Annotated in this window: 140 protein-coding genes and 2 pseudogenes; 90 read left to right on the forward strand and 52 right to left on the reverse strand. The window is 72.2% G+C overall.

What is annotated here, in order from left to right; all coding sequences use genetic code 11:
• Positions 1 to 597 (reverse strand): ricin-type beta-trefoil lectin domain protein (locus ACFY2B_RS28595; protein ID WP_390766066.1); only part of this gene is annotated, 597 nt, incomplete at its 3' end.
• A 658-nt stretch (positions 598 to 1255) separates the two neighbouring features.
• Between ACFY2B_RS28595 and ACFY2B_RS28600 the strand changes: the two genes are divergently transcribed.
• Positions 1256 to 2254: a LysR family transcriptional regulator gene (locus tag ACFY2B_RS28600; RefSeq protein ID WP_390765944.1), complete on the forward strand. Its 999-nt coding sequence runs from the start codon at positions 1256 to 1258 to the stop codon at positions 2252 to 2254.
• 75 nt (positions 2255 to 2329) lie between these two features.
• Here ACFY2B_RS28600 and ACFY2B_RS28605 read toward each other — a convergent pair whose 3' ends face one another.
• Positions 2330 to 3319, reverse strand: coding sequence for an aldo/keto reductase (locus ACFY2B_RS28605; protein ID WP_390765945.1), 990 nt, complete (start codon positions 3317 to 3319; stop codon positions 2330 to 2332).
• 372 nt (positions 3320 to 3691) lie between these two features.
• Here ACFY2B_RS28605 and ACFY2B_RS28610 point away from each other — a divergent pair, with 372 nt between their 5' ends.
• The 3 genes from ACFY2B_RS28610 to ACFY2B_RS28620 all read left to right on the forward strand — a co-directional run bounded on the left by ACFY2B_RS28610 (position 3692) and on the right by ACFY2B_RS28620 (position 6965).
• Positions 3692 to 3853, forward strand: a complete 162-nt coding sequence (locus tag ACFY2B_RS28610; RefSeq protein ID WP_390766076.1) for a hypothetical protein — start codon at positions 3692 to 3694, stop codon at positions 3851 to 3853.
• A 38-nt stretch (positions 3854 to 3891) separates the two neighbouring features.
• Positions 3892 to 6519 carry a LuxR C-terminal-related transcriptional regulator gene (locus tag ACFY2B_RS28615; protein ID WP_390766067.1) on the forward strand — a complete coding sequence of 876 codons (2628 nt, stop codon included), beginning with the start codon at positions 3892 to 3894 and terminating at the stop codon, positions 6517 to 6519.
• Positions 6520 to 6767: 248 nt separating this feature from the next.
• The gene (locus tag ACFY2B_RS28620) at positions 6768 to 6965 is read left to right on the forward strand and encodes a hypothetical protein (RefSeq protein WP_390765946.1); all 198 of its coding nucleotides are present in this window, start codon (positions 6768 to 6770) and stop codon (positions 6963 to 6965) included.
• Between the two features lie 62 nt (positions 6966 to 7027).
• On the opposite strand, the gene ACFY2B_RS28625 is transcribed toward ACFY2B_RS28620, so the two are convergent.
• From ACFY2B_RS28625 to ACFY2B_RS28670, 10 genes are all read right to left on the reverse strand, one after another.
• On the reverse strand, positions 7028 to 8062 hold the full coding sequence (locus ACFY2B_RS28625) for a polyphosphate kinase 2 family protein (RefSeq protein WP_390765947.1): 1035 nt from the start codon (positions 8060 to 8062) through the stop codon (positions 7028 to 7030).
• A gap of 186 nt (positions 8063 to 8248) precedes the next feature.
• Positions 8249 to 8875, reverse strand: a complete 627-nt coding sequence (locus tag ACFY2B_RS28630; protein WP_390765948.1) for an ATP/GTP-binding protein — start codon at positions 8873 to 8875, stop codon at positions 8249 to 8251.
• Between the two features lie 103 nt (positions 8876 to 8978).
• Positions 8979 to 9338 (reverse strand): DUF742 domain-containing protein, encoded by a 360-nt coding sequence (locus ACFY2B_RS28635; RefSeq protein ID WP_376538734.1) that lies wholly within the window; start codon positions 9336 to 9338, stop codon positions 8979 to 8981.
• Between the two features lies 1 nt (position 9339).
• Positions 9340 to 9771 (reverse strand): roadblock/LC7 domain-containing protein, encoded by a 432-nt coding sequence (locus ACFY2B_RS28640; RefSeq protein ID WP_390765949.1) that lies wholly within the window; start codon positions 9769 to 9771, stop codon positions 9340 to 9342.
• A gap of 1 nt (position 9772) precedes the next feature.
• Positions 9773 to 12139: a nitrate- and nitrite sensing domain-containing protein gene (locus tag ACFY2B_RS28645; protein WP_390765950.1), complete on the reverse strand. Its 2367-nt coding sequence runs from the start codon at positions 12137 to 12139 to the stop codon at positions 9773 to 9775.
• A gap of 185 nt (positions 12140 to 12324) precedes the next feature.
• On the reverse strand, positions 12325 to 13341 hold the full coding sequence (locus tag ACFY2B_RS28650) for a substrate-binding domain-containing protein (RefSeq protein ID WP_390765951.1): 1017 nt from the start codon (positions 13339 to 13341) through the stop codon (positions 12325 to 12327).
• 455 nt (positions 13342 to 13796) lie between these two features.
• Positions 13797 to 13937, reverse strand: a complete 141-nt coding sequence (locus ACFY2B_RS28655; protein ID WP_390765952.1) for a hypothetical protein — start codon at positions 13935 to 13937, stop codon at positions 13797 to 13799.
• A 147-nt stretch (positions 13938 to 14084) separates the two neighbouring features.
• The gene (gene mgrA / locus ACFY2B_RS28660; protein WP_390765953.1) at positions 14085 to 15128 is read right to left on the reverse strand and encodes an L-glyceraldehyde 3-phosphate reductase; all 1044 of its coding nucleotides are present in this window, start codon (positions 15126 to 15128) and stop codon (positions 14085 to 14087) included.
• Between the two features lie 189 nt (positions 15129 to 15317).
• A complete protein-coding gene (locus ACFY2B_RS28665) occupies positions 15318 to 15782 on the reverse strand; it encodes a hypothetical protein (RefSeq protein WP_390765954.1) in 465 nt (154 codons plus the stop codon).
• A 234-nt stretch (positions 15783 to 16016) separates the two neighbouring features.
• Positions 16017 to 17663, reverse strand: a complete 1647-nt coding sequence (locus ACFY2B_RS28670) for a multicopper oxidase family protein (RefSeq protein WP_390765955.1) — start codon at positions 17661 to 17663, stop codon at positions 16017 to 16019.
• 198 nt (positions 17664 to 17861) lie between these two features.
• On the opposite strand from ACFY2B_RS28670, the gene ACFY2B_RS28675 reads away from it, so the two are divergent.
• The 9 genes from ACFY2B_RS28675 to ACFY2B_RS28715 all read left to right on the forward strand — a co-directional run bounded on the left by ACFY2B_RS28675 (position 17862) and on the right by ACFY2B_RS28715 (position 29619).
• Positions 17862 to 18128: a hypothetical protein gene (locus tag ACFY2B_RS28675; protein ID WP_390765956.1), complete on the forward strand. Its 267-nt coding sequence runs from the start codon at positions 17862 to 17864 to the stop codon at positions 18126 to 18128.
• A 248-nt stretch (positions 18129 to 18376) separates the two neighbouring features.
• Positions 18377 to 19282, forward strand: coding sequence for a DUF1932 domain-containing protein (locus tag ACFY2B_RS28680; protein ID WP_390765957.1), 906 nt, complete (start codon positions 18377 to 18379; stop codon positions 19280 to 19282).
• Between the two features lie 200 nt (positions 19283 to 19482).
• Entirely contained in the window at positions 19483 to 20430 is a 948-nt protein-coding gene (locus ACFY2B_RS28685) for an ion transporter (RefSeq protein ID WP_390765958.1), read from the forward strand.
• Between the two features lie 180 nt (positions 20431 to 20610).
• A complete protein-coding gene (locus ACFY2B_RS28690; protein WP_390766068.1) occupies positions 20611 to 23985 on the forward strand; it encodes a pyruvate carboxylase in 3375 nt (1124 codons plus the stop codon).
• A 114-nt stretch (positions 23986 to 24099) separates the two neighbouring features.
• Positions 24100 to 24564, forward strand: coding sequence for a MarR family winged helix-turn-helix transcriptional regulator (locus tag ACFY2B_RS28695; protein ID WP_376538916.1), 465 nt, complete (start codon positions 24100 to 24102; stop codon positions 24562 to 24564).
• 173 nt (positions 24565 to 24737) lie between these two features.
• Positions 24738 to 26417 carry an MFS transporter gene (locus ACFY2B_RS28700; protein WP_390766069.1) on the forward strand — a complete coding sequence of 560 codons (1680 nt, stop codon included), beginning with the start codon at positions 24738 to 24740 and terminating at the stop codon, positions 26415 to 26417.
• Between the two features lie 146 nt (positions 26418 to 26563).
• Positions 26564 to 27010, forward strand: coding sequence for a MarR family winged helix-turn-helix transcriptional regulator (locus ACFY2B_RS28705; protein ID WP_390765959.1), 447 nt, complete (start codon positions 26564 to 26566; stop codon positions 27008 to 27010).
• A gap of 144 nt (positions 27011 to 27154) precedes the next feature.
• Positions 27155 to 28876, forward strand: coding sequence for an MFS transporter (locus ACFY2B_RS28710; RefSeq protein ID WP_390765960.1), 1722 nt, complete (start codon positions 27155 to 27157; stop codon positions 28874 to 28876).
• Between the two features lie 197 nt (positions 28877 to 29073).
• Positions 29074 to 29619, forward strand: coding sequence for a DUF2269 family protein (locus tag ACFY2B_RS28715; protein ID WP_390765961.1), 546 nt, complete (start codon positions 29074 to 29076; stop codon positions 29617 to 29619).
• Between the two features lie 57 nt (positions 29620 to 29676).
• On the opposite strand, the gene ACFY2B_RS28720 is transcribed toward ACFY2B_RS28715, so the two are convergent.
• A complete protein-coding gene (locus ACFY2B_RS28720) occupies positions 29677 to 30648 on the reverse strand; it encodes a right-handed parallel beta-helix repeat-containing protein (protein WP_390765962.1) in 972 nt (323 codons plus the stop codon).
• A gap of 245 nt (positions 30649 to 30893) precedes the next feature.
• Positions 30894 to 32045, reverse strand: a complete 1152-nt coding sequence (locus ACFY2B_RS28725; RefSeq protein ID WP_376532159.1) for a glutathione-independent formaldehyde dehydrogenase — start codon at positions 32043 to 32045, stop codon at positions 30894 to 30896.
• A 679-nt stretch (positions 32046 to 32724) separates the two neighbouring features.
• Between ACFY2B_RS28725 and ACFY2B_RS28730 the strand changes: the two genes are divergently transcribed.
• On the forward strand, positions 32725 to 33921 hold the full coding sequence (locus ACFY2B_RS28730) for an FAD-dependent oxidoreductase (protein WP_390765963.1): 1197 nt from the start codon (positions 32725 to 32727) through the stop codon (positions 33919 to 33921).
• A gap of 9 nt (positions 33922 to 33930) precedes the next feature.
• Here ACFY2B_RS28730 and ACFY2B_RS28735 read toward each other — a convergent pair whose 3' ends face one another.
• Complete coding sequence (locus tag ACFY2B_RS28735; protein ID WP_390765964.1) at positions 33931 to 35169, reverse strand: acyltransferase family protein; 1239 nt, start codon at positions 35167 to 35169, stop codon at positions 33931 to 33933.
• Between the two features lie 495 nt (positions 35170 to 35664).
• Between ACFY2B_RS28735 and ACFY2B_RS28740 the strand changes: the two genes are divergently transcribed.
• Entirely contained in the window at positions 35665 to 36303 is a 639-nt protein-coding gene (locus ACFY2B_RS28740; RefSeq protein ID WP_390765965.1) for an HD domain-containing protein, read from the forward strand.
• Positions 36291 to 37310, forward strand: a complete 1020-nt coding sequence (locus ACFY2B_RS28745; RefSeq protein WP_390765966.1) for a GlxA family transcriptional regulator — start codon at positions 36291 to 36293, stop codon at positions 37308 to 37310. Before ACFY2B_RS28740 ends, ACFY2B_RS28745 begins: the two co-directional genes overlap by 13 nt.
• Positions 37311 to 37498: 188 nt before the next feature.
• On the opposite strand, the gene ACFY2B_RS28750 is transcribed toward ACFY2B_RS28745, so the two are convergent.
• From ACFY2B_RS28750 to ACFY2B_RS28770, 5 genes are all read right to left on the reverse strand, one after another.
• Positions 37499 to 38503 (reverse strand): ABC transporter permease, encoded by a 1005-nt coding sequence (locus tag ACFY2B_RS28750; RefSeq protein WP_390766070.1) that lies wholly within the window; start codon positions 38501 to 38503, stop codon positions 37499 to 37501.
• A 23-nt stretch (positions 38504 to 38526) separates the two neighbouring features.
• Complete coding sequence (locus ACFY2B_RS28755; RefSeq protein ID WP_390765967.1) at positions 38527 to 39489, reverse strand: ABC transporter permease; 963 nt, start codon at positions 39487 to 39489, stop codon at positions 38527 to 38529.
• A complete protein-coding gene (locus ACFY2B_RS28760) occupies positions 39482 to 40999 on the reverse strand; it encodes a sugar ABC transporter ATP-binding protein (protein WP_390765968.1) in 1518 nt (505 codons plus the stop codon). The genes ACFY2B_RS28755 and ACFY2B_RS28760 overlap by 8 nt, the downstream gene beginning before the upstream one ends.
• 1 nt (position 41000) lies before the next feature.
• A complete protein-coding gene (locus ACFY2B_RS28765) occupies positions 41001 to 42098 on the reverse strand; it encodes an ABC transporter substrate-binding protein (RefSeq protein ID WP_390765969.1) in 1098 nt (365 codons plus the stop codon).
• Between the two features lie 165 nt (positions 42099 to 42263).
• Complete coding sequence (locus ACFY2B_RS28770) at positions 42264 to 43277, reverse strand: LacI family DNA-binding transcriptional regulator (protein ID WP_390765970.1); 1014 nt, start codon at positions 43275 to 43277, stop codon at positions 42264 to 42266.
• A gap of 157 nt (positions 43278 to 43434) precedes the next feature.
• On the opposite strand from ACFY2B_RS28770, the gene ACFY2B_RS28775 reads away from it, so the two are divergent.
• Together ACFY2B_RS28775 and ACFY2B_RS28780 are read left to right on the forward strand one after the other, a co-directional pair.
• On the forward strand, positions 43435 to 46038 hold the full coding sequence (locus ACFY2B_RS28775; protein ID WP_390765971.1) for a PA14 domain-containing protein: 2604 nt from the start codon (positions 43435 to 43437) through the stop codon (positions 46036 to 46038).
• Positions 46039 to 46319: 281 nt separating this feature from the next.
• Positions 46320 to 46958 (forward strand): class I SAM-dependent methyltransferase, encoded by a 639-nt coding sequence (locus ACFY2B_RS28780; RefSeq protein WP_390765972.1) that lies wholly within the window; start codon positions 46320 to 46322, stop codon positions 46956 to 46958.
• A 48-nt stretch (positions 46959 to 47006) separates the two neighbouring features.
• On the opposite strand, the gene ACFY2B_RS28785 is transcribed toward ACFY2B_RS28780, so the two are convergent.
• A complete protein-coding gene (locus ACFY2B_RS28785) occupies positions 47007 to 47222 on the reverse strand; it encodes a hypothetical protein (protein ID WP_390765973.1) in 216 nt (71 codons plus the stop codon).
• A gap of 126 nt (positions 47223 to 47348) precedes the next feature.
• Positions 47349 to 47720: a winged helix-turn-helix transcriptional regulator gene (locus ACFY2B_RS28790; RefSeq protein ID WP_390765974.1), complete on the reverse strand. Its 372-nt coding sequence runs from the start codon at positions 47718 to 47720 to the stop codon at positions 47349 to 47351.
• A 122-nt stretch (positions 47721 to 47842) separates the two neighbouring features.
• Here ACFY2B_RS28790 and ACFY2B_RS28795 point away from each other — a divergent pair, with 122 nt between their 5' ends.
• Positions 47843 to 48493: an FMN-dependent NADH-azoreductase gene (locus ACFY2B_RS28795; RefSeq protein WP_390765975.1), complete on the forward strand. Its 651-nt coding sequence runs from the start codon at positions 47843 to 47845 to the stop codon at positions 48491 to 48493.
• A gap of 105 nt (positions 48494 to 48598) precedes the next feature.
• On the opposite strand, the gene ACFY2B_RS28800 is transcribed toward ACFY2B_RS28795, so the two are convergent.
• The 3 genes from ACFY2B_RS28800 to abc-f all read right to left on the reverse strand — a co-directional run bounded on the left by ACFY2B_RS28800 (position 48599) and on the right by abc-f (position 52747).
• Positions 48599 to 49228, reverse strand: a complete 630-nt coding sequence (locus tag ACFY2B_RS28800) for a hypothetical protein (RefSeq protein ID WP_390765976.1) — start codon at positions 49226 to 49228, stop codon at positions 48599 to 48601.
• Between the two features lie 177 nt (positions 49229 to 49405).
• The gene (locus ACFY2B_RS28805; protein WP_390765977.1) at positions 49406 to 51031 is read right to left on the reverse strand and encodes an ABC-F family ATP-binding cassette domain-containing protein; all 1626 of its coding nucleotides are present in this window, start codon (positions 51029 to 51031) and stop codon (positions 49406 to 49408) included.
• A gap of 81 nt (positions 51032 to 51112) precedes the next feature.
• A complete protein-coding gene (gene abc-f / locus ACFY2B_RS28810; protein WP_390765978.1) occupies positions 51113 to 52747 on the reverse strand; it encodes a ribosomal protection-like ABC-F family protein in 1635 nt (544 codons plus the stop codon).
• 460 nt (positions 52748 to 53207) lie between these two features.
• Here abc-f and msrA point away from each other — a divergent pair, with 460 nt between their 5' ends.
• From msrA to sbnA, 10 genes and pseudogenes are all read left to right on the forward strand, one after another.
• Positions 53208 to 53717 carry a peptide-methionine (S)-S-oxide reductase MsrA gene (msrA, locus tag ACFY2B_RS28815; protein WP_376532195.1) on the forward strand — a complete coding sequence of 170 codons (510 nt, stop codon included), beginning with the start codon at positions 53208 to 53210 and terminating at the stop codon, positions 53715 to 53717.
• Between the two features lie 331 nt (positions 53718 to 54048).
• Positions 54049 to 54693, forward strand: a complete 645-nt coding sequence (locus ACFY2B_RS28820; RefSeq protein ID WP_390765979.1) for a hypothetical protein — start codon at positions 54049 to 54051, stop codon at positions 54691 to 54693.
• A gap of 570 nt (positions 54694 to 55263) precedes the next feature.
• Positions 55264 to 55887: pseudogene (locus tag ACFY2B_RS28825) on the forward strand (alkaline phosphatase D family protein); the annotation flags it as partial.
• 201 nt (positions 55888 to 56088) lie between these two features.
• Complete coding sequence (locus tag ACFY2B_RS28830) at positions 56089 to 56262, forward strand: hypothetical protein (RefSeq protein ID WP_390765980.1); 174 nt, start codon at positions 56089 to 56091, stop codon at positions 56260 to 56262.
• The gene (locus ACFY2B_RS28835; RefSeq protein ID WP_390765981.1) at positions 56259 to 56864 is read left to right on the forward strand and encodes a D-Ala-D-Ala carboxypeptidase family metallohydrolase; all 606 of its coding nucleotides are present in this window, start codon (positions 56259 to 56261) and stop codon (positions 56862 to 56864) included. The genes ACFY2B_RS28830 and ACFY2B_RS28835 overlap by 4 nt, the downstream gene beginning before the upstream one ends.
• Positions 56865 to 57169: 305 nt before the next feature.
• Positions 57170 to 59779: a Pls/PosA family non-ribosomal peptide synthetase gene (locus ACFY2B_RS28840; protein WP_390765982.1), complete on the forward strand. Its 2610-nt coding sequence runs from the start codon at positions 57170 to 57172 to the stop codon at positions 59777 to 59779.
• 13 nt (positions 59780 to 59792) lie between these two features.
• Positions 59793 to 63056, forward strand: coding sequence for an amino acid adenylation domain-containing protein (locus ACFY2B_RS28845; RefSeq protein ID WP_390765983.1), 3264 nt, complete (start codon positions 59793 to 59795; stop codon positions 63054 to 63056).
• A gap of 41 nt (positions 63057 to 63097) precedes the next feature.
• A complete protein-coding gene (locus ACFY2B_RS28850; protein WP_390765984.1) occupies positions 63098 to 64102 on the forward strand; it encodes a TauD/TfdA family dioxygenase in 1005 nt (334 codons plus the stop codon).
• Entirely contained in the window at positions 64099 to 65169 is a 1071-nt protein-coding gene (gene sbnB / locus ACFY2B_RS28855; protein WP_390765985.1) for a 2,3-diaminopropionate biosynthesis protein SbnB, read from the forward strand. The genes ACFY2B_RS28850 and sbnB overlap by 4 nt, the downstream gene beginning before the upstream one ends.
• Positions 65170 to 65206: 37 nt before the next feature.
• Positions 65207 to 66232: a 2,3-diaminopropionate biosynthesis protein SbnA gene (sbnA, locus tag ACFY2B_RS28860; protein WP_390765986.1), complete on the forward strand. Its 1026-nt coding sequence runs from the start codon at positions 65207 to 65209 to the stop codon at positions 66230 to 66232.
• Positions 66233 to 66382: 150 nt separating this feature from the next.
• Here the strand turns inward: sbnA and ACFY2B_RS28865 are convergent, their stop codons facing one another.
• Positions 66383 to 68806: a lamin tail domain-containing protein gene (locus ACFY2B_RS28865; protein WP_390765987.1), complete on the reverse strand. Its 2424-nt coding sequence runs from the start codon at positions 68804 to 68806 to the stop codon at positions 66383 to 66385.
• A gap of 980 nt (positions 68807 to 69786) precedes the next feature.
• On the opposite strand from ACFY2B_RS28865, the gene ACFY2B_RS28870 reads away from it, so the two are divergent.
• Positions 69787 to 70644, forward strand: coding sequence for a DMT family transporter (locus ACFY2B_RS28870; protein ID WP_390765988.1), 858 nt, complete (start codon positions 69787 to 69789; stop codon positions 70642 to 70644).
• Between the two features lie 46 nt (positions 70645 to 70690).
• Here ACFY2B_RS28870 and ACFY2B_RS28875 read toward each other — a convergent pair whose 3' ends face one another.
• A complete protein-coding gene (locus ACFY2B_RS28875; RefSeq protein WP_390765989.1) occupies positions 70691 to 71515 on the reverse strand; it encodes an IclR family transcriptional regulator in 825 nt (274 codons plus the stop codon).
• A gap of 158 nt (positions 71516 to 71673) precedes the next feature.
• Between ACFY2B_RS28875 and ACFY2B_RS28880 the strand changes: the two genes are divergently transcribed.
• The 13 genes from ACFY2B_RS28880 to ACFY2B_RS28940 all read left to right on the forward strand — a co-directional run bounded on the left by ACFY2B_RS28880 (position 71674) and on the right by ACFY2B_RS28940 (position 83507).
• Positions 71674 to 71757: a putative leader peptide gene (locus ACFY2B_RS28880; protein WP_390766071.1), complete on the forward strand. Its 84-nt coding sequence runs from the start codon at positions 71674 to 71676 to the stop codon at positions 71755 to 71757.
• A 259-nt stretch (positions 71758 to 72016) separates the two neighbouring features.
• Positions 72017 to 73057, forward strand: coding sequence for an ABC transporter substrate-binding protein (locus tag ACFY2B_RS28885; RefSeq protein WP_390765990.1), 1041 nt, complete (start codon positions 72017 to 72019; stop codon positions 73055 to 73057).
• 8 nt (positions 73058 to 73065) lie between these two features.
• Positions 73066 to 74067, forward strand: coding sequence for an NrtA/SsuA/CpmA family ABC transporter substrate-binding protein (locus tag ACFY2B_RS28890; RefSeq protein WP_390765991.1), 1002 nt, complete (start codon positions 73066 to 73068; stop codon positions 74065 to 74067).
• Entirely contained in the window at positions 74064 to 74918 is an 855-nt protein-coding gene (locus ACFY2B_RS28895) for an ABC transporter permease (protein ID WP_390765992.1), read from the forward strand. Before ACFY2B_RS28890 ends, ACFY2B_RS28895 begins: the two co-directional genes overlap by 4 nt.
• On the forward strand, positions 74915 to 75646 hold the full coding sequence (locus ACFY2B_RS28900) for an ABC transporter ATP-binding protein (RefSeq protein WP_390765993.1): 732 nt from the start codon (positions 74915 to 74917) through the stop codon (positions 75644 to 75646). Before ACFY2B_RS28895 ends, ACFY2B_RS28900 begins: the two co-directional genes overlap by 4 nt.
• A complete protein-coding gene (locus ACFY2B_RS28905) occupies positions 75647 to 76510 on the forward strand; it encodes an ABC transporter substrate-binding protein (protein ID WP_390765994.1) in 864 nt (287 codons plus the stop codon).
• Positions 76511 to 76526: 16 nt separating this feature from the next.
• Positions 76527 to 77600: an LLM class flavin-dependent oxidoreductase gene (locus ACFY2B_RS28910; protein WP_390765995.1), complete on the forward strand. Its 1074-nt coding sequence runs from the start codon at positions 76527 to 76529 to the stop codon at positions 77598 to 77600.
• Positions 77601 to 77818: 218 nt separating this feature from the next.
• Entirely contained in the window at positions 77819 to 78547 is a 729-nt protein-coding gene (locus ACFY2B_RS28915) for a DUF1684 domain-containing protein (RefSeq protein WP_390765996.1), read from the forward strand.
• A gap of 41 nt (positions 78548 to 78588) precedes the next feature.
• Positions 78589 to 80109, forward strand: coding sequence for an ABC transporter substrate-binding protein (locus ACFY2B_RS28920; protein ID WP_390765997.1), 1521 nt, complete (start codon positions 78589 to 78591; stop codon positions 80107 to 80109).
• On the forward strand, positions 80109 to 81074 hold the full coding sequence (locus ACFY2B_RS28925) for an ABC transporter permease (RefSeq protein ID WP_390765998.1): 966 nt from the start codon (positions 80109 to 80111) through the stop codon (positions 81072 to 81074). Before ACFY2B_RS28920 ends, ACFY2B_RS28925 begins: the two co-directional genes overlap by 1 nt.
• Complete coding sequence (locus tag ACFY2B_RS28930) at positions 81071 to 81949, forward strand: ABC transporter permease (RefSeq protein WP_390765999.1); 879 nt, start codon at positions 81071 to 81073, stop codon at positions 81947 to 81949. Before ACFY2B_RS28925 ends, ACFY2B_RS28930 begins: the two co-directional genes overlap by 4 nt.
• A complete protein-coding gene (locus ACFY2B_RS28935; RefSeq protein WP_390766000.1) occupies positions 81946 to 82746 on the forward strand; it encodes an ATP-binding cassette domain-containing protein in 801 nt (266 codons plus the stop codon). The genes ACFY2B_RS28930 and ACFY2B_RS28935 overlap by 4 nt, the downstream gene beginning before the upstream one ends.
• Positions 82743 to 83507: an ABC transporter ATP-binding protein gene (locus ACFY2B_RS28940; protein ID WP_390766001.1), complete on the forward strand. Its 765-nt coding sequence runs from the start codon at positions 82743 to 82745 to the stop codon at positions 83505 to 83507. Before ACFY2B_RS28935 ends, ACFY2B_RS28940 begins: the two co-directional genes overlap by 4 nt.
• A 9-nt stretch (positions 83508 to 83516) precedes the next feature.
• Here the strand turns inward: ACFY2B_RS28940 and ACFY2B_RS28945 are convergent, their stop codons facing one another.
• The 4 genes from ACFY2B_RS28945 to ACFY2B_RS28960 all read right to left on the reverse strand — a co-directional run bounded on the left by ACFY2B_RS28945 (position 83517) and on the right by ACFY2B_RS28960 (position 88382).
• Positions 83517 to 84728 (reverse strand): helix-turn-helix domain-containing protein, encoded by a 1212-nt coding sequence (locus tag ACFY2B_RS28945; protein WP_390766002.1) that lies wholly within the window; start codon positions 84726 to 84728, stop codon positions 83517 to 83519.
• Positions 84729 to 84949: 221 nt separating this feature from the next.
• Positions 84950 to 85897: a hypothetical protein gene (locus ACFY2B_RS28950; protein ID WP_390766003.1), complete on the reverse strand. Its 948-nt coding sequence runs from the start codon at positions 85895 to 85897 to the stop codon at positions 84950 to 84952.
• A 38-nt stretch (positions 85898 to 85935) separates the two neighbouring features.
• Positions 85936 to 87504, reverse strand: coding sequence for a DUF6801 domain-containing protein (locus ACFY2B_RS28955; RefSeq protein WP_390766004.1), 1569 nt, complete (start codon positions 87502 to 87504; stop codon positions 85936 to 85938).
• A 248-nt stretch (positions 87505 to 87752) separates the two neighbouring features.
• On the reverse strand, positions 87753 to 88382 hold the full coding sequence (locus ACFY2B_RS28960) for a hypothetical protein (RefSeq protein ID WP_390766005.1): 630 nt from the start codon (positions 88380 to 88382) through the stop codon (positions 87753 to 87755).
• 702 nt (positions 88383 to 89084) lie between these two features.
• Between ACFY2B_RS28960 and ACFY2B_RS28965 the strand changes: the two genes are divergently transcribed.
• The 15 genes from ACFY2B_RS28965 (at position 89085) to ACFY2B_RS29035 (ending at position 104124) form a co-directional block, all read left to right on the forward strand.
• On the forward strand, positions 89085 to 90089 hold the full coding sequence (locus ACFY2B_RS28965; protein ID WP_390766006.1) for an ABC transporter ATP-binding protein: 1005 nt from the start codon (positions 89085 to 89087) through the stop codon (positions 90087 to 90089).
• The gene (locus ACFY2B_RS28970; RefSeq protein WP_390766007.1) at positions 90086 to 90850 is read left to right on the forward strand and encodes an MlaE family ABC transporter permease; all 765 of its coding nucleotides are present in this window, start codon (positions 90086 to 90088) and stop codon (positions 90848 to 90850) included. The genes ACFY2B_RS28965 and ACFY2B_RS28970 overlap by 4 nt, the downstream gene beginning before the upstream one ends.
• Positions 90851 to 90854: 4 nt before the next feature.
• Positions 90855 to 91661 (forward strand): MlaE family ABC transporter permease, encoded by an 807-nt coding sequence (locus ACFY2B_RS28975; RefSeq protein WP_376532260.1) that lies wholly within the window; start codon positions 90855 to 90857, stop codon positions 91659 to 91661.
• A gap of 1 nt (position 91662) precedes the next feature.
• A complete protein-coding gene (locus ACFY2B_RS28980; RefSeq protein WP_390766008.1) occupies positions 91663 to 92916 on the forward strand; it encodes an MCE family protein in 1254 nt (417 codons plus the stop codon).
• The gene (locus ACFY2B_RS28985) at positions 92913 to 93971 is read left to right on the forward strand and encodes an MCE family protein (RefSeq protein WP_390766009.1); all 1059 of its coding nucleotides are present in this window, start codon (positions 92913 to 92915) and stop codon (positions 93969 to 93971) included. The genes ACFY2B_RS28980 and ACFY2B_RS28985 overlap by 4 nt, the downstream gene beginning before the upstream one ends.
• A complete protein-coding gene (locus tag ACFY2B_RS28990; protein ID WP_390766010.1) occupies positions 93968 to 95068 on the forward strand; it encodes an MCE family protein in 1101 nt (366 codons plus the stop codon). The genes ACFY2B_RS28985 and ACFY2B_RS28990 overlap by 4 nt, the downstream gene beginning before the upstream one ends.
• Complete coding sequence (locus ACFY2B_RS28995; protein ID WP_390766072.1) at positions 95068 to 96087, forward strand: MCE family protein; 1020 nt, start codon at positions 95068 to 95070, stop codon at positions 96085 to 96087. The genes ACFY2B_RS28990 and ACFY2B_RS28995 overlap by 1 nt, the downstream gene beginning before the upstream one ends.
• Positions 96088 to 96326: 239 nt before the next feature.
• Positions 96327 to 97547, forward strand: coding sequence for an MCE family protein (locus tag ACFY2B_RS29000; RefSeq protein WP_390766073.1), 1221 nt, complete (start codon positions 96327 to 96329; stop codon positions 97545 to 97547).
• Positions 97544 to 98818 (forward strand): MCE family protein, encoded by a 1275-nt coding sequence (locus tag ACFY2B_RS29005; RefSeq protein WP_390766011.1) that lies wholly within the window; start codon positions 97544 to 97546, stop codon positions 98816 to 98818. The genes ACFY2B_RS29000 and ACFY2B_RS29005 overlap by 4 nt, the downstream gene beginning before the upstream one ends.
• On the forward strand, positions 98815 to 99333 hold the full coding sequence (locus tag ACFY2B_RS29010) for a hypothetical protein (protein WP_390766012.1): 519 nt from the start codon (positions 98815 to 98817) through the stop codon (positions 99331 to 99333). The genes ACFY2B_RS29005 and ACFY2B_RS29010 overlap by 4 nt, the downstream gene beginning before the upstream one ends.
• Positions 99330 to 100202, forward strand: a complete 873-nt coding sequence (locus ACFY2B_RS29015; protein WP_390766013.1) for a hypothetical protein — start codon at positions 99330 to 99332, stop codon at positions 100200 to 100202. Before ACFY2B_RS29010 ends, ACFY2B_RS29015 begins: the two co-directional genes overlap by 4 nt.
• A gap of 26 nt (positions 100203 to 100228) precedes the next feature.
• The gene (locus ACFY2B_RS29020) at positions 100229 to 100771 is read left to right on the forward strand and encodes a nuclear transport factor 2 family protein (RefSeq protein ID WP_390766014.1); all 543 of its coding nucleotides are present in this window, start codon (positions 100229 to 100231) and stop codon (positions 100769 to 100771) included.
• A 49-nt stretch (positions 100772 to 100820) separates the two neighbouring features.
• Positions 100821 to 101648 carry a hypothetical protein gene (locus tag ACFY2B_RS29025; RefSeq protein ID WP_390766015.1) on the forward strand — a complete coding sequence of 276 codons (828 nt, stop codon included), beginning with the start codon at positions 100821 to 100823 and terminating at the stop codon, positions 101646 to 101648.
• A 77-nt stretch (positions 101649 to 101725) separates the two neighbouring features.
• A complete protein-coding gene (locus ACFY2B_RS29030) occupies positions 101726 to 102973 on the forward strand; it encodes a lytic murein transglycosylase (RefSeq protein WP_390766016.1) in 1248 nt (415 codons plus the stop codon).
• Between the two features lie 329 nt (positions 102974 to 103302).
• Entirely contained in the window at positions 103303 to 104124 is an 822-nt protein-coding gene (locus tag ACFY2B_RS29035; RefSeq protein ID WP_390766017.1) for a lipase family protein, read from the forward strand.
• 27 nt (positions 104125 to 104151) lie between these two features.
• Here ACFY2B_RS29035 and ACFY2B_RS29040 read toward each other — a convergent pair whose 3' ends face one another.
• From ACFY2B_RS29040 to ACFY2B_RS29060, 5 genes are all read right to left on the reverse strand, one after another.
• Positions 104152 to 104502, reverse strand: coding sequence for a hypothetical protein (locus ACFY2B_RS29040; protein ID WP_390766018.1), 351 nt, complete (start codon positions 104500 to 104502; stop codon positions 104152 to 104154).
• Positions 104503 to 104603: 101 nt separating this feature from the next.
• The gene (gene hppD / locus ACFY2B_RS29045; RefSeq protein WP_390766019.1) at positions 104604 to 105809 is read right to left on the reverse strand and encodes a 4-hydroxyphenylpyruvate dioxygenase; all 1206 of its coding nucleotides are present in this window, start codon (positions 105807 to 105809) and stop codon (positions 104604 to 104606) included.
• A 175-nt stretch (positions 105810 to 105984) separates the two neighbouring features.
• Positions 105985 to 107631, reverse strand: coding sequence for an adenosine deaminase (locus ACFY2B_RS29050; protein WP_390766074.1), 1647 nt, complete (start codon positions 107629 to 107631; stop codon positions 105985 to 105987).
• Positions 107632 to 108002: 371 nt separating this feature from the next.
• Positions 108003 to 109181: a Cmx/CmrA family chloramphenicol efflux MFS transporter gene (locus tag ACFY2B_RS29055; RefSeq protein WP_390766020.1), complete on the reverse strand. Its 1179-nt coding sequence runs from the start codon at positions 109179 to 109181 to the stop codon at positions 108003 to 108005.
• A gap of 360 nt (positions 109182 to 109541) precedes the next feature.
• On the reverse strand, positions 109542 to 109973 hold the full coding sequence (locus tag ACFY2B_RS29060) for a MarR family winged helix-turn-helix transcriptional regulator (RefSeq protein WP_390766021.1): 432 nt from the start codon (positions 109971 to 109973) through the stop codon (positions 109542 to 109544).
• Between the two features lie 144 nt (positions 109974 to 110117).
• Between ACFY2B_RS29060 and ACFY2B_RS29065 the strand changes: the two genes are divergently transcribed.
• The 4 genes from ACFY2B_RS29065 (at position 110118) to ACFY2B_RS29080 (ending at position 113981) form a co-directional block, all read left to right on the forward strand.
• Positions 110118 to 111524: a DHA2 family efflux MFS transporter permease subunit gene (locus ACFY2B_RS29065; RefSeq protein WP_390766075.1), complete on the forward strand. Its 1407-nt coding sequence runs from the start codon at positions 110118 to 110120 to the stop codon at positions 111522 to 111524.
• A 94-nt stretch (positions 111525 to 111618) separates the two neighbouring features.
• A complete protein-coding gene (locus ACFY2B_RS29070) occupies positions 111619 to 112068 on the forward strand; it encodes a MarR family winged helix-turn-helix transcriptional regulator (RefSeq protein ID WP_390766022.1) in 450 nt (149 codons plus the stop codon).
• A complete protein-coding gene (locus ACFY2B_RS29075) occupies positions 112065 to 113540 on the forward strand; it encodes an MFS transporter (RefSeq protein ID WP_390766023.1) in 1476 nt (491 codons plus the stop codon). The genes ACFY2B_RS29070 and ACFY2B_RS29075 overlap by 4 nt, the downstream gene beginning before the upstream one ends.
• Positions 113541 to 113795: 255 nt before the next feature.
• Positions 113796 to 113981 (forward strand): hypothetical protein, encoded by a 186-nt coding sequence (locus tag ACFY2B_RS29080; RefSeq protein WP_376532297.1) that lies wholly within the window; start codon positions 113796 to 113798, stop codon positions 113979 to 113981.
• Positions 113982 to 114069: 88 nt separating this feature from the next.
• Here ACFY2B_RS29080 and ACFY2B_RS29085 read toward each other — a convergent pair whose 3' ends face one another.
• Positions 114070 to 115014 (reverse strand): aldo/keto reductase, encoded by a 945-nt coding sequence (locus ACFY2B_RS29085; protein WP_390766024.1) that lies wholly within the window; start codon positions 115012 to 115014, stop codon positions 114070 to 114072.
• 84 nt (positions 115015 to 115098) lie between these two features.
• On the opposite strand from ACFY2B_RS29085, the gene ACFY2B_RS29090 reads away from it, so the two are divergent.
• The 7 genes from ACFY2B_RS29090 to ACFY2B_RS29120 all read left to right on the forward strand — a co-directional run bounded on the left by ACFY2B_RS29090 (position 115099) and on the right by ACFY2B_RS29120 (position 122832).
• Positions 115099 to 115707: a TetR/AcrR family transcriptional regulator gene (locus ACFY2B_RS29090; protein WP_390766025.1), complete on the forward strand. Its 609-nt coding sequence runs from the start codon at positions 115099 to 115101 to the stop codon at positions 115705 to 115707.
• A 367-nt stretch (positions 115708 to 116074) separates the two neighbouring features.
• Positions 116075 to 117169 (forward strand): substrate-binding domain-containing protein, encoded by a 1095-nt coding sequence (locus tag ACFY2B_RS29095; RefSeq protein ID WP_390766026.1) that lies wholly within the window; start codon positions 116075 to 116077, stop codon positions 117167 to 117169.
• A 35-nt stretch (positions 117170 to 117204) separates the two neighbouring features.
• Positions 117205 to 118293, forward strand: a complete 1089-nt coding sequence (locus ACFY2B_RS29100; RefSeq protein WP_390766027.1) for a mandelate racemase/muconate lactonizing enzyme family protein — start codon at positions 117205 to 117207, stop codon at positions 118291 to 118293.
• A complete protein-coding gene (locus tag ACFY2B_RS29105) occupies positions 118290 to 119369 on the forward strand; it encodes an ABC transporter permease (RefSeq protein ID WP_390766028.1) in 1080 nt (359 codons plus the stop codon). Before ACFY2B_RS29100 ends, ACFY2B_RS29105 begins: the two co-directional genes overlap by 4 nt.
• Complete coding sequence (locus ACFY2B_RS29110; protein WP_390766029.1) at positions 119366 to 120442, forward strand: ABC transporter permease; 1077 nt, start codon at positions 119366 to 119368, stop codon at positions 120440 to 120442. The genes ACFY2B_RS29105 and ACFY2B_RS29110 overlap by 4 nt, the downstream gene beginning before the upstream one ends.
• On the forward strand, positions 120439 to 121986 hold the full coding sequence (locus tag ACFY2B_RS29115) for a sugar ABC transporter ATP-binding protein (RefSeq protein WP_390766030.1): 1548 nt from the start codon (positions 120439 to 120441) through the stop codon (positions 121984 to 121986). Before ACFY2B_RS29110 ends, ACFY2B_RS29115 begins: the two co-directional genes overlap by 4 nt.
• Before the next feature lie 126 nt (positions 121987 to 122112).
• Positions 122113 to 122832, forward strand: a complete 720-nt coding sequence (locus ACFY2B_RS29120; protein ID WP_390766031.1) for a GntR family transcriptional regulator — start codon at positions 122113 to 122115, stop codon at positions 122830 to 122832.
• Positions 122833 to 122870: 38 nt separating this feature from the next.
• Here the strand turns inward: ACFY2B_RS29120 and ACFY2B_RS29125 are convergent, their stop codons facing one another.
• The gene (locus ACFY2B_RS29125) at positions 122871 to 124385 is read right to left on the reverse strand and encodes an FAD-dependent monooxygenase (protein ID WP_390766032.1); all 1515 of its coding nucleotides are present in this window, start codon (positions 124383 to 124385) and stop codon (positions 122871 to 122873) included.
• Positions 124386 to 124464: 79 nt separating this feature from the next.
• Here ACFY2B_RS29125 and ACFY2B_RS29130 point away from each other — a divergent pair, with 79 nt between their 5' ends.
• The gene (locus ACFY2B_RS29130) at positions 124465 to 125115 is read left to right on the forward strand and encodes a TetR/AcrR family transcriptional regulator (protein WP_390766033.1); all 651 of its coding nucleotides are present in this window, start codon (positions 124465 to 124467) and stop codon (positions 125113 to 125115) included.
• A gap of 127 nt (positions 125116 to 125242) precedes the next feature.
• Here ACFY2B_RS29130 and ACFY2B_RS29135 read toward each other — a convergent pair whose 3' ends face one another.
• Complete coding sequence (locus ACFY2B_RS29135) at positions 125243 to 127429, reverse strand: hypothetical protein (RefSeq protein WP_390766034.1); 2187 nt, start codon at positions 127427 to 127429, stop codon at positions 125243 to 125245.
• A gap of 187 nt (positions 127430 to 127616) precedes the next feature.
• Between ACFY2B_RS29135 and ACFY2B_RS29140 the strand changes: the two genes are divergently transcribed.
• From ACFY2B_RS29140 to ACFY2B_RS29185, 10 genes are all read left to right on the forward strand, one after another.
• A complete protein-coding gene (locus tag ACFY2B_RS29140; protein WP_390766035.1) occupies positions 127617 to 128645 on the forward strand; it encodes a LacI family DNA-binding transcriptional regulator in 1029 nt (342 codons plus the stop codon).
• Between the two features lie 827 nt (positions 128646 to 129472).
• Positions 129473 to 130513 carry a LacI family DNA-binding transcriptional regulator gene (locus ACFY2B_RS29145; RefSeq protein ID WP_390766036.1) on the forward strand — a complete coding sequence of 347 codons (1041 nt, stop codon included), beginning with the start codon at positions 129473 to 129475 and terminating at the stop codon, positions 130511 to 130513.
• A gap of 253 nt (positions 130514 to 130766) precedes the next feature.
• Positions 130767 to 132545 carry a glycoside hydrolase family 36 protein gene (locus ACFY2B_RS29150; RefSeq protein ID WP_390766037.1) on the forward strand — a complete coding sequence of 593 codons (1779 nt, stop codon included), beginning with the start codon at positions 130767 to 130769 and terminating at the stop codon, positions 132543 to 132545.
• A gap of 19 nt (positions 132546 to 132564) precedes the next feature.
• Positions 132565 to 135459, forward strand: a complete 2895-nt coding sequence (locus tag ACFY2B_RS29155; RefSeq protein WP_390766038.1) for a hypothetical protein — start codon at positions 132565 to 132567, stop codon at positions 135457 to 135459.
• 140 nt (positions 135460 to 135599) lie between these two features.
• Positions 135600 to 136871, forward strand: a complete 1272-nt coding sequence (locus ACFY2B_RS29160; protein ID WP_390766039.1) for an enolase C-terminal domain-like protein — start codon at positions 135600 to 135602, stop codon at positions 136869 to 136871.
• 23 nt (positions 136872 to 136894) lie between these two features.
• Positions 136895 to 138250, forward strand: a complete 1356-nt coding sequence (locus ACFY2B_RS29165; RefSeq protein WP_390766040.1) for an ABC transporter substrate-binding protein — start codon at positions 136895 to 136897, stop codon at positions 138248 to 138250.
• 29 nt (positions 138251 to 138279) lie between these two features.
• A complete protein-coding gene (locus ACFY2B_RS29170) occupies positions 138280 to 139179 on the forward strand; it encodes a carbohydrate ABC transporter permease (RefSeq protein WP_390766041.1) in 900 nt (299 codons plus the stop codon).
• Positions 139176 to 140084 carry a carbohydrate ABC transporter permease gene (locus ACFY2B_RS29175; protein WP_390766042.1) on the forward strand — a complete coding sequence of 303 codons (909 nt, stop codon included), beginning with the start codon at positions 139176 to 139178 and terminating at the stop codon, positions 140082 to 140084. Before ACFY2B_RS29170 ends, ACFY2B_RS29175 begins: the two co-directional genes overlap by 4 nt.
• Positions 140081 to 144169, forward strand: a complete 4089-nt coding sequence (locus ACFY2B_RS29180; protein WP_390766043.1) for a hypothetical protein — start codon at positions 140081 to 140083, stop codon at positions 144167 to 144169. The genes ACFY2B_RS29175 and ACFY2B_RS29180 overlap by 4 nt, the downstream gene beginning before the upstream one ends.
• Positions 144166 to 144975 carry an NAD-dependent epimerase/dehydratase family protein gene (locus ACFY2B_RS29185; protein WP_390766044.1) on the forward strand — a complete coding sequence of 270 codons (810 nt, stop codon included), beginning with the start codon at positions 144166 to 144168 and terminating at the stop codon, positions 144973 to 144975. The genes ACFY2B_RS29180 and ACFY2B_RS29185 overlap by 4 nt, the downstream gene beginning before the upstream one ends.
• A 116-nt stretch (positions 144976 to 145091) precedes the next feature.
• Here ACFY2B_RS29185 and ACFY2B_RS29190 read toward each other — a convergent pair whose 3' ends face one another.
• Both ACFY2B_RS29190 and ACFY2B_RS29195 read right to left on the reverse strand, forming a co-directional pair.
• Positions 145092 to 145955: an SMP-30/gluconolactonase/LRE family protein gene (locus tag ACFY2B_RS29190; protein ID WP_390766045.1), complete on the reverse strand. Its 864-nt coding sequence runs from the start codon at positions 145953 to 145955 to the stop codon at positions 145092 to 145094.
• Positions 145956 to 146058: 103 nt separating this feature from the next.
• The gene (locus tag ACFY2B_RS29195; protein ID WP_390766046.1) at positions 146059 to 146847 is read right to left on the reverse strand and encodes an SDR family NAD(P)-dependent oxidoreductase; all 789 of its coding nucleotides are present in this window, start codon (positions 146845 to 146847) and stop codon (positions 146059 to 146061) included.
• A gap of 331 nt (positions 146848 to 147178) precedes the next feature.
• Between ACFY2B_RS29195 and ACFY2B_RS29200 the strand changes: the two genes are divergently transcribed.
• Positions 147179 to 149206 (forward strand): beta-galactosidase, encoded by a 2028-nt coding sequence (locus ACFY2B_RS29200; RefSeq protein WP_390766047.1) that lies wholly within the window; start codon positions 147179 to 147181, stop codon positions 149204 to 149206.
• A gap of 64 nt (positions 149207 to 149270) precedes the next feature.
• Here the strand turns inward: ACFY2B_RS29200 and ACFY2B_RS29205 are convergent, their stop codons facing one another.
• The 3 genes from ACFY2B_RS29205 to ACFY2B_RS29215 all read right to left on the reverse strand — a co-directional run bounded on the left by ACFY2B_RS29205 (position 149271) and on the right by ACFY2B_RS29215 (position 151338).
• The gene (locus tag ACFY2B_RS29205) at positions 149271 to 150299 is read right to left on the reverse strand and encodes a mannonate dehydratase (RefSeq protein WP_390766048.1); all 1029 of its coding nucleotides are present in this window, start codon (positions 150297 to 150299) and stop codon (positions 149271 to 149273) included.
• Complete coding sequence (locus ACFY2B_RS29210) at positions 150296 to 150448, reverse strand: hypothetical protein (protein ID WP_390766049.1); 153 nt, start codon at positions 150446 to 150448, stop codon at positions 150296 to 150298. Before ACFY2B_RS29210 ends, ACFY2B_RS29205 begins: the two co-directional genes overlap by 4 nt.
• A 149-nt stretch (positions 150449 to 150597) precedes the next feature.
• Positions 150598 to 151338: a GntR family transcriptional regulator gene (locus ACFY2B_RS29215; RefSeq protein ID WP_390766050.1), complete on the reverse strand. Its 741-nt coding sequence runs from the start codon at positions 151336 to 151338 to the stop codon at positions 150598 to 150600.
• Between the two features lie 91 nt (positions 151339 to 151429).
• Here ACFY2B_RS29215 and ACFY2B_RS29220 point away from each other — a divergent pair, with 91 nt between their 5' ends.
• From ACFY2B_RS29220 to ACFY2B_RS29235, 4 genes are all read left to right on the forward strand, one after another.
• Entirely contained in the window at positions 151430 to 152710 is a 1281-nt protein-coding gene (locus ACFY2B_RS29220) for an ABC transporter substrate-binding protein (RefSeq protein ID WP_390766051.1), read from the forward strand.
• A gap of 213 nt (positions 152711 to 152923) precedes the next feature.
• On the forward strand, positions 152924 to 153820 hold the full coding sequence (locus tag ACFY2B_RS29225) for a carbohydrate ABC transporter permease (RefSeq protein WP_390766052.1): 897 nt from the start codon (positions 152924 to 152926) through the stop codon (positions 153818 to 153820).
• Positions 153817 to 154737 (forward strand): carbohydrate ABC transporter permease, encoded by a 921-nt coding sequence (locus tag ACFY2B_RS29230; RefSeq protein ID WP_390766053.1) that lies wholly within the window; start codon positions 153817 to 153819, stop codon positions 154735 to 154737. The genes ACFY2B_RS29225 and ACFY2B_RS29230 overlap by 4 nt, the downstream gene beginning before the upstream one ends.
• 28 nt (positions 154738 to 154765) lie before the next feature.
• Entirely contained in the window at positions 154766 to 157558 is a 2793-nt protein-coding gene (locus tag ACFY2B_RS29235; RefSeq protein ID WP_390766054.1) for a fibronectin type III domain-containing protein, read from the forward strand.
• A 64-nt stretch (positions 157559 to 157622) separates the two neighbouring features.
• Here the strand turns inward: ACFY2B_RS29235 and ACFY2B_RS29240 are convergent, their stop codons facing one another.
• The 4 genes and pseudogenes from ACFY2B_RS29240 to ACFY2B_RS29255 all read right to left on the reverse strand — a co-directional run bounded on the left by ACFY2B_RS29240 (position 157623) and on the right by ACFY2B_RS29255 (position 160576).
• On the reverse strand, positions 157623 to 158144 hold the full coding sequence (locus tag ACFY2B_RS29240) for a hypothetical protein (RefSeq protein WP_390766077.1): 522 nt from the start codon (positions 158142 to 158144) through the stop codon (positions 157623 to 157625).
• 112 nt (positions 158145 to 158256) lie between these two features.
• Positions 158257 to 158766 (reverse strand): annotated as a pseudogene (locus tag ACFY2B_RS29245) (glycoside hydrolase family 92 protein); the annotation flags it as partial.
• Between the two features lie 495 nt (positions 158767 to 159261).
• Positions 159262 to 159402, reverse strand: coding sequence for a hypothetical protein (locus tag ACFY2B_RS29250; protein ID WP_390766055.1), 141 nt, complete (start codon positions 159400 to 159402; stop codon positions 159262 to 159264).
• A 388-nt stretch (positions 159403 to 159790) separates the two neighbouring features.
• A complete protein-coding gene (locus ACFY2B_RS29255) occupies positions 159791 to 160576 on the reverse strand; it encodes an HAD family hydrolase (protein ID WP_390766056.1) in 786 nt (261 codons plus the stop codon).
• A 527-nt stretch (positions 160577 to 161103) separates the two neighbouring features.
• On the opposite strand from ACFY2B_RS29255, the gene ACFY2B_RS29260 reads away from it, so the two are divergent.
• Entirely contained in the window at positions 161104 to 161778 is a 675-nt protein-coding gene (locus tag ACFY2B_RS29260; protein WP_390766057.1) for a ScbR family autoregulator-binding transcription factor, read from the forward strand.
• Between the two features lie 221 nt (positions 161779 to 161999).
• Positions 162000 to 163778 (forward strand): PP2C family protein-serine/threonine phosphatase, encoded by a 1779-nt coding sequence (locus ACFY2B_RS29265; protein ID WP_390766058.1) that lies wholly within the window; start codon positions 162000 to 162002, stop codon positions 163776 to 163778.
• Between the two features lie 169 nt (positions 163779 to 163947).
• On the opposite strand, the gene ACFY2B_RS29270 is transcribed toward ACFY2B_RS29265, so the two are convergent.
• Both ACFY2B_RS29270 and ACFY2B_RS29275 read right to left on the reverse strand, forming a co-directional pair.
• Positions 163948 to 164628 carry an ABC transporter ATP-binding protein gene (locus ACFY2B_RS29270; protein WP_390766059.1) on the reverse strand — a complete coding sequence of 227 codons (681 nt, stop codon included), beginning with the start codon at positions 164626 to 164628 and terminating at the stop codon, positions 163948 to 163950.
• Positions 164625 to 165743, reverse strand: a complete 1119-nt coding sequence (locus ACFY2B_RS29275) for an FtsX-like permease family protein (protein ID WP_390766060.1) — start codon at positions 165741 to 165743, stop codon at positions 164625 to 164627. Before ACFY2B_RS29275 ends, ACFY2B_RS29270 begins: the two co-directional genes overlap by 4 nt.
• A 110-nt stretch (positions 165744 to 165853) precedes the next feature.
• Here ACFY2B_RS29275 and ACFY2B_RS29280 point away from each other — a divergent pair, with 110 nt between their 5' ends.
• Both ACFY2B_RS29280 and ACFY2B_RS29285 read left to right on the forward strand, forming a co-directional pair.
• Positions 165854 to 166450, forward strand: coding sequence for a TetR/AcrR family transcriptional regulator (locus ACFY2B_RS29280; protein ID WP_390766061.1), 597 nt, complete (start codon positions 165854 to 165856; stop codon positions 166448 to 166450).
• A gap of 196 nt (positions 166451 to 166646) precedes the next feature.
• A complete protein-coding gene (locus ACFY2B_RS29285; protein ID WP_390766062.1) occupies positions 166647 to 168278 on the forward strand; it encodes a phosphodiester glycosidase family protein in 1632 nt (543 codons plus the stop codon).
• A 332-nt stretch (positions 168279 to 168610) separates the two neighbouring features.
• On the opposite strand, the gene ACFY2B_RS29290 is transcribed toward ACFY2B_RS29285, so the two are convergent.
• Positions 168611 to 169636, reverse strand: a complete 1026-nt coding sequence (locus ACFY2B_RS29290; protein WP_390766063.1) for a glycerophosphodiester phosphodiesterase — start codon at positions 169634 to 169636, stop codon at positions 168611 to 168613.
• Entirely contained in the window at positions 169621 to 170022 is a 402-nt protein-coding gene (locus tag ACFY2B_RS29295; RefSeq protein ID WP_390766064.1) for a hypothetical protein, read from the reverse strand. The genes ACFY2B_RS29290 and ACFY2B_RS29295 overlap by 16 nt, the downstream gene beginning before the upstream one ends.
• Before the next feature lie 180 nt (positions 170023 to 170202).
• Here ACFY2B_RS29295 and ACFY2B_RS29300 point away from each other — a divergent pair, with 180 nt between their 5' ends.
• Positions 170203 to 170763, forward strand: a complete 561-nt coding sequence (locus tag ACFY2B_RS29300; RefSeq protein ID WP_390766065.1) for a DoxX family protein — start codon at positions 170203 to 170205, stop codon at positions 170761 to 170763.
• Positions 170764 to 170916: the final 153 nt, after the last annotated feature.

The following is a 170916-nucleotide window of genomic DNA, read 5'->3' on the forward strand; positions in this document are numbered from 1 at the left end:
GGCGCTGAGCGCGGCGGTCAGTCCGCTGTAGGTGTAGAACGAGTTCCGGCTCGGGAACATCTGGTTGAACTGCGCCTCACTGACCACGAAACCGGACGGGTTGCCGCCCCCGCCGCCGCTCGCCGGCGCGTTCCACTTCTGGTTGGCGCCGCCCGAGCAGGTCCAGATCTGCAGCCGGGTCCCGTTGGCGCTGTTGTTGTCCCGCACGTCCAGGCACTTGTTCGCGGCAGGGTTGACGATGTCATGGGCAGCGGTGACCACCCACTGCTGGTTGGCGCTGCCCGAGCAGTCCCAGAGCTGCACCGACGCGCCGTCCGCGGTGCTGCGGTCGACGACGTCCAGACACTTGCCGAGTGCGCGCAGGCTTCCGTCGCCGGGGTTGGACCAGATCTGGGCGTTGGTGCCGTTGCAGTCGTAGAGCTGTACGGCGGTTCCGTTGGCGCTGGCGGCGCCGGCCACGTCGACGCACTTCCCGGCGAGCCCGGTGATCCGGCCGTCGGCCGCCCGGGCGTCGGTCGTGGCGAACAGGGTGGCGAGGAGGGCGACGAGGACGGCGCCGATCAGTGTGCGGCCGGGGGTGACGCGTCTGACGGGCATGCGTCTGGAGTGGAGGATGGTCATGGTGAACGCGGCTCCTTGACGGTGGGGGAAGCGGAATACGGACGCGACCGCCGGGCCGTCGGGCGGCGTCGGCGGGCGGATCTTGCGCGGTCATGGCGGAGCGGACGGTGACATGACAAGCAGAAGGCCGGTCGGGAAGGCCGGCCCGGAGGGTGCTGCGACAGCTGGTGGTTGCTAGGTCTAGACCATGGCAGGCAGGGGTGGAGCCGTCAACTACCCAGCATCCACCGGTACTTCGTCCCGGCCGGCCCGGGTCGGGGCCCGTTCCGCCGGTGTCGGGGGGTGTCCGATGCCGCCGGTCCCCGGGCGGTGCTCCGTCGTGCCACGGTGGGTTCCGGCCCCGGCCGGTCATGACTCCGCGATCGCCTCGCGGACCTCACGGCTGATGCGCGAGTCCTCGCGTTCCGGCGGTCGCGGACCTGCGCCTCCGGGCAGGTGGCGGTCATGAGTCGGCCGCGCGGCGCGGTCCGGACCTCCTCGTGCGGGCCCGGACGGAAGACGGACGCCGGAGGGGAAGGCGCATGCTGTGAATTGCACGGATATGCCCCTGTCCGTGCTCGGTATGATCCGAGTCAGTGGCCGGAGCGCGCGGCGGTGCGACGCGACGCGGCCGTCGACGATGGGACGTGAGCGGATGGAGTTGGAGTTGCGGCATCTGCGCGTGCTGTGCGCGCTCGCCGATGCCGGGAGCGTGGGCCGGGCGGCATCCGCCCTCGGCTACTCGCAGCCGGCTGTGAGCACGCAACTCCAGCGGATCGAACGCCACCTCGGCGAGCCGCTGTTCGAGCGCGGCAGCGCGGGAGTGCGCCCCACCGCGTACGGTGCGGAGGTCGTCGCCCAGGCGCGGGACGTCCTCGCCCGCGCCAACGCGATCGGACGCCGCGCCCCGGCCGACGCCGCCCGAGCGGGCCGGACGCTGCGCCTCGCGGCCACCAACTCGCCCATGCTGTCCGGGACGGTGGCCCGGCTCCGTACCCGACTGCCCGCGGTGTCCCCCGCGGTGAGCAGCGTGTACGCCTCCTCGCGCATCGTCGAACTCCTGGAGGAGGGCGCCGTGGACGCGGGCATCGCCGCCGACTACCCGGGGATGGAACTGCGGCACTCCGCGGCCGTCGGCCACCGCGGCATCGTCACGGAGCCGGACTTCGTCGCCCTGCCGGCCCGGCACCGGCTCAAGGACGCGGACCAGGTCTCGCTCGCCGACCTCGCCGAGGACGCCTGGTTCGTGACGCCCGACGACGGAGCCGGCTGGCCCGGCGTCTTCTACACCGCCTGTACCGCGGCCGGCTTCACGCCCCGCACCGCGCACGAATTCCTCGGCGACCAGGCACAACTGCTCAGCATGATCGCCGAGGGGCTCGGGGTGTCCGTCGTCCAGGCGACGGTCCGGCCGATCCCGCACGTCGTGATCAAACCGCTGGCCGGTACGCCGCTGTGGTGCCGGTACGTGCTGGCCTGGCGGCGCACCGCGGTCGACGAGCAACTGGCCGAGGCGCTGCACCAGTGCGCCACCGCCGCGTACCGTGAACTGGCCGCACAGGCACCGCACTTGCGGACCTGGGCGGCGCGCACCTGGAACGTCACCGGGCCCGCTGGGCCCGGCCGTGGCCCGAGAGGCGCCACAGCCGGGTGACGGGACCGTTCGACCGGGGCCCGGGCCGCCGTTCGACTCCCGGTCTCCGGGCGCGGGACCGCGGGTGCGCCCCGGTCAGAGGTTCACGGCCCGCATGCCCGCCTCGTCGTAGCGCTCACCCGAGACCTCGGGGAGTTCCGCGGCGATGCGGGCCAGGTCGTCCGCGGTCAGTTCCACGTCGACCGCCGCCGCGTTCTGCTCCAGATAGCTGCGGCGCTTCGTTCCCGGGATCGGCACCAGGTCGTCGCCCTGGGCCAGCACCCAGGCGATCGCCAACTGCGCCGGGGTCGCGTCCTTCTCCGCGGCGATCTCCTTCACCTTGGCCGCGAGGCGCAGGTTCGCCTCCAGGTTGTCGCCGGTGAAGCGGGGGCCGCTGCGTCGGAAGTCGCCCTCGTCCAGGTCCTCCGGGGAGGAGAACCGGCCCGCGAGGAAGCCGCGGCCGAGCGGGGAGTAGGGCACGAATCCGATGCCGAGTTCCCGGCACGTGGGCAGCACCTCGGCCTCCGGGTCGCGCGTCCACAGCGAGTACTCGCTCTGCACCGCCGTGATGGGGTGGACGGCGTGCGCGCGGCGGATGGTCGCCGCGCTCGCCTCGCTCAGCCCGATGTGCCGCACCTTGCCCTCGGCGACCAGCTCCGCCATGGCGCCGACGGTCTCCTCGATCGGCACCCCGGGGTCGACCCGGTGCTGGTAGTAGAGGTCGATGTAGTCGGTACCGAGCCGTTGCAGCGAGCCGTGGACCGAGCTGCGCACGTGCTCGGGCGAGCCGTCCTGACGGCCGACCGTGCTCATGTCGCCGGGGACGGCGTCGTCCATCCGGAAGTTGAACTTCGTCGCGATCACATACTGGTCGCGGCGGCCCTTGACCGCGCGGCCGACGAGCGACTCATTGGTGAGCGGCCCGTACATCTGTGCGGTGTCCAGGAAGTCGATGCCCAGGTCCAGTGTGTGCTGGATGGTCCGCAGGCCCTCGTCCTGGTCGGCGGAGCCGTAGAAGGCGGACATGCCCATGCACCCGAGGCCGAGGGCGGACACCCGGAGATCCCGCAGATTGCGCTGTTTCATCTGACTGCCGGCCTTTCCATGAGGGTTTGATCTTCGTTCTCCGGGACGTTACGAGCTGGAGTGCGCTCGATGTCAAGGTCTCGGGGCGACGGCGGCCGTACGGTCCGAGCGCCTTGCCGTGCGGGAGTGCGTGCGCAGGGAAGCGCCAAGGGTGTGCGGACCCCGGACGGCCGTGCCTGATGAACGGGCCGCGCCCATACGCGCCTCCATCCTGCCTTTCCTGCCCCTGTGCCGCACTCCGGCCAGGGCCTGGACCGGCGCCAGGTCTCGAACGTCCGTATGGGTGGATCACCGCGCACAAGCCCGCCGCGGCTGCCACACTGACCGGGAGGACCGTCGGCCACGACCTGACGGACGGTGGTGGTGAGCGCCATGACCAGTCAGTACCAGGACCGCTCCGCACCGGACCCGCCTGTCGACCCCCGCGGCGACCCGTTCCTCGGCACCCGCTTCACCGCCCCCGGTCTGCCCCCACCTTCCTGCGCCGCGAACGCCTGGCCCGCCACCTCGGCCAGGGCCTCGGCACGCCACTGACGCTGGTCGACGGACCGGCCGGAGCCGGCAAGACCCTGCTGGTCGCCGACTGGGCCGCACGCCTGGACCGGCCGGTCGCCTGGTTCACCGCGGAAGGGGCGGACCGGGCGCCCGGACTCTTCTGGGCCTGCCTGCTCCACGCCCTCAGGGCCGCCGGGCTGCGGCTGTCGCCCGGCATCGGCTCCCCGGCACACCCCGACGGCGTGGACCGGGCCCTGCTGGCGCGCCTCGCGGCCGACCTGAGCGACCGCACCGACCCCGCGATCGTCGTCGTCGACGAATTCGAGCGCGTGGGGCCCAGCGCGGACATCGCCGACCAACTGGAGTTCGTACTGCACCACGCGGCGGCGGGCCTGCGGCTGATCCTGGTCACCCGGAGCGAACCGCTGCTCCCGCTGCACCGTTACCGGGCAGCAGGCAGCATCACCGAGATCCGCGGCGCGGAAGTGGCGTTCACTCCCCGGGAAGCGGCCATCCTGCTGGCCTCGCACGGTCTGCGGCTCACCGGCGAGGGCGCGCACGCCCTGGTCCGCCGCACCCGGGGCTGGGCCGCCGGACTGCGTCTGTGCGCCCTGGCCGCACGGCAGAGCCCCGATCCCGAGCGGTTCCTCAAGGAGTTCGAGGCCGGACACAGCGTCGTCGCCGACTATCTGCTCACCGAGGTGCTGCGGCGGCAGCCGGCCGCCACCCAGGACCTGCTGCTGCGGGTGAGCGTCGTGGAGCGGTTCCGGCCGGGGCTGGCGGACGCGCTGACCGGCCGGCACGACGCCGAACGGATCCTGGCCGGGCTGCGGCGGGAGAACGCGTTCGTCGAACCCCTCGGACGGACGTGGTACCGACTGCACCCGCTGTTCGCCGAGATCCTGCGGGCCCACCTGCGCGTACGGCACCCCGGCCTGGAGACCGAACTGCACCGCAGGGCCGCACGCTGGCTGAGCCGCTCCGGGTCGCTCACGGAGACCCTCACGCACGGCTGCGCGGCCGGGGACTGGGAGTTCACCGCCCGCACGCTCGTCGAGGACCTCGCGATCGGCCGGCTGTTCACCGGCCGGCGCCCCGACGACCTGGGCGCGCTGTTCGCCCGTATGACCGCGGGCACCGACAGCCCGGCACGGGAACTCGTCCTCGCGGCCCGCGAACTGGCCGACCGGGACCTCGGCCACGGGCTGGCCCGGCTGCGGCACGCCGGGGAACTGCTCGCCGCCGCCGACGGCCACCCGGCCGCCGCCGACCTGGTGCCCGCCCGGCTCGGCCTCGCCCTCCTGGAAGCGTTCGCCGCCCGGCTCACGGGCTGTCCCGGCCGGGCCGAACGGGCTGCCCGGATCGCCCGTGACCTGCGGCGGTCCGTCCCCGCCGAGCGCCTGCACCGGCACCCCGAACTGCTCGCGCTGCTCCTGACCCACGTCGGCTCGGCCCGGCTGTGGGCCGGACACACCGACGCCGCGCGTGCCGCGCTCGCCGAGGCGCTCTGCTGCCCGGACGGCGTCACCACGGCACTGCCGCGCGAGGAGTCCCTGGGCCACCTCGCGCTGATCGACTGGCTGGCCGGCTGGAACACCCGGGCCGAGCAGCAGGCACTCGCCGCGCTACGGGAGGCCGCCCGGTACGGGCTGCCGCCGTCCGCCTGTTCCGCGGTCGGCGGGCTGGTCCTGGCCGCCGTGGCCGTCGAACGCGACGAACTGGACACGGCACAGGCCCTGCTCGACCGGATCACCGCCACCGGCGACGGCCTGGTCGACCCGGTCGCGGAAGCGGCCAGGACCCTCGTGGGGGCGCGGCTGTCGCTGGCCCGCGGCGAGCCGCGGGCCGCCCTGGCCGCCACGGAGAACGGCGTCACGGCCGTCGTCGCCTCCCCGTGGGCGCGGGACCACGCGGCCCTGGTCGTGTCCGCCGCCCGGCTGGCCGACGGCGATCCGGAGGCGGCGGCCGAGGCGCTGGAGCCCGTCGCGGCGCGGCGACCCGCCTGCGCCGTCGCGGCGGCCCGTGCCCGGCTCGCGGCGGGGGACCCCGCCGCCGCGCTGGAACTGCTCGACGCGCTGCCGGCCGGCGGCCCGGACGGTCCCGCGCTGACGGTGCGGGCCGTGCTGGTGCGCGCCGAGGCCGCCGACCGGGCCGGAGACGTCACCGCCGCCCGCCGCCTGGCCGCCCAGGCGCTGCGTGCCGCGCGCCGCGAGCGCCTGCGCCGGCCGTTCCGCGAGGCCGGCCCGTGGCTGTCGCCCCTGCTCGTCACGGGGCCCGCCGACGACTGGCTCACCGCCCGCGGTGATCCCGCGCACGGCGGCCCGGCAGCCAGCGGTTCTGCGCACAGCGGTCTCGGAGACAGCGGTGCTGGACATGGCGGTTCTGCAAACCACGGACCGGTGGACGGCGCACCCACGGCAGACGGACCCGTCGGCCACGGATCCGCACGCCATGGACCCGCCCGCCATGGACCTGCCCCTCACGGCCCCGACCTCCGGTCCGCGCCGGTCGTCGAGGAACTGAGCCCGCGCGAGCGCGACGTACTGGGCAGGCTCGCACAGCTGATGTCCACCGAGGAGATCGCGGCGGACCTGTACGTCTCCATCAACACGGTCAAGACCCATCTCAAGAGCGCCTACCGCAAGCTCTCGGTCAACCGGCGGGCGGACGCGGTGCGCCGGGCCCGCGAACGCGGCCTGCTCTGAGCCGTCGCGGCACCGCGGCCCACGGAGGCGCGCACCGTGCCCGCGCTGCGGGGGCGCGGGTTCACCTGCGCCGGGTGAGGCCGGGGCGGGCCGCGGGGCGGGACGATCACGGGAGAAACGGACCGCCGGCGGAGACGAACGAGCCACCGTGGACACGAGCGGACCACGGGCGGACAGACACGAGCACACCACCGGTGGGAAGGGGACAGTCCGGCTGCTGTACACGCCACCCGCGGGGAGGACGGCTCATGCGGTACGAGATCCGCGTCGAGGGACATCTGTCGAAGACGCTCGCCGAGGCATTTCCCGAACTCGACCACGTGGTCGTGTCCGACCAGACCCTGCTGTTCGGGCCGGTCGTGGACGAGGCGCACCTCTACGGGCTGCTGGCCCGGTGCCAGGCGCTGGGCCTGCGCGTCCTGGAGCTGCGCCGAGTGCCGGAATGAGAGGCCGCGTGGACGGGGCCCGCCCCGGCGGCGGGTGACGGGCCGGGGCCGAACCGCCTCGATCAGGGTTGCGCGGCCCCGGACCCTCCCGCCTTCTTCTCGGGTTTCCGGGACCTCCCCGCCTTCCGGTGGTTGCCGGCCTTCGCAGGACCGGCCGGCGCGCTGGAGGCGGCGTACGGGTCGGGCTCCGCCCCCGCGGGCGCCTCCCGCTCCAACTCCAGCCGCACCTGCGCGAGTTCACGCCGAGTGGCGGCGCTGACCCGCGGGTACCGGGGGTCGATGTCCCGCAGGGTGCGGACCAGCACCGCCGCCGCGCAGGCCCGCGCGAACCACTTGTGGTCGGCCGGGATCACATACCAGGGCGCCCACGGGGTGCTGGTCGCGGACAGCATCTGTGAGAACGCCTCCTGGTAGTCGTCCCAGCGCTCGCGCTCACGGACGTCCGCCGGGGAGAACTTCCAGTTGCGTTCGGGTACGTCGATGCGTTTGAGGAAACGGATGCGCTGCTCTTCCCTGGACAGGTTCAGGAACAGCTTCACGATCCGGAAGCCGTTGTCGCACAGGTACCGTTCCCAGTCGTTGATCTCCCGGTAGCGCCGCTCCCAGACGTCCGGGCCGCGTGCCTCGGCGGGCAGCCTCTGCCGGGCGAGGTTCTCCGGATGCACCCGTACCACCAGCACCTCCTCGTAGTGGGACCGGTTGAAGATGCCGATCTCACCGCGGGCCGGCAGCCGGCGGGCGTAGCGCCACAGATAGTCGTGGTCGAGTTCCTCGGCCGAGGGCACCTTGAAGCCGGCCACGTGGACGCCCTGCGGATTGACCCCGCTCATCACATGCCGGATCGTGCCGTCCTTGCCGCCCGCGTCCAGCGCCTGCAGACAGACCAGGACGCCGAAGGTGTCCTGCGCGGCCAGGCGCCGCTGGTAGTCGGCCAGCAGGTCGACACCGGCGCGCAGCAGCTCGACGCCGTCCTTCTTCTTCCGGATGCCCGCCTTGTAGCCGGGGTCGAAGTCGTCGGCCAGACACACCTTCGAGCCGGGTTCGACCCGCAGCGGCTCGATGAACTCCGTGCTCCGCCGGACCCTGTCATCCGCCATCGCCCGTACGTCCCTTCTCGCCGGGCACCGCCGTGGGTCCCCGTGTCCCCGCAGGATCTCCGAGCCGGCCGCCGGCGGCCTCACCCGCGCCGGGTGAGGCCGGGACCGCGGGCCGCCTCCGGTCCGTGGCGGGCGCGGCGCCCGGACGTCCAGCCGTCGGCGCGCACGGTCCGGCCGGGGCGCGGCTCAGCCGGGCCGGTCGGTGGCGGGGTCCTCGCCCTCGCCGCGGGTGGCGGCGGCGATCAGCCGGTCGATCAGCGCGATCAGCACGTCCCGGCTCGACTCGCGTTCCCGCGCGTCGCACAGCAGCACCGGGGTGTCCGCGGGCAGCGCGAGCGCGTCCCGGATGTCGTCGGGCGCGTACGGATGCCGGCCGTGGAAGCCGTTGACGCCGACCACGAAGGGGATGCGCCGGCGTTCGAAGAAGTCGAGGGCGGCGAAACTCGTCTGCGGCCGGCGCACGTCGACCAGGACCACGGCCCCCAGGGCACCGATCGCCAGGTCGTTCCACATGAACCAGAACCGCTGCTGCCCGGGGGTGCCGAACAGGTACAGCACCAGGTCGGACCCGATGCTGATCCGGCCGAAGTCCAGGGCGACCGTGGTGGCCCGCTTCCCCTCGATGCCGTCGAGGTCGTCGACGCCCAGCCCGGCGGCCGTCAGCGTCTCCTCGGTACGCAGCGGGGCGATCTCACTGACGGACCCGACCATGGTCGTCTTGCCGACGCCGAATCCCCCGGCAATGAGGATCTTGACGGTGTCCGGAGCGGCGACCGCCCCGGCGGGGGCTGTACGGCCGATCTTGCTGACCATGAGGCGGGATGCCTTTCGTCGAAGCGGGAGAGCCGGCTGGACGGGACGACGGCCGCAGGAGCCGATGAGCCGGCCCTTCGGCCCGGGGGCCGGCCCGACGGCCCTAGAGCCGGCCGAGACCTTCGCGCACCTTCCGCAGCAGTTCCAGGTCCGGTGCGCCGCTGGAGACGGGATGCGGCCGGTGGGTGGTGATCCGGCCCTCCTCCAGCAGGTCGCAGAGCAGGATGACGACCACGCTCACGGGAAGGTCGAGGTGGGCGGCGAGTTCCGCGACGGCGATCGGCCGGGCACACCGCTTGAGGATGCGGGCGTGCTCGGGCTGCAGCCGGTCCGCCCAGGCGGGCTGCGGATCGATCGCGGTCACCGTCGTGATGAGGGTGAAGTCGGCGCGGCTCGGCCGGGTCCGCCCGCCGGTCAGGGTGAACGGTCGTACCAGGCGGCCCGCCGCGTCGCCTCCGTTCACCTCACACGCCGCGGTCGGACGCGGCGACGACGCCAGCGCGCGGCGCCGCGCTCAGGTGCTCGCCGATCTTCTTCACCAGCATGTTCATCTGGTACGCCACCACACCGACGTCCGCGCCCTGACTGGTGAGGACCACGAGGTGGGCGCCCGGACCGGCGGAGGTCAGGATCAGATAGCTGTTGGCCATCTCGATGAGCGCCTGGCGCACCGGACCGCCGCGGAAGTCCATGCTGACGCCCTTGCTGAGGCTCATCAGGCCGGACGCGGTGGCCGCGAGGCGTTCGGCGTCGTCGCGCAGGAACCCGGTGGACTTGCTGACGACGAGTCCGTCCTCGGAGAGGACCACGGCGTGGTTCACCTCGGCGACCCGCTCGACGAGTCCGGTGAGCAACTGGTCGAGCTGGGTGTGCGTGGCGGGGATGGGGCTGGTCATGTCAGCGTCCTTCGTGAGCGGTCGGCGGGCGGAGTCGGCTGGGGAGGTCCCCGTTCTCAGGCGGGGGCGCGAGCGGCTCCGCGCCGTCCGCGCGGGCCTGGAGCGTGCCGCGCTGGAACCCGCCGAGGGAGGAGGCGGCGCGTTCCGCGGTGAAGTCGTCGAGCCGGCCGTTCCCCTCGGCAGGCGGCGCCTCCTCGCGCAGTTCCAGGACCAGACTCGTCTGCGGCACACGGCGCGGCAGCGGGGTGAGACCGCCCGGGGTGTCCTGCGGTCGGGGGGCCGCGGCGGGCCCGGCCGGCCTGGCGTGCCGGACCCGCGGCACGACGGCCGTCGCCGGCCCCGTCCCGTTCACCGCACTGGTGCCTGCGTCCCGCTGCGTGCCCGGGTCCGCGTCGTCCTCGGCCGCACCGGGGACCGCACGCCCGGGCCCGCCGGGGCTCTCGCGTACGACGATCTCGTGCGGTACCAGGACGATGGCCATGGTTCCGCCGTACGGCGACGGGCGCAGCGTGACGGCGATCCCGTGCCGGTCGGCGAGCCGGGCGACGACGAACATGCCGAGCCGCAGGTCGTCGGCGAGTCCCACCACGTCGAACTGGGGCGCCTGCGACAACTGGGCGTTCAGCGAGGCGTAGTCCTCCTCGGACATGCCGAGGCCGCGGTCCTCGACCTCGATGGCAAGTCCCCTGGCGACCATCGAGGCCCGCACCCCGACCGGGCTGGGCGCGGGGGAGTAGGCGGTCGCGTTGTCGATGAGTTCGGCGAGCAGGTGGACCACGTCCGCGACCACGGGCGGGGCGAGGCTCACCTCCTCTTCGGTGTGCACCTCCACCCGCCGGTACTCGGCGACCTCGCCGACGGCGCTGCGCAGGATGTCGACCAGGGAGACCGGCTCGGTCCAGCTGCGCCGGGGCTGCTCGCCGCTGATGATGACGAGATTCTCCTCGTAGCGACGCAACTGGCTGGCCGTGGAGTCCAGTTCGTACAGGGCTTGCAGGATGTCCGGGTCGTTGTGCTGCCGCTCCAACGCGTCCAGCTTGCTCAGCTGGAGGTTGACGAGATTCTGGCTCTGCCGGGCGATGCCGAGGATGACCTTCTGGAACCCGCGCCGGGTGTCGGCGAGTTCGACCGCGGTGTGCACGGCCGTGCGCTGTGCGGTGTTGAACGCCTGTGCGACCTGGCCGAGTTCGTCACGTCCGTAGTCCAGCGGCGGGGTGGCCTGCTCCACGTCGACCCGTTCGCCCCGCTCCAGCCGGGCGACCACCTCGGGCAGCCGCTCCTCGGCCAGGCCGAGCGTGGCCTCCCTGAGCCCGTGCAGCCGCCGGGACAGCGAGCGGGTGATCCGCCAGGACATGCCGGCGCACAGCAGCAGGGCGACGAACCCGCCGACGCTCAGCGAGCCGGCCGTGACCAGCAGGTCGTGCGCCCTCGCGGTGCTGCGGTCGAGCAGTCCGGTTGTCTGACTATGGATCAGATCGTCGTAGTCGTCGCTGACTTCGGTCAGCGCGGCGTTCCACTGTCCCTGTGCGTCGGGCAGCGCGATCCGCCCGTCCGTCCCGCCGGCCGTGGTCCGGGCGGAGAGGATCTTGTCCTCGATCCCCTCCAGCCTCTTCCAGGCGCCGCTCTGGAGGATCTGTTCGGCCTGCGCCTTGGCGTTGTCGCGCAGCGCGGGCATCACCTGGTCCTCGATCAGCCAGCGACGGGTGTTCACCAGCCGGGTGAACACGGCCCACCGGTCCTCGTCCAGGTGTCCGGACGACCAGGCCGTGGTGAGCAGCGCGTCCTCCTGGGAGACCTGCTCCGCCGCGTGCTCGATGGCGACGAGCGGCATGGCCTCCGAGGTGAGTTCGCCGTCGTCGACCTGGGACAGCCCGAGGAAGGCGTGGATCTGGTCGTCGATGATCGTGCTGTACTGGTCCAGCACCTGTTGGGCGGTGATGTCGGTGGGGTCGTCGACCTGGCTGCGGTAGTACTCCAGGCTGCCGACCGACCCGATGACCGAGTACATGCGGTCCTTGATCCGGGACGGTGCCTCGCGGATCTCCTTCGCCTGCCCGACCAGTTCGGTCACGGCCGCGTCCGTCTGCTTCCGCTGTGTGTCGAGCGCCGCCCGGGAGCCGTGCGGAGAGGCGAGCCAGGCGGCGGACAGCCGGCGTTCCCGTTGCAGCGCGAGGGTGGCCTCGGTGCCCATGGCCCCGGTCGACCGGCTCAACTGCGCCTGCGAGCGCAGCCGCAGCCCCTCCGAGAACATCTGGGTCGTGGTGGCGCCCCAGATGACGGCGAGGGTGACGCTGGGCACGAGGGCCAGCAGGATCAGGGAGAGACGTATGGAGCCTAGACGGCGCCGGGCGCCTGTCCGTGGAGACATCGTCGTCCTAGTGCGGTCTTCGTCGGGCGGGGGGGAGTCGGAAGGAGAGACGGGTGGGGGCGAGCGCGGCGGGTGGTGGGTGTCCCGTGCGGCACGAGGGGTGCGCGAGGATGTTATCCGCACAAGTGACCCCAGGTGCCGCACATGCTCGAATCGTTGGCGTGGACCCGGGGTGAACCGGCCGGTCAGCGCGTCCCGTTGGCGGCGAACTGGGCCACCTCGGCCACGTTCGTCTTGGTCACGAAGGCGGGCCCGGTGAGCACGGGCGACTCCCCGCCGCCGCTGATGTTGCCGTTGGTCCGGTACAGCCACAGCGCGTCCACGGCGAGATAGCCCTGGAGGTAGGGCTGCTGGTCCACCGCGAACTGCACGTCGCCGCTCTGCACGGCCTTGACCAGGCCGTCGTTGAGGTCGAAGGTCGCGACCCGGGCCCGGCTGCCGGCTTCCTTCACCGACTTCACCGCGGCGAGCGCGAACTGGGCGCCGTTGGTGACCACTTCGTCGATGCCGGGGTCCTGGCGCAGCCGGGCGGCGATGGATTCGGTGACCGTGTTCATGTCGGTGCCGTCGACGTAGGCGAGGGAGGTCTGGCCGCCGAACGTCTTCTTCACCCCGGCGCAGCGGGCCTCCAGGGCGATGTTGCCGCGCTCGTGGATCACGCACAGGGCGCGCTTGGCCTTCAGGTCGTCCAGCTTGTTGCCGACCGCCCGGCCCGCCACGCTCTCGTCCTGGCCGAAGTACTCCAGTGCGCCGGTGGACTTCCAGTCGTCGATGCCGGAGTTGAGGGCCACCACGGGGATGCCCGCCTTCTTCGCCTCGGTGATCGGGGCCTTCATCGCCTCGGGCTTGGCCAGCGTCACGGCGATGCCGTCGACCTTGTCGCGGATCGCGTCCCGCACCAGCTCCGCCTGCCCGGCGCCGTCGGGGTCGTTCGCGTACGTCAGCTCGACGTCGTCCTTGGCCGCGGCGTCCGCGGCTCCCTTGCGCACCCGGTCCCAGAAGGCGTCCCCCCGGTCGCCGTGGCTGACCATGGCTACCTTCAGCCGGGCGGTGCCGGCTGCGCGGGTGTCGGCGGCCGACCGCGTGGCGCCGGCGCCGGAGCAGCCGGCGACCAGCAGGCAGCCGGCCGCCGCCGCGGCGGCGGTCAGCGCCGCGGAGTGCGTCGGCCTGCCGGGCGCGGGACGTGGGGGAGACGTGTTCATGGGGGTGCGGCACCTCGCTGTGCGGCCGAGCCTGGGGGAAGGGAGCGCGGTCCCGGTGCTCGGGTGTGGCGCGCCCGGCCCGCTCTCCCCGCTGGAGCCAATCGTGTGTGACCGCGGGTAGTCAAGTGTGCCAATGGTGTGAGGTGTGGCCGGTGCCACATCGTGATGCGGTGGATGCGGTGCGGGACTGGAAAAGTCGGCCAAATACGGCACCGAGTGCCAGGACGTCACCGTGGTGCGACGGTCACGGTCCGCACACGCACGAGCGCTCGCCGCCGAGAGTGCGGACCCGGGTGCGCGGACCCGGTCTCACGGGTGCCCGGGGACGCTGGCGGCCGGAATGCCGCCGACAGCCGCCGGAAAGACGTCGCGGGCACGCCCGAGGGCCCCCGGGGCGACGGCGTCGGGGGGCGTCGCCGGTGATCCAGGAGGCGGGGTACCTGATGCGGGCGTACTCAGGGGGCGGCGGTCTCGGTGGTGGCCCCGCCGTCGCCGCCGGTGCTCGGCTGGCAGGTGGGACACAATTCGTGGAGTCCGTCGAAGGTGACGACGGTTCCCCAGCCCAGGCAGTGCTCGCAGTCGCGGGCAAGGCTCAAGTCCGGGTGGGGAGGCAGGAGGGGGCTTTGGTGGGCTCCGTGTGCCATGACGGGGTGCGGCTCCTCGAAGTCGCGGTCGCGGTTGCTCCATTTTGCCCTTTTTGTTCGAGCTTGTCAGTGGTGAGTGTCACTGAGTGCCAGAAAAAGTCAGCCGAGGCGTCCGAGCCGGGCTTCCTGCCACAGGTCGACACCGCCGTCGGTGGCGTACTTGTCGATCTCGGCCAGCTCCTCGGCGTCGAGGTCGGCGTTCTGCAGCGCGGCGACGTTCTGCTCCAGCTGGTCGACCCGCGAGGCGCCGATGACCAGCGAGGTGACGCGCCGGTCGCGCAGGGCCCAGACCAGGGCCAGCTGCGCCAGGGTCTGCCCGCGGCGGTCCGCGATGTCGTGCAGGGCGCGCAGCCTGCGCAGCATGTCGTCGGTGAGCCAGGCGCGGTCGAAGGACTTGTCCTGGGCGGCCCGTGAGTCTCCGGGGACGCCGTCGAGGTACCGCCCGGTGAGCAGCCCCTGTGCGAGCGCGGTGAAGCCGATGATGCCGAAGCCCTCCTCCTGGGCGAGGTCGAGCAGGCCGTCGGCCTCGATCCAGCGGTTGAGCATGTTGTAGGAGGGCTGGTGGATGAGCAGCGGGGTGCCCAGCTCGCGCAGGATGGCAGCGGCCTCGCGGGTGCGCTCGGCGTCGTAGGAGGAGATGCCGACGTACAGGGCCTTGCCCTGGCGCACCGCGGTGTCCAGCGCCCCCATCGTCTCCTCCAGCGGCGTGGTCGCGTCGAGCCGGTGGGAGTAGAAGATGTCCACGTAGTCGAGCCCCGTGCGGCGCAGTGACTGGTCCAACGAGGCGAGCAGGTACTTCCGCGAACCGCCGCCCTGTCCGTACGGGCCGGGCCACATGTCCCAGCCGGCCTTGGTGGAGACCACCAGCTCGTCCCGGTACGGCGCGAGGTCCCGCTTCAGCAGCCGCCCGAAGTTGATCTCCGCGGAGCCGTACGGGGGGCCGTAGTTGTTCGCCAGGTCGTGGTGGGTGATCCCGAGGTCGAACGCGCGCAGCGCGATCTCGCGCTGGGTCTCGAACGGGCGGTCGTCCCCGAAGTTGTGCCAGTAGCCCAGGGACAGGACGGGCAGGTCCAAGCCCGAGCGTCCGGTCCGCCGGTAGCGCATGGGGCCGGCGTAGCGCTCGGGGCTTGCGACGTGGTTCATCGGTCTTCTCCGGGTGAGGGGCACGGGGCGGCCCGTGCGGACGGGCTCCCGTCCACCCTGCTCCGCCAGGATCCCGAAGTCCAACCGTACGATCGCATCGGATTCAGCGCGGGCACTTCTCAATCCCGTGGCCCCCGCACGCCGCCGCGCCGCCCCGGTGCCGGGACCGGGACGGCGCGGCGGCCGAGGTCAGTTCCACAGGGACATCGTCGTCACGCGTTCCTGCCCCGTCGGCCGGGAGTCGGAGAAGGTGAGGACGATCCGGGTGTAGTGGTTCAGCTCCGGATTCTTCTGCCACTGTTTCGGATGGTCGAGCCGGACGGTGACCGGATACTCGCGGAACGTGCCCGCCGCGCAGTACGGCTTGCAGTCGTTCACGAGGTTGACGCCTTCGGCCGTCGCCGAGTTCTGGCCCCAGTGCGACCAGCGCAGTGCGGTGAGGCGGCTGTTGCCGTCACCGCAGGCGAGGATGAAGTCGCCGGGACGTACGTCGGAGTTGAAGGAGCAGTCCACGAGGACGGGTGTCGCACTCTGCCGGGCCGGGTGGCCGGTCGGCGCCGTCGCCGACGGGGCCGCCGCAGCCGTGGTGATGCCTCCCGCGAGCAGCACGCCCACCGAGAGCATGATCGCCGTACACCGCACTGGATTGCGCATAGTCGCTCCCGCCAGCCTTGCTGCGCACTCGCGGCCACGCGACACCGCGCTGCCTCGGGCGCAGCTGCCTCTGCATCGACGCTACGACCGTCCCGGGAGATCCACCACTCGCACGATGCGAGGGCCTGCGGCGCGCGGTGCGCGGGTGTCGCCGGCCGGCCGAGTCCGCGGGCGGAGTGCGCGCTCGCGCGCGGCCGGTGCGAGCCGTCCGGAACGGCCCGCACCGGCCTGGAGTTACTTACGGTAGCCCAGGATGGTCATCATGCCCGATTCGGAGTGGTACTGGTTGTGGCAGTGCAGCATCCACAACCCCGGGTTGTCGGCGTCGAAGTCGGCGACGAGCTTGCGGTGCGGAAGGACGATCGAGGTGTCCTTGCGGGCGCCCACGCCGTTGAGGCCGCCCACGGCGAACGTGTGGCCGTGCAGGTGCAACGGGTGCCACATGTCGGTCGCGTTGATGAGGATGAGGCGGACGCGCTCGCCCTGCCGGATCGCATGGCGCTGGGTGACGGTATAGGGCTTGTGGTCGAAGCCCCAGCTGTAGTCCTTCATGTTGCCGGTGAGCCGGATCCGCAGGATCCGGTCGGGCTTGCGCCGGGCCAGGGCGACGGACTCGTGGGGGTCCATCCGGCGGGCCGGCACGAGCTCGCGGTCGAGTTCGGACACGTGCACCTCGCCCCGGGGCGCGGACGCCTTGGCGCTGGTGCGCAGCAGCGCCATGGCCTTGCCGTTCTTGCCCTCGGCGATCGCCATGAACGGGAAGACGCCGTCCTTCGCCGTGATCAACACGTCGTAGCGTTCCGCCATGCCGAGGATCAGGGCGTCGGTCTTCGTGTGCTCGACGGGATAGCCGTCGGTGTGGGTGACGGTCATCCGGTGGCCCCCGAAGGCGACCCGGAAGGCGGTGTCCGAGCCGGCGTTGATGATGCGCACCCGGATGCGTTCGCCGGGGCGGGCCCGGAACACCGACGGATTGCCGGGGAGCCGGCCGTTGGCGAGGTAGTGGGGGTAGGCGACGTTGCCGCCCACGCTGTGCAGGATGCGGCTGCGCCTGCCGTTCAGGATGCGGGACGGTCCCTTCGACTTCGGGCCGGCCGCCACAGGCGGCGAGGAGGAGGCGCCGTGACTGGCACCGGAGCCCATGCCCATCCCGTTGTCCATGCCCATGCCGTCCATGGACATGACCTTGCCGTGCCGCAGTTGGCTGAGGACGTCGTCCGGGGTGGAGCCGCTGACGCCGTCGACCCAGTCGTCGAGGACGATGATCCATTCCTTGTCGTAGTGCAGCGGCTCCTTCGGGTCGTCCACGATGAACGGCGCGTACAGGCCGCGGTCCGGCTGCATGCCGGAGTGGGAGTGCAGCAGATAGGTGCCGGGGTGGCTGACGGTGAAGCGGTAGAGGAAGTCCCCGCCGGGCGCAACGGCGTCCTGGGTCAGGCTCGGCACGCCGTCCATGTCGCAGCGCATGCGCACACCGTGCGAATGGAGCGTGGTCTCGGCGGGCAGATGGTTGGCGAGTCTGAGGCTGAGGACGTCCCCCGCGGTGACGCGCACCAGCGGGCCGGGCAGTTCGTCACCGAAGGCCCAGGTGCGAAATCTTCGCCCGTCCAGGTCCACCGTCGTCTCGGAAGCGGTCAACTCGAACCGGCGCACGGGGCCGGAGCCGCGTTTGCGCTCGGCGGCGTGCACCTCGGGACCGGAGGGGTCCACATACCCCTTGGGTCCCGGGGGAACGAAGCCGTGGCCGTCGACCTTGGCGGGCGCGCCGGCTTCTGGTCGGGACTGCGGATGCGAGCCGTTTTCGGTGCAGGCCGACAGGAGTCCCGAGCCGACGGCCGCGACCGAGGCGGTGAGCAAGGTACGCCGCGAAGGTTTGTGCATGAATGAATAACACACGTTTTATGCTGATATGTCCGGTATCTTGACCGGCGCGTCTTGTGGCGTCGGGGTGGGATGGCCGTTGCCGGCCGCGCGCACGGCCCGCTGATGCCCAGCGGGGCATAGGTCGGTGCCCGGGTCACGTCCACCCGAACCTGAGCATCGGCATCGATGTCAGTCCCGGGTGCGACCCTGCACACCATGGATGAGCAGGAGTTCATGCGCGGGCGGGTCTACGGGTCGGACCACGACGACGCGAGCCCCCGGCCCGGCCGAACCTATGCGGAACTGGTCGGCGGTCCGCTGGACGGGTTGCTCCTGGACGTCACCGGCCGGCCCGGCCGGGCGCCGGGCGAGCAGGTGGCACTGCTGACCGAGATGGGCCGCTACGGCCCGGGCGGGCGGTCCATGTACACGCCCCGCCCACCGGACGGCCGCCGCTACGACTGGTACGGCGACGCCCCCTGACGGCGATCGTCCGCACGGCCGGGCCTGCGCCGGCCCGGCGGCCGAGCCCCGTACGACCGGCGAGGGCGGGCCTTTCGGCTGGGACCCGTACGGCCGGTGCCGTCCTGGTGGCTGTGCCCGGTGCGACTGGTGCCGCCCTGGCGGCTGGGCCCCGTACGAATGCTGCTGTTCCTTCGCCCGAGCCCCGTACGTCTCGATGAACGGCCGCGGACTCGATGGGCCGGCGGTCACGGGGTTAGGGTCCCCGCATGGCTCAGCGAGATTGGGGACGGGACGTGGGGATCGTGCACCCCGGCGCCATGGGGGCGCGGGTGGCGGCGCAGGCCGTCGCGGCGGGTGCGACGGTCCGCTGGGTGTCCGAGGGGCGGTCGGCGGCCACCCGCGAGCGCGCCGCCGAGGCCGGTCTGCGGGCGGTCGGCAGCCTGGCGGAACTCGCCGCGACGAGTCAGGTGCTGCTCAGCGTCTGCCCGCCCGCGGCGGCGGGCGAGGTGGCGCGTCGGGTGGCGGCCACCGGATTCAGCGGTGTCTACGCCGATGCCAACGCGGTCAGCCCCCAGTTGATGGCGGAGATCGTCGCCGCGTTCCGGGGCGGCACCGCCACGGTGGTGGACGGCGGGATCACCGGCCCGCCGCCCCGCCGGGCCGGGACCACCCGGCTGTACCTGTCCGGCGACACCGAGGCGGTCGCACGTGTCGCGGCCCTGTTCGCGGGGACCCTCCTCACCCCGGTCGCGCTGGCCGGGCCGGTCGGGCGGGCGTCGGCGCTCAAGCTGGCCTTCGCCGCCTACAACAAGATCTCGTACGCGCTCGCCGCCCATGCCTGCGCCCTCGCCGAGGGTCACGGCGTCCTGGACGAACTCCTGGACCTGGCCGCGCACCAGTTGCCCGGCACCCCGTTGGCGGAACCGGACGTCCTGGCCGGAGCGGGGCCGCGGGCATGGCGCTGGGAGCCGGAGATGCGGGAGATCGCCCGGGCCTGGCGGGAAGCCGGACTGCCGGGCTCCTTCGCCGAGGCCGCGGCGGAGACCTTCGACCGCTGGAGCGCGCACAAGGACGACCCGACGGTGACGGGTGCCCGCCTCATCGCCGACCTCGCCGGGAAAGCGGCCGAGGGGCCGCGGCCGCCCGCGGCCGACACGGACGACCAGGGGTGACGTCCGGCCGGGGCCCGGGCGGACCGCCGAGCCCCTGGTCGGCGTCCACCCGGCCCCGGGCCCGCACACCGGTCGGCGCTCGCTCTCTACAGTGCTGTAGAAATCTCTCCTGAAGGTGATCACTCGGATCACTCGACAGCCGTGCCGTCGGGCGCGGCCGGCCGCGCGAGCGGCCCGCGCGAAGGAGCGGAAGCAGCACCATGCCGGACCTGCCGGACCAGTACCACCACGGGGCCGGGCGAGCGCCGCTGTCCGCCCGGCACGAACTGGCACGACGCTGTCGAGCCGTCACGGACGCCCGCTGGTTCGCCCTCACCGTCTTCGCGGTGATCCTGGCGAACGCGGCCCTGCTGGGCGTGGAGACGTACCCCGGTCTCGTCACCGACTGGCGGCACTGGCTGAAGCTCGCCGAACACGTCTGCCTGGCCGTCTTCACCGTCGAGATCCTGCTGCGCCTGGCGGCCCACGCGGACCGCCCGCGGGAGTTCTGGAAGGACCCGTGGAACGTCTTCGACCTGGTGGTGGTGGTCTGCGCCTTCCTGCCCGCCGTCCGTGAGAACACCACCGTGCTGCGGCTGCTGCGGCTGGCCCGGGTGCTGCGCACCGCGCGGTTCCTGCCCCAACTGCGCATCGTGCTGGTCGCGGTGGGCCGCAGCCTGCCCGGCACGCTGAGCTTCCTGCTCGTCGGCGGCCTGCTGCTGTACGTGTACGCCATGGTCGGCTGGGTCTTCTTCGGCGGCTTCGACCCCGAGCACTACGGCTCCGTCGGCCGGGCGGTCCTCACCCTCTTCCTGCTGATGACACTGGACGGCATCGGGGATGCCGTCCGGGCCGGCCTTGAGGTGTCCCGCTGGAGCCTCGTCTACTACGCCTCCTACGTCCTGCTGGCCTCCTTCGTCCTGGTCAACGTGCTGATCGGAGTGGTCCTCACCTCTCTCGAAGAGGCCCGCGAACTGGAGCGGGACGAGCCGCCCGCGCCGCGTCCGGTCCCCGGCGGCCCGCAGGAGCACCGGCAGCTCGCACAACGCATCGCGACCGCCCGCCGTGCCCTCGACGACCTCGAACGCGACCTCGGACGCGACGTCGCCCAGGCCCATCCGGCGGAAGCGGGCGACCCGCCGCTCCCCGCCCCGTCCGGCCGGACCTGACACCCGGCCGGACGGGGTCCGGACGAGGCCGCTTGGGCGACCCCGAGGCGGTCCAGGGCTGTCAATGTGATGTTCGCCCCCTTCAGAGGGTGCTGGTACGCCCCTAACGTGGCCGCATGGCACGGCAGGGGAGCGGCCGACACGATGGTGTCCGTCGCAGACAGGCCGAAGGGGTCGATGATGTTCCGCAAGGTTCTGGTCGCCAACCGTGGTGAGATCGCGATTCGCGCATTCCGCGCCGGTTACGAACTGGGGGCGCGCACGGTCGCCGTGTTCCCGCACGAGGACCGCAATTCACTGCACCGGCTCAAGGCGGACGAGGCTTACGAGATCGGCGTACCCGGGCATCCCGTACGGGCGTACCTCTCGGTCGAGGAGATCGTGGCCGCGGCCCGCCGGGCGGGCGCCGACGCGGTGTACCCCGGCTACGGCTTCCTGTCCGAGAACCCGGAACTCGCCCGGGCCTGCGAAGAGGCAGGCATCACCTTCGTCGGGCCCGGTGCGGACACGCTCGAACTGACCGGGAACAAGGCGCGTGCCGTGGCCGCCGCCCGCGCGGCGGGCGTGCCCGTGCTGGGCTCCTCGGCCCCCTCCACCGACGTCGACGAGCTGCTCCGGGCCGCCGAGGACGTCGGTTTCCCGGTGTTCGTGAAGGCGGTGGCGGGCGGCGGCGGGCGCGGGATGCGCCGGGTCGCGGAACCTTCCCAGCTGCGCGAGGCCATCGAGGCGGCGTCCCGGGAGGCGGCGTCCGCGTTCGGCGACCCCACGGTCTTCCTGGAAAAGGCGGTCGTCGACCCGCGCCACATCGAGGTGCAGATCCTGGCCGACGGCGAGGGCGGCGTCATGCACCTCTTCGAACGCGACTGCTCGGTGCAGCGCCGCCACCAGAAGGTCATCGAACTCGCGCCCGCGCCCAATCTGGATCCCGGACTGCGGGAGCGGATCTGCGCCGACGCCGTGCGCTTCGCCCGGGAGATCGGCTACCACAACGCCGGCACCGTCGAGTTCCTGCTCGACCGGGCCGGCCACCACGTCTTCATCGAGATGAATCCGCGCATCCAGGTCGAGCACACGGTGACCGAGGAGGTCACCGACGTCGACCTGGTCCAGGCCCAGATGCGGATCGCCGCCGGGGAGACCCTCGCGGACCTGGGACTCTCGCAGGACACCGTGACTCTGCGCGGCGCCGCGCTCCAGTGCCGCATCACCACCGAGGACCCGGCCAACGGCTTCCGCCCGGACACCGGCCGGATCAGCGCGTACCGCTCGCCGGGCGGTTCGGGCATCCGCCTCGACGGCGGCACCACCCACGCCGGTACCGAGATCAGCGCGCACTTCGACTCGATGCTGGTCAAACTCACCTGCCGGGGCCGGGACCTGAAGGCCGCGATCGTCCGGGCCCGACGCGCCGTCGCCGAGTTCCGCATCCGCGGTGTGGCCACCAACATTCCCTTCCTCCAGGCCGTCCTGGACGACCCGGACTTCCAGGCCGGACGGGTGACGACGTCGTTCATTGAGGAACGCCCGCACCTGATGACCGCCCGCTCCTCGGCGGACCGCGGCACCAAGCTGCTCACCTACCTCGCCGACGTCACGGTGAACAAGCCGCACGGAGACAGGCCCGACCTGATCGACCCGGTCACCAAGCTGCCCCCGCTGCCCGCGGGCGAGCCGCCCGCCGGTTCCCGGCAACGGCTGGTCTCGCTCGGCCCCGAGGGTTTCGCCCGGTGGCTGCGCGAGTCCCCGGCGCTCGCCGTCACCGACACCACCTTCCGCGACGCCCACCAGTCGCTGCTCGCCACCCGGGTGCGCACGAAGGACCTCCTCGCGGTCGCCCCCGTCGTCGCCCGCACCCTGCCCGAGCTGCTGTCCCTGGAGTGCTGGGGCGGCGCCACCTACGACGTCGCGCTGCGCTTCCTCGCCGAGGATCCCTGGGAGCGGCTGGCCGCCCTGCGCGAGGCGGTGCCCAACATCTGCCTCCAGATGCTGCTGCGCGGCCGCAACACCGTCGGCTACACGCCGTACCCGACCGAGGTGACCGACGCCTTCGTGCAGGAGGCCGCCGCCACCGGCGTCGACATCTTCCGTATCTTCGACGCGCTCAACGACGTCGGCCAGATGCGGCCGGCCATCGACGCCGTGCGCGAGACCGGCACGGCGGTCGCCGAGGTCGCCCTCTGCTACACCGCCGATCTCTCCGACCCGTCCGAGCGGCTGTACACCCTCGACTACTACCTGCGGCTCGCCGAGCAGATCGTGGCCGCGGGCGCCCATGTCCTGGCCGTCAAGGACATGGCGGGCCTGCTGCGTGCCCCGGCCGCGGCCACTCTGGTCACGGCGCTGCGCCGCGAGTTCGGCCTGCCGGTCCATCTGCACACCCATGACACGGCGGGCGGCCAGCTCGGCACCTACCTGACGGCAGTCCGGGCGGGCGCGGACGCGGTGGACGGCGCGGTGGCGTCGATGGCGGGCACCACCTCGCAGCCGTCGCTGTCGGCGATCGTCGCCGCCACCGACCACTCCGAGCGGCCCTCCGGCCTGGACCTCCAGGCCGTCGGGGACCTGGAGCCGTACTGGGAGAGCGTCCGCCGCATCTACGCCCCCTTCGAGGCGGGCCTCGCCTCGCCCACCGGACGCGTCTACCACCACGAGATCCCCGGCGGTCAGCTGTCCAACCTGCGCACCCAGGCCGTGGCGCTCGGCCTCGGCGACCGGTTCGAGGACATCGAGGCCATGTACGCCGCCGCCGACCGGATCCTGGGCCGGCTGGTCAAGGTCACCCCCTCCTCCAAGGTCGTCGGCGACCTCGCCCTGCACCTGGTCGGCGCGGACGTGCGGCCCGAGGACTTCGAGGCCACCCCGGACAGGTACGACATCCCCGACTCCGTCATCGGCTTCCTGCGCGGGGAACTGGGCACCCCGCCCGGCGGCTGGCCGGAGCCGTTCCGCAGCAAGGCGCTCCGGGGCCGGGCCGAGGCGCAGCCCCCGCGGGAGCTGACTGACGAGGACCGTGAGGGCCTGGAGAAGTCCCGGCGCACGACGCTCAACCGGCTGCTGTTCGCCGGCCCGGCACGGGAGTTCGAGGCCCACCGTCAGACCTTCGGCGACACCGGCGTGCTGGACAGCAAGGACTTCTTCTACGGGCTGCGCCCCGGCGCGGAGTACGCCGTCGACCTGGAGCCCGGGGTCCGGCTGCTGATCGAGCTGCAGGCGATCGGCAACGCCGACGAGCGCGGTATGCGCACCGTGATGGCCAGTCTCAACGGCCAGCTGCGGCCGATCCAGGTGCGCGACCGGGCGGCGGCCTCGGACGTACCGGTCACGGAGAAGGCCGACCGCGCCGACCCCGGCCAGGTGGCGGCGCCATTCGCGGGCGTGGTGACGCTCGCGGTCGTCGAGGGCGAGCAAGTGGCGGCCGGGGCGACGGTGGCGACCATCGAGGCGATGAAGATGGAAGCCGCGATCACCGCGCCGAAGGCGGGCCGGGTGTCCCGGCTGGCCATCAACCGGATCCAGCAGGTCGAGGGCGGAGACCTCCTGGTCGAACTGGCCTGAGCCGCTCGCTCCGCCCGCCGCCGTCCGCGTACGGGCGGCGAGCGGCGGAGCCCATCGTTGGATTACTAACGGTTGGTTGAACAGTTCAGACTGATAAACCTACTATTACTAATCATGAACGAGGAGGACACCGGCCGCGGGCACCGCGGCGCCCCAGAGGACACCGCCGGACTCGCCGCCGCGCTGCGGCTGGCCGTGGCGCGGATCACCCGGCGGCTGCGCCAGGCGCACGCCGTGGGCGACGTCTCGCTCTCCGGGGTCTCCGTCCTGGCCCGCCTCAACGCCGCCGGCCCCGACTCACCCGGCACGCTCGCCGAACTGGAACGCGTCCGGCCGCAGGCGATGGCGGCCACGCTGGCCGCGCTGGAACAGCGCGGAATGGTCCACCGGGCCCCCGACGCGGCCGACGGGCGCCGCGCCATCGTGTCGATCACGGACGAGGGCCGCTCCGTGCTGGCGGAGCGGCGCTCCGAGTCCGTGGGGCGGCTGACCCGCGCCCTCGACGAGTTCACCCCGGACGAGCGGCGACTGCTCCACGAAACCCTTCCGCTCCTCGACCGGCTGGCGGAACGGCTGTGAGCGGGCACGCCGAACCCCGGCGCAGCCGTCCGGCCGCGGGCCCGGCACCCAGGGACGGCGGGCGGCGCGGCGGACCCCTGGCCCGGCTCGGCCGCACCCGGAACACCCCGCCGGGGCCCGGCTACAAATGGGTCGCCCTGTCCAACACCACCCTGGGCGTCCTGATCGCCACGATGGACGCCTCCATAGTGATCATCTCGTTGCCCGCGATCTTCCGCGGGATCGGCCTCGACCCGCTCGCCGCGGGCAACATCAGCTATCTGCTGTGGATGATCCTCGGCTACCTCCTGGTCTCCGCGGTGCTGGTCGTCGTCCTCGGCCGGCTCGGCGACATGTTCGGCCGGGTGCGGATCTACAACCTCGGCTTCCTGATCTTCGCCGGTGCCTCCGTCGCGCTGTCCCTCGATCCGTTCCGGGCCGGCGCGGGAGCCCTGTGGCTGATCCTGTGGCGGATCGTGCAGGCATTCGGCGGTTCGATGCTCACGGCCAACTCGGCCGCCATCCTCACCGACGCCTTCCCTGCCCGGCAGCGCGGCATGGCGCTGGGCATCAACCAGATCACCGCGCTCGCCGGCCAGTTCCTCGGCCTGCTGGCCGGCGGGCTGCTCGCGGTGGTCGACTGGCGGGCGGTGTTCTGGGTCAGCGTCCCGGTGAGCGTCACCGGCACCATCTGGTCCTATCTGAGCCTGCGGGAGACCGCGTCCGGCAAGCGCGGCCGGGTGGACTGGCTGGGCAACCTCACCTTCGCCGGCGGCGCGGGCATCCTGCTCGCGGGCATCACCTACGGCATCCAGCCCTACGGCGGCAGCGCGACCGGCTGGGGCAACCCCTGGGTGCTGGCGGGCCTGTTCGGCGGCGTCTTCCTGCTGCTGCTGTTCTGCGTGGTCGAGACGAGGGTCGCCGAGCCCATGTTCCGGCTCTCGCTGTTCAAGGTGCGGGCGTTCGCCGCGGGCAACGTGGCGGCCCTGCTCACCGCGATCGCCCGCGGCGGGCTGCAGTTCATGCTGATCATCTGGTTGCAGGGCATCTGGCTGCCGCTGCACGGCTACGACTTCGAGGACACCCCGCTGTGGGCGGGCATCTTCATGCTGCCGCTGACGATCGGCTTCCTGATCGCCGGTCCGATCTCCGGCTATCTGTCGGACCGGTTCGGCGCCCGGCTGTTCTCCACGGCGGGCCTGGTGCTGGTGGCGGGCTCGTTCGTCGGCCTGCTGGTGCTGCCGGTGAACTTCGACTACGGCACGTTCGCCGCGCTGTTGCTGCTCAGCGGTCTCGGCCAGGGCATGTTCTCCTCGCCCAACACGTCATCGATCATGGGCAGCGTGCCGCCCGAGTACCGGGGCGTGGCCTCGGGCATGCGCTCCACGTTCCAGAACTCGGGTACGGCCCTGTCCATCGGCGTCTTCTTCTCGCTGATGGTCTCCGGCCTGGCTGCGTCGCTGCCGAAGGCGCTCGGCGGCGGCCTCCAGGCGCACGGCGTACCCGCCGGGACCGCGGAGCAGATCGCCTCGCTGCCCCCGGTGAGCACCCTGTTCGCGACGTTCCTGGGCGACAACCCCATCGGGCACCTGCTCGGTTCGAGCGAGGTGCTCGACCATCTGACCGCCGCTCAGCGCTCGGTCCTGACCGGTCACACCTTCTTCCCCGAGCTGGTCTCCGGGCCCTTCCACCACGGACTGACCATCGTCTTCGGCGTCGCCGCGGCCATGGCCCTGGTCTCCGCGCTCGCCTCGGCGCTGCGCGGCCGGCACGAACCCGCCGGCGGACACCTCCCGGCGAAGGGGCCGGCCGGCCCGCGCGCGGCGGAGCCGGCCGCGGACGAACCCGCCGCGCAGGCCGACCCCCTCAAGTGACCCCCCGGCCGGCCCGGGTCGGCCGGGGCCGATGACTCAACGGCGCCCTCTGGTGGCGTCCGCTGCGGCGGACGCCACCAGAGGGCGCCCGGCATCTTGTTTCCCATTACATCCAAGTGCATAATGCGCTTATGTATAAGCAGGTTATGGATCCAGTCGACGAAGCGTCAGGAGAAGACCTGATCATCGCCGTCGAGCACCTGGTCCGCCACGTCCGCCGCAGCGCGACCGCCGGCGGACTGAGCACGACTGCCTCCGCCGTGCTGGGGCGCCTCGACCGTGAGGGCCCCCAGCGGCTGACCGAACTGGCCAGGGCCGAGGCGGCCTCCCAGCCGAACATGACCCAGTTGGTCACCCGGCTGGAGCGGGCGGGCCTGGTCAGCCGCGCCGCCGACCACAGCGACGGCCGAGGCGTGCTGGTGGCGATCACCCCGACCGGCCTGGAGGTCTGCCGGCAGCGGCGCGCGGAGCGTGCACGGGCGCTCCAGGAGCTGATCGCGCGCTTGACCGAGCCGGAGCAGCGTGCGGTCGGCATCGCGCTGCCGGCTCTCGCCCGGGTCATCGAACTCCAGGACCGCCAGGCCCGGTCCTGACCCTGGCTCCGCGCGCCTGCTCCGCGCCACCCGTACCCCCGCACCGGCTCGCCTGAACCAGCCTTCCTGAACCAGTTCTTTCGCACCTGTACTTCCGTACCTGTACTCCCGCATCCGTCACCGTCCCCCGGAAGAGAAGCGCCCATGAGTGCATCCGAAGGCAAGGCCGCCAGCCCCTTCAAACAGCCCAAGGCCGTCTGGGCCGTCGCGTTCGCCTGCGTGATCTCGTTCATGGGCATCGGACTGGTGGATCCGATCCTGCCCGCCCTCGCCACGAGCCTGCACGCCTCGCCGAGCCAGGTCTCCCTGCTGTTCAGCAGCTACCTCATCGTGACCGCGGTGGCGATGCTCGTCGTCGGCTGGTTCTCCAGCCGCTTCGGCGCCAAACGCACCCTCGTCGTGGGCCTGGCGATCATCGTCGTCTTCGCCGCGCTCGCCGGCACGTCCGGCTCCATCAACGGCATCGTCGGCTTCCGGGCCGGCTGGGGCCTGGGCAACGCCCTGTTCATCGCCACCTCGCTGGCCGTGATCGTCGCATCGGCCAGCGGAGGCTTCGGCGGCGCGATCATCCTGTACGAGACCGCGCTCGGCCTCGGCATCGCCGTCGGCCCCTTGCTGGGCGGGGAGTTGGGCGCGATCAGCTGGCGCGGCCCGTTCTTCGGCGTCGCGGCGCTGATGGCCGTCGCCCTGATCGCCACGCTGGCCTTCGTGCCCGCCCTGCCCAAGCCGGAACGCCGCAGCTCGCCGCTCGACCCGATCAGAGCGCTGCGCCACCGCGGCCTGCTGACCATGGGCATCATGGCGCTGCTGTACAACTGGGGCTTCTTCACCATGCTGGGGTACGCGCCGTACCCGATGGAGCTGAGCCCCCATCAACTCGGCCTGGTCTTCACCGGCTGGGGCCTGCTGGTGGCCGGCTTCAGCGTCTTCTTCGCCCCGCGCCTGCAAGCCCGCTACGGCACCGCCCCCGTCCTCTACGCGAACCTGGTCGGCCTCGGCATCGTGATGGCCGTCATCGCCGCCGGAGTCGACGACTCGACCGTCGTGATCGTCGCGGTCATCGTGAGCGGTGCCTTCATCGGCATCAACAACACGCTCACCACCCAGGCCGTCATGCTCGTCTCCCCGGTGGAGCGCCCGGTCGCCTCCTCCGCGTATGGCTTCGTCCGGTTCATCGGCGGTGGCCTCGCCCCCTACGTCGCGGGCAAGCTCGCCGACGCCACCGACCTCAGCGTCCCCTTCTACCTCGGCGCCGGCACCTTCCTGCTGGCCATTCCGGTGCTGGCCAGCGGTCACCGCCTGCTGCGGGCCGCCGAGACGGGCAGCGGTGAGGGCGAGCAGGTGAGCCCGGTCCTCACGCCTGTCGGAGACGCGCGGACCGGCGGTGACCGGCCGGTGATCGTCGCCGTCGGCGCCCACGACGGGGCGGCCGCCACCGTCGACACCGCGGCCCGGCTGGCCCGGGAGGCCGGCAGCCCGCTGGAGGTCGTCCACGTGCAGCAGACCGCCGTCGTCGAGGAACAGGCCGTCGACACCGAGACCGCCGACCAGGCGCGCGCCGCGGTCACCGCCCACCTCGACCGCCTCGCCGCGCTCGGCGTCCCCGCGACGGGCCAGATCCTCGGCAGTGTCGGCGACCACGCCGCGGCCGGCCGCGCCCTCGCCCGGCACGCCGCCGAAGTGGGGGCCCGCGCCATAGCGGTCGGCCGGTCGCCGCGCGGGCCGCTCGCCCAGTTCGCCGACGGCAGCCTGACCACAGCGCTCACCCAGGCCGCCGACTGCACGGTCGTCCTCGTCGCCCCCGACGCGGAACCGCGGCCCCTGACCTCGGCCGCACTGAGGGAACTGCGCACCGAGGCAGGCTGATCCACACCGCGCACACCCTGGCCGCCGCCGGCGGCCGCATCCGCACCGGGGTACGCCCCGCCGGCCGGGCCGTCGGGGCGGCCCTCGACCGGGGCCGACGCGCGCCGCGCCGGGCGGGGACGTACGCCCGGGAAGGTACGCGAGGTTACTCCCGTCGGCAGACGCCGCGGCGGCCCGCGCCCGGCACGGTGATGTCCATGAAACTGAGCCGCCGGGCCCGCCGGGCCCTCCTCGTCGTCCACGTCGTCGCCTCCGCGGGCTGGCTCGGCCTCACGCTCGGGCTGCTCGCGCTGGGGATCACCGCGGCGAGAACGGGACAGCACGCGACCGTGGCGGCCTCGGTCCGTTCGATGCGACTCTTCGCCGACTGGCTGCTGCTTCCTGTGGCGTTCGGCACGCTCCTGAGCGGTCTGACGCTGTCCCTGGGCACACCGTGGGGGCTGGCGCGGTACCGCTGGGTCTGGACGAAGTTCTGGCTGACCCTCGCCACGACCGCTGCGACGGCCTTTGTCCTGCGGCCCGGGGTGAACTCGGCGGTCACGGCCGTCGCCGGCGGCGGACCGCTGCCCGACGCCGGTGACGTCCTGTTCGGCCCTTGCGTGTCGCTGTCGGCCTATGTCTTCATGACGGTGATCTCGGTGCTCAAACCGTGGGGCCCGACCCGGCGCGGACGGCGGCTGCGGAGGGCCGCCCGCGCGGCCGGAGCGGCCCGGCGCACCGCCTCGCCGGGCGTCCGGGTCTGAGCCCAGGACGCACGGCGGCCGGGCCGGGGGCCGTGCGGCGGCCATGGGGTCAGGAGGTCAGGGGGTCACCGTGATGTTGGTCAGCCCCGCGCCGCCTGTCACCGTGTTGCTGCTGTGGACCGTGGTCGGGCAGCCGGACGACAGATTGGTGACGTCGATGGCCAGCCGGTTGGCGCCGCTCGCCCCGGTGAGGGTCGACCTGTTGTTCCGGAACACCGTGCCGCAGCCCCAACCGGACTGCTGGGTGTGGGTCTGGTAGCCGTCGTTCGTGGTGTTCTTGCCGGTGTTGTCCGTCACGAGGACGTCGTTGCCTTTCACGTCGACCCACGAGTCGTCGTAGTTGGCGCCGGTCAGGCCGTTGCCGTCGAAGGTGTTGCCGACGATCCGGGCCCCGGTCGTGCCCTCCTTGATGTCGATGTTCTCGCCGCCGACGCCGGGTCCGATGGTGTTGTCCAGGATCTGGATGCGGTCGCTCTTGTCGGAGAGGGTGTTCGCGGTGCCGACGTAGACGCCCTCGCCCATGCCGCGGCCGTCCCTCCCGGTGTCGTAGATGCGCGAGTTCCTGATCACGCCGTCCGTGCTCGACGTGCGGAAGTGGACTCCCTCCATGTCGAGGTCATGCACGGTCACACCGTCCACGACGACGCCCCGCGCGGAGTCGATCACGATGCCCTTCTGCCCGCCGGTCACGGTCACGCCGCTGACGGTCCAGTACGAGGCGCCGTTCAGATGCAGGCCGTAGCCGCCGCCCGCGGTCAGGACGGCCTTCGCCGAGCCGGTCAGGGTGATGCGGGAGCCGGAGGACGCCGCCGTGGCCGCCTTGAAGTTGCCGGTGTAGGTGCCGTCGGCGAGGTGGATGGTGTCGCCGGGCGCGACGGCGGTCAGGGCCGACTTGAGCTGGGCCGCCGTGGCGACCTCGATGGTCGACGCGCCGGCGGCGGATGCCGCGGTGGCCGCGGGGACCAGGGCGCCGGTGACAGCGGCGACGGTGAGCAGGGAGGTGAGCAGCGTGCGGGAGCGCGTGCGCATGTGGGGGTACCTTCCTCTGTCCCTGGTGATCGGTCCGGACGGCTGTCCTCGGTGAGGACGCACTACCGGGCGTTCTCATGCGTGAATTGCGAGCGCGCATGTGAACGCAAGGTCAGGGCAGAACGTAGGGAAGAGTCGTGCGCACGTCAAGAAGAGGGGCGGTGTGCACACCCGGCGGCACCCCGATGGCACCCGGCGGTGCCCGGCCCAGGCCGGGCCGGGCACCGCCGGGTGACTGCGCGTGCCTACGCCGCGAGCACGTGTCCGGGATGCAGGACGACCTTGGTGTAGCCCTCGATCCGCTGGTCGAACTTCTCGTACGCCTGCGGCGCCTGGTCCAGGGGCAGCTCGTGCGAGACCACGAAGCTGGGCCTGGCCCGCCCCGAGATGATCAGGTCGCGCAACTGCCTGTTGTACTGCTTGACGTTGCACTGGCCCGTGCCCATCTGCTGGCCCTTCTCGAACATCTTGCCGATGGAGACCAGCAGTTGGCCGTGCTTGGCGTGCTCGTCGGGCCCGCCCGGGTCGGACGGCACGTACAGGCCGGGTATGCCGAGCAGGCCGGTCGGCCGGACCGTCTCGACGAGCGTGTTGAGGACGACGGCGGGTTCCTCGTGGCTCGCGTCGTGCGACTGGGCCTGGTAGCCGACCGCGTCCACGCCCTTGTCGGTGCCCTCGCCGTGCGTCTGCTCCTTGATCTGCTCCGTCGGATCGCCCTTGGTGAAGTCGACGGGAATGGCCCCGATCTCCGCCGCCTTGGCGAGCCGCTCGGGCACGCGGTCCACACAGAACACCTTCGACGCGCCGCGCAGCAGCGCGGAGTAGGCGGCCATCAGGCCCACGGGACCGGCGCCGAAGACCGCGACGCTCTCACCGGGGGACACCTTGGCGAGTTCACAGCCGTGATATCCGGTCGGGAAGATGTCGGCGAGCAGCACGAAGTCCGTCTCGAACTCGTCGCCCGGCGGCAGCTTCAGACAGTTGAAGTCGGCGAACGGCACCCGCAGCAGCTCCGCCTGGCCGCCCTCGTACGGGCCCATCGCCACATAGCCGTACGCCCCGCCGGCGAAGCCTGGATTGACCGTCAGACAGAACCCGGTCTTCCCGGCGAGGCAGTTCTTGCAGAACCCGCACGCGACGTTGAACGGCATCACGACGCGGTCCCCGGCGGACAGGGAGGTCACGCCGCTGCCGGTCTCCTCGATGATGCCGAGGTTCTCGTGCCCGAAGACGATGCCGGCCTCGGCCGCCGTGCGGCCCTCGTACATGTGCAGGTCGGACCCGCAGATCGCGGTCGACGTCACCCGTACCAGCACGTCGTTGGGATGCTGGATGTGCGGGTCGTCGACATCTCTCACCGTCACGCTGAAGGGCTTCTCGTAAACGACGGCTTTCACCTGTACCACCTCCGCGTCGAACGCCGGGTGCCGGCGGCGGACCGCCGCAACCGCTCAGACGCGCAATGCGACCGGGCCCGTCGGCTCGTTTCGCAGCCCCAGGCGTTCTGGCTTCGCCACTCGTTACTTCCAGGGAACGCCCGTACGCCACCGCCTGCAACCCGCGTCCCGTGGGCCCCCACTCCGTCCCGCACGGCGTCCCGGTGCCGTCGCCCCGGCCACGAACACCGGCACCGCCAGGAAGGTCCGGTCGGCCTCGGCCCGCCGCCATGAGCATCCGCGCTCGCCCGGGGCCACACCCGCGGCCCGCGCGCCCCGCCCGGTCAGCTCCGCCACGGCCCGCCCGCCGCCGCAGCCCACGTCCACGACCGCTCCGCCTGGCCCGTCGCCGGAGCAAGTCGTAGGAGAGCGAGCGGAGTTCACCGGCGCCGGGCATGCGGTCGGCGGCGTCGAGCCGGGCGGGGAGACCGCGCGCGGCGCGTCTGCTCGCGGGAAGCCAGTGTCCGGCGCGCCCGCACAACGGACATCGACCCGTGGATCGCCCGGCCCCGCGACCTCCGGGGACTCATGAACCTCCCGGGACTCCGAGACCTCCAGGGGCTCCGGTACCTCCGGTACCCCCACCTCTGACCGGAGACCTCCTCGACGGCAGACCGCCCGCCCCGGTACACCTGGACCCATGCGAACCCACGGTGGCGCGGACATGGCCCGCGTCCTGATCATCGGTGGCGGCGTCGCCGGGACGGCGGCGGCGCTCGCCCTGCACAAAGCGGGTCACGACGTCACCGTGTACGAGGCGCACCCCGACACGGCCGAGGACATCGGGGCGTTCCTGACGCTCGCGAGCAACGGGATGCGCGCCCTGGCCCAGCTGGACGCGGCCCGGGCCGTCACCGCCGTCGGCTTCCCGCTGCGCACGATGCGGCTCCTCGACGACCGCGGCACCGAGACGGCGCACGTCCCGCTCGGCGAGGCCGACGACGCGCTCCTGCGCTACCGGTGCCTGCGCCGCGGTCAGCTGAACGCCGCCCTGCAACGCGAAGCCGTCCGGCGCGGCATCGACCTGCGGCACGGCGCCCGGCTCGTCTCCGTCGCCGCCCACCCGGGGGGAGTGACGGCGCACTTCCACGACGGCAGCTCCGTCGGCGGCGACCTGCTCGTCGGCGCGGACGGCCTCAACTCGGCGGTCCGCCGCGCCGTCGCCCCCGACGTGCTGCCCCGGTACGCGGGACAGCGCGTCTTCTACGGTTACAGCCCCTTCGCACCGGGCGAGGACACCGGCCACATCACCATGGTCCGGGGCACCACCGCGGCCTTCGGCTACGCCGTCGCACCCGCCGGCGACACCTACTGGTTCGCCCGCGTCACCGGCGAACCGCTGCCCGCCGGCGCGGCCCGCGGCCCCTGGCGTGACCGGCTCGTCGAACTGCTGCGCCGGGACGCCACCCCGGCCGCGGACATCGTCGCGGCCGGCGCCGACGCCCTCATGGCCACCGACGCCACCGACCTGCCGCTCGGCACCCGGTGGCGCGCCGGACGGACCCTGCTCATCGGTGACGCCGCGCACGCCGCCTCGCCCGCGACCGGCCAGGGGGCCTCCATGGCGTTGGAGGACGCCGTCGTGCTCGCCAAGTCGCTGCGGGACATGCCCGGCATCGAGACCGCGCTGTCGGTGTACGAGACGATCCGGCGACCGCGCGCGGAGCACAACGTTATGGTCAGCGGACGGATCTCGCGGGGCACCCACGCCCTCTCGCGCACCGCGGGCGGCCCTGGGCCACGCCCTCACGAGGACGTACTGGTGCGGCAACTGGACTGGGACACCGACATCCGCGCCGTCCTGGACGGCGCGGACGGCGCGGACGGCGCGGACTGAGGACCGGTGTCAGTCGGGCGTCCGGCCGGGACCGGGCGTGGGCCCGACCCGGGCCGCCTGCGACGCGGCCGGCTGGGGCGCGGCCGGCTGCGGCATCGGCGGCTGCGGTACGGGCGACTGCCGCGCGGTGCGCCGGCCGCCGAGCAGCAAACGCCGCGCCGGCCGCTCCACCATCTCGTACAGGACCCAGGACAGGCCGAGGGACAGCGCGAACGCCGCGGCGGTCACGGCCAGACCCGTCGCCACACCGAACCGCGGGGAGAGCCCGAGCACATTGGTGCCGGCCCGCAGCACCAGCAGATGCACCATGTAGAAGGCGAACGACAGTTCCCCCAGCCGCACCAGCCGGCGGTGCCGCCACAGTGAGGGCAGCCCCCGCAGGTCCGCGACCGCCGCCGCCGGGATGAGCAGGGCGAAGCCCACGATGGTGCAGGCGGTGGACGTGTAGCCGGGGTCGACCTGCGGCACGAGGAAGTAGCCGATGACCGCCAGGGCGAGGGACGCCTCCAGACCCGGGCCGCGCCAGCGGTCGAGGAGGACCAGCCGGGCGGCAGCGGCGCCGAGGACGAACTCCGGCAGCCGGGCGGCGGGGTTGGCGCTGATCGGCTCCGCCGTCCAGTGGTGCGTCTCGGCCCAGGCCAGCACCAGCACGGCCAGCACGGAGGCCCCGGCCAGCGCCGTCGCCCCGCGGGCGCCGAGGCGGCGCAGCACCAGCGCGAGCAGCGGGAAGGCCGCGTAGAAGAAGGCTTCGCAGGCGAGCGACCAGCTGACCGGGTTCAGCGTCTGCCACCAGGGGCGCCACCAGGAATGCACCAGCAGGGCGTTGGCCGCCGCCTGGGACGGCTCCGGCTTCGTCTGGTAGGCGAGGGTATACGCCATGAGCAGCGCGAGGGCCGCCGTGACCAGGTGCACCGGATAGATCCGGGCGATGCGCCGCCGCCAGAAGGCGACGGCGCGGTCCTTCGGCCGCGCGGACCACGTCAGCACGAACCCGGACAACACGAAGAAGAACGAGACGCCGCTGGCCCCCGGTCCGAACGCCCAGGTCACATAGCGGTCGCCGGTGCCCCCGAAATAGTGGAAGTTGCGTACGTGCAGTCCGAAGACCAGCAGCGCCGCCACCCAGCGCAGTCCGGTGAGGGACGGCAGCGAGGGCGCGGACGCGGTGGCCGGCGGTCTGGCGGCGGGGGAGGAGGCGGTGACGGGCGGCGTCCCGGAGGTGCGGGTCGTCCTGGTCGCCGTCGTCATCGGATCACCTTCCGGGGGGAGTGGGGGGAGGGCATGGAAGGGAGCGTTGCCAGTTCACCACTTTTCATGCGGCTTGTTCAGGAAACATCACACCCCTGCGCCCGTGGAGCGGTGGCGGCGCGTCTCGGCGGGCGGGCCAGGACCCCCGTATGGCGGACCCCGCTGACCGGGAACGGCCCGCCCGGGGGCGTGCCGGGACACCAGGTGGCCGTGCGGGGACACCACGCGGGAGTGCAGGACACGGCCGGGGCGTGCCGGGGCACGACTCGGTCGCGCCGGGACAGGACGCGGGACTGCCGGGACGCGACGGGACCGGGCGGACACGCGGGACGTGACCGTTGCCGGCCGGGCGCCGTCCGGGGGAACGGCGCCCGGCCGGCCATGGCGGGATCTGTGGGATACGTGTCGATATCGCCCTGGCAGCGGCCCGCTCCCGGCGGTGATCCTGGAACCAGCCGCGCGGCCCCGGTCCGATCCCGCCCAAGGAGACACATCATGAGCAGCGCAGATCTCGACGTGAAGGTCCCCGACACGGTCCTCGCCCGCGAGGCCACCCAGCTCGTCCGGGACACCACCAGCGACCTCATCTACCACCACTCGCGTCGCGTGTACTACTGGGGCAGCCTCCAGGGACACAACCGCGATCTGAGCTTCGACCCGGAACTCCTCTACATCGGCGCGATGTTCCACGACGTCGGACTCAGCAAGGAGTTCCACCACAGCGGACACCGCTTCGAGGTGGACAGCGCCGACGAGGCCAAGCGGTTCCTGCAGGCCCACGACCTGCCCGCGGACAGCGTGCGCCGGGTGTGGACCGCGATCGCCCTGCACACCACGCCCGGCATCCCGGAGTTCATGGAACCGGAGGTCGCCCTGGTCACCGCCGGCGTCGAATACGACGTCCTCGGCATCGGCTACGACGACGTGTCCGAGACCGACCGGGCCGCGATCGTCGCCCTGCACCCGCGCCCCGACTTCAAGCGGCGGATCCTCGCCGCCTTCGCCGAGGGCATCCGCCCCAAGCCCGGGACGGCCTTCGGCAACGTCAAGGCCGACGTCCTCGAACGCTACGTACCCGGATTCGAACGCGGCAACTTCGTGGACACCATCCTGGAATCGGCGTGGAAGGAGTGACATCCCGGCCCGCCGCCGGCCGCCGGGCCGTCGCCGTCGTCGCCTTCGACGAGGTGCAGCTGCTGGACGTCTGCGGTCCGGTGGAGGTGCTGACCACGGCCAACTCCTACGGCGCCGACTACGACGTGCGGGTGGTCTCCCCGTCGGGGGACGACGTGCGCACCTCCTGCGGCGTACGCCTCGGCATCGACGGCGGGCCCGGCAGCCTGCCGCCGTCCCTGGACACCGTGATCGTCGCCGGCCGCCGGGACTGGCGGCGGGCCGTCGCCGACACCGGACTGGTCACCCTCGTGGCACAGTTGTCCGCGCGCGCCGGGCGTACCGCCTCGGTGTGCGCGGGAGCCTTCGTGCTCGCCGCCGCCGGACTGCTCGACGGCCGCCGCGCCGCCACCCACTGGGAGCTCGCCGCCGATCTGACGGCGGCGTTCCCGCGGGTGGTGGTGGAGGCCGACCCGCTGTTCGTGCGCGACGGGGACGTCGTGACGTCGGCAGGCGTCTCCGCGGGCGTCGATCTGGCGCTTTCCCTGGTCGAGGCGGAGTGCGGGGCCGGCACGGCACGCGACGTCGCCCGGCGACTGGTCGTCTTCATGGCCCGGCCGGGCGGCCAGTCCCAGTTCAGCGCACGGATGGTCGGCGACCACGCGGACAACACGGCGGTGCGCCGGGTGATGGACACGGTGGTGGCGGACCCGGCCGCCGCCCACGACCTGCCCACCCTGGCCGGCCGGGCCGGCCTGAGCCCCCGTCACCTGGGCCGGGTCTTCCGCGCGGCCACCGGCCTGACCCCGGGCCAGTACGTCGAGGCCGTCCGCGCCGAGGCCGCCCAGGCGCTGCTGGCGGACGGCGAGCGCAGCGTCGAGGAGATCGCGCACCTGGCCGGGTTCGGCTCCGCCGAGACCCTGCGCCGGGTCTTCCAGCAGCGGCTGGGCGTTGCTCCCACGGCCTACCGCGCCCGGTTCCGGACCACCGCAGTGGGCTCGCCCACCACGGTGACCGCGGGCCGGTGATCCGTCCGTGCCCGGGCGACGAGCGGCCCCGGGCACGGCACACGAGGGCGCCGGGCTCCCCTGCGGAGCCCGGCGCCCTGATACGGAGCCGGCGCCCTGGTCCGTGCGGGCGGTCCGCCCCTCCGGCGCCCGCTCCGCGCCTTCCGACCGGCGCCGCCGCACGGCGCTCGGCGGGCACCGCCCTCGGCTCACAGCATCCGGCGACGGCGCCCCAGCCAGGTCTGGGCCACCACGACGACGGCCAGGAACGCACCGCTGACCACCTGCTGGTAGGCGGAGTCGAGGGAGCCGATCTGATTGATGACGTTCTGGATCACCTTCAGCAGCAGCACCCCGACCAGCGACCCGCTGACGAAGCCGAACCCGCCGGTGAGCAGCGTGCCGCCGATGACGACGGCCGAGATGGCCTCCAGCTCCATGCCCGAGCCGAGGATGGTCACGCCCGACACCAGCCAGGCCGCGTTCAGCGCCCCCGCGAGCCCGGCGCACAGGCCGGACAGCGTGTAGACGGCGATCTTCGTGCGGGCCACCGGCGCCCCCATCAGGGCCGCGGCGTCCTCGTTGCCGCCCACCGCGTACACGTACTGCCCGAACCTGGTGCGGCGCAGCACGACGGCGCCCAGGACGAAGAGCACCACCGTGATCCACACCGGCACCCCGACGCCGAGCAGCGAGCCCTGGCCGAGCGTCGCGAAGAAGGAGTCCTTGTCGACGAGATACGTGCGCGAGCCCTCGTCGGTGACCGCCAGGAGGATGCCGCGGGCACCCAGCATGGCGGCGAGCGTCACGATGAACGGAGCGAGGCCGGACCGCGCGATCAGCAACCCGTTGACCAGGCCGATCAGCCCGCACCCCGCGAGCGGCAGCAGCAGCGCGGCGGCCGTGCCGTACTGGGACCCCCAGGCCGCCAGCACACCGCCGAGGGCGAACAGCGAACCGACCGACAGGTCGATCCCGCCGGTGACGATCACGAACGTCATGCCCAGCGCGACCACGGCGAGGAACGCCGAGGACAGCGCCATGTTCTCCAGGTTGTCACCGGTCAGGAAGGTGTCGAAGCTGAGCGAGGCCACGACCATGGCGAGCAGCAGGGTGACGAGCGCGCCGTGCTGCTGGGCGAGGGCGCTGAGCCGTTCGGCCCGGCCGGGACCGCCCGGCTCGCCGGCGTCCCGGTGGACGGTGTCGGACGGCATGCCGGCCTCCGTGGTCCCGGTGGTCATCGCTTCCCCCGTTCACGTGCCGCGTAGACGGCGGCGACGATCACCACGGCCTGCGCGATCTGCGTCCACGACGGCGGCAGGTCGTGCTTGACCAGCGTGGTGGTCAGCAACTGGATCAGTACGGCACCGGCGACCGTGCCGCCGATGCGCACCCGGCCCCCGGACAGCGGCGTGCCCCCGACGACCACCGCGGTGATCGCCGACAGCTCCATCAGGGTGCCCAGCGAGGTGGGGTCGCTGGCCGACAGCCGCGCCGTGGCGAGCACGCCCGCGACCGCGGCCAGGGCGCCCGAGCAGACGTACACCACGACGAGCACCCGGCGGACCGGCAGCCCGGCCAGCCGGGCCGCCGGCCGGCTGTCACCGATGGCGAGCAGTTGCCGTCCGAACGTGCTGCGTCGCACCACGAAGGCGACCAGCAGGGCCAGGGCGGCGGCGATGAGCACGAGATGGGGCACGCCCAGCACATCGCCGGAGCCGAGCGCCGCCATCCCCGGGTCACGCACGTCCTTGAGCTGGGGGAGCAGCACCAGCGCCAGGCCGCGCGCGGCCACCATCAGGGCGAGCGTGGCCACGATCGGCTGCACGCCCACGAACGCGACCAGTGCTCCGTTCGCCAGCCCCACCAGCACACCGCCCGCCACCGCCACCAGCGCGGCGAGCCACGGTCCGTAGCCGAGGTAGAGCGAGAGCAGCGAGGTGGCCAGCGCCATCACCGAGCCCACCGACAGATCGACGCCCTCCGTGCCGATCGCCAGCGCCATGCCCAGCGCGACGATCAGCACCGGGGCCACCTGGACGGCCTGGGTGCGGAAGTTCTCGGCGGAGGCGAAGTGCGGCGTGAAGACGAAGTTGAACAGCAGCAGCACCAGTACACCCGCGTAGACGCCGTACTCCTGCGCCAGCCGCAGGAGGCGGGCGCGGTCGAGTGAGCCGCGGGCGACGGCGAGTTCAGTCATGGGTGCCTCCGTCGGGTGCGGCCGCGACGGCCCGCAGCAGCGCGTCCTCGGTGACGGCCCCACCGGTCAGCTCGTCCACCACCCGCCCGTCCTTGAGCACCATGACCCGGTCGCTGCCCTCGATCAGCTCCTCCGTGTCGGACGAGATCAGCAGCACGGCGAGGCCGTCCTCGGCGAGTTCCTCGATGAGCGCCTGCACCTCCGCCTTGGCGCCGACGTCGATCCCCCGGGTCGGCTCGTCGAGCAGCAGCACCTTCGGGTGCACGGCGAGCCAGCGGGCCAGGAGGACCTTCTGCTGGTTGCCTCCGGACAGCTCGCCCACCTTCTGGTGCGGGCCCGCCGACTTGATGCGCAGCCGCCGGACGAAGGTGTCGACGACCCGGTCGACGCGCGCGTCGTCCACCAGGCCGAACCGGGAGAGCGCGGGCAGCGCGGCGAGCGCGATGTTCTCCCGCACCGAAAGACCCGGGACGATCCCCTCGGCCTTGCGGTCCTCCGGCAGCAGACTGATGCCGGCCCGGATCGCGGCGGGCGGGGAACCGCCGCGCACCGGCGCGCCGCCGACCGAGACCCGGCCGGTGTCCGTCGGCAGCACCCCGGCGACCGCCCGCGCGGTCTCGCTGCGGCCCGAGCCGAGCAGCCCGCCGAGGCCGACGACCTCGCCCGGCCGGATCGACAGCGACACGTCGTGCAACTGGTGCCGGACGGTCAGGCCCTCGGCCCGCAGCACCGGCTCCGCCTCGGCGTGATGGGAGCCGGTGAACTTGGTCAGGCCCTCACCGCGCACCTCGCCGACCTCCCGGCCCAGCATCAGCGAGACCAGCCGCAGCCGCTCGAGTCCGGCGAGCGGACCGGTGTGCACCACCCGGCCGTCGCGCAGCACGGTGACCGCGTCGCAGATCTCGTACAGCTCGTCCATGCGGTGGCTCACATAGACCACGGCGACCCCCCGGTCGCGCAGCATGCGGATCACCTCGAACAGGGTGCGCACCTCGCGTGGTTCGAGGGACGAGGTGGGCTCGTCCATCACCACCACGCGCGCGTCGACGGCGACGGCCCGCGCCAGGGCCACCATCTGCTGGGCGCCGACGCCGAGTTCGCGCAGCGGGCGGCGCACGTCCACCCGGATGCCCAGGGCGCGCAGCGCCTCGTCCGCCTCCCGGCGCATGCGCCGGAAGTCGATCAGGCCGAACCTGCCGCGGGGTTCGCGGCCCAGGAACAGGTTGCGGGCCACGCTCATCAGCGGGACCAGGTTGACCTCCTGGTAGATGGTGGAGATGCCCGCCTGCTGGGCTTCGAGCGGGGTGGTGAAGCGGACGGCGCCGCCGTCGTAGCGGATCTCGCCGGAGTCCGGCGGGTGGACGCCGGTGAGCACCTTGATCAGCGTCGACTTGCCGGCGCCGTTCTCCCCGACGAGGGCGTGCACCTCACCGGCGCGGGCGGCGAAGTCCACGCCGTCGAGCGCTCGTACGCCGGGGAAGACCTTCGACACCCCGGAGACCGAAAGCACGTCAGTACGCCTTGCCGAGGTCGGACCCGGCGTTGGCCGAGGTGTACGCGCTGTCCTCGATGACGATGTTCTGCGCCACGGCATCGCCCTTGGTGAACGTGTCGAGGGTCTGGAAGGCGAGCGGCCCGAAGCGCGGGTTCGACTCGATGACCCCGTCGATCCAGCCGTCCACGATGCCCTGCACGGCGTTGCGGGTGCCGTCGATCGTCACGATCTTCACGTCGCCCGGCTTCTTCCCCGCGCCCTTGAGGGCGTTGACCGCGCCCAGCCCCATCTCGTCGTTCTCGGCGTAGATGCCCTTGATTCCGGGCTTGGACTGGATCAGGTTCTCGGTGACCGACTGGCCCTTCTCGCGGGCGAACTCGCCGGTCTGCCGGAACACCACCTTCAGACCGGGCGCCTTCTCCTTGATCCGGTCCTCGAAGCCCTTGGTGCGTTCCGTCGTCACGTTGTTGCCGGCCGCGCCCAGCAGGATGGCGATCTCGCCCTTGCCGCCGGTCGCCTCGATCATCCGGTCGGCGGCCCGCTTGCCCTGTTCCACGAAGTCGGAGCCGATGAAGCTCACGTAGTCCTTGCACGCGGCGGCGTTGATCTTGCGGTCGACGGTGACGATCGGGATGTGCTTGGCCGCGGCGGCGCGCAGCACGGGCTCCCAGCCGTCCGAGTTGAGCGGCGCGATCACCAGCAGGTCGGCGCCCTTGGCGATGAGGTCCTGGACGTCGCTGATCTGCTTGGAGAACTGGGACTGGGCGTTGGCGGTCAGGAGCTTGACGCCGCGCTTGGCCGCCTCCGCCTTGATCGAGGCGGTCTCCGCGATCCGGAAGGGGTTGGCCTCCTTCTCGGACTGGGAGAAGCCGACGGTGGCGGACTTGAGGTCGATCTTGCCGCCGCCGTACGCGTCGATGGCGCAGGTGGGCCCGGAGGCGCTGGGCGAGGCGACCACCTGGCCCGAGTCTGCCTGTCCGGTGGCGGCCTTGTCGGACGGGGCGGTGGAGTCCTCGGACTTGGTGCATCCGGTGATCAGGGCCAGGCCCGTGACGAGGCCGGTGGCGAGAAGGGTCCGTGCCGCAGCACGGGAACGGAGTGACGTGGGCTTCATGAGAGTCCCCAAACGGCGCGGCCCCGGCGCGGCGAGCGCTCACGGGGATGTCGGCTCTTGCGGTCACACAGGCGTGCACGTCGTTCAGGGGAGGTTTTTACATCGTTGGAATGGCTGTGTAAACCCTTCCGTCCGAAATCCCGGCCGGTCCGTCCGGGCCGCCGGTCAGCGTCGGCCCAGCGTGCTCTCCCGCTCCACCAGCCGGAATTCCGCGGTGAGTTCACGTCCTCCCGGGTCCTGCCGGCCGGAGAGACTGCGCAGCAGCGAGGCCACCGCGAGCCGGGCGATGGCCTGTTTGTCGGGGGAGACGGTGGTCAGCGAGACGGCTCCGAAGCGGCCCTCGGCGATGTCGTCGAAGCCCACCACGGCGACGTCCCAGGGCACCCTCAGCCCGCGTTCGTGCAGCACCCGCATGGCGCCGATCGCGATCAGGTCGTTGTAGGCGAAGACCGCGTCGGGCCGCACGCCCGCGTCGAGCAGCTGTGCCATGGCCCGCGCGCCGTCGTCCCGGTCCCAGCCGCCCACCGGCACGACCAGGTCGTCCGGGGCCGGCGCCCCGGCCGCCGCCAGTTCGGCCCGCCAGCCGTCCAGGCGCAGATGGGCGGGGCGGTTGGCGGAGTCCGTGCGGGCGCCGAGAAAGGCGATCCGGGTCCGGCCGCGGCCGAGCAGATGGCGCACCGCGGTACGGGCCGCCGCCACGTTGTCGATCGCGATGTGGTCGAACGGCAGGTCGTACTCCCGCTCGCCGAGCAGGACCAGCGGCACGTCGTCGGTCCGGCCGCGCAGGTCCTCCGCCTCCAGCTCCAGCGGGCTGAGGATCAGCCCGTCGATCACTCCGGCGCTGAACCCCTGGCTGACCAGCAGCTCCTGTTCGCGGTCGCCGCGCGTGTGGTCGAGCAGGACCGTGAACTCGTGCTCGGCGGCGGCGTCGATCACGGCGCCCGCCAGTTCGGCGAAGTAGGGGTTGCCCAGTTCGGGGACGGCCAGCGCGATGATGCCGGTGCGGCCCTTGCGCAGATGGCGCGCGGTGAGGTTCGGACGGTAGCCCAGTTCGTCGATGGCCGCCTGCACCCTGGCCCGCATCGCCGGGGTGACGTGGGGATAGTTGTTCACGACGTTGGACACGGTCTTGATCGAGACGCCGGCGCGTTCGGCCACGTCCTTCAGGCTGACCCGCAAGGGATCTCCTCGGCATCGACGGGTGCTCCGGGACGGAGCTTTTGTCATGGACCTGGACAGCGGCTGAGAGCCGTGCTCTCATGCCAACTGCCTCTGCTTCCAACGTTGTACAGACTGAAGCACCGAGCCGCCACCCTTCCTCAGTCAAGGAGGATTCGTGCGCATCAGACCGATCAGAGACCGACTCGTCCTGCTCGTCGCCGCTGTGCTGGGGGCCGCGGGCCTGGCCTCCGCACCCGCCGCGACGGCCGCGGAGGACCCCGTCGAGGTCCACGGCCTCAAGGGCGAGTACTACACCCAGTCCGCGCCGGGCGCCTTCGATTTCGACCAGCTCAAGGCGACCGGATTCGACCCCCAGCTGGACTTCGACTCCCTGGAGTCCCGGCTGACTTCGGCGACCGGACGGTCGGACGACGTCAGCGTCCGCTGGACCGGCCGGATCGTGCCGGAGAAGACCGGCCCCACCACCTTCTCGATCACCGGCGACAACGGCTTCCGCCTGTGGGTCGGCGGCAGCCTCGTCATCGACCACTGGGTCGACGACTGGGACCGCGAACAGACCTCGGCCCCGGTGGAGCTGACCGCCGGGCAGTCCTACGACGTCAAGGTCGAGTACTTCGAGCACTACGGAGGCTCCAACCTGCACGTCCGCTGGACCCCGCCGGACGGCACCAAGACGGCGATCCCGCAGTCGGCGTTCCGGCTGCCCGAGGGTTACGCCTACGACGGTGCCATCGGCACCACGGTCCTGGGGGACGGCAGGACCCTCCGCCTCGACTTCGCCCAGGCGCTCGCCGCGCCGCCGGCGACGGTCACCGACCACCTGGACGCCGTGATCGGCGGTGCCAGCTGGCCGCTGGGCAAGGCCCGCCTCGACCCGGCCGACGACAAGTCGCTGCTGGTCGCGCTGGAGAAGCCCGTCGTCGGCAACAAGACCGGCACCGCGCGCGGCACCGCCGACGTCCGCTACGACGGGGCGGGCCGGCTCACCGGTGCGGACGGCAACGTTGTCAGCCCGTTCTGGAGCAGCGGCGCCAACCAGTCCACCTACGAGCTGAGCACCTCATGGGGCGCGGACGTCACGCCGGCCAACGCCCACCGCGAGTACCCGAGGCCGCAGCTGACCCGCGGCGACTGGCAGAACCTCAACGGCAGTTGGCAGTTCGCCGCGGCCAAGGCCGGTGAACAGCCGCCGGTCGGCCGCGACCTCGCCGAGCGGATCCTCGTCCCCTATCCCGTCGAGTCCCAGCTCTCCGGGCTCGAACGGCACGAGGACCGGATGTGGTACCGGCGCACCTTCACCATTCCGGCCGGCTGGAAGATCGGCTCCGGCAAGCGCCTGCAGCTGAACTTCGGCGCGGTCGACTGGCGCACTGAGGTGTACGTCAACGGCACCAAGGTCACCGAACACGAGGGCGGCTACGACAAGTTCAGCGCCGACATCACCGACGCCCTCAAGCCCGGCCGCACCCAGGAACTGATCGTCGGCGTCTACGACCCGACGGACGCGGCGAACGGCGAGAACCCGCCGCTCGGCAAGCAGCGCCTGGACCCCAGCGGCATCTGGTACACCCCGACCTCCGGCATCTGGCAGACCGTCTGGCTGGAGCCCGTCGCCGCCGACCACGTCGACTCCCTCAAGCTGACTCCGGACGCCGACGCGGGCACCCTGACCGTCGAGCCGAAGGGCGTGCGGGACGGACTTCCGGTCACGGCGACGGCGTACGCCGGGAAGCGGGCGGTGGCCACCGTCACCGGACGCAGCGGCTCCGCGCTCACCCTGAAGATCCGCGACCCGCACCTGTGGTCGCCGGACGACCCGTATCTGTACGACCTCAAGGTGGCCGTCGGCGCCGACCGCGTCGGCAGCTACTTCGGCATGCGGTCCATCGCGGTCGAGAACGTGGGCGGCACCCCCCGCACCGTCCTCAACGGCGAACCGGTGTTCATGATGGCCACCCTGGACCAGGGTTTCTGGCCGGACGGCCTGTACACCGCGCCGAGCGACGAAGCGCTCGCCTACGACCTGAAGATGCACAAGGCGATGGGCTTCAACGCGGTCCGCAAGCACATCAAGGTCGAGCCCGACCGCTGGTTCTACTGGGCCGACAAGCTGGGCCTGATGGTGTGGCAGGACATGCCGGCGATGACAGCGGGCAAGAACCCTGACACGGCCTCCCGCGCCGAGTACGAGCGTGAGATGAAGCAGATGATCGACGAGCACATCAGCAGTCCGTCGGTCGTCATGTGGGTCACGTTCAACGAGGGCTGGGGCCAGTACGACATGGCCCGCATCGCCGACCAGGCCAAGGCATGGGACCCGACCCGGCTGGTCAACAGCATGTCGGGCCTCAACCTCGGCGCGGACGGCGGCACCGGCGACATCATGGACGAGCACGGCTACCCGAGTCCCGCACTGCCACCGCATCCGGACGGCGAACGGGCCCTGGTCAGCGGTGAGTACGGCGGCCTCGGCCTCGCCGTGCCCGGACACGCCTGGTCGGTGCAGCAGTCGTACGTCGACGTCGACCCGGCCACGTACACCGACGACTACCTCGCCAAGCTCGACGAGGTGCGCGCCCTGGCCTGCCGGGGCGGCAACGGCGCGGTGTACACCCAGATCTCGGACGTCGAGGGTGAGCTGAACGGGCTGCTCACCTACGACCGCAAGGTCGTCAAACCCGATGTGCGGCGGCTCAAGGCGGCCCAGGAGGCGTTGATCCACGACGCGTCCCGGGCGACCCCCGCGAACTGCGCCTGACACCCGGGCCGCCCGGCGCGCGCTTCCCCGCCCGCCGGGCGGCCCCGGGCCGCTTCCCGTCCTCACGGCCGACACCACCTTGGCCGTGGCGAACCCCTGGGCACCCTGATCGGAACCCTGTACCGGGGCGGGGCCGCGCGCCCCGCCCCGGCACCCGTGCTCTTTGCGGAATCGGCAACGAAGTTTCCCGGTCCGAAGCCGGGCGGTGCAGGCTCTCGCCAGGGGCGGCGGCCGGTTCCGCCCGCCCCGGCCGGACCGCGCCGATCCACCAGGAGGCCCTGATGACCGAGATGCCCACCGTGCGACCCGACGAGTTCTGGGAGAGCAGGTACCGCCAGAGCGACCGTGTCTGGAGCGGCCGGCCCAATCCGCTGCTCGTCCGTGAGGTGACCGGGCTGTGCCCCGGCACCGCCCTCGACCTCGGCTGCGGCGAGGGCGCCGACGCGGTGTGGCTCGCCTCGCGCGGCTGGCGGGTCACCGGCGCCGACATCTCGGCCACGGCACTCGACCGCGCGGCGGCGCACGCCGAGCAGGCAGGGGTCGGCGACCGCACGGCCTGGGAGCGGCACGAACTGGGCCCGAGCTTCCCGCGGGGCGAGTACGACCTGGTGAACGTCCAGTACCTGCAGTCCCCGGTGGAGCTGGACCAGCGTGCGGTGCTGCGCCGGGCCGCCGGCGCGGTCGCCGAGGGCGGCACGCTCCTCGTCGTCCTGCACGCCGGCTGGCCGTCCTGGCAGACCGAGCCGCCGTTCGCGTACACCTTCCCCACCCTCGACGGCGTCCTCGACGATCTGGCGCTGCCCGAGGGGAGCTGGACCGTCGGGACGCTGGAGGCGGTGCGGCGCTCCAGCGCGTCACCGGACGGCGCGGAGGGCTTCCGCGACGACAACGTGTGGCGCCTGCACCGCACCCGCGACTGACGGCCGCCGGCATGCGGCACGTCCGCTTGTGCGCGGATGCGGATCAGGCTAGGCGAAGCGGCCCTCGACGACCCGCTTCGCCGCCTCGCTCTCGGCCGCGGCGGGGGAGAGTTCGCTGAGCGTGTCGAGGTCGGTGTCCTCGCGCAGCTCCTGCTCCCAGGCGGCCGCGAGCCGTTCCTGCTCGTCGTGGGGCTGCTGCCGGACCCGCTCCCGGTCGTGGGGGCTCAGGGCGGTCAGGAAGCGCTCCAGGGTGTCGATCGGCATCCGGTTCTCCTTGGTCACGAGGGTGTCGGTGCCTCTGCGGGCACCGTCCCAGAGTGATCGGTGCCGGCCCCCGTCCCCGGGAGCTGCGGCCCGCTCGGACCCGAATGGAGCACCGGGCCGCTGCGGTCACCTCTCGATGGGCTCCGTACAGGCCGCGCCGTCCGGCAGATGCGCCTTCGCCCATGCGCCCAGTTGCCGGAGCGCGGGCTCCAGGGCGGCGCCGGACTCGGTCAGCCGGTAGGAGACACGCAGCGGTGGTCCCTCGTCGACCTCGCGCACCACGAGCCCGGCGGCGCCGAGTTCGGCCAGCCGGTCGGAGAGCATGCGTTCGCTGATGCCGGGGATCGCCCTGCGCAGCTCGGCGAAGTAGGTGGGCTGTTCCACCAGCACGGAGACGATCGGGCCGTTCCAGCGCTTGCCGAGCAGCTGGAAGACACGCGTGATCCCGTCATCGACCTGCTTGCACGTTTCCGCGTCGTGTTTCTGCACCGCCGCCATGCGGCCATGATACTAGCTCTCCGTTGGGGGATGAAAAAAAGTAAGTCCATGTGTTAGATATAGCCGAGTACGAAAACTCAGCTCGCGGTGGAAGCCGCGGGCACGTTCCCCTGGAGACACGCATGGCCACCCTGCTGCACATCGACTCGTCCGTCTTCCCGAGCGAGGCGTCCGCCTCCCGAGCGGTGACGGCGGTCTTCCGCAAGAGCTGGCAGGAGCAGCACCCCGACGGAACGGTGATCTACCGCGACCTCAGGGCCGAACCGGTTCCGCACATCACGGCGGCGGGCCACTCCGCCGGCTACACCGACCCGGCCGCCCACACGCCCGAGCAGGCGAGGGACTTCGCCGTGCGGGTGAAGCTGATAGAGGAACTGGAGCAGGCGGACGCGGTGGTCCTCGGCGCGCCGATGTACAACTTCGCCATCCCGTCGACGCTCAAGGCATGGCTGGACAACGTGCTCCTCATCGGCCGCACCGCGGGGGAGAACCCCTCGGCGAAGGGCACCCCGGTCACCGTCGTGGCCAGTCGCGGCGGTTCCTATGCGCCGGGCACACCGCGCGAGAACTACGAGTACGTGCAGAACTACCTGTCGGCGATCCTCGCGGACGGCCTCGGGCTCGACGTCGACTTCATCGTCCCCGAGCTGACCATGGCTCCGCACAACCCGGCCATGGCCGAGCTGATCCCGCTGTTCGAATCCTCGCGCGAGCGTGCTCTGCGGGACGCGTCGGACAAGGCGAAGGCCCTCATCGAGCGTCTCGTCGCGTAGCCGCTCCCGGCCGCGACATGTGTGGTGCGGCCGTACGGGTGTGAGAGCGGCGGGCTGTGTGTCTGTCTGCGCGTTTTCTGGTACCGGGTGGTACCAGGGGGTGTGTCAGGCGTCGCCGTCCGGCGTGTCACCCACGGCCTCGGCGGACTTCGCGGACGCCGCTTCGACGAGCGAGTACAGCACCGAGCGCTGCTCCTTGTGGCGCTGGATACGGCCCTTGGCGACGAGCGCCTCCAGAGTGTTGCGCACGACCTGCGGGGTCGGGGTCCGCTCGGGGTGCTCCCGCATCAACTCGGCACGCAAGTCCTTGGCGAGACAAGGCTCGTCGTGCGTGCGCAACAGGTCGAGGAAGACATCCCCGAGCAGTGGCTTGCGTGCCTTCACCTGCGCGGAGGCCCGGGTGGACTGCTTCTTCCCGGGCTCGGGGCCCGCGGCCGTGCGCGTGGTACGGCGCCGGGGAACCGCCGGCGCCGCCGGTGCCGCGGCGGCGGGAACCAGGGCGGGCTCGTCCCGCGCCTGCTGCGGCAGGGGCGTGCCGTCCGACGGAGCGCCGTCCGAGGGCGCGTCGAAACGCTCGGTGACGTCGAGGATGTTCCGCAGGAGGACCTCCTCCTGCTTCAACGTGGCGATCATCTCGGTGAGTTCCTGCTGCCGGCGCCGGTTGTCCCGCAGATCCGACGCGGCCTGCTCGACGTAGCGGGACCGGACCGAGGCATCGGTCGATTGACTGGGCACAGCCGTTCCCTCCTTGGAGACGATGGATGCTGGTGCGCATGGTACCGATCCACTGACGCGGTATTGGCAGGTGTGAGGCCGCCGAGGCGGAAACACCCGTGCACGGCACTCGATCGAGCTACGGGCGGCATGCGGTAGGCATGTCGCCCGTCGGCGTGCATGTCCGTCGGAGAGACCTCACCGGACGTCCGACGTCAGCCGCAGTTCGCGGCCCGGCCAGCGCTGCCGCAACCAGCGGTCGTGGCTGGCCAGGACGATGGCGCCGGGACCGGTGCCCAGGGCCTCCTCCAGTTCGTCGCACAGCCGTGGCGACAGGTGGTTCGTGGGTTCGTCGAGCAGCAGCAACTGCGGTGGGCGGGCCACCAGGAGGGCCAGCGCGAGCCGGCGCCGCTGGCCGACGGAGAGGTGTCCCACCGGCTTGTCCAGGTCGGCCTCGTGCAACAGCCCCAGTGACGACAACGGGACCGCCTCCGCCCGTTCGGCGCCGAGCGAACCCTCGTAGGTCTCCTGGGCGGTGCGGTCGGGCCGGTCGAAGACGGTGTCCTGCCGCAGCAGCCCCACGGTCAGACCGGGCCGCCGCCGCACCTCGCCGTCGGCGCCGAGCCGTCCGGCGAGCACGGCCAGCAGGGTCGACTTGCCCGCCCCGTTGTCCCCGGTGACCAACAGCCGTTCGGTCGCCGCCACGTCGACCCGGGGCACGGCGAGCCGGCCCGGCACCCGGACGTCGCGCAGCGACACGAGGGTGCCCTCCACCGGGTCGCCCGCGAGCACCGGATACCGCAGGCGCAACTGCCGCGGCGGCTCGGCGACCTGGGTGCGTTCCCGTTCGTCGAGCCGCCGGGCGGCGTTGCGCACCCGGCGTGAGACCTGGCTCTGCACCCGGCCGCCCCGGTGGCCGTAGCCCATCTTCTCGTTGTCGCGCGGGCCCCGGTCCGGCGCGACGCGATGCGCGGTGACCCCGGCCGAGTGGCGCAGGGCCGCCAACTCCTCCTGCTCCTCGGCGTATCGCTGCTCCCAGCGTTCCCGTTCGGCTTGTTTCTCGGTCAGGTAGGCGCTGTAGTTGCCGCCGAAGCGGACCGGGCCCTCCGGCGCGGGATCGAGGTCGATCAGGTCCGTGCACACGGCGTCGAGGAACGCCCGGTCGTGGCTGGCCAGCACGACCACTCCGGGCAGGCCGCGCACCTGTTCCTCCAGGAAGGCGGCGGCGTCGTCGTCGAGATGGTTGGTCGGCTCGTCCAGCAGCAGCGCCGTGGGCCGCCGGAGCAGCAGCGCGGCGAGGGCCAGCCGGCCGCGCTGCCCGCCGGAGAGCGAGCCGAGCGTGCGGTCGTGCGGGATCTCGCCCAGGCCGAGCCCGCCGAGCACGATCGCGGCACGCCGGTCCGCGTCCCAGGAGTCCCGTTCCTGTGCCAGTTCCAGTTGCCGGCCGTACTCCTGGAGGAGTCCGGTGTGGTCGGGGTGGGACTCCGGGGTGTCGGCGAGCCGCCGGGTGAGGTGGTCGAGCCGCGCGAGATCGTCCCGGGCCTCGCGCAGGGCGTCGTCGAGCACGTCGGCGAGCGTCGACACGGCGTCGTACGGCATCTCCTGGAGCAGATACCCCAGGTCGGCGGGGCGTACGACGCTGCCGGAGTCGGGTCGGTCGGTTCCGGCGAGCAGGCCGAGCAGGGTCGACTTGCCGACGCCGTTCTCCCCGATCAGACCGATGCGGTGACCGGGGGAGGCGGTGAGGGAGACACCGTCGAGCACACGGCGGGTGCCGAGGGTGCGGACGAGGTCGTGGGCGAGCAGCGCGGGCTGCACAGACATGGGGGTCCACCGGAGGTGTGAGGGGTGAGGGTGCCCGCCGGGCTGCTGCCTCGGGTGCGGGCACGGCCGATGAGCCGGCGCTCACACCTCGGGCGCCGCCGTCTCCACCAGCGCCCCGCCCTCCAGTCGCAGCCGGCGGTTCACGCCGATCTCGGCGAGGAACCGCTCGTCGTGGCTGACGACCACGAAAGCGCCCTGGTAGGAACCGAGCGCGCTCTCCAGCTGGCCGATGCTGACCAGGTCGAGGTTGTTCGTCGGCTCGTCCAGGAGCAGCAGGTTGGGGGCCGGTTCGGCGCACAGCACACAGGCCAGGGTGGCCCGCAGCAGTTCCCCGCCGGACAGCGCCGCCACGGGCAGATGGGCCCGCGCGCCGCGGAACAGGAAGCGTGCCAGCAGGTTCATCCGCTCCGCCTCCGTGCGGTGCGGCGCGTACGCGGCGAAGTTCTCGGCGACCGTCCGGCCGGTGTCCAGCAGGTCGAGTCGCTGCGAGAGATACGCGATGCGGCCGTCGGCCCGCTTGATCCGCCCCGTCTCGCCGTCGAGATCGCCGCTGATCAGGCGCAGCAGGGTCGACTTGCCCGCGCCGTTCGGTCCGGTCAGCGCGATCCGTTCGGGGCCGCGGATCGTGAGCTCGACGCCGTCCCCGGCGAACAGCGCCCGGTCGCCGTGCCGGACCTGGAGGCATTCGCCGAGGAAGACGGTGCGTCCCGCCGGGACACCGGTGTCGGGCAGGTCCAAGGTGATGCGCTGCTCGTCGCGCACGGCACGCCCGGCCTCGTCCAGCCGGGCCCTGGCCTCGCTGACCCGGGAGGCGTGCAGCTGACCCGACCGGCCCGCCGACTCCTGCGCGCTGCGCTTCAGGTTTCCGGCGACGATACGCGGCAGGCCCGCGTTCTTGAGGTTGCGGGCGGCGTTGCTCGCCCGCCGCTCGGCGCGCTCGCGGGCCTGCTGCATCTCCCGCTTCTCCCGCTTCAGCTCCTGTTCGGCGTTGCGTACGTTCTTCTCGGCGACCTCCTGCTCGGCCTTCACGGCTTCCTCGTACGCGGTGAAGTCGCCGCCGTAGAAACGCAGTTCACCGCGGTCGAGTTCGGCGATGCGTTGCAGGCGGTCCAGCAGCGCGCGGTCGTGGCTGACCACCAGCAGACAGCCGGTGAAGTCGTCCAGCACGTCGTAGAGCTTGTGCCGCGCGCCCAGGTCCAGGTTGTTGGTGGGCTCGTCGAGCAGCAGCACGTCGGGGCGCCTGAGCAGCTGGGCGGCGAGGCCCAGCGAGACGACCTGGCCGCCGCTGAGCGTGCCGAGGCGCCGGTCCAGGTCGAGATCGCCCAGGCCGAGCCGGTCCAGCTGGGCGCGGGTGCGTTCCTCGATGTCCCAGTCGTCACCGATGGTCGTGAAGTGCTCCTCGCGCACGTCCCCGGACTCGACGGCGTCCAGGGCCCTGATCACCTCGGCGACGTCCAGCACCTCGGCCACCGTCAGGCCGCGGGTGAGCGGAAGGCTCTGCGGCAGGTATCCGAGTGTGCCGGAGACGGTCGACGACCCGGAGGTCGGCCGCAGCTCACCGGCGATCAGCCTGAGCAGGGTGCTCTTGCCGGAGCCGTTGGGCGCGACCAGGCCGGTGCGGCCGGCGTCCACGGTGAAGGACAGGTCCTGGAAGACCGGGGTGTCGTCGGGCCAGGAGAAGGACAGGTGCGAGCAGACGACGGAAGCGTCGGACATAGGAAACCTCTGGGGAGGAGAGGGCAGGTAGGTGTCACTGCCCGGGGCAGACAAGGGAAGAAGGCGACGACGATCCGGCCACGTCGGCGGCGCTCCACTGCGCCCACCGGTGGCCGATCAGATCCGGGTATCACCCGGAGATGTCGTCGTCACCCGCCATGTCTGGTCTCCTCAGAAACGATCAAAGGTGCCACCGAGTGTAGCAGTCCGACGGGGCGGATTCGGCGGAGTCCGGGCTCGTCACTCTTTCAGCAGGTGGCGAAATCAGGGTGTGCAGTGCATCACCGGTCGGACAGGTGATCGCGCTTGGCGAGATGGTGCGGTCCTGGTTGGAATATCCTGCGAAGCGCCGGTGGTTCGCAGGAACGGCCACGGCGGACGCCGGTGAACCGCGCGTGGGGCGGGGCACGGGCGGCGGCGGTGCGCCGGAGTTCCGGACACGGAAGAAGGGTGACGTGTGATGAGCGACAACGAGCAGAAGGCACTGCTGGCCGGTGGCTGCTTCTGGGGCATGCAGGAACTGATCCGCAAGCAGCCGGGAGTCCTGAAGACCAGGGTGGGTTACAGCGGCGGCGAGATCGCGCATCCGACCTACCGCAATCACGGCAACCACGCCGAGTCGATCGAGATCACCTTCGATCCCGCCGTGACCGACTACCGCACCGTCCTTGAGTTCTTCTTCCAGATCCACGACCCGAGCACGAAGGACCGGCAGGGCAACGACCTGGGGGCCAGCTACCGCTCCGCCATCTTCTACCTCGACGACGAGCAGCGGCGGATCGCCGAGGACACCATCGCCGACGTCGACGCGTCCGGGCTGTGGCCCGGCCCGGTGGTCACCGAGGTCGTCCCGGCCGGCCCGTTCTGGGAGGCCGAACCGGAGCACCAGGACTATCTGCAGCGCTATCCGAACGGCTACACCTGCCACTTCCCGCGCCCCAACTGGCGGCTGCCCAAGCGCGCGGCGTGACACCCGCGGCGGCGGTGCCGTGGGCGCCGTGGCGCGGACGGGCGCGGCCACGGGCCGCCGTACGGTCCGCGGTCGCCGGTGTGCCCGTTCGCGGGCCGGCATGCGCACTCCGGTGAAGCCCGGCCGAAGGAGCCCACTGGTCGGCGCCGGGAAACGGACTGGCGGGTCCGGGACCTTCCGCTCCGGTGGGCCGGGGCGTGCGGCGGCCGGGTGGGGGATCCGATGGCCGCGCGGGGGCCGGGGAACCGCCTGACCGGGAAACGCGTGTCCAGGCACGGGGTGCCCGGTCCGGTCATCCACGGCCGGGGGGCGCGGCCGTGGAGGGGGTGCAATGGCTTGGGGGCCGCGGTCGGACAAGGCCGACCGGGAGGCGCTGGAGCGGGCGCTGGGGGCGGCCCGGCGGCACGGGCTGGGCGGGCACGTCATGACGCAGGGCCTCGGCAGCCGGATCACGGGACTCGGATGCGTGTCGGCGTTGGTCGCGCTCGTCCTGCTGCTGCCGGGCACCGGCCCGCTGGCCGGACCGTACGGCGGGCCGGCCAAGGCGGTCGCGACGGCACTCGTCGTGCCGGCGATCGCCCTCCCCGTCGTCGCGATCCGGGTCGAGGGCGGGCTCGCCCACCGGGACACCCGGCTGCACGTCTTCGACGGGGGGCTCGTCGTCACCGGGCCCGAGCGCACCGTACCGTGCGGCCGGCCGGACTTCCGGATCGACGAGCGCGTCGAACACGGCTCCTACGGCAGTGCGGGGCACGGCTTCACCGCGCGCCGGCTGCACCTGTCCGCGCACGGCGCCCCCCTGTGGCGGCTGAACGCGAACAACCGCCGCCCGGCGCCTCCGGCCCGCCGCGGCGGAGGAGCCGTTCTGGGCTCGGTCGCCCGGGGCTACGGGCCTACGCGGGCGGCGCCGCCTCCCTGGGACGGGGAGACGGCGCCGCTGTGCGCTTCTGCGGACGTCAGACCAGCCAGCCGATGAAGTGGACGAGGCCGGCGAGGACGTCGGTGAGAAGGTTCATGATCGTGCTGCTCCTTGCGATGTGACTGTCATGTGGGACCTGTGCGTCAACTACGGTCTGCAGCCCGTGCCTTGCACACCGTAAGTATCGTTCCGCCCCGAGCGCCCCGGTGGTCTCCTGAGCGACGATCACCTGTTCCAGGGAACAACTGATCCCCTGTTCGGATTGCCGCCGGCCCCCGCGCTCGGCCCCCGCGGCCCGTCGCCTCGTTCCGCCTCGTCCCGCCGTTCATGAGCCTTCGTGTGCTTCGTGAGCCTTCGTGCGCTCAGATTCCGTCGCACACCCGAGAGTTGACGGCCCATTAGGGTCCGTACGGTTGGTCGGCCGTGCGTTCCGCTTCCATCATTGTCATGCCCCTGCTGCTTCTGTCCGTGGCGGCAGCTTCCCTGCGGAGTGGAATGCACCGCAGACTCGCCACCGGCCTCGCCGCATCGGCGCTCGCCCTGATCACCGTCACCGTCACCGCCACGGCGGCCGACGACGCCCCGCGGACAAGCCCCAGGTGCTCGCCAGTTGGACGCAGACCAGCGCGTCAGTACCGCTCCGACCAGGCATACGGCGACGGCTGGCAGTACCCCGGTCCCGAGTCCGAGGACCCGGCGCGCACCCCCACCGGAGACGCCCAGGAACGGTGGCTCATCGACGGCTGGCACCGCTCCCGGGCGCTGTGGTACGTCGTGCCCCAGCAGGTCACCTTCTCCCGCCGGTACAACACCACGACCCTGCCGTCGAAGGTCTCCGTGGACTCCTGGGACGGCTATCCGGCGTCGCGGGAACGCGTGCTCGCCGGGGCCGCGGCCGTGGACAACCTGATGGTCCTCACCGGCGACGTGCACGTGCACTACGGCTTCGACATCAAGCGGGACTTCGCCGACCCCGCCTCGCGCACGGTGGGGACGGAGATCGTCACGTCGTCGGTCACCAGCGGCGGCAACGGTTCGGCGCGTCCGTCGAACTGGGCCACCTACCTGGCCGCCAATCCGCACCTGTAGTTCTACAACGGGCAGCGCGGCTACGCGACCGTGGCCCTGGCACAGGACCGGGCGCACATCGACTTCAAGACGGTCTCCCAGGTCACGGCCCCGGGGGCGCCCCTCACCACCGCGGCGTCCTTCGTGACGGAGGCGGGCGACCAGGGGCTGAAGCCGGCGTAGGCGCCGCGTCGGCCGGGCCGTGGTGGGGTCGGTTTCGTCCGCCGGGGGCTGGTCGCGCAGTTCCCCGCGCCCCTTCGGGGGTGCTGTCGGCGGTCGACGGCGAAGGCTGCTTCCCTTACGGTTCAGGCGCGTCAACGAGCCACTTCCGCACGGTGGTCGAAGCTCCCCCAGTTCCAGCGGAACCCAGCAGAGGAGATCTTCATGGAAACGCGACGCAACGGCAGCGAGGGCGTCGACCGGCGCGGTCTGCTGCGCGGCGCGGCGGGCGTGACCACGGCGGCGGGCCTCGCACTGGCCGCCGGTCTCGGGCCGGCCGGGCCTTTTCCTACGGCTGGAGCCGCACCCTCCAACAGGGCCTCACCGGCGCGGATGTGACCGAACTGCAGATCCGGTTCGGCGGCTGGGCCGCCGCGAGCGCCCAGCAGACCTGTATCGCCTGGGACGGTGCGTTCGGGCCCGCCACCGACGGCGCGGTCAGACGCTTGAAGTCCGCGTACGGGCTGACCGCCGACGGCGCCGTCGGCCCGCAGACCCAGAGCGTGCTCAACGGCCTGGAGAACGCGGACGGCTCCACGGCCCACTTCGACTGGAGCGAGTTCTCCTCCAAGGACGGCTCCGGTCTCGGCGGCGGCAAGGTGGGTTCCGCGCAGGCCAAGGAGAACGTACGGCGGTTGATCTACAAGCTGGAGGCGGTGCGCAGGAAGGCCGGGAACAGCGCGATCACCGTCAACTCCGGTTTCCGCAGCGTCGCGCACAACTCGTCCGTGGGCGGCGCCGCCAACAGCATGCACGTGTACGGCGTCGCCGCCGACATCGTCGTCGCGGGTCACACCACGCTCCAGGTCTACCGGATCGCCGAGACCTGCGGTTTCTCCGGCCTGGAGGCGTACACCCACTCCTGGCAGCACGTCGACAGCCGGGTCCAGTACCCCTCGTACGGCTCGGGGGCGTGGTGGTGGGAGAGCGGCGTGGTGTGACCGCCCTGGCCTGACCGCCGTCGGTGCCGGTCCCCCCGCACGGGGGGCCGGCGCCGTTTCGCGTCGGCGGCCGAGGGGCGTCGCGGCGGGGTTCCGCGGGCCGGGGCGGGCCGTCGCGCAGACCGCCATCCGGGTGATCTACGGCCCGCCCCCGCAGCCCGCGTCGCCAGGAAACACCAGGTCAGCGCGGGTCGGCGGGGCGCCGTGGGCCTCAGGCGGAGTGGCAGCCCGACGGTGGCCGACCGAAACTGACAGAGCGGTTCGTGATCAGGTAATTGCGCAGGGAAACGTCCTCCAGGAGGTCGATGGTGGAGCAGTCCGCCGACGTCTATATATCCGGACCGGACGAAGCACCCGTTTCCTCGGGTACCGCCGAGAGCCCGGCCCAGACGGAAACCGAGAGAAAATTCGCCGAAGTCCTGGCCGATCTGGTGAAAGCGGAAAGCGTCCCGGTCGACAGTCATTTCTTCAACGACCTCGGCGCCAATTCGTTGGTCATGGCCCAATTCTGCGCGCGAATCAGAAAGCGCACGGACCTGCCATCCGCGTCCATGAAGGACATCTACCGCAGCCCGACCGTCCGGAGCCTGGCGGCGGCGCTGGCGCAGACCGCTTCCGCCCCGGCCGCGCCGGCCCTCCAGCCCGCCCCGGCGCCGGCCACACCGGCGACGGCGATGCCGAAGGGCAAGGCGAACCATGTCCTGTGCGGCAGCTTGCAACTGCTCATCTTCCTGGCCTACTCGTTCGCCGCCGGACTCGTCACCGCCCGGGGCTTCGAGTGGGTCGCCGCCGCCTCCGGCTTCACCGAAACCTATCTGCGGTCGCTGATCTTCGGCAGCATCGGCTTCACGGCCCTCTGCGTGTTCCCGGTCGTCGCCAAGTGGCTGCTGGTGGGCCGCTGGAAGCCCCAGGAATTCCCGGTGTGGAGCCTTGCCTATCTGCGCTTCTGGTTCGTCAAGGTACTGCTGCACGCCAACCCGATGATCCTGTTCATCGGCAATCCGCTGTACGTGCTCTACCTGCGGGCCCTTGGCGCCCGCATAGGCAAGGGCGTCACGATCCTCTCGCACGCCGTCCCGGTCTGCACCGACCTGCTGACGATCGGCGACGGCGTGGTGATCCGCAAGGACTCCTACTTCCTCTGCTACCGCGCGCACGCCGGACGCATCCAGACCGGCCGGGTCACCTTCGGCCGGGACGCGTTCGTCGGTGAGAAGGCCGTGCTGGACATCGACACGGAGATGGGCGACGGGACCCAGCTCGGCCACGCGTCCGCCCTGTACCGGGGCCAGCGGATCCCGGACGGCGAACGCTGGCACGGCTCCCCGGCACAGCCCACGCAGACCGATTACCTGCGGGTGCCCCCGGCCCGGTGCGGTCGCCTGCGCCGGATCTGGTTCGGGCTCGGTGCCCTGCTCCAGCTGTACTTCCTCTACCTGCCGCTCGGCCTGGGCGGTACGTACATCCTGTTCACCAACGTCCCGGAGATCGGGACCCGGCTGAAGTCCGGCGCCGCCGGACTCTCCTCGGCGGCGCTGCTCTCCGACGCGCTGGTGCTGTCCCTCCTCCTCTTCTTCGGCTTCACCGCGGTCGGCCTCGTGGTGCTGTTCATGGTGCCGCGGCTGCTGAGCCTCGCCGTCCGGCCCGGCCGGGTCTACCCGCTCTACGGATTCCACTACGTGGTGCACCGCGCGGTGGCCCGGATGACCAACATCAAGTTCTTCGCCTGGCTGTTCGGCGACAGCTCCTACGTCGTGTACTACCTCCGCGGGCTCGGATACCACCTGAACAAGGTGGACCAGACCGGCTCGAACTTCGGCTCGGAGTTCCAGCACGAGACGCCGTTCCTCGTCTCCATCGGCAGCGGGACCATGGTGGCCGACGGGCTGTCCGTTCTGAACGCGGAGTACTCCAGCACGTCCTTCCGGGTGTCGCAGGCGACGATCGGCCCGCGCAACTTCCTCGGCAACAACATCGCCTATCCCGCGGGCGGCAGGACGGGAGACAACTGCCTGCTCGCGACGAAGGTGATGGTGCCCCTCGACGGCGAGATCCGTGAGGGCGTCGGGCTCCTCGGCTCGCCGTGCTTCGAGATCCCCCGGTCGGTGGAGCGCGACTCACGCTTCGACGACCTGAGGACCGGCGAGACCAAACGACGCCGGCTCGCGGCGAAGAACCGGCACAACCTCGGCACGATGGTCCTGATGCTGGGCGTCCGCTGGCTGCACTCGTTCGTGCTCACGATCATCGGCCTGGCCGCCGTCGAGCTGTACGGCGTCATCGGACACGTGGTGATCGCCGGATACCTGGCCCTCTCGCTCGCCGTCACCACGCTCCACTACGTCCTGGCGGAGCGCATCATCACGCGGTTCCGCCCGTTGCAGCCCAAGTTGTGCTCCATCTACGACCCGTACTTCTGGTGGCACGAACGCCTGTGGAAGGTGCCGGACCAGTACCTCGAAATCTTCAACGGAACGCCCTTCAAGTCTCTGGTGTGGCGGATGCTCGGCGTACGCATGGGCCGGGCGGTCTTCGACGACGGCTGCTTCATCACGGAGCGGACGCTCGCCGCCATCGGCGACGGATGCACCCTGAACCAGGGGTCCAAGATCCAGTGCCATTCGCAGGAGGACGGCACGTTCAAGTCCGACCGCACGGCACTCGGCGCCGGCTGCACGGTGGGCGTCTCCGCCCATGTGCACTACGGCGTGACCATGGGCGACGGCGCGCTGCTGGCGCCCGACTCCTTCCTCATGAAGGGCGAGGAAGTCCCCGCCCACGCGCAGTGGGGCGGGAACCCCGCCGCCGACCTGCCCGCCGCCCCCGAGCTGACCTCGGGCGCCGGCGCGCCGGCGGCGGTGGTCCGGACAACGGCGACACCGTCCGTCAACGGCTCGGCAGCGTCGGTGAGTTGAGGAAGGTCAGGCGATGGGAGCGCAGGTGGAATCGGACCGGGAGTACTGGAGCCGTGTGCTGAGCGCCGGCGGCTGCACAGCGGTGCCGCGGTGGGTCGGCGAGCCCGTGCCGGGCGTGGCCGCGCACGAGACGGCGGTGCCGGACGACCTGGCGGCACGGGTGCACGAGCTCGCACGGGAGCTGGGGGTGCCGCTGAGCGCGGTACTGCTGGCCGCGCACGCCAAGGTGCTGGCCGCGCTCTCCGCCGAGCAGGAAGTGGTCACGGGCTATGTCGCCGGGGCAGGCAGCAGGCCGCTGCCGTGCCGGCTGACCGTCACGCCCGAGACCTGGCGCGCCCTGGTGTCCGCCGCGCACCGCGTCGAGTCCGAACTGCTCGCGCACCGGGACTTCCCGGTCGACGGGCTGTGGCGGGAGCTGCGGGTGGCGGGGCCGTCGTACGAGGTCGTGTTCGACCCGGCCGGGTCCGAGGGCGGGCTGATGGACGCCGCCGTCCTGGGAGTCGGCTGGTCTGAGCGGAGCGGGCGGCTGGCCCTGCGGCTGCGCTACCGCACCCAGGTGCTCGACGCCGGATACGTGGCCCGGATCGGCGGCTACCACCTGACCGCACTGCGGCTGATGGCGGCCGGCCCGGACGCCGAACACGCCGGGCAGAGCCTGGTGTCGGCCGACGAGGTGCACGAGCAGCTCGAACGACTGGCCGGACCCGAGCGGGCGCTGCCGCAGGCGAGGGCGCACGAGCTGTTCGAGCAGCGGGCGCGCGAGCACCCGGACGTGGTCGCCGCGGTGAAGGGCGGCCGGTCGTGGACGTACGGCGAGCTGAACGCCCGCGCGAACCGCCTGGCACGGGCCCTCCTCGCCCGCGGACCAGGACACGAGGGCGTCGTCGCCGTGGTCACCGAACGCAACCTCGACTGGCTCGCCTCGGTCCTCGCGGTGTTCAAGGCCGGCTGCGTCTACCTGCCGATCGAACCGCACTTCCCCGCCGGACGCATCCTGGCAACGTTGTCGCGTGCCGGATGCCGTCTGGTGCTGACCGAGTCCGGCAGCACCACCACCCTCGACGAGGCCCTGACCGGCCTGCCGGACGTGGAGAAACTGCTGATCGAGGCGGCCTACGCGGAAGGGCACGCCGACGGCGACGTCGGGGTGCCGGTCTCGGCCGGGCAACTGGCCTACATCTACTTCACCTCCGGCTCCACGGGTGAGCCGAAAGGCGCGATGTGCGAGCACGCGGGCATGCTCAACCACCTCTACGCCAAGATCGACGACCTGGGCATCACCCAGGGGCGCGTGGTGGCGCAGACGGCCCCGCAGTGCTTCGACATCTCGCTGTGGCAGCTGGTGTCCGCCCTGCTGGTGGGCGGCCGGACGCTGCTGGTCGGCCAGGACACCGTGGTGGACGTGGAACGGTTCGTCGACACCCTCGTCGAGGGCCGGGTCGGCGTGGTGCAGGTCGTGCCCTCCTACCTGGAGGTCGTGGTCTCCTACCTGGAGCAGCACCCGCGCGAGCTGCCGGACCTGCGCTGCGTTTCGGTGACCGGCGAGGCGCTGAAACGCGAACTGGTCCAGCGCTGGTTCGCCGGCCAGCCGCGCATCAAACTCGTCAACGCCTACGGCCTCACCGAGACGTCGGACGACACCAACCACGAGGTCATGGACAAGGTGCCCGAGCGGGTGCTGCTCGGCCGCGCCGTCAACAACGTACGGGTCCACGTCGTCGACGAACGGCTGTCCCTGGTGCCTCTCGGCGCCCCCGGCCTGATCGCGTTCTCCGGGGTCTGCGTGGGCCGGGGCTACGTCAACGACCCCGAGCGGACCGCCGAGGCGTACCGCGAGGACCCCTACCGGCCGGGCGAGCGGCTCTACCTGGCGGGGGACTGGGGCCGCTGGCACCCCGGCGGAAAGCTGGAGTTCCTCGGCCGCCGGGACAGCCAGGTCAAGATCCGCGGCTTCCGCATCGAGATCGGCGAGATCGAGAACACCCTGCTCGGGGTGGACGGAGTACGGGACGGCGCGGTCGTCGTCGCCGAACGGGCCGGCGGCAGCAAGCACCTGATCGCCTTCCACAGCGGCCGGCGGCTGCCCGCGGACGAGCTGCGCGAGGAACTGGCCGCCGTACTGCCCGACTACATGGTCCCCTCGGCCTTCCACTGGCAGGACGCCCTCCCGCTGACCGCCAACGGCAAGATCGACAAGAAGGCCCTGAAGGCGCTGGCCGAACAGACGGCCGCGCCCGCCGAGCAGGACACCGCCGCGGAGCCCGACCGCGCCCCGCGCACCCCCGCCGAGCGGAAGCTGGCGGCCGCCTGGGCGGAGCTGCTGGGCGTCCCCGAGCCACAGATCGGCCGCCGGGACCACTTCTTCGACTCCGGTGGCACCTCGCTGTCGGCCGTGAAGCTCACCATCGCCCTGGACCGCGCGGTCTCCCTCAAGGACATCACCCGCAACCCGGTGCTCGCCGACCTCGCCGCGCTGCTCGACGGCGGCACCCGCGACCGCACCGACCTGCTCCAGCCGCTGGCGGAGGCGGGCGGCGCCCCGGAATGCACCCTGGTCTGCTTCCCCTACGCGGGCGGCAACGCCGTCAACTACCAGCCGATGGCCGGCGCGCTGGCGGGCGGCGGCACTGCGGTCCACGCCGTGGAACTGCCCGGCCACGACCTCGCCGCCCACGACGAGCCGTTCGCGCCGCTCGCCCGGGTGGCCCAGCGGGCCGCCGACGAGATCACCGCGCGCGGGCCCACCCGGGTCATGCTGTGGGGCCACTCCGCGGGCGCGGCCGCGGCGATGGCGACGGCCCGACTGCTGGAGGAACGCGGCGTGGACGTCGCCCGGGTGTTCCTCGGCGCTCAGCTGCCCGGCACCGCCGCCGAACGGCGTGCCGCCGCCCGAGAGCTGACGGACCTGAGCGACGCCGAGATCGTCAAGCGGCTGACCGCGGACAGCGGCTACCCCGAACTCGCCGAGCTGAACGCCCGGCACGCCGCACGCGTGGCCGCCGCCTACCGCCACGACTGCGTGAGCGCGCACCACTACTTCGCCGACGCCCTGGAGACCCCGCCGGAGCGCAAGCTGGCCGCACCGGTGACCGTGGTCATGGCCGCCGACGACCCGAACACGGCCGGCGAACCCGACCGACACCGCGCCTGGCAGCTGCTGGCCGAACAGGTGGAGTTGCACGAACTCCCCGACGGCGGCCACCACTTCCTGCGAACCCGGCCGGCCGAAGCGGCTCGGGCCGTCCTCGGTGCCACCGCACCACTGGCCTCTTCCTGAGCCCCCACCGCCCCCACCGGGGCAAGCGAAAGGAAACCGAGATGTCGTCCTCACCCCTGGCACCACCGCTCGACGTGGAGCTGGCGCCGGACAGCCCTCCGCTCCTGCGCGTCAACACCCCCGCCGACCCGTCGAGCTGGGCGGCCGAGTACCGCGACGCGCTGCGCGCGCAGGTCACCGAACACGGTGCGCTGCTGGTCCGCGGCCTGGGTCCGCGCACGCCTGACCAGGTCGGCGCCGTCTTCACGGGCCTGGCCGGCGGCCTGATGACCGAGCGGGAGGCATTTGCTCCCCGGGAGACGTACAGCCCGGGGCTGTACTCCTCCTCGACCTGGCCGGCCAACCAGCCGATGTGCATGCACCACGAACTGAGCTACTCGCTGGAGGTCCCCGGCCTGATGCTGTTCGCGTGCCTGATCCCGGCCGGTGAGGGCGGGGCGACCGCGGTGGCCGACGCCGAACAGGTCCTGCGGGCGCTGCCCGAGGAACTCAGCGAGCGTTTCGAACGCGAGGGCTGGCTGCTCACCCGCAGCTACAACGACGAGATCGGGGCGTCCCTCGCGGAGTCCTTCGGCACCGACGACCGCGCCGCCGTCGAACGCTACTGCCGCGCCCATGCCATCGACTTCACCTGGCAGCCGGACGGCTCCCTGCACACCCGGCAGCTGCGCAGCGCCGTGGTGCGCCACCCGGTCACCGGACGGCGCTGCTGGTTCAACCAGATCGCCTTCCTCAACGAATGGACGCTCGCGCCCGAGGTGCGCGAGTACCTGGTGGAGGAGTACGGCGCCGACGGGCTGCCGTTCAACACCCGGTACGGCGACGGCTCCGCCATCGGCGAGGACGTCGTGCAACAGCTCAACAGCACCTACGAGAAGCTGACCCGGCGCGAGCCCTGGCAGGCCGGCGACGTGCTGCTCGTGGACAACATACGCACCGCGCACAGCAGGGAGCCGTACACCGGAGAACGCCAGGTGCTGGTCGCCATGGCCGAGCCCCGGCGGCTGACCGACTGCGTCCCGACCCCGGAAGCGAGCAGGCGATGACGAACCTCCTGTCCCCCGACGCGCGGCGGGCCACCGCCGGGGCGGCGCACGTTCCGGGCTTCGCGGTGATCTCCGGAGCCGAGGTGCAGCAGGCCCTCGCCGGGCGCGAGAAGGAGATCGTGGAACTGGTCGAGCAGACCTACCGGCTGCACGGCGCCGGGGACACGGTCAACCCGCCGTCGTACTTCCTGCGTTTCCCGGACCGGCCCTCCTCGCGCATCATCGCGCTGCCGGCCTCGGTCGGCGGACCGGGCCAGGTGGACGGCCTGAAGTGGATCTCCAGCTTCCCGGAGAACGTGGCGTCGGGGCTGCCCCGGGCCTCCGCGGTCCTCATCCTCAACGACCACGACACCGGGTACCCGTTCGCCTGCCTGGAAAGCTCCATCATCAGTGCGACCAGGACCGCGGCGTCGGCCGCGCTGGCGGCCGACCGGCTCAGCCGGGGCCGGTCCCGGCCCACCCGCATCGGGTTCTTCGGCACCGGACTGATCGCCCGCTACATCCACACCTTCCTCGCGGGCACCGGCTGGACCTTCGAGTCGGTGGGCGTGCACGATCTGTCCACCGACAGCGCCGCCGGGTTCTGCGGCTACCTGAAGCAGTCCGGCGCCACCGGGGAGATCACCGTCCACGAGCGTCCCGAGGAGCTGATCCGCTCCAGCGACCTGGTGGTCTTCGCCACCGTGGCCGGCACCCCGCACATCACCGACCAGGGCCTGTTCGCACACCACCCGCTGGTCCTGCACGTGTCGCTGCGCGACCTCGCCCCCGAGGTCCTGCTCGGCGCGGCGAACTTCGTCGACGACGTCGACCACTGCCTGAAGGCCGACACGTCCCCGCACCTGGCCGAACAGCTCACCGGAAACCGCGACTTCCTGAACGGCACCCTCGACGACGTCATGTGCAAGCGGGTCCTCCCGCCGGCCGACCGCACGGTGATCTTCTCGCCGTTCGGCCTGGGCGTCCTCGACCTCGCCGTCGGCAAGTTCGTCTACGACCAGGCAACCAAGGCGGGTCACCTCCGCCTCATCGACGACTTCTTCCACGACCTGCGCCGGTACGGCTGACGCCCTTCCCCTCAGCCCTGGCACCAGGAGGTCAACCGTGCCCGTCATATCCGCTCCCCACGCCTTCAACGAAGGCCAGCTCTACGTCGATCTGCAGCCGACCCTCGGGCGTTCCCTCTACCTGAAGTGTGAGGGCTTCAACTTCGCGGGCTCGATCAAGTTGAAGGCCGCGGTGGAGATGGTGGAGGCCGCCGAGCGTGACGGCATCCTGATGCAGGACTCAACGCTGGTCGAGTCCTCGTCGGGAAACCTCGGCGTGGCCCTCAGCATCATCGCCGCCAGCAAGGGTTACCGGTTCCTGTGCGTGACGGACTCCCGATGCAACCTCTCCACCCGGCTCCTGATGGAGGCGCTGGGCAGCGAGGTGCACGTCATCGCGGACACCGACGCCAACGGCGGTTTCCTCGGCGCGCGGATCGACTACGTCCGTGCGCTGTGCGCCTCCGACGACCGCTACGTGTGGCTCAGCCAGTACACCAACCCGGGCAACTGGCGGGCGCACTACCACCGTACGGCGCCGGAGATCGCCTGTCAGTTCCCACGGCTCGACGTGCTGTTCGTCGGCGCGGGCACCACCGGAACCCTGATGGGCTGCGCCCGTTACTTCCGGCACTGGCACCGGCCCGTGCGGATCGTCGCCGTGGACAGCGCGGGCTCGGTGGCCTTCGGCGGCAAGCCCGGCCGCCGGATGATCCCCGGCCTGGGCATGAGCATGCGCCCGCCGCTGCTCGACGAGTCCCTGGTGGACGAGGTCATCTGGGTCGAGGAGGCGGACACCATCCGCACCTGCCACCAACTGGCCCGACGGGGCTTCCTGTTCGGCGGCTCCACCGGCACGGTGGTCAGCGGCGCGTCGGACTGGCTGGACGAGCACGGGACGCCCGGCCTCACCGCGGTCGCCATCGCCCCGGACCTCGGCGAGCGCTACCTGGACACCATCTACCAGACCAACTGGCTCCAGGACCTCTACGGAGACCAGATCCTCGATCCCGAGCAGGTGGCCGCGGGTCCGCAGCGGCCCAAGCCGCTGCCGCCCACCTCGGAGCGCCGGCAGCGGCCCTGACGGGTGCCGGACCGATACCGCGCCGGACCCCGGCCCGGCAACGCGGCCGGTCCTTCCTGTCCGACACATGTGTGGCGCGCACCGGCCCCGGTGCGCGCCACACGTCGTCGCGGTGTCCGAACGGCGCGGAACCCCCGCTCGACGGAGTTCCTACTTGATGCGGACCACCTGCGGGTCGTGGTCGCTGGTCTGGTCGGCGAACTCGGCGTTGATGTGGACGACCTCGTAGTCCGGCCGCTTGACGGCCGGCGAGACCAGGATGTGGTCCAGGGTCTGCGAGTTGCCGTCGTATACGTAGCTGTACCGCTCGTCGGCGGGCAGCGTGTTGATGAGGTCCGTGAGGACCCCGCCGGAGGTCAGCGTCGCCAGCGGCTTGGAGAACTGGTAGTCGTTCAGGTCGCCCAGCACGACGACCTTGGCCTTGCTGTCCTTGGCGAGGATGCTGCGGACGAAGGTGTTGACCTCCTGGGCCTGGGCGGTGCGCTGGGTCTCGGAGCCGAGGACCGGCGGCTGGACGGCGCCGTGCACCGGCTGGTCGCCGCCCTTGGAGTTGAAGTGGTTGCCGACCACGAAGACCTGCTCACCGCGGAAGACGAACTCGCCGACCAGCGGCTTGCGGCTGCTCTTCCAGGCGCTGGAGGCGGGGTCGATCCGGCCCGGCGACGCGGAGAGCTTCACGCCCTTCTTGCCGTCGCTGACGGCCTGGACACCGGTGGTGGAGTCGCCGCCCGGCCGGTCTACGAAGCTGACGCGCGCCGGGTTGAACAGGAAGACGTTGCGGATGTTGCCGCCCGGCTCACCGCCGTCCTGGTCGTTGACCGGGTCGATGGAGCGCCAGGCGTACGTCGGGCCGCCGGCCTTCTCGATGGCCGCGATGAACTGGGCCATCGTCTTGCCGGCCGAGACCGTGCCGTCGTCCTTGGCGCCGTTGTCGTCCTGGATCTCCTCCAGGCTCACGATGTCCGGGGCGGCCAGGTTCTTGACGACGCCGTCGGCGAGCCGGTCGAACTTGCTCTGCGGGTCCGTCGGGTCGAGGTTCTCCACGTTGTACGTGGCGACCGACAGCTCGTTCGACTTGCCCTTCTTCGCCACGTCCGGCTTGATGCCGCCGCTCTTGACGGTGCCGACCTGCGTCGCCTGGATGCTGTAGCCGCCGTAGGTGCCGTAGTCCACGGGGCCCGCGGTCGTGCCGGTCAGCGTGTCGCCGACGTCGGCGTGCAGCGGGTCGCCGGTGAGCGGGGCGACCAGCAGGCGGCCCGAGTTGGGCTCGTCGTAGCCCTGGTAGATGGTGCCGCCGCGCGGAGTCGGGTTCTCCTTGGGCTTCGTGGTGATCCACGTCTCGTTGTACGCGTTGGAGGCGCCGACCACGCGGGAGTCGCCGATCTGCACCAGCATGCCCTCACGGGACTCCAGCCAGTCCAGCGCGTACTTGGCGGGCGCGAGCTGCTCCGGCTCGATGGTGCCGCCGGGGACCTCGGGCGCGTAGGTCTCGGGGATGGTGCCCGCGTCGACGACCTCCGCCGCCGGCAGCTTGTTGCCGGCGGAGAGCACGACCGCGCTCGGGCCGGTCAGTTCGGTCACGGACTGGGCGCCGCTGCTCTGGCCGCCGGGGTAGTACTCGCTCACCTTGCCGGACACCAGCACCGAGTCGCCGACCTTGACGAGCGGGGTGGCGGAGCCGGTGAAGACGAAGATGCCCTCGCTGGTGGCGGGGTTCTGGTCCGGCTCGGGGTCCTGGATCCAGTAGCCCTTCGAACCGGTGGAGCGCACGCCGGTCACCACGCCGGGCACGTTGGTGACGGACTTGCCGTTCTGCGGGGAGATCCGGGTGGTGCCCTGGATGTCGTGGATGCGCAGGCCACCCGGGGTGGTGTCGGTGGGCGACGGGGTGGGCGTCGGGTCGCCGCTGCCGCCGTCACCGGCGGAGTTGCGGGGGCTCGGCGTCCCGCCGGTGAAGTCCACCGAGTTGTCGTCCGTGTCGGTGAGCGCGGCACCGCGCGCCACGGAGGTGGTGTTGCCCGCGCCGGTGGCGGGGCTGCCCTCGCGGACCACCGCGGTGCCGAAGCCGGCCAGGTCCTTCACGGTGGTGTCGGCCGCGCAGTCGGCGGCGGTCAGGCAGGTGAGCGCGGTGGTCGAGTGGACCAGCGCGACCGTGCCGCTCGTCGCCGACATGGCGATGGTGCCAGTGGCGTCCGGGGTGGGCAGGGCGGTGTCGCCCGCCGTTCCCTTCGCCTCCTGGACCAGGTAGCTGCCGCCCGCGGGGACGGCCCCCGTCAGGGGGGTGACCTGCCATTTGGTGCTTGAGGTGGGCGAGCCGCTCAGATACTGCACGGACCAGCCGCTCAGGTCGAACGGCGCGGAACCGGCGTTGCCCAGCTCGATGAAGTCGTTGGTGAGGGAGGCACCGGAGTTGCCGCCGCCGCCGTAGACCTCGGAGATGACGGCGTCCGGCGACGGCGCCGCCTGGGCGGTGAGGGGGAGGGCGAGCAGCGATCCGGCGATGCCGAGAGGAAGGGCGATGAGGCCGGCCTTGGCGCCTCTGCCGCGCAGGCTCAACGGTATGTGTGCAGACACGTGGGCTCTTTCGTGCAGGAATCGGAAAGGTCGCGACTGAACCGTGGGAGGTGGCAGACGGGTTGTGAACCGGCAGAAAAGATACGCGCGTAGATAGGGCGTAACAAGACACTGTCGGGCTCAAGTACCAAGCGTTTCCTGAACCGTTCGCCGGAAGTAACCTCGGTGCCCTCTTCTTTGCCTCCAGGACCCGTTCGTGCCGGAACGGGGCGTTCGGACCGCGGACGGACGGGGTGCGCCGCGGGGTGTCGGAGGACGGACGGGGCGGGCCGGGGCGTCAGGTGGCGTGGACCGGAGCCGGAGCGGTTGCCCGCGCGACCGGTCCGCCCGCCGCGGGACCGGTCTCGGCGGTCCGCCACTGGCGGTCGCGGACGGTCCATGGCCCCCACCGCCGGCCGTCCATGATCCCCGATCGTCCGGCCCTCGGCCTCGGGCCTCGAAGACCTGGCCGACAACACACGTGCCGACCACCGGCAAGGTGCGCACCGCCGGCCGGCGGTCCGGGGTGCGGGCCGCCTCCGGCCTGCCGGCCGGAGGCGGCGGGCGGCTGCCCGACAGGACCGTCGCCCGCGTCCGTGAGCGCCGTCGGTCCTCGCGTGCCGGTGGGCTCGGGTCCCGGGGCTCCGCGGGCCGGCACCGGCCCGGCCCGGCCCGCGGGCCGGTATCCGGGATCCGGGACGATCGGCGGCCCGGATCCCCGGGGCCGTGCGGACGACGGGCGGTCGGTCGCGGGCGGCCCGGACGACGGGCGCTCACCGACGCCGGGCGGTGGAGCGGAGCCCTCCTCCTGCCGCCCCGGCCCTCGGAGGTGCCTTGGGCCCGCCACGGCGACGCACCTGTGCGTGCGCTTCTCCGCCCCGCGCGGCAGCCGCCCCGTTCCCGCCCTGACCAGGTGAAACGGCCCCGGGCGTGCCCGCCGGACGCCGCGCCCGGTGACCGGCGCCGCAGACGTATTCGGAAAGGCGAGGCATTGTAGAGGTGTGATCGTGCTCGCCGTCGCCTGTGCCGTAGTGGGGGCCGCCAGCAACGCCGTGGGAACGGCGTTCCAGCGCAAGGCCGCCTCCGCGGTGTCGCGGGGCGGCGGGCTCGGCCTGATGATCGCTCTCGTACGCCGCCCCGCCTGGTCGATCGGCATCGCCGGTGTCGCGGGTGCCGCGATCTTCCAGGCCCTGGCCCTGATCAACGGGCCCATGGCCCTGGTCCAGCCGCTGTTCATCCTGGAACTGCCGTTCGCCCTGCTCGTCGCGGCCCGGCTGATGCACCGCCGGCTGTCCGCCGCGGGGTGGTGGGCCGTGTCCGGCATGGTCGGCGGGCTCGCCCTCGTCCTGGCCGCCGCGGCGCCCTCGGGCGCACGCGACCAGGCGTCCATGGTGCGCTGGCTGCCCGTGCTGGCCCTGACCCTGGGCGCCATTACCGCCGCCGTCGTGCTCGCCCGGTCGACGCGTTCCTCCCTGTGCCGCGCGGCGACGCTCGCCCTGGCCGCCGCGATCGGCAACGCCCTGACCGCCGCCCTGATGAAATCGGCCACCGGGGTGCTGGCCCACGCCGGGTTCCCCGCCTTCCTGCGGACCTGGCAGACCTACGGCTTCGCGCTGGCCGGTATCGGCGCGCTGCTGCTGCTGGAGAACTCCCTCCAGGCGGGCGCACTGATCGCCTCGCAGCCCGCGCTCACCATCGGCGACGCGTCCATGAGCCTGTTCCTCGGAGTGGCGCTGTTCGGCGAGGACGTCCGTACCGGCTGGTGGCTGCTGCCGGAGCTGGCGGGGGCCCTGCTGATCCTGTGGGGCGTGCTGAGGCTCACCCGGGTCGTGCCCCACCTCATCGACCCCAACCAGTGAGAGCCGCACGGGCGGAGCCATGGCCCGGCGCCGTCCCCGGGCGTGGTCAGCGGGTGCCGGTGCGGCGCTGCGCGGGAGGCAGCAGCAGCACCTCCAGCGCCCGCGCGCAGGCACGGGCCTGATCGAGGAACCACTCCGTGGTCTCGGCGGTGATCAGGTCCGGCGTGCCGCGGACCGCGAGGGCGAAGCGTGCCGCGTCCGTGCGGTCCAGGACCGGCACGGCCAGGGTGCGGACGCCCTGGGCGGACTCGCCGTCGTTGACCGCGTGCTCCCGGTCGCGCACCCGTGCCAGCTCCGCCGTCAGGAGGTCGGGCCGGACGATGGTGCGGTCGGTGAACGCGCGCAGCGGCGGCAGTGACTCGGCGCCGCCCTCGCCGGGCCGCGGCCAGGCCAGCAGTACTTTGCCGAGCGCCGTCGAATGCAGCGGCCGGCGCAGTCCCACCTTCGGGGTGACCGACCCGCCCGCCACGATGACCGCGTACGGTCCGCTGCGCAGCGCCAGGTCCGCGGTCGCCCCGGTGCGCTGGGCCAGGTCGGCCAGCTCGGGCGAGGCCAGATGGAGCCCGCGCTGGTGGTACGACAGCCGGCCCAGTTCGGTGACGGCGGGCCCCAGCCGGTAGCGCGCGGTGCGCGGGTCCTGCTCCAGGAAACCGGCGCCCAGCAGCGTGCGGGCCAGCCGGTGGGCCGTGGACGTCGACAGACGCAGCCGCCGGGCGATCTCGGAGGCGCTCAGGTCGGGGGCGTTGTCGTGGAAGCAGTGCAGGATGTCCAGCGCGCGTCGCACCGCCTGCGCGCCCGCGACGGGGGTCTGGGTCACCGCACGTCCTCTCCCGGGCGCCAGGGGCGCCCGACAGCTCCGACCCTGCCACATCGCGGCAACCTCAAAGCACGGCCATGACCTGCTGAAACAGTCTGTTCATGCTCGTTCCCACATGGTGGCAAGCGGCTTGCCCGGTGGCTTTCGGCCGTGTCAGGCTGCGGGCACCGCGCCGGTCAGGTCCGGCGGACGACCTCGAAGGGAGCCGAGCGATGCACGCCACCACCGCTCCGCCCGCCTTCACCACGCGCCGCCACATCGACCTGGAGCGCGTCTCCAGCGCGGTCTGTCGCTGACCAGCCGCACCACCGCCCCGGGCTACGCGGAACCCGCCGCGAGAGCGGGGACCTGCCACCGCGCCCGCCCCGCCCGGTCCGCCTGCGCCTGATCCGTCCGTCCGCGGCCGTCCCGCCCGGTCCCCGTCCGCGCGACCGGCCCGTCCGCCGCCCCCGTGCCCGGCCGACCCGGCCGGGCGTCCCGCCCGCGGTCCCCGGACCGCGCGCCCGCCGCCTCCGCGCCCCCTACGGGGCGCCCGCCCGATCCAGGGAAGAGTCCATGACGCACCCAGCCCTGCCCGAAACCCTGTGGTTCACCCGCTGTCCCGTGCCCACCGCGACCGGCATCGCCGCCGACCGGGAGTGGCTGTCGCGGGAGTTCGCCCCGGACGGCATCACCGTCCGCTCCTTGCAGGAGAGCGCCGCCGACGTGGACGCCGCGGCCCGGCGCACCCACTACACGCACGAACTGCCCGCGCTCTTCCGCGAGGGCGGCAACGTCCCCGCCCTGTGGGCGCGGTCCCGCGGAGAGCCGACCCGGCTGATCGGCCTCACCTGGATCGAGGAGCGGCAGACGGTGCTCGTCGCGCCGGGCTCCGGCATCCGGGGCGCCGCGGCGCTGCGCGGACGGCGCCTGGCCCTGCCCCGGCACTCCCTCCCCATCGACTTCTGGCGCGCCATGGCCCTGCGCGGCTTCGAGGGGGCGCTCGCCTCCGCCGGATACGGCCTGGCCGACGCGGTGCCGACCGACGTACCCGCCGACGGACACCGCGGACAGTGGGCCGCGGAACTGGCCGCGCTCGTCCGCGGCGACGTCGACGCGGTCTACGTCAAGGGAGCCGTCGCCGTCGAGGCGGCCCGGCGGGCCGGGGCGGAGGTCGCCGTCGAACTCGACGAACTGCCCGACCGCACGCACCGGGTGAACAACGGGACACCGCGCCCCATCACCGTCCACCAGAGCCTCCTGGACGATCACCCCGACCTCGTCGACCGGTTCCTCACGGTCCTGCTGCGGGCCGCCGACTGGGCCGCCGGGCAGCCCGCGGAGGTCGCCCGCATCCTCGGCGCCGAGACCGGCGCGGGCGCGGACGGAGTGCACGGCGCCTACCGGCCCGGCACCCACCGCACCCTGCATCCGGATCTGTCGGACGACCGGCTCGCGCTCCTCGCCCGGCAGGAGGCGGCCCTGGGCGCCCACGGCTTCCTGCCCGCACTCGTCGACGTACGGGCCTGGGCCGACCCCGAACCGCTGCGCCGTGCCCGGCTGCGCCTCGCCGAGGCATCGCCGACCCCCTCCGCCCCCGCCTCCACCGACACGTAGGACCCGCCATGCGCTTCGCCCGTACCGTTCCCGCCGCCCTGGCCGCCGTCACCGCGCTCACCCTCCTCACCGGCTGCGGCACCTCGCAGGCCGGCACCACCGACGGCGCCGACACGTCCGTCACCGTCCGCATCCCCGATCCCGGCAACTCCGGGGTGCTCGCCCTGGGCAAGAAGGACGGCTCGCTCGCCAAGGCGCTGGCCAAGGTCGGCGCCAAGGTCGCCTGGACCGGCAGCGCGGGCCCCTTCGCGCCCGCCGCGCAGGCCATGAACGCCGGCAAACTGGACATCGCCATCGGTTCCATCACCTCCGGCATCACCTCCCTGCAGCAGAACCCCGGATTCAAGTTCTTCACCGCCACCGCCCCCGACCCGGTGGGCGAGGGCATCCTCGTCAAGAACGGCTCCGGCATCGACCGCGTGCAGGACCTCGTCGGCAAGAAGGTCGCCGTCAACCAGGGCGGCACCGGCGAGTACCTGCTGCTGAAGGCACTCGACCAGGCGGGCGTACCGGCGGACCGGGTCGAGCGCGTCTACCTCCGGGCCGACCAGACCGCGGCCGTCTTCAACGCGGGCCAGGTGGACGCCTGGGCGTCGTGGGCCACGTACTCCGTCGCCGAGGTCGGCGGCGGCAAGACGCACTTCCTCACCGACGGGCAGCGGATCGGCTCCGACAACTACAGCCTCACCGCCGTCCGCACGGGATTCGCCGATCAGCACCCCGACGTCGTCAAGGCCCTCTACACCTACCTCCACGACGGCAGCGTCAAGGAGAAGCAGGACCCGGCGGCGTACCTGAACGTCACCACCGACGCGGGCCCCCAGGCGCTCACCGGTGCGGCGAAGCAGGTCCAGATCGACTACACCGGCAAGGGCGGCACCGTCGAGCCCGTCACCGACGCGGACGTCAGGCGCTTCCAGGAGGTCGCGCGTTTCTACGCCGACCAGAAGGTCACCCCGACCGAGGTCGATGTCACCCCGTACGTGATCGACGTGACGAAGCTGTCATGACGGCCGCCGACGACACGCTCACTTCCCGGGCTGCCGCGCGGCCGGCGGGCGGGGGCCTGGTGACGCCGCGGGCCGTCGTCCGCCGCCCCCGCCCGCGCGCCCTCACCCTGACGGTCCGGGCGCTCGGACCGGTGGCCCTGCTCCTGCTGTGGTGGATCGCCTCCGCCACCGGGGTGCTCACCCCGGATGTGCTGGCCTCGCCCGCCGACGTGCTGCGCGCCGTCGGCGAGCTGTGGGGCAACGGCCAGTTGCCCGACGCGCTCACCACCTCGCTCACCCGCGCCGGCGCCGGCCTGCTCATCGGGATCACCGCCGGCTTGATCCTGGGTGTCGTGACCGGGTTCACCCGGCTGGGCGACGAACTCCTGGACTCCTCGCTCCAGACGCTGCGCGCCGTCCCGTTCCTCTCCCTCGTTCCGCTGTTCATGGTCTGGTTCGGGATCACCGAGATCGCGAAGATCGTACTGATCGCCGTCGCCACCACCTTCCCCATGTACGTCTCCACCTCCAGCGGGGTGCGGGCCACCGACCCCAGGCTGTTGGAGGCGATGCGCAGCTTCGGGATGGGCCGCTTCGCGATCGTGCGGGAGGTCGTCCTGCCCGGCGCGCTGCCCTCGCTGCTCGCCGGGCTCAGGCTGTCCATGACCCTCAGCGTGATCGCCCTGATCGCCGCGGAGGAGATCAACTCGACGGCCGGCATCGGCTACCTGATGGCACAGGCGCAGAGCTACGCCCGGACCGACGTCCTCGCGGTCTGCATCCTCGTCTACGGCCTGTTCGGCCTGTTCGCCGACGCCCTGGTGCGGCTGCTGGAGCGCCTGCTGATGCCGTGGAAGGGGGCACGCCGATGACCACCGCCGTCGAGGTCAGGGACCTGCGCCGGGTGTTCGGGGAGCGAGCCGTGCTCGACGGGCTCGATCTGACCGTCCGGCGGGGGGAGTTCGTGGCCCTGCTGGGCGCGAGCGGCAGCGGCAAGACCACCCTGCTGCGCATCCTCGGCGGCCTGGACGGCACCGACGCGGGCGAGGTCCTGGTGCCGCGGGCGCGCACCATCGTCTTCCAGGAGCCGCGGCTCGTCCCGTCCAAGCGGGTCCTGGCCAACGTGACCGTGGCCCTGCCGCGCACCGAGACCGGACGCGGCCGCCGCGCGCTCGCCGAGGTCGGCCTGGCCGGGCACGCCCGGGCCTGGCCCGCCACCCTCTCCGGCGGCGAGGCGCAGCGCGTCGCCCTCGCCCGCGCCCTGGTGCGGGAACCGGAACTGCTGCTGCTCGACGAGCCGTTCGCCGCGCTCGACGCACTGACCCGGCTGCGCATGCAGGACCTGGTCGGCGAGCTGTGCCGCGCCCACCGCCCGGCCGTCCTGCTCGTCACCCACGACGTGGACGAGGCCGTACGGCTCGCCGACCGCGTCTGCGTCCTGCGCGCGGGGCGGCTCGTCACGGACGAGCCCGTCACCGCCGCCCGGCCCCGCGACCTCGGCGACCCGGCCTGCCTCGCCCTGCGTCGCCGCCTGCTGACCGACCTCGGCGTCCAGCCGACCGGGACTGCCGTCAACTCCACTGCCACAGGAGCGATCTGAATGTCCATCACCATCGGTGTCCACAACAGCAACCCCACCCTCTACTACCTGTCCCGCCTCGACCACGCCGCCGAGGAACTCGCCGCGGTGGGCGAGAGCGTCGCCTTCCACGCCTACACCGACGGCGTGCGCACCGGGCAACTCCTCACCGAGGGACTGATCGACTTCGGCGGCACGGGATCCACCCCGCCGGTCACCGCGCAGGCAGCCGGGCACGACATCGTCTACGCCGCCGTGTCCGCCCCACGCCCGGACCACGGCGCCCTGCTGGTGGCCGCGGACAGCCCCGCGCGCACCGTCGCCGACCTCAAGGGCACCACCGTGCACCTGGCGATCGGGTCCTGGCAGACCCACCTGGTCGCCAAGGCTCTGGACGACGCGGGACTGTCGTACGCCACCGACATCACCGCCGAGCGGGGCGGCCCGGACAGCGAGCGGCTGCTGCGGTCCGGCGCGCTCGGCGCCTGGGTCGCCCAGGGACCGCAGCTGGCCGCCGCGCTGCGCACCGGCGGTGTCCGGGTCCTGGTGCGCACCGGTGACGTCATCACCGACCGGTCGGTGTTCTTCACCCGCCGGGAGGTGGCCGAGCGGCGGCCCGAGGTCGTCGCCGCCCTGCTGCGGGCGCTGCGCCGCGCGGACGCCTGGGCCGCCGCCCACCCACGCGAGGCCGCCGCCATCGCCGCCGACCACCAGGGCGGCGGCGTCGACGACTGGGAGACCGCGCTGCGCGCCCTGCCCTGGCACATCGAGGACGTGAGCGAGGACTTCCTCGCCGAGCAGCAGCAGGCGGCCGACGTCTTCGTCCGCACCGGATTCATCGAACGCCCCGTGACGGTCGCCGACGCCGTTGCGCGGCGCGCCTGACAGGGAGGAGCCGGCCATGGCATCCGAAATCCTCTGGTACATCATTCCGCGCGAGGGCGCCTACCCCTGGGAGCCCGCCGGGCGCCGCCCGGTCGACCTGGGCTACCTCCAGCAGCTCGCGGGCACCGTCGAACGCCTCGGCTTCAGCGGCGCGCTGCTCGCCACCGACCTGTACGACGTGTGGCCGCTCGGCAGCGCGCTGGCCGCCGCCACCAGCACCCGCTTCCAGCCGCTGCTCGCCGTCCACCCCGGTCTGATCTCGCCGACCCTGCTGGCCAAGATGGCGCTCACCTTCGACACCCTCTTCGGCGGCCGGCTGCGCTTCAACGTCGTCAACGGCTCGACGCGGACGCTGCGCGAGTACGGCCTCACCGTCGACCACGACGAGCGCTACGCGCTGAGCGCCGAGTACTGGTCGATCGTGAAACGGCTCACCGCCGGTGAGGTCTTCGACCACCAGGGACGCTTCTACGACCTCAAGGACGCGGGCGCCTCCTTCGGCGATCTGCGGCCGGTGCAGTCGCCGCACGTCCCGCTGTGGTTCGGCGGTTCGTCGGAGCCGGGCATCGAGATGGCGGCCGAGCACGTGGACGTCTATCTGACCTGGGGCGAGCCGCCGCACCTGCTCAAGGAGAAGCTGGACCGGGTCCGGGAGCGGGCGGCGGCGTACGGGCGGACGCTGCGCATCGGACTGCGGCTGCACCTGATCGTCCGGGACACCGAGGACGAGGCATGGGCCGCGGCCGACCGGCTGCTCGACGTCACCAGCGAGGCGACCTACGCCCGGCAGCTCGGCGGCCGGGCCGGGGAGGACGGCGTCGGCTGGCAGCGCCAGTTCCGCCAGCACGGGGGCCGGGTGCCCGCCCGGGCCCGGGAACTGGAGACGCATCCGAACCTCTGGCCGGGCATGAGCCTGTTCCGGCCGGGCCCCGGCACCGCCGTGGTCGGCTCGGCCGCCCAGGTCGTGGAGCGGCTGAAGGAGTACGAGGACCTGGGCGTCGACACCTTCATCCTGTCGGGCAACCCGCTGCTGGAGGAGGCCCACCGGGTCGCGGAGACGGTGCTGCCCGCGCTGCGGGCGCGCGGGTAGCGGACCGCCGCCGTGGACGGGTGAGCCGATCCCCGGCCTGGACGGGCGGGGGGACGGTTGGCCGGGGCCGGTGGGAGGCTGCCGTCTCAACATGTGTCAGCGGCATTTGACATTAGATCCTCTTATGACAGATAAAGGGCATGCTTTGGCCACCCATTCGCGCAGCGTGACGTCCGCGGTGTGCGGCCGCCGTCCGTGCTACCCGAGTGAGTGCCACCGTGTCCCTTGCCACACCCGACCAGCCCGACACCGATGCCGTCGCGCGGTGGGACGCCTGGCGCGCCGAGCGTCGCCGGGCCCTCACCGCGCCGACCGGGAACCTCGCACTCGTCGAGACCCGCTGGCTCCCGTCCGGTGAGCACCCCGACGCGGAGCGGGCCCGGGCGGGCCGGCCGGACACCGTGACGGTGACCACACTCCAGCGGACCGACCTCGTCACCGGCGAGCCCGAGCACGGCCTGCGCTTCTGGGACGCCGACTCACCGGCCGTCCGCCACTTCGACCGGGTCGACGCCTTCCCGTACGACCCCGCCTGGGTGCTGCACGCCGTCTACACCCCCGTGCCCGGTGCCCGGCGGGTGCCCTTCGAGCACATCCGGGACAACGGCGGCACCCGTGACCTCGTCGTCCCCGGCGACATCACCCTCACCGTCGACGGCCGCGAGTACACCCTCAGCGCCTTCGACGACGACGGCACCCTGCTGCTCGTCTTCGGCGACCCCACCAACGGGGACACGACCTACGGCGCCGGCCGTTTCCTGTTCGTGCAGCGGACGGCGGACGACCACCGTGTCCTGCTCGACTTCAACCGCGCCTTCGTGCCGCCCTGCGGATTCTCCGATCAGTACAACTGTCCGATGCCGCCGCGGCAGAACCGCTTCCACCTGCCCGTCGAGGCCGGTGAGCAGCGCCCCGTCTTCCGCGACGGCTTCCCCGCACAGCACTGACCCGCAACCCGCCCGCATCGCAGTCCGAAGGCCCACACACCGTGAACATCAAGAAGACCTCCCTGTACGCCACCGCGACCGCGGCCGGTCTCGCCCTGACCCTGACCGCGTGCGGCGGCTCCGGCTCGGGCGGCAGCGCCTCCGGCGGCTCCTGGAACAAGAACGCCACCGTCAACATCGGCTCGCTCTACGAGCCGCAGAACCTCGACAACACCGCGGGCGGCGGCCAGGGCGTGACCGAGGCGCTCAACGGCAACGTCTACGAAGGGCTGTTCAAGCTCACCGACGACGGCAAGGTGGACAAGCTCCTCGCCCAGGACTACAAGGTCAGCCCCGACGGACTCACCTACACCTTCACCTTGCGCGACGGCGTGAAGTTCCACAGCGGCAAGCAGCTGACCAGCGACGACGTCAAGTACAGCCTGGAGAAGGTGATCGCGCCCACCTCCCAGTCCGCCCGCAAGAGCGACCTCGCGGTGATCAAGGACATCGCCACCCCCGACGCCCGTACCGTCAAGGTCACGCTGTCGCAGAAGTCGATCTCCTTCGTCTACAACCTCTCCTACGTCTGGATCATCGACTCCCAGGCGAAGAACCTGAAGACGACCGAGGACGGCACCGGCCCCTACACGCTGGACAAGTGGACCCGGGGCTCTGCGCTGAGCCTGAAGCGGTTCGCCGGCTACTGGGGCACTGCCGCCACCAACCAGGAAGCCGTCTTCCACTACTACAAGGACGCCACGGCCCTCAACAACGCGCTCCAGACCAATGCCGTCGACGTCGTCACCAGCGAGCAGTCGCCCGACTCCCTCGACCAGTTCAAGAACAACCAGAACTACAAGGTCAACGACGGGAACTCCACCACCAAGCTGCTGCTCGCCTTCAACGACAAGGCCAAGCCCTTCACCGACGTCAAGGTCCGCCAGGCCGTCACCGACGCCATCGACAAGAAGAAGCTCCTGGAGTCGATCTGGGGCGGCTACGGCAAGCTGATCGGCTCGATGGTGCCGCCGACCGACCCCTGGTACGAGGACCTGACCAAGGTCAACGCCTACGACCCGGCCCACGCCAGGCAACTGCTCGCCGAGGCCGGTTACGCCAAGGGCTTCTCCTTCACCCTCGACACCCCGAACTACGACCCGCACCCCACCGCCGCGACCTTCATCAAGTCGGAACTCGCCAAGGTCGGCATCACGGTCAAGATCAACATCATCACGCCGGACGAGTGGTACACGAAGGTCTACCAGAACCACGACTTCACGGCGACGCTCCAGGAACACGTCAACGACCGCGACCTCGTCTGGTACGGCAACCCCGACTTCTACTGGGGCTACGACAACAAGCAGGTCCAGCAGTGGGTGAAGCAGGCCGAGCAGGCCGACACCACCGCCCAGCAGACCCAGATCCTGAAGCAGGTCAACCGCAAGACCGCCGAGGACGCGGCCAGTGACTGGCTGTACCTGTACCCGCAGATCGTCGTGGCGAACAGCACGCTGTCCGGCTACCCGCTCAACGGCCTCAACTCCCAGTTCTACGCCTACGACATCAAGAAGAAGGGCTGATGGCGCGCTACCTGCTGCGCCGCCTGGTCTTCCTCGTGGTGTCCTTGGCCCTGGCGAGCGTCGTGCTGTTCGTGCTGCTGCGCCTGCTCCCCGGCGACCCGGCCAACGCGCTCACCTCGGTGGGCGCGAGCCCCGAGCAGATCGCCGCGGCCCGGCACGCCATCGGCTCCGACAAGCCGCTGCCCGAGCAGTTCACCCACTGGCTCGGGCAACTGGTGAGCGGTGACCTCGGCACCTCCTTCGTCAGCTCGCTCCCCGTCGGGCCCGAGGTCACCAGCCGGCTGAACGTCACCGTGCCGCTCACCCTCGCCGCCTTCGTCCTGGCCGTCCTGATCGCCGTACCCGCCGGGTTCGTCGCCGCCCACAAACGGCACACCTGGTACGGCGCGCTGCTCAGCGGTGTCTCCCAGCTCGGCATCGCCGTCCCGGTGTTCTGGCTCGGCATGATCTTCATCGCCGTGTTCGCGCTGAACGCGGGCTGGCTGCCGGCCGGCGGCTTCCCGCAGGACGGCTGGTCCGCCCCCGCGGACGCCGTCCGCTCACTGGTGCTGCCGGTCGTCACCATCGCCCTGGTGATGAGCGCGTCGCTGATCCGCTACGTGCGCTCCGCCACCCTCGACGTGCTGGGCAGCGACTACCTGCGCACCGCCCGCGCCCTCGGTGCCTCCTTCGCGGGTGCGATGTGGCGGCACGGACTGCGCAACGCCTCCGTGCCGGTGATCTCCGTCCTCGGCATCGAACTCGCCTCCACCCTGCTCGGCGCGGTCGTCGTGGAGTCCGTGTACGCCCTGCCCGGCCTCGGCTCGATGCTCGCCACCGGCATCTCCCAGCACGACTACCCGGTCATCCAGGGCGTGCTGTTCGTCTCCACCCTTGCCGTGCTGCTCATCGGTTTCGCGGCCGACCTGGTCCAGCGGATCATCGACCCCCGGCTGCGCGGACGACTGACGGGAGCCGCCCGATGACCGGGACCGACCTGCTCGAACCGGCACGGGCCGGCAAAGCGGCGCGGACCGGGCGGCAACGGCGCGGCTCCGCCACGCTCGTCGTCGGCTGCGTCCTGGCCGGCGCCATCGCCCTGCTCGCCGTCGTCTCCCTGTTCTGGCTGCCGTATCCGTCCGACGACACCTCCGGCGGGCGCCTGGCCCCTCCCGGCGCGGGACATCTGCTGGGCACCGACAAACTCGGCCGGGACCTGTTCACCCAGGTGATGACCGGCTCCCGGATCGCCGTCGAGGCGGGGCTCGGCTCGGTGCTGATCGCCGCCCTGATCGGCGTCACCCTCGGGGTGCTCGCCGCGTTCGCACAGGGCTGGCTCGACGACACGCTCTCCGCGTTCCTCGACATCCTGATCGCGTTCCCCACCCTGCTGCTCGCCATGCTCATCGTGGCCGCACGCTCGGCGACCCTCTCCTCCGCCGTCCTCGCGATCGGCCTGGCGCAGAGCGCCGTCGTCGCCCGGCTGGTGCGCATCCTCGTCAAACGGGTCCTCGCACAGGACTACATCGTTGCCGCCCGCACCTCCGGGACTTCCTGGCCGCGCACGGTGCTCGGCCACGTCCTGCCCAACATCTGGCCCACCCTCGTGGTCAACCTCGCCCTGCAGTTCGGCCTCGCCGTGCTCGCCGAGGCCGGGCTGTCGTACCTGGGCCTGGGCGCGCCGCCGCCCAACGCCTCGTGGGGACGCATGCTCCACGAGGCGCAGGCCACCTTCACCACCGCCCCGGCCGGCGCCCTGGCCCCCGGCATCCTGCTCGTCCTGCTGGTGATCGGGGTCAACCTCGTCGCCGACGGGCTGCGCGACACCCTCGACCCGGCGACCCGCCGGAGGCGCACATGACCCTCCTCGACGTCCGCGGCCTGACCGTCCGCACCGCCGACGGCCGGACCCTGGTCGACGACCTGTCCTTCCGCGTGGCGAGCGGTGAACGGCTGGGCCTCATCGGCGAATCCGGCTCAGGCAAGTCGCTCACCACACTCGCGGTGCTCGGTCTGCTGCCCGACGGCATGACCGCCACCGGCAGCGTGGAACTGGCCGGCACCCAGATCGTCGGCGCCCGCGAGAAACGGCTGACCGCCGTGCGCGGCCGGGACGCGGCCGTCGTCTTCCAGGAGCCGCTCACCGCCCTCGACCCGCTGATGCGGGTGGGCCGCCAGGTCGCCGGACCCCTGGGCCGGCGCACCGGCCTGAAGGGCGCCGCCCTGCGCGACGCGGTACGCGAGGCGCTGGCGCAGGTGCGGCTGCCCGAACCCGAACGCGTCGCCCGCGCCTTCCCGCACGAGATCTCCGGCGGACAGCGCCAGCGCGTCGCCCTGGCCATGGCCCTGGCCTGCGCGCCCAAGCTGCTGATCGCCGACGAACCGACCACCGCCCTGGACGTATCCGTGCAGGCGGAGATGCTGAACCTGATCGACGCCCTGGTCCGCGAGCGGGAGATGGCGGTCCTCTTCGTCAGCCATGACCTGGCCGTGGTGGCCCGGGTGACCGACCGGGCCCTGGTGCTGAAGGACGGCCGGGCCGTCGAGGACGGCACGGTGCACGACCTCGTCCGCAACCCGCGCGAGCAGTACACCAAGGACCTCGTGGCCAGCGCCCGCACACTGGAGTCCGCCCTGGACCTGAGGAGCCCGCGGTGACACCCGTACTGGAGCTGAAGGACGTGGCGCTGCGCCACCGGGGGAGCGCCGCCCACGCCGTGGAGGACGTCTCCCTCACCGTCGAGACCGGGCGGAGCCTCGCCCTCGTGGGCGAGTCCGGGGCGGGCAAGACGACGCTGCTGCGCCTGCTGCTCGGCCTGTCCCGGCCCACCGCCGGCGCCGTACACTTCGACGGCGCCGAGCTGTCCCCGCGTGACCGGGCCCAACTGCGCCGCTTCCGGCGCGGCGTGCAGTGCGTCTTCCAGGACCCCTACTCCTCCCTGGACCCGCGCCGGCGCGTCGCCGCGATCGTCGCCGAGCCGCTGCGCTCCCTGGGCATCGACACCCGGGCCGGCGCCGCCCCGAAGGTCGCCCGGGCCCTGGAGCGGGTGGGTCTGCCCGCCGACGCGGCCACCCGCTATCCGCACGAGTTCTCCGGCGGACAGCGCCAGCGGATCGCCATCGCGCGGGCCACGGTGTGCGAGCCACGGGTGCTGCTCGCCGACGAACCCGTCAGCGCGCTCGACGTCACCACCCGGGTCAAGGTCGTCGACCTGCTCGCCGAGCTGAAGCGGGAACAGGGGCTGACGCTCGTCATGGTCTCCCACGACCTGTCGGTCGTCGCCTCCCTGTGCGAACGCACCGCCGTGCTGGAACACGGCAGGATCGTCGAGCAGGGCGATACCGCCCAGGTGCTCGGCGACCCGGCCCACCCCTACACCCGCCGGCTGATCGAGAGCGTGCCGCGCCTGCCGGTCTGACCGGACGGCTCACTCGGCGCGGTCGCCGCCCCGCAGATGCAGCGAACGCAGCGCTGCCTCCAGGGCGAAGCGGTGGTCGGGGTCGGCGAGCCGGGCACCCAGCCGCGTGTCCAGGTTCCGCAGGCGGTAGCGCACCGTCTGGGCATGGACCCCCAGCATCTCGCCGACCTGCTCCGCGGGCGCCCGGGTGGAGATGTGCAGGCGCAGGGTCTCCATCAGCCGGCTGCGGCGGCTCGTCGGCAACTCGTCGAGCGGCGCCAGCTCCCGGGCCGCCAGCTGGGACACGAGCGGCGGGTCGGACAGCAGCCACAGCGTCACCAGATGGTCCTCGCAGCTCACCAGCGGGGCGTCGGCCACGACCCCCTCGTCGACGAGTTGCAGCACCCGGCGCGCCCAGCGGATGGAGTCGGCCGCCTGGGCGAGCGGCACGGTCAGGCCCGTGACGGCGTGCGTGCCGCCCAGCGCCGCGTCCAGCATCGCCAGCCGGTCCGTGGTCAGCGCCCCCGGAACGAGCAGATGGGGCTGCGGAATGTCCAGGTCCGCGAGGACGTCGCCGGCCAGCCCCGCCTCCAGATGGTCCGGTACGGGGGAGCGCAGCGCGACCAGCGTCACCTCGGCGGGCAGCGGCCAGGCGGCCGCCTCGCACAGCCCGGACACGGTCGCCTGGGGCAGCGGCGGCGCGGCGAGGATCAGGTGCAGCAACTGTCTTCGCACCGCCGAGACCTCGGACGAGGCCCGCGACTGCACCTCCGTGTAGCCCTCGCGGGAGAGCGCCTCCAACTCCTCGACGTAGGCGAACAGCGCGTCGGCGAAGGCGAGGATGACGGTGGGGGAGAGGTTGTACTGCCGTCCCACCGCCTTGGCGCGGCGCAGGGCGATGCGGGCGCCCAGTCGGTAGGCCCCCTGAAGGGTGTCCAGCTCCCGGCCCTCGTACGCCTCCACCCGCCCGAACTTGCGTAACAGCTCGTCACGCAGCGCCGAGTTCTTGCCCGGTTCGGCCACGCGGTCCACGAACGCGGACAGGGCCTGCTCGACGCCCTGCCGGATGGCGTCGGCGTTCGGGCCGTTGAGCAGGCGCCCGTAGACCGGGTAGGCGCGGGTGACCTCGATGCGTATCTCCTTCATGAGGCCGGGCAACTCCGGTCGCATGAAGGCCGCGAACTCCCTGGGAAGGGGCTCGAGCGGTTCTCCGACCTGCGGCGACCGTACGGTTGAAGGCATGGCTGGTCGTCCCTTGCTCTCCGACGCGCCCGGTGGGGGGAGACCGGCCCGGGTGCCCTCTCCGGGTGGAGGGGGACACCCGGCCGGCCATCAGGTGCATACCTGTCTGGGCTGCTGAAGCTAAATCATGTTTCATGCTTCGTACACAAGTCGTGCACGGTTTGCCGCAGCGAGACGGGATCGGACTGCCGGGACGGCTGATAATCGACTTTCCGGGCCGGTTACTTGACGGCGGACTTCCAGTTGCGTGACAGGACCTGACCGGCGTCGGGAGCGGCGGTGCCGGGTGCGGTCAGACCGGCGAGATAGGTCTGCGCGTCGTTGAGCGTCAGGCTGTTGTTCCCGGCGGGCGAGGGCAGCCCGGTCTTGAGGTTGACCGCCGCGTTGATCAGGCCGACGTTCAGGCCGCACCCGCTGGCCCCGGGCACCGCGAAACTGCTGTCGTTCTGGGCGGCGCCGGTGAGGGCGACCCGGCTCATCTCGCCGCCGTCCGCGACCGTGCCGTCGCCGTTGAAGAACGAGAGCCCGAACTCGGGGGAGGTGACGTTCTGCGGCTTCAGCACGATCGGGCTGGACTTCGTACCGATGTAGCAGTTGGAGCCGAGGAACGGGTTCTCCAGATGGATGCGGACCGGCAGGGCGACGATCGGCTTGCCGGTGACGATGCCCGCGGTCTGGTCGAAGTCGTGGGGCGCGGCGACGGACTCCACGGTCGCCGTGATCTTGTTGAGGGTGCTGTCGGTGAGCTGCTTGCAGATGTCGGTGATCACGGGGATGTTGCTCGGACACATCAGACCGAGCAGTCCGCCGGGCACGGTCGCGGAGTCGGCGATGATCGCCCCGTCGGCCGGTGCCGCAACGGAACTGGTGCCGTCGGAGTTCTGCACGATCCCCATCTGGAGATTGGTCCGGCCCGTCACCACGGTGGTGTTGCCCAGCTTGATGGAACCGCTCGGCGCCGTCGAGACCACGCACTGCGGTGTCTGGGCCAGGCCGTCCGCGGCGAGCATCGCCGGCGCGTCCACCGGGCAGCGGGTGAACGGCGCCCACTCGCCGTTGAGCTGGGCGGTCGCGGCGGTCGCCGTGCCCATCGAGGCGAAGGCGCCGAGTGCGGTGCCGAGCGCGGTGGCGGTCGTGACGAGTCTGGCGCGGTGCGAGAACCGGTTCATGTGGTGGCCTTCCGTGAGGGGTCCTGGCGGAGCGGGGCTCAGCGTTCGGGAACGGGAATCTTGAGGGGTTGCAGGTCCGCGGTGCACTCGTCCGGGTTGGGCGTCTCTGCGGACACGAAGCAGGTCTGGCCCTGTATCTGCTTGACGTAGTTGCCGGAGCCCGAGACCGAGGCCGTCAGGAGCCGGTCGATGTTCTCACCGCCTGCGCCGCAGCCGGTGAAGGCGGGGATGCTCATCTCGCCGGTCAGCGGGCCGCCGGACGTCAGCAGATAGCCGGTGGCCGGCTCGCCCGTGACCTGTTCTCCCCGGCCGTGGAGCACCAGATGGTCGCCGGGATGGTTCGCCGGATCCGGATCGGGGGAACTGAGGGGTTTCTCGGTCCGGCAGTTCGGACCCACGGCCAGCGGCGTCCCGTTGACCGAGAGCGAGGTGACCTTGAGCACGAGTGGTACTCGGACCCAGGTGTCGGTGCTCGTGAACACGAAGTCCGTCGCCCCGAGCGAGTCGATGGTCACCGGGCCGGTCTGCTCCAGCACCATGGTGGCGGTCGTCGGGGTGAAGCCGAACGTCAGGAACGTGGCCTTGATCGGCAAGGACGCCTTGCGGCCGCCGTTGTACAGGTCACCGGTGGAATGCTGCTTGATGGTGCCGCCGCTCCAGTCCGGGTAGGGGATGAACTCCGGCGGGCCCTGCTCGATCAGCGTGCAGGTCAGCGGGATCAGGGCGGCGCCCTTCAGCTTCTGCACGTTCGAGTACCCGGTGATGTACGCGTCCAGCGACTGCGGGCCGGCGGGGTAGCCGGCGTCGTACTTGCACGGTGGCGCGTCGGGTCGGTCCGCGGGGCCGCCGGGTGTGTCCCCGCTGACCCTGGGGGCCCGTTCGTTCTGCCGGTCCGCCGGGGCCCCGCCCTGCCCACCGGGCGAGGCGGAGGCGGAGGCCGACGCCGATGCCGACGGTGAGCCGCCGGGCCCGGACGGGGCCGCCCCGACCGGGACGGTGGCCAGCAGACCGGAGCCGGGTGCGTCCTCGGCGAGGGAGCACTCGGCGGTGAACGCGGCGGGAGCGCCGGTGGCGCCGTCGGCCGCGCTCGGTGCGAGGTCCACCGCCAAGTGCGTGGCGGACAGGGTCAGTTCGCCGTCGCTCCGGCCGGTCACCGTCGGGACGTCTCCCGTCGTGGTCAGCGTCAGCGGGCCGGTCGGCGGGAGGACCACGGGCTGTGCGGTGCCGCGCCAGGTCGCCTCGGCCCGGGCGTCGTTCTGCGCGACGGCGACGGTCAGGCGGGTCTCGGCCCGGACTCCGGCCGCTCCGGACGCGGCGAGGTCGGCCACCGCCTCCGCCGGGAACTCCACGGTCGTCGTGACGTCCGCGGGCCGGATCGGCTCGCCCGCCGCCACCCGGTCCGGAAAGGCCGCCGAGATCCGTACCGTCACCGGCCGCTGCCCGGACGGCAGCGTGCAGACGTAGGGGAGTTCGGCATCGGCCTGCCGGGTGCCCGCGGCGACGGCCACGGCCGGGACCATGGCGGCCAGCACGACGAACGCGGCGATGGCCGCGCCGCGGGCGCGGACCCGGGACGGCCGCCGGACGGCGGCACGGGGACCTCTCATCTGTTGCTCCGCTCGGGTGGTTCGGGTGCTCCGGGGTACGGCGAGGACGGCACAAGGCACACCCGGCAGGTCCGCCGCGGGGCGCACCGGCCGGACAGCGGCCCCGTGGGCGCGGGGAGACTGCGCGAGCGGCCACGAGGTCACCGCGGACGGACGACGGACCGTGGTGCACCACGGCCCGCGCGGCCCTGCCGCCTGCGCGTGTGCCCGGCCGGTGACTCCGGCCGGGCACACGCGCGGGACCTGCCTTACGGGTTGGAGCCGACGATGGTCGGGATGGTGCTGGTGCCGGTCACCTTGACGGCGTAGTTGCCCTTGAAGGTGGGCTTGGTGGACGTCGTGACCACGGTGCCGCAGCCGGCGGACGCCGTGGCGACGCTCAGGTCGCCGGAGACGCTGTTGACCGCCAGGATCCCGCTGGAGTTGGTGTACGTCGCGGAGGCTTTGCCGGTCACGGTGAACACACAGGCGCCCGCGGTCACCGTGGCCTTGACGTTGCCGATGTAGCCCGTGGTGACGCCGGCGTTGTAGTCCACGGCGACGACCGACCAGGGGGGCGTCGCCACGGTCGTGACGTTCCCGAGGACACTGGTGCACGGAGAACTGCTGCTGCCGAAGGTGACGGCGTTGATGGAGGCGACGGTCGCCGGGTTGCCGTTGGCGCTCTGCATGGTGCCGGACGCGCCCGACGTCGTGCACGTCATCGGGATGTTGGCGGTCAGCACGATGTTGCCGCTGTTGGTCGCCGTGAAATTGGCCGGGGACGGGTTCACGGTCCACACCGAGGAGGGCACCGCGGAGGCGGGGGCGACGGCCATGCCGAACGCGGCCGCGGCGGCACCCAGAACGACGGCGGTGCTCCGTATGGGTTTCTTCATGACGCTGGGACGCTCCTTGTGGATTGACCGACAGAGGAGGGCCGCTACGGCACCGACGGAGAGGGGGACCGGGCGACCCGCGGTTCGGAAAACCTCGACCGCGGGCACCGACGTTACTTGCCGGAAACTTGGCCGAACAATGCCAATGCCCATGATTCTTTGGCGAAGGGAATTATCTGTCCACCGGGTGAGCACCGGACTCCGCGGCTTAGTCACCCGGTGCTAAGACCGGTCCGGTGGGGCAGTCGCCTCCTGGCGCACGCAGGATACTCACCGGATGACAAGAACAGGGCGCCAATTTAGCTCCGCCCTGACAGTTTCCGGGCGGTCGCCTCGAATCTCACGCAAAACTCGGAACCCGCTATTGCCCGCCGAGGTTACTGGGTCGTAACGTGCCGGGTACGGCGCCGATCTCCAGGTGGGTGGCCCCCCGCCGGACGGAGACACGGCGGATGATGTCCGGCCCTCGCCCGTCTTCCGGGGCGGACATCCACCGGCAGGGTCCCGCGGATCCCCACCCTCCGCAGGCGCGTGGCCCCGCTCTGTCTCCCCGAGACAAGTGCGGGACCGGTCTTTGTCTGCGCGGTGACAAAGTCCGGGGGAGCCCCGGGAATCCGGTGCTCCACCTATTGTCAGCCAACCGTGCAGGGATTTAACGTGCGCTTCCGCGGTGCACGCAGAATCGTCCGTGCGGGAGGTGATATGGGAATCGAAGTGGTCGTCGAGGGCCTGACCAAGTCCTTCGGCAAGCAGAACATCTGGCAGGATGTGAGCCTCACCCTGCCGGCCGGAGAAGTCAGCGTCATGCTCGGCCCGTCCGGCACCGGAAAGACCGTCTTCCTGAAGTCGCTCATCGGTCTGCTCAAACCGGAACAAGGCCGTGTCCTCATCAACGGGGTGGACATGGTGAACAGCCCGGAACGCGACATTTTCGAGACCCGGAAACTCTTCGGGCTCATGTTTCAGGACGGCGCCCTTTTTGGTTCGATGTCCCTCTTCGACAACATCGCCTTTCCGCTGCGTGAGCACACCCGCAAGAAGGAGTCCGAAATCCGGCGCATCGTCATGGAGCGGATCGAGGTCGTCGGTCTGCTCGGTGCCGAGGGCAAACTGCCGGGCGAGATCAGCGGCGGCATGCGCAAACGGGCCGGCCTGGCCCGCGCCCTGGTGCTCGACCCGCAGATCATCCTGTGCGACGAACCCGACTCCGGACTCGACCCCGTACGCACCGCCTACATCTCCCAACTGCTGATCGACCTGAACGCGCAGCTCGACGCGACGATGCTGATCGTCACCCACAACCTCGACATCGCCGCCACGGTCCCCGACAACATGGGGATGCTGTTCCTGCGTAAACTCGTCACCTTCGGGCCCCGCGAGGTGCTGCTCACCAGCGAGGAACCCGCCGTCGCCCAGTTCCTCGGCGGCCGGCGCGAGGGCCCCATCGGCATGTCGGAGGAGAAGGACGCCGCCGCGCTCGCCGCGGAGGCCGCGGGCGCCCGCCCCGAGCGGCCCGCCCCGCCCCGCGAGATCGTCCCGCAACTGGAGCCGTCCCCCGGCCTCCCGCCGCGGCGTGCCGTCGCCCGCCGCCGGGAGCGGGTCCTCGGCATGCTCGACCAACTGCCGTCCGCCGCCCGCACCGTCATCGAGCGCACCTACGCCACCGTTGCCACCGCGCCCGCCCCCGCCGCCGGGGGCGGCGCATGATCCTCGGCGCGCTGCGGCAGACCGGACGGCTTTTCGCACTCGCCGCCGAAGTCGGCCGGGCCGTCTTCAGACGGCCCTTCCAGTTCCGGGAGTTCATCGAGCAGTTCTGGTTCATCGCCAGTGTCACCATCCTGCCCGCCGCGCTGGTCTCCATCCCGTTCGGCGCCGTGATCGCCCTTCAGGTCGGCTCGCTCACCCAGCAGTTGGGCGCCCAGTCCTTCACCGGCGGTGCCAGCGTGCTCGCCGTGGTGCAGCAGGCGAGCCCGCTCATCGTGGCCCTGCTGATCGCCGGCGCCGGCGGCTCCGCCATCTGCGCCGACCTCGGCTCCCGCGCCATCCGCGAGGAACTGGACGCGATGCGGGTCATGGGCGTCTCACCGGTGCAACGCCTGGTCGTGCCCCGGGTACTGGCCGCGATGGGCGTGGCCGTCCTGCTCAACGGCCTGGTCTCGGTGGTCGGCATCCTCGGCGGCTACGTCTTCAACGTCTTCCTCCAGGACGGCACCCCCGGTGCCTACCTGTCCAGCTTCTCCGCCCTCGCCCAACTGCCCGACCTCTACATCAGCGAACTCAAGGCCCTCGTCTTCGGGTTCATCGCGGGCATCGTCGCCGCCTACCGCGGGCTGAACCCGCGCGGCGGTCCGAAGGGCGTCGGCGACGCCGTCAACCAGTCCGTCGTCATCACCTTCCTGCTGCTGTTCTTCGTCAACATGGTGATGACGGGCGTCTACCTCCAACTCGTTCCGCCGAAGGGAGGCTGAGGCCGTGGCCTCCCCGCTCGTCTGGCTCGACCGCTCCGGCGACCAGCTGATCTTCTACGTCCGCTCCCTGCTCTGGGTCCCGCGCACCCTGCGCCGCTATCTGAAGGAAGTGCAGCGGCTGCTCGCCGAGGTCGTCTTCGGCACCGGCGGCCTCGGCGTGATCGGCGGCACCATCGGCGTGATGATCGCCATGACCCTGTTCACCGGGACCGTCGTCGGCCTCCAGGGATACGCCGCGCTGGACCAGATCGGCACCGCCGCGTTCACCGGGTTCGTCTCCGCGTACTTCAACACCCGCGAGATCGCCCCGCTCGTCGCCGGACTCGCCCTGTCCGCGACCGTCGGCGCCGGTTTTACCGCCCAGCTCGGGGCCATGCGCATCAACGAGGAGGTCGACGCCCTGGAGGGCATGGGCATCCGATCGCTGCCCTATCTGGTCACCACCCGCATCATCGCCGGAGTGGTCGCGATCGTCCCGCTGTACGCGGTCGGGCTGCTCTCCTCCTACCTGGCCTCGCGCTACGTCACCGTCCTGTTCAACGGCCAGTCCCGGGGCACCTACGACCACTACTTCAACCTGTTCCTGTCACCCACGGACGTCCTGCTCTCCGTCCTCAAGGTGCTCATCTTCAGCGTGATGGTGATCGTCGCCCACTGCTACTACGGCTACCGCGCCTCCGGCGGCCCGGCCGGCGTCGGCGTCGCGGTGGGCCGCTCGGTGCGCAACGCCATCGTGGTGATCAGCCTCACCGACTTCTTCCTGTCGCTCGCCCTGTGGGGAGCCACCACGACCGTGAAGGTGGCGGGGTGAGATGAACAGCCCACGAGGCCGGTCGCTGCGCCACCGGCTCGCCGGAGTGGTCTTCCTGGTGGTGCCCCTCCTGCTGATCTGGCTGGCCGTCGCCGTCTACGACAAGAAGTTCACCGACTCCGACCCGGTGGTCGTCGAGACCGGCACCGTCGGCAACGAGATGCACCTGGGCGCCGAGGTGAAACTGCGCGGCGTCGTCGTCGGCGAGGTCCGCCGCATCGAGTCCACCGGGGACGGCGCCCGGCTCACCCTCGCCCTGCGGCCCGGCGCCCTCGCCGACATCCCCTCCGACGTCAGCGCGCAGATGCTGCCGACGACCCTGTTCGGCGAGCGGTTCGTGGCCCTCGTCCCGCCGACGCACCCCTCCGACCGGCCGCTCCCTGCTGGAGCCGTCATCCCCCAGGACCGCTCCGCGAACGCCGTCGAACTGCAACGGGTCCTCGACGACGTGCTGCCGATGCTCACCGCGGTCCAGCCGCAGAAGCTCTCCGCCACGCTGTCCGCCGTCTCCCGGGCCCTGGAGGGACGCGGCGAGCAGCTCGGCGAGACCCTCGGCCGACTCGACGCGTATCTGCGCGAGTTCAACCCCGACCTGCCCACCCTCAACCGCGACCTGAAAGAACTCGTGAAGGTCAGCAACGTCTATGCCGACGCCGCGCCCGACATCGTCACGGCACTCACCGACTTCACCACCACCAGCGGCACCCTGGCCGAGAAGTCCGGTGACCTGGCCGCCACCCTCGGCGCCACCATCGGCGCGGCCGACGACCTGACGGCCTTCCTGCGCGGGAACAAGGACACCATCATCCGGCTCAGCGCCGACTCCCGGTCCACCCTGGAACTGCTCGCCGAGTACTCCCCGTCCTTCCCGTGCACCCTGCGCACCCTCGCCGACTTCGTCCCGGAGATGGACAAGGCCCTCGGCAAGGGCACCGACCGGCCAGGACTCAGGGTCGACGTCACCACCGTGCCGTCCCGCGGCGCCTACGTCGCCGGCCGCGACACCCCGTCCTACGACGCCGGGGGCGGCCCCCGCTGCTACCCCGTGCCCTACCTCGGCGTGCCCGTGAAACCGGCCGCACAGGTGCCCGCGTCCGCCGACCAGGACCTCGGGCTCGCCAACTCCCCGCAGGAGAACGCCCTCGTCAACGAACTGCTCGCACCGGCCACCGGCGACCGGCCCGCCGACCTGCCGGACTGGAGCAGCCTGCTCGCCGGACCGGCGCTGCGCGGCACGGAGGTGACCCTGCGATGAGCACGCCCGCCCCCGCGCACACCCGGCGCCGCCCGCTCACCGGCCCCGTGCTGAAGTCCCTGGCCTTCCTGGTGGTCACTGCGCTGGCCACGACCGTACTCGGACTGAGCGTCGCCAACACCGGAGTGGTTTCGGACACCCGCTCCTACAAGGCGCTGTTCACCGACGTCACCGGACTCGTCGACGGCGACAGCGTGCGCATCTCCGGGGTGAAGGTCGGCGAGGTCACCGACGTCCGCGTCGTCGACCGGCGCACCGCACAGGTCACCTTCACCGTCCGCGACGACCGCACCCTGCCCCGTTCGACGACCGCGGCCGTCAAGTACCTCAACATGGTCGGACAGCGCTATGTCTCCCTCGACCGGGGCAGCGGGGACCTCACCGGCACCCTGGCGGGCGGCGACACCATCCCGCTCGCCCGCACCTCGCCCGCCCTCGACCTGACCCTGCTGTTCAACGGTTTCAAGCCGCTGTTCGAAGGGCTGTCGCCGAAGGACGTCAACGAACTCGCCGGCTCCATCGTGCAGGTGTTGCAGGGCGAGGGCGCCACCGTCGACAGTCTCCTCCAGCACGTCGGCTCGCTCAGCACCACGGTGGCCGCGAAGGACGAAGTCATCGGCGCGGTCGTGAAGAACCTCAACACGATCCTGACCACCCTCAACGACCGCGAGGCCGACTTCGACAACCTCGTCGGCACCCTCCGCCGGCTCATCTCCGGCTTCAACGAGGACCGCAAGCCCCTGGGGCGGGCCGTCGCCGCCATGGGCGACCTGACCACGGTGACCGCGGACCTCCTGAACGACGGGCGGGCACCCCTCGCACAGGACATCGGCGAACTGGGCCGGCTCTCCGCCAACCTGGGCGCCGCCACCCCCGAGATCGAGAACTTCCTCGCCAGGACCCCGGCCAAGATGACCGCCCTGGGCCGGCTGTCCTCGTACGGATCGTGGTTCAATCTCTACCTCTGCGAGGCACGTGTGAGCGGCGTGACCACCACCGACGGCTTCGAGCCGCCCACCGGGATCGCCGTCACGGAACCGAGGTGCGGCGCATGAGCCCGCTGACCCGGGCCGGCCGCCGCGACGGCGACGGCACCACCGGCGCCGGACGGCGCCGCGGCCCCCGGCTGAAACCCGTCAAGGACCGCAACCCGGTGGCCGTCGCCCTCGTCGGTCTGCTCCTGCTGGCCCTGCTCACCGTCTTCGCGTACAACGCCGACCGGCTGCCGCTGATCGGCGGCGGCACCACCTACAGCGCCGACTTCAGCGAGTCGGCCGGCCTCGAAAAGGGCGACGAGGTGCGCGTCGCGGGCGTCAAGGTCGGCCGGGTCACCGGGGTGTCCCTCGACGGCGCCAAGGTGAAGGTCGGCTTCGAGATCGACGACGCCTGGATCGGCGACCGGACCACCGCGGCCATCGCCATCAAGACACTGCTCGGCGAGAAGTACCTGGCCCTGGATCCGCTGGGCGACGCGCGCCAGGACCCCGGCAGCCGCATCCCGCTGGCCCGCACCACCTCGCCGTACGACGTGACCCAGGCGTTCCAGGATCTCAGCAGCACCGTCGACGACATCGACACCCGGCAACTCGCCAAGAGCTTCGAGACGATCTCCGAGACCTTCCAGGACTCACCGCCCGACGTGCGCAAGGCCGCCACCGGTCTGTCCGCGCTGTCCGAGTCCGTCTCCAAGCGGGACGCGCAACTCGCCGAACTCCTCAGCGGCAGCGCCCGGTTCACCAAGACGCTGCAGGACCAGAAGTCCAGCTTCGAGACCCTCATCGAGGACGGCGGCTCCCTGCTCGGCGAGTTGGAGGACCGCCGCACCGCCATCAGCGCCCTGCTCAAGGGCAGCCGGTCCCTGTCGACGCAGCTGAGCGGACTCGTCGCGGACAACGAGAAGCAACTCGGCCCCACCCTCACCGCGCTCGGCCGGGTCACCACGGTCCTGGAGGAGAACCGCACCCAGCTCGACCGCACGCTCGCACTCGTCGGCCCCTACTACCGGCTCGTCGGCAACACCCTCGGCAACGGCCGCTGGTTCGACAGCTATCTCTGCGGGGTTGTGCCCCGCGACTACCTGCCCGATCCATCCCGGACCGAGCCGTGCAAGCCGCCGAAACAGCCCGCGCAGACCCAGGGGAGCGGTGAATGATGACCAGGCGCAGCAGACTCCTCGCAGCCGGCGTCGCCTTGGTGGTGGTCGCCGCCGGGCTGGGCGTCGCCCGGGTCCTGGACTCGACCGGCACCCGGCTGACCGCCTACTTCGACCGTGCCGTCGGCGTCTACGCCGGTTCCGACCTGCGCATCCTGGGCGTCCGGGTGGGCGAGGTGGCGTCGGTACGGCCACAGGGCACCCGGGTGCGGGTGGAACTCGCCCTCGACGACGGCGTACGGGTTCCGCGGGGCGCCCGCGCCGTGATCGTGGCGCCGAGCGTCGTCGCCGACCGCTATGTGCAGCTCACCCCCGCCTACCGCACCGGGCCCGCGCTCGCCGAGGGCGCCGTGCTGCCCGCCTCCCGCAACGCGACGCCCGTCGAGATCGACCAGCTCTACGCCTCGATCACCGACCTCGGCAAGGCGCTCGGCCCCGACGGAGCCAACTCCTCCGGTGCCCTGTCCGACCTGCTGACGACCGGCGCCGCCAACCTCGACGGCAACGGCAGGGCGATCGGCGAGGCCATCGAGCAGTTCGGCAAGGCGGCCAAGACCCTCAGCGGCAGCAGCGACGACCTGTTCACCACGCTCAGCCGGCTCCAGTCGTTCACCGGCATGCTCAAGGAGAAGGACTCCGACGTGCGCACCGCCCAGGAGCGCCTGGACACGGTCGTCAGCTTCTTCGCCGACAACAAGGACGACCTCACCGGCGCGCTGCGGGAACTCGGCACGGCACTCGTGCAGGTCAAGCGGTTCATCGAGGACAACCGCGGCGAACTGAAGAAGAACGTCGACCGGCTGGTGCCGATCACCCGGACCCTCGTCGAACAGCGGGCCTCGCTGGCCGAGGCCCTGGACGTGGCGCCGTTGGCCGCGGACAACGTCGTGTCCGCCTACAACACCGACACCCGCACCCTCGACGGCCGCGCGAACCTCAACGAGATCAGCATGGGCGGACCGCTGCTGCCGCTCCCGGCGACCGGCGGCTCCGCCTCCTCGGGGGAGGCGAAGCAGTGAGACGCGGCATACGCAGACGCAAGGGCGCGGGAGCCGGTGCGGAGCCCGCCGCCCGCCGCCCGTACGACCAGGAGACGGGGGAGGAGCGGGAGAAGCCGGGGAGCCGGGAGGAGCAGGAGGACCGGCGCGGCCAGGACGGGCCGGACGGGCAGGGAAGCCCGGCGGACCAGGACGGCCAGGACGACCGGACGGACCCGGACGGCGAGCCGGGCACGGCCGCGGCCTCGGTCCGGCGCAAAGTGCTCACCGGCGGCGTGGCCGTGGGCGCCGGCCTGGGCGGACTGCTCGCCCTGGCACTGGGCTTCACACTGGCGGTCGGAGCCTTCTCCGTCCCCCTGCCGCGGTTCGACGGCATCGAGGACCTGCCGCTGCCCGGCGGCGCCGACCTCGGCCCCCACCCCTACACCGTCACCGCCGAACTCGACGACGTACTCAGCCTCGTCCCGCAGGCCGCCGTCAAGGTCAACGATGTCGCCGTCGGCAGGGTCACCGCCATCGACCTCGACCACGACGGCTGGGCCGCCCGCGTCACCATGAAGATCAACGGCAACGTGCGGCTGCCCGCCGACGCGGGGGCCCAGCTGGAGCAGTCCAGCCTGCTCGGCGAGAAGTACATCCAGCTCGTCGCGCCCGGCAAGCCGACCACCGCCGACCGGCTCGGCGACGGCAGCGTCATCCCGCTCGCCCGCACCGGCCGCAACACCGAGGTCGAGGAGGTGTTCGGCGCGCTGTCCCTGCTGCTCAACGGCGGCGGCGTCAACCAGCTCAAGACCATCACCAAGGAACTGAACGCGGCGCTCGGCGGACGTGAGGACGAGGTCCGTTCGATGCTCGACCGGGTCAACACCCTGGTGACCGACCTCGACGAGCACCGCAGCGACATCACCGACGCCCTCGACGGCGTCAACCGGCTCGCCGCCACCCTGGCCGGCCGCAAGGACGACGTACGCACGGTTCTCACCGACCTCTCGCCCGGCCTGCGGACCCTGGAGGAGCAGCGCGGCTCGCTGCTGACCATGCTGCGCTCCCTCGACACCCTGTCCGGCGTCGCCGTCTCCACCGTCAACGCGAGCAAGGACGACATGGTCGCCGATCTCAAGGCCCTCGCGCCCAGCCTGCGAGCCCTCGCGGACGCGGGTACCGACCTGCCCGACTCGCTCCAGGTACTGCTGACCTACCCGTTCACCGACGAGGTGCTGCAGGGCGTCAAGGGCGACTACCTCAACGCGTACCTGAGCATGGTCGCCGCCCCCGGCACCGAGGTCATCGCGCCGCTGGTGCCGCGGCGCACCCCCTCGCCCTCCGCCTCCGCCACCGCACAGGGCACCCCGGACACGGTCCGCAAGGGCACCGCCGGGAAGTCCGGCAAGGACACCGCCGCCACCCCGAACCCGACGTCGGCACCGCTGCCGCTGCCGTCCGTCACCACGCCCGCCCCGGACGGAGGTGCCACGCGGTGATCACCCTCGCGGTACGCCTGAAGAACCTCGCTTTCCTGATCATCGCCGTCCTGGTGCTCGGCTTCGTCGGCATCCGCTACGCCGACCTCGGCCGCTACATCGGCGTCGCCGACTACTACACCGTGGACGTGCGGCTTCCGCGCACCGGCGGCCTGTTCACCCACTCCGACGTCACCTACCGCGGTGTGTCGGTGGGCCGCGTCGGACCGATCGGCCTCACCGCGGACGGGGTGGTCGCCGAACTGCGCATCAAGAAGTCCGCACCGCGCATCCCCGCCGACACCCGTGCCGTGGTGGCCGGACTGTCCGCGGTCGGCGAGCAGTACATCGACCTGCGGCCGGCCGGCGACGGCGGGCCCTATCTCGCGGACGGCGCCCGGATCGACCAGGCCGACACCGAGGTGCCCGCGCCCGTCACCGACGTCCTCTCCAGCGTCGACAGCCTCGCCCGGTCCGTGCCGCTGGACGACCTGCGGACGGTCGTCGACGAGTTCGGCAAGGCGTTCGAGGGACACGGCGACGACCTCCAGGTACTCCTGGACAACGGCAGCGCCTTCATCGAGGCCGCCGACCGGGCCCTGCCGTCCACCAGTCTGCTGATCGACGACAGCGAGACCGTGCTGCGCACCCAGTCCGAGGAGGCACGCGCCATCCGCGACTTCGCCACCGGGGCCGAACAACTCGCCCGCTCCCTCAAGGGGTCCGACGCCGACCTGCGCCGGCTGCTGACCGTCGCCCCCGACGCCGCCACCCAGGTCAGCGGCCTCCTGCGGGACCTGGACCCGAGCCTCGGCGTGGTCCTCGCCAACCTGCTGACCACCTCCGAGGTCGCCGTCACCCGGCAGCGCGGCATCGAGGAACTGCTCGTGAAGTACCCGGCGGCCGTGTCCGCCGGCGCCACCGCCGTCGACGGAGGAAAGGTGAACTTCGGCATGGCCGTCACCTTCTTCAAGCCCCTGCCCTGCACCGCCGGTTACGGCGGCACCCGTTACCGCGACGGACTCGACCTCGGCACCGCGCCGCCGCTCAACACCGACGCGTCGTGCACCGCCCCGGCCGCGAGCGGGAAGAACGTACGCGGCTCGGCGCACGCCCCCCGGGGCGGGCCGGTACCCGACCCGGTCGAGCCGCCCTCGCTGCCCTCGGGCAGCGGTGCGCCGGCCGCCGCATCCGCGCAGTTGCCGGGCGCGCTCGCCCTTCCGGGCCTGGGCACGGACGCTCCGACGGACCTGGCCGGGCTCCTCGGCCCGGACACGGGGAGCGCCCGATGAGGCCCGCCCGGATCGTCGCCGCCGCGGGGCTCGCCCTGGCGCTGGGGTTCTGCGGGACGGGCGCGTGGACGTACGCGCAGGCCCGCGGCGACGACTCGCTGGCCTACGGCCGTGAGCGGGACGCGGCGCTCACCGACGGACGCCGGGCCGTCGCCGTGCTCACCACGCTCGACGCCTCCACCAAGGAGCGGTCGCGGGCGGGCATCCGGGCCTGGCAGGCGGCCTCGACCGGCCCGCTCCGGGACGAACTGGGCCGCACCGAGCCCCGTACCGGCCCCTCGGCCCGTGGCACGGTCACCGAGGCGGCCGTCACCGCCCTGGACACCCGCGCCGGGACGGCCAAGCTCATCGCGGCCGTTCGCGTAGAGGTCACGCAGGGCGGGACGAAGTCGTCGAGCACGGACCGCAAACGGCTGGAGGCGGTTCTCGCCCGCACGGGCCCGGGGGGGGAGTGGAAGGTCCAGGCACTGAACGCGGTACCGCTCGCGCGGACGGCGGAGGAGGACGACGGATGACGCGGCTGCTGCGCGGTGACAGGACGCGGGAGAGTACCGGGCCGGCCGGCGAACCGGCCCCGCCGACGCCGGAGGACGGGCCGGAGGACGGCACGGTCGTGAGCGCGGTGCAGACGGCCCCGGCGGAACCAGCCGAGGACACCACGGGGGCGGCCCGCCGGGCCGTGGGGGAAGCGGCGGCGGACGAGACGCCGGAAGCGCCGTACACCGGACCGGAGGACGAGGCGGAGCGAGCCAGGACCGCCAGGCCGGAGGACGAGGCGGCCGAGGTGCCGGAGCCCGCCGAGGCGGCCGAGGTGCCGGAGAGCAGCACGGACCCGGAGAGCGCCACGGACCCGGAGAGCGAGGCGCCCGCCCGTGGCCGCCTGGGTGACCGGCTGCGGCGGATCACGGTCGCCGTGGTCGCCGCGGTCCTCGTCCTCACCGGCGGCGGCTTCTTCTACGGCGCCCATCAGCTGAGGTCCACCGCCTCGGCCCAGAACCGCGCCCTGACCGACACCGAGGCCACCACCCGCGTCGCGGGCGACGTCGGGAACGCACTCGGCCGGGTCTTCTCGTACACCCCGGACGGTCTCGCCGCCGCCGAACGCTCCGCGCGTTCCGTCCTGGACGGCCGGGCCGCCCGCCAGTACACCGAACTCCTCGACCGGATCGGCGCGGAGGTCACCAAGCAGCGCGTCACGCTGAGCACCCAGGCCGTGCGGGTCGGAGTGATCGAACTCGACGGCGACAGCGCCCGGCTGCTGGTCTTCCTGGACCAGGTCTCCCGCCGCGACAAGGCCGCGCCCACCTCGGCGGCGGCCCAGCTCACCGTCACCGCGCAACGGGAGCGGGACCAGTGGCGGATCGTCGACATCAAGACCCGCTGACCATGCGCGGGAGACGGGAGCACCTCATGAAACGCCCGGTCCGCATCCGCGCCGGAGTCCGGACGCTGCCGGCCCTGGCCCTGGCCCTCGTCCTTGTCGCGGGCGGGTTCGCGGCCTGGACCGGCTGGGACTGGTACGCCGCGGCCCACGACGACTCAGCGGCGTACGCCGTGCAGCGTGACGCGGCGCTGGCCGCCGGTGAACAGGCCGTGCAGAACCTGAACACCCTCGACCACCGCGACGTCGAGCACGGCCTCGACCTGTGGGAGTCCTCGACGACCGGCGATCTCCACGACCAACTGGCCTCCGGACGCAAGGAGTTCGCCGACCAGGTCGAGAAGGCGAAGACGGTCAGCACCGCGCGGGTGCTGTCCGGCGCCGTGACCGAACTCGACGACCGGGCGGGCCGGGCCCGGATCCTCGTCGCCCTGCGGGTGACCGTGAAGGCGTCCGGCGGCGAGAGCACCGACAAGGACAGCCGCATGCTCGGCGAACTCACCCGGACCGGCGGCAGCTGGAAGCTCAGCGCCCTGGGCCAGGCGCCCGTGGGCGGCACGTCAGCCGGCTGACCCGGACCCGCGCCGCGGGAGCCGGCCGCACGAGAGGACGACACACCCGATGTCGACGACCCGTCACCACATCAACCGTCAGCGCCGTCGCCGGGTCCGCGAGGCCCGGCCCACGGTTCGGGGACCCGGCACGGCACCGGGCGGTCCGGCCGACGACGCCGCGCCTGCCGTGTCCGCCGCGGCCCCGTCCGGCCGGGCCCGTGCCGGGCTCGCGGTGCTGCCGGTGCGCGCCCCGTCGGCCGCGTCCCGGCGCGGCACGACCCCCGGGACCGCGGAGCGGCCGGACGGGGCGGACACGACGGCCCGCCGGAAACGGCTCCGTCGCCCCTCCCGGGCCGTCGGCCTGACCCTGCTGTGTCTGCTGACGCTCGTCCTCGGCGGCTTCGCCGGCTGGGCGCATGCCCGGGCCGAAACCCTCCGCGACGACCCGGCCGTCCGCAACACCGCGCTGACCGACGCCGCCCGCACCAGCGACATCAAGGGCCAGACGGAGAAGGCGGTCGCCGCCCTCTTCTCCTACGACCACGCCGACCCGGCCCCCTTCGACAAGGCCGCGAAGGAACTGCTCACCGGGAAAGCCGTCGCCCAGCACGCGGACCTGTTCGCCGGCGTCCGGTCCCGTGCCGACCAGCAGAAGGCGGTGATCACCACCACCGTCACCGACAGCGCGGTCGAACGCATCGACGGGGACCGGGCCCGCGTCCTCGTCTACGCCGACCAGAGCAGCGTCAGCACCGCCGGGGACAAGGGCGCTGCCGGCGCGAAGGACCAGCAGGCCGCGGACGGCGGCGCCTACGCCGGGGCGATGCTCGCGGTCGACGTGGTGCTGCGCGACGGGCGCTGGCTCGTCTCCGGCATCGACACCTTCGGCCGCTGACCGCCCCGGCGTCACCGGGCGGAACGGCCCACCGGCCCCGGCGCCGATGACACTCCACCGACAAGGGAGCGACAGTCATGCCCGCACGCCGCGTACGCCGCCCGCAGGCCCGGACCCTACGGGGCCTGCGGGCCACCGCCGTCGCCGTCGCGGCCGTGGCGGCCCTCACCGCCTCACAGGCACCCGGCCTCGTACCGGGTACCGAGGACGGCTCCCGCAGGCCGGCCGCGGACGACGCACCCACACCGCCCTCGGGGACCCCGTACACGGATCTCACCCCGCCCGGCGACGGCTCGTACCACACCGAACTGCCGCCGCTGACCACCCCGCAGATCCCGCTCAGCACCGGGGAGATCACCCGGATCGGGACCGAGTCCGGTATCCCGGCCACCGTGCTGCGCGCCTACCGCGCGGCCGAGACGGCCATCGGCAGGACACACCCCGGCTGCCGGCTGCCGTGGGAACTGCTCGCCGCGATCGGCAAGGTGGAGTCCGGCCACGCGCGCGGCGGCGCCGTCGGCCCCGACGGCACGACCCTGGGCCGGATCACGGGCCCGCGGCTCGACGGCCAGGGCTTCGCCCTGATCCGGGACACCGACGGCGGGGCGCACGACGGCGACGCGGTGTACGACCGGGCGGTGGGGCCGATGCAGTTCCTGCCCTCGACCTGGGCCCGGTGGGGTGTCGACGGCAACGGTGACGGCCGCGCCGATCCGAACAACGTCTTCGACGCGGCCCTGGCCGCCGGGCACTACCTGTGCGCGGGGGACCGGGACCTGGCGCGGGCCGCGGACGTCGACCGGGCGATCCTCAGCTACAACTACTCCCGCACCTACCTGAACCTGGTCCGGGAGTGGCTGGCCTTCTACCGGCGGGGCGTGCACAGCGTGCCCGACGGCGAGGGCGTCGTCCCGCACTCCCCGGGGGCCGGCGGCGACACCCGGGCGACCCGGCCCGTGGACGGGGAGGGCGGCACCGGGGGCGGGATCATCATCGGCCCCGACCCGGGCGGCCCCACGCCCACGCACACCCCGTCGCCCTCGCCCTCGTCCTCGCAGAGCCCAGGCCCGTCGCCGTCCTCGACGGTCCCGGACCCGTCGCCCTCGCCGGACGAGCCGCCGGGACCGGATCCGTCCGACTCCCCGACCGGGGGCGGCTCGGCCACACCGGACCCCACCGACTCCGCCACGCCGTCCCCGGACCCGACGGACCAGCCGTCCTGCCCGGAGCCCTCACCGACCGCTTCGTCCGACGATCCGGCGGCCCCCGACCCGGGCACCGCGGACGACCTCCCGGACTGTCCGCCGCCCACCCCGATGGCCTGACGACGCGTCACGGCGGCCGAGCGGAGAACGCGGGAAGCGGCCGGCGGGAATCGCGCACCGGCGCGACATATCACTGACGACGGCGGGCGCTCCGGCGCCGCCGTACGGGCCCGTACGGTAGCGGTCGGCACCGCCCGCCGTCGCGGGGCCGCTCCCGGCGGCGCCGCGCGCCCGGTCACGCCCTTCGTGCGCCCGGCCTGTTCGGGTGAACCGCAGCGTGGCCGGGGCGGGGACCGGGGAGGGAACGCTGCGGCGTCGCAGTCGCGGTGACGCCGTCCGCCCGCGCCGTACGAGGGCCTCCCTCGTACTCGACACAGGAGTGATCCCCGGTGCCCGTGCCCTCGACCCTGGACCACCGTTCCCGCAGCTACAGCCTCGATCTGGCCTACTGGCTGGCCACCGCGTCCGACCTCGCCTACAAGGACGAGGCCACTGTCGAGGAACGGGCCCGCGCCTGGGGCTTCGACCGGGTACGGCACCACCGGACCCGGTTCACCCCGCCGTTCCCGCTGGAGGACACCCAGGCGTACACCGTCGCCAGCGACGACATGATCATCACGGCGTTCCGCGGCACCGAACCCACCCAGATCCGCGACTGGCTCTCGGACGCCACCACCCCGCCCTGGCCGGGACCGGCACGGACCGGATACGTCCACCACGGCTTCGCCCAGGCACTGGAGTCGGTCTTCCCGGCCGTGCGTGCCGCCGTCGAGGAGTACCGGACGAACGGGCAGGGCCTGTTCTTCACCGGCCACAGCCTCGGCGGCGCCCTGGCCATGCTCGCCGCCGCCCGCCTCTACCTGGAGGCCCCGAAACTCCTCGCCGACGGCGTCTACACCTACGGCCAGCCCCGCACCTGCGACCGGCTGCTCGCCGCGGCCTGCGACAAGGGCTTCAAGGAGCGCATGTTCCGCTTCGTGAACAACAACGACATCGTCCCGCAGCTACCGCCCGAGCCGGCCTTCACCCATGTCCAGGCACTGCGCCACTTCGACGCGGACGGCAGGATCCACGCGTCGATGTCCCTCCTCGGCGGCCTGACCGACCGGGCCAGGGGCCTGACCGCCGACGCTCTGGCCCCCGCCGCCGACGGCGTCCGCGACCACTTCATCCACCACTACATCGCCGTGCTGGAGAAGAACCTCGCCTGACGGCCCGGCCCGAGGACGCGGCCGGCGTCAGCCGGGGAGCGAGCCGTACAGGCCCGCGCCCACGGCCGCGAAGACGGCGCTTGCCCACCCCGGCCAGGCGCGTCCGCGCCGCCGCGCGAGGTGGGCGAGCGCCGTGGCCGCCATGGCGGGCCACAGGACGCCGAAGGCGGCGGCACCGACCGAGAACCGGCTCGCGCCGGCCGCGTACCCGGTGACCGCCGCGACGGCGGAGACGGGGAAGTCAGGGCCGTACGGCTGCCAGGCGCCCACCGTCTCCCGGGTGCGCCCGGCCCCGACGGAGCACACGACCGAGCCAACCGACGCGACACCGGCCACCGCGGTCCACACGAGCGCGGCTGTGACCAGGAGGCGGTGCACGGCTACCTTTCGTGGCGGACGGTTCGTACAGGCTATCGACACGGACGCCCCTGACCGCCGCGGTCGGCGCGGCGGTCAGGGGCGGGGTGACGTGCTGTCGGTCAGAAGTTGCCGCGCTTGGCCTGTTCGCGTTCGATGGCCTCGAACAGGGCCTTGAAGTTGCCCTTGCCGAAGCCGAGGGAGCCGTGGCGCTCGATGAGTTCGAAGAAAACCGTCGGCCGGTCACCGATCGGCTTGGTGAAGATCTGCAGAAGGTAACCGTCCTCGTCGCGGTCGACGAGGATGCCGCGCTTCTGCAACTCCTCGACCGGAACCCGTACTTCACCGATCCGGGCGCGCAGCGCGGGGTCCTCGTAGTACGAGTCGGGGGTGGCGAGGAACTCGACGCCTTCGTCGCGCAGCGTGTCCACGGAGGCGATGATGTCGTTCGTGGCGAGCGCCAGGTGCTGGGGGCCCGGCCCCTGGTAGAACTCCAGGAACTCGTCGATCTGGGACTTCTTCTTGCCCAGCGCCGGCTCGTTGAGCGGGAACTTCACCCGGTGGTTGCCGTTGGCCACGACCTTGCTCATGAGTGCCGAGTACTCGGTGGCGATGTCGTCACCGATGAACTCCGCCATGTTGGTGAAGCCCATGACCCGGTTGTAGAAGTCGACCCACTCGTCCATCTTGCCGAGTTCGACGTTGCCCACCACGTGGTCCAGGGCCTGGAAGATGCGCCGGGGGGCGCCGGGGCGCTTCACGTGCGAGGACGTCCGGGCCTCGTAGCCCGGCAGATAGGGGCCGTCGTACCGGGAGCGGTCGACGAGCGAGTGCCGGGTCGTGCCGTAGGCGGCGATGGCGGCCCGGCGCACCGTACCGTGCTCGTCGGTCATGTCGTGCGGCTCCTCCACCACGGTCGCCCCCTGGGCCCGCGCATGCGCCACACACCGGTCCACGTCCGGTACCTCCAGCGCGATGTCGACGACTCCGTCGCCGTGCAGGCGGTGCGCGTCCGCGACGGGGCTCGCCGGGTCGACCGCGCCCTGGAGCACGAAACGGATCGCACCGCTGCGCAGGACGAACGACTTGTGGTCGCGGTTGCCGGTCTCGGGACCGGAGTAGGCGATCAGCTCCATGCCGTAGGCCGACTGGTAGAAGTGCGCGGCCTGCGTGGCGTTGCCCACCGCCCAGACGACCGAGTCCCAGCCGGTGACCGGGAACGGGTCCGCGTCCGCGTCGTACTCGACCAGCCCGACGAGCTGCCTGAGCTGCGACAGGTCGAGTTCTGCCAGGCGCTCCTGATCGGTGAGGGTCTGCTCGATGCTCATGACGGAGTGCTCCTTCATCCGGACCGGCGGTGTACCGGGGGCCGTCCGGCGAAGGCCGGCCCCCAGCCATGCAGATAGCACAGCCCCGGAAGTGAAGCTGTGCAAGAGTCACGGAATGTGCTGCACAGACTGTCCTGTCTGCCCAGCAGTTCCCGTGATTTGCTGGACACATTGTTCAGTTTGAACGGTGGTGGTGACGGTGGTGGTGCTCGAAGGCGGTGAAGGCGGCCTCCTGACGCCACTGCACCTGTGCCCTGGGGCTCGCGGCCAGCAGACGGCGGCAGCGCGGGCCGGGCGGGCCGCCGCCCGGCCCGCCCGGCGTCCCGTCCCGGCAGCCGGCCACGAGGCGGTAACCGGTGGCCGTCGGATCGCCCTGCCAGATGCTCCCGCCCGGCAGGAAGGCGTACTCCAGCGAGGCCCTGGCCAGGTCCTTCAGCTCCGGGTACGACAGGCCGTAGGTGCCGGCGGCGTACTGGTACTCGTGGCTGATGTCGATACGGGACACGCCGGCGTCGTCGGTGGCAAGGACGGTCGGCACGCCGTGGGCGCGGTACGTCTCGAAGGGGTGTGCGCGGCCCCTGACACCGAGGATCTGCGCATTGCTGGTGAACGGGACCTCGACGGGGATCCGGCGGGCCGCCATCGTGCGGACCAGGTCCTGCCAGGCGTGCTCGTGGACCAGATCGACTCCGTGTCCGATGCGCTCGGCGCGGGCGACCCGGACCGCCTCGTCGATGTGGAACGCCAGGTCCGCGGGTTCGGCCAGGCCGGTCCATAGTTCCCCGGCGTGCAGGGTGAGACGGGCGTGCGGGTACTGGCTGCGCAGGTGGGCGAGCATGCGCAGGTGCAGGCGGTAGTCGCGCAGGGCGCGGGGCCGGTCCTCGGGCTGGACCAGGTCGACGGCGACGAACCGCGGGTCACGCTCGGCCAGCCGCATGCCCAGGGCGATTTGGGTGAAGACCTGTTCACGTGAACTGACGCGCAGGGCCTGGTAGATCAGGCGGACGGCCGGCCGGCAGGCCGGGCGGGGGCGGCTGGTGCCGCAGTGGGCGGTGGCGCGGAACCGGGCCTCGACGCCGTCGGTCTCCCCGCGCGCCGCGGCGACCAGCCGGTCGAGCCGTCCGCCGGCGAGGAGCTTGCGGTGCAGGCGGGCGAGGTCGTCGTCCCAGCCGACCGCGTCGGCGAGCCGGTCGGCGGCGTCGACGGCGGGCGTGACCATGGTCTCCAGGTAGAACTGGTTGTTCTCGGCCACGCCGTCGGCGACCTCGGCGAGCAACTCACCCTGGTGACGCCCGGCGACCAGGGCGAACTTGTCGAAGGTGGCGAAGAAGTGGTCGTGGCCGAGGCGGTCCGGCGGGAAGTCCTGCATCGACCAGGCCCGCAGGATCGCCCCCAGGAAGGCCGGGTCGGTGCGGGCATCGGCGGCGGGCCGCCGGATGCGGGCGTCGCAGGGCGGTACGACGGCGGTCATGGTGGCGGTCTCGACGCACAGGCCGTCGTCGGCGGCGAGCTTGATCAGGTACTCGGTCCGGGCCGCGCCTTCGAGGTGGTTGTGCAGGTCACCGCCCTTGGGCAGGCGCCGGAAGAAGTCGCGGGCCCGGACGGGGTGGTGACGCAGCGAGCGCAGGACGGCGTCCGTGCGGGCCTCGGCGGCGGTGACCGGACGGTGAGCGGCCGGGACGTCCGTGCGGGGCGTGGTCGAGACGCCAGGACGGGGCGGGGCCGGAACGGCCACGCCGGGCACGGAGGCGGGCACTGCCAGGGCGCTCGTGGGCCGGGCCGCGGCCGGCGTCGCGGACCGGGGCGTCAGCGAAGTGAGCAGGGCGAGCGCGCCGAGGCCGGTGACGAGGAGAGCGCGGCGTCGGCCCGTGGCCGGGCGGGTGCGGCGCCGGCCGTCGGCGCGGCGGAGACGGGAGGTCACCGCCGCATGATCGCCGCAGAGCCGGGCGAACGACGAGGCGCTGCCCGGTGTGTGGGCGACGGTCACCCGGGAGAAGGAGTCCCTGGGAGCCGGTGGCCTCGTGGCCTCAGCACCACACCGTCGCTCGTCACGACGGTGTGGTGAGGGTGGTTCAGCCGGTCCGGGCCCGCCCGGTCTCCGGGCTGTCGCCACGACGGTGCCGGGCCCCGGGTCCGGTGGCGCAGGTCGCCGTGGCGGGGAGGGTGCCGGCCCGCCCGGCGGGTGCGGGCGGGTCAGCCGGTCAGGGCCCGCCGGGTCTCGTGGCTGCCGCCACGACGGTGCCGGGCCCCGCATCCGGCGGCGACGCCGGCCGTCGCGGCGAGCAGGGCGCTGACCCACCCGGCGTCGCGGTAGTCACCGGTCGCCCCGGTCACCGCCCCGGCGATCAGCGGTCCGAGGAACGCACCCGCGTTGAACGCGACCGTCGCGAACGAGCCGCCCAGCGCCGGGGCGTCGGACGCGACATGCAGGACCCGGGCGATGAGCGTCGAGCCGACGCCGAACGACAGCCCGCCCAGGACGAGGGTCATGAGGAAGAGGGGCACCGCACGGGTGCTGGTCAGAGCGAGCGCCGCCCAGCCGAAGGGCAGCGCTCCCAGGGCGAGGAGCGCACCGCGCCGGAGCCGGCCCCGGGCCGTCCGGCCCGCCGTGTTCACGCCGATGAACGCGCCGGCTCCGAACGCGGCGAGCAGCCCGGGTACCGCACCGGCGGGCAGCCCGGCGACATCCGTGGCGATGACGGCCAGGTAGGCGAACGTCGCGAAGGTGGCCCCGTTGACCGCGGCACCGAGCGCCAACGCGAGCCGCACCGACGGGGACCTCAGGGCGCGCAGTTCCCGCCTGACCGGCACGTCGGACCGGCCCGCCGCGTCGACGGGCGCCGACCGGAACACCAGCGCCAGCGCGGGCAGGCACAGGGCGGCGACCGCCCAGAAGGCCGAACGCCAGCCGGACCACTCGCCGAGCAGGGCACCCGCGGGCACGCCGACGACGCAGGACAGCGTGACCCCCGACATGAGGACGGCGGTCACCCGGGCCGTCCGGTCCCGTGGTGCCAGCGCGGTCGCGACGCTCATCGCGACCGCGAGGAATCCCGCATTGACGACCGCGGCGAGGACACGGGTCGCGAACAGCACGGCGACGTCGGTCGTGACCGCGCCGACGACATGCACGGCGACGAAGGCGGTGAGGAATCCCGCCAGCGCGCGACGGCGTGGCCAGCGCGCGCTCAGGGCGGCCATCAGCGGCGCCCCGACGATCATGCCGACGGCGTACGCGGAGGTCAGGCCGGCCGCGGCGGCCACGGACACGGACAGATCGCGGGCGATGCCCGGTACCAGACCGGACAGCATGAACTCGGAGGTGCCCTGCGCGAAGACGGCGAGGGCGAGGACATGGACGAAGAAGGGCACGGAGTCGGCTCCAGCGGTGGGGTGCGGGCAGCAACCTCCGCGTGCTGGACGCCTGGGGTCCACCCGGTGCCGACAGGGACACGAGGGCCGAGAATCAGACAGAGGGTTCGAGAACCGGACCAGACACACGGAGCACGTGTCCGGTCACCGGCAGCGGGCCGACCGAGAGTTGTCTCGCTCGGTGGTCAATGGACCGCGGGCCGCCGGGTGACCGGCGGCTCCGCTCTGTCCGCCTCTGGGCTCATCACCCCGCGCACGCTACCCGTGCCTCCGCGGGCGATCAACCGGGTTACGGGCTCCGTGAGCCGGTCGCCGCCCGGGAGCGCACCGCTGGCGGCCGTCCGCGTACCGGGCGGGCGCTCAGGCCGTCGCCTTGCGGATGTGCGCGAGCAGCGTGCGCAGCTGCGCGCGGTCCCCGGTGTCCAGCACGGCCGTCGCCTCGGCGAGGGCCAGCCGGTCCACCTCCTCCGCCTCGCGGTGGCAGCGCAGGCCCTCGTCGGTGAGGCGCAGCAGGACGGCCCGCCGGTCGTGCGGATGGCGTACCCGCTCCACCAGACCGTCGCGTTCCATGCTGTCGACGATGCTGGTCGTGGTCCGCGCCGCGACTCCGGTCAGCTCGCTCAGGTCCCGCATGCGCAGCGGCCGTTCGGCCCGGGCGAGCATGCGCAGGGCACGCAGCCGGGCGACCGAGGCGCCCGACGCGCGCAGCCGGACCTCCACGAACCGGCGCAACTGGTGGGTGGTCTCGTACAACTCGTCGATCAGGATGTCACTGCTGCCCTGCACTGCCATGGCGCTTCCCCGCTTCGTCCGATATCCCAATTCTATGAGCACACACATAATGAGTAGGCTCAGCATGTGCTGCTGTTCCGACGTCGTCCCGTCCCGTCCCTCCTCACCTCGTCCCGCCCCAGCCAGCGGCTGGTCGTCCCCGTCATGTGCGTCTGCGTGACGTTCCTCGCGATCGTCGACGGAGCGATCACCACCGTCGCCCTTCCCTCGATCGCCCGGCAGTTCGGGCTGACCACCGCCGCCCTGGACGGGGTGGTCGTGGTCTACCCGGTCTGTCTGGCCATGGCCATCCCCGCCTCGGCCTGGCTGGTGGAGCGGTTCGGCGACAAGCGGGTCCTGCTCACCGCGCTGACCGGCTTCCTCGGCTCCTCGATGCTGTGCGGCGCCGCCGCCGGCCTCGGACAGCTTGTCGCCTGCCGCGCGCTACAGGGTATGTCCGCCGGAGTACTGTTCCCGGCCTCCGCGGCCCTGCTGTTCTCCACCTTCGACTCCACGGAGCAGATGCGGATATCCCGGTACATGATCATTCCCCAGCAGGTGGCCCCCGCCGCCGCGCCGGTCCTCGGCGGACTGCTCGTGGACCATCTCTCCTGGCGCTGGGTGTTCTACGTCAACCTGCCGCTCGGCCTGCCCGCCGTGCTGTTCGGCCTGCTGTTCCTGGCGGGGCACCGCGGCCACCGGCCCGGCCGTTTCGACCTGCCGGGCCTGCTGCTGAGCGCGTCGGCCCTGGGCGCCCTGATGTTCGGCGTCTGCGAAGGACCCAACCGGGGCTGGACCTCCGTGACCGTGGTCGTCGCCCTGGTGCTCGGCGCGGTGCTGCTCGCCGCGGCCGTCGGCTTCGGCCTGCGCGCCAGGGAACCGCTGCTGAAGCTCCGCCTCTTCGCCGACCGGCTGTTCCGGGACACCAACCTCCTCAATCTGGTGGGCCTGGTGCCGATCATGGGTGCGCTGTACCTTGGTCCGCTCTTTCTCCAGCAGGGGCAGGGCCGTACCGCGCTGGAGTCCGGGACCAGCACCTTCCCGGAGGCGTTCGGAGTGCTGCTGACGGTCCAGGTCGTCGGTGTCTGGTACGCGCGGATCGGTCCGCGGCTCATCACCGGCTGCGCGCTGGCCGGTGTCAGCGCGTCCCTGCTGCTTCTGGCCACCTGCGACCAGGGCACCGGACTGTGGACCTTCCGCGGCTACATGTTCCTGCTCGGCGTGGCCATGGGCGGGTTCTTCCTGCCGACGACAGTGGCTTCGCTGGCGACCATCCACAGACGGGACCTGGCCCAGGCGTCCACGCTGAACACCGTCGTACGCCAGACCGGGGGAGCGCTCGCGCCCGCGGTCGTGACCACGGCCCTGGTCCTCGGCACCCCCGCGGCCGCCGTGGCCGACCCGCCGATCTCCGCCTATCAGCACGCCTATCTGGCCCTCGCGGTGATCGCCGCGGTGACCGCGGTCTTCGCCTTCACCCTCCCCGACGGCCCGGCCCGCGCCGCGGCCCGCGGCACCACCGCGTCCGGCGGTTCCGCCGTGCCGGGACGGCGACGGGAGAGCGCCCACTGAGCGCTCCGCCGGCCGGAACCGGCCCGGACCGGACGCCGAAAAAAATGCACAGGTGAAACTGTACAGGTCAAACTGAATAAACTACCGTCGGGGCATGAGCAACGACCGCAATGAGCCGTCGGCGTCGGCCGGCCGCGCCGCACAGGACGTCCGGGTGGTGCTGGGACGCCTGCGCCGCCGGGTGCGCAGCGTCTCCGACGCCGACGACCTCACCCTCTCCCAGGCATCCGTACTCGCCCGGCTCTCCAAGGACGGGCCCGCCGCCACGAGCGCCCTCGCGTCCGCCGAGGGCGTCCGCCACCAGTCCATGGCCGCCACCGTCGCGGCCCTCGACCGGCTCGGACTCGTCGAGCGCCGGCCCGACCCCACGGACGGCCGGCGCCGGCTCGTCGCCCTCACCGACGGCGGCCGGGCCCGGGCCGAGGGCGACCGGCAGGCCCGGCAGGAATGGCTGGCCGGAGCGCTCCAGGAGCAGTGCTCCGAGGCGGAGCGGCAGACGGTGATCGACGCGATGGCCGTCCTGGAAAGGCTGATCCAGCCATGACCGACCCCGGCGACGCACGACGGTCCGCCACTCGGGGGACGGCATCCGGGGAGGGGCGGCAGGACGAGCGGGGGGAGCGGTTCGACCGCAGGCTGATACCCCCGATGGTCGTCGGCGCGATACTCAACCCGATCAACTCGACCATCGTCGCCGTCGCCCTCGTGCCCATCGGCGTGGCCTTGGGCGCGCCTCCCGCGCAGACGGCCTGGCTGGTCTCCGGGCTCTATCTCGCGACGGCCCTCGGGCAGCCCGTGGTCGGACGGCTCATCGACCTCTTCGGGCCACGGCGGCTGTTCCTGTTCAGCACGTCGCTGGTCGGCATCGCCGGTCTGGCCGGCACCTTCGCCCCGAACCTGGGCGTGCTGATCGGAGCCCGCGTCCTGCTCGGCTTCGGCACCTGCGCGGGCTATCCGGCCGCGATGTCCCTGCTGCGCAGCGAAGCGGAACGGACCGGCCGGGACAGTCCCAGCGGGATACTGACCACGCTCGTGATCGCCGGCCAGACCATAGCCGTGGTCGGTCCCTCCCTCGGCGGACTGCTGATCGGCGTGGGCGGCTGGCGCGCCACGTTCGCCCTCAACGTTCCACTGGCCGTGGTCGCCGTGCTGCTCGGCGCGCTCCGTCTGCCGAAGCCGCCGGACCGCCGGCCGGGCGACGCCCGGCGCGCGACCGCCGAACTGGACCTCCCCGGCATGGCGCTGTTCGCCGCGATGCTGGTGACGCTGCTGCTGTTCCTGATGAACCCGCACCTGAACACCTGGTACCTGTCCGTGCTCACCGTCGCGGCCGCGGCCGCCTTCGCGCGCCGCGAACTGCGTACCGCCGTACCCTTCATCGACCTGCGGGTCCTCCGCGGCAACCTGCCCCTGCTGGCCACCTACGCCCGTGCTCTGGTGGCGTACTCCGTCTCCTACGCCTTCCTGTACGGGTTCACCCAGTGGAGCGAGGAGGGCCGCGGACTCTCCCCGTCCCAGGCCGGTCTCGTGCAACTCCCGCTGTTCCTGATGGGCATCGGCGTGTCGGCGCTCACCGGCCGCCGTAAGAGCGTCCTGGGCAAGCTCGCCGTCGGCGCCACGGGACAGCTCGTCGCGTGCGCGCTGATCCTCCTGGTGGGCGGCAGCAGCCCGATCTGGCTGCTGCTGGTCATCGCGTTGGTCTTCGGCGTGCCGCAGGGGCTCAGCAATCTCGCCCTGCAGAACTCCGTCTACTACCAGGCCGACAGCGAGCGCATGGGTTCGTCCGCCGGGCTGCTGCGCACCTTCGTCTACCTGGGCTCGATGATCGCTTCCGTCGCCACGGCGGCGGCATTCGGGCAGCACGCCGATACCACCGGACTGCACCACCTGGCGTGGTTCATGCTCGCCGCGGGCGCCTTGTTCCTGCTCCTGACCGTGTGCGACCGCGGCCTGCGCCGTGCCGCCGCCGAGGCGCGCGGGACCGACGCGGACGACGATCACGAGGACGCGTCCTGACCGCCGCCGTGCGCGGCTGCCCGGCCGGTACCGGGCACGGGTCGCCGAGTGCGCCGTGCGGATCTAGCGTGTGAGGCGTACGGACGTCTCCCCGGACGCGGACGGCCGAGGCGCGGGCCCCCGGGATCCCCGGCCGCCCCGACGCGGACCGGGCCGTGCGTACCGCCGCGGCCGTGCACCGTACCCGCGGTCCGGGCCGTCGGGCCGACCGGTCCCGCGTGCCGTGGCGGCGCCTGCTCCAGGAGGAGGAGAACCATGGTCAAACGTGACGACATCGACATGGAGAAGACGGTCCAGGAGTGGACGGACCGCCTTGTCAGCGACCAGCGGGCGGCGATGGACAAGGACCGTGCCCGGCAGCTGGTGCGGGGCATCTACCGTTCGGCCCAGGACGACCTGCTCAACCGCAACGCCCAGGCGGAGTACGAACGAGAGGAGTGACCCTCGCCGTGCGGGGCGATTCCGGGGGAGGCCGGGGTCACCGGGGTCCGCAACCGCCCCGGACCGGCGCGGAGGTGCGCGTGGCGGGTCAGCCGAGCGGTATCCCCGCCGTGCGCGAGGGCACGGCGTCGAGCGCGGCGAGCGTTGCGTCGTCGAAGGTGATGGCGCCCGCCGCGAGGTTCTCCTCCAGGTGACCGGTGTCCCCGGTGCCGGGGATGAGGAGGACGTTCTCGGCGTGCCCGAGCAGCCAGGCCAGGCCGATCTGCGACGCAGTGCGGCCGAGGGAGCGCGCCGCGGCGAGCACGGCCGGCTCCTCGGTCACCTTCGGCATCCCGGCGAAGGCGCCGCCGAGCGGGAAGAACGGAACCCAGGCGATGCCCTCGGCGGCACAGAGCCGCAGCACCTCCTCGTCGGTGCGGGTCACCATGCTGTAGGCGTTCTGCACGCACACGATGCCGGCCGGCAGCGCCCGGCGCAGCACGTCGTACGTCACCGCGCTCAGACCGATCGCGCCGATCTTGCCTTCGTCGCGCAGCCCGGTCAGCACCGCGAGCTGGTCGTCGACGTCGACCACCTGGTCGCCCTCGGCGCGCAGCCCCGGCCCGGCGTCGGTGCGCCGCAGGTTCACGACCGGGATCCGCTCCATGCCCAGGCCCGCGAGGTTGGCCTCGACGCTCGCCCGAAGCTGCTCGGGCCGCTGTGCGAGGCGCAGCGGCAGGGGACCGCCCGGGTCGGGGTCGGCTCCGACCTTGCTGACCACGACCACCTGGTCCTGGGGGCGGATCGCCTCCCGGATCAGGTCGTTGACGAATCCGTCGCCGTAGAACTGTGCGGTGTCGATGTGGTCCACGCCCAGCTCGACAGCGCGTCGCAGCAGCGCGAGACCGGCCTTGCGGTCGTCGTGCAGCCGCTCCAGCTGCATCGCCCCGTACCCGATGCGGGAGACGGTGCGGCCGGCCAGTCGGCCGGGGCCTCCGGGGCGCGGGGCGCCGGCGGACGTGACTGAGGTGGGGGGAGTACCGGCAGAGGTCATGAGAAATGTGTCTCCGTGAGACGATGAGAGAAGCGGAGGACCCTCCGCTCTGTCGACTGTAGCACTACCGGAGGTGCCTCCGTTTTGTCTTCGCCGGACCCGGTGCCCACGAGCGCCCGAACCGACCCGCAGACCGGACCCGACCGTCCCGTGCGCGCCGACGCGCGGCGCAACCGCGACAGGCTGGTCGCCGTCGCCCGGACCGCCTTCACCGCCGGTGGCGACAGCGTCACGCTGGAGGGGATCGCGCGCGCCGCCGGAGTCGGCATTGGCACGCTCTACCGCCACTTCCCCACGCGTGAGGCGCTCGTCGAGGCCGTCTACGCCGCCGAACTCGACGAATTGACCGCGAGCGCGCCCGCCCTGCTCGACGAGTTCCCGCCCGAAGTCGCCCTGCGCGCCTGGATGGACCGCTACGCGGCGTTCTTCGCGACGAAGCACGGAATGCTCGACGCCCTCCGCGTCAGCTGGGCGTCGGGTGGCGTCGCGATCTCCGGCACGCGGGAGCGCATCACCGCCGCCCTCGGCACGATCCTCGCGGCCGGAGCCCGTACCGGAGCACTGCGCGAGGACGTGGCCGCCGACGACGTCACGATGCTGCTGCTCGGCGTGTTCCTCTCGCAGGGCGGCGACCGCGCGCCGGAGCAGACCGCCCGGCTGCTGGACCTCGTCGTCGACGCCGTGCGCCCGTAGCCCGCCGGTGCCGGGCGGGGCCGCCGTCCGCCTCGACGCCCGGCGCCGGCCGCGGCCCGGCCGCGACGGCGGGCCGGGCCCCACGGCCGCCGCTCGTCGGGAGGCGGTCCGGGCGCGGCCCGCGTGCACGGAGACGCTCCGAGCGCATCGACGGAGTTCCTATACGATTTCTGCGCGATCGTCGCATCGATATGGCTGGATTCAGGTGATTCACCGTCATGTCGCCCTGCCCGCCTCTCGGGACGATGAACCCAGGCACCAGGGATGATCGCCGTCGATCGTGCGGTTCGAAGGGTTGACGCGGGATCGGGTGTGACTGAACATCGCCATGTCAATTTCCTATTTGATTTCTGGGGGAGTGATGGGGATGCGTCTCCCGACCCGTTCCGTTCTGCCAGGAGTTGTCGCTGTCGTCGTGCTCATGGCCGGGTCGACGGCCTGCACCATCAGGACCTCCGGCGCGTCCTCGGACGGCCGGGCCGCCGCGCCCGTCCGCACCGGTACCGGCTCGGCCGAACTGACCGACGGGTCGGGCGTCAAGGTGGCCCTCGTACCCGGCGGCGCGCACCCGTACTTCCAGCCCTGGAAGGCGGCGGGCGCCGCGGCGCAGCAGCAGTACGGTCTCGGCGACGTGACGTTCGACGAGACCTCCGAGTGGGACCAGCAGAAGCAGGACGACCTGCTCTCCACCCTCGCGGCCCGCGGCTACAACGCGTTCGGGGTCTTCGGGGTCTCGCCCACCGACATCAACACCACCTTCGCCGACCTCAGGGCGCAGGGCTTCGCTGTGGCCTCGCTCGCCTCGTGCCCGGCCGGTGACACCGACGAGGCCGACTTCTGCCTCTCCACCGACGTGAAGGCCGCCGCCTACAAGGCGGCCAAGGCCGCGATCGACGCCATGGGCGGCAGGGGCACGCTCGTCCACCTCACCGGCAACAACGTCGACGCCAACACACAGATGCGGATCAAGGGCGTGAACGAGGCCGTCAAGGAGTCCGGCGGCAAGGTGAAGCTGCTCCAGACCATCACCGACGTCGACAAGGACCTGCAGACCGCGCAGAAGGCGGTCTCCGACCTGCTCGCGGCCAAGGGCGACCAGATCCAGGCGATCGTCACCACCGCCTACAACCCGGCCGTCGCCGCCGCGGACGCGGTCAAGAGGTCCGGATCCCACGCCAAGGTCGTCGCCATCGACGACGACGCCAAGATCCTCGGCGCGATCAGGGACGGCTCGGTCGCCGCGACCGTCGTGCAGAACCCCGTGGGGCAGGCCGAGGTCGGGACCTGGGCACTGGCACTGCTGCAGACGAAGCAGTGCACCATGCGCCACCCGGGCCAGATCGTCGACTCCGGTTCGTTCGTGGTCACGAAGACGAACGTGGGCACCTACGACACGGCCCGCGAGGCGAAGACCCAGGACCTGAAGAAACAGTTCGCGAGCACCGTCCTGGCCTGCAAGTGACCACCGTCGACACCACGGAGAGCGGACCTCACACGATGACCGTCATCACGACCGCCACGGCCCTGCTCGCCGACATCGCAGTGGAGAAGGACCGTACGGACGCCGTGCAGGCATTCGTCAAACAGGAGACGATCCTCGTCGAACTCACCACCGACGACGGCCTCCAGGGCACGGGCTACGCCTATACGATCGGCACCGGCGGATCGTCCGTCCTGGCCCTGCTCCGCGACCACCTGCTGCCCCTCCTCGTCGGAGCGGACGCCCGCAACGTCGAAGCACTCTGGAAGCGGCTGTTCTCCGCGACACGGGCCACCACCACCGGTGCCCTCACCTCCCTCGCCCTCGCCGCCGTGGACACCGCCCTGTGGGACCTGCGGTGCAAACGCGCCGGCGAACCGCTGTGGCGGCTGGCCGGCGGCCACCGCAGGGAGGTCCCGCTCTACGACACCGAAGGCGGCTGGCTCCACCTGAGCACCGACGAACTGGTCGAATCCGCGCTCCGGGCGCAGCAGGCCGGGTGGGCGGGCGTCAAGATCAAGGTGGGGAAGCCGCATGTGGCCGAGGACGCCGAACGACTGCGGGCGGTCCGCGAGGCGGTCGGCCCGTCGCTGCACATCATGACCGACGCCAACCAGTCGCAGACCGCCTCCTCGGCGCTCCAACTCGCGGCCGCCCTGGAACCCTACGGCCCGTACTGGCTGGAGGAACCCCTCCCCGCCGACGACATCAGCGGTCACGCCCGCCTCGCCGCCGCCACCAGAATTCCCGTCGCCGTCGGCGAGTCCATGTACTCCGCCATGCAGTTCCGCATCTACCTGGAGGCGGGCGCCGCCTCGGTCGTACAGGTCGACGCGGCGCGCGTGGGCGGCATCACACCGTGGCTGAAGGTCGCGCACACCGCGGAGAGCCACAACGCCGTGGTCTGCCCGCACTTCCTGATGGAACTGCACGTCAGCCTGGCCGCCGCGGTACCCAACGGCATGTTCGTCGAATACATCCCGCAGTTGCGAGCGGTGACCCGCACCGAACTGACGGTCCGTGACGGCCTGGCCGTGGCACCGGACGAGCCGGGCATCGGGATCGACTGGGACCTGGACGCCGTCGAGAACAGGAGGGTGGCATGACGACACCCGTCACGGCGCCGGAGAACGACAGCAGGTCCGACGGGACGGCCGGGCCGCGGCCCGCGCACCGGCTGCCGTTCTGGGTGAACCAGCGGCTCGGCCTGCTGGTGCTCACCCTCGCTCTCGCCGCGGTGTTCGGCGTGCTGCGGCCGGCCTTCCTCGACCAGCGCCTCGTGCTGTTCCCCCTGCTGCGGGACGTCTCGACGCTGACCGTGGTGGCGCTCGCCCAGATGGTGGTCCTCTCCGTGGGACACATGAACCTCGCCGTCGGCCGGATGGCGGCCTTCGGCGCCCTCTTCGCCGGCCTCGGCTACGACCGGCTCCACCTGCCGCTCCAACTCGGCCTGCTCCTGTGCCTGTTCGCCGGCGCCGCAGTCGGCGCCCTGGCCGGCTGGATCATCGCCCGGACCGGAGTGAGTTCCTTCGTGGTCACCCTGGCCATGGACTTCGCCCTGCTGGGCCTGGTCTCCCTGCTCTACTCGGCGCTGACCGAGAACGCGGCCTTCACCACCCGGCCGAGCGGGCTGATGGCCCTGCGTTCCTTCTCGCTCGCCGACATCTGCGTCGGCCGGGTCTGCGGATCCCCTGCCATTCCGCAGATGGCGCAGTTCACGGTCCTGGCGCTGGCCGGTCTCGGCTTCCTGTACGCCCGTACCCGCATCGGCCGGGAACTGCTGCTGACCGGGGCCAATCCGGCGGCGGCGGAGCTGTCGGGCATCCCCACGGGCCGCCGGGTGATCCTCGCGCACACCCTCTCCGGGCTGCTCGCCGCGCTCGCCGGATTCATGGCGGGCGCCGGCACCGGGACCTTCCGCGCCTCCATCGGCGAGGACTTCATGCTGCCCTCGTTCCTCGGCGCGGTCCTCGGCGGCACCCTCCTCACCGGCGGTGTCGTCTCCGTGCTCGGCGTGCTGCTCGGCACCTCCCTGGTCGGCGTCATCCGCAAGGGCCTCGACCTGCTCGGCGTCGGCCTGGAAAGCCTCAACATCTACCTCGGCTGCGTCCTCCTGCTGGCCCTGTCGGCCGACCGGGTGCGCACCGTCGTGTCCTACCGCAAGGTGGTGCGCTCCACGTGATCACCCTCGACGGCCGCGCGGCCCGCACCGGCGCGGTCCTGCGCCGCTTCGCCCGGTCCACGACCATGACGCTGCTGTGCGTGACGGTGGCCGGATACCTCGCCCTGGGGCTCGCCTCCTCCGGTGACTTCTTCCAGGGACCGGCGACCCGGACCTTCCTGCAGTACCTGGCGACGCCCATCCTCATCGGACTCGCCCAGATGGCCGCGCTCTGTGTCGGACAACTCAACCTCGCCGTCGGTGCCCTGGGCGGCTTCACCGCCTGTCTGACGGGCGCCCTCATGACCGACAGCGGTGTCCCGGCACCGGTCGCCGTCGTGGCGGGTGTGGCCGTGGCGACCCTGGTCGGCCTGATGACCGGCGTGTTCATCGTCGTCACACGGATCAACGGCTTCATCGTCACGCTCGGAACGATGACCATCCTGCTGGGCGCCCAGTACCGGCTGACCGGCACCCGCACCATCGACGGCTACTCCCCGGCCCTCAGGGACCTCGGCCGGGCCGCCCCGCTGAACCTCCCGCTGGTGTTCCTGACCGCGCTGGCCGCGGCGGCCCTGCTGGCCGCGTTCATGCACCGCGCGACCGCCGGCCGGCGACTCCTGGCGGCGGGCGGCAACCCGCTGGCGGCGCGGCTGTCCGGCATCTCCACCGACCGGCAGATCGTGCTGGCCCACACCCTGTCCGGCCTGCTGGTCGGCGTCGCCGCCGTGACCGCGACGGCATCGCTGCCCGGTGTCAACAGCAGCGTCGGCGGCGACTGGCTGCTGCCGAGCTTCGCCGCTCCGATCATCGGCGGCGTCGCGCTGAACGGCGGGTCCGTCGCGGTGCTCGGCACGGTGCTGGCGGCGTTCGTGATGCGGCTCATCGATGCCGCGCGCGCCCAGTTCTCGCTCGACCCGAGCTGGGTGAACTTCCTCATCGGACTGGTCGTGCTCGGCACGGTGGTCGGCGGCCACATCCACCGGACACACCTGGAAAGGCAGGGGAAGGCGCAGGGACGAACCCCGCCGGTGCCCGTCGGCCGCGGACCGACGGCCGACGCCGCCCCGCCGAACGCGAAAGGTACGCGATGAGCGACGTCCTTCTCGAATGCACGCAGATCGTCAAGGTCTTTCCCGGAGTGCGCGCCCTGGACGGCGTCGGCCTGCACCTGACGGCCGGATCCGTGCACGCGCTGCTGGGCGAGAACGGTGCGGGGAAGTCCACCCTCATCAAGGTCCTGACCGGCGTCCACACACCCGACGGCGGCCGGCTCACCCGGCGCGGCGACGAGGTCCACCTGCGCACGCCGCTGGACGCCACCCGGACCGGCATCGGCGTCGTCCACCAGGAACGCAACCTCATACCCGGCTTCTCGGTGGCGGAGAACATCACGTTGCAGAACCCGCCCGCCCGCCGCGGAGTCGTCGACCGCACGGCCATGGACGCCCCCGCCCTGCGCTGCCTGGCGGAACTGGGCCTGGACCTCGACCCGCACCAGCCGGTACGTGAACTGTCCGTGGCCCAGCAGCAGTTGGTGGAGATCGCGAAGGCGCTGTACACCGAGAGCGAGGTACTGCTCCTCGACGAGCCGACCGCCTCCCTGTCCCCGCAGGAGGCCGACCGCCTCTTCGACGTCGTCCGGCGGCTGACGGCCCGTGACACCTGTGTCGTCTTCGTCAGCCACAAGCTCGAAGAGGTCTTCGCGGTCTGCGACACCGTCACCGTGCTGCGGGACGGCAGATCGGTGCTGGAGTCCGCACCGCTCGCCGACCACACCCACGACGACATCGTGAACCTGATGGTCGGCCGCGCGCACACGGCGACCGAGATGCGGCCACGCACCCCGGACCGGACGGCCGTCCCGGTCCTCGAACTCGACGGGATCGCCACCGCCGACGGCCACCGCGACATCAGCCTGGCGGTGCGGCCCGGCGAGATCGTCGGCCTCTACGGACTTGTCGGCGCCGGACGCAGCGAACTGGTCAAGGCCGTACTGGGCCTCGACCGGGTCACCGGCGGCGAGATCAGGATGCACGGCAGACCGGTCCGGATCGACTCGCCCCGCCAGGCGCTGCACGAGTTCGGCATCGGCTACCTGACCGAGAACCGCAAGGAAGAGGGCGTCTTCCTGGAGCAGCCCATCCACCGCAACATCACGGTCACCGTATGGCGGAGGCTGGCGAAGGCCCTCGGGTACGTATCCGCCGCTGAGGAGCACAAGGTGGCGCAGGACCTGGTCGAACGCCTCGGCATCCGGATCTCGGGGCTCGGACAGAACGCCGGTGAACTGTCCGGCGGCAACCAGCAGAAGGTGAGCCTGGCGAAATGGCTCGCCGCCGACACCCGGCTGCTCGTCGTCGACGAGCCGACCGTGGGCATCGACGTGCGCACCAAGCACGCCTTCCACGAACTCCTGTGGGACCTGGCCCGCGGTGGCCTGCCGATCCTGCTGATCAGCAGCGACCTCACCGAGATGATCACGCTGGCGGACCGTGTCCTCGTCATGGCCGGCCACCGCGTCCGCGGCGAACTCGACAACGACCGCGACTACGAACGGATGAGCGGCCGGATCATCCGCATCATCCACGACCGCACACTCCCGGCCGTGACCGCGCGGCAGGCGGCACAGCCGTGAGCGCCCACCGGCTGCGGATGCCCTGACCGGCCCGGGCACCCGCGCGACCGAGCCGGCCGGGCAACGTCCTCACCTCGGTAAACTGCTCCGGTCCGACACCCCGGAGCGGCAGGAGCAGGAGAACGGATGCCACCGTACGACAGTCCCGCCGCCCGGGGTCCGGAGCCCGAAGCAGGCGGCCGGGCCGCCCGGCCCGGCCGACAGGTCCTCTCGGACAGCGTCTACGAACAGATCAAGGCCATGGTCATGGACCATGAGATCGCCCCCGGCGCACGCGTCGGGATCGAGGCGCTGTCGCGTGCCCTCGGGGTCTCGCCCACCCCCGTCCGTGAGGCGCTGGCCAGACTCGAATCCGACGGGCTCGTGGTGAAGAGGTCGCTGTCCGGGTACCGGGCGACCGAACTGCTGACCCGCGAGGGCCTTGAGGAACTCTTCGAGATGCGCCTCCTCCTGGAGCCGAGGGCCGCGGCGCTCGCCGCCGTCCACGCCACCGAGGAGCAACTCGACTCCATCGAACGGCTCGTGGAGGAGATGCAGTCGCAACCTGGCCCGACGGGACGGTACGCGGACTACCGTGACTTCGCCGCTCTCGACCAGCGCTTCCACGACGCCGTCGCGTCGGCCTCGCACCGTTCGCTGCTCGTCGACGCGGTGGAACGTCTCCACTCCCATCTGCATGTCTTCCGGCTCAGAAGTGCCGCAAGCGCCGACGACCCCACGCTGGCGGAACACGAACGGGTCGTCCGCGCGATCCTGCGCCGCAAACCCGACCGTGCCGCGGAGGCCATGGCCGAGCACCTGGCGCGCAGCCTGCGGCGCCAACTGGACCAGGACCCGGGGGCCTGACCAGCGGCGCGGAACCGCCCGCTCGGCGTGCCGTGGTGTCAGCGTGCCGTAGTGAGGGAGCCGGCGACCGCGGCGAGCAGGGCGTCCCCGTCGGCGGCCGAGCCGTCCGCGGCCCAGCAGACGTACCCGTCGGGACGGACGAGCAGGGCGGTGGCGCCCAGATCCTCGGTGCACCTGGCGCGGACGAGGTCGACCCGTGGCGGGAGCCGGAGGCCGGCCGGGACGGTCCTGGCCAGATCCAGCAGGACCGCGTGGCCCGAACCGAACAGCGTCGCCGGCCGGACCGGACCGGCGTCGGTGACCAGGTCGGCGTCCGGCATGCGCCGTCCGGTGAGCGGATGGTCCCCGGACAGGTCGTAGCGCAGCGAGAGGCCGGACATCAGCCCGGCGAGATGGCGGTTGGTGTCGGGCAGCCGCAGCAGGTCGGTGACGATGTCACGGAGGGCGGCCACGTCCTCGCTCGGGTTCGCGTCGGCCAGGACCCGCTGTGCCGAGGTGTGCCGCAGGACCTGCGCCGCGACCGGATGCCGTTCGTCGTGGTAGCTGTCCAGCAGGCCGTTCGGCGCCCGGTCCTGGACGGCCGCGGCCAGTTTCCAGCCGAGGTTGAACGCGTCCTGTATGCCGAGGTTGAGACCCTGGCCGCCCAGCGGCGAGTGGATGTGCGCGGCGTCGCCCGCGAACAGGACACGGCCCACGCGGTAGTGCTCCAGTTGCCGGGTGGCGTCGGAGAACCGCGAGGAGTTTTCCACGGCGCCGAGAACGGTCTGCTCGCCGTACACGGCGTGCAGCGCCGCGGTGATCTCCTCGCGGGTGACGGGGGTGTCGCGGGCGGTGTCCGCCTGCTCGGCGTGCCCGAAGGTGATCCGGTACCGGTCACCGCCGAGCGGGACCAGCATGGCCCAGTGGCCGCCCGCACGACGGGTCAGACTGCTCATGTGCCCGATCTGCCGGGGCACCAGCGGCGACACGGCGGACAGACGGATGTCGGCCAGCACCGCCTGGTGCGTCCCGGGCCGGCCGGGAAACGGCAGCCCGAGCAGTTTTCGCACCGTACTGTGACCGCCGTCGCAGGCCACCAGGTGACGAGCCCGCACCCGCAGGCCGTCCGCGGTCACGACCACACCGTCGGCGTCGGGTTCGACCCCTGAGACGGCGGCGCCGCGCAGCACCCGTGCGCCGGCCGCGACCACCCGTTCTTCGAGCACCTCCTCGATCTCCCACTGCGGGATCGCGATCGGAAAGGGATGCCGGGTCCGCCAGGGTGTGCAGTCCAAGGGCACGGGCAGGGCCGCGAAATGCCCGCCCACCGGATCGCGCGGCACGGCCCGCCGCAGCAGCGGCTCCAGCAGCCCGCGCGAGTCGAGCAGTTCGGCGGTACGGGGCTGGATCCCGCCGCCCTTCACCTGCTCGACGCGCCGGGGCAACTGTTCCACCAGCAGGGTCCTGACCCCGGCCAGAGCCAGTTCGTACGCCAGCGTCAGCCCGGTCGGACCGGCACCCACGACGACCACCTCGGCCGTGCTCTCCGCCACCGCGGACACACCTTCCACCACCGTCGCTCCTCCTCATCTCTCGCCTGAGAGGAAATGTATACCAGGTGTAGAAATTCCCTCGGGGTAGCTGTCTGCTACGATGGATGCCGTGGACGGCAAGCCAGGGCTACGGGAGCGGAAGAAGCAGCGGACCCACGCGGCGATCTCCGACGCGGCGATCAGGCTGTTCCTCGAACACGGCTTCCAGCAGGTCTCGGTGGCCCAGGTGGCCGAGGCGGCCGAGGTGTCCAAACGGACGCTTTTCGCCTACTTCCCCTCGAAGGAAGACCTCGTGGTGCACCGCCTCGCCGACCACGAGAGTGAAGCCGCACGCGTCGTACGGGCCCGGCCGCCGCGCACCGCCGCGCTGACCGCACTGCGCGAGCACTTCCTCGACGGGCTGCGCGAACGGGACCCCATCACCGGTCTCAACGATCATCCCCAGGTGCGCACCCTCACCCGGATGATCCTCGACACGCCCTCACTGGTGGCCCGGATGGAGCGGTTCAAGGCGGGCGCCGAACGCGCGCTCGCCGAGGCCCTGCGGGAGACGTCCGGCATCCCGGAACTCACGGCGCGGCTGGCCGCCGTCCAGATCGTCGGGGTCCAGTGGGCCCTGGCGGGGGACAACGCCGAACGCCTCGCCCACGGAGAATCGGCCGACGCGCGCTACCCGGGTGCGGTGGCCGACGCGGAACACGCGTTCGCGCTGCTGGAGAACGGACTGCGGCAACCGACCCGGCGGCGGTGACGGGCCGCCCCCGAATGGCAGACGGCGACGCCGAACGGCAGACGGCGACGCCGGCCGGCGGGCCGGACCGGCCTTCGGCCTGCGGACCGGTCGGCGGGCGGGGCGCGGCCGGCTGTCCCGTCCGGTCCTACGGCACCCAGCGGTAGACCAGCACCTTGTTGAAGAGGTCCTCCTCGACGGTCACCAGGTACTCACCGGTGGAGCGCCGCACCGCCGAGACGCCGTACGGAATGTCGACCCACCCCGTCCGGTCGGCCCCGCCGACGGTGCCGTCCGGGACCCAAGTGCCCACGGCCGCCCCGTCGCCGGCCCGGAAGACCCAGACCTTGCCGCGGGTCTGGACGCCCACGCTGAAGACGTAGTTTCCCGCCCAGGCGAGCCCCACCGTCGTCACCAGCGGCGTGGTCGAGGTGTCCCAGGGCAGTTGGATGGTCCAGGTCGGCGTGCGATTGCCGGTGCTCCAGCGGTCGTAGCGGGCGAGGACCTTGCCCGCCTCCTTCCAGTAGGCGTTCTCGAACGGGGCGGTCGGCGTGTAGCCGGACATATACATGACGTCGGTGACCGGGTCGTAGCGCAGCCTGCGGACGGTGGTGAACGGCGCGGGCAGCGGGATCGTCACCATGCTGGCGTAGTCGTACACCGGGTTGCCCTGGCCGTCGAAGCCCTGGAGGGGGTAGCGCCGCAGATCGCGGTCCCCGCCCTCCCAGACGTCGCCGTCGGTGTCGACGAACCACACCCAGCAGTTGCCGGGGGAGTTGAGCCCGGTGCCCGGCTGGAGGTATTCCCCGGCCTCGAACGCGCCGTTCCCGCTCATGTCGCGCCAGATCCACTGGCCCTTCTCGGGCTGGTACGGCGGCCAACTCGGGTCGTCGCCGGTCCAGTGCTGTTTGAAGAAGGCCCCCGAGGGTTTCGCTATCTCGCCCTCGAAGCGGTAGACGAGCAGGTGCGAGCAGTACATCCCGGTGACGTACATGTACAGGGAGCCGTTCATCCGCACCAGGAACGGCGAGGCCGCATGGTGCTGGTGTCCGGTCAGGAACAGCCGGGCGTCCTGCGGGTACTTGACCGAGTCCAGCGAGTAGCCGCGCAGGGCCGCGTCCTTGCCCGGCGGCTTGCCGACGTCAAGGCGGAAGTGGCACTGCTTGGTGTAGACGTCCAGACCGTCGGACTGCGGATCGAAGTCCGCGGCGTCGACGAACGCGCAGCCCATGAGCTGCCAGACGGGACTGCCCGTCGGGTCGAACTTGCGGATCCACGAGCCGAACTCGCACGTCGCCACGTACACGTTGCCCGCCGAGTCGCCGCCGACCCCGCTGATCCCGAAGAACTTGTCGGCGATGTTCCGGCCCGGGGTGCCCGCCCCGACGCCGCCGGCCTGGCCCAGGCTGCGCGACAGCACCGGAGTCCCGGACAGGTTTCCGTAGGTGTGGACCTGGCGGAGCGGGCCGTTGTCGCCGACCAGCAGGTCTCCGTGGACGTCGATCGCCAGCGAGGTCGGGATCCAGTCCTTGGACGGTCCGCTGATGGTTCCCGGCAGCGCGCCGCCGGTGTTGGAGAAGTGCAGGACGCGGGCCGGCCGCGCGGGATCGACGTGCCAGAAGTGCCCGTCGCCGGTGTCGCGGGTGATGTTCTCCACGACCCAGATGCCCCCCGCGGCGTCGATCGCCACGGCGCCGGGCTGGTTGACGCTCCAACTGCGCAGCAGGGTCCCGGTGGCCGCGTCGAAGACCTTCACCTGGTTTGCCACCCGGTCGGTGGCCACCACCTGCGTCGCCGACGCGGCTGCCGCGGCCGGCGGGCTGCCCACGGCGAACGTCAGTGATGTGCCGGTGCCGTTGAGGTTGAACCGGGTCAGCCCGTTGCCCACGGACAGATACGCGTACGACCCGCTGACCGCGACCGCGTCGCCGTTGGCCCCCTTGCAGTTCCCGACGAGGTGCCCGTCCTTGTAGATGCCCGCGTAGTTGCCGCCCTCGTCCCAGAAACTGACCGTGTAGACCGTGCCGTCCGCGGTGACGGCGATGTCGAAGACGAAGTCCTGCACCCATTCGGTGGCCCCGGGGAAGGAGTTCCCGATCCAGGAGGTGACGACGCCCGTCGTGGTGGCGGCCGGGGAGGCACCCGCCGCCGGCCCGGCGAGGTCCGTCCGCGCGGTGCCGGGTGCGGCCGCCGCGGTGGCGGCACCCCCGGCGGAGAACGCACCGGCCAGGCCCACGGCGAGCGCGGCGTTCGTTCCGTAGGCGAGCGCCTGACGACGGGTGAGGGCACCCTTGCCGGATGCGGGGAGGTTCCGGTCCGGTTTCCTGTCGCTCATGATCAGGATCCTTTGTTCGGCGAGCCGCTTCCGGCTGATCAAAGGCAAGTGACCGTTCACGTGACTGTGTTGAAGCTAGAACCCGCCGCGAGACGCGTCAATCCATGTGCACCGCCTTCCAAAGGGACGATCGTGATCCTTATGATGCGGAGGACTTCAAGTGAGCGATCACGGACAGGGGTTCCGCGTGTCCCAACGGCCGACCCTGCGCACCGTCGCGGCCGAGGCAGGGGTCTCCCACCAGACCGTCTCCCGGGTGGCCAACGGCGACCCCACGGTCACCGACGAGGTCCGCAGCAAGGTGCTCGCCGCCATGCGCCGGCTCGACTACCGGCCGAGCGCGGGCGCCCGCGCCCTGGCGAGCGGACGCACCGAGGTGGTCGGCGTGGTCCTCCCGCACAACCCCGACTTCGCGTTCTCCAACGACCACCTGATCCGTCTGGTCGGCGGCGCGGACCAGGAACTGGCCGCCCGCGGCTACGGCATGCTCCTGTCCACCCGGGAGGAGCCCGACGACGCGGCCTCCGCCCACCGCCGCTTCACCCGGCGCCGCCAGGTCGACGGCCTGCTCGTGGAGGCCGGACTCGGTGGCGAGGCGCTGCCCGCGCTCCGGTCGGCCGGCTATCCCACGATCGTGATCGGTTACACCGACGAGCAGTTGCACTGCGTCCACCCCGACGACGAGGGCGGGGCCTACGCGGTCGTCCAGCACCTGCTCGCCCTCGGACACCGCCGGATCGGTATCGTGGGCGGGCCGCCGGAGAACCGGCTGGCCATGGCCGCCCGGCTGCGCGGGCTGCGCCGCGCCTTCGCCGACGCGCGCCGTCCGCTCCCCGACGACCTGATGGAGAGCGGCGACTTCACCACGGCGTCCGGCCATGCCGCGGCCGGACGGCTGCTGGCCCGGCCCGAGCCGCCCACCGCGATCTTCGCGTTCAACGACGGCATGGCGTTCGGGGTGCTGCGCCGGCTGCGGGAGGACGGACTGGCCGTGCCCGGTGACGTCTCGGTCGCGGGCTTCGACGACACCGCCGCCGCGGAACTCGTCGACCCGCCGCTGACCAGTGTCAGCCCGCACAGCGTCGAGGTGGGCCGGCGCGCGGCGCGGATCCTGCTGGACCTCCTGGAAGGACGTCCGCCGGCGCTGCGCGAGAACGTCGTGCCGAGCACCTTGAAGGTGCGCGCGTCGACCGCCCCGCCCCGCCCGGCGGACTGACCACGGGAGCTGGCCTTCGCCGACCACGGGCCCGACGGCCGGAGGTCCGGCGATCAGAGGTCCCGACGGGCGGGCGCCCGGCCGCAGTTGGCTTCCCCGTGCTACCGGCTCGGGCCGCAGTCGGCTCCCCGCCGCTACCGGCTACGGACGTAGCCGGTCGGCTTCCCGCTGCCACCGCTCCGGTGGCAGCCGGCTTCCTGGCGCAACCGGCCCCGGACACCCGGACGCCCCGCCCGGACGCCCGGAAGCCGACGGGACCCGCGCCGGAGCGGACTCGGCCGGGAGCCGGACCCGGTTCTCCACGCCGGGCCCGGGCACGAACGCCGACAGGTACCGGTCGCCGCCTGCGGCGGACGCCGGGACCCGGGAGCGACCGGACCTGCCGAGGGTGTCCGGCGTCCGGGAGTTCCCACGGACCGGGCCGGCCCGCCCGTACGGGGAGGCCCCGGAGCACCGCCGTGTCGCTTTGGGCTCCGAGGACCCGGAGGGTTCGCGCGGACGGGCCGGTTCGCGGCCCGGCAACCCCCACACGCACGGACCCGTGCGGCGGCAGGCGCGGACGACGGACCGCTCGCACCGGCGTCCGGCGGACCCGTGCGCGCCGCGGGTGACGCGCCCGTCCGGGACGGCCGGGCCGGGGCGGAACGGGCCCTTACAGAAAGGGTCCGAACCGGCCCCGGACCCGTCGCACGCAGGGCATTCGGACCCGTCAGAGCGGTGGTCGGCATGGCGTAGGGTGACCTTCGCGGCCCCGGCGGCCGTAGGGTCGTCCGCGAGACGACCTCGGCGGCCTCTTGGCGCCGTGCGCCGAGAGGAGCGTTCCGTCCATGACCACACCGAGGCCGAGCACCGCCAGGCCGCGGCGTCCCACGATGGTCGATGTCGCCCGCGAGGCCGGTGTCAGCCTCAAGACGGTCTCGCGCGTGGTCAACGGAGTCTCGTCCGTCGACCCGGAACTCGCCGAGCGGGTGCTCACCGCCGTGGCCCGGCTGGGGTTCCGCCGCAACAACATGGCCCGCGACCTGCGTTCGCGCAGCACCTCGGCGACGGTCGGACTGCTGATAGAGGACCTCGCCAACCCGTTCTACGCGGGCATCGCCGCGGCCGTCGAGCAGTGCGCCCTGGAGAACGACACGCTGCTGATCACCGCCAGTTCGGAGGAGGACGCCGAACGGGAACGCCGCCTCCTGCTGCGGATGTGCGAGAACCGGGTGGACGGGCTGCTGGTCGTCCCGGCGGGCAGCACCGCCGACCACGCCTATCTGCGCGCCGAGATCGAGATGGGCATCCCGGCCGTCTTCCTCGACCGCCCGCCGACGAACCTGCGCGCCGACACCGTGCTCATCGACAACGAAGCGGGCGCGCGGGCCGCGATCGAGCACCTGGTGGAACGCGGCCACGAACGGATCGGCGTGCTGTCGGACTGGCTGAGCATCCACCCCATGGCGCGACGGCTGGCGGCCGCCGAAGAAGCCCTCGAACGGGGCGGGTTGCCCTACCGGCCCGACCTGATCAGATACGGCCTGCACACCCTGGCGGAGACCGAGGCGGCGGTCGGGACGATGCTCGCCGGGACCGAGCCGCCGACCGCCCTGTTCGCGCTCAACAACCGGATCACGCTCGCCGCCCTCGGCGCGCTCAACCGGCTGGGGCGGGACGTGGCCGTGATCGGCTTCGACGACTTCGAGACCGCCGGTCTGATGGCCCGTCCGCTCACCGTCGTGTCGTACGACGTCCGCGCCATCGGAAGGATCGGCGCCGAGCTGCTCTTCCAACGGATAGCGGGGGACAAGTCCCGGCCGCGGACGGTCGTGGTCCCCACGACGCTGGTCGAGCGCGGCACCTCCGGCACGCCTGCGGCGAGTTGATCCACCGTCAGGCGGTGGCACGGAGCTTGTCGAAGCTCTAGGCAACGTTGTCTCGGATGGCTATGGTTCACGACTGGCCCCCGAAGGGCGACAGGGCGGGCCGCCCGGCGGTGTGATCCGGCGCTTCTAATTCTGCTGATATCAACCGCCTTGGGGTCTTTTGCCGTCAGAGGCAACGTTGTCTCACTGCTCTTGTCCCACTGCTCTTGTCTCACTGTCCTTGTCTAGGCCCGCACCTCGGAGAGGAACGGCGATGGCGGACTTCATGGATCTGGCGCGGTTGTGGGCCGGCCATGACACGGTGTACGCGCACGGCGTGGCGGTCAGCCGGCTGACCGAGGGGCCGCGCCCCGATCTCGAGCAGGACGCGGACGGCGCGGTGATCCATCTGCCGGCCGCCGGGACCGCGACGACGACCGTGCTCCGCCTGGACGTTCCGCTGGGCGACGCCGTCGGCTACTGGCACCCCGCGGCCGGCTGGGACCGCCACCTCACCGCCGACTGGGCGAGCCCCTGGCGCGCCGTCGGCCTCGTCGACTCGGCGCCGCTGGGCTGCCTCCACGACTCGGCGGGCCGGGCCCTGCTCGCCTTCGCGGCCGACCGGGTCACCGCGACCACCCGGATCCGGTTCGGCGTCCACGAGGAATCGGCACGCTTCGGCGTCTGGCTGGCCATGGACCTGGCCCCGGACGAGCACTGCCGGATCCGGGTCAGGGCCGCCGGACAGCCCGTCGCCGACGCGTTGCGCGCCCTGACCGCGGCGCTCGCGCCCGGCGACGCGCTCCCGGTGCCCGAGGCGGCCCGCACCCCGGCCTATTCGACGTGGTACTCGCTGCACCGGGAGGTGGACGCGGCGCGGGTCGAGGCCGAGGCCCGGCACGCGGCCGAGGCGGGCTGCGGGGTGCTCCTGCTGGACGACGGCTGGCAGTCGCGCGCCCAGGGCCCCGGCTACTCCGGCAGCGGCGACTGGACGCCGGACCCGGCGAAGTTCCCCGACTTCGCCGCGCACGTCCGCACCGTGCAGGGCCTCGGCCTGCGCTACGTCGCCTGGATCGCACCGCTGCTCCTGGGCGAGCAAACCGAGGCGTACCGGAGGCTGCGCGACATCGCCCCGCACGCCGTCCCCAGGCTGTCCTGCCGGGTTCTCGACCCGCGGCGCGACGAGGCACGGCGGTTCGTCGTCGACTCCTGCGCCGAACTCGTCGGCCGGTACGGCCTGGACGGACTGAAGATCGACTTCCTGGACTTCGCGATGGCCTACGCCGACGAGCACGGCGGCCCGCCCGGCCCGGACGTCGGCCCGGCGCTGCACCGGCTCCTGACCGAACTGCGCGACCGGCTGCGCTCACTGCGCGGCGACGATCTGCTCGTCGAACTCCGCCAGCCCTACACGGGCCCCGGCATGCTCGGCTTCGGCAACCTGCTGCGGGCCGGCGACTGCCCGGCCGACACGACGGCGAACCGGGTACGGACCCTCGACCTCCGCGCCGTCGCGACCAGGGGGTCCGTCCACTCGGACATGCTCATGTGGGACCCCGGCGCCCCCGCGCGGACAGCGGCCCGGCAACTCCACTCCGCCCTGTACGCGACACCTCAGATCTCCGTCAGGCTGGCCGAACTGACCGCGGAGCACCGCGCGATGACGGCGTTCTGGCTCGGATTCTGGCGCGACCACCGCGACGTCCTCACTCAGGGTGAACTCCGAGCCGGACGCCCCGATCAGCTCTACGAGACGGTGAGCGCGAGCGACGGACGACGGGCCGTGCTCACCTGGTACGCCGAACACCGCTGCGCCCCACTGCACCTCGACGGTCTCACCGAGGCCGCGCTCGTCAACTCCACCGCCGCCGCGCACGTGCTCGTCGACGTCGGCAGGTCCGCCGTCGAGGTGCACCGCGACACGTACGACGCCTGTGGCCGGCCCGCCGGGTCGGCCGTGCAGACCCTGCTTCCCGGCCCGAACCCGATACCCGTCCCCCCGTCCGGTCTGGGTGTGCTCAGGCCGGTGTCGTCCGGGGAATTCCCGCGCTGACGTTTGGAGAGGTCCGCTCGTGTCAGACAGCCAAGAACGACGTCCTCGCACCACTACGGCATCGCCGGCGCCCGGCGAGCTGTCCCGCCGCACCCTCGTCGGCCTGGGCGCGGCCACCGCCCTCGGTGTCACCGCCGGCGGTGCCCTGGCTCCGCGCGCCCTGGCCGCCACCGCGGCCGGCAGCCCGGCCGCCGCGTCCGCCGCGTCCCCGGTCACCGTCGCCTTCTCCGACCCCACCGGTCTCTACCCGGTCTGCGGCGACAGCCCCGCGACGCCCGACCTGCTGGTCACCGTCAACAACCCCACCGCGACGAGCGGGACCATAACCTGGTCGATAGCGGCCCGGCTCGGCGAACCGCTGCGCGGCGGAACCGAGACGTTCACCGCGGCGGCCGGGACCCCCGGCACCGTCACCATCCCGCTCGGATCCCTCGACCCGGACCACTACACGGTCACCGCCACCGTCACCGACGACGCGGGCACCCGGCTCTTCGCCGACACCCTCGGTCTCGGCGTGATCCGTCCCGCGGCCGAGGGACGGCGCCCGCAGTCGGTCTTCGGCATGGGCATCCGCCCGGAGTCCACCCCCGCCGTCACCCAACAGATCGCGCAGCGCATCGGCGTGAAGTGGACGCGGGGCATCGACGCCGTCCAGCCGGACCTCGTGTCCCCGGCCCGGGGCGTGTTCTGGCAGCAGCCGCGGATCGACGCGGCCCGGGCCGAGATCGCCGAATGGCACCGGCACGGCATCGAGACCCTCGGCGGCATCAACTACAACATGTCGTGGAACGTCCAGCCGGGACCCAACGGCGAGCCGCTCAAGCTGTACCAGAACCGGCCCAAGGACATGGCCGCGCACGTCGAGATGGTCTACCACGCCATCGCCCCGCTCCAGGACCTCGTCACCAACTGGGAGCTGTGGAACGAGCCGTGGGTGCACGGCTGGACCTGGAAGACCGGCGACGCGCAGGACTACCGGGACATGTGCCGGCTGATCTGGGAGCGGGTGAAGCCGGAGTACCCGCACGTCAACCTGATCGGCGGCGGCTCGGTCTCGTACAACCGCGACATCGTCTACGCGCAGGGCTCGAAGGACACCGGATACATCGACGGCTCGGTCAACCACGCCTACGGCTACCCGGACGCGACCCAGTACGCCATGACCAAGACGCAGATCAAGATGGACAAGCTCTGGTCGCGGACGCACGGACGGGCCGGGCAGTGGCAGACCGAGCTGGGCACCGCCACCCGCTACAACTTCGCGGACCTGCCGCGGGAAGAGGCGGACTACGCAGTGGCCCGGACGCTGGCCCCGACCTATCTGCTGCACATGCTCGCCGGCGCCGAGGAGCGGTCACCCATCCGGATCTTCTGGTTCTCCCTGTCCTACGACAAGGGGTACTCCGGGGACGAATTCAACATCTACGACGTGACGACCAGGACCCCGCTGCCCGCGGTCGTCGCCTACGCCACGATGACGAACCTGCTCGAAGACTGCGAACTGCTCGGCGAGCTGTACCCGGACGCCAAGTCGACCTGGGGCTTCCTGTTCCGCGGTGCCGACGGCAAGGGGAGGGCCGCGGTCTACGCCGACCAGCTCTACGACGGTACCGACGAACACCAGGACGCGGGTCACACCGGCACCCTCACCCTGGACGACGCCCGGGGCATCCGGGCCTACGACCACCTGGGCCGCCGGCTCACGGACGGCACGTCGCGCCGCGTCACCCTGACCCTGAGACCGTGGGAGGTCGTCTACCTCGACACCGACCTGACACCCGAAGCGCTCAAGCACACCCTGACCGACGGCGCGCGGTTCGACTACGACGCCCCGTTCCAGGTCAGCCCGCTGCCCTTCGTGAAGCCGCTGGACCCGACCAGCACCATCGACGTCCGCGTGGAGAACGTGTCGCCCGGGGCCACGGACGCGTTGATCACCCTCACCCCGCCCGACGGCTGGCAGACCGACCGCCGCACCGTACCGGTCGGCGGGCTCCGGCCCGGCGAGTCCCGCGTCGTCTCCTTCCCCGTCACCCGGTACCGGCTCGACGACCACAACCGCTACGCCATCGGCTACGACGTCATGGTGCCGGGCCGCCCGGGCCTGCACCAGAGGGGGTCGCGAACCGTGCAGGTCGCCTACCTCCCGTTCCGGCAGATCACCGTCGGGGGGAGCGCGAGCCAGTGGAACGACGTCCTCCCGGTGACGATGACGAACGTGTCCGCGGCCGGTGACACCAGGACCTACACCTTCCAGGCCGCCTGGGACGACGCCTTCCTCTATGTCAGGGCCCTGATCGAGGACGACGCCCAGGTGTCCAACCCGCCGTTCCCGGCCGATGCGTACCAGTTCCCGTTCAAGGCGGACAGCATCCAGCTCGCCTTCGACGCCGTCGCCGACAAGACCGAGGACCTGCTGGCCGGCGACCTGCACTACGAGAAGTGCCTGCGGTCGGTCTCCCACCTGTTCGTCGCCACGCTGGCCGGCGGGGGCCGGTCCGAACTGCACCGGCAACTGGCGCCCGGCACCAACTACCAGACCTACTACCCGACCAACGCGCCGCTCGCCACCCCGCTCGGCCCGATGGACGCCCAGCCGGCCGCCGGCACCGAGGGCCGCGTGCTCGTCTCCCGGGCCGACGGCGCCGGGCTGACCAGGTACGAGATCGCCCTCGCCTGGAGCCAACTCCCGGAATTGGCCGCGGCGGTGAAGAAGGCACCGCCCGCAGGCGTCACCCCCATGACCTTCGCCGTCCAGGTCCAGGACTCCGGGACGACCGGCCGCGGCGCCACCTACTGGACCACGCAGTCCGCGCCTCCCGCCTCGGGCTGCTACAACTTCGCCCCGTTCTGGGGCACGGGCGCGCAGTTCACCGGCGGACGGGTCGACACCCGCTGGGGCATCGGACGCTGAGCGTTTCGCCGGGACGGGCCGGAAAGCGCCGCCGTGCCCCAGCCGACGGGGGCGCGGCCCGCGGCCGGAATCCACGTCCCCCCTCACCGCCGCCCCGGCCGAGGGCGGTGACCGGCCTCTCACCCTCTGGAGCCATATCCGTGAGCGACACCACCGACAAGCCCGCCGAGCCGCCCTGGGCCCAGCCGTCCGGCGTCCGGATCACCGCGGTCCGGACGATCCTCACCGCGCCGGCCGGCACGACACTCGTGGTCGTCCGGGTCGACACCGACGAACCCGGTCTGTACGGACTCGGCTGTGCCACCTTCACCCAGCGGGCGGCGGCGGTCGCCACCGCGGTCGACGAGTACCTGGCACCCCAGCTGATCGGCCGGGACCCCGCGGACATCACCGACATCGCGGCGACCTTGCACGTGAGCGGCTACTGGCGCTCGGGCCCGGTGCTCAACAACGCGCTGTCCGGGGTGGACATGGCGCTGTGGGACATCAAGGGCAAGCAGGCGGGTCTGCCCGTGTGGCAACTCCTCGGCGGCCGGTGCCGTACCGCCGTACCGCTGTACGCGCACGCGGCCGGCCGGGACGCCGAGGAGACCGCCGACGAGGTACGGGACCTGATGGCCCAGGGCTACCGGCACGTGCGCTGCCAGGTCGCCGTCCCCGGCGCCGGCACCTACGGAGCGCCGGCCGCCGACGCCCCCGCCGGGGCCCTTCCGCCGCTGACCCCCGGTGCCTGGGACCCCGCCGCCTACCGGCGCACCGTAGGGGGGCTGTTCGAGCACCTGCGGCAGGAGGTCGGCACGGAGGTCGAACTCATCCACGACGTGCACGAACGCGTCCACCCCACGGACGCCGTGCGGATCGCGCGGGACCTCGAACCGTACGACCTGTTCTACCTGGAGGATCCGGTCGCCCCGGAGGACATCGAGTGGCTGCGGATCCTGCGCGCCCAGTCGGTGACGCCGATCGCGATCGGTGAACTGTTCACCAACCCCGCGGAGTACCGGCCCGTCGTCCAGGAACGGCTGTGCGACTTCATCCGTGTGCACATCTCCGCGATCGGCGGCATCACCCCGGCCTGGCGGCTGGCGGCGGCCTGCGAACTGTTCGGCGTACGGACCGCCTGGCACGGGCCCGGCGACGTCTCGCCGGTCGGCCATGCCGCCAACCTCGCGCTGGACCTCGCCGCCCCGAACTTCGGGATCCAGGAGCAGCATCTGTTCGGGCCGGCCGTGCGCGAGGTGTTCCCCGGCTGCCCGGAGATCCGCGACGGCCACCTGTGGCCGAGCGCCGAACCCGGGCTCGGCATCGACCTCGACGAACGCCTGGCCCGGACGTTCCCGCCCCGGTCACCCGCCCCCGGTCGGACGTGGCGTCCCCCGCGCCGGGCCGACGGCGCCCTGCAACGCCCCTGACCGACGTCCGAAGGAGCACGCCCATGAGAACCCGCACACCCGCCACGATCCTCGCCGCGACCGCGGCCTTCGCCGTCGTCCTCAGCGGCTGCACCACGCCGGCCTCGGACGCGGGCGGCGGAGCGCAGCGGAACGTCACGCTGACCGTCGCCGAGTGGACGAACCCCGGAGCGGTCGAGTTCACCAAGAAACTCAACGCCCAGTTCGAGAGGGAACACCCCGGGGTCAAGGTCAGACTACAGACCGCGCCGACCGCCAACGCCGCCTGGCAGCAGCTGTGGAACAGCATGCTGCAGTCCAAGTCGGTCGACGTGCTCGCCCAGTTCGCCCCCACCCAGCAGGGCTTCGCACCCGACTACACCGACCTCGAACCCGGCGGAGCGGCGGCCCTCATCGCGTCGGGACAGCTGACCGACCTCAAGGACCAGCCGTTCATGAAGAACTACGACCCGGCGGTCCAGGCCGCCGCGGTCGGCCACAGGAACGGCGTGTACGGCGTGATGGCAGCCGAGTACGTCGGCGCGGGCGCACTCTGGTACAAGAAGGACCTCCTCGCCCAATACCACCTGTCCGTCCCCACCACGTTCCACGAGTTCCTGGACGCCTGCGAGACGCTCAAGAAGGCCGGGGTCACACCGATCTTCGTGTCCGCGAAGGACGGCATGCACGGCGGCGTGTGGCAGGGCGTCGCCAACCAACTGCTCATGAAGGGGCACCGGCCCGCCGAGTCCGTGCAGGTGTCCGAGGACCGGGCCACCGCCTTCTGGAAGGGCACCCAGTCCTGGACCGACCCCGTCTACCAGGAGATCTCGCGGCGGCACCAGAAGGTCATGCGGTACATCGAGCCCGGCGCCGCCGGCGTGTCCCAGCAGACCGCCCCCGGCGTCTGGGCCGCGAAGACCGACGACTACCCGTTCCTGCTCGACGGCTCCTGGGACGGGCTGACCATCCAGCAGGCCGACCCGAAGCTGAACATCGGCTTCTTCACCCTGCCCGGCACCGACGAAGCCGCGGACAACCGGGTCGCGTTCAAGCCGGACCTCACCTGGGTCGTGCCCACCACGGCACCCCACAAGGACCTCGCCATGGAATGGCTCGCCCTGTTCTCCAAGCCGGAGAACTACCAGCAGTGGCTGGCGTCGACCGGCTCCATCTCCACCCAGCCCGCGCTGAAGAACACCAGCCTGCCGTGGATGGACTGGCTCAACACCCACATGGACGACGCCTTCCCGCAGCTCACCAACCCCTGGGTCCCGGCCGGGGCACCCCTCGACGCCGCCGGTCCCGACCTCTACAAGCTGGCGCCGGTCGGCGGCGACAGCATCGACACCGTCCTGTCCCGCTCGGCCTCGGCCTACCGCAAGTCGGTCGGCGACTAACGGCCGCACCCTCGGAAAGGAGGCCCGGAGTGGCACGCTGCCCCTTCGGCACGCGACGGACACGGCGGTTCATCCCCTGGGCCAGCATCGCGATACCGGGCGCGGGGTGGCTCCTGTTCGGGCTCTACCCGTCGCTCGCCACCATCGGATACTCGTTCACCCGGTACTCCGGGCTCCCGGGCACCCCACTGAACATCTGCGGCCTGTGCAACTACTCGGCGGCCTTCACCTCGCTGTCGTCCGTGGTCGGGGACGCGGTCCGGGTGACCCTGGTCTACGTGCTCGGTGTGACTGTGCTGCAGACCGCGTGCGGACTGGGGCTCGCCCTGCTGCTGAACCGGCCCGGACGGTCGTACACCGTCTACCGCGCGATCATCTTCATGCCGCAGATCTTCTCGGTCGCGGTGGTCGGCGCGGTCTTCTCGCTCCTGCTCGACCCCTACTCGGGCCCGGTGGAGAAGATCGTGCACGGCATCTTCGGCACCACGTCCTCGTTCCTCGGCTCCGGCACCCTGGCGCTGCCCCTGGTGATCCTCGTGAACGTCTGGATGTTCTCCGGCTACTCGATGCTCATCTACATCGCCGGGCTGCGGAACATCCCGCCCTCGGTCTACGAGGCGGCGGCCATGGACGGCGCGGGCCGGCTGCGCGTGTTCCGGCACGTCACCTGGCCGCTGCTGGCCCCCGCCACCACGGTGACCGTGTTCCTGACCGCCATGGGCACCCTCGGCGAGTACGCGCTGCTCATGGTCCTCACCGGCGGCAACTTCGGAACCAAGACCCTGGGCCTGTACATGTACCAGTCGGCGTTCGGCGGTGACAGCCAGCTCGGCTACGGCTCCATGCTCGCCATGCTGCAGTTCTGCCTCACCGTGGTGATCGGCGGCGGCCTCCTGTTCACCCTGCGCCGACGGGAGATCTCGCTGTGAAGACCCGCGCGCCGTCCACCCGGACGGCCAAGGCCGCCGGTGTGAACCTGCTCTGCTTCTCCATCGCCGCCGTGCTGTTCGCGCTGCCACTGGTGTACATGCTGCTCCAGGCGTTCAAGACGTACACCGGGTTCCTGCAGAACCCCACCGGCCTGCCCGACCCCTGGACCACGGAGAGCTTCACCACCGCCTGGAAACAGGGGAACTTCGGACGGCAGATGATCAACAGCCTGGTCTACGCGATCATCCCCGACACGGTCACCCTGATCCTCGGCGTCTTCCTGGCCTTCCCCGTCTCCCGCGGCTACTTCAAACGCTCCAACCTGGTGTACACGTTCTTCATCTTCTCCGGGTTCCTGCCCGGCGGCCTCATCCCGCTGTTCATCGAGGCCCGCTCGCTCCACCTGTACGACAGCATGGCCGGGTACCTGGTCCTGACCAGCCTGTCCGGCGCCGGGTTCTTCTTCTTCGTCGGGTACATCAAGGGCATCCCCCGCGAGATCGACGAGGCCGCCGCGCTGGACGGCTGTGGCTATGTGCGGTTCATCTTCACCATCGTCATCCCCCAGATGAAGCCCGCCCTGGCCACGTTCGCCATCTTCGGGTTCGTGCACGCCTGGAACAACCTCATCCTGCCGCTGGTCATGCTCTCCGACGCGGCCCTGTGGCCGGTGACCCGCGGTCTCTACTCCTTCTTCGGCGAGTACACGCAGAACTGGCCGCTCATCGCGGCCGGCACCTTCATCGTCGCCGCACCCATCCTGCTCCTGTTCGTGCTGCTCCAGCGCTATCTGGTGGAAGGCGTCGCCGGCGGCGCCGCGTTCGGCACCCAGGGCGTCACCGCGGGCCCGCCTGCCGCCGGTGCCGGTGCCGGTGCAGGTGCCGGGAAGGGAGACGCGTCGTGACAGCCACGGTCACGCACTGGCCGGCGGACGGCGACCGGGTACGGTTCCGGTTCGCCGACGCGCTGCACCACCCGGAGTTCGCCTGGCCCAGGACGCTGCTGCACCACCCGGTCCGCTGGGCCGTCCCGGCGGTCCGCGCCGAACAGCTCCGGCTCGTCGACGCGGCCGGCCGGCCGGTGCCGTTCCAACTCTCCCAGGCGACCCTGACGGACGGCCGGCTGGCCTTCGCCGTGGTGTGCTTCTTCGCCGAACTGCCGTCCGGTGGGTCGTACGACGTCACCCTGTGCGCCGACGAGTCGCTGCCGCTCGCCGACGTCCCGCACCCGGTGCGGACCGACGAGGACGGCGACGGCCTCGTCGTGGACGGCGGGCCGCTGCGGATCCGGCTGCCCGCCGCGGGCCGCCACTCGGACGGAGCCGTGCCGGGGCCGGTACGGCAACTGGACCGCGGACACGGCTGGGTGGGGACGTCCGTGCTGCGCTGCGGCACCGAACGCCTCGCCCGCCTGGACGTGCGCCGGGTCGAGGCGGGCCCGCTGTTCGCGACCCACGAGATCCGCTACCGGTTCCTGAGCGGAGCCTCCTGCACGGCGACGGTCCGCTGCCTCGCGGGCTGCGACCACGTCGAGCTGTCCGAGGAGATGATCCTGCCGGAGGCCGCGCGGGCCGCCTGGGAGCTGAGCTGGGACGGCACCGCGCCGAGTCACCGCTTCTCGTCGACCTGGCCGCTCTCGCAGTCGCCCGCCGACCACGCCGATCCGGGAGCGCACGAGCTGTACCACTGGCTCGGCATCGACGAGCCGATCGTCCTCGGCGACAGCGGAGAGGACCCCTCGTTCTCCGGACCGGGCCGTACCGAACGCCCGGAGGCCGACATGGCCTTCACCGTCGGGCCCTACGCGCCGAGCCACGCCTGGAACGTCCGGCCGCACGCCACCTTCTGGGACGCGGCAGGCGGCGACGCGATGGGCGTCTTCATCCGCGACCACGCGCACTGGGACGACGGCACCTACGCGTCCTGGGCCTCGGCCGACACCCTCCAGATCCACTTCCGCCACGACGGAGTGCTGCGCTGGACCTGGCCCCTGCGCTCCGGCACCCGCCGCACCGCCATCGCCTTCTACGACCACGAACGCGACCTGGACGTCCTGCGCGCCCAGCCGCCCGCGATGGCCCACCCGTCCACCCGGGTGCGGTTCCTGCACCACTGGCAGGGCACCCTCAGCCTGGACCGGGTCAAGGACTGGAAGCTCAACTACACCGGAAGGCGGCCCCGACGGCTGTGCCGGGAGGGCGAGTTCCGCTCACCCGAGGAGTTCACCGCCGCGCTGTTCACCGGATCCGGCGGCCCACGGCTGATCGCCCACGGGGTCAACGAACACCCCGGGTACCTGAACATCGGCGGACGTCCGCTCCACGACCGGCTGCTCGACGGCTACGACCGGTTCGCCGACCGCCTCGCACCCGGCGAACGCGCCCGCGTCGACGCGCTGCTGCTGCTGACGGCCTACGTCTCGGCCGGCGAGGAGATCGGCCCGCTGCGCCGGATGCTCGGCGGCCACCCCAACTTCCTGGCCGACGCCAAGGCGGCACCGGCCTGCCTGGCCTGGCTCTACCCCGACCACGAGGCGGCACCGGAATGGCTCGCCCAGTTCGAGAAGTTCGTCGAACTGGCCGGTGTCTTCCACACCCGCCCGGCGCTGCCGACGCGCGGCGCCCGGCCCGGCCGCTGGACCGAGAGCCTGGCCACCTACGTCTGGGCCTTCCTGCGTCCCGTCACCCAGGCGAACGCCCTCGGCCGGCTCACCGACGGACACAACCGCCTGGCCACGCCGGAGCTGGCCGCGGTCGGCGACTGGCTGGTCAACGCCCTGACCGCGCCGGTCGACACCACCCCGAACGGCGAGCGGCGGCGACTGCATCCCGCCCAGGGGGCGCACGCGTTCTGGCCCCGGCGCCCACCCGTCGAACTGCGGCTGCTCGGCGAGGCCCTGCGCCGCTACCGGCCGCTCCTCGCCGAACACCTGCTGTGGGCGAGCGACGCCGCCGCCCGTCGGCTCGACACCCCGCCCGGCTCCCCCGACCCCTGGCGCGGCCTCGTGGAGACCGCCGGCAACCAGGGCACCAACCCGCACCTGACCAGCACGAAGTACACCGGATACGGCATCACGCTCCGCGCGGACGTCGACCGCCCCGGTGAGGTCGCGGTCTTCCTCCAGCAGGTGGACCGCGGCCCCAACTACCGCTGGGGCGTCGCCGACGGCAACGGCTGCGGACACCTCTACTACTACGCCGCCGGCCGCTCCTACAGCGGCCACGGCCCGGAGGACGCCGGTGACCGCAGAGCACCCGACGCCACCTTCGCCACCTCGTGCGCGATCTGGCAGGACGGCGCCTACCGGTCGATCGGACCGCACACCCTCGACTCGCCGCTCCACGACCTGGGCGGCGCCCAGTACGCGGAGATCACCTCCGACCCGGACGGCCCCGTGGGCGGCCTCTACCACAGCCGCAGCGTCCTGCTGATGGGCAGCGACTACCTCGTCACCTACGACTCGTTCGCGCCGAACCAGCGCATGGTGTGGACGTGGTCCGTACTGACCGGCGCCACCGGGCACGACGCCAACAGCTTCGACCACCTCGCCGAGCGCATGCCGTTCATCCACGTGGTGCGCGGGGTGCGCACGGACGGTGCCCTCGACGGCTCCTGGGCGACCGACGGGTCCCGCGGAGTGCGCCTGGAGGGCAGGGCCGACGGGGACAACGGCAACACCCTCGCGGTTGTCAGCCACCGCGACGACCTGAGCGTCGACCCCGAGCGGACGACACCGTGGGGGGCCCGGATCCGCACCCCGCACAGCCTCGACCACGTGTTCCGGTACGAGGCGGCGACCCATCTCCTGCCGCGGTCGGCCGAGTTCGCCGAGAACGGGCTGCGGTTCTCCGGGACGGCGGGCGCGATCCGTGTCTTCGACGACGGCCGGCGGGAGCTGGCGCTCTTCTCCGGCAGCGCCGTGGGAACGCCGGACGTGCTCCTGACCACCGACGACACGGCACTCGCCATCGGCCTCGGCTACCGGGACCGGCATCCCGCCGAGAGCCGGGGCGTCTACCACGCGGCGGCGGACACCTCGGTGTCCCTGCGGATCACCGGCGGGCTCGACCCCGCGGCCGTCTTCCACATCGACGGTGAGCGGGCACCGCACACCACCGTCGGCGCGGACACCCTCACCGTGCGGCTGCCCCGGGGCCGCCACCGCTGGGAACTGACCGGACGGCAGCCGGAGCCGATGCCCGCCCGGGTCGTCCGCACCGAAGCCGTCCGCGGTGGCGCGATCGTGCACTTCACCGCCTCGGCCGCCGCGACGAGCCACCTGGTGCAGCTCAGCACGGACGGCGACACCGCCTGGACGACGGCCGCCGAGGTGCCCCGGAGCCCCGTCCGGCTGACCGGCCTCACCGACGGGCAGAAGTACCACGTCCGCGTCGTCTCCCGAAACGACGACCGCCGGGCCGAGCCGAGCGCCGACCACCCCGTGTACGTCACCGGCGGGCCGCCCCAGCCACCGGACGGGCTCCGGCTCCGGCTCGGCACCGGGACGGTCACCCTCACCTGGGGCGAGGTACTGGGCGCCGGCCGCTACCGGCTCTACCGGCGCCGCAAGGGCGACCACGCCTACCGCGAGATCTTCGCCGGACTCGGCTTCCGGCACGTCGACGACGTCCCGGGCACCGTCCCCGGACACACCGGCCCGGAGGCCGCCGCGGCGGACGCGACCGTCCGGCAACGGGCCGAGCGGGCCCGGGAAACGGACAGGGAGGCGCACGAAGGAGGCGCGATCGTCCACGAGTACGCGGTGGCGGCGGAGAACGGCCACGGCGTGGGCCCCCGCTCGGCCCCCGTGGACACCGATCCGCACAGCTGGCGCCACTGGTACCCGCCCACGGAACTCGGCTTCCGCCGCGATCACACCTACCACCGGCCCCCCTACGCTCCCGTCGGCACCACCCCGCCGCCCTACGACGAGCAGGCCCCGCCCCCGCCGTTGCCCGCGCTCGCCGACCGTCCGGAGCGGACACCGTGACCCGGCAGCGGATCCTGGTCACCGGAGCCGCCGGCCGGATCGGCCGGGAGCTGCGGCCGCGGCTGGCCCGGACAGGCCGGACCCTGCGGCTGCTGGACATCGCCGAGATCAGGCCACCCGCGCCGGGGGAGGACGCCGAGGCGGTACGGGCGTCCTTCACCGACCCGGAGGCGATCGGCGCGGCCTGCCGGGACGTCGACGCCGTGCTCCACCTGGGCGGGCTCGCGGGCGAGGCACCCTGGGAGCGGATCGCCGAGACCAACATCGGCGGGACGCTGCGGGTGCTGGAGGCGGCGTACCGGCAGGGCGTGCCACGGGTGGTGCTCGCGTCGAGCATCCATGCCGCGGGGTTCCACACGCGGGACGACACGGTCGACGGATTCCTGCCCGCGGACGTGCCGCCCCGCCCGGACACCTACTACGGGGTGGGCAAGGCCGCCGGCGAGGCCCTGGGGAGTCTCTACCACTCGCGGTTCGGTATCGATGTGACCTGCCTGCGCATCGGTGCGTTCCGGCCGCGTCCGCTCACCCCGGAGGACCTGGCCGTCTGGCTGTCGCCGGGCGACGCGGCCCGGCTGGTCGAGGCATGTCTGAGCGCCGGGCCCGCCGGTTTCCGCGTCCTGTGGGGCATCTCCGGCAACACCCGCCGCTGGTGGTCCCTGGCGGAGGCGGAGGCCGTCGGCTACCGCCCCGAGGACGACGCGGAGCGGTACGCCGCCGCGGTCCTCGGCACCACCGCCTACGATCCGGCGCAACCGCGCAACCACCGGGTGGGCGGCGGCTTCTGCACGGTGCCGCTCGGCTGAACCGGCGCGCCACCGCGGCGGAGGAAGCCGATGCCCACCGACGCGCCGCACCAGTCGAGGCAACGTTGTCCCGGAGGGCGGCGAAGCACGCGGCTTCCCCGCCCTTCCCGGCCGAGTCAGCCGGCGAACGGCGTCGACGGCAGCCCCACGGCACCCGTCCCGCCGACCGCGAACACGGAACCCGCCGGGTCGTCCTGGGGGAGTGCCAGCCCCTCGCGGGCGGAGGTGACGTACAGGACGTCCAGGCCGGGGCCGCCGAACGCGCACGAGGACGGCTGGTGCACGGGCAGGGGGACCTCGGCGAGCAACTCGCCGTCCGGGGAGACGCGTACGACACGGTCCCCGCCCCACACGGCGACCCACAGGCACCCGGCCGCGTCGACCGTGAGGCCGTCGGGCATCCCGGCGTGCCCGGGGAGCCGGAACACGGTGCGCCGCCGGCCGAGGACGCCGGGGACGGGGTCGCCCGGATCGGTGTCGAAGGCGCAGACCTCCCCGGCGACGGAGTCGGCGAGGTAGAAGGTGCGCCCGTCGGGGCTCCAGCCGAGCCCGTTCGGCAGGGCCAGGCCGTCGAGGACCACCCGGCTCGTCCAGTCGGGCAGCAGGACGTGCAGGGCGCCCCTGCCGCGGGCGAAGTCCAGCGCGGTGCTCCCGGCCCACAGCCGGCCGCGGGGGTCGCACTTCGCGTCGTTCATGCGCTCGCCCTCGGGCAGGAGCGCGAGCCGTACGGTCGCCGTGCCGTCGGCGTCCACCGAGGCGAACCCCTCGGCCGTCGCGGCGGCGAAGCCCCCGCCGCGCCGTGGCACCGCGGCACCGACCTGGGTCGGCAGGAACCGGCTGGTGGTGCGGCCGGTGACCGGGTCGCTGGTGTGGATGTGTCCCGCCGGGATGTCCACCCAGTGCAGCCGGCGGGCTCCGGCGTCCCACACCGGTCCTTCGCCGACGCGCGCTCTCGCGGGGATCGCGACCTCTGCCGTCATCCGGAGTCCTCCGTTGTCTCAGGCGTTGTCTCGGGCGTCGTCTCAGGTTCCACGGCCGCCTGGGAGTGGGTGCGCCGTGTGCGGTGGGACGGGCAGCCCGCGCTCAGTCGGGGAGCGCCACCGCGGCGTTGGCGAGCAGGCCGCCGTCCACGGGCAGCGACACACCGGTGATGAAACTGGCCCGGTCCCCGGCGAGGAAGGCGATCGCCTCGGCGACCTCCGCGGGCCGCGCCACCCGCCCCAGCGGGTGCATCCCGCCCCACGCCTCCACCAGTGCCTGGGCGCCCCGGTTGCTGCCGTCCGAGAAGGTCCGGGCCGAGGCGCGCAGCATCGGGGTGTCCACCGAGGCGGGGCAGACCGCGTTGGCCCGGATCCCGTTCTTCGCCTCGTCGACGGCGATCGACCGGGCGAGCGCGTTGAGCGCTCCCTTGCTGGTGGTGTAGGCGGCGACGGACGTCTGGGTGACGAATGCCTGGACCGACGACACGATCACGACCGAGCCCGCTCCGCGCGCCCTGAGCTGCGGCAACGCATGTTTGACGGCGTGAAAGGCGCCGGTGACGTTGACCGCGAGGACCTCGTTCCACTCATCGGCGCCGGTGTCCGCCGCGGTGCCGTAGCGCTGGATCCCGGCGGCGGCGACCAGGATGTCGAGCCCGCCGTGACTGCGGGCGGCATGGGCGACGAGCCGGGCGACGGCCCGCTCGTCGGTGACGTCGGTCTCGACGCACTCCACCACCGACGGCAACGGCTCGGCCGCACCGCCGTGTCGCGGCGCGATACCGGCGGCCACGACCGTCGCACCCCGCGCGGCGAGCAGCCGAGCGGTCGCGTGTCCGATGCCGCTGAGCCCACCGGTGACGATCGCCACCTTGCCGTCGAACTCCGCCACGATCCACTCCCTAGGTGTGCGCACGGGCCTCGCACCGTGCGGGGCACGGGGCGGCTGGGACGGGCGGGGCACGGGGCATGACCACCGCGTCCGAAGGGCCAGACGGTTGCGATCCGGTGGCGCCGTCCTCACTCTAAACAACGTTGTCTCGGCCCGCTAGTGTGTGCTCGGTCCGCTCCTCGGCCGCCCTGGGGCAGCGTCCCCGTCTCGTGTGCGACCACCCGTCGGGCCGCGCGCCCGGCTGCCGACGAGCGAGGCCGAGCAGTGAGTTCGCGCGCTGAACGCGTGCGGTCGAGCCGGGCGCCGACGTCCGGGAGAAGGAGAGCGGCTGGTGGCCGGTGAATGGATCCGATGGCCCGTCAACGTCCTCGCCAGGTTCGGCGGGGAACCCGTAGCGTTCGGCGGCGACTACAACCCCGAGCAGTGGGACGAGAGCGTGTGGCCGCAGGACGTCCGGCTGATGCGCGAGGCAGGCGTCAACCTCGTGACCGTCGGCGTCTTCGCCTGGGCGGCACTCCAACCGGGCCCCGGCCGATGGACCTTCGGCTGGCTCGACCGGGTGCTCGACCTGCTGCACGCGGGCGAGATCGCCGTCGACCTCGCCACGGCGACCGCCTCGCCGCCGCCGTGGCTCACCACCATGCATCCGGAGGTGCTGCCCGTCGACCGGCACGGACGGACCATGGCACAGGGCGGCCGCCAGGCGTGGTCGCCGTCGTCGGCCGTCTACCGCGAACACTCGCTCACGCTCGTCGAGAAGCTGGCCGAGCGCTACGGTGACCACCCCGCCCTGGCCCTGTGGCACGTGTCCAACGAACTCGGCGGCCACAACTCGCGGTGCTACGGCGACGCGAGCGCCGCCGCCTTCCGTGCCTGGCTCAGGGACAGGTACCGGGACTCGCTCCAGGAGCTGAACGCCGCCTGGAACACCAGCGCCTGGAGCCAGACGTACACGGCCTGGGAGCAGATCCAGCCGCCCCGGCTGACCTATACCGACTCGAACCCCACCCAGGTTCTGGACTTCGACCGGTTCAGCTCCGACCGGCTGCGCGAGCAACTGCGTGCGGAGACCGCGGTGTTGCGGCGGCTCACGCCGACGGTGCCGGTCACCACGAATCTGGTGCTGTTCGACGCGGGCAAGAACATGAACTACAGCTCGTGGACCGACGGCATGGATCTCATCGCCAGTGACCACTATCCGCGGCCGGCGGCCGACGCACAGACCGAGCTGGCCCTCTCGGCCGACCGGGCCCGCGGACTGGCGCGGGGGAAGCCGTGGCTGCTCATGGAGACGGCCACCGGCGCCACCAGCTGGCGCCCCGTCAATCCGGCCAAGGCTCCCGGCCGGCTGCGCAGGGACATGTTCTCCCACCTGGCCCGCGGAGCCGACGGGATCTGCTTCTTCCAGTGGCGGGCCGCGCGGGCGGGCGCCGAGCGGTTCCATTCCGCGATGCTGCCGCACGCGGGGGCCGACAGCCGCAAGTTCCGGGAGGTGGCGGCGCTCGGCGCGGAACTGGCGGCCTGCGCCGCGGTACGGGGGAGCGAGGTGGTTGCGGACTGCGCGCTGCTGTTCTCGGAGGAGTCGTGGTGGGCGGCCGAACGGGAGTCGCATCCGCACAACGGCCTGTCCTACCTGGACACCGTCCTGAAGTGGTACGGCAGTCTGCGGGACGCGGGCGTCACCGTCGACGTCGTCCCCCCGTCGGCCGGCCTCTCGGGCTACCGGCTGATCGTCGTACCCCTGCTGTACCTGGTCTCCGACGCGGACGCCGCCGCCCTCGCCGCCGCGGCGGCGGCGGGGGCCACCGTGCTCGTCACCTATTTCTCCGGGATCGTCGATCCCCTGGACCGGGTGCGGCTCGGCGGTTATCCCGGGGCGTTCCGCGATCTGCTGGGGGTGCGGGTCGAGGAGTTCGCTCCGCTGCCGGAGGGGGAGTCCGTACGGATCGACGGGATCACCGGGCCCGCGCCGGTGGCCACCTGGCACGAGGAGATCGACCTCACGGACGCCGAGGCCGCGGGCTGGTACGTGAGCGGCGACCTCACGGACCGGCCGGCCGTCACCCGTGCGGCGCGCGGCACGGGCGAAGCCTGGTACGTGGGGGTGGAGTTGGCCGCGGCCGCGCGAGCGGCCCTGGTGGCGGAGCTGGTGAAGCGGTCCGGGGTGACGGCGGCCGCCGGCGGTCTGGAGACGGTGATCCGGCGCTCGGCCGCCCATGACTACGTCTTCCTGATCAACCACGGCGACACCGGGACCACCGTGCCCGGTTCGGGCACCGACCTCCTGGACGGATCGGTGCACCGGGGATCGGTCACGGTGCCCGCGGGCGGCGCCCGGGTGCTGCGACGGGAGCGCTGACTCCGGGCGCACGACGGCGGGCACCGGACGCTCCGTCCGGTGCCCGCCGCCGCTTTCGGTGCGGTCAGCCGAGGCCCAGGCCGTTGAGGACGCCCTGGAGATAGCCGATCGCGTGCGCCCGGCCGCGGCTGCAATACGCCTCGGACGAGATGTCGCCCCAGGTGTCCACGTCCCCGATCATGGCCGGCACATGGTCGTCGATGAGGAATCCGTCGAATCCGGCGTCGTCGAGCCGTCGGATCACCCGCGCCGGGTCGAAGTTGCCCTCGCCGAGGAAGCATTCGCGAAAGCTCGGCACGGTCCCGCGGACGTCCCGGAAATGGACGTAGAAGATCACCGGTCCCAGTCGGTCGATGACCTCGTTGACGCTCTGCTCCCCGGCCATCTCCGACACCGTGCCCAGGCACAGGTTCAGCCCCCAGGACGGACTGCCGCCCGCCTGCCCGCGCGCGCGGACGAGGGCGTCCGGCGAGGTGAAGATCCTGGCGATGCCGCCGAGGGGCTCGTCGGTCGGGGGGTCGTCGGGGTGCAGGGCGAGCCGCACGCCGACCTCCTCCGCGACGGGCAGGACGGCGTCGAGGAAGTACTGGTGGTTCGCCCACATCCGGTCCGCGGTGATGGGCTCGTCCACGGGATGGTGCGGGGTCAGCCGGTATCCGGCGAGCGCGTTCCCGGCGGGTACGTCGGCCAGGTCGAAGGCGGTGACTAGGGCGCCGCCGCGGCCCTGTGCGGACATCTCGGTGCGCCAGACGTAGGTGGCGAGGAAATTGTAGCCGAGCAGGTCGATCCCCACGGCGGCCAGATTGCGGATGGTCCGCTGATAGTTCTCGATCTGTTCGTCGCGGCCGGGCAGACCGCGCTGGACCTTCCAGAAGTGCGCCAGCGGGACGTTCTCAAGACCGTCGATCGCGAGCCCGTCGCCGTCGCAGCGCTCCCGCAGGGCCCGCAACTCGGCCAGGCTCCAGAAGCCGTCTCTTCCGGGCAGCACGTCCGGGGTGTGCAACTGCACCCCTGCGAGGCCCAGTTGATGCGCGAAGGTGGCGATCCGGGAGTCGTAGGTGTCGACATGGCCGAGGGAGAGCCGGACGGTCATGCGCGCCCGGCCCGCCGCTGTCGGTGCCGGTCGGGTCCGCCGGTCTCGTACTCCATGACGTCGCCTTCCATGAGGTGGGGGAAACGGCAGGACGGCACGGCTCCGGTGGGTGCGCCGGTGGTACGGGAGCCGGGCGGTTCGGTGCGCATGATTCTCCTGGTGATCCGTTCGCCGGGAAGTGCCGTGGCCGGGACGACGGCCCGCTGCCGCGGACGGACGGGACCCGCGGGGTTCGTCGTCGGCGCCGTCGGTCTCGTCGGCTCCGTCAGTGTCGATGGTGCCGCCGGTGCCATCGGGTTCATTCCGTGAAGTAGCCGGGGTACTCGGCGCGCAGGCCCGGGCCGCGCTCCAGCGCGCGCCGCGCGTGTCTGCTGATCAGCGCGCGGCCCGCGGACACGTCGGCCGTCTCCAGCGCGTCCACGATCAGCCGGTGCTCGTCGATCAGTTCCCGCATCGCGGCGGCGTCGGGCAGCGCGAGCCGGCGCAGCCGGTCGAGTTGCAGCTTCATCCGCTGCACGGCCTGCCAGGCCCCCGGATAGCCGCTGAGCGTGAAGATCTCGCTGTGCAGGGCCTCGTCGGCGGCGAAGAAGCCGTCGTAGTCCTCGGTGCGACAGCTGTGTTCCTGGCGTTCGAGCAGCTCGCGCAGCACCGTGACGTCGGGTGCCGGACCGGCGCACGCCGCCTCGAAGGCCGCGACCTCCAGGCCCTCCCGGACGAAGCGCGCCTCTTCCACGTCCCGCAGCCGGATCAGCCCCACCCGGGTGCCCACCTGGGGCACCACATGGACCAACCCGGCGTCGACGAGCCGTGCGAGCGCCTCGCGCACCGGGGTGCGGCTCACCTGGAGGCGGCCCGCGAGGTCCGTCTCCGACAGCGAGGCCCCGGGGGCGAGCCGCAGTTCACGGATGGCCGAGATCAGCTCGTCGTGGACGAGGTCCGAGGTCCGCGTGCGGGTCCGGTCCCGGATGACCGGCGCGAGCCGTGCGTCTCCGCCGGCCGGTGACCGCTGGGAAGTGCGTGCTTCTTCAGGAGCATTCACGAAATGATCGTTGCATGCCAATAGCTTGTATGCAAGTATCCCGCCGTTCATCCCGAGCCGTACAAGCAGAGAGTGAGGCGCAGTCATGGTCATGCGAACGGCGAGACTCGCCGCTGCGGCCGTAGCCGCCGGCATCGTGCTGACGGGGTGCAACGGCAGCTCCGGAGCGAGCAGCACCGGCCCGGCCGAGATCACCTTCTGGGGCTGGGCTGCGGGCTACGAGAAGTCCGTGGCGCTGTGGAACAGGACCCACCCCGACATCCGTGTGACGTACGAGGCCATCACCGACGGCGGGGCCGGCGGTTACGACAAGTTGTTCACCGCCGCCAAGGCCGGCAAGGCCCCCTGCCTGGCCCAGGTCGGCTACGAGACCTTCGCCAGTTTCCTCGCCGCCGGCGTCCTCCAGGACGTCAGCGACCAGGTGAAGCCGCGGCGGGCCGAGTTCGCCGACTGGGTCTGGGGCAACGTCGGCGTCGACGGCAGGACCTACGGCGTGCCCGTCGACACCGCCCCGATGGCCATGTTCTACCGCGCCGACCTCTTCCGGAAGGCACACCTCGCGGTGCCGAAGACCTGGGAGGACTTCACGAAGGCGGCGGCCGCGGTGAAGGCGGCCGACCCGTCGGCCCGCATCATGAACCTCCCCACCGACCCCTACCTGTACGCCGGGTTCGCCTGGCAGGGCGGCGCCCCCTGGTTCGGCACCAAGGGCGACGCCTGGTCGGTCTCGCTCGACAGCACCGCCAACACCAAGGTCGCCGACTACTGGCAGGGGCTGTTCGACCAGGACCTCGTCACGTCGTACCCGGCCTTCGACGCCACGCTGTATTCCGCCTGGAGCAAGGGCAAGGTCTGGGCGGAGGTCGGTCCGGTCTGGTCCGCGTCCCTCATCCGCGACAACGCGGCCGGATCCGCGGGCAAATGGGCCGTTGCGCCGATGCCGCGGTGGAACGGCACGGACACCGTCGGCAACTCGGGCGGATCGGCCACGGCCGTCATGAAGGACTGCGCGAGGCCCAAGGAGGCCACGGAGTTCGCCCTGTGGATGTCGACCGACACCGGATCCGTGTCCAACCTGATCGCCTCCGCGGCCATCCTCCCGGCCGCCAAGTCCGGCCTCGCCAACAAGGCGCTGGACGCGCCGCAGAGCTACTACGGCGGCCGGCCCGTCTACCAGTTGTTCCGTGCGGAAGCGGCCAAGGTGAACTCCGGCTGGCGGTGGGGCCCGGTCATGTCCACCACCGCGACGACGCTCGGGGACGGGCTCGGCAAGGTGCACACCAAGCAGTCCACCATCCGGGACGCCCTCGACGACGCCCAGCGGGGCACCGTGTCCGCGCTGCGCTCCCAGGGGTTCTCCGTCAGCGACTGACCGCCGCGCGAGCAGGTCCGTGCCGCGCCGTCGCCCCCCCCGCCGAGTCCTCGGCTCCGCTCGGACGGGGACCCCGGACGGGACGGCACCTCGTGGCCGACCGCGCGGTTCCCCGCGCCCCGTCCGAGCGCCGCCGGCCCTCCGCGGGGCTCGACGGCCGCACGGCCCCGCACCCCCGTATCCACTTCCACAGCAAGGGTGACCGTGTCCCACGTGACGATCCGACGGCGCCGCCTGAGCGAGTTCCGGCGAGCCGCGCCGTTCGTCGTGCCGTTCCTCCTCCTCTTCGTCGTCGTCTACCTCGTACCCACGGTCTACTCCGTGGAGCAGAGCTTCTTCACCGTGCACCGCTCCGGCCTCGGCCTGGGCGGAGCCGACACCGTCTTCGCGGGCTTCGACAACTACGTCCGCGCCTTCCAGGACCAGGACTTCGTCGCCTCCCTCGGCCGGGTCGCCCTCGTCGGCGTCATCCAGGTACCCGTGATGCTCGGCATCGCGCTCGTCCTCGCCCTGCTGATCGACTCCTCGGCCTCGAAAGGACGCCGGTTCTTCCGGATCGCCTACTTCGTGCCCTACGGGCTGCCCGGTGTGATCGCGGGCCTGGTCTGGTCGTTCCTGTACGCGCCCACCCTCAGCCCGATCACCAAAGGGCTCGCGTCGCTGGGCGTCCACGTCAGCTTCGTCGGCGACGCCGCGCTGCCGTTCTCCATCGCCAACATCCTCACGTGGGCCTGGACCGGCTACAACACGATCCTCATCTTCGCGGCGCTGCAGGCCGTCCCCGAGGAGACGGTCGAGGCCGCCGCCCTCGACGGCTGCTCCGGCTGGAAGGCCGCACTGCTCATCAAGGTCCCGCAGATCCGGCCGGCCCTGCTGCTCACCCTCGTCTTCTCGGTCATCGGCACGTTCCAGCTCTACAACGAGCCGACCACGATGAAATCGGTGGCCCCCAACCTGTCCTCCTCCTACACCCCGATCATGGCCGCGCTCCGCTCGCTCGCGGCCAACGACTTCCACTACGCGGCCGCCCAGTCCGTGCTCCTCGGCGCGTTGATCTGCGTGCTGTCCGTCTTCGTCTTCCGCGCGTCGGCGAGGAGCGTCGACGGATGACCACGACCCTGCGACCACCCACCCGCCCCGCACCCGTGGCCCGGAGACCGGGACCGCGGCGCACCCGCGGCAACCCGCTCACGACGGTCAGCCCTGCCTCGCGGCTGCTCGTACTGGCCGTCATGGCCCTGTTCGCCGTCTACTTCCTGCTGCCGGTGTGGTGGCTGGTCGTCTCCGCGACCAAGGGCCGCGGCGAGATCTTCGCCGGCAACGGCTTCTGGTTCGGCAGGCACTTCGCCCTCGTCGAGAACGTCCAGACCCTGTTCCAGGCGCAGGGCGGCATCTACGGCCGCTGGCTGCTCAACTCGCTGCTGTACGCGGCCGGCGGCGGCACCGTCTCCACACTGCTCGCGGCCATGTGCGGATACGCCCTCGCCAAGTTCCCCTTCCCCGGCCGCGAGGCGGTCTTCGGCACCGTGCTCGCCGCGGTGCTGCTGCCCGCGCCCGTGCTGGCCGTCCCGCTCTATCTGCTGTTCAGCTACACCGGCACCGTCAACACCTTCTGGGCCGTCTTCGTCCCGAGCGTCGTCAGCCCCTTCGGGGTCTACCTGAGCCGGATCTACGCCGCCTCGTCCATACCCGACGCCCTCATCGAGTCCGGGCGCCTCGACGGAGCCGGGGAACTGCGGATCTTCGCGCTGTGCGCCCGGCTCATGGCACCGGCGATGGTCACGGTCTTCCTGTTCCAGTTCGTGGCGATCTGGACGAACTTCCTCCTGCCCTCCCTGATGCTCGCCGACACCAGGCTCCAGCCGGTGACCGTGGGCCTCGTCGGCTGGCGCGAACTCCAGGGCTACCCCATCAGCTACACCACCGTCGTCACGGGCGCCCTCGTCTCGGTCGTGCCGGTCGTCGCCATGTTCGTCTCCTTGCAGTCGTTCTGGAGCAAGGGCCTCGTCACCGGAGCCGTCAAATAGCCCACCCGCACCGACGAAAGGATGATCCATGAACATCCTGACGCGCATGGTGGCGTGCCTGTGCGCCACCGTGCTGATGGCGGCACCTGCCACCGCCGCCCGGGCGGCGGACGACCCCCCGCCCGCAAACCTCCTCGCCGCGGACATGGACACCGGATTCGACGGCGGCACCAGCCCGCTGACCGCCGCGAACCCGGCATCGGGCGGCACCGAGCAGATCGTCGACGTGGGCGGCGACAACGCCCTCGAACTGCGCGACGCCTCCCAGGGCAGCAACCTCTCCAGCTACTTCTACCGGCGCTGGTCCACCGGCACGCTCAAGGACCGCATCAACGAGATCTACCAGCGGCCCACCGGCAGGCCCGCGCAGCAGTTCGTCCTGCGCTACGGCCTCCGACGCAGCGCCGCGAGCGACAAACCGGTCGCGAAGGACATCTACGCACAGATCCAGTTCGGCAACTTCGACAACAACCTCGTGCCCCGCTTCCCCGTACCGGCGGTCAGCCTCACCACCACCTCCGCCTACACCGACACCTCCGGCGGCCTGTCCCCGGTCGACGACACCGACATCGCGCAGTACCGCTTCACGATCGTGCCCAACGGCGGCCGGCGGCTGATCTCCACGGTCGAACTCGGCTTCTCCGTACGGGTCGACACCGGCGGCACCGACGAGGCGATCACCGTCGACGACCTCGGCGTGTACGAGGCCGGCGGGGGCGTCACCGACACCGAGCCGCCGACCGCGCCGACCGGCCTCACCCGCGCGGCCGGATCCGCCGACGGCATCTCCCTCGGCTGGACCGCGTCGACCGACAACCTCGGCGTGACCGGGTACGATGTCTTCCGCGACGGCTACCAGGTGGCCTCCGTCGGCGGCAGCACCACCTCCGCGGTGATCGGCGGCCTGATGCCTGCCACGCACTACACGTTCACGGTGCGGGCCAGGGACGCCAGCGGCAACGTCAGCCCGACGAGCGTCCCGCTCGACGCGTCGACCGGACCGTACGTGCCCGAGAAACCCGCGCCCTACCCCGGCACCCAGCAGTCCCGCACGCAATGGCTGTGGGACAAGACCAAGGCCATGAAGGAGGAGAGCGGCGCCGTCAACGTCGCGGCGTACACGGCACAGCTCGCCGACTACGAGAACACGGCCGTGAACCTCGCCAAACTGGACGCGCAGTTCCGGAGCTACGACTACGAGCAGTACAAGACCATGGCGAAGATGTACTCCTACCTCATGGTCGGTGACCAGTTCGACGCCGTCATGCTCGCCCATGTGCGCGGCTATTTCGCCTCGTACGCCTACCAGAAGCTCCCGCAGACCGAGAACCTGCGGATGAGCAACTACGCCACCGGGTACCTCGTCGGCCAGTACTTCCCCGACCTCGCCGACCTCAACGGGAACTCGGGGGCGCAGCTGAAGGCCGTCAACAAGGCCAACATCCTGGAGATGGTGGACGCGGGGGTGCGCCGCGGCTGGGCGGAGTACCAGAGCCCCGAGTACACGTTCATGACGTACTTCTGCCTCAACGCCCTCTACCAGTGGGCCGACGACGACGGACTGCGCCGCCAGGTGAAGATGGCCATGGACGTGATGTGGTTCGAGTGGGCGAACGACTGGATCGACGGCTACATGATCTCCTCGGAGAGCCGCGCCAAGGGCGACCTGTCCGCGGTCAACGATCCGACCTGGCGGCCCGCCGACCACTCCACGCTCGCCTGGACCTATTTCGGCGCCCACCGCGCCCAGTCGGGCGTCGGCGAATCGGACAACCCGGCCCCCTCCGCCTACCGCCCCAACCTTGAGTACGCCGGCCTCGTCGCCTGGCCGGGGACGACGTACACGCCCCCGGCGCTCGCGGTGAAGATCGGCCGGAAGACCGACAAGTCGTACACCTCACGCAAGGCGAACCTGCAGAACTCCGGCGGACACGCCATGGACGTCTACCGCACCACCTATGTGCGGCCCACCTGGGGACTGGGCACCGAGGTCCAGTACCGGCGGGTCGACAACTGGATCGAGGACCTGCCGGTCGTGCTCCGCTGGCGGTCCGATGCCGCCAATCCGCTCTTCCGGCTCTCCACCGACCAGGGCAACGCCCCGATCGGCACCTACGACCAGCCCGCCGACCAGCGGGTGATGCAGGACGGTCCCACGGCGGTCGGTGTCTACCGGTCGTCCGGCGACCAGACGTCGAACTACCTCAACGCGCTGTTCCCGGCGAACGGTTCGATCCGTGAACGGCGTGCGGTCGACGGCTGGACCGTCGCCGACACCGGCACGATGTACTTCGCGTTCAAACCGGCCAAGCCGGGGACCTGGTACCACCAGACACCGAACGACCCCGCCGACAAGGTGAAGACGACGGCGCAGAACCACCCCACCGCCACGCTCAGCTACAGCTACGACATCCTGCGCAGCCAGGCCGACCGGAACGGCTGGGTGCTGGAGACGGCGGACGCTTCGGCCTACCCGGACCTCGACGCCTTCGCGCAGGCCCTGACCAGCACCACCAGCCTGGACGTGAGCCACATCGACGATCCGGCTCCGCGGCTCGTCTACCACAGCCTGAAGGGCGACGACCTCGACATCACCTTCGACTCCGCGGCGGACGCGCCCGGTCCCACCCACCTCGTGAACGGCACACCGATCGACTACGACGCGTACCCGTTGTTCGACACCCCATGGCTGCACCAGGGCGAACTGGGCAGCAGGTTCACGGCCTCGGCCGACGGCGAGACCGTCGTCTACGACTTCGGCCGCTGGATGGTGAAGGCCAGGCACGACAGGGAAGGGGAGGAGGCTTCGGGCCGGCGGTGAGCCGGTGCGAGGTGTCCGCCCGTGGGGCGCGGGCGGACACCTCGGGGCCGGGCTGCCGGGTGGCTCAGCCGGTCGGCGGCCGGTCGGTCAGGGCCACGTCGAAGATGTGCATGACGCCCCGGTCGGAGCCCTGGGGGAGCACGACGGCGGCGACGTGCTTGGCCGGGTCCAGAGCCGTGGGCACGGTCGCGAACACCTTTGCCTGGGCGGTGTCGGTGCCGCCGGACGCGTTGTTGCGGCCCTGGGTGGTGATCAGCGGGGTGTTGCCGAACTGGTAGGAGGTGCCCGGGGTCCAGTCGGTGAGCTGCACCGGCACCTCCTGGGCCGAGCCGTCGGTGTACTCGACGACCGCGGTGCCCTGCGACGGACCGTTGGTGGCCAGGCCGAGGAACGAGATGCCGGTGGCCCGGGTGTCGTGCAGGCCGATCCGCTGGCCGTGCGGAATCCAGTTGTCGGGCTCGCCCGGCCCCGCGTCCGGCCAGGTGAAGACGGCGCCGGTGGCACCCAGCGGCAGGCGCGCGCCGGGGGTCGCGCCCGCGGCCGCGAACTGGTCGCGGGAGAGCGAGTTGTCGCTCAGGTCGAGCATTAGCCGAGGTCGCCCCGGCCCGCCGGGGTGGTGCCGATGTCGTTGCGGTCGTCGCTGCCGTCCGTGCCGTCAGTTCGGTTCTGACATCGTTGTCGGTGCGCACCGCGTAGTAGCCGGGCTCGGCCTTCTCCTGGTCGTGGCCGAACGGCAGGTAGTAGTCGGTGATGTGCGCGGCCGGGCTCGTGGGCAGCGCGCCGCCGGGCAGTTCACCGGTGTACGGCAGGACGGGGAAGTCGAACGCGCCGAACCGGCCCTCGCATCCGGTGCCGGACAGCCGGGCCATGCCGAAGCCGCGGATTTCGTCGGCGGTGTATGCGTACCCGCCCTTCTGGTCGCCGTCGCTCGTCCGGTAGGTGGTGGGGCTGGACTGCACCATGCCGAACGGCACGGTGGCGCCGGGATAGGTGTCGCCGTAGGCACTGTTGCCCTTGTTCTGGCCGGTGTCCAGCCGGGTGCCGATGAACTGGTCCACCGCGTCGAAGGGGTCGATGGTGCTGTTCGACGCCACTGCCGTGCCGGGCAGCAGGCCCGACAGGACCGTGCCCAGCGCGAGGGTACCGGCCAGCAGCCGGCGCCGCCCGGCACGGGGCCGCGGCCGGAGCCGGGAACCTGATCTCCACATGGATGTCTTGGTCCTCCACTGCCGCTGGCGGGGACCCGCGAGCGGGGAACTCGCGGTACGGGGCGCTACGTTGGTGATGAACCGCACCAGGTATGGGTACCGGAGAAGGCTGGGTCATGAACACCACGGGAACCGGCCGGGCCGTACCCGGTCAGGGCCCGTCCGGTCCGCAACGACCTTACGCACCGGCGCCGTAGGGGAGTACCCGGCCGAACTGTGCTGTCAGCATCCCCGTGTCGGGGGAGCGGTCCGGCCCGGACCAGGGGCCGGGCTCGTGCGGAGGGCCGCGGACGGCCGTCGGCGGATGCGGCGACCCGACGCTCTCGCCCGTGCTCCCCGCAACCGCTCGTCCTTCTCTCCCCTTCCGCCATCCCCTGCGTGGTTCCTCTTCTTTCCCGTCCGCGCCGTCCTCGCCCGCGTCGCCCTCGTGGACATCGCCGGAGGAGGACGCTGCGGCCCCCGGTCGTCAGACCTGGGGGCCGCCAAGGCTCCGGCTCAAGCCGATGCCGACTGCTCGGGGACGGAATCCTCCGGCGGCGGTGCCGGGGGAGGAGGGAAGAGGAGGTCTTCCAGGGCCTGCATGGCGAAGATGAGGAGCATCAGTGCTACGGGGATGAGCAGGAAGAGCAGGATCACGTGGCCTCCCAGAGGAGTAGTGATCAGCCTGTGGCGGGTCCGTGGCACGAACGCTTTCAGCATGCGTCCGGATGGGTGACCGCGCACATCAGTGCGGATGAACGCAGGGCCGTTCGAGTGAAAGACGTCTGCCCGGATGCGTCCTTCGGCGTGCTGGGTGACCCTGGCGCCCTTGGGACGACGGCTCTCTCACCCGGATGCGCGGGGTAGCGGCGACGTGCCCGATCGACGACCCGAGCACCTGCCGCGACGCCGTGCGATCACCGAGGGGCACACGCCACGCCGCTCGGGTTGCCGGGGCTCACCAGCCGTGCTGTCCGCCCCTCGCGGCGCTGCCGGTGGACGGGAGCGGACGTGCGCCGCGCACGCGCACGGGCCCCCGGGAGCCTCAGCTTCCCTGCTGGTGCCGGCGCTGGTCGCCGATCCGGTCCCGGGCCCCGGGGTGCGGCACCTGGTCCCGTACCCAGGTCTTCAGCAGGGGCGAGTGGAGCGCCGGCACCCAGAGGTCGGCCCGTCCGGCATGCGCCCCGTCCGGCCGGTGGCCCACGCCGAGGACCCGCAGTCCCGCACGCCACGCGGACTCGACCCCCGTCAGCGAGTCCTCGACCGCCAGCGCGCGGTGCGCGCTGGCGCCGCACAGCCGCGCCGCCGTCGCGTACACGTCGGGCCAGGGCTTGGGGCGGACGACCGCAGGCGCGAACACCGACGGGTCCCCGCCGGCGGCGTCCGGGGGCATGCCGGACGGGACGACGATGTGCCGGAAGTGCCGGAGCAGACCCGCTCGGGAGAGGCTCTCCTCCACGACCTCCAGGGGGCAGTTGCTGGCCACCGCGAGCGGCAGCCGGCCGGAGAGGGAGCGTACGAACTCCGCGGCCCCCGGCATGGTCACGGGATTGCCGGCGACGAGGTCCATGAAGTGGTCCAGCAGCGCCTTCGTCAGGTCGGCGGCCAGTTCGGGCTTGTGTGCCTCCTCGGCCATCAGCCGGCCGCAGTCGGTGTAGTGCACGCCCTTGGCCCGCTCCGCGAACCCGGCGGAGGGCGTCAGCCCGAAGGCGTGCAGGGCCCGCGTCCGGGCGTCCTGCCAGTGGCGTTCGGTGTCCATCAGGGTCCCGTCGCAGTCGAAGACGACGGCGTCGGGGGACCAGTCGAGAAGGGAAGGGGCATGGGTGGTCACAGTGCCTCCTGCGGGAGGGGGCGGTCCTGCTCGTGGCGGACCGCGGTTCGGGTGAGTGCTGCGGCTTCCCGGGCCGGACGCGTGTGGTCCGTGCGTCCACCGGTGTCGGCGTACGGACGGAACGGCGCGGACTCAGGGCATTCCGTGGCAAAGGGGAAACATCGCATTCGCTACGCTATTTTCGCTTCGGAGCGTGTCGCAATCACTACTTCGAGTGCTCGACAATGACCCGAGTCGAGGTGTAAGCGGGATCAGATGTGCGGCGCTTGCCCATTGACCTCACGAGTCGTCAACCGTGCATGAGTGCGGCCGAGTTGACGAATATGCGAAGGGCAAGCCGGAACCGTGGCGTCCGGTGGGGGAAAGGTCGCCTTGGCGCCAGGAACCGCGCCGTTTCAACCTCGAAATCACCCGTAAGAATTAACGATCGAAAGAATTGGTCAATCAATGTGCGCGGATGTGAAGAATTGCTCCGGGAGTGCGCGGGCGCACTACATTCTCCGGCGTCACGGGAATGCTGAGCGAAGGTGGACAGCACGTTGCAGGAACGGGCCAGGGCAACCCGCAGATCACTCCTGGAGGCAGCGGCCTGCCTCTTCGCCGAGCAGGGCTACGCCCGCACCAGCGTCAATGACATAAGTGCCAGGTCCGGGCGGACCAGCGGCTCCGTCTACTTCCACTACGCCAGCAAGGAAGGGGTCGCCCTCGCCGTCGTCCAGGACCGGTTCGCCACCTGGCCGGGCCTCGCCGCGCGGTACACCGACCGGGCGGTACCGCCCCTGGAACGCCTAGTCGCTCTCAGCTACGACATCGCCCGGGCCCTGGCCGAGGACACCCTCACACGCGCGGGCGCACGCCTGTGGGCCGAGCGCGACGTCATCGATGCCCCGCTGCCCGACCCCTTCGCCCTGTGGACCGCCGCCGCCACCCGCCTTCTCGCACAGGCCCGCGCCGCCGGCCACCTCGCGTACCACGTCCGTCCTGCCGCCACCGCACGCACCCTGGTGCGCGCCTTCTTCGGGCTGTGCACCCTCACCGAGGCCCTGGAGGGCCCGCACACCGTCACCGACCGCCTCACCGAATGGTGGCAGCTGACCCTGCCGTCCCTGGAGCGGCCCGCGGACCCGGCGGGCACCGCCGGCAGGGCGCGGAGCGAAGCCGCACGCCGAGCGGTACGGAGCCCGGCGCGGCGGACGGACTGAGGAGCGGCGGGCCGCCGCCGCGGCCTTCGCGGGACCGGGCGACGGACCGTGGCGCGGCCGCCGCGCCCACCGTCCGCGGCCCGCCGACACCGAGTGGCTCGGCCGCGACGGGTCACGGAGCATGGGACTGACGGGGATGCCCGGACAGCGCACCCCGGCGACCGCCGGACCGGTCCGATCGGCACCGGAGTGAGGCCCTGGGGGAAAAGGGGTGCGAGCGCATGGCGGACAACCCGGTCGAGGCCGAGGACTCATACCGGTCTGCGACGCTGAGCGGCGTACCGCGCCACCGCCGGCTCCAGGCGCTGGAACTGCTGCTGACCGAGCAGCGGTTCAGGATCGCCCGCTACGTGGCGGCGCACTCCGTGCCCGGCGGAAAGCCGCGCCTGTGCTCCCGCAGGCTCCCACGGGCCACTCCCGACATCGACTCCCTGGCGCGGAAGCTTCTCGACGCGGTGCCGGTGCCCATCACCCTCGTCCTCGCGGTGCCCGGCGAGGGCGACGAGCCGATGGAGTTCTACTACGTGGGGCGGAACCTGGCTGCGCAGGAGGACGTGGCCCGCAATCTGCCGCCCGGTGCCCTGCCCCCGTGGACCGGGCCGGTGCCGCTGTTCGACCGCTATCCGACCCTCGTGAACACGGGCGTCCCCCGTCTGCTGGCGGAAGCCCACCGCAGCAGGCGGACGCAGGGTCCCGAACCGGCCGAGTGGCCGCTGCTCGCCCCCGACGGCCTGGTGATCCGTATGAGCACCGAGGTGCGCGTGATCCCCTGTGCGGATCTGCTGCTGCTCACCTGGGAGCGGGGGCAGGAGTCCCTGATGGCGCAGGAGGCACAGCGCCTGGCGGGCGTGTGCTGGGCCGAGTGGAATCTCGGTGACGGCAGCACCCGGACGTCGTCCGGACTGCCCGGTGTCCTGGGCCTGCCAGCCGAGCAGCCGCTGCCCGGTCTCCTTGACCTGGGCCGCATGGTGGAGCCGGACAGCCTGGACGAGCTGTACCGGTCGGTCCACGACATACTCCTGTGCATGCGGGTCGCGGACTGCGATCTGCGGCTGACCGGCCCGGAGAAGAAGACCGTCCGCTTCGTCGCCGAACCGGTGCGTCCGGCGGAGGGCCCGGTGTGGGCCGTACGCGCGGTGCTCCACGACGTGTCCGAGGACCGCACCAGCCGCGCCGTGGCCGAAGAGGCCATCCGGGAGGCACGCACGCAGCGGGAGCGTGCCGACGCCGTCGCCCAGGTGGCCGAACGCCTGCGCAGCGCCGTCCTGCCCGGCTTCCCGGCGGAACTGGCCCGGCACGGGGTCGAGGCGGCGGCCGTCTACCGCCCCGAGGCCCGCGCGGCACGGGTCGGCGGCGACTGGTACAAGACCCGGATCCTGCCGAACGGGAAGGTGCTGATCGCGCTCGGCGACGCCCGCGGCCACGGCCTCGACGCCGTCACGCTGATGGCGAAACTGCGGTATGCGCTGGCCGGGCTGGCGTACACCGGCAAATCGGTGGAACGGCTGACGGGCTGGCTGAACGTGGTCGCCTGCGACGACGGGGCGGAGTCCACCGCCACCGCGGTCGTCGCCCGCTACCACCTCGGCCGAGGGCTGCTGCGCTGGACGTGCGCGGGCCATCCGCTGCCCGTCCTGGTGCGTGACGGACGGGCCCGCATGCTCGATCCGCCGCCGGGCGGTCCCGGCCTGCCGCTGGGCGTGCTGCCCCGTGAGGTGTACCGGGCGGCGGAGACCTTCCTGCGCCCGGGCGACGTGGTCCTCATGTACTCGGACGGTCTGATCGAACGCCGTGGCTCCGACCTCGACCGGGACTCCTCCCGGCTGCTGCGGGCCGTCGACACCTGCGTCGGCGGCGGCATCCCGCCCGGGGGCGAGGCCCTGGACGCCTTCGCCCGCAAGTTGGTCGACGAGCTGACCGGGCCCCACACGGCCGACGACGCCACGGTGCTTGCCTTCCGCGTCGTGCGGGACGACACCGACCGCCGGTCCGGCGCCTGACGCCGGTCGCCGGTCCGGCGCCTGACCGACTGACTCCGCTCGCCGGTCCGGTGCCCGCCCGGCCGCCGGTGCCACCGGATCGTGAGCGGCGGGAGGACAGGGCCGCCGTGGCAAGCGGTGGCAGACGGCTGTGACCAGGCCCGGTATCCGGCACGGCGCGCCCCGGCCGTCAGCGGCGCGCGTCGGGTGTCGCCGGTGTGTCCCCCATGGTCACCACGCGGTCGGCGGCCCGCACCACGAGCGGGTCGTGCGTGGCCACCACGGTGACACAGCCGTACTGGTGGGTCGTCTCCGTCAGGAGGCCGACCAGGCCGGCCGCCTGCTCCCGGTCGACCGCCGCCGTCGGTTCGTCGACCAGCAGCACCTCGGGTTCCAGCAGCAACGCCCGGGCCACCGCGATCCGTTGCCGCTCGCCGCCGGAGAGCGCGTCGGCCCGGTGCCGGAGCCGGTGGCCCAGCCCCACCTCGGACAGCAGCGCCTCGGCCCGCGCGCGCAGCCCGCGTGCCGAGCGGCCGGCGACCGACCCGGCGGCCAGCAGCTGTTCGACGGCGGTGAGCCCACCGAGGAGGTTTCCGCTCTGGAAGACGTAACCGATCCGCTCACGGCGCAGCCGTGCCTGGTCGGAGGCGGACAGCCGGGCGATGTCCGCGCCGCCGAGCAGGACCTGACCCGAGTCCGGCCGCAACAGGGCACCCGCCGTGGCGAGCAGGGTGGACTTGCCCGACCCGGACGGGCCGACCAGCGCGGTCACCGCCGCGGCCGGGAAACAGGCGGACAGCGCACGCAGCGCGGTCGTCCGGGACTCGCCGTGGCCCAACGTCACGGTGACATCGAGGAGTTCGAGGCTCATCGGGCGGCTCCCAGCATGGTCATCGGATCGACGGTCGTCACCTTGCGCAGCGTCACGGCGGTGCCGGCCAGCCCCACGAGCGCCACGGTGGCCATGGCAGTGGTGAGTCCCGCGGCGGGCAGGCTGAACGGGACGTCGGCGCCCACCAGCAGACCGACGCCCTCGGCGAGCGCCGCCCCGGCCGCCGTGCCGGCACCGACCACGACCGCGGCCTGGGCGAGGGTGTGGCCGAGCAGCCGGCGCCGCGACGCGCCCAGGGCGCGCAGCAGGGCCAGTTCCGGTCGGCGCTGCACGGTCCACACCGCGAAGAAGGCACCGACCACGAGCGGGGCGATGACGTACAGGAACGCCTGGATGGAGGTCATCGTGACCCGCTCGCCCGTGTAGCCGGGAGCGGCGGCGTAGGCGTCCCGCACGGTGATCGTGTGCGTGCCGAGCGCCTGGTCGCCAGCCGTGAGATCCGTGCCGGGGCGGACCCTGAGCGCGACGCCGCTGTACTGCCGCGGCAGTTCGCTCGTGGCCGAGTGCGAGCCGGGCATGGTGAACCGCAGCCCGAGCCAGGTCTCGGCCGGCACATACAGGACGGGGACATGGCCGTAGGCGGAGCGGCCGGTGGTACCGGTGACCTTCAGGCCGATGCCCAGCCGGTCCACGGTGAGGGTGTCGCCGATCCGTACGCCCTCGTCGACGAGGGCCTGGGAGACCACCACGCCGGACGGGGTGCCCGCCGCGAGCGGGGTGCCGGACGTGGCGCCGGGGTCGATGAAGGAGCCCGGCTCGACGCCGAACGCGGCGAAGTCGACCTCCGTCCTCCGGTCCGTGGTGCCCCGGTCGATGGTGACACCCAGCGGCGTGGCTTCGACGCCCCGGCGGGCGCGCCATCCGTCGAGGGCCGCCGGGCCGACCAGGCTGCGGGCGAACTGGTCGGAGTCGGTGCCGGAGGCGAAGGCGAGATGGGTCGCCGGGAGCCCGCGCAGCGCGGAGGTCGTGTCGTCGCCCAGGCCGGTGGTGAAGCCGGAGACGACGCCGACGAGCGCGGCGACGAGGACCACGACGCTGCCCATCAGGAGAAAACGGCCGCGGGCCGCCTTCAGTTCGAGCAGTGCGAGGTACACGGGGGTGCCTTTCGAACGCTTCTTGGGGACACTGTGTCGCCAAGATAGTAGATGGCGACGCTGTGTCCCCAAGTGGGGTCGGTACGGCGTCGGCTTCTAGACTGGGGCGCGTGCCCAAGATCAGTGCTGACACCGTCGCCGACCACCGCGCCCGGCAACGCCGGGCGCTGATCGGGACCGCGCGGGAACTGCTGGAGGAGGGCGGCTCCGCGTCCGTGACCTTCGCCGCGGTGGCCGCCCGCACCGGGCTGGCCCGCAACAGCGTCTACAAGTACTTCGCCGACCGCGGGGAACTCCTGGCCGAAGTGGTGCGCGAGGCCACGCCCCGCTGGACGCGACGCATCCACGAGGAGATGGCCGCGGCACCGGATCCCGTGGCCCGGGTTGCCGCCTATGTGCGCGCCCAGCTGATGCTGGTCCGCGACGGGGAACACCGCATCGCCCAGGCTCTGACCGCCGACCGCGACGCGGCCGTGCTGCGGGAGGCGGCCGCCGAGGCGCACCAGGCGATCCTGGAACCGCTGATCACCGCGCTCACCGGCCTCGGCGACGAGGCCCCGCTCCGCACGGCCCGGCTGCTCCAAGGACTGGTCGACGCCGCGACGACGGCGCTCGAATCGGGCGACGACTTCGACGCGGTCACCGAACGGACGGTCCGCCTGGTCACGGGGGCCGTGGCCACGGTCGCGCGCCGCCCCCCCAACTGACCGTCCGTTGCCGCGACTTCCGGCCGGGCGGCATGCCCGCCGCGCGTGCCGCGCGACGGTGCACGGGATGTCACCGAGGGTTCACCTGGCAGGTACCTGACCGATGACGCGGCCGTCTCCGTACGGAACTGTGATGGTTCCGAGGACGGTGCCGGGACGGCGTACGGCACCGCAAGAGCCGTAGGTCAGGAGAGGCATGTCCGTCACAGCCGAGTCACCGAGACGCACGACGCGCCGCGGAAAGCAGGGAGTCGCACGAAGCATCGCGCTCGGGACCGCGCTGGCCCTGGTCGCCTTCGTCCCCTCGGCCGCCGCGAGCGCCCGGACCGCCGCCCCGGCCGGCAGCGGGATCGCGTGGACCACGCAGCAGGTGGCACCCGGCGTCCAGGTCCGTACCGGGGTCCTGAGCGACGCCGACGCCGCCGGCGCGTGGACGGTCACCGTCCAGGCCCCGGCCGTCAACCGGCTCACCGGCGCCGCCACCTGGGCCCCGCTGGGGGACCGCGACTGGGCCGACGCCACCGCCGGGCGGCTGCGGTCGGCCGGGTTCGAACCGCGCCTGGAACAGGTGGTGTGGGACGAGTACTCCGACACGCCGCGCGGCACCATGGGCTGGCAGGTCAGGGTCGGGCGGTACGTCACCCAGGCCGAGACGGGCACGGTCAACTCGGCGGTGAAGGCGGCCGGTTTCCGTACCACCGTCGAGTGGACGGGCTACGACGGCCGGCAGCCCGCCGACGCGCAGCGCATCCACGTGGCCGTCGTCGACCCGGCGCGCCTGCGCGGCACGATCGAGGTCAGCGACGGCGGTGACGTCGCCGACCGCGAGAAGACCTCCGCGGTGGCCGCCCGGCTCGGCTCGCTGCTCGGCGTCAACGGCGGTTTCTTCATCACCTCGGACGTGGACGGCGTCCAGGGCACGATGGCCGGTCTGTCCGCCGTGAACGGTGAACTGGAGTCCATGGCGGCCGGTTCACGCGCGGCACTGATCCTTCAGGACGGCGGACGGCACCCGCGCGTCGCGGACCTGTCCACCACCGTCACCGTGCGCGCCGGCTCCGCCCGCCACGCGGTGCAGGGCATCAACCGGGTCCCGGGCAAGGTGCGCAACTGCGGCCGTCCCGGCGCCGTGCCCACCGAACTGCCCCGGCACGACACCACCTGCTCGCTCGCCGACGACCTGGTGAAGTTCACCTCCGCGTTCCGGGCCCGACTGCCCACGGGCCCCGGTGTCCAGGTGGTCCTGGACCGGCGCGGTGTCGTCGTCTCCAGCGGCGAGCGGGGCGGCGTCGCGCCCGCGCAGGGGTCGGTGCTGCAAGGCACCGGCGAGGCGGCCGCATGGCTCACCGAGCACGCGGGCGTCGGCCGCCGGCTGACGCTGCGCGAGGACGTCCGGGACGCCTCGGGACGTCTGGTCGGGCTCGGGCCCGACGACAGCATCGTCAGCGCGGCACCCACCCTGGTCGAGGACGGCCGCGTGCACATCGACGCCGCGACCGAAGGCACCCTCGACCCGCTCGACCTGTCCTTCGGGTTCGCCTGGTCCAATGTGCGCCAGCCCCGCACCCTGGCCGGCGTCGACCGGCACGGACGACTCCTCCTGGTGACCGTCGACGGCCGTCAGCCCGGCGTCAGCGAGGGATTCACCCTGGCCGAGGCCGCCCGTTTCATGCGATCCCTCGGGGCCGTACAGGCCCTCAACCTGGACGGCGGCGGATCCACCACGATGGCCGTGGACGGAACTCTGGTCAACGGCCCCTCCGACGCCACCGGCGAGCGTGCCGTCGGCGACACGATCCAGATCCTGGCGGGCGACGGACGGGACTGAGACCCACCGGTCCGGGGCGGCACCGCGCCGCGGGCCGCCGTGCCGGCGGCCCGGCGGCTGGTGTCGCCCCGTTGCCGTGCCACCGTGCCGGCCGCAGGCCCGGGCCGGGACACCGCGGCCTGCGCGACACCGGGCCGGGTCCCGGCGGGCCGGTGGGCCGCCGGGTCAGGCCAGGGCGGTGGCCTCCGCGGCGATCAGGGCGCCGCGCCCGGCGGACAGCCCCGCCTTGCCCGCCTGCTTCTTCGCCCACGTCGCGAGGTGCGCGTAGTGGCCACGGCCGAGCATGCCGGTCATCGTCGAGACGACGTGGTCCTCGGCGCCCGAGGTCAGGATCAGATGGGCCAGACCGGTCCGGGACGCCGTGACCGTGAAGACCGAGGCGGCCGTGGTGGTGCCGCCGGGACCGATGGCCTCGGCGCGCAGGGTGTGCTCACCGGCGGTGAGCCCCGCGAGGTCGAGGGACTGCCCGGCGCTGACCGGGGCGCGTCCAGGGTGAGGGCGACCTGGTCGGCGCCGGTGGACCGCACCGTGACGACCGGGGTCTGCGCACGGTCGGGCCGGGCGTCCGCGGCCGGGGAGACGAGGCTCACGGCCGGCGCGTCCGGGGCCGTTTGCCGCCGTTGCAGCCAGACGGCGTTCCAACCCGACAGCTCCGCAGGGCGGTTGGTGATGATGCCGTCCACGCCCGCGGCCTCCAGCGCCTGCCAGCGGGCCGCGCTGTCCACCGTCCACACGTTCACCGCGACCCCGGCCGCGTGCAGGCCCTTCACGACACCGGGATTCTTGGACAGGGCGCCTTCCGACGGGTTGTAGGCCGAGAGGTGCAGTTCCTCGGCGACGGCCACCGGATCGGCGTCGAGGGAGTCCCGCAGCAGGCCCAGCGGCAGCTCCGGAGCCAGCTCATGGGTGTATTGCAGGGCGCTGACCTCGAAACTCTGCACGAACACCCGGCCGGTCATGCCGTGGTCCCGGACGGTCTTGACGATCGTGGCGACCTCGTCCCGGGTGTGGGCGCCCTTGATCTCCAGCAGCAGGTCGCCGCCCCGGCTCCTGAGGTCCGCCAACTGGGCGGCCAGCGTCGGGACACGCGCGCCCTCGTAGGCGGGGGCGAACCACGCACCGGCGTCCAGCGCGTTCAGCTGAGCGGAGGTCAGGTCGCGGATGCGGCCGGTGCCGTCGGTGGTGCGGTCGACCGTGGCGTCGTGCAGGACGTACGGGACGCCGTCCTTGCTCGGCTGGACGTCGTTCTCGATGTACGCGGCGCCGCCGCGGCGGGCGATCTCGTCCGAGACCAGGGTGTTCTCCGGGGCGGCCGAGGAAGCGCCGCGGTGCGCGATCACGGTCAGCGGGGAGCCCATGGGCGTATGTGGCTCTCGGCGGGCAGTTCGGTCACCTTCAGGTCGTCGAAGGACACGGTCGCGCCGTTGACGACCAGGGCTTCCACGCCGGTCGCGGAGCGGGCGAGCCTGCTGGTACGCATGGCCTCGGTCCCGTTGAAGAACCAGCGCGCCCCGGTGCCGTGCACGTCAACGGCGATCCATACGTCGCGGCCGGTGTCGGCGGTGGAGGGCGCGGCTGCGGTGTCGGTGACGTTCCAGGCGTCGGCGGTGGTGCGCTGGGCGAACCGGTGCCCGGTCGTACACCAGGAGGCCGGGGGCGGACCCGCGGGGAACCCGTCTTCGCCCGTGGCGTGATCAAGTGGTGCGGACCGGCGCAGTACGGCTTCGTCCCCGACCGGGGACACGCGGTCCCGAGATGCGTGGGTGCCGGGGTTGCGGAAGCATGACGAGGAAGCGGTTCGCGCCCCGCGGGGACAGGTCTCGCGGGGACGGGTCCCGGGGGTGGGCGTGCGCACCGGCGTACCGGTGCCTTTCGGGCCGGGGGCGGGAAGGGCCGTCGCGGCTGTGCCGACCGGAGTCTTCGGATGCACTTGCTGAATCGCAGAATCGAACTGTCGCCGGATTCCCGGAAGCCGACGACACCGCCAGGATCAGCTTCCTGGCTGTGCGCCAGAGACTGGGGACTGCTGCTGATCAGGCTGACCTTCGGACTGCTGATGGTCGGTCATGGCACGCAGAAACTGTTCGGGATCTTCGGGGGGCCGGGACTCGCGGCCACCGGCAGGACCTTCGACGCCCTCGGCTACCACCCGGGTGAGGTCTACGCCGTGATCGGTTCCCTCTCCGAACTCCTCGGCGGCCTGGGTCTGGCCCTCGGACTGTTCGTCCCGCTCGCGTCCGCGGCCGTCGTCGGCGTGATGATCAACGCCATGGCCACCGTCAGCGGTGCCCACGGCCTGTGGGCCCAGAACGACGGTGTCGAGTACAACGTGACCATCTGCGTCGTCGCCCTCGCCCTCGCCGCCGTCGGACCGGGGCGGCTGGCCCTCGACCGGTTCTTCCCGTGGCGCGCGGGCGGCTGGCCCGAAGCGGCCCTCGCCCTCGGTCTCGGGGGCGTCGGCGCCGCCGTCGCGCTGAGCGTCTGAACCACCCGGCACGCGTCGACGTACATCGGTGGGCGACCGGCGCTCCGCCCCGCCGGTCGCTAGTAGTGCTTGGTCAGATTGGTCTTGGTCCTGCGTGTCTTTCGGGTTCGGTGTGGCGTTAAGTGAGATGTGACTCCGGACGAGGTGACTGCG

Source organism: Streptomyces sp. NPDC001270 (assembly GCF_042896695.1).
Classification (GTDB): domain Bacteria; phylum Actinomycetota; class Actinomycetes; order Streptomycetales; family Streptomycetaceae; genus Streptomyces.

Coding starts and splice junctions, on each gene's coding strand:
- ACFY2B_RS28605 (WP_390765945.1), bottom strand. CDS start 3,319: ATGAAACAGCGCAATCTGCGGGATCTCCGGGTGTCCGCCCTCGGCCTC.
- ACFY2B_RS29135 (WP_390766034.1), bottom strand. CDS start 127,429: ATGAGCGACAGGAAACCGGACCGGAACCTCCCCGCATCCGGCAAGGGT.
- sbnB (WP_390765985.1), top strand. CDS start 64,099: ATGACGAACCTCCTGTCCCCCGACGCGCGGCGGGCCACCGCCGGGGCG.
- ACFY2B_RS29030 (WP_390766016.1), top strand. CDS start 101,726: ATGCCCGCACGCCGCGTACGCCGCCCGCAGGCCCGGACCCTACGGGGC.
- ACFY2B_RS28840 (WP_390765982.1), top strand. CDS start 57,170: ATGGTGGAGCAGTCCGCCGACGTCTATATATCCGGACCGGACGAAGCA.
- ACFY2B_RS28695 (WP_376538916.1), top strand. CDS start 24,100: ATGAACGAGGAGGACACCGGCCGCGGGCACCGCGGCGCCCCAGAGGAC.
- ACFY2B_RS29065 (WP_390766075.1), top strand. CDS start 110,118: ATGTGCGTCTGCGTGACGTTCCTCGCGATCGTCGACGGAGCGATCACC.
- hppD (WP_390766019.1), bottom strand. CDS start 105,809: ATGAGCATCGAGCAGACCCTCACCGATCAGGAGCGCCTGGCAGAACTC.
- ACFY2B_RS28990 (WP_390766010.1), top strand. CDS start 93,968: ATGAGCCCGCTGACCCGGGCCGGCCGCCGCGACGGCGACGGCACCACC.
- ACFY2B_RS28845 (WP_390765983.1), top strand. CDS start 59,793: ATGGGAGCGCAGGTGGAATCGGACCGGGAGTACTGGAGCCGTGTGCTG.
- ACFY2B_RS28885 (WP_390765990.1), top strand. CDS start 72,017: ATGACGCACCCAGCCCTGCCCGAAACCCTGTGGTTCACCCGCTGTCCC.
- ACFY2B_RS29265 (WP_390766058.1), top strand. CDS start 162,000: ATGGCGGACAACCCGGTCGAGGCCGAGGACTCATACCGGTCTGCGACG.
- ACFY2B_RS28735 (WP_390765964.1), bottom strand. CDS start 35,169: ATGACGACGGCGACCAGGACGACCCGCACCTCCGGGACGCCGCCCGTC.
- ACFY2B_RS28900 (WP_390765993.1), top strand. CDS start 74,915: ATGACCACCGCCGTCGAGGTCAGGGACCTGCGCCGGGTGTTCGGGGAG.
- ACFY2B_RS28675 (WP_390765956.1), top strand. CDS start 17,862: ATGGATGAGCAGGAGTTCATGCGCGGGCGGGTCTACGGGTCGGACCAC.
- ACFY2B_RS28765 (WP_390765969.1), bottom strand. CDS start 42,098: ATGAAGCCCACGTCACTCCGTTCCCGTGCTGCGGCACGGACCCTTCTC.
- msrA (WP_376532195.1), top strand. CDS start 53,208: ATGAGCGACAACGAGCAGAAGGCACTGCTGGCCGGTGGCTGCTTCTGG.
- ACFY2B_RS29220 (WP_390766051.1), top strand. CDS start 151,430: ATGCGAACGGCGAGACTCGCCGCTGCGGCCGTAGCCGCCGGCATCGTG.
- ACFY2B_RS29230 (WP_390766053.1), top strand. CDS start 153,817: ATGACCACGACCCTGCGACCACCCACCCGCCCCGCACCCGTGGCCCGG.
- ACFY2B_RS29105 (WP_390766028.1), top strand. CDS start 118,290: ATGACGACACCCGTCACGGCGCCGGAGAACGACAGCAGGTCCGACGGG.
- ACFY2B_RS28910 (WP_390765995.1), top strand. CDS start 76,527: ATGGCATCCGAAATCCTCTGGTACATCATTCCGCGCGAGGGCGCCTAC.
- ACFY2B_RS29085 (WP_390766024.1), bottom strand. CDS start 115,014: ATGACCTCTGCCGGTACTCCCCCCACCTCAGTCACGTCCGCCGGCGCC.
- ACFY2B_RS29075 (WP_390766023.1), top strand. CDS start 112,065: ATGACCGACCCCGGCGACGCACGACGGTCCGCCACTCGGGGGACGGCA.
- ACFY2B_RS28795 (WP_390765975.1), top strand. CDS start 47,843: ATGGCCACCCTGCTGCACATCGACTCGTCCGTCTTCCCGAGCGAGGCG.
- ACFY2B_RS29070 (WP_390766022.1), top strand. CDS start 111,619: ATGAGCAACGACCGCAATGAGCCGTCGGCGTCGGCCGGCCGCGCCGCA.
- ACFY2B_RS29020 (WP_390766014.1), top strand. CDS start 100,229: ATGAAACGCCCGGTCCGCATCCGCGCCGGAGTCCGGACGCTGCCGGCC.
- ACFY2B_RS28850 (WP_390765984.1), top strand. CDS start 63,098: ATGTCGTCCTCACCCCTGGCACCACCGCTCGACGTGGAGCTGGCGCCG.
- ACFY2B_RS28755 (WP_390765967.1), bottom strand. CDS start 39,489: ATGACTGAACTCGCCGTCGCCCGCGGCTCACTCGACCGCGCCCGCCTC.
- ACFY2B_RS28650 (WP_390765951.1), bottom strand. CDS start 13,341: ATGAACACGTCTCCCCCACGTCCCGCGCCCGGCAGGCCGACGCACTCC.
- ACFY2B_RS28905 (WP_390765994.1), top strand. CDS start 75,647: ATGTCCATCACCATCGGTGTCCACAACAGCAACCCCACCCTCTACTAC.
- ACFY2B_RS28785 (WP_390765973.1), bottom strand. CDS start 47,222: ATGCCGATCGACACCCTGGAGCGCTTCCTGACCGCCCTGAGCCCCCAC.
- ACFY2B_RS28685 (WP_390765958.1), top strand. CDS start 19,483: ATGCCGGACCTGCCGGACCAGTACCACCACGGGGCCGGGCGAGCGCCG.
- ACFY2B_RS28890 (WP_390765991.1), top strand. CDS start 73,066: ATGCGCTTCGCCCGTACCGTTCCCGCCGCCCTGGCCGCCGTCACCGCG.
- ACFY2B_RS29165 (WP_390766040.1), top strand. CDS start 136,895: ATGAGAACCCGCACACCCGCCACGATCCTCGCCGCGACCGCGGCCTTC.
- ACFY2B_RS28720 (WP_390765962.1), bottom strand. CDS start 30,648: ATGCGCACGCGCTCCCGCACGCTGCTCACCTCCCTGCTCACCGTCGCC.
- ACFY2B_RS28620 (WP_390765946.1), top strand. CDS start 6,768: ATGCGGTACGAGATCCGCGTCGAGGGACATCTGTCGAAGACGCTCGCC.
- ACFY2B_RS29235 (WP_390766054.1), top strand. CDS start 154,766: ATGAACATCCTGACGCGCATGGTGGCGTGCCTGTGCGCCACCGTGCTG.
- ACFY2B_RS28625 (WP_390765947.1), bottom strand. CDS start 8,062: ATGGCGGATGACAGGGTCCGGCGGAGCACGGAGTTCATCGAGCCGCTG.
- ACFY2B_RS29300 (WP_390766065.1), top strand. CDS start 170,203: ATGCACTTGCTGAATCGCAGAATCGAACTGTCGCCGGATTCCCGGAAG.
- ACFY2B_RS29080 (WP_376532297.1), top strand. CDS start 113,796: ATGGTCAAACGTGACGACATCGACATGGAGAAGACGGTCCAGGAGTGG.
- ACFY2B_RS28895 (WP_390765992.1), top strand. CDS start 74,064: ATGACGGCCGCCGACGACACGCTCACTTCCCGGGCTGCCGCGCGGCCG.
- ACFY2B_RS28730 (WP_390765963.1), top strand. CDS start 32,725: ATGCGAACCCACGGTGGCGCGGACATGGCCCGCGTCCTGATCATCGGT.
- ACFY2B_RS28600 (WP_390765944.1), top strand. CDS start 1,256: ATGGAGTTGGAGTTGCGGCATCTGCGCGTGCTGTGCGCGCTCGCCGAT.
- ACFY2B_RS28715 (WP_390765961.1), top strand. CDS start 29,074: ATGAAACTGAGCCGCCGGGCCCGCCGGGCCCTCCTCGTCGTCCACGTC.
- ACFY2B_RS29145 (WP_390766036.1), top strand. CDS start 129,473: ATGACCACACCGAGGCCGAGCACCGCCAGGCCGCGGCGTCCCACGATG.
- ACFY2B_RS29120 (WP_390766031.1), top strand. CDS start 122,113: ATGCCACCGTACGACAGTCCCGCCGCCCGGGGTCCGGAGCCCGAAGCA.
- ACFY2B_RS29270 (WP_390766059.1), bottom strand. CDS start 164,628: ATGAGCCTCGAACTCCTCGATGTCACCGTGACGTTGGGCCACGGCGAG.
- ACFY2B_RS28710 (WP_390765960.1), top strand. CDS start 27,155: ATGAGTGCATCCGAAGGCAAGGCCGCCAGCCCCTTCAAACAGCCCAAG.
- mgrA (WP_390765953.1), bottom strand. CDS start 15,128: ATGAACCACGTCGCAAGCCCCGAGCGCTACGCCGGCCCCATGCGCTAC.
- ACFY2B_RS29290 (WP_390766063.1), bottom strand. CDS start 169,636: ATGGGCTCCCCGCTGACCGTGATCGCGCACCGCGGCGCTTCCTCGGCC.
- ACFY2B_RS29210 (WP_390766049.1), bottom strand. CDS start 150,448: ATGCGCACCGAACCGCCCGGCTCCCGTACCACCGGCGCACCCACCGGA.
- ACFY2B_RS28925 (WP_390765998.1), top strand. CDS start 80,109: ATGGCGCGCTACCTGCTGCGCCGCCTGGTCTTCCTCGTGGTGTCCTTG.
- ACFY2B_RS28965 (WP_390766006.1), top strand. CDS start 89,085: ATGGGAATCGAAGTGGTCGTCGAGGGCCTGACCAAGTCCTTCGGCAAG.
- ACFY2B_RS28955 (WP_390766004.1), bottom strand. CDS start 87,504: ATGAGAGGTCCCCGTGCCGCCGTCCGGCGGCCGTCCCGGGTCCGCGCC.
- ACFY2B_RS29115 (WP_390766030.1), top strand. CDS start 120,439: ATGAGCGACGTCCTTCTCGAATGCACGCAGATCGTCAAGGTCTTTCCC.
- ACFY2B_RS29130 (WP_390766033.1), top strand. CDS start 124,465: ATGGATGCCGTGGACGGCAAGCCAGGGCTACGGGAGCGGAAGAAGCAG.
- ACFY2B_RS29190 (WP_390766045.1), bottom strand. CDS start 145,955: ATGACGGCAGAGGTCGCGATCCCCGCGAGAGCGCGCGTCGGCGAAGGA.
- ACFY2B_RS28950 (WP_390766003.1), bottom strand. CDS start 85,897: ATGAACCGGTTCTCGCACCGCGCCAGACTCGTCACGACCGCCACCGCG.
- ACFY2B_RS28830 (WP_390765980.1), top strand. CDS start 56,089: ATGGAAACGCGACGCAACGGCAGCGAGGGCGTCGACCGGCGCGGTCTG.
- ACFY2B_RS29015 (WP_390766013.1), top strand. CDS start 99,330: ATGACGCGGCTGCTGCGCGGTGACAGGACGCGGGAGAGTACCGGGCCG.
- ACFY2B_RS28670 (WP_390765955.1), bottom strand. CDS start 17,663: ATGCACAAACCTTCGCGGCGTACCTTGCTCACCGCCTCGGTCGCGGCC.
- ACFY2B_RS29100 (WP_390766027.1), top strand. CDS start 117,205: ATGACCGTCATCACGACCGCCACGGCCCTGCTCGCCGACATCGCAGTG.
- ACFY2B_RS28960 (WP_390766005.1), bottom strand. CDS start 88,382: ATGAAGAAACCCATACGGAGCACCGCCGTCGTTCTGGGTGCCGCCGCG.
- ACFY2B_RS28880 (WP_390766071.1), top strand. CDS start 71,674: ATGCACGCCACCACCGCTCCGCCCGCCTTCACCACGCGCCGCCACATC.
- ACFY2B_RS29240 (WP_390766077.1), bottom strand. CDS start 158,144: ATGCTCGACCTGAGCGACAACTCGCTCTCCCGCGACCAGTTCGCGGCC.
- ACFY2B_RS28640 (WP_390765949.1), bottom strand. CDS start 9,771: ATGACCAGCCCCATCCCCGCCACGCACACCCAGCTCGACCAGTTGCTC.
- ACFY2B_RS29205 (WP_390766048.1), bottom strand. CDS start 150,299: ATGACCGTCCGGCTCTCCCTCGGCCATGTCGACACCTACGACTCCCGG.
- ACFY2B_RS28690 (WP_390766068.1), top strand. CDS start 20,611: ATGTTCCGCAAGGTTCTGGTCGCCAACCGTGGTGAGATCGCGATTCGC.
- ACFY2B_RS28665 (WP_390765954.1), bottom strand. CDS start 15,782: ATGCGCAATCCAGTGCGGTGTACGGCGATCATGCTCTCGGTGGGCGTG.
- ACFY2B_RS28805 (WP_390765977.1), bottom strand. CDS start 51,031: ATGTCTGTGCAGCCCGCGCTGCTCGCCCACGACCTCGTCCGCACCCTC.
- ACFY2B_RS29095 (WP_390766026.1), top strand. CDS start 116,075: ATGCGTCTCCCGACCCGTTCCGTTCTGCCAGGAGTTGTCGCTGTCGTC.
- ACFY2B_RS28645 (WP_390765950.1), bottom strand. CDS start 12,139: ATGTCTCCACGGACAGGCGCCCGGCGCCGTCTAGGCTCCATACGTCTC.
- ACFY2B_RS28995 (WP_390766072.1), top strand. CDS start 95,068: ATGACCAGGCGCAGCAGACTCCTCGCAGCCGGCGTCGCCTTGGTGGTG.
- ACFY2B_RS28680 (WP_390765957.1), top strand. CDS start 18,377: ATGGCTCAGCGAGATTGGGGACGGGACGTGGGGATCGTGCACCCCGGC.
- ACFY2B_RS28630 (WP_390765948.1), bottom strand. CDS start 8,875: ATGGTCAGCAAGATCGGCCGTACAGCCCCCGCCGGGGCGGTCGCCGCT.
- ACFY2B_RS28820 (WP_390765979.1), top strand. CDS start 54,049: ATGGCTTGGGGGCCGCGGTCGGACAAGGCCGACCGGGAGGCGCTGGAG.
- ACFY2B_RS28930 (WP_390765999.1), top strand. CDS start 81,071: ATGACCGGGACCGACCTGCTCGAACCGGCACGGGCCGGCAAAGCGGCG.
- ACFY2B_RS28875 (WP_390765989.1), bottom strand. CDS start 71,515: ATGTGGCAGGGTCGGAGCTGTCGGGCGCCCCTGGCGCCCGGGAGAGGA.
- ACFY2B_RS28780 (WP_390765972.1), top strand. CDS start 46,320: ATGACCGAGATGCCCACCGTGCGACCCGACGAGTTCTGGGAGAGCAGG.
- ACFY2B_RS29010 (WP_390766012.1), top strand. CDS start 98,815: ATGAGGCCCGCCCGGATCGTCGCCGCCGCGGGGCTCGCCCTGGCGCTG.
- ACFY2B_RS28970 (WP_390766007.1), top strand. CDS start 90,086: ATGATCCTCGGCGCGCTGCGGCAGACCGGACGGCTTTTCGCACTCGCC.
- ACFY2B_RS28700 (WP_390766069.1), top strand. CDS start 24,738: ATGGACGCCTCCATAGTGATCATCTCGTTGCCCGCGATCTTCCGCGGG.
- ACFY2B_RS29150 (WP_390766037.1), top strand. CDS start 130,767: ATGGCGGACTTCATGGATCTGGCGCGGTTGTGGGCCGGCCATGACACG.
- ACFY2B_RS28705 (WP_390765959.1), top strand. CDS start 26,564: ATGGATCCAGTCGACGAAGCGTCAGGAGAAGACCTGATCATCGCCGTC.
- ACFY2B_RS28740 (WP_390765965.1), top strand. CDS start 35,665: ATGAGCAGCGCAGATCTCGACGTGAAGGTCCCCGACACGGTCCTCGCC.
- ACFY2B_RS28985 (WP_390766009.1), top strand. CDS start 92,913: ATGAGCACGCCCGCCCCCGCGCACACCCGGCGCCGCCCGCTCACCGGC.
- ACFY2B_RS28610 (WP_390766076.1), top strand. CDS start 3,692: ATGACCAGTCAGTACCAGGACCGCTCCGCACCGGACCCGCCTGTCGAC.
- ACFY2B_RS28980 (WP_390766008.1), top strand. CDS start 91,663: ATGAACAGCCCACGAGGCCGGTCGCTGCGCCACCGGCTCGCCGGAGTG.
- ACFY2B_RS28935 (WP_390766000.1), top strand. CDS start 81,946: ATGACCCTCCTCGACGTCCGCGGCCTGACCGTCCGCACCGCCGACGGC.
- ACFY2B_RS28945 (WP_390766002.1), bottom strand. CDS start 84,728: ATGCCTTCAACCGTACGGTCGCCGCAGGTCGGAGAACCGCTCGAGCCC.
- ACFY2B_RS29285 (WP_390766062.1), top strand. CDS start 166,647: ATGTCCGTCACAGCCGAGTCACCGAGACGCACGACGCGCCGCGGAAAG.
- ACFY2B_RS28750 (WP_390766070.1), bottom strand. CDS start 38,503: ATGCCGTCCGACACCGTCCACCGGGACGCCGGCGAGCCGGGCGGTCCC.
- ACFY2B_RS28790 (WP_390765974.1), bottom strand. CDS start 47,720: ATGGCGGCGGTGCAGAAACACGACGCGGAAACGTGCAAGCAGGTCGAT.
- ACFY2B_RS29060 (WP_390766021.1), bottom strand. CDS start 109,973: ATGGCAGTGCAGGGCAGCAGTGACATCCTGATCGACGAGTTGTACGAG.
- abc-f (WP_390765978.1), bottom strand. CDS start 52,747: ATGTCCGACGCTTCCGTCGTCTGCTCGCACCTGTCCTTCTCCTGGCCC.
- ACFY2B_RS29025 (WP_390766015.1), top strand. CDS start 100,821: ATGTCGACGACCCGTCACCACATCAACCGTCAGCGCCGTCGCCGGGTC.